Source organism: Lysinibacillus sp. NPDC097287, from assembly GCF_044761695.1.
Classification (GTDB): Bacteria; Bacillota; Bacilli; order Bacillales_A; family Planococcaceae; genus Lysinibacillus.
This window is the reverse complement of the sequence record NZ_JBIWCX010000002.1, coordinates 1-230,686: the sequence shown is the minus strand read 5'-3', so window position 1 is coordinate 230,686 and position 230,686 is coordinate 1. Positions and strand designations below refer to the sequence as shown.

Annotated in this window: 228 protein-coding genes, 2 pseudogenes, 2 riboswitches and 1 other annotated feature (1 of these 233 cut by a window edge); of the genes and pseudogenes, 59 read left to right on the top strand and 171 right to left on the bottom strand. The window is 37.6% G+C overall.

Annotation, left to right across the window (positions count from 1 at the left end; genetic code table 11):
- A protein-coding gene (prli42, locus tag ACIQ2D_RS04195) for a stressosome-associated protein Prli42 (RefSeq protein WP_402859856.1) crosses the window boundary here: on the top strand, position 1 shows a 1-nt sliver of it. 95 nt of this gene lie to the left of the window's left edge; only 1 of the gene's 96 nt is visible here; its start codon lies off the left edge, out of view; the stop codon is cut by the window's left edge — 1 of its three bases falls inside, at position 1.
- 20 nt (positions 2 to 21) lie between these two features.
- On the opposite strand, the gene ACIQ2D_RS04190 is transcribed toward prli42, so the two are convergent.
- The 10 genes from ACIQ2D_RS04190 to ACIQ2D_RS04145 all read right to left on the bottom strand — a co-directional run bounded on the left by ACIQ2D_RS04190 (position 22) and on the right by ACIQ2D_RS04145 (position 13,137).
- The gene (locus ACIQ2D_RS04190; protein ID WP_402860624.1) at positions 22 to 999 is read right to left on the bottom strand and encodes an aromatic acid exporter family protein; all 978 of its coding nucleotides are present in this window, start codon (positions 997 to 999) and stop codon (positions 22 to 24) included.
- A 159-nt stretch (positions 1,000 to 1,158) separates the two neighbouring features.
- Positions 1,159 to 1,599, bottom strand: a complete 441-nt coding sequence (locus ACIQ2D_RS04185) for a BrxA/BrxB family bacilliredoxin (protein WP_402859853.1) — start codon at positions 1,597 to 1,599, stop codon at positions 1,159 to 1,161.
- 178 nt (positions 1,600 to 1,777) lie between these two features.
- Positions 1,778 to 2,875 (bottom strand): methylmalonyl Co-A mutase-associated GTPase MeaB, encoded by a 1,098-nt coding sequence (gene meaB / locus ACIQ2D_RS04180; protein ID WP_402859850.1) that lies wholly within the window; start codon positions 2,873 to 2,875, stop codon positions 1,778 to 1,780.
- Positions 2,875 to 5,028 (bottom strand): methylmalonyl-CoA mutase, encoded by a 2,154-nt coding sequence (gene scpA / locus ACIQ2D_RS04175; protein WP_402859847.1) that lies wholly within the window; start codon positions 5,026 to 5,028, stop codon positions 2,875 to 2,877. Before scpA ends, meaB begins: the two co-directional genes overlap by 1 nt.
- On the bottom strand, positions 5,025 to 6,716 hold the full coding sequence (locus ACIQ2D_RS04170) for a methylmalonyl-CoA mutase family protein (protein ID WP_402859845.1): 1,692 nt from the start codon (positions 6,714 to 6,716) through the stop codon (positions 5,025 to 5,027). The genes scpA and ACIQ2D_RS04170 overlap by 4 nt, the downstream gene beginning before the upstream one ends.
- 131 nt (positions 6,717 to 6,847) lie before the next feature.
- Positions 6,848 to 8,185 carry a dihydrolipoamide acetyltransferase family protein gene (locus ACIQ2D_RS04165; protein WP_402859842.1) on the bottom strand — a complete coding sequence of 446 codons (1,338 nt, stop codon included), beginning with the start codon at positions 8,183 to 8,185 and terminating at the stop codon, positions 6,848 to 6,850.
- A 268-nt stretch (positions 8,186 to 8,453) separates the two neighbouring features.
- Positions 8,454 to 9,437, bottom strand: coding sequence for an alpha-ketoacid dehydrogenase subunit beta (locus tag ACIQ2D_RS04160; protein ID WP_402859839.1), 984 nt, complete (start codon positions 9,435 to 9,437; stop codon positions 8,454 to 8,456).
- On the bottom strand, positions 9,437 to 10,453 hold the full coding sequence (locus ACIQ2D_RS04155) for a thiamine pyrophosphate-dependent dehydrogenase E1 component subunit alpha (RefSeq protein WP_402859836.1): 1,017 nt from the start codon (positions 10,451 to 10,453) through the stop codon (positions 9,437 to 9,439). Before ACIQ2D_RS04155 ends, ACIQ2D_RS04160 begins: the two co-directional genes overlap by 1 nt.
- Positions 10,454 to 10,543: 90 nt before the next feature.
- Entirely contained in the window at positions 10,544 to 11,971 is a 1,428-nt protein-coding gene (gene lpdA / locus ACIQ2D_RS04150; RefSeq protein WP_402859833.1) for a dihydrolipoyl dehydrogenase, read from the bottom strand.
- Between the two features lie 71 nt (positions 11,972 to 12,042).
- On the bottom strand, positions 12,043 to 13,137 hold the full coding sequence (locus ACIQ2D_RS04145) for a Leu/Phe/Val dehydrogenase (protein WP_402859830.1): 1,095 nt from the start codon (positions 13,135 to 13,137) through the stop codon (positions 12,043 to 12,045).
- A gap of 309 nt (positions 13,138 to 13,446) precedes the next feature.
- Here ACIQ2D_RS04145 and ACIQ2D_RS04140 point away from each other — a divergent pair, with 309 nt between their 5' ends.
- Positions 13,447 to 13,683: a DUF2627 family protein gene (locus ACIQ2D_RS04140; protein WP_402859827.1), complete on the top strand. Its 237-nt coding sequence runs from the start codon at positions 13,447 to 13,449 to the stop codon at positions 13,681 to 13,683.
- Between the two features lie 66 nt (positions 13,684 to 13,749).
- Here ACIQ2D_RS04140 and ACIQ2D_RS04135 read toward each other — a convergent pair whose 3' ends face one another.
- The 15 genes from ACIQ2D_RS04135 to nusB form a co-directional block, all read right to left on the bottom strand.
- Positions 13,750 to 14,490, bottom strand: coding sequence for a glycerophosphodiester phosphodiesterase (locus tag ACIQ2D_RS04135; RefSeq protein WP_402859824.1), 741 nt, complete (start codon positions 14,488 to 14,490; stop codon positions 13,750 to 13,752).
- The gene (locus ACIQ2D_RS04130; RefSeq protein WP_402859821.1) at positions 14,483 to 16,054 is read right to left on the bottom strand and encodes a flagellar assembly protein A; all 1,572 of its coding nucleotides are present in this window, start codon (positions 16,052 to 16,054) and stop codon (positions 14,483 to 14,485) included. Before ACIQ2D_RS04130 ends, ACIQ2D_RS04135 begins: the two co-directional genes overlap by 8 nt.
- Before the next feature lie 530 nt (positions 16,055 to 16,584).
- The gene (locus tag ACIQ2D_RS04125) at positions 16,585 to 17,865 is read right to left on the bottom strand and encodes an oligosaccharide repeat unit polymerase (protein ID WP_402859818.1); all 1,281 of its coding nucleotides are present in this window, start codon (positions 17,863 to 17,865) and stop codon (positions 16,585 to 16,587) included.
- A 469-nt stretch (positions 17,866 to 18,334) separates the two neighbouring features.
- Complete coding sequence (gene spo0A, locus ACIQ2D_RS04120; RefSeq protein WP_402859815.1) at positions 18,335 to 19,126, bottom strand: sporulation transcription factor Spo0A; 792 nt, start codon at positions 19,124 to 19,126, stop codon at positions 18,335 to 18,337.
- Positions 19,127 to 19,549: 423 nt separating this feature from the next.
- On the bottom strand, positions 19,550 to 20,497 hold the full coding sequence (locus ACIQ2D_RS04115; protein ID WP_402859813.1) for a SpoIVB peptidase S55 domain-containing protein: 948 nt from the start codon (positions 20,495 to 20,497) through the stop codon (positions 19,550 to 19,552).
- Between the two features lie 126 nt (positions 20,498 to 20,623).
- Positions 20,624 to 22,315, bottom strand: a complete 1,692-nt coding sequence (recN, locus tag ACIQ2D_RS04110) for a DNA repair protein RecN (protein ID WP_402859810.1) — start codon at positions 22,313 to 22,315, stop codon at positions 20,624 to 20,626.
- Positions 22,316 to 22,359: 44 nt separating this feature from the next.
- Positions 22,360 to 22,809: a transcriptional regulator AhrC/ArgR gene (ahrC, locus tag ACIQ2D_RS04105; RefSeq protein WP_219361662.1), complete on the bottom strand. Its 450-nt coding sequence runs from the start codon at positions 22,807 to 22,809 to the stop codon at positions 22,360 to 22,362.
- A gap of 101 nt (positions 22,810 to 22,910) precedes the next feature.
- Positions 22,911 to 23,729, bottom strand: a complete 819-nt coding sequence (locus ACIQ2D_RS04100; protein WP_402859807.1) for a TlyA family RNA methyltransferase — start codon at positions 23,727 to 23,729, stop codon at positions 22,911 to 22,913.
- Positions 23,726 to 25,630 (bottom strand): 1-deoxy-D-xylulose-5-phosphate synthase, encoded by a 1,905-nt coding sequence (gene dxs, locus ACIQ2D_RS04095; protein WP_402859804.1) that lies wholly within the window; start codon positions 25,628 to 25,630, stop codon positions 23,726 to 23,728. The genes ACIQ2D_RS04100 and dxs overlap by 4 nt, the downstream gene beginning before the upstream one ends.
- 165 nt (positions 25,631 to 25,795) lie before the next feature.
- Complete coding sequence (locus tag ACIQ2D_RS04090) at positions 25,796 to 26,677, bottom strand: polyprenyl synthetase family protein (protein WP_402859801.1); 882 nt, start codon at positions 26,675 to 26,677, stop codon at positions 25,796 to 25,798.
- 3 nt (positions 26,678 to 26,680) lie between these two features.
- A complete protein-coding gene (xseB, locus tag ACIQ2D_RS04085) occupies positions 26,681 to 26,914 on the bottom strand; it encodes an exodeoxyribonuclease VII small subunit (protein ID WP_402859798.1) in 234 nt (77 codons plus the stop codon).
- 2 nt (positions 26,915 to 26,916) lie between these two features.
- Positions 26,917 to 28,269, bottom strand: coding sequence for an exodeoxyribonuclease VII large subunit (gene xseA / locus ACIQ2D_RS04080; RefSeq protein ID WP_402859795.1), 1,353 nt, complete (start codon positions 28,267 to 28,269; stop codon positions 26,917 to 26,919).
- A 250-nt stretch (positions 28,270 to 28,519) separates the two neighbouring features.
- Positions 28,520 to 29,335 carry an undecaprenyl-diphosphate phosphatase gene (locus ACIQ2D_RS04075; RefSeq protein ID WP_402859792.1) on the bottom strand — a complete coding sequence of 272 codons (816 nt, stop codon included), beginning with the start codon at positions 29,333 to 29,335 and terminating at the stop codon, positions 28,520 to 28,522.
- 311 nt (positions 29,336 to 29,646) lie between these two features.
- Positions 29,647 to 30,504: a bifunctional methylenetetrahydrofolate dehydrogenase/methenyltetrahydrofolate cyclohydrolase FolD gene (gene folD / locus ACIQ2D_RS04070; protein WP_402859789.1), complete on the bottom strand. Its 858-nt coding sequence runs from the start codon at positions 30,502 to 30,504 to the stop codon at positions 29,647 to 29,649.
- Between the two features lie 137 nt (positions 30,505 to 30,641).
- Positions 30,642 to 31,022, bottom strand: a complete 381-nt coding sequence (gene nusB, locus ACIQ2D_RS04065; RefSeq protein ID WP_402859786.1) for a transcription antitermination factor NusB — start codon at positions 31,020 to 31,022, stop codon at positions 30,642 to 30,644.
- Between the two features lie 479 nt (positions 31,023 to 31,501).
- Here nusB and ACIQ2D_RS04060 point away from each other — a divergent pair, with 479 nt between their 5' ends.
- Positions 31,502 to 32,344 carry a MerR family transcriptional regulator gene (locus ACIQ2D_RS04060; RefSeq protein WP_402859783.1) on the top strand — a complete coding sequence of 281 codons (843 nt, stop codon included), beginning with the start codon at positions 31,502 to 31,504 and terminating at the stop codon, positions 32,342 to 32,344.
- Between the two features lie 8 nt (positions 32,345 to 32,352).
- Here the strand turns inward: ACIQ2D_RS04060 and ACIQ2D_RS04055 are convergent, their stop codons facing one another.
- Complete coding sequence (locus ACIQ2D_RS04055; RefSeq protein WP_402859780.1) at positions 32,353 to 32,577, bottom strand: hypothetical protein; 225 nt, start codon at positions 32,575 to 32,577, stop codon at positions 32,353 to 32,355.
- A 168-nt stretch (positions 32,578 to 32,745) separates the two neighbouring features.
- Between ACIQ2D_RS04055 and ACIQ2D_RS04050 the strand changes: the two genes are divergently transcribed.
- Positions 32,746 to 33,930 (top strand): MFS transporter, encoded by a 1,185-nt coding sequence (locus tag ACIQ2D_RS04050; RefSeq protein WP_402859777.1) that lies wholly within the window; start codon positions 32,746 to 32,748, stop codon positions 33,928 to 33,930.
- A 46-nt stretch (positions 33,931 to 33,976) separates the two neighbouring features.
- On the opposite strand, the gene ACIQ2D_RS04045 is transcribed toward ACIQ2D_RS04050, so the two are convergent.
- Entirely contained in the window at positions 33,977 to 34,387 is a 411-nt protein-coding gene (locus tag ACIQ2D_RS04045; RefSeq protein WP_402859774.1) for an Asp23/Gls24 family envelope stress response protein, read from the bottom strand.
- 243 nt (positions 34,388 to 34,630) lie between these two features.
- Here ACIQ2D_RS04045 and ACIQ2D_RS04040 point away from each other — a divergent pair, with 243 nt between their 5' ends.
- Positions 34,631 to 34,921 (top strand): hypothetical protein, encoded by a 291-nt coding sequence (locus ACIQ2D_RS04040; RefSeq protein ID WP_402859771.1) that lies wholly within the window; start codon positions 34,631 to 34,633, stop codon positions 34,919 to 34,921.
- 65 nt (positions 34,922 to 34,986) lie between these two features.
- Here ACIQ2D_RS04040 and ACIQ2D_RS04035 read toward each other — a convergent pair whose 3' ends face one another.
- The 15 genes from ACIQ2D_RS04035 to ACIQ2D_RS03965 form a co-directional block, all read right to left on the bottom strand.
- Entirely contained in the window at positions 34,987 to 35,697 is a 711-nt protein-coding gene (locus ACIQ2D_RS04035) for a hypothetical protein (protein WP_402859768.1), read from the bottom strand.
- A 5-nt stretch (positions 35,698 to 35,702) separates the two neighbouring features.
- Positions 35,703 to 36,962, bottom strand: a complete 1,260-nt coding sequence (locus ACIQ2D_RS04030) for a phenylacetate--CoA ligase family protein (RefSeq protein ID WP_402859765.1) — start codon at positions 36,960 to 36,962, stop codon at positions 35,703 to 35,705.
- A gap of 538 nt (positions 36,963 to 37,500) precedes the next feature.
- The gene (gene accC / locus ACIQ2D_RS04025; RefSeq protein ID WP_402859762.1) at positions 37,501 to 38,859 is read right to left on the bottom strand and encodes an acetyl-CoA carboxylase biotin carboxylase subunit; all 1,359 of its coding nucleotides are present in this window, start codon (positions 38,857 to 38,859) and stop codon (positions 37,501 to 37,503) included.
- Between the two features lie 15 nt (positions 38,860 to 38,874).
- The gene (gene accB / locus ACIQ2D_RS04020) at positions 38,875 to 39,360 is read right to left on the bottom strand and encodes an acetyl-CoA carboxylase biotin carboxyl carrier protein (protein WP_402859759.1); all 486 of its coding nucleotides are present in this window, start codon (positions 39,358 to 39,360) and stop codon (positions 38,875 to 38,877) included.
- Between the two features lie 200 nt (positions 39,361 to 39,560).
- Positions 39,561 to 40,118, bottom strand: coding sequence for a SpoIIIAH-like family protein (locus ACIQ2D_RS04015; RefSeq protein WP_402859757.1), 558 nt, complete (start codon positions 40,116 to 40,118; stop codon positions 39,561 to 39,563).
- A 12-nt stretch (positions 40,119 to 40,130) separates the two neighbouring features.
- Complete coding sequence (locus ACIQ2D_RS04010; RefSeq protein WP_402859754.1) at positions 40,131 to 40,463, bottom strand: hypothetical protein; 333 nt, start codon at positions 40,461 to 40,463, stop codon at positions 40,131 to 40,133.
- Positions 40,464 to 40,600: 137 nt separating this feature from the next.
- Entirely contained in the window at positions 40,601 to 40,744 is a 144-nt protein-coding gene (locus ACIQ2D_RS04005; protein ID WP_402859751.1) for a hypothetical protein, read from the bottom strand.
- 1 nt (position 40,745) lies between these two features.
- Positions 40,746 to 41,657 carry a stage III sporulation protein AE gene (locus ACIQ2D_RS04000; protein ID WP_402859748.1) on the bottom strand — a complete coding sequence of 304 codons (912 nt, stop codon included), beginning with the start codon at positions 41,655 to 41,657 and terminating at the stop codon, positions 40,746 to 40,748.
- Positions 41,658 to 41,669: 12 nt separating this feature from the next.
- Positions 41,670 to 42,047 (bottom strand): hypothetical protein, encoded by a 378-nt coding sequence (locus tag ACIQ2D_RS03995; protein ID WP_402859745.1) that lies wholly within the window; start codon positions 42,045 to 42,047, stop codon positions 41,670 to 41,672.
- 5 nt (positions 42,048 to 42,052) lie between these two features.
- On the bottom strand, positions 42,053 to 42,262 hold the full coding sequence (locus tag ACIQ2D_RS03990; RefSeq protein WP_402859742.1) for a stage III sporulation protein AC: 210 nt from the start codon (positions 42,260 to 42,262) through the stop codon (positions 42,053 to 42,055).
- Between the two features lie 441 nt (positions 42,263 to 42,703).
- The gene (locus ACIQ2D_RS03985; RefSeq protein ID WP_402859739.1) at positions 42,704 to 43,705 is read right to left on the bottom strand and encodes an NAD(P)H-dependent flavin oxidoreductase; all 1,002 of its coding nucleotides are present in this window, start codon (positions 43,703 to 43,705) and stop codon (positions 42,704 to 42,706) included.
- Positions 43,706 to 43,917: 212 nt separating this feature from the next.
- Entirely contained in the window at positions 43,918 to 44,475 is a 558-nt protein-coding gene (gene efp / locus ACIQ2D_RS03980; RefSeq protein ID WP_402859736.1) for an elongation factor P, read from the bottom strand.
- A gap of 17 nt (positions 44,476 to 44,492) precedes the next feature.
- Entirely contained in the window at positions 44,493 to 45,554 is a 1,062-nt protein-coding gene (locus ACIQ2D_RS03975; protein ID WP_402859732.1) for a M24 family metallopeptidase, read from the bottom strand.
- A gap of 1 nt (position 45,555) precedes the next feature.
- Positions 45,556 to 45,990, bottom strand: a complete 435-nt coding sequence (gene aroQ / locus ACIQ2D_RS03970; protein ID WP_402859729.1) for a type II 3-dehydroquinate dehydratase — start codon at positions 45,988 to 45,990, stop codon at positions 45,556 to 45,558.
- 61 nt (positions 45,991 to 46,051) lie between these two features.
- Positions 46,052 to 46,477, bottom strand: a complete 426-nt coding sequence (locus ACIQ2D_RS03965) for a hypothetical protein (RefSeq protein WP_402859727.1) — start codon at positions 46,475 to 46,477, stop codon at positions 46,052 to 46,054.
- A 337-nt stretch (positions 46,478 to 46,814) separates the two neighbouring features.
- Between ACIQ2D_RS03965 and ACIQ2D_RS03960 the strand changes: the two genes are divergently transcribed.
- Both ACIQ2D_RS03960 and ACIQ2D_RS03955 read left to right on the top strand, forming a co-directional pair.
- Positions 46,815 to 47,747, top strand: a complete 933-nt coding sequence (locus tag ACIQ2D_RS03960; RefSeq protein WP_402859724.1) for a DUF1385 domain-containing protein — start codon at positions 46,815 to 46,817, stop codon at positions 47,745 to 47,747.
- Between the two features lie 496 nt (positions 47,748 to 48,243).
- Positions 48,244 to 48,426, top strand: a pseudogene (locus ACIQ2D_RS03955) (transposase); the annotation flags it as partial.
- Between the two features lie 115 nt (positions 48,427 to 48,541).
- On the opposite strand, the gene ACIQ2D_RS03950 reads toward ACIQ2D_RS03955, so the two are convergent.
- The gene (locus ACIQ2D_RS03950; protein ID WP_402859721.1) at positions 48,542 to 48,829 is read right to left on the bottom strand and encodes a DUF1450 domain-containing protein; all 288 of its coding nucleotides are present in this window, start codon (positions 48,827 to 48,829) and stop codon (positions 48,542 to 48,544) included.
- Positions 48,830 to 48,851: 22 nt separating this feature from the next.
- Positions 48,852 to 49,301 carry a MarR family winged helix-turn-helix transcriptional regulator gene (locus ACIQ2D_RS03945; RefSeq protein ID WP_402859718.1) on the bottom strand — a complete coding sequence of 150 codons (450 nt, stop codon included), beginning with the start codon at positions 49,299 to 49,301 and terminating at the stop codon, positions 48,852 to 48,854.
- A 120-nt stretch (positions 49,302 to 49,421) separates the two neighbouring features.
- Here ACIQ2D_RS03945 and ACIQ2D_RS03940 point away from each other — a divergent pair, with 120 nt between their 5' ends.
- Positions 49,422 to 50,840 (top strand): DHA2 family efflux MFS transporter permease subunit, encoded by a 1,419-nt coding sequence (locus ACIQ2D_RS03940; RefSeq protein WP_402859715.1) that lies wholly within the window; start codon positions 49,422 to 49,424, stop codon positions 50,838 to 50,840.
- 167 nt (positions 50,841 to 51,007) lie between these two features.
- Here the strand turns inward: ACIQ2D_RS03940 and ACIQ2D_RS03935 are convergent, their stop codons facing one another.
- From ACIQ2D_RS03935 to ACIQ2D_RS03925, 3 genes are all read right to left on the bottom strand, one after another.
- Positions 51,008 to 51,910, bottom strand: coding sequence for an NAD(P)H-dependent flavin oxidoreductase (locus ACIQ2D_RS03935; RefSeq protein ID WP_402859712.1), 903 nt, complete (start codon positions 51,908 to 51,910; stop codon positions 51,008 to 51,010).
- Positions 51,911 to 52,017: 107 nt separating this feature from the next.
- Positions 52,018 to 54,588 carry a vitamin B12-dependent ribonucleotide reductase gene (locus ACIQ2D_RS03930; protein ID WP_402859709.1) on the bottom strand — a complete coding sequence of 857 codons (2,571 nt, stop codon included), beginning with the start codon at positions 54,586 to 54,588 and terminating at the stop codon, positions 52,018 to 52,020.
- A 204-nt stretch (positions 54,589 to 54,792) separates the two neighbouring features.
- A complete protein-coding gene (locus tag ACIQ2D_RS03925; protein ID WP_402859706.1) occupies positions 54,793 to 55,623 on the bottom strand; it encodes a lipoate--protein ligase family protein in 831 nt (276 codons plus the stop codon).
- A gap of 126 nt (positions 55,624 to 55,749) precedes the next feature.
- Between ACIQ2D_RS03925 and ACIQ2D_RS03920 the strand changes: the two genes are divergently transcribed.
- Together ACIQ2D_RS03920 and ACIQ2D_RS03915 are read left to right on the top strand one after the other, a co-directional pair.
- On the top strand, positions 55,750 to 56,133 hold the full coding sequence (locus tag ACIQ2D_RS03920; RefSeq protein WP_402859703.1) for a rhodanese-like domain-containing protein: 384 nt from the start codon (positions 55,750 to 55,752) through the stop codon (positions 56,131 to 56,133).
- Positions 56,134 to 56,644: 511 nt separating this feature from the next.
- A riboswitch (glycine riboswitch) is annotated at positions 56,645 to 56,721 on the top strand.
- A gap of 199 nt (positions 56,722 to 56,920) precedes the next feature.
- Positions 56,921 to 58,261 (top strand): amino acid permease, encoded by a 1,341-nt coding sequence (locus tag ACIQ2D_RS03915; RefSeq protein WP_402859700.1) that lies wholly within the window; start codon positions 56,921 to 56,923, stop codon positions 58,259 to 58,261.
- A gap of 89 nt (positions 58,262 to 58,350) precedes the next feature.
- On the opposite strand, the gene ACIQ2D_RS03910 is transcribed toward ACIQ2D_RS03915, so the two are convergent.
- The 4 genes from ACIQ2D_RS03910 to ACIQ2D_RS03895 form a co-directional block, all read right to left on the bottom strand.
- Positions 58,351 to 61,236: a hypothetical protein gene (locus ACIQ2D_RS03910; protein ID WP_402859697.1), complete on the bottom strand. Its 2,886-nt coding sequence runs from the start codon at positions 61,234 to 61,236 to the stop codon at positions 58,351 to 58,353.
- Positions 61,237 to 61,835: 599 nt separating this feature from the next.
- Positions 61,836 to 65,132, bottom strand: a complete 3,297-nt coding sequence (locus ACIQ2D_RS03905) for a hypothetical protein (RefSeq protein WP_402859694.1) — start codon at positions 65,130 to 65,132, stop codon at positions 61,836 to 61,838.
- A 241-nt stretch (positions 65,133 to 65,373) separates the two neighbouring features.
- Positions 65,374 to 66,060 (bottom strand): hypothetical protein, encoded by a 687-nt coding sequence (locus tag ACIQ2D_RS03900; RefSeq protein WP_402859691.1) that lies wholly within the window; start codon positions 66,058 to 66,060, stop codon positions 65,374 to 65,376.
- Between the two features lie 133 nt (positions 66,061 to 66,193).
- Positions 66,194 to 66,655, bottom strand: a complete 462-nt coding sequence (locus tag ACIQ2D_RS03895) for a serine protease (RefSeq protein ID WP_402859688.1) — start codon at positions 66,653 to 66,655, stop codon at positions 66,194 to 66,196.
- Positions 66,656 to 67,212: 557 nt separating this feature from the next.
- On the opposite strand from ACIQ2D_RS03895, the pseudogene ACIQ2D_RS03890 reads away from it, so the two are divergent.
- A pseudogene (locus ACIQ2D_RS03890) lies at positions 67,213 to 67,829 on the top strand (IS3 family transposase); the annotation flags it as partial.
- Between the two features lie 49 nt (positions 67,830 to 67,878).
- Here the strand turns inward: ACIQ2D_RS03890 and gcvPB are convergent.
- The 11 genes from gcvPB to comGA all read right to left on the bottom strand — a co-directional run bounded on the left by gcvPB (position 67,879) and on the right by comGA (position 76,584).
- On the bottom strand, positions 67,879 to 69,342 hold the full coding sequence (gene gcvPB / locus ACIQ2D_RS03885) for an aminomethyl-transferring glycine dehydrogenase subunit GcvPB (RefSeq protein WP_402859685.1): 1,464 nt from the start codon (positions 69,340 to 69,342) through the stop codon (positions 67,879 to 67,881).
- Positions 69,335 to 70,681 carry an aminomethyl-transferring glycine dehydrogenase subunit GcvPA gene (gene gcvPA / locus ACIQ2D_RS03880; RefSeq protein WP_402859682.1) on the bottom strand — a complete coding sequence of 449 codons (1,347 nt, stop codon included), beginning with the start codon at positions 70,679 to 70,681 and terminating at the stop codon, positions 69,335 to 69,337. The genes gcvPB and gcvPA overlap by 8 nt, the downstream gene beginning before the upstream one ends.
- Positions 70,682 to 70,706: 25 nt before the next feature.
- The gene (gcvT, locus tag ACIQ2D_RS03875) at positions 70,707 to 71,810 is read right to left on the bottom strand and encodes a glycine cleavage system aminomethyltransferase GcvT (RefSeq protein WP_402859679.1); all 1,104 of its coding nucleotides are present in this window, start codon (positions 71,808 to 71,810) and stop codon (positions 70,707 to 70,709) included.
- A gap of 211 nt (positions 71,811 to 72,021) precedes the next feature.
- Positions 72,022 to 72,114: riboswitch (glycine riboswitch) on the bottom strand.
- A gap of 150 nt (positions 72,115 to 72,264) precedes the next feature.
- Entirely contained in the window at positions 72,265 to 72,780 is a 516-nt protein-coding gene (locus tag ACIQ2D_RS03870) for a shikimate kinase (protein ID WP_402859676.1), read from the bottom strand.
- Positions 72,781 to 72,799: 19 nt separating this feature from the next.
- Positions 72,800 to 73,000 carry a hypothetical protein gene (locus ACIQ2D_RS03865; RefSeq protein ID WP_402859673.1) on the bottom strand — a complete coding sequence of 67 codons (201 nt, stop codon included), beginning with the start codon at positions 72,998 to 73,000 and terminating at the stop codon, positions 72,800 to 72,802.
- Positions 72,978 to 73,406, bottom strand: coding sequence for a competence type IV pilus minor pilin ComGF (gene comGF, locus ACIQ2D_RS03860; protein WP_402859670.1), 429 nt, complete (start codon positions 73,404 to 73,406; stop codon positions 72,978 to 72,980). Before comGF ends, ACIQ2D_RS03865 begins: the two co-directional genes overlap by 23 nt.
- Positions 73,403 to 73,717, bottom strand: coding sequence for a hypothetical protein (locus ACIQ2D_RS03855; protein ID WP_402859668.1), 315 nt, complete (start codon positions 73,715 to 73,717; stop codon positions 73,403 to 73,405). The genes comGF and ACIQ2D_RS03855 overlap by 4 nt, the downstream gene beginning before the upstream one ends.
- Positions 73,714 to 74,154: a competence type IV pilus minor pilin ComGD gene (gene comGD / locus ACIQ2D_RS03850; RefSeq protein ID WP_402859665.1), complete on the bottom strand. Its 441-nt coding sequence runs from the start codon at positions 74,152 to 74,154 to the stop codon at positions 73,714 to 73,716. Before comGD ends, ACIQ2D_RS03855 begins: the two co-directional genes overlap by 4 nt.
- On the bottom strand, positions 74,151 to 74,507 hold the full coding sequence (gene comGC / locus ACIQ2D_RS03845; protein WP_402859662.1) for a competence type IV pilus major pilin ComGC: 357 nt from the start codon (positions 74,505 to 74,507) through the stop codon (positions 74,151 to 74,153). The genes comGD and comGC overlap by 4 nt, the downstream gene beginning before the upstream one ends.
- Positions 74,508 to 74,519: 12 nt before the next feature.
- Positions 74,520 to 75,593: a competence type IV pilus assembly protein ComGB gene (comGB, locus tag ACIQ2D_RS03840; protein WP_402859659.1), complete on the bottom strand. Its 1,074-nt coding sequence runs from the start codon at positions 75,591 to 75,593 to the stop codon at positions 74,520 to 74,522.
- Positions 75,571 to 76,584, bottom strand: a complete 1,014-nt coding sequence (gene comGA, locus ACIQ2D_RS03835; RefSeq protein WP_402859656.1) for a competence type IV pilus ATPase ComGA — start codon at positions 76,582 to 76,584, stop codon at positions 75,571 to 75,573. Before comGA ends, comGB begins: the two co-directional genes overlap by 23 nt.
- Before the next feature lie 313 nt (positions 76,585 to 76,897).
- Here comGA and ACIQ2D_RS03830 point away from each other — a divergent pair, with 313 nt between their 5' ends.
- Positions 76,898 to 77,608 carry a helix-turn-helix transcriptional regulator gene (locus ACIQ2D_RS03830; RefSeq protein WP_402859653.1) on the top strand — a complete coding sequence of 237 codons (711 nt, stop codon included), beginning with the start codon at positions 76,898 to 76,900 and terminating at the stop codon, positions 77,606 to 77,608.
- A gap of 118 nt (positions 77,609 to 77,726) precedes the next feature.
- Positions 77,727 to 77,969 carry a DUF2626 family protein gene (locus tag ACIQ2D_RS03825; RefSeq protein WP_024361272.1) on the top strand — a complete coding sequence of 81 codons (243 nt, stop codon included), beginning with the start codon at positions 77,727 to 77,729 and terminating at the stop codon, positions 77,967 to 77,969.
- A 252-nt stretch (positions 77,970 to 78,221) separates the two neighbouring features.
- On the opposite strand, the gene ACIQ2D_RS03820 is transcribed toward ACIQ2D_RS03825, so the two are convergent.
- Positions 78,222 to 78,866 carry an MBL fold metallo-hydrolase gene (locus ACIQ2D_RS03820; protein ID WP_402859650.1) on the bottom strand — a complete coding sequence of 215 codons (645 nt, stop codon included), beginning with the start codon at positions 78,864 to 78,866 and terminating at the stop codon, positions 78,222 to 78,224.
- 166 nt (positions 78,867 to 79,032) lie between these two features.
- On the opposite strand from ACIQ2D_RS03820, the gene ACIQ2D_RS03815 reads away from it, so the two are divergent.
- Positions 79,033 to 79,212 carry a DUF2759 domain-containing protein gene (locus tag ACIQ2D_RS03815; RefSeq protein WP_402859649.1) on the top strand — a complete coding sequence of 60 codons (180 nt, stop codon included), beginning with the start codon at positions 79,033 to 79,035 and terminating at the stop codon, positions 79,210 to 79,212.
- A 108-nt stretch (positions 79,213 to 79,320) separates the two neighbouring features.
- Here ACIQ2D_RS03815 and ACIQ2D_RS03810 read toward each other — a convergent pair whose 3' ends face one another.
- The 4 genes from ACIQ2D_RS03810 to rpmG all read right to left on the bottom strand — a co-directional run bounded on the left by ACIQ2D_RS03810 (position 79,321) and on the right by rpmG (position 82,509).
- On the bottom strand, positions 79,321 to 81,216 hold the full coding sequence (locus ACIQ2D_RS03810) for an LTA synthase family protein (RefSeq protein WP_402859646.1): 1,896 nt from the start codon (positions 81,214 to 81,216) through the stop codon (positions 79,321 to 79,323).
- A 286-nt stretch (positions 81,217 to 81,502) separates the two neighbouring features.
- The gene (locus tag ACIQ2D_RS03805; protein WP_402859643.1) at positions 81,503 to 81,709 is read right to left on the bottom strand and encodes a YqgQ family protein; all 207 of its coding nucleotides are present in this window, start codon (positions 81,707 to 81,709) and stop codon (positions 81,503 to 81,505) included.
- Positions 81,702 to 82,295 carry a 5-formyltetrahydrofolate cyclo-ligase gene (locus ACIQ2D_RS03800; protein WP_402859640.1) on the bottom strand — a complete coding sequence of 198 codons (594 nt, stop codon included), beginning with the start codon at positions 82,293 to 82,295 and terminating at the stop codon, positions 81,702 to 81,704. Before ACIQ2D_RS03800 ends, ACIQ2D_RS03805 begins: the two co-directional genes overlap by 8 nt.
- A gap of 64 nt (positions 82,296 to 82,359) precedes the next feature.
- Entirely contained in the window at positions 82,360 to 82,509 is a 150-nt protein-coding gene (gene rpmG / locus ACIQ2D_RS03795) for a 50S ribosomal protein L33 (protein ID WP_053582877.1), read from the bottom strand.
- A 159-nt stretch (positions 82,510 to 82,668) separates the two neighbouring features.
- On the opposite strand from rpmG, the gene ACIQ2D_RS03790 reads away from it, so the two are divergent.
- Together ACIQ2D_RS03790 and ACIQ2D_RS03785 are read left to right on the top strand one after the other, a co-directional pair.
- Positions 82,669 to 83,103, top strand: a complete 435-nt coding sequence (locus tag ACIQ2D_RS03790) for a hypothetical protein (protein ID WP_402859637.1) — start codon at positions 82,669 to 82,671, stop codon at positions 83,101 to 83,103.
- A 2-nt stretch (positions 83,104 to 83,105) separates the two neighbouring features.
- Positions 83,106 to 83,612 carry a hypothetical protein gene (locus tag ACIQ2D_RS03785; protein WP_402859634.1) on the top strand — a complete coding sequence of 169 codons (507 nt, stop codon included), beginning with the start codon at positions 83,106 to 83,108 and terminating at the stop codon, positions 83,610 to 83,612.
- Positions 83,613 to 83,866: 254 nt separating this feature from the next.
- Here the strand turns inward: ACIQ2D_RS03785 and ACIQ2D_RS03780 are convergent, their stop codons facing one another.
- The 9 genes from ACIQ2D_RS03780 to ACIQ2D_RS03740 all read right to left on the bottom strand — a co-directional run bounded on the left by ACIQ2D_RS03780 (position 83,867) and on the right by ACIQ2D_RS03740 (position 92,788).
- Entirely contained in the window at positions 83,867 to 84,445 is a 579-nt protein-coding gene (locus tag ACIQ2D_RS03780; RefSeq protein ID WP_402859631.1) for an anthranilate synthase component II, read from the bottom strand.
- Complete coding sequence (trpE, locus tag ACIQ2D_RS03775; RefSeq protein ID WP_402859628.1) at positions 84,445 to 85,827, bottom strand: anthranilate synthase component I; 1,383 nt, start codon at positions 85,825 to 85,827, stop codon at positions 84,445 to 84,447. The genes ACIQ2D_RS03780 and trpE overlap by 1 nt, the downstream gene beginning before the upstream one ends.
- A 67-nt stretch (positions 85,828 to 85,894) precedes the next feature.
- Positions 85,895 to 86,146 (bottom strand) — a binding site (T-box leader).
- 45 nt (positions 86,147 to 86,191) lie between these two features.
- Positions 86,192 to 87,262: a mechanosensitive ion channel family protein gene (locus tag ACIQ2D_RS03770; RefSeq protein ID WP_402859625.1), complete on the bottom strand. Its 1,071-nt coding sequence runs from the start codon at positions 87,260 to 87,262 to the stop codon at positions 86,192 to 86,194.
- 71 nt (positions 87,263 to 87,333) lie between these two features.
- Complete coding sequence (locus ACIQ2D_RS03765; protein ID WP_402859622.1) at positions 87,334 to 88,206, bottom strand: hypothetical protein; 873 nt, start codon at positions 88,204 to 88,206, stop codon at positions 87,334 to 87,336.
- 196 nt (positions 88,207 to 88,402) lie between these two features.
- The gene (gene phoU, locus ACIQ2D_RS03760) at positions 88,403 to 89,062 is read right to left on the bottom strand and encodes a phosphate signaling complex protein PhoU (RefSeq protein ID WP_402859619.1); all 660 of its coding nucleotides are present in this window, start codon (positions 89,060 to 89,062) and stop codon (positions 88,403 to 88,405) included.
- A gap of 13 nt (positions 89,063 to 89,075) precedes the next feature.
- Positions 89,076 to 89,909 carry a phosphate ABC transporter ATP-binding protein PstB gene (gene pstB, locus ACIQ2D_RS03755; RefSeq protein WP_402859616.1) on the bottom strand — a complete coding sequence of 278 codons (834 nt, stop codon included), beginning with the start codon at positions 89,907 to 89,909 and terminating at the stop codon, positions 89,076 to 89,078.
- Positions 89,910 to 89,921: 12 nt separating this feature from the next.
- Positions 89,922 to 90,800, bottom strand: coding sequence for a phosphate ABC transporter permease PstA (pstA, locus tag ACIQ2D_RS03750; protein ID WP_402859613.1), 879 nt, complete (start codon positions 90,798 to 90,800; stop codon positions 89,922 to 89,924).
- A 1-nt stretch (position 90,801) separates the two neighbouring features.
- Positions 90,802 to 91,749, bottom strand: coding sequence for a phosphate ABC transporter permease subunit PstC (gene pstC, locus ACIQ2D_RS03745; RefSeq protein ID WP_402859610.1), 948 nt, complete (start codon positions 91,747 to 91,749; stop codon positions 90,802 to 90,804).
- Between the two features lie 61 nt (positions 91,750 to 91,810).
- Positions 91,811 to 92,788 carry a PstS family phosphate ABC transporter substrate-binding protein gene (locus tag ACIQ2D_RS03740; RefSeq protein ID WP_402859607.1) on the bottom strand — a complete coding sequence of 326 codons (978 nt, stop codon included), beginning with the start codon at positions 92,786 to 92,788 and terminating at the stop codon, positions 91,811 to 91,813.
- A 216-nt stretch (positions 92,789 to 93,004) separates the two neighbouring features.
- Between ACIQ2D_RS03740 and ACIQ2D_RS03735 the strand changes: the two genes are divergently transcribed.
- Complete coding sequence (locus ACIQ2D_RS03735) at positions 93,005 to 93,211, top strand: hypothetical protein (protein WP_402859604.1); 207 nt, start codon at positions 93,005 to 93,007, stop codon at positions 93,209 to 93,211.
- A 101-nt stretch (positions 93,212 to 93,312) separates the two neighbouring features.
- Here ACIQ2D_RS03735 and ACIQ2D_RS03730 read toward each other — a convergent pair whose 3' ends face one another.
- Entirely contained in the window at positions 93,313 to 95,517 is a 2,205-nt protein-coding gene (locus ACIQ2D_RS03730) for a peptidoglycan D,D-transpeptidase FtsI family protein (protein ID WP_402859601.1), read from the bottom strand.
- A gap of 377 nt (positions 95,518 to 95,894) precedes the next feature.
- On the opposite strand from ACIQ2D_RS03730, the gene ACIQ2D_RS03725 reads away from it, so the two are divergent.
- Together ACIQ2D_RS03725 and ACIQ2D_RS03720 are read left to right on the top strand one after the other, a co-directional pair.
- Complete coding sequence (locus ACIQ2D_RS03725; RefSeq protein WP_402859598.1) at positions 95,895 to 96,515, top strand: S-layer homology domain-containing protein; 621 nt, start codon at positions 95,895 to 95,897, stop codon at positions 96,513 to 96,515.
- Between the two features lie 81 nt (positions 96,516 to 96,596).
- Positions 96,597 to 97,511 carry a hypothetical protein gene (locus tag ACIQ2D_RS03720; RefSeq protein WP_402859595.1) on the top strand — a complete coding sequence of 305 codons (915 nt, stop codon included), beginning with the start codon at positions 96,597 to 96,599 and terminating at the stop codon, positions 97,509 to 97,511.
- 122 nt (positions 97,512 to 97,633) lie between these two features.
- Here ACIQ2D_RS03720 and ACIQ2D_RS03715 read toward each other — a convergent pair whose 3' ends face one another.
- From ACIQ2D_RS03715 to ACIQ2D_RS03705, 3 genes are all read right to left on the bottom strand, one after another.
- Positions 97,634 to 98,239: a superoxide dismutase gene (locus ACIQ2D_RS03715; protein ID WP_402859592.1), complete on the bottom strand. Its 606-nt coding sequence runs from the start codon at positions 98,237 to 98,239 to the stop codon at positions 97,634 to 97,636.
- A gap of 166 nt (positions 98,240 to 98,405) precedes the next feature.
- Complete coding sequence (locus ACIQ2D_RS03710) at positions 98,406 to 98,885, bottom strand: DUF456 domain-containing protein (RefSeq protein WP_402859589.1); 480 nt, start codon at positions 98,883 to 98,885, stop codon at positions 98,406 to 98,408.
- 67 nt (positions 98,886 to 98,952) lie between these two features.
- Entirely contained in the window at positions 98,953 to 100,584 is a 1,632-nt protein-coding gene (locus ACIQ2D_RS03705; protein WP_402859586.1) for a Na/Pi cotransporter family protein, read from the bottom strand.
- A 194-nt stretch (positions 100,585 to 100,778) separates the two neighbouring features.
- Between ACIQ2D_RS03705 and ACIQ2D_RS03700 the strand changes: the two genes are divergently transcribed.
- From ACIQ2D_RS03700 to ACIQ2D_RS03685, 4 genes are all read left to right on the top strand, one after another.
- Positions 100,779 to 101,288 carry a DUF1189 family protein gene (locus ACIQ2D_RS03700; protein WP_402859583.1) on the top strand — a complete coding sequence of 170 codons (510 nt, stop codon included), beginning with the start codon at positions 100,779 to 100,781 and terminating at the stop codon, positions 101,286 to 101,288.
- Between the two features lie 52 nt (positions 101,289 to 101,340).
- Positions 101,341 to 101,682 carry a hypothetical protein gene (locus ACIQ2D_RS03695; protein ID WP_402859580.1) on the top strand — a complete coding sequence of 114 codons (342 nt, stop codon included), beginning with the start codon at positions 101,341 to 101,343 and terminating at the stop codon, positions 101,680 to 101,682.
- A 96-nt stretch (positions 101,683 to 101,778) separates the two neighbouring features.
- Complete coding sequence (gene ispG, locus ACIQ2D_RS03690) at positions 101,779 to 102,891, top strand: flavodoxin-dependent (E)-4-hydroxy-3-methylbut-2-enyl-diphosphate synthase (RefSeq protein ID WP_402859577.1); 1,113 nt, start codon at positions 101,779 to 101,781, stop codon at positions 102,889 to 102,891.
- A 12-nt stretch (positions 102,892 to 102,903) separates the two neighbouring features.
- Positions 102,904 to 103,476 (top strand): 5' nucleotidase, NT5C type, encoded by a 573-nt coding sequence (locus ACIQ2D_RS03685; RefSeq protein ID WP_402859574.1) that lies wholly within the window; start codon positions 102,904 to 102,906, stop codon positions 103,474 to 103,476.
- Between the two features lie 73 nt (positions 103,477 to 103,549).
- Here ACIQ2D_RS03685 and ACIQ2D_RS03680 read toward each other — a convergent pair whose 3' ends face one another.
- Entirely contained in the window at positions 103,550 to 103,708 is a 159-nt protein-coding gene (locus tag ACIQ2D_RS03680) for a hypothetical protein (RefSeq protein WP_402860642.1), read from the bottom strand.
- A 405-nt stretch (positions 103,709 to 104,113) separates the two neighbouring features.
- On the opposite strand from ACIQ2D_RS03680, the gene ACIQ2D_RS03675 reads away from it, so the two are divergent.
- The 6 genes from ACIQ2D_RS03675 (at position 104,114) to ACIQ2D_RS03650 (ending at position 109,337) form a co-directional block, all read left to right on the top strand.
- Positions 104,114 to 104,599 carry a hypothetical protein gene (locus ACIQ2D_RS03675; RefSeq protein ID WP_402860618.1) on the top strand — a complete coding sequence of 162 codons (486 nt, stop codon included), beginning with the start codon at positions 104,114 to 104,116 and terminating at the stop codon, positions 104,597 to 104,599.
- A gap of 138 nt (positions 104,600 to 104,737) precedes the next feature.
- Positions 104,738 to 105,928 carry a YbfB/YjiJ family MFS transporter gene (locus tag ACIQ2D_RS03670; protein ID WP_402859571.1) on the top strand — a complete coding sequence of 397 codons (1,191 nt, stop codon included), beginning with the start codon at positions 104,738 to 104,740 and terminating at the stop codon, positions 105,926 to 105,928.
- 392 nt (positions 105,929 to 106,320) lie between these two features.
- Positions 106,321 to 106,722 carry a MerR family transcriptional regulator gene (locus ACIQ2D_RS03665; RefSeq protein ID WP_402860615.1) on the top strand — a complete coding sequence of 134 codons (402 nt, stop codon included), beginning with the start codon at positions 106,321 to 106,323 and terminating at the stop codon, positions 106,720 to 106,722.
- Positions 106,723 to 106,762: 40 nt separating this feature from the next.
- Positions 106,763 to 108,091 (top strand): hemolysin family protein, encoded by a 1,329-nt coding sequence (locus ACIQ2D_RS03660; RefSeq protein ID WP_402859568.1) that lies wholly within the window; start codon positions 106,763 to 106,765, stop codon positions 108,089 to 108,091.
- A gap of 181 nt (positions 108,092 to 108,272) precedes the next feature.
- Complete coding sequence (locus tag ACIQ2D_RS03655; protein WP_402859565.1) at positions 108,273 to 108,677, top strand: hypothetical protein; 405 nt, start codon at positions 108,273 to 108,275, stop codon at positions 108,675 to 108,677.
- A gap of 204 nt (positions 108,678 to 108,881) precedes the next feature.
- Positions 108,882 to 109,337, top strand: a complete 456-nt coding sequence (locus ACIQ2D_RS03650) for a helix-turn-helix transcriptional regulator (RefSeq protein WP_402859562.1) — start codon at positions 108,882 to 108,884, stop codon at positions 109,335 to 109,337.
- Positions 109,338 to 109,614: 277 nt separating this feature from the next.
- On the opposite strand, the gene ACIQ2D_RS03645 is transcribed toward ACIQ2D_RS03650, so the two are convergent.
- The 4 genes from ACIQ2D_RS03645 to ACIQ2D_RS03630 all read right to left on the bottom strand — a co-directional run bounded on the left by ACIQ2D_RS03645 (position 109,615) and on the right by ACIQ2D_RS03630 (position 111,023).
- Positions 109,615 to 110,331, bottom strand: a complete 717-nt coding sequence (locus ACIQ2D_RS03645) for a hypothetical protein (RefSeq protein WP_402859559.1) — start codon at positions 110,329 to 110,331, stop codon at positions 109,615 to 109,617.
- Complete coding sequence (locus ACIQ2D_RS03640) at positions 110,324 to 110,503, bottom strand: RNA polymerase sigma factor (RefSeq protein WP_402859556.1); 180 nt, start codon at positions 110,501 to 110,503, stop codon at positions 110,324 to 110,326. Before ACIQ2D_RS03640 ends, ACIQ2D_RS03645 begins: the two co-directional genes overlap by 8 nt.
- 3 nt (positions 110,504 to 110,506) lie before the next feature.
- A complete protein-coding gene (locus ACIQ2D_RS03635) occupies positions 110,507 to 110,722 on the bottom strand; it encodes an RNA polymerase sigma factor (RefSeq protein WP_402860612.1) in 216 nt (71 codons plus the stop codon).
- A 115-nt stretch (positions 110,723 to 110,837) separates the two neighbouring features.
- Positions 110,838 to 111,023, bottom strand: a complete 186-nt coding sequence (locus ACIQ2D_RS03630) for an RNA polymerase sigma factor (protein WP_402859553.1) — start codon at positions 111,021 to 111,023, stop codon at positions 110,838 to 110,840.
- Between the two features lie 152 nt (positions 111,024 to 111,175).
- On the opposite strand from ACIQ2D_RS03630, the gene ACIQ2D_RS03625 reads away from it, so the two are divergent.
- Positions 111,176 to 111,910: a metallophosphoesterase gene (locus ACIQ2D_RS03625; RefSeq protein ID WP_402859550.1), complete on the top strand. Its 735-nt coding sequence runs from the start codon at positions 111,176 to 111,178 to the stop codon at positions 111,908 to 111,910.
- Positions 111,911 to 111,932: 22 nt separating this feature from the next.
- Here ACIQ2D_RS03625 and cyoE read toward each other — a convergent pair whose 3' ends face one another.
- On the bottom strand, positions 111,933 to 112,883 hold the full coding sequence (gene cyoE, locus ACIQ2D_RS03620; protein WP_402859547.1) for a heme o synthase: 951 nt from the start codon (positions 112,881 to 112,883) through the stop codon (positions 111,933 to 111,935).
- Positions 112,884 to 113,182: 299 nt separating this feature from the next.
- Between cyoE and proC the strand changes: the two genes are divergently transcribed.
- Positions 113,183 to 113,983: a pyrroline-5-carboxylate reductase gene (proC, locus tag ACIQ2D_RS03615; RefSeq protein WP_402859544.1), complete on the top strand. Its 801-nt coding sequence runs from the start codon at positions 113,183 to 113,185 to the stop codon at positions 113,981 to 113,983.
- Positions 113,984 to 114,375: 392 nt separating this feature from the next.
- Positions 114,376 to 116,529: an EAL domain-containing protein gene (locus tag ACIQ2D_RS03610; RefSeq protein ID WP_402859541.1), complete on the top strand. Its 2,154-nt coding sequence runs from the start codon at positions 114,376 to 114,378 to the stop codon at positions 116,527 to 116,529.
- A 46-nt stretch (positions 116,530 to 116,575) separates the two neighbouring features.
- Here the strand turns inward: ACIQ2D_RS03610 and ACIQ2D_RS03605 are convergent, their stop codons facing one another.
- From ACIQ2D_RS03605 to ACIQ2D_RS03580, 6 genes are all read right to left on the bottom strand, one after another.
- The gene (locus ACIQ2D_RS03605; protein WP_402859538.1) at positions 116,576 to 117,229 is read right to left on the bottom strand and encodes an alpha/beta hydrolase; all 654 of its coding nucleotides are present in this window, start codon (positions 117,227 to 117,229) and stop codon (positions 116,576 to 116,578) included.
- A 146-nt stretch (positions 117,230 to 117,375) separates the two neighbouring features.
- Positions 117,376 to 117,936: a hypothetical protein gene (locus ACIQ2D_RS03600; RefSeq protein ID WP_402859535.1), complete on the bottom strand. Its 561-nt coding sequence runs from the start codon at positions 117,934 to 117,936 to the stop codon at positions 117,376 to 117,378.
- A 78-nt stretch (positions 117,937 to 118,014) separates the two neighbouring features.
- A complete protein-coding gene (locus tag ACIQ2D_RS03595; protein ID WP_402859532.1) occupies positions 118,015 to 119,214 on the bottom strand; it encodes an NAD(P)-dependent malic enzyme in 1,200 nt (399 codons plus the stop codon).
- Positions 119,215 to 119,554: 340 nt separating this feature from the next.
- A complete protein-coding gene (locus ACIQ2D_RS03590) occupies positions 119,555 to 121,726 on the bottom strand; it encodes a bifunctional diguanylate cyclase/phosphodiesterase (RefSeq protein WP_402859529.1) in 2,172 nt (723 codons plus the stop codon).
- Between the two features lie 222 nt (positions 121,727 to 121,948).
- Complete coding sequence (locus ACIQ2D_RS03585) at positions 121,949 to 122,650, bottom strand: tetratricopeptide repeat protein (protein ID WP_402859526.1); 702 nt, start codon at positions 122,648 to 122,650, stop codon at positions 121,949 to 121,951.
- A 130-nt stretch (positions 122,651 to 122,780) separates the two neighbouring features.
- Positions 122,781 to 123,257, bottom strand: coding sequence for a thioredoxin family protein (locus ACIQ2D_RS03580; protein WP_402859523.1), 477 nt, complete (start codon positions 123,255 to 123,257; stop codon positions 122,781 to 122,783).
- Between the two features lie 191 nt (positions 123,258 to 123,448).
- Here ACIQ2D_RS03580 and ACIQ2D_RS03575 point away from each other — a divergent pair, with 191 nt between their 5' ends.
- Both ACIQ2D_RS03575 and ACIQ2D_RS03570 read left to right on the top strand, forming a co-directional pair.
- On the top strand, positions 123,449 to 125,752 hold the full coding sequence (locus ACIQ2D_RS03575) for a YhgE/Pip family protein (RefSeq protein ID WP_402859520.1): 2,304 nt from the start codon (positions 123,449 to 123,451) through the stop codon (positions 125,750 to 125,752).
- Between the two features lie 78 nt (positions 125,753 to 125,830).
- The gene (locus tag ACIQ2D_RS03570) at positions 125,831 to 126,340 is read left to right on the top strand and encodes a PCYCGC motif-containing (lipo)protein (protein WP_402859517.1); all 510 of its coding nucleotides are present in this window, start codon (positions 125,831 to 125,833) and stop codon (positions 126,338 to 126,340) included.
- 405 nt (positions 126,341 to 126,745) lie between these two features.
- Here ACIQ2D_RS03570 and ACIQ2D_RS03565 read toward each other — a convergent pair whose 3' ends face one another.
- On the bottom strand, positions 126,746 to 127,282 hold the full coding sequence (locus tag ACIQ2D_RS03565; RefSeq protein WP_402859515.1) for a hydrolase: 537 nt from the start codon (positions 127,280 to 127,282) through the stop codon (positions 126,746 to 126,748).
- A 156-nt stretch (positions 127,283 to 127,438) separates the two neighbouring features.
- Here ACIQ2D_RS03565 and ACIQ2D_RS03560 point away from each other — a divergent pair, with 156 nt between their 5' ends.
- From ACIQ2D_RS03560 to ACIQ2D_RS03545, 4 genes are all read left to right on the top strand, one after another.
- Positions 127,439 to 128,161 (top strand): YwaF family protein, encoded by a 723-nt coding sequence (locus ACIQ2D_RS03560; RefSeq protein WP_483869742.1) that lies wholly within the window; start codon positions 127,439 to 127,441, stop codon positions 128,159 to 128,161.
- 77 nt (positions 128,162 to 128,238) lie between these two features.
- On the top strand, positions 128,239 to 128,907 hold the full coding sequence (locus ACIQ2D_RS03555) for a response regulator transcription factor (protein WP_402859509.1): 669 nt from the start codon (positions 128,239 to 128,241) through the stop codon (positions 128,905 to 128,907).
- A gap of 3 nt (positions 128,908 to 128,910) precedes the next feature.
- Positions 128,911 to 130,374, top strand: a complete 1,464-nt coding sequence (locus tag ACIQ2D_RS03550; protein WP_402859506.1) for a sensor histidine kinase — start codon at positions 128,911 to 128,913, stop codon at positions 130,372 to 130,374.
- Positions 130,375 to 130,447: 73 nt separating this feature from the next.
- Complete coding sequence (locus ACIQ2D_RS03545; protein ID WP_402859504.1) at positions 130,448 to 131,551, top strand: TolB family protein; 1,104 nt, start codon at positions 130,448 to 130,450, stop codon at positions 131,549 to 131,551.
- A 75-nt stretch (positions 131,552 to 131,626) separates the two neighbouring features.
- Here the strand turns inward: ACIQ2D_RS03545 and ACIQ2D_RS03540 are convergent, their stop codons facing one another.
- The 5 genes from ACIQ2D_RS03540 to ACIQ2D_RS03520 all read right to left on the bottom strand — a co-directional run bounded on the left by ACIQ2D_RS03540 (position 131,627) and on the right by ACIQ2D_RS03520 (position 135,432).
- Complete coding sequence (locus tag ACIQ2D_RS03540) at positions 131,627 to 132,322, bottom strand: transglutaminase-like domain-containing protein (protein ID WP_402859501.1); 696 nt, start codon at positions 132,320 to 132,322, stop codon at positions 131,627 to 131,629.
- A gap of 43 nt (positions 132,323 to 132,365) precedes the next feature.
- Positions 132,366 to 133,130, bottom strand: coding sequence for a helix-turn-helix domain-containing protein (locus tag ACIQ2D_RS03535; RefSeq protein WP_402859498.1), 765 nt, complete (start codon positions 133,128 to 133,130; stop codon positions 132,366 to 132,368).
- A 22-nt stretch (positions 133,131 to 133,152) separates the two neighbouring features.
- Complete coding sequence (locus tag ACIQ2D_RS03530; RefSeq protein ID WP_402859495.1) at positions 133,153 to 133,977, bottom strand: MBL fold metallo-hydrolase; 825 nt, start codon at positions 133,975 to 133,977, stop codon at positions 133,153 to 133,155.
- Between the two features lie 87 nt (positions 133,978 to 134,064).
- Positions 134,065 to 134,517 (bottom strand): GNAT family N-acetyltransferase, encoded by a 453-nt coding sequence (locus tag ACIQ2D_RS03525; RefSeq protein WP_402860609.1) that lies wholly within the window; start codon positions 134,515 to 134,517, stop codon positions 134,065 to 134,067.
- Between the two features lie 195 nt (positions 134,518 to 134,712).
- Positions 134,713 to 135,432 carry a YwaF family protein gene (locus ACIQ2D_RS03520; protein WP_402859492.1) on the bottom strand — a complete coding sequence of 240 codons (720 nt, stop codon included), beginning with the start codon at positions 135,430 to 135,432 and terminating at the stop codon, positions 134,713 to 134,715.
- Positions 135,433 to 135,673: 241 nt separating this feature from the next.
- Between ACIQ2D_RS03520 and serC the strand changes: the two genes are divergently transcribed.
- The gene (gene serC, locus ACIQ2D_RS03515) at positions 135,674 to 136,762 is read left to right on the top strand and encodes a 3-phosphoserine/phosphohydroxythreonine transaminase (RefSeq protein ID WP_402859489.1); all 1,089 of its coding nucleotides are present in this window, start codon (positions 135,674 to 135,676) and stop codon (positions 136,760 to 136,762) included.
- 246 nt (positions 136,763 to 137,008) lie between these two features.
- On the opposite strand, the gene ACIQ2D_RS03510 is transcribed toward serC, so the two are convergent.
- From ACIQ2D_RS03510 to ACIQ2D_RS03500, 3 genes are all read right to left on the bottom strand, one after another.
- Positions 137,009 to 137,917 (bottom strand): VanZ family protein, encoded by a 909-nt coding sequence (locus ACIQ2D_RS03510; RefSeq protein WP_402859486.1) that lies wholly within the window; start codon positions 137,915 to 137,917, stop codon positions 137,009 to 137,011.
- Between the two features lie 89 nt (positions 137,918 to 138,006).
- On the bottom strand, positions 138,007 to 138,723 hold the full coding sequence (locus ACIQ2D_RS03505; protein ID WP_402859483.1) for a response regulator: 717 nt from the start codon (positions 138,721 to 138,723) through the stop codon (positions 138,007 to 138,009).
- Positions 138,716 to 141,427, bottom strand: coding sequence for an ATP-binding protein (locus tag ACIQ2D_RS03500; RefSeq protein WP_402859480.1), 2,712 nt, complete (start codon positions 141,425 to 141,427; stop codon positions 138,716 to 138,718). Before ACIQ2D_RS03500 ends, ACIQ2D_RS03505 begins: the two co-directional genes overlap by 8 nt.
- A gap of 261 nt (positions 141,428 to 141,688) precedes the next feature.
- Between ACIQ2D_RS03500 and ACIQ2D_RS03495 the strand changes: the two genes are divergently transcribed.
- The 4 genes from ACIQ2D_RS03495 to kdpC are packed head-to-tail and all read left to right on the top strand — an operon-like array spanning position 141,689 to position 146,221.
- Positions 141,689 to 141,769, top strand: a complete 81-nt coding sequence (locus tag ACIQ2D_RS03495; protein ID WP_402860606.1) for a potassium-transporting ATPase subunit F — start codon at positions 141,689 to 141,691, stop codon at positions 141,767 to 141,769.
- A 23-nt stretch (positions 141,770 to 141,792) separates the two neighbouring features.
- On the top strand, positions 141,793 to 143,487 hold the full coding sequence (kdpA, locus tag ACIQ2D_RS03490) for a potassium-transporting ATPase subunit KdpA (protein ID WP_402859477.1): 1,695 nt from the start codon (positions 141,793 to 141,795) through the stop codon (positions 143,485 to 143,487).
- A 15-nt stretch (positions 143,488 to 143,502) separates the two neighbouring features.
- Entirely contained in the window at positions 143,503 to 145,569 is a 2,067-nt protein-coding gene (gene kdpB / locus ACIQ2D_RS03485; RefSeq protein ID WP_402859474.1) for a potassium-transporting ATPase subunit KdpB, read from the top strand.
- Positions 145,570 to 145,582: 13 nt separating this feature from the next.
- The gene (gene kdpC, locus ACIQ2D_RS03480; RefSeq protein ID WP_402859471.1) at positions 145,583 to 146,221 is read left to right on the top strand and encodes a potassium-transporting ATPase subunit KdpC; all 639 of its coding nucleotides are present in this window, start codon (positions 145,583 to 145,585) and stop codon (positions 146,219 to 146,221) included.
- A gap of 66 nt (positions 146,222 to 146,287) precedes the next feature.
- On the opposite strand, the gene ACIQ2D_RS03475 is transcribed toward kdpC, so the two are convergent.
- The 3 genes from ACIQ2D_RS03475 to ACIQ2D_RS03465 are packed head-to-tail and all read right to left on the bottom strand — an operon-like array spanning position 146,288 to position 148,340.
- Complete coding sequence (locus ACIQ2D_RS03475) at positions 146,288 to 146,719, bottom strand: Fur family transcriptional regulator (RefSeq protein WP_402859468.1); 432 nt, start codon at positions 146,717 to 146,719, stop codon at positions 146,288 to 146,290.
- Complete coding sequence (locus ACIQ2D_RS03470) at positions 146,716 to 147,579, bottom strand: metal ABC transporter permease (RefSeq protein WP_402859465.1); 864 nt, start codon at positions 147,577 to 147,579, stop codon at positions 146,716 to 146,718. Before ACIQ2D_RS03470 ends, ACIQ2D_RS03475 begins: the two co-directional genes overlap by 4 nt.
- Positions 147,580 to 147,593: 14 nt before the next feature.
- Positions 147,594 to 148,340 carry a metal ABC transporter ATP-binding protein gene (locus tag ACIQ2D_RS03465; RefSeq protein ID WP_402859462.1) on the bottom strand — a complete coding sequence of 249 codons (747 nt, stop codon included), beginning with the start codon at positions 148,338 to 148,340 and terminating at the stop codon, positions 147,594 to 147,596.
- 107 nt (positions 148,341 to 148,447) lie between these two features.
- On the opposite strand from ACIQ2D_RS03465, the gene ACIQ2D_RS03460 reads away from it, so the two are divergent.
- Entirely contained in the window at positions 148,448 to 148,684 is a 237-nt protein-coding gene (locus tag ACIQ2D_RS03460) for an endonuclease IV (RefSeq protein WP_402859459.1), read from the top strand.
- A 267-nt stretch (positions 148,685 to 148,951) separates the two neighbouring features.
- Here ACIQ2D_RS03460 and ACIQ2D_RS03455 read toward each other — a convergent pair whose 3' ends face one another.
- From ACIQ2D_RS03455 to ACIQ2D_RS03445, 3 genes are all read right to left on the bottom strand, one after another.
- The gene (locus tag ACIQ2D_RS03455; protein WP_402859456.1) at positions 148,952 to 149,845 is read right to left on the bottom strand and encodes a deoxyribonuclease IV; all 894 of its coding nucleotides are present in this window, start codon (positions 149,843 to 149,845) and stop codon (positions 148,952 to 148,954) included.
- Between the two features lie 12 nt (positions 149,846 to 149,857).
- The gene (locus ACIQ2D_RS03450) at positions 149,858 to 151,159 is read right to left on the bottom strand and encodes a DEAD/DEAH box helicase (RefSeq protein ID WP_402859453.1); all 1,302 of its coding nucleotides are present in this window, start codon (positions 151,157 to 151,159) and stop codon (positions 149,858 to 149,860) included.
- 244 nt (positions 151,160 to 151,403) lie between these two features.
- A complete protein-coding gene (locus ACIQ2D_RS03445; RefSeq protein ID WP_402859450.1) occupies positions 151,404 to 151,730 on the bottom strand; it encodes an antibiotic biosynthesis monooxygenase family protein in 327 nt (108 codons plus the stop codon).
- A 441-nt stretch (positions 151,731 to 152,171) separates the two neighbouring features.
- Between ACIQ2D_RS03445 and vrrA the strand changes: the two genes are divergently transcribed.
- From vrrA to ACIQ2D_RS03420, 5 genes are all read left to right on the top strand, one after another.
- Positions 152,172 to 152,843: a VrrA/YqfQ family protein gene (vrrA, locus tag ACIQ2D_RS03440; RefSeq protein ID WP_402859447.1), complete on the top strand. Its 672-nt coding sequence runs from the start codon at positions 152,172 to 152,174 to the stop codon at positions 152,841 to 152,843.
- A gap of 190 nt (positions 152,844 to 153,033) precedes the next feature.
- Positions 153,034 to 154,002, top strand: a complete 969-nt coding sequence (locus ACIQ2D_RS03435) for a 4-hydroxy-3-methylbut-2-enyl diphosphate reductase (protein WP_402859444.1) — start codon at positions 153,034 to 153,036, stop codon at positions 154,000 to 154,002.
- A gap of 356 nt (positions 154,003 to 154,358) precedes the next feature.
- Positions 154,359 to 155,408: a TRAP transporter substrate-binding protein gene (locus ACIQ2D_RS03430; protein WP_402859441.1), complete on the top strand. Its 1,050-nt coding sequence runs from the start codon at positions 154,359 to 154,361 to the stop codon at positions 155,406 to 155,408.
- A gap of 305 nt (positions 155,409 to 155,713) precedes the next feature.
- On the top strand, positions 155,714 to 156,250 hold the full coding sequence (locus ACIQ2D_RS03425; RefSeq protein WP_402859438.1) for a tubby C-terminal domain-like protein: 537 nt from the start codon (positions 155,714 to 155,716) through the stop codon (positions 156,248 to 156,250).
- Between the two features lie 53 nt (positions 156,251 to 156,303).
- Positions 156,304 to 156,501, top strand: a complete 198-nt coding sequence (locus ACIQ2D_RS03420; protein ID WP_402859435.1) for a YwbE family protein — start codon at positions 156,304 to 156,306, stop codon at positions 156,499 to 156,501.
- Positions 156,502 to 156,589: 88 nt separating this feature from the next.
- Here ACIQ2D_RS03420 and hslO read toward each other — a convergent pair whose 3' ends face one another.
- The 11 genes from hslO to ACIQ2D_RS03365 all read right to left on the bottom strand — a co-directional run bounded on the left by hslO (position 156,590) and on the right by ACIQ2D_RS03365 (position 164,663).
- Complete coding sequence (gene hslO, locus ACIQ2D_RS03415) at positions 156,590 to 157,468, bottom strand: Hsp33 family molecular chaperone HslO (RefSeq protein ID WP_402859432.1); 879 nt, start codon at positions 157,466 to 157,468, stop codon at positions 156,590 to 156,592.
- A gap of 20 nt (positions 157,469 to 157,488) precedes the next feature.
- On the bottom strand, positions 157,489 to 158,481 hold the full coding sequence (locus ACIQ2D_RS03410) for an LLM class flavin-dependent oxidoreductase (RefSeq protein ID WP_402859429.1): 993 nt from the start codon (positions 158,479 to 158,481) through the stop codon (positions 157,489 to 157,491).
- Positions 158,482 to 158,526: 45 nt separating this feature from the next.
- The gene (locus tag ACIQ2D_RS03405) at positions 158,527 to 158,736 is read right to left on the bottom strand and encodes a DUF896 domain-containing protein (protein WP_402859426.1); all 210 of its coding nucleotides are present in this window, start codon (positions 158,734 to 158,736) and stop codon (positions 158,527 to 158,529) included.
- 59 nt (positions 158,737 to 158,795) lie between these two features.
- Complete coding sequence (locus ACIQ2D_RS03400) at positions 158,796 to 159,749, bottom strand: LLM class oxidoreductase (protein WP_402859423.1); 954 nt, start codon at positions 159,747 to 159,749, stop codon at positions 158,796 to 158,798.
- 31 nt (positions 159,750 to 159,780) lie between these two features.
- Positions 159,781 to 160,260 (bottom strand): Rrf2 family transcriptional regulator, encoded by a 480-nt coding sequence (locus ACIQ2D_RS03395; protein ID WP_402859420.1) that lies wholly within the window; start codon positions 160,258 to 160,260, stop codon positions 159,781 to 159,783.
- A gap of 405 nt (positions 160,261 to 160,665) precedes the next feature.
- A complete protein-coding gene (lepB, locus tag ACIQ2D_RS03390) occupies positions 160,666 to 161,247 on the bottom strand; it encodes a signal peptidase I (protein ID WP_402859417.1) in 582 nt (193 codons plus the stop codon).
- Positions 161,248 to 161,345: 98 nt separating this feature from the next.
- Complete coding sequence (locus ACIQ2D_RS03385) at positions 161,346 to 161,681, bottom strand: hypothetical protein (protein ID WP_402859414.1); 336 nt, start codon at positions 161,679 to 161,681, stop codon at positions 161,346 to 161,348.
- Between the two features lie 139 nt (positions 161,682 to 161,820).
- Positions 161,821 to 162,420 carry an NADPH-dependent FMN reductase gene (locus ACIQ2D_RS03380; protein WP_402859411.1) on the bottom strand — a complete coding sequence of 200 codons (600 nt, stop codon included), beginning with the start codon at positions 162,418 to 162,420 and terminating at the stop codon, positions 161,821 to 161,823.
- 378 nt (positions 162,421 to 162,798) lie between these two features.
- A complete protein-coding gene (locus ACIQ2D_RS03375; protein WP_402859409.1) occupies positions 162,799 to 163,533 on the bottom strand; it encodes an urease accessory protein UreH domain-containing protein in 735 nt (244 codons plus the stop codon).
- A gap of 124 nt (positions 163,534 to 163,657) precedes the next feature.
- A complete protein-coding gene (locus tag ACIQ2D_RS03370; RefSeq protein ID WP_402859406.1) occupies positions 163,658 to 164,005 on the bottom strand; it encodes a DoxX family protein in 348 nt (115 codons plus the stop codon).
- A 13-nt stretch (positions 164,006 to 164,018) separates the two neighbouring features.
- Positions 164,019 to 164,663 carry an NAD(P)-dependent oxidoreductase gene (locus ACIQ2D_RS03365; RefSeq protein WP_402859403.1) on the bottom strand — a complete coding sequence of 215 codons (645 nt, stop codon included), beginning with the start codon at positions 164,661 to 164,663 and terminating at the stop codon, positions 164,019 to 164,021.
- Positions 164,664 to 164,805: 142 nt separating this feature from the next.
- Here ACIQ2D_RS03365 and ACIQ2D_RS03360 point away from each other — a divergent pair, with 142 nt between their 5' ends.
- Entirely contained in the window at positions 164,806 to 165,369 is a 564-nt protein-coding gene (locus ACIQ2D_RS03360) for a TetR family transcriptional regulator (RefSeq protein WP_402859400.1), read from the top strand.
- A 108-nt stretch (positions 165,370 to 165,477) separates the two neighbouring features.
- Here ACIQ2D_RS03360 and ACIQ2D_RS03355 read toward each other — a convergent pair whose 3' ends face one another.
- The 9 genes from ACIQ2D_RS03355 to ccpN form a co-directional block, all read right to left on the bottom strand.
- Positions 165,478 to 165,702, bottom strand: coding sequence for a hypothetical protein (locus tag ACIQ2D_RS03355; RefSeq protein ID WP_402859398.1), 225 nt, complete (start codon positions 165,700 to 165,702; stop codon positions 165,478 to 165,480).
- Positions 165,703 to 165,716: 14 nt separating this feature from the next.
- Complete coding sequence (locus ACIQ2D_RS03350) at positions 165,717 to 166,838, bottom strand: Nif3-like dinuclear metal center hexameric protein (RefSeq protein WP_402859396.1); 1,122 nt, start codon at positions 166,836 to 166,838, stop codon at positions 165,717 to 165,719.
- Position 166,839: 1 nt separating this feature from the next.
- Entirely contained in the window at positions 166,840 to 167,532 is a 693-nt protein-coding gene (locus ACIQ2D_RS03345; protein ID WP_402859393.1) for a tRNA (adenine(22)-N(1))-methyltransferase, read from the bottom strand.
- A gap of 214 nt (positions 167,533 to 167,746) precedes the next feature.
- Positions 167,747 to 168,091, bottom strand: a complete 345-nt coding sequence (locus tag ACIQ2D_RS03340; RefSeq protein WP_402859390.1) for a c-type cytochrome — start codon at positions 168,089 to 168,091, stop codon at positions 167,747 to 167,749.
- A 304-nt stretch (positions 168,092 to 168,395) separates the two neighbouring features.
- Positions 168,396 to 168,959: a hypothetical protein gene (locus ACIQ2D_RS03335; protein ID WP_402859387.1), complete on the bottom strand. Its 564-nt coding sequence runs from the start codon at positions 168,957 to 168,959 to the stop codon at positions 168,396 to 168,398.
- Positions 168,960 to 169,303: 344 nt separating this feature from the next.
- Entirely contained in the window at positions 169,304 to 170,431 is a 1,128-nt protein-coding gene (gene rpoD / locus ACIQ2D_RS03330; RefSeq protein ID WP_402859384.1) for an RNA polymerase sigma factor RpoD, read from the bottom strand.
- 32 nt (positions 170,432 to 170,463) lie between these two features.
- Entirely contained in the window at positions 170,464 to 172,299 is a 1,836-nt protein-coding gene (gene dnaG / locus ACIQ2D_RS03325) for a DNA primase (RefSeq protein ID WP_402859381.1), read from the bottom strand.
- Positions 172,300 to 172,501: 202 nt separating this feature from the next.
- Complete coding sequence (locus tag ACIQ2D_RS03320; RefSeq protein WP_402859378.1) at positions 172,502 to 173,320, bottom strand: pyruvate, water dikinase regulatory protein; 819 nt, start codon at positions 173,318 to 173,320, stop codon at positions 172,502 to 172,504.
- A gap of 17 nt (positions 173,321 to 173,337) precedes the next feature.
- Positions 173,338 to 173,970 carry a transcriptional regulator CcpN gene (gene ccpN, locus ACIQ2D_RS03315; RefSeq protein WP_402859375.1) on the bottom strand — a complete coding sequence of 211 codons (633 nt, stop codon included), beginning with the start codon at positions 173,968 to 173,970 and terminating at the stop codon, positions 173,338 to 173,340.
- Positions 173,971 to 175,136: 1,166 nt separating this feature from the next.
- On the opposite strand from ccpN, the gene ACIQ2D_RS03310 reads away from it, so the two are divergent.
- Entirely contained in the window at positions 175,137 to 176,522 is a 1,386-nt protein-coding gene (locus tag ACIQ2D_RS03310) for a glycine--tRNA ligase (RefSeq protein WP_402859372.1), read from the top strand.
- A gap of 35 nt (positions 176,523 to 176,557) precedes the next feature.
- On the opposite strand, the gene ACIQ2D_RS03305 is transcribed toward ACIQ2D_RS03310, so the two are convergent.
- Positions 176,558 to 178,273, bottom strand: a complete 1,716-nt coding sequence (locus tag ACIQ2D_RS03305; RefSeq protein WP_402859369.1) for an HD-GYP domain-containing protein — start codon at positions 178,271 to 178,273, stop codon at positions 176,558 to 176,560.
- 886 nt (positions 178,274 to 179,159) lie between these two features.
- Between ACIQ2D_RS03305 and ACIQ2D_RS03300 the strand changes: the two genes are divergently transcribed.
- A complete protein-coding gene (locus ACIQ2D_RS03300; protein ID WP_402859366.1) occupies positions 179,160 to 180,599 on the top strand; it encodes an S-layer homology domain-containing protein in 1,440 nt (479 codons plus the stop codon).
- 21 nt (positions 180,600 to 180,620) lie between these two features.
- Here the strand turns inward: ACIQ2D_RS03300 and recO are convergent, their stop codons facing one another.
- The 24 genes from recO to chrA all read right to left on the bottom strand — a co-directional run bounded on the left by recO (position 180,621) and on the right by chrA (position 203,935).
- Positions 180,621 to 181,415, bottom strand: a complete 795-nt coding sequence (gene recO, locus ACIQ2D_RS03295) for a DNA repair protein RecO (protein ID WP_402859363.1) — start codon at positions 181,413 to 181,415, stop codon at positions 180,621 to 180,623.
- A gap of 99 nt (positions 181,416 to 181,514) precedes the next feature.
- Entirely contained in the window at positions 181,515 to 182,432 is a 918-nt protein-coding gene (gene era, locus ACIQ2D_RS03290; protein ID WP_402859360.1) for a GTPase Era, read from the bottom strand.
- Positions 182,419 to 182,832: a cytidine deaminase gene (locus ACIQ2D_RS03285; protein WP_402859357.1), complete on the bottom strand. Its 414-nt coding sequence runs from the start codon at positions 182,830 to 182,832 to the stop codon at positions 182,419 to 182,421. Before ACIQ2D_RS03285 ends, era begins: the two co-directional genes overlap by 14 nt.
- 160 nt (positions 182,833 to 182,992) lie before the next feature.
- A complete protein-coding gene (locus ACIQ2D_RS03280; protein WP_402859354.1) occupies positions 182,993 to 183,343 on the bottom strand; it encodes a diacylglycerol kinase family protein in 351 nt (116 codons plus the stop codon).
- Positions 183,344 to 183,346: 3 nt separating this feature from the next.
- Positions 183,347 to 183,820 (bottom strand): rRNA maturation RNase YbeY, encoded by a 474-nt coding sequence (gene ybeY / locus ACIQ2D_RS03275; protein WP_402859351.1) that lies wholly within the window; start codon positions 183,818 to 183,820, stop codon positions 183,347 to 183,349.
- Between the two features lie 9 nt (positions 183,821 to 183,829).
- Positions 183,830 to 185,950 (bottom strand): HD family phosphohydrolase, encoded by a 2,121-nt coding sequence (locus ACIQ2D_RS03270; RefSeq protein WP_402859348.1) that lies wholly within the window; start codon positions 185,948 to 185,950, stop codon positions 183,830 to 183,832.
- A 111-nt stretch (positions 185,951 to 186,061) separates the two neighbouring features.
- Positions 186,062 to 187,018 carry a PhoH family protein gene (locus tag ACIQ2D_RS03265; protein WP_402859345.1) on the bottom strand — a complete coding sequence of 319 codons (957 nt, stop codon included), beginning with the start codon at positions 187,016 to 187,018 and terminating at the stop codon, positions 186,062 to 186,064.
- 2 nt (positions 187,019 to 187,020) lie between these two features.
- The gene (locus tag ACIQ2D_RS03260; protein ID WP_402859342.1) at positions 187,021 to 188,133 is read right to left on the bottom strand and encodes a sporulation protein YqfD; all 1,113 of its coding nucleotides are present in this window, start codon (positions 188,131 to 188,133) and stop codon (positions 187,021 to 187,023) included.
- A complete protein-coding gene (locus ACIQ2D_RS03255) occupies positions 188,117 to 188,380 on the bottom strand; it encodes a hypothetical protein (RefSeq protein ID WP_402859339.1) in 264 nt (87 codons plus the stop codon). The genes ACIQ2D_RS03260 and ACIQ2D_RS03255 overlap by 17 nt, the downstream gene beginning before the upstream one ends.
- Positions 188,381 to 188,435: 55 nt before the next feature.
- Entirely contained in the window at positions 188,436 to 188,933 is a 498-nt protein-coding gene (locus ACIQ2D_RS03250; RefSeq protein ID WP_402859336.1) for a hypothetical protein, read from the bottom strand.
- A gap of 27 nt (positions 188,934 to 188,960) precedes the next feature.
- Positions 188,961 to 189,965, bottom strand: coding sequence for a flotillin-like protein FloA (floA, locus tag ACIQ2D_RS03245; RefSeq protein WP_402859333.1), 1,005 nt, complete (start codon positions 189,963 to 189,965; stop codon positions 188,961 to 188,963).
- A 3-nt stretch (positions 189,966 to 189,968) separates the two neighbouring features.
- The gene (locus tag ACIQ2D_RS03240; RefSeq protein WP_402859330.1) at positions 189,969 to 191,297 is read right to left on the bottom strand and encodes an NfeD family protein; all 1,329 of its coding nucleotides are present in this window, start codon (positions 191,295 to 191,297) and stop codon (positions 189,969 to 189,971) included.
- Between the two features lie 276 nt (positions 191,298 to 191,573).
- Positions 191,574 to 191,747: a 30S ribosomal protein S21 gene (rpsU, locus tag ACIQ2D_RS03235; protein ID WP_004227078.1), complete on the bottom strand. Its 174-nt coding sequence runs from the start codon at positions 191,745 to 191,747 to the stop codon at positions 191,574 to 191,576.
- Between the two features lie 115 nt (positions 191,748 to 191,862).
- The gene (gene deoC, locus ACIQ2D_RS03230) at positions 191,863 to 192,534 is read right to left on the bottom strand and encodes a deoxyribose-phosphate aldolase (protein WP_402859327.1); all 672 of its coding nucleotides are present in this window, start codon (positions 192,532 to 192,534) and stop codon (positions 191,863 to 191,865) included.
- Between the two features lie 142 nt (positions 192,535 to 192,676).
- Positions 192,677 to 193,186 carry a hypothetical protein gene (locus tag ACIQ2D_RS03225; RefSeq protein ID WP_402859324.1) on the bottom strand — a complete coding sequence of 170 codons (510 nt, stop codon included), beginning with the start codon at positions 193,184 to 193,186 and terminating at the stop codon, positions 192,677 to 192,679.
- Between the two features lie 79 nt (positions 193,187 to 193,265).
- The gene (gene mtaB / locus ACIQ2D_RS03220; RefSeq protein WP_402859321.1) at positions 193,266 to 194,606 is read right to left on the bottom strand and encodes a tRNA (N(6)-L-threonylcarbamoyladenosine(37)-C(2))-methylthiotransferase MtaB; all 1,341 of its coding nucleotides are present in this window, start codon (positions 194,604 to 194,606) and stop codon (positions 193,266 to 193,268) included.
- Between the two features lie 15 nt (positions 194,607 to 194,621).
- Positions 194,622 to 195,359 (bottom strand): 16S rRNA (uracil(1498)-N(3))-methyltransferase, encoded by a 738-nt coding sequence (locus tag ACIQ2D_RS03215; RefSeq protein ID WP_402859318.1) that lies wholly within the window; start codon positions 195,357 to 195,359, stop codon positions 194,622 to 194,624.
- A gap of 270 nt (positions 195,360 to 195,629) precedes the next feature.
- Positions 195,630 to 196,571, bottom strand: coding sequence for a 50S ribosomal protein L11 methyltransferase (gene prmA, locus ACIQ2D_RS03210; protein WP_402859315.1), 942 nt, complete (start codon positions 196,569 to 196,571; stop codon positions 195,630 to 195,632).
- Between the two features lie 21 nt (positions 196,572 to 196,592).
- Positions 196,593 to 197,714 carry a molecular chaperone DnaJ gene (gene dnaJ / locus ACIQ2D_RS03205; RefSeq protein ID WP_402859312.1) on the bottom strand — a complete coding sequence of 374 codons (1,122 nt, stop codon included), beginning with the start codon at positions 197,712 to 197,714 and terminating at the stop codon, positions 196,593 to 196,595.
- A gap of 137 nt (positions 197,715 to 197,851) precedes the next feature.
- Complete coding sequence (gene dnaK, locus ACIQ2D_RS03200) at positions 197,852 to 199,693, bottom strand: molecular chaperone DnaK (protein ID WP_402859309.1); 1,842 nt, start codon at positions 199,691 to 199,693, stop codon at positions 197,852 to 197,854.
- A 76-nt stretch (positions 199,694 to 199,769) separates the two neighbouring features.
- Entirely contained in the window at positions 199,770 to 200,339 is a 570-nt protein-coding gene (gene grpE / locus ACIQ2D_RS03195; protein ID WP_402859306.1) for a nucleotide exchange factor GrpE, read from the bottom strand.
- Between the two features lie 19 nt (positions 200,340 to 200,358).
- Complete coding sequence (gene hrcA / locus ACIQ2D_RS03190; RefSeq protein WP_402859303.1) at positions 200,359 to 201,390, bottom strand: heat-inducible transcriptional repressor HrcA; 1,032 nt, start codon at positions 201,388 to 201,390, stop codon at positions 200,359 to 200,361.
- A gap of 89 nt (positions 201,391 to 201,479) precedes the next feature.
- The gene (gene hemW, locus ACIQ2D_RS03185; RefSeq protein WP_402859300.1) at positions 201,480 to 202,625 is read right to left on the bottom strand and encodes a radical SAM family heme chaperone HemW; all 1,146 of its coding nucleotides are present in this window, start codon (positions 202,623 to 202,625) and stop codon (positions 201,480 to 201,482) included.
- Positions 202,626 to 202,774: 149 nt separating this feature from the next.
- Positions 202,775 to 203,935: a chromate efflux transporter gene (chrA, locus tag ACIQ2D_RS03180; RefSeq protein WP_402859297.1), complete on the bottom strand. Its 1,161-nt coding sequence runs from the start codon at positions 203,933 to 203,935 to the stop codon at positions 202,775 to 202,777.
- Positions 203,936 to 204,089: 154 nt separating this feature from the next.
- On the opposite strand from chrA, the gene ACIQ2D_RS03175 reads away from it, so the two are divergent.
- Positions 204,090 to 204,428 carry a hypothetical protein gene (locus tag ACIQ2D_RS03175; protein ID WP_402859294.1) on the top strand — a complete coding sequence of 113 codons (339 nt, stop codon included), beginning with the start codon at positions 204,090 to 204,092 and terminating at the stop codon, positions 204,426 to 204,428.
- Positions 204,429 to 204,638: 210 nt separating this feature from the next.
- On the opposite strand, the gene ACIQ2D_RS03170 is transcribed toward ACIQ2D_RS03175, so the two are convergent.
- The 4 genes from ACIQ2D_RS03170 to ACIQ2D_RS03155 all read right to left on the bottom strand — a co-directional run bounded on the left by ACIQ2D_RS03170 (position 204,639) and on the right by ACIQ2D_RS03155 (position 208,758).
- Positions 204,639 to 205,514, bottom strand: a complete 876-nt coding sequence (locus ACIQ2D_RS03170; protein ID WP_402859291.1) for a DUF4179 domain-containing protein — start codon at positions 205,512 to 205,514, stop codon at positions 204,639 to 204,641.
- A gap of 344 nt (positions 205,515 to 205,858) precedes the next feature.
- Positions 205,859 to 206,395, bottom strand: a complete 537-nt coding sequence (locus tag ACIQ2D_RS03165; RefSeq protein WP_402859288.1) for a GNAT family N-acetyltransferase — start codon at positions 206,393 to 206,395, stop codon at positions 205,859 to 205,861.
- 50 nt (positions 206,396 to 206,445) lie between these two features.
- Positions 206,446 to 208,176, bottom strand: a complete 1,731-nt coding sequence (locus ACIQ2D_RS03160) for an ABC transporter ATP-binding protein (protein WP_402859284.1) — start codon at positions 208,174 to 208,176, stop codon at positions 206,446 to 206,448.
- Between the two features lie 261 nt (positions 208,177 to 208,437).
- The gene (locus tag ACIQ2D_RS03155) at positions 208,438 to 208,758 is read right to left on the bottom strand and encodes a winged helix-turn-helix transcriptional regulator (protein ID WP_402859281.1); all 321 of its coding nucleotides are present in this window, start codon (positions 208,756 to 208,758) and stop codon (positions 208,438 to 208,440) included.
- Positions 208,759 to 209,159: 401 nt separating this feature from the next.
- On the opposite strand from ACIQ2D_RS03155, the gene ACIQ2D_RS03150 reads away from it, so the two are divergent.
- Positions 209,160 to 209,915, top strand: a complete 756-nt coding sequence (locus ACIQ2D_RS03150) for an SDR family NAD(P)-dependent oxidoreductase (protein WP_402859278.1) — start codon at positions 209,160 to 209,162, stop codon at positions 209,913 to 209,915.
- A gap of 146 nt (positions 209,916 to 210,061) precedes the next feature.
- Positions 210,062 to 211,327 (top strand): MFS transporter, encoded by a 1,266-nt coding sequence (locus tag ACIQ2D_RS03145; RefSeq protein WP_402859275.1) that lies wholly within the window; start codon positions 210,062 to 210,064, stop codon positions 211,325 to 211,327.
- 340 nt (positions 211,328 to 211,667) lie between these two features.
- Here ACIQ2D_RS03145 and ACIQ2D_RS03140 read toward each other — a convergent pair whose 3' ends face one another.
- From ACIQ2D_RS03140 to ACIQ2D_RS03095, 10 genes are all read right to left on the bottom strand, one after another.
- Positions 211,668 to 212,621 carry an SDR family NAD(P)-dependent oxidoreductase gene (locus ACIQ2D_RS03140; RefSeq protein WP_402859272.1) on the bottom strand — a complete coding sequence of 318 codons (954 nt, stop codon included), beginning with the start codon at positions 212,619 to 212,621 and terminating at the stop codon, positions 211,668 to 211,670.
- Between the two features lie 87 nt (positions 212,622 to 212,708).
- On the bottom strand, positions 212,709 to 213,278 hold the full coding sequence (locus ACIQ2D_RS03135; RefSeq protein WP_402859269.1) for a TetR/AcrR family transcriptional regulator: 570 nt from the start codon (positions 213,276 to 213,278) through the stop codon (positions 212,709 to 212,711).
- A gap of 311 nt (positions 213,279 to 213,589) precedes the next feature.
- Positions 213,590 to 215,587 carry a methyl-accepting chemotaxis protein gene (locus ACIQ2D_RS03130; RefSeq protein ID WP_402859266.1) on the bottom strand — a complete coding sequence of 666 codons (1,998 nt, stop codon included), beginning with the start codon at positions 215,585 to 215,587 and terminating at the stop codon, positions 213,590 to 213,592.
- Between the two features lie 256 nt (positions 215,588 to 215,843).
- Positions 215,844 to 216,269: a GatB/YqeY domain-containing protein gene (locus ACIQ2D_RS03125; protein ID WP_402859263.1), complete on the bottom strand. Its 426-nt coding sequence runs from the start codon at positions 216,267 to 216,269 to the stop codon at positions 215,844 to 215,846.
- A gap of 90 nt (positions 216,270 to 216,359) precedes the next feature.
- Complete coding sequence (locus ACIQ2D_RS03120) at positions 216,360 to 217,085, bottom strand: ABC transporter permease (protein WP_402859260.1); 726 nt, start codon at positions 217,083 to 217,085, stop codon at positions 216,360 to 216,362.
- Entirely contained in the window at positions 217,085 to 217,810 is a 726-nt protein-coding gene (locus ACIQ2D_RS03115; protein WP_402859257.1) for an ABC transporter ATP-binding protein, read from the bottom strand. Before ACIQ2D_RS03115 ends, ACIQ2D_RS03120 begins: the two co-directional genes overlap by 1 nt.
- Entirely contained in the window at positions 217,800 to 218,282 is a 483-nt protein-coding gene (locus ACIQ2D_RS03110; RefSeq protein ID WP_402859254.1) for a DUF3021 domain-containing protein, read from the bottom strand. Before ACIQ2D_RS03110 ends, ACIQ2D_RS03115 begins: the two co-directional genes overlap by 11 nt.
- A gap of 12 nt (positions 218,283 to 218,294) precedes the next feature.
- Positions 218,295 to 218,735: a LytTR family DNA-binding domain-containing protein gene (locus ACIQ2D_RS03105; RefSeq protein WP_402859251.1), complete on the bottom strand. Its 441-nt coding sequence runs from the start codon at positions 218,733 to 218,735 to the stop codon at positions 218,295 to 218,297.
- A 277-nt stretch (positions 218,736 to 219,012) separates the two neighbouring features.
- Positions 219,013 to 220,047, bottom strand: a complete 1,035-nt coding sequence (locus tag ACIQ2D_RS03100) for a DUF1835 domain-containing protein (protein WP_402859248.1) — start codon at positions 220,045 to 220,047, stop codon at positions 219,013 to 219,015.
- A 36-nt stretch (positions 220,048 to 220,083) separates the two neighbouring features.
- Entirely contained in the window at positions 220,084 to 220,539 is a 456-nt protein-coding gene (locus tag ACIQ2D_RS03095; protein ID WP_402859245.1) for a MarR family winged helix-turn-helix transcriptional regulator, read from the bottom strand.
- A 211-nt stretch (positions 220,540 to 220,750) separates the two neighbouring features.
- On the opposite strand from ACIQ2D_RS03095, the gene ACIQ2D_RS03090 reads away from it, so the two are divergent.
- Positions 220,751 to 222,010, top strand: coding sequence for an MFS transporter (locus ACIQ2D_RS03090; protein WP_402859242.1), 1,260 nt, complete (start codon positions 220,751 to 220,753; stop codon positions 222,008 to 222,010).
- Positions 222,011 to 222,047: 37 nt separating this feature from the next.
- On the opposite strand, the gene ACIQ2D_RS03085 is transcribed toward ACIQ2D_RS03090, so the two are convergent.
- The 5 genes from ACIQ2D_RS03085 to ACIQ2D_RS03065 all read right to left on the bottom strand — a co-directional run bounded on the left by ACIQ2D_RS03085 (position 222,048) and on the right by ACIQ2D_RS03065 (position 226,041).
- The gene (locus ACIQ2D_RS03085; RefSeq protein WP_402859239.1) at positions 222,048 to 222,422 is read right to left on the bottom strand and encodes a hotdog domain-containing protein; all 375 of its coding nucleotides are present in this window, start codon (positions 222,420 to 222,422) and stop codon (positions 222,048 to 222,050) included.
- A 38-nt stretch (positions 222,423 to 222,460) separates the two neighbouring features.
- Positions 222,461 to 223,543, bottom strand: a complete 1,083-nt coding sequence (locus tag ACIQ2D_RS03080; protein WP_402859236.1) for a saccharopine dehydrogenase NADP-binding domain-containing protein — start codon at positions 223,541 to 223,543, stop codon at positions 222,461 to 222,463.
- 1 nt (position 223,544) lies between these two features.
- The gene (locus ACIQ2D_RS03075) at positions 223,545 to 224,306 is read right to left on the bottom strand and encodes a formate/nitrite transporter family protein (RefSeq protein ID WP_402859233.1); all 762 of its coding nucleotides are present in this window, start codon (positions 224,304 to 224,306) and stop codon (positions 223,545 to 223,547) included.
- Between the two features lie 94 nt (positions 224,307 to 224,400).
- On the bottom strand, positions 224,401 to 225,285 hold the full coding sequence (locus ACIQ2D_RS03070; RefSeq protein ID WP_402859230.1) for a hypothetical protein: 885 nt from the start codon (positions 225,283 to 225,285) through the stop codon (positions 224,401 to 224,403).
- A gap of 342 nt (positions 225,286 to 225,627) precedes the next feature.
- A complete protein-coding gene (locus tag ACIQ2D_RS03065; RefSeq protein WP_402859227.1) occupies positions 225,628 to 226,041 on the bottom strand; it encodes a GNAT family N-acetyltransferase in 414 nt (137 codons plus the stop codon).
- Positions 226,042 to 226,530: 489 nt separating this feature from the next.
- On the opposite strand from ACIQ2D_RS03065, the gene ACIQ2D_RS03060 reads away from it, so the two are divergent.
- Genes ACIQ2D_RS03060 through ACIQ2D_RS03050 form a run of 3 tightly spaced genes read left to right on the top strand, consistent with a single transcriptional unit; the run spans position 226,531 to position 230,207 of the window.
- Positions 226,531 to 227,988 carry a spore germination protein gene (locus ACIQ2D_RS03060; protein WP_402859224.1) on the top strand — a complete coding sequence of 486 codons (1,458 nt, stop codon included), beginning with the start codon at positions 226,531 to 226,533 and terminating at the stop codon, positions 227,986 to 227,988.
- Positions 227,989 to 228,018: 30 nt separating this feature from the next.
- Positions 228,019 to 229,098: a GerAB/ArcD/ProY family transporter gene (locus ACIQ2D_RS03055; protein WP_402859221.1), complete on the top strand. Its 1,080-nt coding sequence runs from the start codon at positions 228,019 to 228,021 to the stop codon at positions 229,096 to 229,098.
- Positions 229,095 to 230,207, top strand: a complete 1,113-nt coding sequence (locus ACIQ2D_RS03050; RefSeq protein ID WP_402859218.1) for a Ger(x)C family spore germination protein — start codon at positions 229,095 to 229,097, stop codon at positions 230,205 to 230,207. The genes ACIQ2D_RS03055 and ACIQ2D_RS03050 overlap by 4 nt, the downstream gene beginning before the upstream one ends.
- Positions 230,208 to 230,686: the final 479 nt, after the last annotated feature.

Genomic DNA, 230,686 nt, shown 5'->3' with positions numbered 1-230,686 from the left:
AGAAAAGGGGGCGCGTCCACATTACTGTGGACGCGTTTTTTCCACGTTTAACCCTTCAAAAGACAGCTTAATCTCTAAATAACGGTCCATTTCTTCAATAAACTGGTAGAGTGCTGCTTGAGCTAAAAATTCCTGATGATCTTTTGGAAGTGGTAACTTTTCAAATTCCACCTTCACAAGCTCTAATTTTTCCCTAAAATGACCCGCAATATCTCCTGGATGGATATGCTCTGCTATATCTTCCATAAAGTCTGCTACGAGCGCCGCCTCTTGTACTATAACAGGAAGCTCCGTCACTTTCGGTAATACACGTTCAATAATTTCAAGCTGTTTCTCACGCATATCGAAATAAACATATAAGTTATTTTCACGTCTCGTTAAATGATTTTCAACATCTTTATACGCTAGAGACTTGGCAATATTCAATGTTTCTATTGCCTCTATTATTTCTCGACCATCCCAAATCGTGTCGCCCTCTCTTAAGTAGACAGCAACTTCTTTGAAAATTACAGAGAATAATTCTTCCACTCTATTACGGTAATAGTCTAACTCTTTCCCTATGTCTTCCATATACATATTAATCACTAAGCCTGTAGTGAAACCAATAGCCATTAATGCGAGCTCATTATAAACTAGCCCCATTGAAAAGCTTTCAACTGTGTATACATGCAAAATAATAACTGCACTTGATACAAAGCCGTCAACCACTTTAAGCGATACGATGGTCGGGATATAGAGCAAGAGCATCACTGCTAATGCAAATGGATGATAACCAATTAGCTCAAAACATAAAAATGCATAAATCATGCCAATAATAGCTGATACAAGGCGTGTATAAGCGGATTCGAGAGATTTCTTTTTTGTTGGTTGTACACATAAAATTGTCAAAACGCCAGCTGAAGTATAAAATTCTAGGTTGAAATACTGTGCAATAGCTATCGCAATGGCCGTACCAATCGCCGTTTTAATTGTACGATAGCCGATTGAAAATTTTTTCAGGGTCGACTGCCTCCCATCTATGCAAGGTTTATAAGAAACTTACATCCATACAAGATTAGCTTACCCCTCAATCCTCCGACTTATAAATATGAGCCAATATTGCAAAAACTCTAAAGAGAATAAGGCTAAAGCGCCTTCAGCGCTTTAGCAAAATTTCACTTATAGCTCTTCGCAGTACTCTTCGAAGTTTGCTTGCAGATTTGTTACAACTGACATTGGATCATGACCTTCGATTTCATAACGACCGACTTCAGCAACTACTTGTCCATCTTTTAATAGAACAAATGATGGAGAAGATGGCAGGTGGTCTTCACCGAAGTGATAACGAGCTGCTGCTGTTGCTTCTTTATCTTGGCCTGCAAATACAGTCACAAGATGATCAGGACGTTTATCATAGTGTACACAATTTGCTGCAGCTGGACGTGCAATACCGCCTGCGCAACCACATACTGAGTTCACCATTACTAAAGTTGTTCCAGGGCGTGCGAAAGCCTCTTCTACAGCTTCCGGTGTACGAAGTTGTTCGTAACCAGCAGCCTCCATTTCTCCGCGCGCAGTTTTTAAAATTTCTTGCATAAATAAATCATAATCCATGTTCATAAGTGAAACGCTCCTTTCAAGTTTGAGCCAAATTTGGCAACAAAGGTATCCGTAAACATTGCTTTTTAGGTTACCTTCGATCCGCTATTATTCAACAAATGTTTTGTCGAATTGATACCCCTCTTATCATAGCAGTAAGTTACGATTTTGTGCACCTACTTGCTCATAAAAGAATGCATTATTTCTGTGTATTGTCGTCGCGGAACAAACTATCTACACCTTGTGTAACGGTCATTTGGCCATCAAGGATTTGACGCTCAAGAAGCTGTACTTGTGTCTTACGTGCTGGATCACCATAAAAAGCATCAATTAAATGGTCGGTAATCATCGATTGGAACCATTCTTTAGTTTGATTTTGACGTCGAATTGACCAGTAATTATTCGCGTCGACCGTTTCTTTGAACTCTCCAATAGTGTCCCAAACTTTGTCCAGACCACGTTTCTCCCATGAGCTTACTGGCAATGCAGTAGACATCCAGCCCGGTGTTGCAGGCTGTAAGAAGTGAAGGATTTGTTTGTACTCTGAAACGGTCTTTTTGGCAAGGCGTACATTATCACCATCCGCTTTATGCACAACAATCGCATCTGCTAATTCCATGATGCCTTTCTTCATACCTTGTAGCTCGTCTCCTGCACCTGTTAAAACAAGAAGTAAGAAAAAGTCGACCATACCACGGACGTACGTTTCACTTTGCCCTACTCCGACCGTTTCTATTAAAATCACATCATAGCCTGCTGCCTCGCAGAGAAGCATCGTTTCACGCGTCTTTTTATGGACACCCCCAAGGGTACCTGCAGACGGTGAAGGACGAACAAATGCATTTGGTTTTTTCACGAGCTCTTCCATTCGTGTTTTATCACCTAAAATACTGCCGCCCGATAATGAAGAACTAGGATCAATTGCAAGGACCGCTACTTTTTTTCCCATTTCACATAGCATCGTTCCAAATGCTTCAATGAACGAGCTTTTCCCTGCACCTGGTACGCCAGTAATCCCAATACGGACACTGTTGCCTGTATGCGCTAGAAGCTCTTGTAAAAGCTCTTGTGCAAGTACTTTATGACTAGCATTTGAGCTTTCAATGAGTGTGATAGCTTTCGATAGTTGCATACGTGAGCCTGCACGTACTTCACGTGCAAGCTCATTAACATCAATTTTTTCGGCTTTTTTCTTTCGGAATTTTTTCGGTGTACCGTATTGCATACCGTCGTGAGTTGCCTCGACGCCGTCCATTACAAAAAGCGCACTTTCTTCTATCCCTTTGTTTTTGTCCATTATTCAGACACTTCCTCATAACCTAAACGTTTGTAGATTTCTTCGATGATCTTTTGTGCAGATACGGGAATTACTGTACCTGGTCCAAAGATTGCTACTGCGCCAGCCTCATAAAGGAATTCGTAGTCTTGAGCTGGAATAACGCCGCCAACGATAATAATAATATCTTCGCGTCCTAATTTTTCTAGTTCAGAAACTAATGCTGGCACTAACGTTTTATGACCTGCTGCTAATGAAGATACACCAATACAATGCACGTCATTTTCAACTGCCATTTGCGCTGTTTCTTCAGGCGTCATGAATAATGGCGAAATATCTACATCAAACCCTAAGTCAGCATAGCCCGTTGCAATAACTTTTGCGCCACGGTCATGGCCATCTTGTCCCATTTTTGCGACTAAAATACGCGGGCGACGACCCTCATTTTCTTTGAATTCTTCCGTCATTTGTTGTACTTCTGTAATTTGCTCTTCATCAGAGAAGTTTGCAGAATATACACCTGAAATTGAACGGATAATTGCTTTATGACGACCAGAAACCGATTCGATAGCATCAGAGATTTCTCCAAGAGAAGCACGCGCACGCGCTGCATCTACTGCTACAGCTAGTAAGTTTTCTTCGCCATCTTGTGCCGCTTTTGTAAGGCGTGCTAAATGTTTTTGTACTTCTGCTTCATCACGAGCTGCTTTCATAGCATCTAAGCGCTCGATTTGTTTTTGACGTACAAGTGTGTTGTCGATATCAAGAATATCGATTGGTTCTTCTTTATCTAGGCGGTATTTGTTAACACCGACAATTGTTTCTGATTTAGAGTCGATTTTCGCTTGGCGTTTTGCCGCTGCTTCTTCAACTTTCATCTTCGGAAGACCTGTTTCGATAGCTTTAGCCATCCCACCAAGCTCTTCGATTTCTTCGATTAATGCCCATGCAGATTTTGTGATTTCATCTGTTAATTTCTCAACGTAATATGAACCACCCCATGGATCGATTACTTTCGTCATACCTGTTTCTTCCTGTAAGAATAACTGTGTATTACGAGCGATACGTGCAGAGAAGTCTGTCGGAAGTGCAATCGCTTCATCCAGTGCGTTCGTGTGCAATGATTGTGTATGCCCCATTGCCGCAGCATTTGCTTCGATTAATGTACGTGTCACATTATTGAATGGATCTTGCTCTGTTAAAGACCAACCAGATGTTTGTGAGTGCGTACGTAAAGCTAATGTTTTTGGGTTTTTCGGGTTAAACGTAGACATCATTTGTGCCCAAATTCGGCGTGCTGCACGCATTTTTGCTACTTCCATGTAATAATTCATGCCGATTGCCCAGAAGAATGATAAGCGTGGTGCAAAGGCATCGATATCAATACCAGCTTTAAGACCGGTACGGACGTATTCAAGACCATCAGCTAGTGTATACGCAAGCTCGATGTCGTTTGTCGCACCTGCTTCTTGAATATGATAACCAGAAATAGAAATCGAGTTGAATTTCGGCATAAATTTCGCTGTGAATTCGAAAATGTCTGCGATAATTTTCATCGACATTGCTGGCGGATAGATATAAGTATTACGTACCATGTACTCTTTTAAAATATCATTTTGGATTGTCCCTGCTAATAAATCAGGAGTAACCCCTTGTTCTTCAGCAGCTACGATATAGAATGCAAGGATTGGTAATACCGCACCATTCATTGTCATCGAAACTGACATTTGGTCTAGTGGGATTTGATCAAATAGAATTTTCATATCTTCTACAGAGTCAATAGCTACCCCAGCTTTACCTACGTCACCTGTTACACGTGAATGGTCAGAGTCATAACCACGGTGTGTTGCTAAGTCAAAGGCAACTGAAAGACCTTTTTGACCCATTGCAAGGTTTCGTTTATAGAATGCATTTGATTCTTCCGCTGTCGAGAAACCTGCATATTGGCGTACTGTCCAAGGACGTGCCACATACATAGTAGGGTATGGACCACGAGTGTTTGGCGCAAGTCCAGCCACATCATTCAAGTGCTTTGCATCTGCGATATCTTCTTTTGTATAGATATCTTTTATTTCAATTCCTTCATTCGTCATGAACATTTCTGTTGACGCCTCTGGTGCTATTTCTGTCAATACTTTTTCGATTTCAACTGTACTAAAATTTGGCTTGCTCATCGTTGGACCTCCTTCATGCTAGCAGACACAGAGTTTAATTTTTCAATGATGTTTTGTCCTGCAAAAATAAAGCCATTTAAGCCATTTGCTAACCAAGCTTCTTCTTCATCTTTAAATTTACCAGCTACGTCTACTATTACACCCTCTGGTTTACCCGCTAAAATTGCTGGTAATAATTCTTTTGTATTGTCGTCATTTGCCGCAATCACAACATATTTCGCTTCTGTCGCATTTAACCAAGCTACTGCTTCTTCCGCCGTTGAAATTTGACCGCTTTTTTCTGGCACTAGTCCGACAGTATTTAAGAACCCAGAGACGAAATCTGCACGTGGCTTCGATCTTTTTAGTGAACCTAATGTTAAAATACCAGTTTTCACATCAGCCGCAGTCATTTCAGCACGTAATTGCTCGAAAGGTATTGCAATACGCTTAATATCTGCAAATAGTGGATTAGTTGTGTTTTCAAGAACGTCCGCAGGGTTTGCATAAATATTCGTACCGATTAATGATTGTTTACGCGTTTGTACTGCTTTTACACGCGCTTGGTAAGAAGCCTCTAACTCTTCCGCTAATTTACCAGATGCTGAGTAAGCATCAATACCACCAGCCGCTTCAATCTCTAAGAATAAAGCCCATGCTTCTTTCACAAAGTCTGCAGTTAAAGATTCTACAAAGTAAGAGCCACCTGCTGGATCAGTTGTTTTTAAGACATTTGTTTCTTCTCTTAATACTAAAGATACGTTGCGTGCAATACGAACAGATTGCTCTGTAGGTTTCGTTAACGCATCATGTGGGTGAACTGTAAAGACATCCGCACCGCCAATTAAACCAGAAAGCGCTTCATTTCCAGCACGTAGTAAGTTTACATATACATCCAATTTAGAGAAACCGCGAAGTGAAGTTTCAGCTAATGTAGGTACTTTCACATTTCCTGTAACACCATACGCTGATGAGAACGCTTTCCAAAGTACTTTAAAAGCACGAAGTTTCGCAACTTCTGTAAAGAATTGCGTGTCCACAGCAAATGAAACGTAAAATTTATGAGCAAACGCTTCGAAATTTTCTGTCTCTTCGGCGTATTTAGCTGCTATTGCCAGCGCATAAGCTAATTCTTGAACAGCATTTGCACCTTGATTGTGATAAACGATTGTATCCGCACCATTAGTTCGAACATTTGAGAAATCTGCAAGGACAACTGGCTCTTGCGAAACGATATAGCCTTTTACGGAATCTCGCTTACTAACTTCAATTTTATCGAATACCGCCAATAATGGGTCATTAGCATTTTCCACCGTGATTTTGAATGAATATTCCGATAAATAAGGAGCCAATTTTGCGATTATTTCTTCAGTCCACGCAAAGTTTACACGACTATCAATTGTAACAACTTCATTGCCACGAACTAAACTATCATCAAGCTGCGCAAAGAATGCTTCACTTGAACCTGCATAAACTTGCTGAGCCACACTAAATACAGAAGTATTTTGTAGGGAACGGATTGTGGCTACTTGTTTTTCAAGATCTTCACCCAGTTTTGCTACTAAACTTTCTTGTGTGTACAGTGGTTCAAGTGTAATACCTTCACTTGTTTTTGTTAAAAGAGACTCGAATGGTTTCCCTTTTAAAGCTTTTATTGCTGCATCTTGCCATTCTGTATAGGACGGCTTTTCAAATTCAATATTTTTCATGTTGTTTGACATGCGGACGCTAATAGCTTCCCCCCTTAGTAGTTTCTATTTGCTATTCTACATGACAAAGTGCGTGTCGAAAAGCACAAAAAAATGCGGAAACCGTTATATAACAGGTTTCCACATACTCATCAGTAGACTAATGTTGAAGATTTGTTCGTGTTTTCGAGTATATTTTTCACTCTATTTAGAAATTTACCGCAAATCAATCCATCTAATATACGATGGTCTAACGATAAACATAAATTTACGATATCCCTAGCGGCAATCATTCCACCTTGTAATATTACCGGTTTTTTAACAATACTTTCCACTTGAAGTATAGCTGCTTGTGGATAATTAATGATGCCCATCGACTGCATGGAGCCAAATGCGCCAGTATTATTTACCGTAAACGTACCACCCTGGATTTCATTCATCGTCAGTTTTCCAACTCGAGCTTTTTCCGCAAGCTCATGAATTTCTCTGGCAATACCTTTTATCGATTTTTCGTCTGCGTGTTTTATAACAGGCACGAATAATGCATCATCCGATGCCACAGCAATTGAAATATTAATGTCATGCTTTTGAATTATTTTGTCTTCTGCCCAAATGGAATTCAACATCGGGAATTCTTTTAAGGCTTGCGCCACGGCTTTCACAAAGAACGCAAAATAGGTAATATTATAGCCTTCTTTTTGTTTGAACTCAGATTTTATACTATCACGGTAGGTAACTAATTCTGTAACGTCTACTTCCATCATCATCCATGCATGTGGTACTTCTTGTGTACTTCGCACCATATTATTCGCGATGGCACGACGCACCTTTGTTATTGGAATTTCAATATCACGCCCTTGTGCTGATGGTTGTGACGTAACTGATTTTTCCTGTTGGATTGAAGGTGGCACTGGCGATATAGTATCAACATGCGTTTGAATTGAAACAGCTGGAGGTGCGATATTCGTCGGACCACCACCTGCATCAATAAGCTGTTGTATATCCTTACGCGTAATACGGCCATCCTCCCCTGTTCCTGTAACCTGATCAAGTGCAATATCGTGCTCTTGTGCAAGACGTAGCACTGCCGGCGAATAGCGCACCTTATCTGAACGCACTGTTTTCTCTGCCTGTACAAGTACTGTTACTGGTTTTGGTGATTCTTGTTTTTTCTGGACACCCGCATTTAAAATAGCTGAGCTCACCGCTGATTTTTTCGGTGGTGGTGGCGGTGATAATTCACTGTCACCCGCAATTTCAATAGAACAAACGACTGAACCTACTGGTAGCGTTTGCCCCTCTTCTGCTAGAAGTTCTGTAATAACTCCCTCAAAAGAAGATGGAATTTCTGCATTTACTTTATCAGTGTTAACTTCCGCTAATGGGTCATATTTTTTTACCGTATCTCCCGGTTGTACGAGCCACTTTTCAATCGTGCCTTCAGTTACACTCTCTCCAAGCTGCGGCATTGTAATATTTTGAATCGCCATCATCTATTCCTCCTATCAATTACGCCTCGACGTAATTGAGTCCAGATTTTGAATTGTGCCCAGGCCTGCGTGATGCAGGTCAGTTAGCCGTTGTAGCATGGATGCGACGTACTTAGGCTAACATCCTTATCTACCCTTCAAAATCTGTGACATCCGCCGGAGGCTTTAATTTTATTCAGTAAGAGTCACATCGTCCACTGAAAATACACTACAAATTAATATTCACCTCACCACCTATAAAGGTGGGAAAAACTTTTACTGAATAAAGTTAAAATGCAGCTAACTCACGCATCGCACGTTCTACTTTTTCAGGATTGATCATGAAAAACTTTTCCATTGTTGGTGCATATGGCATAGCTGGTACATCTGGACCTGCTAAACGCTTAATCGGTGCATCTAGTTCAAATAAACAATGTTCAGCAATAATGGCCGAAACTTCGCTCATAATACTTCCTTCTTTATTATCCTCAGTGACTAGTAGTACTTTACCAGTTTTACTTGCTGCTTCTATTATCGCTTCTTTATCCAATGGGTAAACAGTACGAAGGTCTAGTACATGCGCAGAAATACCATCTGCTGCTAGTCGCTCCGCTGCTTGTAAGGCAAAATGAACCGCTAATCCGTAAGTAATAACTGTGATATCTTCTCCTTCACGTTTAACATCGGCTTTACCAATCGGCAATGTATAATCATCAGTTGGTACTTCCCCTTTGATTAGGCGATATGCACGTTTATGTTCAAAAAACAAAACTGGATCTTCATCGCGAATAGCGGCTTTTAATAAGCCTTTTGCATCATACGGTGTTGATGGGATGACAATCTTTAAACCCGGTGTACCTGCAAAGAGCGCTTCTACCGATTGTGAATGATATAATGCCCCGTGGATGCCACCGCCAAATGGTGCACGTATTACAAGCGGACAAGACCAATCATTATTAGAACGATACCGAATTTTGGCTGCCTCCGATACAATTTGATTGACCGCTGGCATAATGAAATCTGCAAATTGCATTTCTGCTATTGGACGCATACCGTACATTGCAGCTCCAATTCCAACACCAGCAATAGCACTTTCTGCTAGCGGTGTATCTAAAACACGATACTCTCCAAATTGTTCATAAAGTCCTGTAGTTGCTTTAAAAACGCCGCCCTTCCGACCAACGTCCTCCCCAAGGATGAAAACACGCTCATCACGTTCCATTTCTTCCTTCATCGCTAACGTAATTGCATCAATATAAGACATTACCGCCATTACGCGTCACCTCCGCCTGTTGTTGCATACACATACTTCAAAGTATCTTCTGGCTTTGCATATGGTGCTGCTTCCGCATATTCTGTCGACGCATTCACCTCAGCCATTACACGCTCTTCTATTTCAGCACGAAGCGTATCATTCATAATGCCTGTTTCTCTCAAATATTTTTCGAATAAAATAATTGGATCTTTTGCTTTTCCTTCTGCGATATCTTCTGCAGTTCGATACTGGCGATCATCATCATCTGACGAATGTGCTGTTAAACGGAATGTCACTGTTTCAATTAAGCTTGGGCCTCCACCATTACGTGCACGCTCCGCCGCTTCCTTCACAACTTTATATACTTGTAGAGGGCATTTCCCATCTACAGTAATACCTGGCATTCCATATCCGATTGCACGGTCTGATACTTTAGCACACCCTAACTGTCGCTCTACTGGGACAGAAATTGCATACTGATTATTTTCGACCATTATAATAACCGGTAATTTATGCACACCTGCAAAGTTAGCACCTTCATGGAAATCACCTTGGTTAGACGATCCCTCGCCGAGCGTCACAAATGTGATGAAATCCTCTTTTTGCAGACGTCCCGCTAACGCAACACCTACTGCATGCGGTACTTGCGTTGTTACTGGCGATGAACCTGTCAAAATACGATTTCTCTTTTGCCCGAAATGACCAGGCATTTGACGACCTCCTGAGTTTGGGTCCTCTGCCTTTGCAAAAGCCGATAACATTAAATCTCTAGGCGTCATACCGAAATGTAAAACAACACCCATATCCCGATAATACGGTGCAATATAGTCTTTATTTTTATCTAATGCAAATGCGGCACCCACTTGAGCAGCTTCCTGCCCTTGACAGGAAATTACAAATGGAATTTTACCGGAACGATTTAATAGCCACATACGCTCATCTAGGCGTCTTGCCATTAACATTGTTTCAAACATTTCAAGTACATGCTCATTTGTTAATCCCAACTCTTCGTGTCGAATTTGAACTTCTTGCATACGAACACCCCTTTCGTATTGTTAACCAATCATTTACACATCTGCACGAGGACCACAATCGATTTAGTGTTAGAAAACTACTTTGTCCTGTTAAAAATGAATGGCTCTATTATCTACTGCTAACGCTGCTTCTACTAAAATCTCATTTAAAGACGGATGCGGATGAATTGCTTGACTGATTTCCCATGGTGTAGCATCTAGAAGCTTTGCAAGCGATGCCTCCCCAATTAAATCTGTCACATGTGGTCCTACCATATGAATACCTAAAATATCATTTGTTTGAACATCCGCTATAATTTTCACAAAACCCTCTGTTTCACCATTGACTAACGCCTTACCTATCGCTTTGAATGGGAATTTCCCGATTTTTAATGCGTATCCTTGCTCGTTAGCATCCTTTTCAGTTAAACCGATACTCGCCACTTCAGGATATGAATAAACACATTTTGGGACTTTCAACGGATCTAACATATCTATTTTCCCTGTCGCTATATGTTCAATTGCCGACAATCCTTCATGTGACGCAACATGTGCAAGCTGTAACCCACCAATAACGTCACCAATCGCATACATATGGGACTCTTTCGTTTGATATGTGTCACGCACTTTAATGTAACCATTTTCCACTTCAATATCTGTATTCTCTAAACCAATACCTTTAGTATTTGCTTCCCGACCTACACAAAGCAGTAACTTATCTGCCTCGAACTGTACTTCATTCTCTTTAACTTGAGCAGAAATGAAAACGCTATCATTTTTTATTTCGAAGGTATCAACTTTTAACTTTGCATTTGTCATAATACGTACGCCTCTTGTTTCAAGCTGCCTCGTTAATTCTTTCACAACATCAGCATCTTCAGCCGGTAATATCGTTGGACCAAACTCCACAACCGTTACGTTAACACCAAAATCACAAAGCATTGAAGCCCACTCAATTCCAATCACACCGCCACCAACAATTAGTAGAGACTTAGGCAATGTAGCCATCATCAATGCATGGTCTGAATTCATCACATAGTTACCATCAACCTGTAGCCCTTCAATTCCTCTTGGCTTCGAGCCTGTAGCTATAACTACATTCATTGGTAATAACATTTCATTTTCTTCACCATTACGAAGCTCTACAGAAACAGTGCCTGGCATTGGCGAAAAAATGGAAGGACCTAAAATACGTCCATATCCTTCATATACGTCAATTTTTCCTTTTTTCATTAAGGTATTCACACCTTGACTAAGCTGTTCAACAATTGCTTGTTTTCTTGCCTGTACTTTATCAAATTGTAATGTTACCCCTTCTATTTCTACACCGAATTCAATCGCTGTTTTATTGGCCATTCTATATACCTCGGCACTTCGTAAAAGCGCTTTACTAGGAATACAGCCTTTGTGTAAACATGTACCGCCAAGCTTCTCATTTTCGACGATTGCTGTCTTAAGACCTAATTGAGATGCTCGGATAGCTGCCACATAACCACCTGTACCGCCACCAATAATCACCACATCATAATTTTGAGCCATTTCCAATTCCTCCTTCTATCTCTATAGAGGAGAGGTCGATCAAACGACTTCTCATGATTTAATTACTTACATTAGCGACCGTGTAAGATATTTTTTTCATTTCGTAAAAACTGACTACGAGATTTTGCTACTCGCGCAATACGATCTTCTGCTAATCGATTTGCTGCAATATATGTCGGGATGTTGTCACGTCTTGAAATAGCAAAGATTTTTTCGATGCTATCATAGATGCCTTCAACACGCTTCATCGCGCGTTCTTGGTTATAGCCATACAGCTCATCCGCCACATTAATAACGCCTCCTGCATTAATTACATAATCAGGTGCATACACGATGCCCAATTCATGCAATTGATCGCCATGACGAGATTCTTGTAATTGGTTATTGGCAGAACCTGCAATAACTTTTGCTTTTAATTGAGGTATTGTGTCATCATTTAATATTGCGCCCAGTGCACATGGTGAAAAAATATCAACATCTTGCGCATAAATTTCATTAGGTGCGACAGCTATGGCTCCGAAATCGTTAACTACACGGTCAATCACTGCTTGGTTAATATCTGTAACAATAAGCTTTGCGCCTTCCTTATGTAAATACTCGCAAAGTTTATATGCAACATTTCCGAGCCCTTGAACGGATACTGTACGCCCATCTAATATATCTGTACCAAATGCTTCTTTTGCGGCTGCCTTCATACCACGATATACACCGAAAGCCGTTACAGGAGATGGATTACCCGATGAACCAAATGCTGGTGAAATGCCTGTGACATAATTTGTTTCCTCGTGGATTAAATCCATATCTGTTACAGTTGTACCTACGTCTTCTGCTGTAATATAGCGCCCGTTCAAACCTTGAATAAATCGCCCTAATGCTCGAAACATTTCTTCATTTTTATCTGTAAATGGATCACCTATTATGACTGTTTTCCCCCCACCAAGATTTAAGCCAGCTGCTGCGTTTTTATACGTCATGCCTCGTGCTAAACGTAGTGCATCTTCGATTGCATTTTCCTCTGTAGCATATGTCCACATACGCGCACCACCTAGTGCCGGACCAAGCGTAGTGTCATGGATAGCGATAATCGCCTTTAACCCTGATGCTGCATCTTGACAGAACACCACTTGTTCATAATCATACTTTTCCATATACTTGAAGATTTCCATAAAAACTCGCCCCTTTGCTTCAGAAAGTTTATCGAACAATACCAATCTTTTTATTGTGAAGAAAATTTGTAAAAAAATCTATGAAATGGATAATTAACCTCCATTTAATTTTACAATACTGACAATTTCACAATTTCGCAACATTTATTACTCTTTCTCTATTAAGTTGGAATTTTCTAAAAATTCAGTGTATATTTCTATTAATTTATTCTCTTTTTTACAAATTTACCGCCCATCGTTTAGTGTACCGTTTCTTGACATTCCTTCATCCACAGGTACAATTAGAAATAGATATGAGGAGGGACATGCATGGCTCGTTTTGCTGCATTCATCGTAATGCTAATTCCCGGTCTTATGGCTGCGGGTGGCATTAAATTTATGCGTGATACATTATTCGGGACGCTCATCTCACCTTTCCCATTTTTATGGCTACAATTTGTCGTTGGCATCATTTTCTTCGTTGTCGGCTTTGGCTTTTTCGCAGGCTTCTTATTACATCGCGATCGAAAAAAAGGAAAAGTGGCTCCGCGCTTCCAGAAAAAATAAAAATAGCTATCTACTAAGCTTGAACTGTCTTAGTAGATAGCTATTTTATTATTACTAAAATAAATATTAATTAATGGAATTAGTGCGTTTTTGTTCTTTGATAACTTTATCAGGAAAATCTGTAATCCAACCAATAACACTAGGATGTGGATTAGTGATAAATTTTTCACTACTATCGATTGCATAAAAACGACATTTCTTTTCATTTGCAACACATGCCTCCAAATAGCGAGGCTTATAATATTTTTTATGTGCATGCACACTATCAATTGCTTGATAATCACGTAACAAATCCCAGTTCAACTTTTTTGTTGCAATTAAGGCTGTTTCAAATTGTGGCGTATACTGCTTCACTATTTTCAACAACTCATAATGAAAAGAAGAGAAATGACTACCCTCTGGTAATTGCAAGCCTTTTAGCATATGAAGAAGTGCATCTGTATTTTCTAATATCGTTGATTTCAGCTCAATATTCAGCGGCATTTGACGCTGATTTGCCCATACTAAAACCTCTTCAAAAGTTGAAATTTTGTATGTGGAAAAAAGTCGTCTCCACGGTTTACCCAATTTAAAGCGTTGCAATTGCTCTATATTACATTCATTCACAAGCTTATTACTGCCTGCTAATCGTGATAGCTGTGGATCATGATACACAACTGGTATCCCTTCCTTAGATAGTTGGATATCTAATTCAATACCATCTGCACCTAGTTCCCAAGCTTTTTCAAAAGCTTTGAAACTATTCTCAAGAGCATGAGCCGAAGCCCCTCGATGCGCAAAAACAGGTACGTAGTCAGCACTACACATTTAATTCGCCAAACTCTAGTAAAAATTTACCGTTAGTCATTTTGCTTAGTAAAGATGATTTTTTACCAATTTGAATATAAGTGCCTGGATATGCCTCTTTCGTCACCGTAATCTCTTCTTTCCCTGCATGACGTAATTCATCCATCATTAGCTTTATATCACGATCCACAGTAACCGCTTCTGCCTTCAATTTAGACAAAGCTTGCTTTGTTTCTTCAAACGCTGCCACTTGCTGTGTATTCATTTGCTTAATCATTGGTAATAGGCTTTTTATCTTATCTTCGTAGCCTGTGATTTCTGTCTGTAAAGTCTTTAACTGCACGGCCTTTTCTTGCATTTTTGCATAGCTCTCTTGTTTATTAACACTTTCAATAATTAAATCTGTTCTACGTTCTAGACGATTTCCAGAAATAGCTGTGACAATTGAGCTTTTTGCTATTGCACGACCACCGATGATCTTCCCTTTTCGTTCATCCACAAAAATCGAATGTGCTTCTAACTGAGAGCCTAATGCATAGAAGCCAATGTGAATACTTTCAGTTGCAATTAAATTGGCTTCATTCACATGCTTCACAAAAATATTTCCACCAGCCTCTACTAGCGTCGAACCCAGACCAAAAATGCCACCTCGAATAAAGACATCCCCTTCAATTGACTTAATGAGCTTAGCGCCACTTACACCTTCAGCTCCTTCAATTGAAATGTCTCCCGTTGCAATGACCGTATAACCTGCAGTTACAGTACCTCGAATACTTAAAGAGCCATTAAACTCTAGATTTCCAGTTTCTACACCCACATCACCGTGAATAGGTAAATGTCGGTTTACACCAATCATGCCCTTCACATCATCTAAAACACCGGCAATCTTCGAACGAATAACAATTTTACCTTCTTCTTCAACTTCATAGGCAGATTTTTTATCATAACGAATTGGAAAATCTCTACCTGGTGCTGCCGGAATACTTTCACCCAATATGTTTTTTCCTGCTACACCTGCTGTAGCAGGAATTTTCTCGCCGAGCCAAGATCCTTCAGAGATTTCTGAAATGAAATTCATATCAAAATAATCTGCTTTTCCATCATCTCGAATGACAGGTTTTCTCTCAGGCTTTGGTAAGTATGTAATCTGTGCATCTATTCCTGCTACAGGCTGTGTGCCTTGTGCAATTAAAAATGCCTTTCCTGGTTCTATTGTTGAAATATCAAAATCTAATATGCCTTCAACAATATTATTGTCAGCCAGTGCATCCAGGATTTGCTGTTTCAGCTGGTCCTTGTTTTTTTGAATATAATCCATTGTTTCATATATAAATACAGAGGCAGACATTTTGTCTCGTGCAATCTCAGCTTCTACATTTGGAAGCCATCGCCCTATCTCTATTGGGCTTACGCTCTCTGTCGCTAATACGTTTTTTAATACAGAAAAATTGGATAATTTTAATCGGGGATGACTTCGTAAAATTCCATCGAAATCTTTTAAAGGAAAGCCGGCACTAAATGTAACCATAAAAACTTTTCCATTATCTTCAGATATTTCAAAATTATCATTTCGAACTAAAATCACGTTATCTCCTCCTTCCCTCTATATGTAATAAGTATATACAATCTACTTACATTTGTTTAGAGACATTTGTCCCTGCCGACAAGGAAAATACTCCTATTTATATATAGATTATCATATTTAATTTATGTTCTTACAGTTTTCTCTATAATTATGTTTATAATGTCTCTCACTTTTATTATACAGATTACCGACTAACACTAGTTTATATTTTTTGTAAACTATTCGATATGAGGAAAATTACCCCCTAAGAATACCTAAGCTATTTTGCAAGGGATTCTTCATCAAGAAAATGGGGCTTTCCGTTCCGGCTGGGCGTCGCCCAGCCTCCACTCCAATCAAAAGGCATACTACAACTAATGAGATATTTCTAAAGAATGCTTACTAATTTACTCATGATGAGTAAATTATAAAAAATGTCTTCTCATGTATGACTATTTTCATTGGTTAATAAAGTGAATATCTACTTGCTAATAAGTACATGGAAATAGCTAAAAAAGGACCATCCTATTTTTAGGACAGCCCCATGGTATTTAATATTGAAGCCTGTTCCTATCAGTTTTAATAACAGATGACGCTATAATGACAAAGCCGAGCATTAAAATAAAGATCAAGTCGAGTAAACCTGTATGCATCGACACAGTAAATACTGTAATTACAAAAGCATAAGCTACAGAATGGAAGCTACGAATGCCAACTTGCTTTACTTTATTATAGATTAATGAGATTAGAACACCATACAACAAGAACCCTATCGCTACTAATAAATAGCCACCATCAAGGAATAGTTGACCAATAAACGTTGGCGTTGTCGTTCTTGATTCTCGTGTGATAAATTTACCTCCCTCTACACTTAACGAGTTCACAACCTCTGTTACCTTCATTCGGGGCGAAATTTGCTCACCTGGTAAAATTGTGTTGAATATACCACGATGTATCTCACCATTTAAGGTATCTTCTTTTTGTGTATATTCTATAATTTTACTTAATACGATATGACCTGTTACACTTACCTCATTTAATGCAAGCATCCATTTTGGTGTTAAGTTTACCTTTTGTTCAGCGGTTAACAATCTTTCTCTTTCTTCTACTGTCAATTCTACATCTGGTTGATCACGGTTATTAAAATCCTTTGTTGTATCTTCTGTTAGAACACGTATAAAGCCAAACATCGAAAATGCTACAGCAATCACGAATAATGCGGAAAGGAACCAAGTCAATTTCACACGCTTTACAACGAAGTGGAAAATAATAATACCAGTAAACAACATAATAATTAACGGTGTACGATAACCCATTAATAAAAATAAGAACATCACAACAGCGAAAATCGAACCATAAACAAAAGCCTTTTTCCATGTCATTTTCTTCTCTAAAATCATTTTGTAAGAAAGTAACAGCAAAACTCCAAACCATAGTAATTGGCTAAAAAAGTTTAACTTCGGATCCAGGTTACGACGGTTTTCCTCATCAGAAATCCCTAAGCCTCCACCAAAAATCATCATTAAATAAGAGCCTAATCCGAGAATTGTTAGGAATATTATAAAATGAATCACGTATTTACCTAAGAACGATAGTCCAAATGATGGTATCGTCCACTCCAGTTTATCAATAATATACACACCTATGTAATAGCATACAAGCGCTAAAATTAAAACTGGCCAAATCGACACTCGGATATTAAACATTTCAAATTTATGCCAATCAAATAAACTTGTAAAAAAATAAAGCACTAATATAAAAGGTAAAAAGAAGTATGGTGAGAACATATCAATCCTATTAACCTTTGTTAAAATTTCTTTCAAATTTTTCATACATGTCATACATCTTATTAGATGTTATTGCCCTCCCCTATGATGAACTGATAATTGCCTAGTACTGCCTCTCCCTTACTATTTTTTCAATACATATAAATGCAATTATAGCATGAATATGACTAGACTCACAGAAGGTTTTTCATAAAAATTCAACAATTACCTTTTAATTCAATATCAAATGTATTACACATCTTTACATAAATTATAAGGAATTTAAAACTATCTCCGTGTTAGAGAGTCTGAAGCGAGAGTTAATGCATATTAAATATAAATCTTTCTTTAGTAATATTTAAACTAAAAATTATTTTACGTATTTAGTGAAGTAGGATTAATGGCATAAAAAAGACGCCTTTTAAATAGTCGTCATTAACTGTCCAAAAAGGCGTAATATAATTTTGTTATCAACAAAATCTTTAAAGAGCATTCTCCACTGGCAAAATGCTCATAATTCTTATCTGTACAGAGCTTAGCTCGCCATCATATCAATACGAATCTTGTCTGCGATCATGGCGATGAACTCTGAATTTGTCGGCTTCGACTTTAAGTGATGCACAGTATAGCCGAACATCGACGAAATTGATTCGTAATTACCACGATTCCACGCAACTTCAATGGCATGACGAATCGCACGTTCTACACGAGATGGTGTCGTATTGAATTTTTTCGCGATTTCTGGATATAAGATTTTTGTCACTGAGCCTAATAACTCGATATCCTCATACACCATTTGAATTGCTTCACGTAAATACGAGTAGCCTTTAATATGTGCAGGAACACCAATTTCTTTAATAATTGCAGTGATTGTACTGTCTAACTGATGTTGATTTAATTTCTGAGGCGCAGCAGGTTGTAGAATACTTGCCTTTTTCGGTAACGCTGCTTTTTGGCCTGCGCAATGTAAAATCTTTTGGACAAGTTGCTCGAATTCAAAAGGCTTCAACATAAAATACGAAGCGCCTAAATCGACAGCTTGTTTCATTACATCTTCCTGACCAAATGCCGTTAACATGATCACTTGTACTGATGACATTTTTTCATTTTGATACATAGCTTCTAACACAGCTAAGCCATCAAGATGTGGCATAATAATATCTAGTAATAAAACATCTGGAGAATACTCTTCAAGCATTTGAATACAAACTTTCCCGTTCGAAGCTGTTGCGATTACTTCTATTTCAGGGTGATTTTGAAAATACAACTCCATAGTTTTCAATAATTCACGATTATCATCTGCGATTGCCACTTTTACTTTTGACATTCCAATTCCTCCTTTTGGATTTTGCTTTGAAACTTCAGTCAAAGCATCGAACCATTTCTCCCTTTTATGCTTTTTAGACACATTATGGAATTTTCGACATTTTTGATCAAATTCCTTTTTCGTTTCCAAAAATGAGTACGTAGTCTGAGATATTCTTTGTAAATCGACAATTAACTGTAATTTACTACAACTTGTCGAATAATCATTACCCTTATTGTAGAGAATATTGCTTGATAAAACTACTCTATTTCTCAAAGAATCGATAATCTTTGCTTAAATATGTATGAAATACCTAATGAGAGAGATAATATTTTGTAGAAAGCAATAGTGGATGTGTTAAAAATGGATACTCCACTTTTAACACATCCCTCTATTTTACATAGCTATTCGCAATACATGAAACTTTTTTGCTACATCCGTTCTCTAAGATGATTTTTCCAGCATTTCTTCCACTGTAATAGCCGCACCTTTTTTTGGTTCTTCTACAAACATATGTGTAACAGCACCTACAAAACGCCCCTCTTGAATAATCGGGCTACCGCTCATACCTTGTAAAATTCCCCCGGTTTTCTCAATAAGCTTCTCGTCAGATACAACGAATTCAAGTCGTTCATTTTCAACCTTTGTAATTTCTATGGTAAACGACTCTACTTTGCTACCCTCGATTGCCGTATAAATTTCTGCTTTCCCGATTTTTATATCCTTCTCATGCATAATTTCAATTGCTTTTGGCAATCTTTTTTGATATCCAACTTCCCATCGGCCATAAATGCCGTAGACTGTATTTTTATCAATACTTCCTAATCGGGCTTGTTGTTTCTCAATGGACGAAATTTTATAACCTGGTTGTCCTGGTGTACTTTTTCGTATTTGATGAATGGAAGCTAAAAAAATTGAGCCATCATGAAAAATTGGGGCCTTTTGCAAGGTTGAGTCTACAATTTGATGTCCAAGTGCGCCGTAATTTTGTGTCTCTGGATCAATATATGTCAGTGTGCCTACACCATCTGTTTCATCTTTCAAGAAGGAAATTACATTATCTGCCTCATTCTCTTGTATTTCTAATATTTGCTGTTTACCTTCACTTTGAATAGTCCACTGCTGCTGACCATTTTTCTGTGTGGCCTGTTGTGCATCTGCTAACGTTTTAACGGAAACACCATTTATTTTTTCAACGACAGCTCCTCCTTTCATCCATTTATTGGATGATAATAGTATGTCATGTGCTACGAATACATGTGATAATTGAAGCTGTATTCCGATGGCTTCACCCATTGGAATAAGTTTTTTTGCTGCTAGTGCTTGAATAGGCATAAATAACAAAACAATGAGCATGGGCAGTGTGACAAATTGACGCCAATGACGATTCATATGACACCTCCTTTTCAATATTGTCTTGTTACTATGTGTTGTTGTCTCATTCTTATAAGCGGTAAATATTTGCGTAAAATGAAAAAAGCCTAGAAACACTTCATCCTGTTTCTAGACTTCTTCTTATTAACGCATTTTACTTTTTCTCTCATTTGCCATATTTAAAAGCTCGGTTGCATGTTGTAAGGTTAATTCGGTGATTTCAGCTCCAGACATCATGCGACTAACTTCTTCAATGCGAGCTTTTGTATCTATTTCTGCAAGTGACGTAAACGTGCGATCGTGTTCGACTTCTTTTTTTATAAAGTAATGATGATCTGCCATTGCCGCAACTTGAGGTAAATGTGAAATACATAAAACTTGCGAATTTATGGAGATTGCCGCAATTTTTTCTGCAATCGCTTGTGCCACTCGACCACTCACGCCTGTATCCACTTCATCAAAAATAATCGATGTCACACCATTTGAAGATGAAAAAATTGTTTTCAAGGCAAGCATCATACGTGATAATTCACCACCGGATGCAATTTTCGGCAAAGATTTTGGTGGTTCGCCGACATTTGTTGAAATATAGAAAACAATTTGGTCTTTACCATTTACATCAAAGGTCGGTAACGAATCAAAATTCACGATAAACTTGGCTTTTTCCATATGTAATTCACGTAGCTCTGCCATAATCGCTTCACTAAGCTCGATTGCAGCCTTTTTACGTACTTCTGATAACTGTTCTGCTAAATCCGTTAAGACTGCTTCCATCTCAACTACCTTGCGCTCTTTTACCTGTAAAATTTCATCACGATTTAATAATTCATTTAAATCTGTTTTAATTTTTTCATGATAGGCCAAAATATCCTTAACTGTAGAACCATATTTACGCTTTAAATTTTGTAATAATGCCAGACGCTGCTCAACTTCATTTAAACGAGCTGGATCGAATTCTAATTCATCGAGAATATTTTTAATTTGATACGCTGCATCTTGTAGTGCGTAAAATGCACTTGTCACCGCTTCAGATGATTCTTTAAAGTGCTCATCAATAGCTGCTGCATCATCTAATGCACCCATGGCATTACCAATACAGTCTAAGCCCCTAGAGTCACCTTGAATCGCTTCATAAGCTGTACTTGAGCGCTCGAAAATTTTGTTAAAATTCATGAGACGACGACGTTCATCCAGTAAATCATCTTCCTCACTAATACTAATATTCGCATCATCAAGCTCTTTTATTTGAAATTGATATAAATCAATGCGTTGCGCCATTAACTGCTCATCAATTGAAATTGAAGCCAGTTCCTTTCGCAGTGCACGGTACGCCTCAAAATTTTCACTATATTTTTCTTGAATTGGTGCTAATTGCTCTGCCGCATATTGATTGAGTAAATTAATATGCTGCTTTTCGTCCATCAACTCTTGATTTTCATGCTGTCCATGAATATCAATAAGACTTGAACCAATATCACGTAAGACTGAAAGCGGGACAAGCTTGCCATTAACACGGCATACACTCTTCCCAGAATCATTTAAATCACGGCGTAAAATAATCGTGTCTTCTTCCACTTCAATGCCTGCTTCATCCAACTTTTTATAAATTGGATGCTCATCAGAAGAAATTTGAAATAACCCACCAATTTCAGCTTTTTTCGCTCCATGGCGGATGAATTCTGAATTTCCTCGACCACCCGCTAGTAAATGCACTGCATCTATAATGATGGATTTTCCAGCACCTGTTTCACCTGTTAAAACTGTTAAACCATCAGAAAAGCTCACCGTTAAATCTTCGATGATGGCAAAGTTTCGAATACTAAGTTCTCTTAACACAAATTGTCACCTCTGTATCAAATTCACCTTGCTATACATCTCGTTTACAACATTTCCAATAATCGATTTTTTGTATTCTCTCGTTCGTTTTCATCACGACAAATAATTAAAATCGTATCATCCCCAGAAATTGTTCCTAAAATTTCTGGCCAATCCAAATGATCAAGTAATGATGCAATAGCATTCGCATTCCCAGGTAAAGCCTTCATAACAAGGAAGTGAGATGCGCCATCGATGCTTATAAAAGCATCTGCAAGTGCACGATGTAATTTTTGTACGGGATTAAAACGTTGATCTGCAGGTAAGCTATACTTATAACGACCATCTTGTAATGGTACTTTCACTAAATGTAATTCTTTTATATCTCGTGACACTGTTGCTTGCGTTACGTTGTATCCAGCTTCTTTTAAGAAATCGACTAAATCGTCTTGTGTTTCTATTTCATGATTAGCAATAATATCTCGAATTCGAATATGTCGTTGGCTTTTATTCATTTAGGTCACCTCTTATAAATAGTTAAATATTTGTATATTTACACTACCATTTCAGACGCAAAAGCACAAGAAAAAACACGGCTCGGATGCCCGAGCACGTGCTATTTTAGAGTGCTATGTGCTTCTTCAACGAGTGTATTAAAAGCTGTATATGCAGGGATTTCTTCTCCGTCTACAGGGTTCACTAAATGGAATAAAAATTCAATATTTCCTTCCCCACCTGTTATTGGAGAATACGATGCATCTTTGACAACAAAACCGACTTCTGTTGCCATCTTAGCTGTTTTTTCAAGAACCTCTAGATGTACTTTTTTATCGCGAACAATCCCTTTTTTACCGACATTTTCTTTACCTGCTTCAAATTGAGGCTTCACTAAGGCCATGACATCTCCGCCAGGCATTAACACTGTTTTTAATACAGGTAAAATAAGAGATAGCGAGATAAAACTCACATCAATTGTCGCAAATTCAGGTAAACCCTCCGTTAAATCAGCTGCTGTTGTATAGCGGAAATTAGTTTTTTCCATCACTGTTACACGCTCATCTGAACGAATCTTCCAAGCAAGTTGATTGGAGCCTACATCCAAGGCATAGCAATGTCTTGCGCCGTTTTGTAGCGCACAATCCGTGAAGCCTCCTGTGGATGAACCAATATCAAGCATGAGCTTGCCGTCTACAGACATATCAAAAATTTGTAGCGCTTTTTCTAATTTCAAGCCGCCACGACTTACATATTTTAAATCCGATCCTTTAACTTGTAGTGGCGCGTCAATCGCAATTTTTTCGCCTGCTTTGTCAATACGAATCTCATTGGAAAAGACGAGCCCTGCCATAATGGAGCGCTTCGCCTTTTCACGAGTTTCACATAAACCGCGTTCTACAAGTAAAATATCTACTCGTTCTTTCGGTTGTTTTGTCATTGTAATTTCGAACCTACTTGCTGTTTATGTTGCAATAGTGCGTGAATACGCGCTACTGTTTCTTCTGCTGTCACATGAATTTCTTCAAGTAATTGATCGACATTTCCATGCTCAATAAATTGGTCTGGAATACCCATACGATCAATCAAGCTATTTTGATAACCATGATCATGTGCAAATTCTAACACACCACTGCCAAAGCCACCTTGAAGAACTGCTTCTTCAATAGTTAAAATCGGCTTACGGTTTGTTAGAATACGATGTAACATTTCTTCATCCATTGGCTTAATAAAGCGAGCATTAACTACTTCAACCTCTACCCCTTGTAGTGCTAAAGCTTCTGCCGCTTCCATCGCCATTGGGATCGTTGTACCGAATGTTAAAATCGATGCATCTTTCCCTTCACGAAGTACTTCCCAGCTACCGATTGGCAATACCTTTAACTCGTCATCCATTGGCACACCTAAGCCGTTGCCACGAGGATAGCGAAGTGCAATCGGACCACCATCATACTCGATAGCCGTCTTAACCATATGCTGACCTTCATTTTCATCTTTTGGCATCATGATCGTCATATTCGGCATATGACGTAAAAAGGCAATATCGAACACGCCTTGATGTGTCTCACCGTCTGCCCCAACTAGGCCAGCACGGTCAATCCCGATGAAAACATTTAAGTTTGGACGCGCAATATCATGTAATACCTGGTCATACGCACGTTGCAAGAACGTTGAGTAAATCGCAAGGAAAGGTTTCATTTTTTGTGTCGCAAGCCCTGCTGCCATAGTTGCGGCATGTTGCTCTGCAATGCCGACATCAAAGAAACGATGCGGGAAATCTTGTTGAATGCCCTGTAACTTAGAACCAACAGGCATTGCCGGTGTAATCGTCACGACGCGTTCATCTTCATGTGAGACCTTACGTACTGTTTCAGCAATCAAGCTACTCCAAGCTGGTCCTTTAGTGTCTGATTTGACAAATGCACCTGTTTCCATTTTATAAGGACCAGTACCATGCCAGTTTCCGATTGTATCATCTTCAGCTGGTTTATAGCCCTTACCTTTTTTCGTAATTACATGTACGAGCACGGGACCCTTAACTTTTTTCGCATGCAATAATGTTGTTTCAAGTGCTTCAAAATCATGTCCATCAATCGGTCCTAAGTATTTAAAGCCCAGTTCTTCAAAGAACACACCTGAGACCACTAAATATTTTAAGCTATCTTTTACACGCTCTGCTGTTGAAGCAAGCTTACCACCGAGTACAGGAATTTTGTTGATGAGTGATTCTAGTTCTTCTTTAGCTTTTGAATATTCTTTCGCTGTACGCAAACGACCTAAAACACTGTGTAATGCTCCAACGTTTGGTGCAATCGACATTTCGTTATCGTTTAAAATAACAATCATATTTGTTTTTTCATGTCCGATGTGATTCAACGCCTCAAGCGCCATTCCACCAGTAAGAGCACCATCACCGATAATTGGTACAACGTAATTTTTTTCTTTTTTTATATCACGTGCTGCTGCCATCCCCATGGCAGCCGACAAGGACGTCGAACTATGACCAGTTTCCCATTCGTCATGTTCACTCTCCACAAGCTTTGGAAAACCACAAAGCCCTTTGAACTGACGTAAAGTATCAAATTGATTTGCACGACCTGTCAAAATTTTATGCACGTAAGCTTGGTGGCCGACATCCCATAAAAACTTATCTTTTGGACTGTCAAACATCTTATGAAGCATAATTGTAAGCTCCACAACGCCTAGGTTAGGCCCAATATGACCACCTGTGACAGAACATTTTTCGATTAAGAAAGAACGAATCTCTTTTGCAAGCTGTTCTAACTGTCTCTTATTTAAGTTTTTTAAAAAGGATGGACTAGAAATCTTATTTAAATCCACCTTTCTCACACACCTTTTCAATAAATTATTCACCGCATTCGTGTTTCCACTATTATAACAGTGTTATCGTTATGCTAAAAGTACGAACACTTTTGTTTGCAACTTTCGCAAACTTTCCCTCACCTATTCTAGCATAACCTCAGCTTAAAAAGCCTTGTTTTTCTCTTAGTTTTTACGATGAACAATATAAGCCGCAAATTCACGTAGTAAACTTGTATCTACATCTAATTTTTCAAGTGCTGCAATGGCATAATTGTAATGCTCAGAGAGCTTTTCTTTTGCACCATCTAGTGTAAGAAGTGCTGGATATGTGCTTTTATCGCTTGCCTCATCTTTACCCGCTGTTTTCCCTAGTTCTTCGGATGTACCTTCAATATCTAAAATATCATCTTGAATTTGGAACGCTAGCCCGATATGATGCGCATATTCTACTAGTATTGCACGTTCTTCAGGGGTTGCATCTGCTAATACAGCCCCCGATTCGATACTAAAGCGAAGTAGTGCACCTGTTTTATTGACATGTACATGTTCAAGTTCTGATAAGTTCAATTGACGTTTTTCACCTTCAATATCTAAAACTTGACCGCCTACCATGCCCTCAGCCCCAGCAGCCACGCTTAGTAGATTGACAAGCTCAATACGTTTTTCCGCGGAGAGGTTCATGCGTGCTAACACACCAAAAGCAAGCGTATTTAATGCGTCTCCAGCAAGTATTGCAAGTGCATCACCAAATACCTTATGGTTTGTTAATTTACCACGACGAAAATCGTCATTATCCATACTTGGCAGATCATCGTGAATGAGTGAATATGTATGAATCATTTCAATCACTGCACCAACTATTAAAGCATCCTGTTTATCTTTCCCATAAACATCTAAGACCGCAAGTACAAATAGTGGACGAATACGTTTCCCGCCTGCTTCAAGTGAATAAAGCATAGATTTTTTTAAATCAGTAGGTGCCTCAATTTTTTCAACAAGTGCATACATCTCTGCTTCTACTTGTGGTGTATTCACTTCAATAAAATGCTTTAACTGTTCATTCATGAATTAGTTCTCTCCCTTTAACGGATCAAAATCTTTCGTTTCTCCAGTCTCTTGGACAATTGAAATAAGTTGCTCTTCGGCATTCTGTAATTTGCTATGACAAAATTGAGATAATTCCATGCCTTGTTTATATAAATCAATCGCATTTTCTAGAGGTACATCGCCCTGTTCTAACTGACGAACAATTTCCTCTAATGCTGTCATTGCCTCTGCAAATGTCTGTTGTTGTTTTGTCACTTTTATTCCCCCTCACTGTTCAGGTTGACTTCTTTTACTTCAGCTGTCACCTTGCCGTCATAAAAAGAAAGTGTCACGGTATCGTTTGGCTCTAAATCCGCGGATGATTTTAGCACTTTATCCTCTTTATAAGCTACTGTAAACCCTCTTGTTAATATTGCAAGTGGGTTAAGTGCTTCAAGGGTTCTTACTGATGCTCCGAATTGTTGTTTTTGCTTTGCAACAAACTGCTCAGCAGCACGCGTTAATTGCAGTGTACTCACTTCAAGTTCTCTCCGATGAAAAGCTAATGCCTTTTTGGGAGAATGCTGTTGTATTGTGCCATGTAGCTTTTGTAGTTGGGATGATTTTTTCATCAAATCTACTTGCATCGCTTTTTGAAGCCCTGTATCCAGCTGGGCTAATTTTTCTGTAAACGGACGGTACAATCTTTCCGGCATGGATAATGGATAGGACTGTTGTAGTTTACTTAGACGCCTACGTTCTGTTGTAAGTTGCATTCGCACGATTTGATGGAGTTGTGATTTTTGTGTCAGCACACGTTGAAACAATTCTTGTTGATCTGGTACCGCCATCTCCGCTGCTGCCGTTGGTGTAGGCGCACGTAAATCAGCGACAAAATCCGCAATTGTTGTATCGGTTTCGTGACCTACCGCACTTATAATCGGAATACGGCTCCCAAAAATCGCTCGAGCCACTGCTTCCTCGTTAAACGCCCATAAATCTTCTATCGAACCACCACCACGCCCGACGATTAATACATCACACTTGGCATCTCGATTGGCATTCTCAATGTTTTGTACAATGTTTGGTGTAGCTTGTGCACCTTGCACCAATGTTGGATAAATTAAAATTTCAGCAAGTGGATATCGACGCTTTAAAGTTGTACAAATATCGCGAATCGCTGCACCTGTTGTTGACGTTAATACACCAATTTTTTCAGGATACTTTGGAATCGGTTGCTTCCATTCCGGTTTAAAAAGACCTTCTTTTTGCAACTGCTCTTTTAGCTGATTAAACGCGACAAATAAGCTTCCGACACCATCTGGTTGCATTTCTTGTGCATACAATTGATAGGTACCATAGCCTTCGTATACGTTTACATCCCCGCGGATAAATACTTGCATACCTTCCTTAGGTTCAAACGCTAGCTTTGTAGCCGCTGTTTTAAACATCGTCGCAGCAATACGTGCCCCGTCATCTTTTAACGTAAAGTATATATGCCCAGACTGATGAAGTTTTACATTCGACAGTTCACCTTTAACATACACATCTCGTAAATGCGGGTCGGCATCAAATTTTCGCTTTATATATTTCGTTAACGCTTTTACAGTTAAATAAGAAGCTGACGACATATTTTCCGGCTCCTTTTCTTATATCAAGTTTTCATCAAAACTATACTTATCATAACATTTTTTGCCGAATATGACGTGTGAAAATGTTGATTTACAGAAGATAAAAACATTCTTGCCTGATTATTTTATTACACACAACTGCACTACCTCTGTAACACCATTAATATCGATTATACAGTAATGACTATCTAAAAAAATAGACTTAACATCTAAAGCCTCCTAACGAAAGTAACGTCAAGAGGCTTATATCTTAAAAAAATATCAGCAATAAAGTTCCTACAATAAAACAATAATAAGTAAAGTAGATTAGCTTACCACTCTTCATAATGCCCATAAACCAACGCATTGCAAAGTATGTCATGAATAAAGTCGCAATAAATGCAGCAGCATATGGAACAGCAAGTGCCCCTTTATTCGGTTCACCTAAAAAATCTGAAACTCCTAGCACAACACCACCAAGGCTGACTGGAATATAAAGCATGAATGAAAAGCGTAGTGCTGTTTCTCGCTTCATCCCAACCGCAATTGCTGAAATAATGGTTGCACCAGAGCGGCTAATCCCAGGCGTCAACGCAACAGCTTGCCCTAACCCAACAAGAATCGCATCTTTTGCCGTTAAATCTTCATCACGTTTTGTACCACGCATATTTCGAATAAGAAATAGTGCAATCCCCGTTACAAAAAGCATAATCGCGATAGTTGTCATACTGATATTTTCCGCAATGACATCACTCAATAGCACGCCAAGCACACCTGCTGGAATTGAACCAATCACAATGAATAATACAAAGCGAAAATCGGCTCTATAACGTCTTTGCTTCGTCGTTATATACTTAATCGAATGAGATATTAAACGAAGGATATCCTCCCGGTAAATATAAACAACTGCAAATAAGGATGCAGTATTTGTTAAGATGGCAAAGGTAAACCCTTGTTCCCCCATCCCAAGAATTTCACTAGCAATCATCACATGTCCACTTGAAGAAACAGGAATCGGCTCTGTGAAACCTTGTACAAGTCCAATAATTATATATTTCAGTATAAGTATTAAATCAAAGTTCTCCATAAAAACCTCCACTGTAAGTTTTAAAGTCCCCCCATAACTTGGGGTTGATTTCCGTTCCGACTGGGCGCTTTACGGGGGGCGTCTGATGAGCCGCTGATCCCCCAGGAGTCGCCCCAGCCTCCACTTCAATCAACGAGCATTTTAATATTGTTATACTTTTAAACCAAATTTCATACCCGGCTTTTGGTGATAAACCAGTTTTAACTAAAAAGCTTTTCTTTAGACGCATTTGAAATTAAAAAGTTCGCTCAGAAAAAGGGTGTCCCAAAAGTAAATTGAGACACCCTTTTCTTAATAAATTACAGACATTTTTATTGATTTGCAAGTTTGTTTTCAGCAGCTTGCACTGTATTGAATAGTAACATTGTAATCGTCATTGGTCCTACGCCACCTGGTACCGGTGTAATATGAGAAGCAATGCCGTCTACATCTGCAAAGTTTACGTCGCCGCACAGCTTGTTGTTCTCATCTCGGTTAATACCGACATCGATCACAACTGCGCCTTCTTTAACATGCTCCTTCGTAATGAAGTTCGCACGACCTACGGCTGCAATTAAAATATCCGCCTGTTTTGTGAATGAAGGTAAATCCGGTGTTTTTGAATGCGTGTATGTAACCGTTGCATCTTTTTGTAAAAGAAGTTGTCCCATTGGCTTGCCAACGATATGACTACGACCAACGATGACCGCATGTTTTCCTGCGATTTCAATTCCTGAATATTCAAGAAGCTTCATCACCCCAAACGGCGTACATGGTAAAAAAGTTTCTTGGCCAAGCATCATTTTCCCAACACTTACTGGCGAGAATCCATCAACGTCTTTTTCAACAGAGATGGTAGCAATAACTGTGTCCTCATCAATATGTTTTGGAAGTGGTAATTGTACTAAAATACCGTGAATATCTTCACGCTTATTTAATATTTCAATTTGCTCTAGTAGAGCTTCTTGTGTTGTTTCCTCTGAAAGCTGTACTAGCTCCGAAAACACACCAATTGCTTCACAAGATTTTTGCTTATTTCTTACGTATGTAGCAGAAGCTTGGTTGTCACCGACTAGCACTACTGCTAGACCTGGTGTTAAACCTTTCTCTTTCAAACTAGCAACGCGACCGGCTACTGAATTCCGAATCTCTTGACCAATTTCTTTACCATTAATAATTGCACTCGACATAAACTTTAGTTACTCCTTCCAATTTTCAACTCTCAAACATCTCTGGCGTATGTTACAACTGTCACTTCGCTTTCGCGTAAGAACATTTGCAACATACGCCAGAGTGTAAACTTTAATCAGAATACTGATTAAAGGGATTATTGTTCTGTAAATTTAGAAAGTACGCCATTAACAAATTTAGACGACCCATCGTCGCCAAATGTTTTGCATAATTCGATTGCTTCGTTAAGTATTACTCGGTTTGGTGTTTCTTGCATATATAGCAGTTCGTATACAGCTAGACGTAAAACAGTTCTCTCGATTTTTGGTAGACGGGCAAGTGACCACTTCTCTAAATGTTGCTCTATTGCCGCATCGATTTCCTCCAAATGTTCAGCTGTTCCTTTTACAATCTTTTCGTAGAAAGCATTTGTTGGTTGGCCTTTAATGTGCTCCATTGCTTCTTCGACTGTCAGATCCGTATTGTCTAGCTGAAACAAAACTTGCAACGCTTTTTCGCGTGCTTCATGTCGTTTCATGTAAAGCTCTCCTTCATAAGTGGCATTAAGGTTTATAATAGCATAAATTCATGCAAGAAACATGGTTTAACGCAAGTTTTCAATAATCTGAAACCTTTCCCAAGCAACTTAGTGATAGTTTTCATGACTAAAAACAATAGAACGACCATTATTTTTAAAATCTTATGAATGTTATACTGAAAAATATCAAACTCTATTATGTAGAGGTGTTTCTTATGTATGATGAAATGTAAGAAGGCTCAACACCAAAGTCTGTACTTGACAGCACATTCCACTACAGGCGGACGCTTCGCTTTCGCGCAGAGCAAGAGCTTCCAGGGGGCGAGCCTTGAGCCGCTAGGGGTCGCCGCCCTCCGTTCCATGTGCTTACATAAAGTGGGGTTTATTTTAAGTCAAGTACATGTTTTAGCAATGACCCGCAAAAAATTGTATTTTTTTTACAATTCGTTTTATAGTTATTACTTAACTGGAGGCTTTTGATGAAAGAAAATCATTATACAATAGGCGAAGTTGCGAAATTAGCAAACCTGTCCGTGCAAACACTTCGCTACTACGATCAAATTAATTTATTCAAACCTGCTTATACTGATACTTCGAGTAATTATCGCTATTACAAAGACGAACAGTTATTTTATTTAGACATTATTAAATCATTAAAATATATCGGCATCTCCCTTGAGGACATAAAAAAAGCACTACTTCTAACACCAGAAGAACTTCTCGTTTTTTTAGAACAACAAGAACAACGCATCGAAGAAAAAATCAATCGTTTAAATGAGGTGAAGTTCACACTATTAAAAACAAAGAAGCAAACTCAGGAACAAATTGACATTCCGGTATTTGGAGAAGTGTACTCGCGGAATGAAGAAGAAATGCCAATATTACAGGTACAAACAACAGAACTTACCCCAACCTATATCCCTAATGCCTACTATAGTACACTGACGAAAATTCTAGAAAAAGAAGGCAGTGTGCTCAATAGTCGCTATGGCTGTATTTATCAACTTGCGGATTACAACCATGTCGATGATATTATTTATGATGCTGTCTTCACCCCACTTTTAACAGACCGCACATTTTCAAAATTGTCCGCAGATGTCAAACAAACAATTGTACCTGCTGGAACATACTATTGTATTGCGTTCATTTATAATCCTAAAACGTATTTTTCTTATTACGAAAAATTAAAACATTATGTAGAATCCCATGACTTCCCAGTAGAAAAGAAAGTTTTTGAACTGTATATGCCTACTACATTAGCAACCTCTCAGGAAAAGGAATTCATAGTGGAGCTAAAAATCAGGAAAAAACAACAAATCTGAAATTCACTCTATTCATCATCAAAAGTCAGGGGTGACATTTGTTTAAAGAAGCTATTGATTTTAGAATGCTTGTTGATCTTCGTTCCTGCTGGTCGAGTGTAGCTGACGGCATTCGCCTTCGAGGCTTTTAGAGGAACAAAGACTAAAAACGTCACATCCTGTGTGCGCGAAAGCGAAGCGACAGCAGCACACGCCTTTGTGACCAACATCGTGTTGCCCTGAAGCTGGCTCATCGGACACCCCCCGAAAATCGACCAGCCAGAACGGAAATCAACCCAAATGATGGTCATAAGCCATAGACTCTCTTAATCTTAAAATAATTTCATTGACTCTATAGCTACTATAGGGTTTATTTTATAGAATATGTTCAAAAAAGCGAAAAAGCGAAACTCTGTTTTGAAATGAAGGAGAACACCATGACAAAAACACAAAAAGTCACCTTAAGTATTTTACTCTCAAATCTTTTCATCGCCTTTCTAGGCATCGGTCTAGTCATTCCGGTTTTACCGACCTTAATGAATGAACTAGGCATTACCGGCACCGTTGTCGGCTATATGGTCGCAGCATTTGCCATTACACAACTGATTGTGTCACCTATTGCCGGACGCATGGTAGACCGTTTCGGCCGAAAAATAATGATTGTCTCAGGTCTATTTATTTTTGGACTATCTGAATTTTTATTTGGTTTAGGTAAATCAGTTGAAATCTTATTTGTATCACGTATGCTTGGCGGTGTTAGTGCTGCCTTTATCATGCCAGCAGTTACAGCATTTATTGCGGATATTACGACAATGGCACAGCGTCCAAAAGCGCTTGGCTATATGAGTGCAGCCATCAGTACTGGTTTTATCGTCGGACCAGGAATTGGCGGCTTTTTAGCAGAAATAGGTACACGTGTGCCGTTCTTCGTAGCCGGCGTTCTTGGTGCATTTGCTGCAATCCTATCTCTTTTCCTACTAAAAGAGCCAACACGTGCTGTAGATGATACAGATGCAGCTCCCTCAATACTCGGAAGCTTTAAACGTATCTTCAGTCCACTATATTTAATCGCATTTGTATTAATCTTCGTATTATCATTTGGCCTTGCTGCTTTTGAATCGCTGTTTAGCTTATTCGTCGATCATAAATTTGGCTTCACACCAACGGATATTGCAATTATTATTACAGGTAGTGGTATTGTTGGGGCAATCGCACAGCTCGTACTGTTTAATTGGCTCACGCAAAAAATGGGTGAGATTAATCTCATTCGTTATTCCTTGGCGTTGTCAGCTATTTTGACATTTGTGATGACAATTGTCGGTAGTTATTTGTCGATTTTATTTGTTACATTCTTCCTCTTTGTAGGTTTCGATTTAATCCGACCAGCTATCACTTCCTATCTATCGAAAATTGCAGGAAATGAACAAGGCTTCGTCGGAGGCATGAACTCAATGTTTACAAGTCTTGGGAATGTATTTGGACCGATCATAGGTGGTATTTTATTCGATGTGAACTTAAATTATCCATACTACTTTGCAACAATTGTATTAGCAGTTGGTGTTGGCCTAGCTCTATTCTGGAAAAAGCCTAAACATATTGAGATTTAACTATCAAAAAAACCGTTTACGACTATTAGTCATAAACGGTTTTTTCTTATTCTTGAACAGCCACTTCTTCTTTTTCGAAGTGAATCCCAGTAATATGGACATTTACTTCTGCTGTTTCGAGTGCAGTCATATCTAAAATCGCTTGGCGAATTTGTGATTGTACGTCTTTTGCAACTTTCGGGATGGCAAAACCGTATTTCACTGAACAAAAGACATCAATTGAAATTTCACCGGTTTCTGTGACACCTGATTTTATACCTTTATTGTGTACTTTTTTACCAAAGCGTTCTGCAACTCCAGTTGCAATATTACCACGTGTTGCAGAAATTCCTTCTACTTCACTAACCGCAATACCTGCTACAATTTCAATTACTTCCGCAGCTACTTCAATTTTCCCTAATTCTTCTTTACCAGATGGTGCTGGTTGCACAAATGATTGTCCTATTTTTTCTGCCATGCAAATCATCCTTTCCCATACACATTACAAGCTTCAAATGCTGTTATTACGCTTATTATACTATAAAAAGATTCACTTGGCGTGGTAAAGCCACTATATTTTATCTCTAAATCATTGAGTTTATTCAGTCGGACGATAATCTCCAATATAGTACGAATAAAAAACAAGGTGTGTTGATTTCCGCTTTAATAGTAGTGGTTAATCAACACACCAGTATTAATTATATTATCAGGCTTTTTTCAAATGGCTGAAGCAAATCAGTATATGAAGGATTTCAAGGCCAAATTATCTAGCATTCCAAACCCAAAAGATTACCACCTTATTATCAACGCAAAAGAACTAAAAACAGTCTCAGCAGATGTACAAGCAGTTTTGGCAGAAACTATTTCACTCTATCTAAGTACACCATTTAAAACAGTCATGTTTGATTCTGCAATAAGTAAAAGTCAAAATATGCGCGCTGGAAATAAAGAACTTGCAGACAAATTTCTATTCCACGACACACTAGAAGCAGTACTCCGAGGCTGTAGATAATCGGAAAGTGTATTTCGATAATAGTATAGATAAAAGCTACGATTATTCATCGTAGCTTTTTAACTTTATTTTAAATTGATTGATGGATCAATCGGAATATACAAAATCTGTAGATTTTCTGAAACATCTGACGGAATTACATGAAAGAATGGATCGTCTTTATATTCCAACAAAATTGATTTCCCTTTTACATCCGTTGGGAGATAAGCGCCAAATTCTTGTTTTACTAATACTTGAGAACGTGGATTTGTTGCTTCAACAAAAAATCCTTTCATTCCTTCTTCTTTTCCTTTTTCCAAGACCAAATCGACTAATTTCTTTGCAATAAAACGTTTATTTTTTGGTGCTTGCACCCCAATTAAAAAACCGTGCAGTAAATCGCCTTTTTTAATTTTACGCTGCAATACATATTCAAATTTTTCTACTAATAGAGCATCTAGAGGTTCTAATGCTTCTGTTAAACGATTCATCACTTCAAACTTACCATCGAGAGGTTCTTCTTCATGCGCTGGATCAAACACATCTGTCCCAATTACCCCTACTACCTCATCCGTCACATTATCGACTGCAATAAAATGAAATCCTTGTTGATAAGTACTTTCAAAATACATACTGAAAAATTCTGTAAAATCATCAATTGTTAATTTTGTTGCTACGGCTACGGGTTCTTCAATGACATAATCACCATTTTGTACCCCTACAAATGTTTCACTTAAACATCGTGCAGCTTTATCTAAATAAGTTGTGTCCAATTGCATAAACTTATATAATTCCATAAATGTTACCCTCTATTCCTTAAATCGATTAAACGTTTTGCTTTTCCTTCAGTACGTTCTAGGGTTAGCGGCGTTAAAAGCTCTATCTTAAACTTAATCCCTAGCACACTGTAAAGTTTAGATTTAAGTCTTTCTATAGATGATGTATTTCTATATTCCTCGTCTACCTCTACACGAATAGTTAATATATCGTGATTGTTTACTCTTTCTACGATAATTTGATAATGGGGATTTGCAATTTCATTATCAAGTAACACACTTTCTATTTGAGATGGGAATACATTTACACCTTTAATGATGAGCATGTCGTCTGCTCTACCTGTTGGTTTCTTCATACGTATATAATGATTTCCGCATTTACATGGTTCTTCTATTAAACTTGTAATATCACCTGTTCGGTAACGTACAATTGGTAAAGCCTCTTTTTCGAGTGAAGTTAATACAAGCTCCCCTTCTTCTCCTAAAGGAAGTAGTTCACCTGTTTTTGGATCAATAATTTCTGCATAGAAACCGTCTTCATAGATGTGAAGACCATCTTGGTATTCACATTCTATAGCAACCCCACCGCCGATTGCTTCACTCATTCCATAAACATCGTAGGCTTTTATTTTTAAACTATCTTGTATTTTTTTTCGCATTTCCTCAGTCCACGGTTCTGCCCCAACAATCGCTTTTTCAAGTGATAAAGATTCAATAGGGATTTGTTCCTTTACTAAATAATCGTAAATGTGGAGTAAATAAGATGGTGTAGCTGCGATAACATTTGCCCCTAAATCTTTCATTAGTAACACTTGTTTTTCCGTATTGCCAGTTGATGCAGGAATTACAGTCGCCCCAAGTTTTTCAATCCCATGATGAAAACCTAATCCGCCTGTAAACATGCCATATCCATAAGCATTTTGAACGATACTATCTTTAGTGATTCCTAACTGCTTTAGTGAATCCGCTATTATAGTTGACCAATGTTCAATATCATTTTTCGTATATGCAACCATTGTTGGAAGTCCACTTGTCCCAGATGATGCATGGTATCTGACTACATCTTCTTTAGGAACAGCTAATAAACCAATGGGATAATTTTCTTTGAAGTGTTTCTTTTCAAGAAACGGAACTTTACTAAACGTTGTGAAATCTTCCAAACTATCTCGATTTAAGTTATGTAAACTATACATTTCTTTGTAAAAAGGCACATTTTCAAGGACTCTTTTGTACACTTTTTTTATTTTTTCTTGCTGCATTGTTACTAAATTATGTCGTTTAATCATGTGTATAAAATTCCCATCATAGTAAATTTCCGAGTGATAACTATTTAGCTCTCGAATGCTAATTCAACTTTTTTCTTTCGATCTTTCTTCTGAAATGTTTGATATTTTCCCTATCACATCTGGTAAAGATCACCATACTCTTATTCTTTAATTACCCTCACCTTCCACTATTAACTATCTATATATTACCATAATATTAATTGAGTGAAATACCTTTTTCTCATTTAAATGTGAACTTGTATGTGCTAGGATATTTAGCAACAATAACTGTCATCTCACTAAGATTAAATCCCATTATAAGTTATATTAATATTATTTTACCATTCACTGATTGTGTGTTTAACAAATCTTAAAACCATTTATTCGGTTCGCTACATCTGTTCTTCAACAATTAATAATGCATAATCAATTGTTATTTCTTTACCGCTTATTTTTTAGACAACAAAAAACCTCCTAACCTATAAAAGTTAGAAGGTAATAAGAAAGTGAATTATTATTTATTTTATTCTACATTCAATTCCATCGAGAATGGACTAGGTTATTTAGTTACGCCTAATACGTCGTTTTCTTCTAGGAATTTCGTATTGAATTTCGCAGATTTGAATACGTCGTTGTTCATTAGAGCTTCGTGGAAAGGAATAGTTGTATGAATTCCTGGTCCAGACACTTCAAACTCACCAAGCGCACGATTCATTTTTGCAATTGCTTCTTCACGCGTATCTGCATGAACGATTAGTTTTGCTACCATTGAATCGTAGTATGGAGGGATTGTATAGCCTGCATAAACAGCAGAGTCAATACGTACGCCGTAACCACCTGGAGTAATATAAGTATCTACAGTACCAGCAGAAGGCATGAAGTTTTTGTATGCGTTTTCTGCGTTAATACGGCATTCAATTGCCCAACCATTTAATTTAATATCATCTTGTGTGAATGGAAGTTTCTCACCAGATGCAATTTTTAATTGTTGTTGTACAAGATCGACACCAGAAATCATCTCTGTTACTGGATGCTCTACTTGGATACGCGTGTTCATCTCCATAAAGTAGAACTTGTCCTCTTGGTAATCATAGATGAACTCGATTGTACCAGCACCTTCATAGTTACATGCTTCTGCTGCTTTCACGGCAGCTGCGCCCATTTCAGCACGGCGTTCAGGAGATAGTGCAGGAGATGGAGCCTCCTCTACTAACTTCTGCATACGACGTTGAACTGTACAGTCACGTTCGCCTAAATGTACAACGTTACCATGACCATCCGCTAAAACTTGGATTTCACAGTGACGGAAGTACTCAATGAATTTTTCTAAATATACGCCTGGGTTACCGAATGCTGCAGCAGCCTCTTTTTGCGTAATTTCAATACCTTTAATAAGGTCTTCTTCTGTACGTGCTACACGAATCCCTTTACCGCCACCACCAGCAGTTGCTTTGATGATAACTGGGTAACCGATTTTTGCAGCCCACTCGCGACCAGTTTCGATATCCGGTACGATACCAGTACCTGGAACTAGAGGAACGCCCGCTGCTTCCATTGTTGTACGCGCAACGTCTTTAATCCCCATGATTTTAATAGAATCAGATGAAGGACCGATGAACTTAATGCCCGCATTTTCACATGCTTCAGCGAAATCTGCATTTTCAGATACAAAACCGTAACCTGGGTGGATTCCGTCTGCACCTGTTTTTTGCGCTACGCTAAGTAATGCTGGGAAGCTAAGGTAAGAATCTTTTGATAACTTAGGGCCGATACAATATGCTTCGTCCGCTAATTTTACGTGTAATGCTTCTGCGTCTGCTTCAGAGTATACGGCAACAGATTTGATGCCTAGCTCTTTACAAGCACGAACGATACGAACAGCGATTTCGCCGCGATTTGCTATTAATACTTTTTTCATGGGTGTATGCACTCCTTACTCAGCTTTTACAAGGAATAATGGTTGACCGTATTCTACTAACTCGCCGTCTTTTACAAGAACTTCAACGATTTCGCCTTTTACTTCTGCTTCGATTTCATTGAAAAGTTTCATAGCTTCTACGATACATACGATTGTTTCATCGCCCACTTTTCCGCCAACTTGAACGTAAGCTGGTGATTCAGGATTTGAAGCTGCATAGAAAGTACCAACCATAGGAGATACAATTTTATGTAACGATGGGTCGTTTTTAGCTGGAGCTGCTACTGCCGCTGGTTCTTCAGCTTTTACTGGTGCCGCTACAGGAGCTGCTTGTTGTACAACAGGTGCTACTACATCTTTTTTAGGTGCTACTGCTTCAGTCACAACTACACCGTTCTTTTTCAATTTAACTTTTGCGCCTTCTACTTCGTATACGAACTCGTCGATTGAAGAAGAATCTACTAATTTTATGATTTCACGAATTTCTTGAATTTTGAACATTTCTAACTCTCCTTATTAAATAAAATCTACTACAAGTACTATTCTATATTCTTTTTTGATAATTTGAAATAGTTAAATGAAAATTAAGTAAATATAAACAAAACAAAAGGCTTTCTTATACTAAACGAAAGCCTTTTCATTATACTGATATATAACAACAACTATCTTAATAAGCTGAATATTCTTATTTTAATTATTTTTTAATAACTGTTAGGCTTGAAATTTACTTCCACATTTTTTGCGCCTTCCATCTCTGTTCTTACTAAATAAACAATTTCATCAGCCTTGGCTGTCGATAACTCTTCTGCCATTACTGTTACAGTTACTTTTTCTCCCTCTGCTTTAACAAAGGCATCTGAATAACCTAGTGATTTTACTAACATTTCTAACATTGCTTCAGCTGATTCTTGTTTAATTAGGTTATCAATATCATTATATGCTTGGCTCTTTTCTTCGGCTGAAAATTCCTCAGAACCAATTTTTTGAGTTAATTGTTCACGCAGCTGGCTTCTTTCATCACTTACTTGCATGCGCATTTCTTCAAATAAGTGACTTGGTGATGAAACTTCTTGAGTCACACCTTCTTTTGCACCATCGTTATCTGTTACACCCGTGATCGCAGTTTCTTGTAATGTATCATCACTAAATATAGTTAAACCATCAAATTGTTTTGCTGGATCAACTAAATAATATACTGAAATAACAGCTACTAGACTTAATAATGTCATAAACCAAACCGTTCTTCTACGTACGCGCATCCATCTTCCTCCTTATTTTTCCATTGGAACAATAATAATCCTGTGCATTGGCAATTGCATTACTTGACTAACGACAGCACGAATTTCATTTTTCACAAAAATATCATCGGCACCCTGCGAGACAATGAGCATGCCAGTAACATCTTTTTGCGCGCCTTGGTCAGTACCTCTAAAATATTGACTGAATAAGTTATTTTCATCTATGTCAGACGTCATCTGTCCATAGTAAAAATAAATCTTAATCTCCCCAACACCTTGCATCGCTTTTAGCGTTTGTTCAAGCTTCTCCTCATTTGAATAGGAAACTTTCTTGTCATTTGAATTCGTTTGATTGGTTGGAAGCATGATGAAAATTCCTACGGAGGCGACAATCAACATTAAGACCATTAATGGTAGTGTTTTTTTGCGTGTCTTTTCCACATCACTTGTACATTGCCTCCCTTCATCCACTCTTTTTCAAGTGTATGTACGCTTGTTTCTTCCTATGAATTGATAAATGGAATCTTTAATAATAGTTGCAAAAAAATTAACGTAATCACTAGTTTTGTGAGAGAAATAATTTGTTTGTCATCCGTTAAAAATACGAATATCTGACAAATAATAAGCAACGCCAGTAAAAGTATCAATCTATTTCCCTCCAGCCATCACCTGTGCGAAAACGATAAGGAAAAAACAAGTGAACATAAATGAAAAAGCAATTAAAAATGAAACTGCACATAAGGTAAACAGAGATTTGCTAACATGATCGAGTAACCTGCAAATATCATCAAAGGCTATCGGCTCTAAAATAGCTGCTAATAGTTTTAATGAATATGCACTGACTATTAACTGAACTGTCGGTATAAAAGCAACCGTAACCACTGCAACAAACGCGGTGATGCTTGTAATTGAGGTCGAAAATTGAGACATATGCTGAAACATTGAAAAACTATCGACAATAAATGAACCAACAACCGGAATATTTTCTTCGATTAATTTTTTCACTGGCTCCGCAACTGCCCTATTGACACTAAAGGATGCTACCCCACCTGCAGACATTAAAATGATGTAACATATAACAGATGCCGACACGATGCTTAAAATCGTAAATCTTATGAACTCAGCAATTCTCGTAAAAGAAATATCTTTCACAATAACGCTACACACATCAAAAATAACTGCCAGTAAAATCCCCGGTATAAGCCACTTACTGCTAACAATCGTCAATACTTGTACAAAAAAGAGCATAAAAGGTTGCCAAGATGCTATCGCCATTATGCTACTTGATAGTAAAAAAGTGGATGTTAGTATTGGGTAAAATGCCATGAATATATGCGAAAGTCCTTTAGCAATTTCATCAATCAGACGAAATGAATCGACAACTATTGGTCCTATAGTTGCTATAACAATAATTAAAAATAATAGCCTTGTCCCTTTTTCAAATTCTGGTACTATCATATTTACAATGAGCATGATAATGACATAGCCACATAAAATAAGTGTCATCTTGAGCAAAAGAAAAAATGGGTCTGTTAAAAACGATAGTATTTGCGCCTGCAATGGCTTCGCTCCTTAGTTTAACCTTTGTAAAATAGACGACACCTCCTGCAATACTGCCATAAATTCCTTTATCCAATACAGCAATATAACGATTTTCACCGCATCTAAAACAATACCACCGAGCACTTTATAGCTATGCTCAACAAGCAAGAGAGATACCCACTGTCCCACATAAAAAAGACTGGCACTCACTAAAATCGCTTTTGCATACGGTAAGAACGCCAGCATTTCATGTAACTGCTTTACAAATGGCATCAGTAACGTGGAGAACAACAGACTAAACAAGAAAAACGTAAACATTACACTAATTAACGCATGGAGTGGCTGTATAACTTCTTTTATAAGCAATAATAAAAGCAGCATGACAACAGCTACGAGGACAATTTGCATCTACACTACCCGGATGAGGTCAACCACTGGAAGAAGGTTAATATTTCTTGGAAAAACAGCCGTAAAAACCGTAGTAGCTCTGCTGTCATATACAAATATGCAATGAAAAATAGAAAAAATGAAAATTCTTTCTTTCCTGTTTGATCAAAGAAAACATGAAGAAGCGCAACAACTAGTCCCACTCCAGCGACTCTCAACACGTCTTGTAATTCCATCATACGCCCCCTCGTGTACAGCAATATATGAAGTTGCGCACAAAAAAAGACCTCTATACAAAAGTATAGAGATCATTTCTTTGTTAATCGGTATAAGCAAAGTAACAACCTAAAAATACCCAATCCACTTCAACAGGGATTCATCACCATGAATGGGTGTTGATTTCCGTTCCGGCTGGGCGCTTTCCGGGGGGCGTCCGATGAGCCGCTTCACTCGCAAGCTCGCTCCAGGGTCTCATCTGGGACGCTAATCCCCCAGGAGTCACCCAGCCTCCACTCCAATCAACCAGCACACTACTATAAAGGAGTTCTTTAATAGAATGCCAACAACTTTAGATGAAATTCTGTATCTTTTATAGCAAGTAGCGAAAGCTGAAGCAGAAAGTAACTACCACTATATTAGACCGGCAATATTTGTTTGATAATTTGATCATTAAGAGTTTATATTAATCTCGCTACAATGTCTTTCACAGAACCAGGTTGTGCTAAATAACTAGTCTCACCCATCCAAAGAGATAAATATTCCTTATTCCCTTGCTTCATACTCTCTTTACGAATAGTAGTCGTTAAATGATTTTGAAGCGGATATGGTGCTACCACCGCTTCCTTCATACGTTCCGTAAAATCATTGATACGGCCACGTGCTGGCTTACCTGTAAAAGCACGTGTAATCGTTGTTTGCTGCGGTTTTGAATTCAGCACTTCTGCTTTGTAAGTTGCATTAATCTCACATTCATCCGCCACTAAGAAAGCTGTACCAATTTGCACTGCCAAAGCTCCGCTCGCTAGTGCCTCAGTGACATCTTCCTTGCTGATTATTCCACCCGCTGAAATCACAGGGATGTCTATTTCACCTACCACTTGTCGTAGTAGCTGATTACGTGTGTAAAGTGTCATCGGCTCCGTGAAAGAGCCACGATGCCCCCCAGCCTCACTCCCTTGCAACACAATCGCATCTAGACCAGCCGCTTCTACACGCTTAGCCTCTTCTAAGGTTGTAGCAGTGCCAATTAGATAAGTATTTTTTTCTTTAAGACGTTGTATTGTGCTCGCCGACGGAATACCAAATGTAAAAGAACAAATCGCTACATCTTCATCTATTACCGCTTGGACCTGTTCTTCAAATACATCTTTCGACATCACGCTTTGCACAGGTGAAAGCCCAAGCTCATCATAGAAGGGCTGCAGGGCCATACGCGCCTTTTGTAATACATCAATATCGATACGTGGCTCCTCTAGTACAAATAAATTCACCGCAAACGGTTTTGCGCTTAGCTTCTTAACCTCTTGAATAAACGTTTGTGTTTGCTTTCCGTCTAAATAACCAGCGCCGATAGCTCCTAGGATGCCTGCCTCTGCACAAGCTGCCACAAACTTCGGAGACGTTACCCCAGCCATTGGTGCCTGAATAATTGGATATTTCATTTCAAATTTATGTAACATATCTCTCACCTCTTCATTTAATTGTATACATTCCTCCTATTTCTGACCATCTATCGGAGGATACAATCTTATCTACTACTCTACTAAAATATAGACTATTTTCTACCCTAATGTCACAATTTTAAGAAAGTGAACCATCATATGTATAAAAACAGCATAAAAACCTACCCTTTTTCTAAAGGATAGGTTTTTATGATTAAAACATATTTGTATTACGCACGAGATACGTAAGAAGAATCTGTTGTATTGATAATTAAGATATCGCCTTGGTTGACGAAGAATGGTACTTGAACCGTAAGACCAGTTTGAAGTGTTGCAGGTTTCGTACCACCTGAAGCTGTATCACCTTTAATACCAGGTTCTGTTTCTGTTACTTCTAGCTCAACAGTGTTTGGTAACTCTACACCTAACATTTCACCTTGGTAAGATTGGATGTGTACTTCCATGTTCTCTTTAAGGAATTTTAGCTCATACTCGATTGCAGATGAAGCTAATTCTGTTTGATCATAAGATTCCATATCCATAAATACATGCTCGTCACCTTGTGCATATAAATATTGCATTTTGCGGTTGTCGATTTGTGCTTTTTCTACTTTTTCACCAGCGCGGAAAGTTTTTTCTTGTACGTTACCATTACGTAAGTTACGTAATTTCGAACGTACGAATGCAGCACCTTTACCTGGTTTTACGTGTTGGAATTCCATAACACGGTATAATTGGCCATCCACAATAATTGTTAGACCTGTACGGAAATCGTTTACTGAAATCATTTGTTTTCCTCCATTAATTACAAAATAATAAGTTCTTTAGTTGAATGCGTTAGTAGTTCATTTCCTGTTTCCGTGATTAGTATATCGTCCTCGATACGCACACCACCGATACCTGGTAAATAAACGCCTGGCTCAAGTGTTACAGTCATTCCCGGCTCAAGGACCGTTTCTGAGCGTAATGATAGACCAGGACCTTCATGTACTTCAAGGCCAATCCCATGTCCTAATGAGTGACCGAACGCCTCGCCATAACCTCTTGCTTTTAAGTAATCACGTGCAATCGCATCCGCCTCAATCCCTTTTAAACCAGGACCAACTTTTTCAACAGCTAAAAGCTGAGAAGCGAGTACAGCATTGTACATATCCACTAATTTTTCAGAAGGTTCACCTACTGCTACTGTACGTGTTATATCAGAAATATATCCATTATACAGTGCACCATAGTCAAGTGTGACAAAATCACCTTTTTCAATGATTTTGTTCGTCGCCACACCATGTGGTAATGCAGAGCGAAGACCTGACGCTACAATCGTATCAAATGAAGACTGTGTTGCCCCTTGTTTACGCATGAAAAATTCTAATTCATTCGAAACTTCAAGCTCAGTTCTACCCGGCTTGATATAGTTTAAAATATGTGTATATGCGTGATCAGCAATTTCACACGCAACCTTAATAATATTAATCTCTTGCTCCGTCTTAATCAAGCGAATTTTTTCAATTAGACCGGAAATCGGTATTAAATCTGCATGGATTACACTTTTGTAAAGTTCAAATGTGCCATAGCTTACAGTATCTTTCTCAAATCCCAACGATTTGATACCCATTTCTTTTACTTGTTTTGCGATTTCTTCAATTATTGTCGCTTCGTGCTTCACAATGCGAAAGTCTTTGATTTGTGCAGCAGCTTGCTCTGTATAACGAAAATCTGTAATAAAAACCGCATCATTTTGAGAAACAATGGCTACGCCTGCCGTTCCCGTAAAATCAGTCATATACCTACGATTATACTCATTCGTAATTAAAATACCATCGATGTTTTGATGTTGCAGTTCTGTACGTAGCTTTTGTAATTTTAGCAAATCAATTCCCCCTTTCGATGAACGTGCGGAGTGCGAGTTCATAACCTTTTGTGCCTAATCCACAAATTTGCCCGATACAAGCTGGTGCAAGATATGAATGATGACGGAATGCCTCACGTTTATGAATATTTGAGATGTGTACCTCAATAACTGGCACCGTTACCCCCGCAATCGCATCATGTAAAGCAATACTTGTATGGGTATATGCACCAGGGTTAAAAATGATACCATCATATTGTTCATCTTCTGCCTCGTGTACCCAATCTACTAAAATTCCTTCATGATTGGATTGACGAAACTCCACTGTAGCACCTAGCGTTTGTGCAAGATTTTGTACGTTATTTTTCACATCATCTAACGTTTCATAGCCGTATACTGCAGGCTCTCTTTTACCAAGTCTATTTAAGTTAGGTCCATTTAAACATAATAACTTCAAGCGCATTCGCCTCTTTCTATGTACTTGCACTTTATTTTATCATATCGAATGTCTGCGGCAACTAATTTCCTTTTTGAGCAGTGTGCTCTTTCATGTGAAAATTTGCTGTCTCCAATAAAAACCTTAATAAACAAACCACAACGACAATAAACGGAATCGATAATTTTTTAAAGGATTCCAGATGTAAAGGCAAATCAAGAACCACCCACTCAATCGTAATAGTGAACAGTAAACCTAATAAAAGAGATGTGAAAACAGCAGGAATGATATGGACAAATTGTAAAACAACATATAGAAGGAGCGCAAAAATAAATAATAGAAGCGTTAATGTGCTCCATTGAAACAACTTTGAACTTCCCTCAAAAAGTTCCCATTTTTTATAAAAACCAATTGGATTCCATTTAATTAAATGAAAGTAATGTAGTCCCTTTAAACAAATCGCTAAACTGATCGCACTTACTATCGCTGTAATACTGGCAACTTTCAATTTTTACTCCCCCTATTTGAGTTTCTTAGGCATGTTACCTAAGCGCAATGTAGTTTCGTCCGAATATAAAATGTGATACTCCCAACTACAAAATAATACAACTAGTGTAGCCACATAAAAAATTTACTATGCAATCCTCTAGAGGTTTTTCGCTAAATTTAGTACAATAATACAGGTAATAAATTAATAGTCTCCGGCGCTGCCACAAATTTTCAAATGCATAATCGTTTGAGCACGATTTAAAATTTAGGCAGAAATGTTATTGTACTAAATGCAATATGGCGGGTACAGTGACGCCAAGGCGAATTTGAAATAATTATAGAGAGTGGTGTCAGCTTTGAGCAATTCACCAGTATATGGGGGACAAGCACAATTAGAAGGTGTGATGTTCGGAGGAAAGGAACATACGATTACAGCCATTCGCCGTAACGATGATTCCATCGATTATTATCATTATAAAAAAGTTCAAAAACCTATCCTACAAAAGCTAAAGAAAATTCCTTTTGTTCGTGGCGTTGTAGCACTAATTGAATCTGCGGGTATCGGATCTCGACATATGCAGTTTTCAGGAGATCGCTATGATGTAACTCCTGGTGAGGAAGAAGAACATGTAGAGGAAGGCTCTAAGCTTCAAATGATATTAGGAGTCGCCCTTGTCGGTGTACTTTCATTTTTATTTGGTAAGTTTGCCTTCACGTTAATACCGGTCTTTTTAGCAGAGTTATTTTCAAAATGGGTAACTGGTAAAACTGGACAGATTTTACTAGAAAGTGGCTTTAAGCTTATTTTATTATTGACGTATTTATATTTAATCTCGTTAACACCAATTATTAAACGTGTATTCCAATACCACGGTGCAGAGCATAAAGTTATTAACTGCTATGAGTCTGGTTCTGAAGTTACAGTTAAGAATGTACAAGCCCAATCACGCTTACACTATCGTTGTGGTAGTAGTTTCATATTATTCACTGTAATAGTTGGAATGTTCGTATATTTCTTAGTACCAACTGATCCATTATGGTTACGTATCGTTAACCGTATTTTATTGATTCCTGTCGTACTTGGAATTTCATTTGAAGTACTACAAGCAACAAATGCTTGCCGTAACATTCCGGTATTGCGTTTCCTTGGCTATCCCGGTTTATGGCTACAATTATTAACTACACGCGAACCAAATGACGCGCAAGTCGAAGTCGCAATCAATTCTTTCAATAAATTGCGCGAAGTCGAAAAAAATCCAGAAATCGCTTTAGAATTAAATCACGATTAATTAAAACTGCTCGCAAACGCTGCGGGGCACTTAAAAAGTCCATAGAATAAATTTTAGCCATGGTGGAAACGATTAATCGTTTCCACCATGGCTTTTACTTCGATTCCGTTGATTTCCGTTCCGGCGGACGCTTTGCCGCTGACGCTTCGCTTTCGCGCAGAGCAAGAGCTTCCTGGGGGCGAACCTTGAGCCTCCTCGTCGCTAACGCTCCTGCGGGGTCTCAAGCTGTTCGCTAGTCCCCAAGGAGTCGCCGCCTACACTCCAATCAACTAGTTTTATCGTTTTTCTGAATTTTTCATTCTTTCGATTCACTCTACCCCTTTATAATGAAAGGACTAATTCAAGGTGGTGCTGTCCATGATTTCCAAACAGGCAATATTCATGCTAAGCCTTATATGGCACTTTACGATTTAATGAGAACATGCTTCTTCAAATCAAGGAATTCGTTGGTTTTTATTTTATTTTTGAGGAGTAAAAAACAAAAGATTATTTCAATAATGGACGTAATACGATTTCACCGATTTGGATGTTCAAATATTTATTACTAGTATCAATTTTTGATAACTCAGATGTAAACCTAGTGGAAGGTTCAAACTACGATATGTCGGTTAAATCTTTCTTAGATATGCACTGTTATCAATGCGAGTCCAAAAAGCCGTCTGTCAATTCGATGAAATAATGAAAGATAAGAGAAATACTAAAGAAAACCAGCACTTCTGTTCAAAATCGAACAAAAGTGCTGGTTTTCACCATTTGAAGAACATTACATTTTTCCGCAAGTTTTTTCACATTTTTTATTTTCCATTAAGTGCTTGGTCCATTTTCTCGAGCAACGAAACTTCATTCCTCGCTTTAATAAGCTTGCCGTTCACAATGACAAATAAACTTCGATCACAGATTCTGCAATTTGATGTGCATCCTTCTTCGATTAACTCAATGTCTTCGCGATTTAGAAGTTCATCGTAGATATTTTCTCCGTGTAAGGACATATTCGATACACATACCGTTACTGGCTGCAAGTCGCCAGCATCATGCATAATTGTGGTTTCTTGCGAAGTTTTATTAAAAAAAGAAAAAACCATTCCTTACTCCCCTTATAAATCTTTAATCTTCTGCTCTCTCTATATAACGCTCTGCATTTTTTGCAATCCTTTCAAGTAATGCAAAGGCTTGTTCTTGCTCTTCCTCTGTCAGATCACTTGTTAAAATCGCTTTCCATTGATCTAAAATAGTTCTCAGTTCATTTTCAAATTGACGTGCCCTTTCTGTCAAATAAAGCTTTTTCGCACGCTTGTCCATCATATCTACTTCTCGTCTTACATAGTCTTCTGCTTCCAACTTGGCAATAGCCCGTGCAGTCGTTCCTTTGTCCATCTTAAGAATTGAGGCTGCTTCATCTTGCGAAATTCCTTCCCGATAAAATAACACAAGTAAAAATTGATATTGCCCCGCACTAAGCTGATAGGGTTTTAGTTGCTCGTTCATGTAAATATTTCCATATCGATATAACATCGAGTTTAATTGCCCGATTGATGCTGGTAATTGGTTTGACATACCTTTAACTCCTTTCAAAAATAAGAATAAGATATTTTAGTTGCGTTTGCAACTAATTTCGTTTATTGTATTGATATTAACAAAAATAGTTGCAGACGCAACGAAAAGGACGGGTTTAATATGCAACAAACAATTCAATTAGAGCCAAAGAAGCGAACACTTATGCTTATCCTCTTAGTTCTTGGCTCCTTCACTTCGCTACTCAATCAAACATTACTGAATGTTGCTATCCCAAAATTCAGCGAGATTTTCAATATTGAACTTAGCACTGCTCAGTGGTTAGTTACAGGTTTTCTTTTAGTAAACGGGATTGTCATTCCAATGAGTGCCTACTTAATTGGTAAATTCACAACAAGACAACTATTCATTGGTGCACTGATTATCTTTGCGACAGGTACTTTTGTTAGTGCCTTTGCGACAGGTTTCTATATGCTACTGGCAGGGCGTTTAATCCAAGCTATAGCTGGAGGCGTAATGATGCCTTTAGTACACATTGTGATCTTCAGTCTATTTCCGCCAAATGAACGCGGCAAGGCAATGGGGATGATCGGTATCGCAATGACATTTGCCCCTGCCCTCGGACCAACATTATCAGGCTGGCTCCTACAGCATTATTCATGGCGTGCATTGTTTTACGTCGTTTTACCATTTACGTTATTAAATATCGTAGTCAGCTATTTCTTTTTAAGGAATGTAACAGAGACGACATCTCCTCGCTTTGATATTTTTGGTGTTTTAACATCTACTATCGGCTTTGGTTCATTACTATACGGTTTTTCTATGGCCGGAACACACGGATTTGGCTCCACAACCGTTTTAGTCACTATTGGTGTCGGGTTACTATTTATCGCACTCTTTATCTGGCGTCAATTAACAACTGCGCAACCAATGCTGAATCTTCGTGTATTTACGCAGAAGCAGTATTTATTCGCCACAATCATCGGTGCATTTATCGCATTAGCTATGTATAGCGTAGAGCTACTAACACCCGTGCTACTACAACAAGTAATGCAGAAGTCTACACTTCAAACAGGGCTTTTATTATTACCTGGAGCCATTATTATGGGTATTATGTCACCAATAGCTGGCTCTATACTCGACAAACGTGGTATCAGACCACTTGTTTTGGTAGGTTTAACGGTTGTTTTCATGACTGCTTTAGGCTATACACGAATTACATTAGAAACTAACGTGATTGTCATTTCGATTATCTATACATTATTCTTATTCGGCGTATCGATCATGATGATGACAATGACTACGTATGGCGTTAACCAATTGTCATTTGAACTTAGCCGACATGGCGCCGCGGTGACAAATACGACACGCATGCTGGCTGGTTCAATCGGAACAGCGCTACTAACAACTATTTTATCAACAGTAAGTGCACGCTCTTATGACAAGGTACAACATCTACCCGATGCAAACATGCAAGCTCAACTCTCCGGAATCCATGCAGCATTCGCTGTCATTATGATTGGTAGTATCATCATGCTATTCCTTGCAGTAAAATTAAAAAGAAACGTAAATCACAATTAACTACAAACAGCTTGTCTCTGCTGATTTCTCGGCAAAGACAAGCTGTTTTTTTATAACATTTATATTCAATTATCTTATATTACTTTTCAATACCTACATTATTAATAAATTTTAGCTTTCCAACCACTTCATCCTTCGATTAATAATTTCTTTTAGACCATGAAACGTCATCTTACTAAGGCTACTTTTTCTTTAGCAAGCGCATATTCCTTCTGTAAAGAAGCCACTATTTCTGCTATAGATTCTTTTTTATCAATATTCGTTACGCCATGCCCGGCAGACCAAATATCTCGCCATGCCTTGACATTCACTAGATGCGTTAAATCAATGTCCTCTCTCGGTTTTAACGTCGCAGGGTCTATTCCCTCCTTAATAAGTGAAGGAATTAGCACATTGACATGTACACCACTAAAGGAATCTGTATACAGGATATCATCGGTTGTACTTTCAATGACCATATCTTTGTAGGCTTCTGGTGCATTTCCTTCATCGCATGCAAGGAAGCGCGTCCCCATATACGCATAATCAGCGCCAATAATTTGCGCAGCTAGCACCTCTTCACCCGTTGAAATAGAACCAGACAAAATAATCGTTCCTTTAAAAAACTTTTTCACAGCGGATACAAAGCCAAATGGACTGAGTTGCCCACCGTGTCCACCTGCTCCAGCACAAACCAGAATAAGACCATCCACCCCTGTCGCTGCGGATTTCCTGGCATGCTTCACATTCGCAACATCTGCATATACTTTGCCACCATAGCTGTGCACGATTTCAATAACACGCTTTGGATTGCCAAGTGAGGTAATAACGATTGGTGGTTGATACGTTTCAATCAACTGTAAATCCTCCTCAAAGCGTGGGTTAGCTACCGGATGACAAATAAAATTCACTGCCCATGGCTCTGTTGGCAACGCCGCTTTGATTTCTATTAACCATTGGGCGCATGTTTCTACTGGCCTAGCGTTTAATAATGGAAATGAACCGATAAGACCTGCCTTGCTCGCTTCTATCACCATCGTTGGATTTGATACTAAAAACATCGGTGCAACGATAATAGGTAAATTAGACATCTTCCATCCCCCTTATACTTTAAATATTCTACTTTATTCCAATAATTCCTTCGAAAAAAAAAGTGTCTACCCGTCACATTTGACGAGATAGACACTTTTTGATTATTTTATAGTCCACATTTTAACTGTGCACCACAGTTTGTACATGTGTTACAGCCGCCCATTTCTTCGACTGTTCCTTTACGACATACAGGACATGTATTCCCTACATCTGAACCAATTACTGAAGTAGATGTAAGTGCTTGAATCGTATCAACTAATACGACTGGACGCTTTGTTTGTTCTTCCACTAAATCTTCGCCAAATGAAAGTTGATCCATATCATTTTCCTCAGCTTTTAGTGTTAACACTTGTGAATCACGGCTTCCGTCAACGTAAACCGTACCACCTTTAGCGCCACCTTTATAAAGACGCTCGTATACTTTTTCTACTTGTCCAACTGTGTAGCCTTTTGGTGCATTTACTGTTTTCGATATAGAAGAATCAATCCATTTTTGAATAATACATTGTACATCCGCATGCGCTTCAGGTTTTAACCCCATCGCTGTGACAAACCACTCTGGTAATTCGTCTGCATTTGCTTCTGGATGACGATCTAAATATTCTTGAACAATTTCCGCTTTCACTTCGATAAATTTACCTAAGCGACCTGAACGGTAATATGTGAATGAGAAGTAAGGCTCAAGCCCTGTAGCTACACCAACCATCGTTCCTGTAGAACCTGTTGGCGCTACTGTTAGAAGATGTGAGTTACGAATACCAGTTGCTAAAATTTGCTCTTTAACGTGTGCAGGCATATTTTGCATGAAGCCTGTTTCTGTAAATGCTTTACGTAGACGAGCTGTTTCTTCATCTGTTGCCCCTACTAAGAATGGGAAGCTTCCACGTTCTTTCGCAAGTTCAGTCGATGCCTCGTACGCTGTTTCGGCAATTGTCTTAAAGATTTCATCCACTAGTTCATTACCAGCTTCTGAGCCGTACTCTTTTTCACAATAAATAAGTAAGTCAGCTAAGCCCATGACACCTAAACCTACACGACGCTCACCAAGAGCTTGTACACGGTTTTCTTCTAAGAAGTAAGGCGTTGCGTCAATTACGTTATCTTGCATACGTACACCAACACGTACTGTCTCACGTAATGCTTCATAATCGACTGTTTGGTTTTCTTTAATCGCAAACTGTGCTAAGTTCACAGCTGCTAAGTTACACACAGAATATGGTGCAAGTGGTTGTTCCCCACATGGGTTTGTTGCTACTACTTGTTGCCCATAAGCTTTTGCGTTAGTCTTTTCGTTGGCATTATCGATGAAGAAGATACCTGGCTCTGCAGAGTATGTTGCACAAATGTTGATTAAATTCCACAATTCTTTTGCTTTAATCGTGCGGTATGTGCGTACTTTATAGCCCATCTTCTCCCACTCACGAACGTCACCAACTTTATGCCATTCGCTATTGTAAATAGCCATTTCTTCTTTTGTATAGTCTTCAACTGCTGGGAAACGAAGTTCGAAATCTTCGTCCTTTTCAACAGCTTCCATAAAGTCTTTAGTTAATGTAACAGAAATGTTTGCCCCAGTTAAAAACTCTGAGTTATGGACCGTGTAAGTACCACCGTCACGTAATTTATTTTCTGCTTCACGGATAATTGCCTCATCAAATCCACCGTAACCTGGAATTGATTTATAGTTCACAATTCCTTGATACATTGCTTCATCTTGCTGTGATAGAGGCTTAAAGTTTAATTTTTCTTTTGCTAATCGAATAATCGATTCGTCCGTCGTATTTTCGATTAAGTAACGTAAAATACGTGGATTTTGCATTTTTGAAATGATAAATTCCACAATATCTGGATGCCAGTCTGCTAGCATGATCATTTGTGCTCCACGTCTTGAACCACCTTGCTCAACAAGATGAGTCAGCTTAGCAATATCATCAAGCCACGATACAGAACCAGATGATTTACCGTTCACACCACGAGCTAGTGTGTTACGCGGGCGAAGTGTAGAACCGTTTGTCCCAACACCGCCACCTCGGCTCATAATTTCCATAACTTGTTTGCGGTGGTCACTAATGCCTTCGCGAGAATCCGCCACAAATGGCATAACGTAACAGTTGAAGAATGTTACATCTGTTTCAGAGCCCGCTCCGTAAATAACACGGCCAGCTGGAATGAATTTTAATGAAACTAATTGCTCATAAAATTTTTCAAACCATTCTTGACGTTTCTCAGCTGTTTTTTCTACAGAAGCAAGTCCTGTTGCATTTCGTTTAGCAATTTGCTCATAAAAAATTTCAAGAGGCTTCTCTAGCACTTCTATTGAGCGCGTAATCACACCCGTTTCTTGCTCTATCGGATCATCTAAAACGCTACGATAATCTTCATCAATCAAAATATCTGCTGTTTTCGCAGACATATCAATTTTTTGGATTGTCCCTAAACCACGTGCAGGGAATTTCGGATCTGCCTTCACCGTTAATACGACGAAATCACCAGCTTTTAGCGTTTTCTTTTCCGTATCTTTAAAAGAATAGCGATCAATCATGACAAGTCTCGATACACCTTTATGTGTGATGTGCATGTCTGGTGTTACCGGATGAACTTGTGGGAATTGTTCAATGTCCTTGTTTAATTGTTCAATTTGTTTGTTTACTTCGGGTTGATGATTAGCGATTACCATCATTTAGCCTCCCTTTTTCTATACCTTACAATAATAAATACACAATATCATGTGCGATTAAACACTACATATTGTGTATTACCTAATTTCAAAGATACTATATATAGTTTTTTAATTCAACTCTTGCAATTCGTGTCACTTTGTTAACTACTTGTCATGACACGGTTTGAACGCTGAAAAAAATTTTTAAAAACATCGATTTTTTTACTTTTTAAAGTTCCAATCATCATGGGCATATTTTTTTTCTTCGAGTGCTTGTACATATTTTAATTGCCCCTCAGAAAGTGTAAATGGTTTTAACTCAATTTGCAATGTTTTTGCAAAACCATCTCGGAATGCTTCTACACACTGTTCGATTGAAACCGGTTCCTTGACAAGACTATTAATGGATACTGCCTTGTCAGGTAGCTTCTTTCGCATCCGTTCCTTAGCCTCTTCACTATCAAAATTAAACACCGACAATAATTTTTCTTCGTCTAAATCAAGTAAGATTGCACCATGTTGTAAAATAACACCTTTTTGACGTGTTTGCGCACTACCCGCTATTTTTTTACCTTCAACGACAAGTTCATACCAGCTTGGTGCATCGAAGCACACTGCACTTTTTGGCTTTTTCAAGTCTGCCAGTTGTTCTTCCGTAGCTGGCACACTGAAATATGCATCCATCCCTAAGTTTTGAAAACCTTGTAAAATGCCCTCACTGAGTACACGATAAGCTTCTGTAACTGTCTCTGGCATATTTGGATAGCTTTCCGTTACAATGATGCTATAAGTGAGCTCATGTTCGTGTAAAACAGCTCTCCCTCCTGTTGGACGACGTACAAAACCAAGCCCTTGCGCCCGAACTGCCTCTATGTTAATATCTTTTTCGGCCCGTTGAAAATATCCAATGGATACTGTTGCTGGCTCCCATTCATAAAAACGAATGACTGGAGGAATCAGCCCTTCACTATGCCAATCCAGCAGTGCCTCATCTAAGGCCATATTGAAAGAAGGACTACATTTCCCTGAATTTAGAAAATACCATGTTGTCATTTCGTCAGCTCCTACACTTATATGTGTCATTTCAAACCATAATGTAGTTAATTTTATCAAACTCATTGGACTATCGCCACCGCATCTTTTATAATAGTTAAGAAGATAGAAAGGGGTAAGAACATCTTGCAAATACTTATTACAATTGGTGTTATTTTACTGGTTTTGATAGCATATATCGGCATTAATGCGATGCGTCTAAAAAAAGCCGTAACCAATTTAACACAAGAACAGTTTATTGAAGGTTATCGCAAAGCACAATTAATCGATGTGCGCGAACAAAAGGAATTCGACGCTGGTCACATCCTTGGAGCTCGTAATATTCCTTCTACTACACTACGTCAACGCCATAAAGAAATCCGCCCAGATTTACCAGTATATTTATACTGTCAAAATACAGGCCGTAGCGCTCGTGCTGCATTATTTCTAAAAAAACGTGGCTACAACCAAATTTATCAGCTTGACGGTGGATTCCGCACTTGGACTGGTAAAGTAAAAACAAAAAAATAACATAAAAAGAGCTAGCATCTACATTAGATGCTAGCTCTTCTTATAAAAAAACATGAGTTTCTACTATATAAATGTCATTGTCTAATAATTAGCTCATTAATTTTTTTAAAATAAAAATTTATCATGTGTTTGACAAAAACTATATAACAGCGGGGTACAATTTAATACCTTCCATCAAACGTGAATCAATCTTCATATAAAACCACTTTTACTATTAATCTCCGACTTGACCTTTGCAGTATCTTCGAAAGCTTTTTTAGCTATTTCCATCAAGCGTATAGGAAAATCAATAAATAATGAAAAAAATTAAGTCTAATTTCGCTCATTATCGTAAAGATGTAATATGTAATCACTTTATTTTTCTTTTTTCAAAATATAGACAATAATTGCATCTTGAATTACATAGAGATCACTGTTAGGATAAATAGTATCTTACTATAATACAAATTCGTGTTGATATGATTAAAATCAACTAAAATAAGCAATGAATGCTATGGATAAAACTATAGCAGGAGCAATTTCTGGAGAGAGCGCATAACGCGTCGCCGAAGGGTTCACTATCTCAGGCAAAAGGACAGAGGAGTAATAAAAACAAACTTTCATTACAAAAAGAAAGTTGTACCAATCGAATGTTTTCCAATAAATATTTTTTAGTAAAACTAATATTTATGATATGCATATGGTATTTGTTATTCTGACGTTTAAGAGACTAGTGTAGCTACTAGTCTCTTTTTTTATTTGTTGCTTATGTTAATTTCAATGCTTACATCATCTTGGAGGGGTCATCTTGGAGCAACAACAGTTAAAACGTGAATTAAAAAATCGCCATGTTCAATTAATAGCCATCGGTGGTACGATCGGTACAGGCTTATTTCTAGGCTCAGGGAAAGCAATTGCTTTAGCAGGACCTTCCATCATCCTAGCCTACCTAATCGTCGGCATGGCGCTATTTTTCGTCATGCGCGCACTAGGCGAATTGTTATTATCGAATGCTGGCTACACATCATTCACTGATTTTGCAACAGAATATATTGGACCGTGGGCAGGTTATGTCACGGGTTGGACCTACTGGTTCTGTTGGATCATGACTGCCATGGCTGATATTATTGCTGTTGGTGTCTATACAAATTATTGGTTTGATATACCACAATGGGTACCAGCGATTGGCTGCTTAGTATTATTATTAATGCTAAATTTATTAACGGTAAAACTATTTGGCGAACTTGAATTTTGGTTTGCACTTATAAAAATTATTACGATTGTTGCACTGATTATCATTGGTGTATTTATGCTTGTTACAGGGTTCCAAACAAGCTCAGGTACTGTGTCAGTCGGAAATCTATCGGCACATGGAGGATTGTTCCCGAACGGTGTCACTGGCTTTTTAATGGCCTTCCAAATGGTAGTCTTTGCCTTTGTCGGTGTGGAATTAGTCGGCGTTACTGCTGCTGAAACAGCAAATCCACAAAAAAATATCCCATCTGCCATTAATAAAATCCCACTACGTATTTTACTATTTTACGTAGGCGCATTATTCGTTATTTTATGCATCAACCCTTGGAATGAAATGTCCGCTGAAAGCAGTCCGTTTGTACAGGTATTTACGTTAGCAGGAATCCCAATCGCAGCCGGCATCATTAACTTTGTCGTACTGACATCGGCCGCTTCGGCAGGGAACAGTGGATTATTCTCAACAAGCCGTATGCTATATAGTCTAGGAAGCAATAACCAAGCTTCCCCATCATTTGCTAAATTAAATAAAAACAACGTACCGCGTAACGCCCTGATCGTGTCATCAATTGTCGTGTCAGTCGGTGCATTATTAAGTAAGTTGATGCCTGAGAATGCATTTAGTGTGGTAACAACGATAAGTGCTATCTGCTTCATATGGGTTTGGAGCATTATCCTAATCTCACATATCATTTACAAACGTAGAAACCGTGCATTACATGAAGCATCTATTTTTAAAGCACCACTAACACCATTCATTAACTATGTAGTATTAGGCTTCTTTGTATTTTTATTAATCATTATGTTCTTTTCTGAGGCAACACGTACAGCACTACTACTAACGCCTGTATGGTTTATCATGCTGTTTGTTATTTATAAAGTGAAAAGTAAGAACTAAAAAAACTGTAGATAACCTCATTTTCATTGAGGTTATCTACAGTCTATGGCTAGCATCTTTACTGGATGCTAGCTTTTTTTATTACACTCTTATTTATCATCTTTATACATATCTGTATAAAGAAGCTCTTGTTTTTTAGACAGCTTGACAAAGGCAGTTTGCCATGTTTTGCGAGCAGTATCACCGTTTTCTGCAGGGATAGCTACATATAAGGCATGAATCTCTTCTACTTTTTTCAAGTCCTCCTCAGCTTGTGTTAGCTTCGAATAGTTTCTCACCACGCTTTTTTCAGAAGAACTCAACTTGTCATATGCAGCTCGAATGCTCTTCACATCGCCTTGCAAGTCCGCCTTATAAACACCATTTTGAAGGAGTTTATTGATGGACTCCACTAAGCCAAATGCCGTTTCATTCGCCCCTTGTTGTCCTTGTTCCGCTTCTATAATCTTTTGGCGAACATCTTCACTCACTAAGTTCATTTGCTTTGCTGTAAGCTTAGCGAAAGATTTAATGACTGTTGTTGGATTACTAGCAAACGATTTATCATACTGCTTCATAAATGACTCTACCTTTTTCACATCTGCTTCTGCTGTTTTTAAAATAGAGTAATTTGTTACAAGTTTTTTATCGCTAGTACTAAGATTTTTATATTGAGCAGATAGATTTTTAATTTCTCCCACAGTCACTGTATACAAACCGTTAGATACGATTTTTCCGATGGCATTATTTAACGTTTTAATATCTGGTGCATTGCCATCTACAAGACGATTATCTAGTAGCGCATCAAATTGCGGTTTTGCTAAATGCTGCTGATTTGCAGGCAATTTTGCATAAGCCTTTTCTACGGATTCAATCTTTTTCGCTTGCTTCTCAACATTCGTTTCTTCACGAGCGGCCTGCACTTTTTTATGGAAAGATACTACTGCTTTAACATCTTTACTTGCTGCAGTTAATAAATAATAATTCGTGACATACTTACGCGCAGCAGATGAAAGATTTTTGTAAGTAGTTGTTGCTGTATTAACAGCAGTTTCTAGTTGTGTGAACGAATATTTTGTTAGATCAGCAAACTTGGCTATATCAGCTTTTAGTGCCTCTGCTGCCGCTTTATCTGCAGGCTCTTTCCCGTTATTATCAACCGTCACATTCGGCGGATTATTCAATAACAGATCTTCATTATAGACAAGAGATTGTTGTAAACTCGTCAGCTTATTATATGCCTTTAAAGCACTGTTATAGCTCGATTGTAATTTACTTTCCTTCACACCATTTATGGCTGTGAGCGAATTATATTCGTCTATTTGCTTAATGACTTTTTCAGCTGTCTTTAAGTCTTTTTGTAGCGTCGCGATGGCTGCATAACCTATGACTTTGGCCTCTGAATTTGTCGTTAAATTTTTATAAGCAGCGATAATTCTGTTCACATTGCTCACATGATCCTGCCATGTTTCCGCCGTCGGATTTATTGGGTAGATATCTTCTCCAATATAGCTATCTATCTCTTGATTTATAGTAGAAATTCGAGTCTCTTCTGCGTTTTCTGCTTCTAATAATTTCTCTACATAAGCATCTGGCACTAACTGCAGCTGTTTGTAAGTTAGCTTTTCATACGCAGTACGAATGGATTTTGCCGTCGTTACTTGCTTGTCTGGTGCAATATTCCCAGATAATTTATCGAAAAGTTTAGTAAACTGTGCAATCTTTTTGATATCCTGCTTTGCTTCATTTAAAATTGCTTGATTTTGTACCGTTGTTTGGTAGCTTTTTGAAAGCTTCGCAATGTCGGCTTCAATCTTCTCAACGGCCGCTTGTAATGACTCCACACTAGTAGACACGTATTTAATAACATTATTATCATAGTTTAATAAGTCAACAATCGCTTGACTCAGCCTTCTCACTTCAGCAATTTCTGCGATATCTGCTGGTTCTTTCACAATAGCCCTAATACTATTATATAAAGTATCCCCTATATCTAAGCTACGCTGTAATACATCTAATTTGTCATAGGCCTCTTCAATGTCTTTTAAATATTTCGGCATATCTTTTGCATCAACTTCACCTACTTTATTCACTTTTTCATTTAAGGCACTGATAGCTTCTACATCTGCAAGTGCTCGCTTAAGTACAGCATAATTTGTCACATTTGCCTGTGCAGGGGATGTTAAGGCTTGATATTGACTTTCTATGGACGCTACTTCCGCTTTAAATGCTTCAAAGCTCTTTACATTATATTTACTGTCGCTAATACGTAATGTTTCAATAGCAGTAATCAGTGTATTTGATGGCTCTTTAGACACCGTCAGCATATTCGAAAGACCCGATTCTATTACGGATGCTCCTACCTTTGCTGTCACCTTAGCAACAATATTAATCAAGCCTTTTTCTAAAGCATCCGCTGGGATTGTGTAAGTCTCCCCTGTCGCACCATTGATAGGGGTAAATGACTGATCGACTTTATAAAACCATTGATACGTATATGTAATTTTGCTGCTTTCCAACTTAGCACCACCAATATCTGTGACTGTCGCTCCAGCTACTCTTACTGTTTCACCTGGTGCTGCAAAGTTTGAAGTCGAATAACCATCAAGTATTGGTTCCGTAATTGCTAGTGATAAGGGATTGATGCGACGTGAATCACTTTTATATACCGTCCCTTCAGTCGATGTCGCTTCCACCATAACTGTTTTACCCGCCGCTTCCGCTGGTACTTTAAATGACATGGTAGTTGCACCCGAAATTGGTGTTTTCTTTGGTGTGCTTGCACCCTCGCCATTTTCTGGTGTTTCAAGATAGTACCACTGATACCCCTTGACAATTGTATTTGCTGGTAAGCCTTTAATGGATGCTGTCAGTGTTTCGTTTACAACCGTTTCTCCTGTAATCGTAATTGATGATAATTCTTCTGCCCCCGCTACTGCTGGTACAACAAAGGCCACTGGGATAGCCGCTACTGTGAAAAGTAATTTTTTATTCAATATTTATTCAGCCCTTTCTGTCCATCTATAGAGTTATATCGGTAACATTCCGTGGAACTTTATTTGTTTCACACAATCTACATAAAAAGAGTTATTTTTCACTCTATATCATTTAACGCAACTTAAAAAAATCAAAAAAACTGTAGATATGCATATAAATTTATCTACAGCTTGAAGTAAGTTCCCATTACGTAAAGGTCTTCTAATTGACTGTTTAGTAAAGTGAAGCTTTTTGCAAGTATTATGTACCATTGTTTGATTTTCCAGATTAATTGTAGGCGTTGAAATAGCCATTTCTAACGCCGATTAGCACAAAAAATGCCATTGACGTTGTTTCCTCTATAAATAGTTTTACCTCGCCCCTTTCTTCTCCGACAATACTTTCTATGAAGTTCGTATCCCTCAAACTGGAAATTCACCTTCTACTTCCCCCGGATTCTATGGCTCCACAGGCACCCTTGTGATCGGCTAACCACTATCTCTGTCTTCGTACTTTGGTACCCTATATACCCTATAGATTTCGTCCGTACTGAGCGAACCTAAAAGGAACCGCCTCAAAATTGAGACGGCTCCTAATCAATCAAGTGAAATTTAGTTTTTTAAGGATACATTTGTTTGTACAGATCTTCCAATTTATTTGACAGCCTACTAAATGCATTTCTCCATTCTTTTTCCTTACTTGCTTTATCTTTTTCTAATTTCGCTATATTTTCTTCGATTAAAAGCTTAGCAGCATCACCAGAAGCATTTGCTAATGCGGAATTTTGTTCCACTAAATCAACCTCAATTTTTCCCACTTCATCGTAAATGGCTTTTACTTCATTAACCTTAGCTAAATCGGCTTTTGCTCTCGTTAGCATTGCATAGTTTTTCACTAAACTTTTTTGTGTTGATGATAGCGCCTCATATTTCCCCTGAACTTCGTTTACCTTATCAAATAAATCCGCCCTATATAACCCATTATTTTCCAGTTCGTTAATCTCTTCAACTAGTGCTATCGCTTGATCATTATTGTCACGTTGGTCACTTTCTAAACCCACAAGTGCATTTCTAATGTCGTCAGATACGAGTGAAGCCTGCCTTGCTGTAAGCATATTAAACGCCTTAATCATAGCTGTTTTATTAGATGCCGCAGTATATTTCTTTTCAAAGGATTCTACTTTCTTTACATCCGCTAGAGCTGTTTTTAAAATAGTATAGTTTGTAATTTGTTTTTTCTCTGCACTCGATAGCTTTCTATAATCCGTATCTAATTCTTTAATGTCAGCAATGGTAATACCTTCCTTATACAATTGATCTTTGTTCGTATATACATCGCTTGGACTTGGGAAAATACCTACTATACGTTCATTTAATCCAGATAAATCCACAAAATCCCCACCTTGAAGTAAATCTATTAAAGCCTGATATGCAGTACCCGCTAATTTTTGCTGATTATAAGGTAGTTTCAAATAATTCTTTTGAACACTTAAAATTTTCGTGTATTTTTTAGCTGAATCTGCTTCCACTTCTGCCTCTTCTACTTTTTTCAAAAATGAGCGTACAGCCTTTACATCTTTTTCTGCTTCCTTCAACTCTCCATAATTTTCAACATATTTACGCGCTGGCGAAGAAAGTTCGTTTTTATATCTTAGAACAACTTTATCAATTTCTTTAGCATACAATTCAAAATCATCAGTAGAAAATTCTAGAGCTGTTTTGATATCTTGGATAAATGCGGTTCCTTGCTCTTTTGCTAATTGATCTGCTTCACTCAGTTCAGTATCGTCCTCTGAAGGTGTTTCTACTGGCTTTGGTAAAGGATCTTTATTGTATACCAAGGAGTTTTGTAAGGTTGTCAGTTTCATTAAAGCCTTAGAAGCACTATTGTACGCAGATAGCTGCTTTGAATAGCTGACGCTTCCTGTTTCTAGTAGCGCTAAATATTTTTCAATTTGACTAATAACCTTTTCCGCTGTTTTTAAATCTTTTTGCAACTGCAATAGCACTGTATAATCTGTCACGTATTTCGCAGTATCTTTAGAAAGACCTTTATATTGAATCACTGCACTATCTACCATTTTCACATATTCTTTCCAATCAGTTTCAGTTGGAAGATTTAGATATTCTTTTGTCGTCTCATCAATCAAATCATGAATACTATCTTGTACATCTTTACCCAATTCTTTTTCAGCGTTCTCTGCAACTAGCAAAATATCCTCGATGTCACTCTTAGGCACTATGCTCAATTGTTTAATTGTTAATTTGTTGTAAGCCGAACGTGCGGACTTCGCTGCTGAAACTTGTTTTTTCGGAGTTGCCCCTAAATCGATTTTTTTTAATTTTTCTAGGAAAGATTCGACTTTCTTAATATCTGCCTTGGCTGTCTTCAAAATATCCTGATTTTGTACAATCGCCTTGTAATCGCTAGGTAGTTCTAAAATTCTATCTTCAATCGATTTAATTTTAACTTTTAAAGAATCTATATCCAGATCATTATATTCTACTAGCTCATAACTTGTATTTCCTGCTGTTAAATTCTTGAGTAATCCTAAAATATCTGTATTAATACTCTTTAATTTTTCTAGTTCATTACCATTACCTAATTTCCCTTGAATAAATTCAAAAATACCTTTATCATTGTCAACCTTGACAGCTGTACTACGTTTTAATAAATCAAATTGCTCATATTCAACCAGTAACGCCTTGAACTCAGCTTCTGTTTTAGCATTTTCAACTTTTTCTGCAAAGGCAGTCATTTGTACCTTGTCGTCAATCGCACGCTTTAACACATCGTAGTTTGTTACTTTTGCTTTGGCAGCAGCTGTTAGTTTATTATAGTCTTTCAATACATCTTCCACTTTAGCAGGCATTGATGCTTCATAGATTAACATCCCGTTGACATCTTTATTTATTAGACCATCTATTTTACTCACGACCTGTGTCACTGGCGATGATGTTGAACTATTAACAATTTCTAATATCGGAGAATACGTTGGTTCCTCCGATACTGATTCACCCACAGTTGCAATAACTCTTACAACAATTTTATTAATTTTACGTTCCTCTGCATCTTCTGGAACCGTATAAATATCTGTGTTCGCTCCATCTATGAAAGCATAAGATCCATCTTCCACTTGATAAAGCCATTGATAAGAATAGGTTACTTGATTCATCAAGCGCTTAATTGTAGTTGTTGGTAATGTACTACTTAACAAATCAACTTCCGTGACACTCCCATTAACATCCTTTTTGCTATAAATCTTAATTGTTGGATCAAAGGCAGTTATAACATCCCCAGTCACTAAATACTGATTTGGTGAGTAGCCTTTAATTTTTATACCTTCCGCTTTTACTGTTAATGTCTCAATCTGAACTGCTTCACTTACATATAGATCTCCCTGCTCTGAAAAAGCCTCTACAAATACCTGTTTACCAGCAGCGTGCGCAGGTACAATGAACTCAACATCTGTTGCACTACTAATAGCTGTTTTTTCACCATTTTCTAAGTAGTACCATTGAAAGCTCTTCATCGTAATTGGGTTGATGTTAACTTTTGCAGAAATAGCGCTATTCACACGTAATTCACCTTCAATAGCTACTAGATTAATTTTAAATGGCTGACTCGTAAGTACGTTATTATCTTCTAATGTTGCTTTTACTAGCAATTGCATGTTCGTCGAAGCAGCAGGCGCAGAATAGGTAGACAATGTCGCTTCAGGAATTGGTATTTCTATACCATTTTCTACCGTAAACCATTGGTAGCTCTCAACTTTTTTTGTTGACTTTACAGAAGCTGTGAATTCATTGCCATTATTACTTATAATTTCTACACTTCCATCGGCCGCCTGCACTTCTAATGGAACAATCAGTGCCGCTGGGGCTGCTGCCACTAAAAATAGTTTTGCTTTATTCATCTATGTATCTCTCCTCATACTATGTATCTATTCTTAATTATAGCAATACTTCCCACGCACTAGCAATTATTCCCTCAACAAGAAAACCATAACATAACAAAAAAAACAACAACTGATAGAATATTCTAGTATTTACACTAAAAAAAGTAGCATCCTTTTTAAAAGATACTACTTTAGACTATACATTGTTCAATTAACTCTATATCAACAATACAATTGAGGAGAAGCTTTGATATAACTCTCAATTAGCAGCAAATTGAAGTGTTTCTATCATGTCCCTCGCTACTGGATGCCAAGTTTCTAAATCTTTCTCCATACAATTGAACGTACCCATCAGGGCTTGTCCATCGATAGAAGCAATGAACATTAAATTAAAAATATTGCCATCCGCAGCGGGTGTAATCACCTCGAGAAGACCAATCTTTTTATCATTTATTTCGATTACATCCGTGTCCAGCCACTCTGCTGATGGTTGGGCCTGCTCAAGAGCATCGATCATGGCTTCTTGAAAATCTGCAACTCCTTTATCTAATAGAGCAGTGGTTGTCAAGTTGAAAGCTAGATTGACGGTTGTCGATTCATCTGTATAGATAACAGTCGGTCTTTGTTCTGAAGGGTACTTGATAGCTGCTAATTCAGGTGACATGATTGAAAATAACTTTGGCATTCTTAAAGTAATTTTCCCCTCCAATACACTTTGGTCAATGACTGGAATATCCTCACCGTCAATATTCACAGAGGACTGGTTAAGGTCAATTTTTTGTAGATCTTGTTGAAGCTCTTGCTCATTTTCTTTTAAAGTCGATTGTTTTTGGTTTAATTCCTGTCCAGCTTTGTTCTCTTCTTTCTCACCCTCTACCTCTTTCTCTGATCCACAGCCTGCAAGTACTAACGCTGCGAACATTACCGAGATCCATCTTTTCTTCATATTTATTTCTCTCCCTTTGATTTTTTTAGGCTCATCACCAAAAGTCGGGGATGACATTTGATTATTGATTGGAGTGGAGCAGCTTATCGGACGCCCCCTAAAGCGCCCAATCGGAACGAAAATCAACTCCAAGTTATGGCGACGAGCCTTTTTTACTATATCTACCAGCAAAAGACTTCCACCATTTTCCTTCAGTCTGAACTTTCAACAATCGAATACCTCGAAATGCACGACGCATTATACTTTCTGCGAGCTCACTATTAACAATGACATAAACCTCTTTTATAACGTCAATTTTAAAAATCGTATAAGGAGCAGCTAATGCTTCATTAATTACAAGGTTTTTCAGCGTACCGTCCAGATGAAATTCTGTTTGAACTGAAAAGCAGCCTACTTTTGGTGGAATAGTGAGCCAATATAGGACTTTATTTAATTTGAGTAAATCCATTAGCACAACCGATTTAAACGGTAAGCGCGGCTCATATTTTCCAACTAATTGTTTAAACGAATCAGATAGTAGCGGGATTGACTTTTCTATAAAATCGTTATAGTCATTTTCACGCTTATCTAATACTGGAATTTGGCGATCAATCACCTCCAGCTCATCCTAAGATAAGATAAAATAAAATAGTTCATCTTCAAGTCTCCTTGATAAAGAAATTTATATAAGCATAATCATTTGTAAGTAGCAAAATAAATAACTGAATGCAGTACCCATTAAACCACTTTAAAACTAATTAGTAATAAAACGGTAAGTTAGGACAAAAAACTACAAAAATCTTTTATTTCATTGAATCTAGTATGTAATAAAACTACATACTTTCTACAAATCAATAATCACCATAGAATCTTTAGAAAATATCTTACTAAATTGAAAACATTTTGTATCACAAAGTAACTATACAACAATCCATTTAATTGTCAATATTTACAATTTATTTTTATACAAAATGTATAAAGGTAATACAATTAAACTTTTTTGATTTTTTAGAGGATAATATAATTGTAATGATTGTTTATTAATAAAAAATGGACCTCAAAGCAAGTTCCATTAGGTCATAAGACATTCGATAATCCATTAAACCTAAGTTTAAAATGATAATATAGTATCGATTTTCTCTAATTATGATTAATAAGTATTATTTTACTAAAAAGAAGGTTCAACGCATTTTGAAAGAGCTCGGTTTAAAGTGCCTAGTGAGTATGAAAAAATATAAATCGTATAAAGGTTCAGTTGGTAAAATTGCGCCAAATATTTTAGACCGCAACTATACAGCGGAAGCGCCAAATGAGAAATGGGTAACGGATATTACAGAATTTAAATTATTCGGAGAGAAGCTTTATTTATCGCCTGTTTTAGATTTATTTAATGGTGAAATTATTACGTATAAAATTGGTTCAAGGCCGACCTATTCACTTGTTTCAGATATGTTAGAAAAAGCTTTAGAATACTTACCAGAGGAGCACCAGCTACTCATGCATTCAGACTAGGGCTGGCACTATCAAATGGGGAAGTATCGTAAAAGACTTCGATCAAGAGGAATTGCGCAGAGTATGTCTCGTAAAGGAAACTGTTACGACAACTCTGTGATGGAGAATCTCTTTGGAATTATGAAGTCTGAATTCCTCTACTTGAAGGATTTTGATAGTGTAGAGCATTTAAAAAAGAACTAGAAAAATATATCGAATACTACAATACGAAACGGATGAAGGCAAAATTAAAAATGAGTCCGGTGCAATACCGAACTCATTTTATACAAGTTGCCTAATGAAATAACCGTGTCTAACTTTTAGGGGACACTTCAGTTTTTTTGTTGATTATGCTTTTTGATAACGAAGCACAGGAGTACGAGCAGCACGTGTTTCGTCTAAACGAGTTACGACTGTTGTATGTGGTGCTTCCTGTACGATCGATGGGTTTTCTTCTGTTTCTTTTGCGATTTGGATCATGATGTCGCAGAAGGCATCTAATGTTTCTTTTGATTCTGTTTCAGTTGGCTCAATCATTAACGCTTCTTCCACGTTTAATGGGAAGTACGTTGTTGGTGGATGGTAGCCAAAGTCTAACAGGCGTTTGGCGATATCTAATGTACGTACGCCTAGCTTCTTTTGGCGACGACCTGATAACACGAATTCGTGCTTACAATGACGGTTATATGGTAGGTCGAAGAATGGCTCTAGGCGACGCATCATATAGTTTGCGTTTAGTACAGCGTATTCTGTTACTGCTTTTAAGCCGTCTGGACCCATTGAACGGATGTATGTGTACGCACGCACGTTAATACCAAAGTTACCGTAGTAAGGTTTTACGCGACCAATCGATTGTGGACGGTCATAATCGAAGTGGAAAGTACCCTCTTCTGTTTTCACAAGAACTGGTTTTGGTAAGAATGGAATTAAGTCAGCCTTCACCCCAACTGGACCTGAACCTGGGCCACCGCCACCGTGTGGACCTGTAAATGTTTTGTGTAAGTTTAAGTGAACGCAGTCAAAGCCCATGTCGCCAGGACGTGCTTTACTCATAACGGCATTTAAGTTTGCGCCATCATAGTAAACTTTACCACCAACAGCATGGATCATTTCAGCCATTTCAAGAATGTTTTCTTCAAATAAACCAAGTGTATTTGGATTTGTTAGCATAAGCGCAGCTGTGTCTTCACCTACAACACGACGTAAATCTTCTAAGTCTACAAGACCATTTTCATCAGATTTTACTGTGATTGTTTCAAAGCCTGCTACTGTTGCAGAAGCTGGGTTTGTACCGTGCGCTGAATCAGGTACTATTACTTTGTTACGATGACCTTCGCCATTTGCCTCGTGGAAGGCACGGATCATCATTAATGCAGTCCATTCACCATGAGCACCTGCTGCTGGTTGTAATGTCACTTCATCCATCCCAGTAATTTCTACTAAAGAAGTTTGTAGGTCATAAAGAAGTTCCATTGCACCTTGTGTTGTTGATTCATCTTGTAATGGGTGAACATTGGCAAAACCAGAAAAACGAGCAACTGACTCATTAATTTTTGGATTGTATTTCATCGTACAAGAACCTAGTGGATAGAAGCCTGAGTCTACACCGTGGTTACGACGAGAAAGTGCTGTATAGTGACGCATAATATCTAATTCAGATACTTCAGGTAGTTCAGCCGCTTCTTCGCGAATTAGATTAGTAGGAAGTAATTCAGCAAGATCAACCTCTGGTACATCAAGTGCTTCTAGGTTGTAGCCTACGCGACCTTCTTTTGTAATTTCAAAAATGAGTGTTTGATTTTCGTTATGCATTGAGAGCCCCCATTTCTGCAACAAGTGCATCAATTTCTTCCTTCGTGCGTAATTCAGTTACCGCGATTAACACGTGATTTTTCAGTGATTCGTAAGTTTGGCCTAATGGATAACCACCAATAATGCCTTTGTCGATTAAACCTTTATTAATTTCCTTCACACATTTATCCGTTTTTACAACGATTTCGTTAAAGTGTGCGCCTTGGAATGCTACTGTGAAACCAGCTGCTTCAAAAGCATTCTTTGCATAGCGTGTTTTCGCAATATTTTGTGTTGCCATTTCACGAACACCTTGCTTACCAAGAGCCGTCATAGCAACTGAAGCTGCTAGTGCTAGAAGAGCTTGGTTTGAACAAATATTCGAAGTCGCTTTATCACGACGGATATGTTGTTCACGCGCTTGTAATGTTAGTACGTAGCCACGACGACCTTCTCCATCTACAGTTTCCCCAACAAGACGACCAGGTACTTTACGCATTAATTTCGTTGTTACTGCGAAGAAACCACAGTGTGGACCACCGAATGCTTCAGCGATACCGAAGACCTGCGCATCCCCAACACAAATATCAGCACCTAATTTTCCAGGAGGTGTTAAAATTCCTAATGCAAGAGGATTTGAAGATACTACGAATAAGCTTTTTGCTTCGTGTGCGATATCACCAATCACTTGTAAGTCTTCAACTTGACCAAAGAAGTTTGGATATTGTGCAATTACAGCTGCAGTATTATCATCGATTAAGCCTTTTAGCGCTTCAACGTCTGTTACACCATCTTTATGTGGAATAGTTACGATTTCAATCGATTGACCGTAAGCGTATGTAGCGACAACATCACGGTACTCTGGGTGAACTGTTTCTGATACAAGAATTTTCTTGCGACGTGTATGACCAGCAGCTAGCATACCTGCTTCTGCTAAAGCTGTACCACCATCGTACATAGATGAGTTTGCAAGATCCATGCCCGTAAGTTCCGCAATCATTGTTTGGAACTCAAAAATAGCTTGTAATTCCCCTTGAGAGATTTCCGGTTGGTATGGTGTATATGCTGTGTAAAACTCTGAACGAGAAATAACATGGTCAACGATAATTGGTTTATAGTGGTTGTAAACCCCTGCACCAAGGAATGATACGTTAGCATTCGTATCTTTATTTTTCGCAGCGAGTGCTGATAGTTCTTTTAAAAGAGCTGATTCTGACTTTGCTTCTTTAATATTGTAAAGGCCTTGGAAACGTACTTTTTCTGGAATATCTTCAAATAACTCATCAACTGACGATACACCAACTACGTCTAACATTTCTTTTTGATCTTGCTCCGTCATTGGTAAATAACGATGTTTCATAAGTGTAGGTCCCTCTTTTCAAATTTTATTTTGAACGCTTGTAAAACGGTGTTGCTACTGTTACTACTTTTAGGTGCTTCCCACGAATCTCAATTTCTAGTTCCGTTCCGATAGTTGCGAATTGGCTGTCGATTAAAGCATGACCAACGTTACGCTTTGTCGAAGGTAACTGTGTACCAGTTGTCACTTCGCCAATCACCTGACCATCTTTCAACACTTTATAGCCATGACGCGGAATACCTTTGTCGATCATTTCAATACCGACAAGCTTACGTGGAAGACCATTTTCTTTTTGTGCTACAAGTGCATCGTGCCCTAAGAAATCTTCTTTATTTAATTTCACTGCAAAACCGATACCTGCTTCTAGAGGTGAAATCGTTGCTGATAACTCTTGACCATAAAGTGGCAGACCAGCTTCAAAGCGAAGTGTATCACGGCAACCAAGACCCGCTGCGACAACGCCTTTGTCTTTACCTGCTTCTAAAATTTTTCCCCAAAGTGCTTTAATATCAGAAGGCGTACCGTAAAGCTCAAAGCCATCCTCACCTGTATAACCACTGCGAGATACTAATGCTTTGTGACCAGCAATTTCAACATCTTCTTGGAAGCGGAAATATTTAATAGCACTTAAATCAGTTGATGTTAAAGATTGGAGTACTTCTTCTGCAAGAGGACCTTGCAATGCAATTTGTGCATACGCATCAGATTGGTTATCAATTGTTACGTCAAATTGATGTTGATTTTCCATCATCCAATCGTAATCCTTCTCAATGTTTGATGCATTGACACATAGTAGATAGTGATTGTCGGCTAATTTATATGTTAATAAATCGTCCACAACGCCACCATCTTCGTAGCACATCGCATTGTATTGCGCTTGACCTATAGCAATTTTTGAAATGTCATTTGATAGTAAATTTTGTAGAAATTCAAGTGCTTCAGGGCCAGTTACGAAAATTTCTCCCATATGTGATACATCAAATAAACCTGCACGATTACGAACCGCATCGTGTTCTTCTTTTATCGAAGAGAATTGAACAGGTAATTCCCAACCACCGAAATCAACCATCTTACCACCATATTTTGCGTATTCATCGAATAGAGGTGTACGTTTTAATTCATTCGTCATTATTATTTCCCCCTAATTTTTTGGATTTCATTTCAACTTTTAGCAGTTCGCCTGTTTTTAGACATAAAAAAAGACAGACGAACCCCTTTTGAGGATTCTCTGTCCTTGCACCTGAAAGTTACACCGCACTCACTCGCATATGTTGACCCATATGCCAATAAGCAGGCTTTCCCCTTTGGTGGCTGTTGTAATACAGCACTCTCCAGAGTTGCGTCTTGTACGAGTCCTTTTACCTGAGAGATTCATAGCCCTTTGCTACTTGCTCCTTCGGTGGCGTCTACACGCGCTCTCCCCGCACAATCATCCGCCCAAGAATTATCTTGGTACTATTTAGTATTCAATGTACTCAAAGTGAAACGTCCTTATTAGTCTATATCCTAACATTGAACATAATGAAAAGGCAATCTTTTTTTAAACCAACTTAATAAACGAACATTACATCTGCACAAAGGTGTTATTGTTCGCCTTTCAACCTTTTCACTTGGAATACTAAATACTCTAGAATTTGACGAATTGTTCTACCTTCTGTCAGTACTTGTATATGTCCAGCTTCACGATAAAACTTTCTTCTGTAATGATACAGTTCTTCTAATTCTTCTTTTGTCGAACTTTGTACAATTGGTCGATTTGGATCATGCTGAATACGTTTATAAATATCATTGAATGACGCATCTAAAAAGAATACAAGTCCACTACGTCTCATAATTTTCCGATTCTTTTCATTGACTGCTACTCCACCACCAGTGGAAATAATACATGCTTCGTCTCGAAAGTTTTCTAAAAACTCCGTCTCAATCTCTCGAAAACGCGTTTCTCCGTATTTTTCGAAAATTTCCGGAATCGTCATCCCTTGTTGTCTTACAATTTCATGATCCATATCATAGTAGGGGAGCTTCAACAAGTAGCTCAAGCGCCTCCCAAGAGCACTTTTTCCACATCCCATAAAACCAACTAAATATATTTTTCGCATTCGAATCACCTTCTTATAACTACGATTCTACACTGTCAGACACAATTTGTCCTAATAAATTTACTGTAGCACGAACATTGACAGTTTCGAGCGCATCATATGTTCGAAACTGCATCTCATATGACATACAATACGTCAGGACAAAAGTAGTTACAAAAAATAATAAAGCAATTGCGAGTGGAAAAATAGCCCCTTTCTCATTTTTCCTTAATCGGAACATAATAGGTCCGCTCCTTTGAAATGCCATTCGGAAATTCGACAACAATCCTAAGTTCTTCATTTTCATAGAAAAATTTGCAGGTTTTAATTCCGATTAGCAATGGTTCATGCCCAAAATTGCTTACTTGTTTTCTAATAATATTGTGATAACGCTCCATTGAATATAAACCATCAGTTGTTTGAAAAGTAATTTTCGAATTTGTTTCATCGACTTCAAATGATGTAACATCAACAAAATACATATTCATATCGTATACGAAAAGTTCCCATTTCGTATGTTCGTTAGCAAGTACCGTTGACTTCATTTCTGTAAACCACAGCATTATGAGTATAAAAATATGCGAAAATATCACAAAAACAACTAATTGAAACAGTGCCTCTAACAGCGTATATCCTCTTTCATTCATAGCACTTTCCCAATAGCGTTAATACACTTGGTACGATTTTCTTTCGAATTTTGGAAAGATACACAAATTTGTTGTCCATCGAAAACCCAATGGAATGGAACCCCCTCAATTATTTTTGCACCTTCGTTTATACCTTGATGATGACTAATTTTCAAACCTTCATAAGCTGTTTCAGCAGCAAATACTTCGAGCTTTTTATGATATAGTTTTGTTTTCATTGAATAGCTAATAGGAATTAGTGTCCCGCAAAGCAACATGATAATCACAACAGCTAAAATCGTTTCGACAAGAGAATAGCCATTTTCATTCATTCTATCCGCACCCGTCCTACCCCTAAAGTAATAACAACTTTTTTAATACCTACAGGCGTTTCAAAGTAAAGCGTTCCGGCCCTATATACATTTCCATTTGCATTATACACAACAGTGACAAACGTACTTGACCCAGACAAAAATTCTACGTCTTTAGGGAAAGGTCTTTCATAATCTATCGTATGCAAATCTTTTTTTATGATATAACGTTTGGTTGGTTCTTCAAATTTTATCGATACATACGCTCGTTGCTGCATAGTATACATCTGTATAAATTGAATATCTAATTGAAGTTGGGTAAAGAATCTTTCAATTTCCTTTGCTTCAGCGACACTCATTGAGATCTTTGTCACAATACCCGTTAAGCACATAACAATAAACAGCACAAGTAACATTTCAATGAGTGTAAAACCTTGCTCGTTTTTTATTCGTTTCATCCGTCACTATCACCTGTCCCTGCCGTAGATGCCGGATCTGGTGGGTTCAGTAATTTCACTTCTCCTTCGGTTGTAATCTCAATTTCTTCTTTGTTTGGACATGTCGTTTCATTCTCTTTTAAATACCCTTTATCCACTAAATCTTGTAATGTTGGGTAAGTCATTAAATCTATACGGTAAGCTTCTACTTGACCTTGCACCATTGAAATGTAAGCATCACAGCCTTTTTTATCAATCGTTGCAAAGTGCTTAGAAATATTAGGGACAGTTATTAAAATAAGCATTGAAATAATAAGTAATACAATTAACATTTCTATCAATGTGAAACCCTTTTCCTGGTTTAATCGCTCCATTTCCTCGCTCCCCTATACTAAATCAATCATGTTATAGATTGGTAATAGCAAACTTAAATACGCCGCTACAATACATAACGCAATAATGATAAAAAACGTCGGTTGTACAAGTGCAACCATTTTTTGCAGAAATTGCTCTTGTTTTTCTTCTAGTAGTTCACTGTACAACATTAGCTCTTTGCCTAAATAGCCACTTCTCTCGCCATGTTCAACAAAGGTTGAAAAATCCTTTTGCCAAATCGACATCCATGTTGTTGCTTGCGCTAAAGTGTCTCCATAAATAACCCTTTCCTTTATATGAGTTGAAAAATACTGTACAAACGGCTGTAATTGTTGTTCCTCTAATATTTGCAAACTTGCTTGTAATGAAAACCCACTTTGCAATAAGCTCCCTAAGTGTCTAGCAAACTCTTTAGTCATTGATAATTTTATATACCTACGCAGTAGAGGTATTTTTAAGAAAATAGCTAATTGCTTTGCGATATTTCGCCTTTTGACAAAATACTTAAAGAAAATGATCATACAGGTCGTCGCGATTCCCGTTATGACAAGCGCGTCAGGAACATGTAATAGTACATTTGATAGCGCTAAACTTGATTCGTCACTTCCAGTGCCACGACTGGTCACCATCTCTTCAATATTTGGCAAAAAAAATGTCCTAAATAACAAAAAGAGCAATAGTAAAAAAATGAGAAGCGCGACCGGGTAGACAAGTAATTTTTGCAATTTCTTTTTAGTTGCTTCTGCTTGAGCCATTTGCTTTGCTACGCCTTGAAGCGCTTCAATCATAAGACCGTTCTTTTCAGCAATCGTAATTGCCACTAAATAAGGACTCGATAACTGGAGTGTTTCAAGTACACCTGTCACTCCAGCCCCTTGTCGAAGCTTGTCATCGACTAATCGATGTACATCTTCATATGCTTCCACATGATGCGGTAATAAAATTGAAATTGAATCAGCAAATAGATAACCTTCTTGCATGAGCGTACTCAGACGACTGAAAAACTCAGCTTCTTCTTTTACTTTTCGTTTTGTGCTATTTATATAATAGTTTTTTAATTTGTCAGTAAACGAGTTTAAATTCATCTGACTGTACCTCTATTTGCTCTTTTTGTCCTGAGATTGTTAACTTTTTAGGTAATTCATAAGGTTCTTTACGCCTAATCGTCGAAATCGCATCATTTAGGTAAACATCACTTAGTATTTCATAAAGTGCAAGGCGTTCATCTTTGTTGATTTGGATTAAGACTTGACCGACAATTCCAACTACAGTTTGTCTAAGTTCTTCAATCGACACACCTAAATCTAGCAACCGGTACAGAGCATTGACTGAATCTTTTGCATGTATCGTTGATAACACCATATGACCGGTTAAGGAGGCTTCAATCGCAATTTTTGCTGTTTCCTTATCCCGAATTTCACCAATCATTATGACATCTGGCGAATGCCGTAATATCGCTTTCAAACCTGCGGAATATGTAACACCCGCTCGCTCATTAACTTGTATTTGAAGCACATTTGCTTGTGTATTTTCAACCGGATCTTCTAAAGAAATAACATGTCGTTGTAAATTTGTAGAACAATGATGGATAAGGGAATATAAAGAGGTTGTCTTACCAGAGCCAGTAGCACCACTAAATAGAAAAATGCCTTGTTTTCGCTCAACAAGCTCTAATAGTTTTTCTGCTGATTGTTTTGAATAACTTAGGGAAGTAATTGGGTATGCATGGTTTTGTAGAAGAAGCCTAATGATTAAGCTTTCTTTTAAATATGCGGAGGGAAGTGTTGAGACTCGGAAAGCAAAACGCTCTTGTTCAAGTATTTTTTGGAAAGAGCCACTTTGCGGTTTTCGACGCTCACTAATATCTAATGCAGATAAAAATTTATAATACGAAATGACCCTTTCTGCTAAATCATAGGGGAGTTCACCTGCTTGTAGTAACTTGTCGTATTTTCGAAAATAGATTAAATACATCCCATCTTCAGGAACTAACAATAAATCAGAAGCACCGAAATGATAGGCCTTTAATAGTAGTTGCTCGCATTTCTGCTCGACAACCGATTCAAAGTTTTGCATCAATGCACCTCTATTCTGTTTCGTTCGAATATGACCGCCCTATTCGTTATCCATAGTATAGTGAGGAATTTGGAATGAGGAAAGACCTTTTCAGAAAATAAAAATTTACTAGAGTATTTACCTATCAAAAATGTATTTTAGAGCTATAATGTGGATATCCGATAAAAATATTGTCGAAAATTAAGGGTTTCTCAGAAAAAGACTAATATTTTCATTGAAATCAACTGTAACTTATTCAATAATACAATATAATAGCATTATCAATATTTTTTTCCATCTGTATGTTTTCAAAAAAGAACTTGAGGTGAAGCGTATGATCCATCCATTAAAAATCACGAGTACATTAGCTGATGAAACTCGTTACTCTATCTATGAATACATTCTTAAAGAAAAAAAAACAGTAACAGTTCAAAATATTGCAGATGAATTCGGTATTCATCCAAATGTTGCACGTTTACATTTAACAAAATTATCTGAGATCAATATTATTTCTTCTGATTTTGCGAAAACAGGTAAAGGTGGGAGACCTGGTCGTGTTTATAAAGCTGCCGAAAAAGGTGTTTCTCTTAGCTTCCCAAGACGTGATGACGATCGCTTGTTAAAATGGACAATCCAGCTTATTCAAGAATTAGGACCAACTGCCATCGTAAAATGCCAAGGTATTAGTTATCAAGATGGCTACCAACAAATGAAAGGTTATTTGTCTGCAGAATTAAAGTTAAATAGTTCAATTAGCTTTGAACAAAAGCTTCAACTGTTAACTGAAAATGCCGCTTTAATTGGGTATATTCCGCAAGTACAGCAAACTGGGCAGGGCAAGAAAATGATTTTCTCGATTTTCAACTGTCCCTTCCAAGCGCAGTTAAACACATATTCTGAAATTGTTTGTACGTTGCATGAATCCTACTTAAAAGGACAATTAGACGCACTGTTCTCGAACAATGAATTTGTGCAAATTTCGAGTATGGTACATAATTGTGATTTATGTAAATATGAAATTAACGTGACAGAAAACGAAAGTTAATTCGAAAATCCATTTGTTTGTCACAAAGAAGCAGAAGTTCCAGTTTACAGATACCTTTCATATCATTTATAATGAGTATGAGATTATTGTGTCGTGGGCAGAAGGAGGGGAAATCTTCATGGATAATATGTATAAAGTTATGGCTTTCTGGACAGGTATATTTGCAGTTATGTTCTACCTTGGTGGTATGAACGAGGTATCGCTATTATTCGTAGGTAATACAGGTTTATTCTTATTATTAGGCTTCTTAAACCTTTCAGAACGTATGTACATGTACATTTTCGGAGCGTATTTAACAGTATTCTTCGCAGGCTTCACGTACTATACAACATTCATTCACGTACCTGGCGGAGGTCATTAATACAAAAAAGCGCGTCTCATAAGTATTTGAGACGCGCTTTTTCTATGCTTGTTTCAGGCATCAGAAACTAGTTTATATAAGTAATTTTAAAGAATCAGCTTAATCGATAACCCCTAATAGACAAGGATAGGATTTTTATCTAATTTAAGTTTTTGAAATACAATGAAATATAGAATCTTACATATAACCGTATCCTGATAGTCTATGTCGATTCACTTTCGCATTCACATACAAAAATTCTATATGATAACTTTAAAACCCATTTAAAAATGGATTTGTTTCCATTTCGACGCCAATTGTTGTGTAATTACCGTGACCCGGGTAAACAATTGTATCCTCAGGCAACGTTAACAACTTATCATGAATCGATGCTAGTAATACTTTCGTCGAGCCACCAAGTAAGTCTGTACGCCCAACTCCCTGCTCAAATAGTGTATCTCCGACAATTGCAAAGCCATCTGCTTCAAAAATATATGAAATACTGCCTGGTGAGTGCCCTGGCGTGAAAATCGCCTTAAAAACAAAATTACTGATTTCAAAAACTTGCTCAGCTTTAATGACATTTTCTTCGGCAGGTTTTGCAACAACATAATCTGGCAGAGCTGCGTATTTACTAGATCCATTCTTCGACGGATCTCCTAGCCAACTTACTTCTTTTTCGTGAATCCATACCGGAACGTCAAACGCCTCTTTCACAGCATCAACCGCACCAATATGGTCGAAATGTGCGTGTGTTAAAAAAATTGCTAGCGGTTTCAGTCCATTAGTTCTTACCGCCTTAATAATGCGTCCTGCTTCTTCACCTGGATCAAAAATCAAACATTCTTTTTCTTTATTCGATACGATATAACAATTCGTTTGAACTGGACCAAGTGAATAGCTTCGTACATTCATCATCTAATCACCTCAATTACCTATTATACATTCATTGCCACAATTTGACGATAAAAGTTCATAGTTTCATCCATTTTTGTCCTCGACAAACAGTTGGAGAACGTTTACAATAAAGTAGGAATATTGTTTACGACATTCATTTTCTGATGTCGAAAGGAGTGTCTTTTTAATGAACTTATTAATGGTTATTTTTGGTCTAGTAGCGATCTTAGCTGTCGTTGGTACATTCCAAGCAATTAAAGAAAAGAACCTTTTAAGCGTTGTTTTCAACTTATTAAGTGCTGCTATATTTGGTTGGTTCACAATCATGACAGTTATCCATAGCGGATACCCACCAACATTACACTAAGATTCAGACAGAAAAAGAGCAATCTCATAACTGAGACTGCTCTTTTTTCTATGCCCAAATTATATTAATAAAGGGGTATCTCATATGTTTGAGATACCCCTTTTGTTATTATTTCACTGCATCTTGCTTTAAGTTACCCGTCTTTTCATCATAGAAACGAAGTAAGTCTCCATTTATGATGGCGTCAGAGTATCCTAATTCCATCATTGCACGGTCTACATATGCCTTACAAGACTCGCCATCGATTTGTTCACCAGTTGCTTTATCATAGCAAGCTTCACCAGCATACACATATTTGTCAGTCACAAAACGACCGTCACGGAAGATCACGAAATCTTCATGCTCAGGAGAGAATAAGTCTGCACCTAACTGCATGTCTTTTGATGTTTCAATACCTAGTAAGTGTAAAATTGTTGGACGAATATCCACTTGACCAGATACTTCAGTCATTTCTTGTCCCTCACCAGAACCAGGAATATGGATGAATAAAGGTACTTCTTGTAACATTGCATTATCGTAAGGTGTAAGTTCTTCTTTCCCTAAGTACTGCGCCATAGCTTTATTATGGTTTTCAGAAATACCATAGTGGTCACCGTACATCACGATAATTGAATTTTCATATAGACCTTGATCTTTTAAATCTTGGAAGAAGCTCTTCACAGCTTCATCCATGTAACGAACTGTTTGGAAGTAACGATTCAATGTACCTGAATTTGAAGTATATTCAGGAATCATAATGTCCTCTTCATCCAATGTAAATGGATAGTGGTTCGTTAGAGAAATTAGACGCGAGTAGAAAGGCTGTGGCATTTTCGCCATGTGTGCTGCTGATTGCTCAAAGAACGGAATATCTTTCATACCCCAGTTTACAGCTTGCCCTTCTTCAATTTTATAAGAATCAACATCATAATATTTATCAATTTTTAAGGATTGATACATCATGTCACGGTTCCAGAACGATTTATTGTTCGGGTGCATGACATTTGTATAGTAACCATTTTCACCAAGTCGTTCAGCCATTGAATTGTATGTGTTCCCACCATGTGTGAAGAATACAGCTCCTCGACCAAGACCGAATAATGAGTTTTCTACAATAAACTCTGAATCAGATGTTTTCCCAAGACCAGTTTGGTGATAGAAATTACTGAAGTAATACGTATCTGGGTCTTTCGTCAATGAGTTTAAGAACGGTGTAATCTCATGTCCGTCCATCTGATTGTTAATAACAAAGTTTTGTAATGACTCTAAAGACACAGCAATTACGTTGCGACCTTCATACTTACCAAACATCTCTGCGTTCACAGCCGCTTGGTTTGAACGAACATAGTTATTTACTTCTACTAATTCACTGCCATCTGCTAATGCGCGTTGTGCAGAAGATTTTGATTGAATATAAATATCATACAAATGGTAGTTATACGTACCAATGTTTTTTACAAGTAATTCACGATCGAAACTACGTGTTAATAATTGTGGGCGCTCTGTTTCAGCTAAACCTAAGTTTAAAAACGTAACAGCTACTGCTAATACGAAGAAAGCACGACGAAACGCCACATTCACTTTTATAGCTTCTTTCATTATTGGTAAATATTTATTAGCAATGATTAAAATAATCACATCTGCAAAGAACAAAATATCCCATGGCGTAATGATAGATGCTGCTGATGATCCTAGATCACCAAAGTTACTTGTTTGGAATAATACAGGTAACGTAATAAAGTCATCATAGAAACGATAGAATCCAACATTACCATATAAGACGATTGTCAAAAGCACACTAATAGAAATTATATATCTATTTCTTGCTTTCGGTGATTTAAAGAATAACGATAGACCATACGCAAATAATAAGAAGCTTAGAGGGTTTATAAACAAAATAAAATGCTGCATAGCATTCTCTAATTTCATATCAAAACTTGTGTGGTATACAATGACCGTTTTTATCCAAGTTGCTACAATTGCTAGTATCATAAATGAATGTTTAGGCCACTTAATTGACTTCATTCCTAACATCCTCTCCTATTTCTTTAGAGTTAATTTTTGCACTAACAACAAACTACTTAGTAGAAACAAAATATATCTTAATTCATTTTTCAAAAATACGCAACAGGTAAATTTTATGTTTCATTATCTTCTAATATGCTTGTTTTGTGCATTATCTATAATATATACGTTTCTTTCTAAGAAAAGTTTCATCAAAATATAAAAACAGTGGGAAACCACTGTTTTCATAATAATCAAATTACACGCTTTTAATACATGCACCCTTAGTTTATAGAGAAATGACAATTTATTTGTTTTGCTCTACTTGCAATCTTGTCGCTTCTTGTCTAAGTAACAATAGTGCCATTTGATAGTCTTTTATATCTAGCACATTCGCTTTATATAATTCACGAATTTCATCTTCCATTAAAGCTAAATCACCAAAACGATCCAGCGTATATATATATGTTCCATATGTTTTCAATAAATCATATATATCCATCATTTTATCCATTTATTAAATACTCCCCTCTTTGCGCCAAGCAGTCGATACGCTTTGTCGGTGTGAGTAGGACGTCCACCGGACAATCATGCGCTTCTGTAGGCACTTCCTCGCGTAATTGCTCATCGAAAATAAGCGATAGAAGCTTACCACCATATTTTAATATATAGCGATCATAATATCCACCGCCATATCCTATTCGGTAACCTCGTTTGTCAAAAACAACTCCTGGTACGAGCATCACATCTATCTCACTTGCGTCAACCAATTCACAACTTTTTATAATTGGCTCACGTAAATGCATATAGACCGTTTCTAACTGTGCAAAAGAGTCAATTGCATAAAACTCCATTTGGCGTGTCTTAGGATCACACTTTGGTACTACAACTGTTTTTCCAAGCTGCCATAATGCTTCGATTAAATGAATAGTATCTACTTCTGGTTTGTTGGAAATCGTTAGTCCTATGATTTTCGCTTCTTTAATAGAAGTTTCTTGCAACACTTTTTTTGCCACTGCAAAAGACTGGTCACGGTATATTGTAGCTGTCATGTTAGCGAGTGACTCTCGCACCTCGTTACGAAGATTTGTTTTTTGCATACGGCGTGCCTCCATTTAGAAAGTAAAAAGCCAAAACCACACGTGGTTTTGGCTAAATGAGCGATTACTTTGTTTCACGGTGAGTAGTGTATTTCTTCTCACGAGAGCAATATTTTTTAAGTTCAAGACGCTCTGGATTGTTACGCTTGTTCTTTTTAGAAATGTAGTTACGTTCGCCGCAATCTGTGCAAGCTAAAGTAATGTTTACGCGCATCATTAACCCTCCCACTCTATATCAAGAATAAAAAATTGAGCATGATTTATACGACTTAACCATTATAACATAAATCTAAAAAAAAGCTACCTACATTTCATATTAAGTTTGCATGTGTTAAAATTACTGGTAATTACATATTCTAATGAGGTGAATAAAATGGATTTATCCATCATACTTATGATCTTGGGTATCATTCTTATACTCTTTTCATTCTTTATGAAAAGTACAACGAAAAAAATTGAGCAAGATGTTGAAGAGTTATCCATCTCGATCTTCCAAGAAACAAATAATTTAAAACGCCGTCTAAAGATAGTTGAAGAAGAGCTGTTACTAGAGCCAGAATTCCAAGTGAAATCACCAAAGGTTCAAAACCCAAAAGTTCAACAAGTGATGCAAGCTGTTCAACAAGCTGCTAGTCAATCGCCCATTAAGCCAGTGAAAACGACACAAAGTGCCAAGCCCATTCACCAAATTATCGTCAGCCAAGTACTTGAGCTAAATAAACAGGGTTTATCGATTTCTGATATTAGCTTACGTTCTAACTTATCGGAAGAGCAAGTTCGAGAAGTCATTGCTAACGGAGGTCGTTAACGATGACTAACTCATCTATTCGTGCATTTGGCATCGCAATTTTCTTAGTAGGAGCCTTGCTGGCACTGGCAGACCGATTCGATATCAACATTGGTTTATCATCGGTTGATCCCTCTTCAAATAAAGAAATTACGGAGTTACAGCAAAAGCTTGATGCTGCAAATAAAGAAATTACTTCTTTAAAAGAACAACTACCAGAAAAGTCGACAGCCAAGTCTGCATCAGAAGATAAAGGGTTAACTGACAATAAGGCTGAAGTTAAAGAACAAACAAAAGACTCTGCTGAATCGGCAGATACTAAAACAATGACGTTACAAATTTATAGTGGCGTCACACCTTATGTCGTAGCACAAAAACTTGAAGACGGCGGCATCATCCCAAATAGCGTCGAGATGGAACTCTTACTTGCCAACGCGAAATACTCACGTAGCCTACAAATAGGAGCCTACGAAGTAAATTCCTCCATGTCGATAGAAGAAATTGCAAAACTCATTACAGGAAAAAAATAAGGGTCATTACCAAAACATGCACTTCCCTTAAAATAAACTCCAATATATGTAAGCGCATGGAACGGGAGGCGGCGACTCCTAGGGGATCAGTGAGCTATTTGAGACCCTGCAGGAGCGAAGCGACGAAGCGGCTCAAGGCTCGCCCCCTGGAAAGCGTCCGCCTGTAGTGGCATGTGCCGTTAAGTACAGATTTTATTGAAAAGCCAAAAATAATATGAGAACGCCCCTAACCTTTAATAGTTAGGGGCGTTCTTTTAAATAGTTTGAAATTGTTCTATGAACGCTAACACCATTTGACTACCCTCTTTTGTACCGATTGATTCAGGATGAAATTGCAGGCCAAATACTGGATAGTGTTTATGTTGGATAGCCATTATTTCACCATCATCACTCGAAGTAGCTGTCACGATAAAATCCTCATGTAATGTACTAGGCTCAATAATGAGCGAATGATAGCGCATTACTTCAACTTCATTATCTAAATAAGCAAACAAACCTGTACGTTCATACTGTAATGTCGATAGTTTACCATGCATAATATTTTTTGCCTGTACGATGTTGCCACCAAATGCTTGACCAATCGATTGATGGCCAAGACAAATCCCTAAAATGGGGAACTTAGTGTGTAACTCTTTCACAACATCTACTGTAATACCCGCTTCATCGGGCGTTCCCGGGCCTGGTGATAAAATAATCGCCTCTGGCTGTAATGCCTCTACCTCTGCAATTGTCAGTTCATCATTACGCACAACTTTTACGTCCTTACCAAGCATGCTTACTTGCTGGTATAGGTTATATGTGAATGAATCATAGTTATCAATTAATAGAATCATTATTTTACCTCCAATAGCGCGCGGGCTTTATTTAATGTTTCCTCGTATTCAGATATCGGCACAGAATCATACACAACACCTGCTCCAGCCTGTACGTGAGCATGGCCATCTTTGACGATCATCGTACGAATGGCAAGTGCTAAATCCATATCCCCTGTAGAAGAAATATAACCAACCGCACCCGCATACACACCACGTTTCACAGGTTCCATTTCATTAATAAGCTGCATCGCGCGAATTTTTGGTGCGCCAGATACTGTACCAGCTGGTAAACACGCACTAAGTACATCTAACACATGCACGTCATCACGCAAATCACCGATAACCTCCGACACAATATGCATCACGTGCTTATAACGCTCTATATTCATATATTTTACGAGTTTCACCGTACCGATTTTTGAAATACGACCAATATCATTACGCCCAAGATCTACAAGCATACGATGCTCTGCAATTTCTTTGTCATCATTTAATAAGCCTTCCGCTATGGCTGTATCTAGCTCTGGTGTCTTCCCGCGTGGCTTCGTACCAGCTATCGGATTCGTCGTCACTTTGCGGTCTTTTACTTTCACTAAACTTTCCGGCGACGTCCCTAAAATCGTATACGCCCCGTAATCCATATAAAACATATATGGTGATGGATTCGACGTTCTTAGCTGACGATATAAGGCAAATGGATTACCCGAAAAAGGTGAAGTGAACCGTTGTGATAGGACAATTTGAAAAATATCACCTTTCACAATATGCGCTTTCGCACGTTCCACCATGGCTACAAATTCTTCCTTTGGAATCATTGGATGAAAATCTAATTCTCCTAAATCCATCACACCAAACGATGTACCTGCATGTAGTTGTGTTTCCATATCAGCAATTGCTGTATCCATATCTTCAAGTGAACGTCCCTCACTAAATAAATCAATTGCAGCTAACGTTATTTCCTGCTTTAAATGATCGAAGACGATAAACGTATCGTAGAAAAATACGTGAACATCTGGCATCTCTAAATCATCCTGCAAGTATTCACCAATTTTTTCTGCGTAAAACGCTGTCTCGTAGCCAAATAGGCCAATTGCTCCGCCGAAAAAACCAAATGGATAATCTGCCTCATGAAATGGCATTACTTGCTTTAACTTCGCCAGTACATCACCGCTCGATTTCTCAATATCTTCATTCTTGGTGAATGTATAGCCATCTTTGTCTCCTACTAATTCTGCAATCGGATTGACAGCGATAAATGAATAACGCCCACTTTCCTCATGCTTCGCGGATGATTCAAATAGCATTTTATGTTTTCCTACAAGTGATTGATAGACCGAAATCGGCGTCATCATATCCCCTTGCAATGCCTTCATGGCAAACTTTCTAAGCTCAACTGTCATACTCATTCTCTCCTTCGCTCTGCTCTGCTACACCCTAAATTGCATATAAAAAGGCCTTTCCATCATATAAAAGGACGGAAAAGCCGTGGTGCCACCTTCATTGGTCTACAAAAGACCCACTCAACTATACCCTGTAACGTGGGCTTACGCTAACCCCTACTTTAAATCACGCACCGACGTCAAACGCCAAGGTAATTATTGTTCGGTTCAGGGCTAGAGCTCCGAAGTCCATTCACTACTTGCTTTGTACTAGCTTCCACCAACCGCTAGTTCTCTATAACAAAATCAAATAGTTACTACTCTTCATCCATGCTGATTACTACTATCTATTGTAAAAGAAAGAGTCTCACAATTCAAATTATTTTTATTTGCGCAGCCAATTTTCTTCTAGTTGCTCATCAAGTATAATTTGCTGCTCTTCGAAAATTTGGCGAATCGCAAATAAAATATCCTGCTTCACGCCAAGTGTGTCCGCTGTATCATTCGTCGCCACAAAAAATCGAATAAGGACACGATAAGAAGTTGGATGGAATTCATCAATAAAGACATGAATCAAGTCTTTTTCCGTTTGTGCATGCAAATAAATTTGTTGATGAATGGCACTTAATGCATTACGCAAATTTGCTTCCTCATTGTCAGCTGATACATAGAGAAACTGTTCACATTTACGTTTTTCGCGTTTACTCAAATTATACAGCGGACGATTGACTAAGTAAGAGTTAGGCACGTAGACAAGCCCTTTGTCGCCTGTTTGAATAAGTGTACTGCGAAGGTTGATATCTTCAATCGTCCCTTCGATTTTTTGATCTTCTGTTGCTACCCAATCGCCAATTTGAAACGGCTTATCCAGTGCAACTGACATACCACCAAAGACATGTGCCAATGTATCACGAATACCAAATGCGATCGCCACACCCGTCAAGCCAATCCCTGTTAAGAAGCCATTTAAGTTAAACCCCCAAAGAGAAGCTATTGAAAACATCGCTAAAAACATAATAAGCACTTTCCCTATGCGTAAGAAAAATGGCATAAGTACATTTTGCTCATCCTCAATATTCAGAGACACCGGCTGCCTTGTATAATAATGCAACACATCATACACACCTTTAAAAGCAAAAAACACGATTAACGACATTACAAAGCTCTTCGTCGACTCAGGCTTTAAAAAAGACCTTTCGAATAATTGCGCAAAGCTATACACTATGACTGCTGACATAAACGCATAGCGAATTGCTTTACTAAAATGAGCAAGCACCGTAGCATAAAATGGCTGTGAGCGCTTCTTTAAAAACGCTACACACTTTGTTATTATTTTTTCTAATATATAATGCTGAACCAACCAGCCTATTACACAAACCACGAGTACAACGAGGATTTCCATCCAGGATGGCATTGTTATATCTGGTATTAACCAACTCAAATTCGATAAATCCATTTCATTCTCCTTTATTTTGTATCTTCGTCAAAAAATTTACCCCTTCCATAATCGGGAGGAGTTAGAATTCTCTATAGAATTGTATCATCTGCAAAGAATACTTTATTGGCAAACCAAAAATAATCCTCATTAAAACTATTTTCACACATGGCAATGACTGAAATCTCTGCATGATGTTTCTCCATTATTTCTTGGATTAACGTTTTCACACATGGCTCTTCTAAACGTTGTCCATCTGTCGGCATACCTTCTGTAAAAATTATGATATTAGCATCCGTGCACTGCTGATTTTCTTGCAGAAGACCTTTAGCAAACTGTAATACAGGTATGATAGCCGCATCGCCTTCCCCAGCACATTCAATAAATCCCTTAAAATCCTGTAAATTTAAATGCCCTTTTTCAAAGCGGTAATGGACGTGAAAGTGATTATTATACGGTACAATATATAAATCTCGGTGCTCACGATGTGCCTTGACGAATAATGGCAAGATCATACTTTTGCAACTTTCGGAATATACCGCCATTCCATCAGTCTTCTCTAAGCAAATAATTATCGGCCCTGGCTCTTTTTTATATTTGGCGAATGGGACAAAAAAAACATTGCCCTCTTTCTTTGTTTGATGCTTAATTTCGTGGAGTTTCACATCGTGCCATTTACGCTCATAATAGTGTCGTTGCTCTTCTCCATTCGATAGGCGTTCTTCTAGTTCAATGGCTGGTATATTTTCTTCTAGTTCATAAATAATTTCAAATAATGTAATTGCAGATGCCGCCATATTTCGCAATGATTCGCTATTGAAAAAATAATCAATGAAAAAATATTGTTCTTCTTCACTTAACTCGTTCACATGTAAGTTCTTATATAAAAAGAGCAGTAGTTCACGATGCTCTGCTGTTAAAGTCAGGTCTGATTTTTCTACGTATTTTTCTACAATATGCTCCACAAAAAAAGCACCTCCAATACACACTGCGTTTGAGTAGTTTCTATAGTATATCCGTTTTTAGCTTTTGACAACAATAAATACATACTACAGTAAGAAACGAAATGTTAACATGTTACGTTGCATCAAATAAAACTATTTTCACTTCATCCTGACAATAAAAAAGAGAACGGCTTCTATTTCGCCCTTCTCTTTTCCATTAATTATTCAATTCATAATGTTTGCCTTTGATTAAGTAAAATAAATGTTCAGCGATATTTGTGGCATGATCAGCCGAGCGCTCTAAATAACGACAAATAAACGTCAAATGTGTAATTTGATGAATATGCGCGGGATTTTCAGCGCCAGCTCGAATTAATAAGGTCACGGTTGCGCCATACAAATCATCGACATAATCGTCTAGCTCAGCAATTTCCTTTGCCCTTACTGTATCTTCTTCTGTAAATGCTGTAATGATATTCTCTAACATTTCCACTGTTTTATTGCACATCGTTTGCAAATTGTTCATCGGGAAAACAAGTGGGTCTTTGCCAATCCGAATCGTCTCTTTCGCAATATTCACGGCATAATCGCCGACTCTTTCCATATCCGATGCCGCCTTTACAAGTACCATAAGACGGCGTAAATCCGTCGCTACCGGTTGTTGTTTCGCAATAATTAGAATTATACGATCATTAATCTCTTCTTCTAGACGATTAATGATTAAATCATCTTCTAATACTTTTAAAGACTTCTCTAAATCTTGTTCAACTAGTGCATTAAATGCAGTTTTCAACGCTTGGATACTACTAGTTGCAATCTCTACAAATTGCTTTTGCACCTCTTGCATTTCTTGTTCAAAACGTTCGCGTACAATCATCCAATCTTCCTCCTTAGCCGAAGCGTCCTGAAATATAATCTTCTGTACGTTGATCTGCCGGTGTTTGGAAGATGACGTCCGTTTTATCGTATTCAATTACTTCGCCACTTAAGAAAAAGGCTGTTCGGTCTGAAATACGAGCTGCTTGTTGCATATTATGTGTCACGATGACAATGGAATAGTCTTGTTTCAGTTCTTGTACAAGCTCTTCTACTTTTAAAGTCGAAATCGGGTCAAGTGCGGATGTTGGTTCGTCCATTAAAATGACATCTGGCTCAACAGCTAAACAACGTGCGATACAAATACGCTGTTGCTGACCACCGGAAAGACCGTATGCATTTTGGTTTAAGCGATCTTTTACTTCATCCCAAATAGCTGCACCACGCAGTGATTTTTCAACAATCTCATCCAAGATTTTTTTATTTTTAATGCCGTGAATACGAGGACCGTAGGCAATGTTATCATAAATTGATTTTGGGAATGGGTTTGGCTTTTGGAATACCATCCCTACTCTCGTACGTAGCTCTTCAACCGTATAACCCTTGTCTAAAATATTACGCTCACGATATAAAATTTCACCTGATGTACGAACAATCGGCACAAGCTCTACCATACGATTTAACGTTTTTAAATACGTAGACTTCCCACAACCAGAAGGGCCAATAATTGCCGTTACTTCATTTTCATAAATACTTAAATTTACGTCTTTCAAGCCGTGGTGATCGCCGTACCATAAATTTAAATTTCTCGTATCATACACAATATTACGTGCCACTTCCGTTACTGGCTTTGCACCCGTATGGATCTTTTTGACAAATGTTTTTTCTTCTTGAATATTCAGTACCATTTGGTCACCTCATTAATAACGTTTTTGGAATTTATTTCGTATAAAGATAGCAATTGAGTTCATCAGTAATAACACTGTCATGAGCACTAAAATACCTGCCGAAGCCACGTATTGGAATGCCTCTTGTGGTCGTTTTGCCCAGTCATAAATTTGCATTGGCAGAGCCGTAAACTGACTTAATAAGCCGTCTGGTAAAAACTGTAGAATAACTGGGATCCCAAGCACAACAAGTGGAGCTGTTTCACCAATTGCACGTGATAGGGCTAAAATACTTCCTGTTAAAATCCCAGGAATAGCAGCTGGTAACACGACACGCAGAATCGTTTGCCATTTCGTTGCGCCCATACCGTACGAAGCTTCACGCTGTTCACTCGGAACTGCTCGAATAGCTTCCTGCGCTGCTACAATGATTACCGGCAAAATGAGTAAACTCATCGTAAAGCCTGCTGCTAAGATACTTTTTCCAAGTTCCATCATACGGACAAAAATCGTTAACCCAAGTAGACCAAATACAATCGAAGGTACACCTGCTAGGTTCGAGATATTCATGCGAATAAAGTCATTCAACCTATTTTTCTTTGCGTATTCTTCTAAATAAATCGCCGTTCCTACACCAAGGATAATGGACACAGGTGCGACCACACCCATTAACCAGAGTGAACCAATTAGTGCTGCCTTAACGCCTGCTCTATCTGCGAAACGTGAAGCAAAATTTGTTAAGAAGTCTATATTTAAGTAACCAATACCTTGCGTCACAATTCTGTATAGCAAAATTGCCAGCGTGACAAGTGCGAAAGTCGTTGCTAAGAAAAACAATGCCTTCCATACTTTATTGAATGTAATACGCTTGGTCATCCGCTTCATGACGGCTGTTTCATCGATATAGCGCATGCTAGTAAACCTCCCGGAAGCGTTTCGAAATGTAATGAGCGAGTAAATTCATCACTAATGTGAAAATGAATAATGTGAACCCTACTGAATAGATCGAGTAGTAAATTGTTGTGCCATATCCTGCGTCACCTGTTGATACTTGTACGATATATGCAGTCATTGTTTGAATTGAATCCGTAACATTTAGGTCAAACTTCGGTGTTGATCCCCCTGCTAGAGAAACAATCATTGTTTCACCTATTGCCCGGGAAATAGCTAGTACAACTGATGCGATAATACCCGACAGTGCAGCTGGTAATACTACTTTTATCGCAACTTCAAACTTCGTTGCCCCAAGTGCTAATGCGCCTTCACGCATACTGTTCGGCACACTTGACATCGCATCTTCAGATAGAGACGTAATCATTGGTAAAATCATAACTCCAACGACAATCCCTGGACTCAGTGCATTGAAGATTTTAAGACCTGGAATTAATTCTTGTAAAATCGGTGTGACAAATGTTAATGCGAAGAAACCATAAACGATCGTTGGTACGCCGGCTAACACTTCTAATATTGGCTTAATCGTACGTCTTGTTTTCTCACTCGCATACTCACTTAAATAAATCGCAGAGCCTATACCAAACGGTACTGCTACGACAACAGCAATAAATGTTACCTTCAACGTTCCTGCAATAAGTGGTAATATCCCAAACAACGGTTCCTTTCCTGAGAACGGTAGCCACTGTGTACCAAATAGGAAATCCGTAATCGACACACGCTTGAAAAATTCAAACGTTTCAAAAATAAGGGTGAAAACAATGCCAAATGTCGTCAAAATAGAAATGAGCGCTGCAGAAAATAATAGAGCTGGCATTGCTTTTTCCACTATTTTCTTTGTTTTATGATTGCGTGAATTCGCAATTAATTGCTGCACAGATGATGACTTATTTTCTTTTTGTGAAACCATGGGGTGCTCCTTTCAAGCAAGTAAGGGAAAGAGTATACTCTCCCCCTTCAAGCATACCTACTTATTTTAGGCCTTCTAAAGTTGTTAAACCTTCAGCATACTGTTCATCTGGTAGACGCACATAGCCCACTGCCTCTGCCATATCTCCAGCATTTTCAAGTGTGAATTTCATGAAGTCATATGAAGCTTCGTTATTTTTGATAGAGTCATTTTTCACGTATGTGAATAGTGGACGTGATAGCGGCGTATAATCCCCAGCTTTAATCGTGTCATGCGTTGGTTCTACCCCGTTGACTTTCACAATGCTTAACTTATCTTTATTTTCAAGGTAATACGCGAAGCCGAAGAATCCGATTGCGTTTTTATCGCCAGCAACACCTTGTACTAACATATTGTCATCTTCTGATAGTGTTGCAGAACTTACTAAATCAGCACCATCTAGAATAACTTCATCGAAATAATCGTACGTACCAGAGTCAGTACCTGGTGAGTAGAAGATAATTTCTTCTGCTGGCCAAGATGGATCTAAATCCGACCATTTCTTCGCTTTTCCATCTTCCGTCCAAATTTGTTTTAACTGTTCTACTGTTAAATCCTTTGCCCAATCATTTTCTGGATTGACAACTACTGATAAACCATCATAAGCTAGCGCTAATTCCGTATAAGCAATACCCGCCTCTTCAAGTTTAGCTTTCTCTTCATCTTTTATATAACGAGATGCATTTGAAAAGTCTGTTTCCCCTGCGATGAATTTTTCAAAACCACCACCAGTTCCTGAAACACCTACCGATACTTTGACATCTGGCTGTGCACCTGCATACTCTTCTACAACCGCTTCAATAATTGGTGCGATTGTAGATGAACCGTCCCCAGCTACAGTTCCTTGCAGTTTTTTGTCCTCTGCTTCTTGTCCTGAACTTGCTGGTGAATTCGTTTCTGCATTGTTACCATTTTGAGCTGAGCTATCGCCGCCACATGCTCCAAGCATTAAAGCTGAACCCATTACCGCTGTCATCGTTAAGTACTTCCACTTTTTCATCTCATTTGCCTCCGTCATTAACTTTTTTATAGTTGTTTGCCTTACAATCTTTACTATAAAGACTGATTGTTGAAGTCGTATAAACTATTCGTAAAAGAGACGTAAATGAATGTAATGCTTTGTAAATGATTGTAAAGATGCGTTTACAATTGAATTAATTGCTTCCTACGCTTACGATGCTATAATAAGCAATTGTGTTGTAAAATAACAAAAGAGGTGTTTGACATTATCACGAAACATGCACATTTGCAGAATGCTGACTACTTTAAAACGTATTTAACACTTGTCATGGATCATCGAGACTTTTCCTTACAGGAAGCTATCGATTTTATGATACAGTCTTATTTCAATCATAATTTAGAGCTTTATGGCGTAAAGCCAAAGCAGCAATTCGAATTAGCTATACAGCAACTTTCCGTATAAAAAATAAGCGACTTTCTCTGTAATTGAGAAAGTCGCTTATTTTTATTACTTCATTATAGGTAGAAAAAACACCGGACTATTAAAAACCTCAGTATTTTTCCTTATTCTTGTTCATCTTCACCAATTTTATCTTCTGTTATTGCTGGTAGAATTGGTTGTTCTACATTGCTTTCAGAAACTTTAGTCGATTCATATTTAGCCTTTAGCTCAAAATATTTATCAAGTGAACGTCTAGCAATGCTATTCGCGTGAGGATGCGAAACATTATAGTTTGTTGTTGCCCAAGGAATAATAACAGCATAGGCAATTTCAGGATTTTCGTATGGCGCAAAACCTACATGTGAATAGCTTTTTAATTCTGTACCCCAATATTCTTTTAACGGTCCAAAATAAACTACCTCGGCTGTCCCCGTTTTACCCGCTGCTGTGTACGGTGTATTCCTAAACTGTCTCCCAGCAGACCCTTGCGAACCAACATAAACACGGCGAAGCCCTTTTTTCACGTGATCAATTTCTTCTGTTGGATTATCGATTCGGTTTAAAATAGTTGGTTCAATCTCTGTTGCTAATGGGCCAAGTTGTTGTCCGTCTTTTGACGGCTCACGTACTTCTTTCACTACATGCGGTTTAATTCGATAGCCGCCATTTGCCACCGTCGAAATATACTGCGCTAATTGTAACGTTGTATACGTATCGTACTGCCCTATCGCTAAATCGAGTGTTTTACCACCCATCGTTGGACCAGATGGACCAGTCACCCCACTAACTTCATTTGGTAAATCGATACCTGTTTTGACACCTAGACCAAATTGTGCATAATTATTACGCATTGTTGGGAAAGTGTTTTCGTTCGCGCGTAACGGCATATTATAGCTATATGGCGTACCGTTTAGAAGCAACGCGATTTGAAACATATAGGAGTTAGACGAACGTTCAAGCGCCATTAAATCATTCATTGAAATATAGCCACTTCGGTTGAAAATCGAACTCTTCGGTTCCGTATTCATTAATTTAATTGGTTGATCCCCCAAAGTAGTTCCCATTGAAATAACACCTTGGTTATAGCCCATTAATACAGTTGCGGCTTTAACAGTAGAGCCTGCCTCATATGCCGTTGTAAAGGTGCCGTAAGCATAATCTAAAACCACATTTTTTCCAGTATCAGGATCCTTCTCGATTTTCTTTCCAACCATCGATAAGACATCTCCAGTATTTGGATCCATCATTACTAAAAAGGCACGGTCTAATAAGTGCGAGCCACCTGATGCTTTTAAAGACATTAACTCTTCTTCTAAAATTTTCTCTGTTTCTGCTTGCAGTTCACTATCAAACGTTAGTACTAAATCCTTACCTGGCTCGCCCTCATACGTTGTAATCGTATCGACAACTTGCCCTTTTTTATTGGTAATATTTTTGACGACTGTTTTTTGACCTTGAAGTAGCTCTTCGTACTGCGCTTCGATATAACTTTCACCTACTCGGTCATTTCGTGCATAATCTCGTGCTAAAAAGTAATCAAGCTTTTCATTAGGAATCCCTTTGATAGGGAGTGTTGTGCGTCCTAAAACTGATAGTGGTGACAATTTTACGCGCTTCCAATCCGTTGTCGTATTCACACCTGGTAATTCTGTTAGGCGTTCTGAAACACGTGCAAATTCATCTGCCGATACGTTTTCACTTTTAATAATTTGCGGTGATAAGTTATACCCTGACGCCATTTCACGATAGATTGCAAGCACTTCTAAATCGGCTTCCGTTAGTTGCGCTAATTCCTCGTCTGTAATACGCTCACGGACAAGCTTATCAACCGCAGCGTTTGCTTCACGCGTAGTAATATCTTTTCGTTCATTAATTTCTTTTACTTCTTCCTTAGATACTTTTTCATAAGCCACATCACGATTTTTTAATATCCAAAAATCATATTTATCACGCATTGTCACACGATTCGTTGGCTGTTCGATTAAAGCGGCTAATTTCTCCGCAATTTCTAACATTTCTTCTGTTTTTGTCGTTTGCATTTTCGTATAGGTAATCGCATTTTCTGGCTGATTATCAACTAAAATACGCCCGTAACGGTCATACATACGCCCCCTCGGTACACTAGTATTCACCGGTACTTCCTCTGTGCGTTCTATAATTCGCACATAATCTTCACCTTTTACAATTTGCATATATCCAAGTCTAAAAATTAACATTGAAAACATAAGAAATATAGAAAAGAAAAGGACATTCATACGAAATGTTAAATTAGAATTATGCTTCGCCTTTACACTCGATGCACGACTCTTCCCTGGTGTTTTGCGCATATGGATCCCCCTCCTTTATACATATTTATTCAAATATACGATACTTAGTATACCACCCGAAGCCACGACAGAAAAGTACGGTCTATCACCAGTGTGCATTAACATCAATTACTCTTGTACAATAAACTTCCTTTTAAAATCCTTTAATATCGTTCAAAGTTTTATTTTATTCATTCGGTGTTCCTGCGCCCACTAATCAACATGAAGTAGTATTCATCTAATAGACGGCCTTCTTTTAAGATAAGTTTCATATATTTGCTCATTTTATCAAAGTATATTTCATAATATAATATTTTGTTCGATATTGTACTTTAACTAGCTTACTTTTTATATAGGATTTAATTTCCTATAATACTAGTTCAATGAAGGTTAATTTCGTGAAAAAATATGTACTTAGCTGTATCCTCTTTATCTTAGTAGTAAGTTCTTTCAGTATACCTAAAGGTCATACACAAGCATTTGACGATCCTACCCATGGTCCAGGGTTAAATCTTCTAAGTGAAAAAAATGCATTATTACCTGAAAGTGATGGTAAATACAATCCTTACCGAAAAGTCACACGCGCTGAATTTTCATTTTTTATTGCTAAAACGTTCGATTTACCTGTTAAAAAAGATACTTCTTTTAAAGACGTTCCTACAAGCAACCGCTATATTTCAGGCATTCAAAGTGCAGCAGCAGGCATCGTCACTGGTTATACAAAAACCAATGAATTTAAGCCAAACGAATTGATTAGTCGTCAACAAATGGCAGTCATGATTAATCGTACATTTGACTATAAGAAAGTACAGAAAAAAACTACACAACTAACGTTTACTGATACGTCAAAAATCGCTAAAGATTATCGTGATGCTGTGGCAACAGGTGTTGCTCTATCCATTATAAAAGGTTTAGAAAACAACACTTTGGGTCCACAAGAAAACGCTACGATTGCTCAATCAGCAACATTTATTTACCGCCTCAAAAATTATATAGATACACAAGTTGTTGACAAGTAACTCTTTAGTACGGCTACTATTCAAAATGGTCAATATGTAACCGCACAAAAATTTGACACTGCAAGTGAAGCCATTCAAGCAATGCCTGAAAACGGCGTCGTACTGAAGCAGGGTAAAGTTATCGCGATGTCAGCTGGAATTGCTGTATTAAATAAACCAATCTCTTATGAAATTACCTGTACAGATAAGATGCCTCTTGCTAAAAATACAGAGCTTGAATATGTTAAAAGTGACGGAAGCAAGATAACAGTTAAAATTGGTGATCGCACAGGTACATTATCAATAGTAGATATTATCCTAATTCCTGCACTTTCGGAATTAGATCGATCTTATTATGAAGTAGTAAATAGTAAGTTAGTGTTTAAAATCTACTCTCATACCAATGGAAGCTTTGAGGGCGAAAATGTGATTGGTGTTGCCCCTGACTTTATGAAAGCAGATACTAAATACTTCAGTACAGATGGCATTACCTTTACAACAAGAGATGGTAAGAAGGTAGGTAAAGCCTATAATTACTATCAATTTTTGCCGTTGCGAACAAAAACTGCTTACACAGCAAAAGAAATTGATGCGTATATAGCACGGGAGTTGAAAGATCGTGAAGCAAAAGGCTCAAGTGGTGATACTGAAACCTATGGATATGGAGCGGTGCTCGGATCAAAAGAAGTTGGTATGAATGTGAAATATGCCGCAGATACAAATTGGGGTGCAAAGGCTGCAGCTCACTATTATGCATTTGAAAAAGAGTCAGGATTTAAGGATGCTAAACAAAATTACAAAATCGGATTTACAAACGATTCAGACTATCTGTATCTACGTGTTCGTATAGGTCCGTCTACTTCTTTTGACGAATTATACAACTATAAACGCTTCAACCTGCCTGTATTAGTATATGGCGAGGAAAATGGATGGTATAAAATCACATCCGATAAATTACATGACAAAGCCGTATACATTAGAGGTGATTATATAACGTTACAAGAAACGACTAAATAACAGATTTTTCCACATCAATTTTGTTGCCATAGAAAAGGATGTCTCGAAAATTATCGAGACATCCTTTTTAATTTCAACTCTATGTTTTGCGCCAAAAATAATCTATTTTTTAAAAAAATTTATTATTTAGCAGCTTGGAATTTAGCTTCTACTACATCCCAGTTTACAACGTTCCAGAATGCACCGATGTAGTCTGGACGACGGTTTTGGTAGTTTAAGTAATAAGCGTGCTCCCAAACATCTAGGCCTAGGATTGGTGTTTTACCTTCCATGATTGGAGAGTCTTGGTTTGGTGTAGAAGTTACAGCAACTGAGTCGCCATCAACGATTAACCAAGCCCAACCTGAACCGAAACGAGTTGTTGCAGCTTTCGCGAACTCTTCTTTGAAAGCATCAAAAGAACCGAATTTAGCATCGATTGCTTTTGCTACTTCGCCAACTGGTGTATTAGAACCGCCTGGAGCGATTATTTCCCAGAATAATGAGTGGTTTGAGTGACCGCCACCGTGGTTACGTACTGGTGTTTGTTTGTCAGCTGGAAGTGCATCGATGTTAGCGATTAATTCGTTAAGATCTTTGCCAGCAAATTCAGTACCTTCTACTGCTGCGTTTAAGCCAGCAACATAAGTATTGTGGTGTTTAGTGTGGTGAATCTCCATTGTTTTTGCATCGATATGTGGTTCTAATGCGTCATAAGCGTAAGTTAATTGTGGTAATTCGTAAGCCATGTTTGTGTTCCTCCCTAAATTAAAGAAATATTAATACATTCTTAGATTATCAAAGTTGGTCAAACCATTCAATGAAAATAACCTCAAATGTAAGATTTCAGCCTTTTGACTGAAAAACCAATCAGAATACTAAGTACCCAATTTTATAACTCGTTAAACATTTTATTTAGATTGCAATAAAGAAAATTACAATCATAGCAACCTGAAGAATCGCCTTCGTCACGGTAGACGTTAAAAATCCGACCAGTGAACCGATCCCACTTTTCACAGCTTCTCCTACCTTACGACGCTCCACTAAAAGCTCTGCAATAACTGCGCCTAAAAACGGACCGATTAATATCCCCGCAAACGGAATCACAAATGGACCAATTAACAAACCAATTGTACTCCCCCACATGCCGGCATTCGAACCACCAAACTTTTTAATGCCAAATGCATTTGCAACAGTATCTGCGCCAAACAGCAATACAACAAATAATATTTGAATGATCCAAAACCACCAACTAAGCTCTTCAAACGAGAAAAATGCTCCGTATAGTAAAAATCCTCCTATTAAAAATATCACGCCTGGTATAATCGGATAGATTAATCCGACAAACGACACGACAAAACAAGCAATAACTAATATCCAGCCGACGATCTCCATAGTATTCTCTCCTTTTGAAACACATTGCTTACTATACGTATCAAAGCGGAAAAAAGTTTCAACGCGATCAATGTCGAATCCCTAATATAGAATCAGCAATATTCACTGCATGATCACCTATTCGCTCTAAATTACTAACAATATCCGTGAAAACAATACCTGCTGCTCCGTTACATTCATTTGAATTCAAGCGTGCAATATGCTTTTGACGTAGCTTACCTTCCATATCATCAATCAAGCTCTCGAGCTCCGTCACTTCCTGCGCAAGACTCAGACTAGCTGTATCAAGTGCCTCAATACTCTTGCGCACCGCTTCAATCGCTAAACTAAACATACCGATTAAATCCTGTCTTGCTGACTTACTTAAATTTACTTCATGATGCTCCTTATACTGCAAGAGCTCTAAAATATTTTCAAAATGATCCCCGATACGCTCAATATCACGGACATTTGTTAGCAGCATATGATGACGGACGGAATCAGCACGCGATAACGGTTGATTGGATACCATTACTAAATAGTTTGTTATTTCTTTATCTAGATTATTCAATACCACTTCGAGCTGTAAAACAATAGGAATATATTCCGCATCACCCGTTTTCATATATTGGAACGTTTCTTCTAAACCTCTCAGTGCATAATCTCCCATCCGAAGAACCTCTTCTTTCGCCTGACCAAGCGCAATGGAAGGCGAAGAATCGATAAATGTAGGGTCTAAATGCTTTGCTGTTACATCAATATCTCCATCTGTACCGGGAATAAGTTTCGTTACCAATGCCGCTAGTATTGCGATAAATGGTAATTGAATCATTGTATTGATTATATTAAATGAGCCATGAGCCACTGCTATTTGCATCCGTGGTTCTAAGTGAAACATTTCACTTACCCATACAATATAGTGTGTAAATGGTGTTAAGAAAATAATAAAAATAATTGTGCCAATGACATTAAACAATACATGCGCAGCCGCTGCCCGTTTTGCGTAAATTGAAGCACCTAACGACGCTAATACGGCGGTAATTGTTGTACCGATATTTTCTCCAAATAATACTGGGAGAGCGCCCTCTAATCCCATTAATTGTTCTGCATATAAGCCTTGTAATACACCGACTGTTGCTGTCGAACTTTGCACGATTAATGTAAAAACGGTTCCGACTATAACTCCCCAAATTGGCTGGTCACTAATATGTAAGGTTAAATCGGCAAACGTCGATAATTTATGAAGGTATTGTATGCTTGCCCCCATTAGTTCAAGCCCTAGAAATAAGCCCCCAAAACCAAAGACAATTTGCCCGACATGATGATAACTTTGCTTTTTAAAGAAAAATATGAGTGCTGCACCAATCGCTAATAAAGGATAAAAATACACATCAATATTAATACCAATAATAAATGCTGTAATGGTTGTACCAATGTTCGCCCCCATGATGACTCCAATTGCTTGCCGTAACGTTAAAAAGCCAGCGCTAACAAGTCCAACTGTAATAACTGTCGTTGCTGAGCTTGACTGAATACATATTGTTACCACTATACCGACCAACACACCTACTAGTGGATTTGTTGTAAAACGGTTCAGCCATTCTCTTAATCTATCATCTGCAGATTTCTGTAAACCTTCACCCATTAATTTAATGGAAAATAAAAATACACCTAATCCACCTAAAAACTGAAATAGCATACTTTGCCACTCTATCGTCAATTGTTTTCGCTCCAATTCCCATATCTCTACTAGTCTATCACTAATGATTAATAGAAAATCTACAAAAAGTAAAGAAAACATACAACTTCTTTACATAAAGTTAACAATCTTATACAACCATTCCCACCTAAACACTCATTCTTTAATGTCACACATGAACATGATAGAATAACGATTGGAGGAGATACTTTATTATGAAACACTCACAATTATTTATCGATAGCCTAATTCATCCAAAAAAACTAGCAGCCTATCGTTTATTACCAATTGGTAAAGTCATTCAATATACTTTTTTATTAATTTCGCTAGTTACAGTCTTTTCATTCGGTCAGTTTACAGCAGGTGTAGACGTTGATACTTTTAATATGAGCGGCTTAACAGCATACATAGAAGAAATTAAATGGTTGTTATATCCAGTGACATTACTAGTGCTTTTTATCTTTACGACAATGCTTATCTTCGGTCAAATTGCACTCTATGCACTAGCAGGTTTATTCTTCTTGAAGGTCATGAAGCGCCGCGGAGAATACCGCAACGTTTGGCGTACGACTACCTTTGCTATGACATGGGCAACGATCCTAAGCGTACTAGCAGCATATCTACCGATTAGTAATACAATAACTTCTATTTTCTCATTATTATTAACACTAACTCTATTAATTATTGCCTTTACCAAGTATCCAAAACAACCAATAATAAAATAATGTGCATGATTCCCCTTCCTTCTCAATATAGTGTAGAAAAGGAGGGGATTTTTTGCGCGCATTTCTACTAACATTAATTATTGTGCTTGTTGCATTCGTTGTGAAAATAGATTTAACTGAGGGCACATTGCCACTTGCAGCCTTTTACCCAAAGGAAACTGAAGAACTCTGCGAAGAACAGCTTGAACCTAGTTACATTAACATTCAAGTCATTCAAGGTGACAGCATTCATAGTTTATTTGCCATGAAACCCGCAAAAGTACCAATGACCTTCCCTGAACGCTTACAGCTTTTTTACCAACTAAATCCACATTTACAATTACAGGAACTAGTTCCTGGCGAAAATATTAAACTTCCACTATCATTTGGACTCGAAAACTTATGCGGAAAATGAAAAGTTAACGTTTCTTCCTTGTTCTTATTTTCCTACACTGCTAAAATAAATGACAGTGACGGCCAAAAGTAGCGGCCCGAAAAGGAGAGAAAGTTAATGAGTGAAATTTGTCACCGTACAAAAACGCGTCCTGTACGTGTCGGTAATTTAACGATTGGTGGTAGTAATGAATTATTCATTCAAAGTATGTGTACTACAAAAACACATGATGTCGAAGCAACAGTAGCTGAAATTCTTCGCTTAGAGGAAGCAGGTTGCCAGATTGTACGTGTCGCAGTACCAGATGAGCGTGCAGCAGATGCAATTGCCGACATAAAAAAACAAATTCATATTCCATTAGTAGCTGATATTCATTTTGACTATAAATTAGCTTTAAAAGCAATTGAAAATGGTATTGATAAAGTACGTATTAATCCAGGTAACATTGGGCGTAAAGAAAAAGTAGAAGCAGTTGTAAATGCAGCAAAAGCAAAAGGGATTCCAATTCGTATCGGGGTAAACGCTGGTTCTTTAGAGCGTCATATTCTAGAAAAATACGGCTACCCTACTGCTGACGGCATGGTAGAATCTGCACTACACCATATTAAAATTCTAGAAGACTTAGATTTCCACGATATTATCGTGTCGATGAAAGCTTCTGACGTAAACCTTGCGATTGAGGCGTATGAAAAAGCAGCTAAAGCATTTGACTACCCTCTTCACCTAGGGATTACTGAATCAGGCACACTATTTGCCGGTACTGTAAAATCAGCTGCTGGTCTAGGTGCAATTTTATCTAAAGGAATCGGAAACACTTTACGTATTTCACTATCAGCTGACCCAGTTGAAGAAATTAAAGTAGCACGCGAATTATTAAAGTCATTCGGTCTTGCTTCTAACATGGCAACACTTATCTCGTGCCCTACTTGCGGTCGTATTGAAATTGACTTAATCTCCATTGCCAATGAAGTGGAAGAATATATTTCTAAACTAAGTGTACCTCTAAAAGTAGCAGTTCTTGGCTGCGCAGTAAATGGTCCTGGTGAAGCCCGTGAAGCTGATATCGGGATTGCCGGTGCACGAGGCGAAGGTTTGTTATTCATGAAAGGCAAAACTGTCCGCAAAGTACCTGAAGCAACAATGGTAGAAGAATTGAAAAAAGAAATCGACAAATTAGCTGCAGAAATGTTAGAAAAACGTGAAGCAGAAGAAGCTAAGACACAAGCCTAAGGAGGTGCGAGCATGACAAAGCCTCGATTTGGTATAGATATTGACGGAACAGTAACGTGTCCAGCTACACTCATTCCGCATATTAACAAACAGTATAATGTCAACATCACACTGGATGATGTCTGTGAATATGATTTTTTATCCGCATTCCCACATCCAGTGGATCGCGCAGCTTTTCAAACATGGTTTAAAGAAAATGAACCGTATATGTATGAAGTATCAGAAGCTGCACAGGATGCCAAGTCTATTTTAAATGCTTGGCGTAACAACTATGAGCTCTATTATATTTCTGCCCGTGGTGAAAATGTGTCAGATATCACCGTGAATTGGTTCAAATCACAAGAGATACCTTATGATCATATCGAGCTTATCGGTAGCCATGACAAACTAGCGGTTGCTAAAAAACATGGTGTTCAAGCTTTCTTTGAAGATAAGCATGATAATGCCGTGATGCTCGCTGAAGAATTAAAAATACCAGTTGTATTATTCGATACACCTTATAACCGCCTTTCTGTGCCTGACAACGTTATACGTGTCTATAACTGGCAAGAAGCAAATCAATTCATAACAAACTATTTCAAATAAAATGAGCCGTGTTCAGTAATTTGAACGCGGCTCATTTTATTTTTATTTTTCGAGTGAATGGATTATTGAACTATTAGATTTCTACTATCCCCCTCACCCAACGTTCTACAAAGATTTCAAACGTAATACCGTACGTTTCATAGACATTATGATACACAAAATACACACCTAATCTATCAAGCATCTCATCATTAATCTTTATAAAGCCATCTCCTTTATAATGGAAATTCATTATGAAATCACATATAAAAAAGGTTCTTCACCCAATTAGGTACTTGACAGTACATTCCACTCCAGGCGGACGCTTTCCTGGGGGCGAACCTTGAGCCTCCTCGTCGCTTCGCTCCTGCGTGTTCTCAAGCTGTTCGCAAATCCCCAAGGAGTCGCCGCCTTCGTTCCATGTGCTCAGCAAAAGGTTTATTTTAAATCAAGTATATATTGTGATAATGACCCTAAAAAAAATGAAGAAAAAACAATCTCACTCGCAAATCATACAATTAATGCGACTTTCCTATATATCAACCTACTCGTTGCAAAAACGTCACAATCTCCTGCCCACATACCCTTTATTCAGGTTTTTCTTTTCGATAAGATAAGAATAACAATTTGTGAAACAGGAGGGTTACTTGTGAAATCGATGAAAAAAGTAGTTTTTATCATTTGCCTTAGTACACTTTTGACCGGCTGTGGTGATCGACTCACAGAAATTAAGGATGCTGCATCTGGCATTAATGCGGCGGCAGACTCAGCGGCGAGTGCGTTAAGCCCGGATGTTCATTCTGTACGGGCTATTAAAATAACTTATAACGATGAAACTTTCACGATAAATGATCTATTTAAAACCATATTACGTGATACACGCTGGGAATATGACGCAGATGAAGGAAAGCTTGTTGTGATAGGGACATGGATTGACCCATTATTCGTAGAACAACAATGGGATGACGCTTATAAAAAACAATTAGCAGAGACTGGAGAAGTAACGGTAACAAGTTTTATTCAAGATGACAAAATTAATAGTGAACTTTCAGATGCAAAGCTTACATTCAATGGTGAAGTTATTTTACATATGACGGGTGAAGATGCTCTAAACCATCTATATGAGACATATATACACAAATAAAACCGATAGCTTTTCTAACGAAACCCCGTTTAGAAAAGCTATTTTTATGCCTCGATAATAATTTTTAATATTCTTACTAGTCTATCTATTATATACTAGAATAATAGCTTCACATTTTTGTCACAAAGGGGTTTTGCTATGAATAGAAAGCACGCGGGGGTTTTAATCGGGGGAATCCTATTGCTTGTTCTTGCAATGGGTATTAGCCGCTTCGCATTTACACCAATTTTACCGTTTATGCGAAGAGATGCGGGTTTCACACTTGAAACTGCTGGTTACTTGGCGTCAAGTAATTATGTTGGCTATTTTATAGGGGCATTATGGGCAGGATTTTTGTTCCGCCACAAAAAAATGATTCTACTTATTAATGTATTGCTAAACGTTGCATCAGTAATTTGGATGGGCTTAACTGAGATGTTCACACTTTGGTTATTGTTACGACTCATTGCTGGCATAACAAGTGGATTTATTTTTGTGTTAACTTCTAGTATTATTATGGATTATTTGGCAAAAGAGGTGCTCACGAAGTGGTCAGGCTATTTGTTTAGCGGAATCGGACTTGGCATTGCCATTTCAGGTCTCTTTGTACCGTATTTAGAGTTGGCTTACACATGGAAAGGTGCATGGCTTGGACTTGGATTGCTCTCACTCGCCTTCTTCTGCGTCACACTTGTCACATGGCGCAATTTAACGATACAAGACGGCGTCAAGCAAGTTAAGGCATCTAGTGGGAAAATGACAGCAGGCTTTATGCCCTGGCTCATTGCTTCCTATGGGTTAGAGGGACTTGGTTATATAATAACCGGGACTTTTTTAGTCGATATTATTCATAATATCCCTCCACTCGAAGCGTATTCATCTTACAGTTGGGTAGTCGTTGGACTTGCTGCTGTACCATCTGCACCCGTATGGATTGTGTTATTATCAAAATACTCACCAGTCCGTATTTTAACGGTTGCATATGTCATGCAGGTTTTCGGGATTTTACTCCCAGTCTTTTCACAAACTGTAACTAGTGTATTACTGTCATCGTTTTTATTTGGCTTAACTTTTGTTGGGATCGTAACATTGACAACGTCTTATGCAAGACAGCTCTTCCCAACACAAAGTAACGCAGTAGTATCCATTTTAACAACGTTTTATGCGCTTGGACAAATTATCGGACCAATTGTCGCCGGTAAGCTAGCGGCACATTACGATAGTTATAAGGCGGCTTTATTATTTGCGGGTGTGATGGTTTCTGCTGCCCTACTGATTATGCTCATAGGACATTTCAAAACACATCTACGTGCCGAAACCAGTAATACCGCGACCACAATCGAAACGTAAGATTTAATGTGAATTTTTAGCCATGGTGAAAACGTTTAATCGTTTCCACTATGGCTTTTTCTTCGATGCCGTTGATTTCCGTTCCGGCGGACGCTTTGCCGCTGACGCTTCGCTTTCGCGCAGAGCAAGAGCTTCCTGGGGGCGAACCTTGAGCCCAAGGAGTCGCCGCCTGTAACGGAAATCAACGGGTGCCTTGAACAAACTCTAATAGATCTTCACAAAGAGTTCATTGACTTAATTGTTTTTCAACGATGTGTATACACTATGCGTTTATCGCATAGTATATTTTTTATTCAATCTTACAAATTTGAAATGTCGCTACTTATTATTTGTATAGTATAAAACCATCACGTTATAATCAAAGTATCACGTGATGGTTTGGGGGTGTTTATATTGGGACAGAGAAATTAAAAATTGGTGAACTTGCTGAAAAAACAGGTATTACGAAAAGAACAATTGATTATTACACAAATATGGGCTTGTTAGAAGCCGAACGTTCCGCATCCAACTATCGCTACTACGAATCTACAATGATTGACCGTCTCCAATATATTGAACAACGAAAACAGGATGGTTTATCACTCGAAGAAATTCAAGGGGAATTACATATCCCCCCTTACGAAGAAGTCGATGTGCACACGATTCGGTTAAAGATGCAAAACTTAGAGAATGACTTAGCTTCCCTATTAGCTCAATTGGATAATCAAGATCAAAAAAATGTTCAATCAATAAAAAAAAATGTTTCAACAGAAAGTATTGCACTTATGCAATCTTTACTACTACTTATTAATTAGGAGGTGACGTTCTGTTTTTTTGTAGAAACAGAACGACTATTTGACCATACTTAACTTATCAATTTTCATCATTTTATTAGCATTTACAGCATTTTTCGTTGCGACGGAATTTGCCATCGTCAAAGTACGTACATCAAGACTTGACCAGCTTATTGCTGAGGGCAATAAAAAAGCAATCCCTGCAAAGCATGTTGTTGACCACTTAGATGAATACTTATCTGCCTGTCAGCTAGGTATTACGGTAACTGCCCTTGGTATCGGGATGGTCGGAGAAAAAACATTTGAATTTATGCTGCATCCCCTATTTGAGACGATTGGGATTTCAGATAAATATATGAGCATTTTCACAATTGGTTCTGCATTTGCCATTGCAACATTCCTACATGTTGTTGTTGGTGAATTAGCACCAAAGACGGCAGCAATTCAAAAAGCAGAAAAGATTACCCTGTTATTCGCTAAACCAATTATGATTTTCTACAAAATAATGTACCCATTCATTTGGTTCTTGAACGGCTCAGCTCGAGTACTTGTTGGACTTTTCGGCATGAAGCCCGCTTCTGAACATGAATTATCACATACGGAAGAAGAATTGCGTTTACTACTTTCGGAAAGCTTTAAAAGCGGTGAAATCAATAAAACCGAATTAAAATACGTTAACAACGTTTTTGAATTTGACGAGCGCATTGCACGTGAAATCATGGTGCCACGCACAGAAATTATTGGTATTGAAAAAAATGACACATATACAAATATGATTCACTATATTGCTTCAGAAAAATATACGCGCTACCCTATTTATGACGGAGACCGCGATAATATTTTAGGCTTTATTAATGCCAAAGAATTATTCGCACATGGTTTAATAGATAAAATAACAGATGAAACACTTGTACTAGATGATTTTATCAACCCTGTCATCCGCGTAATTGAGACAATCCCAATTCAGGAGTTATTAGTCCGCATGCAAAAAGAACGCATCCACATGGCAATCCTAATGGATGAATACGGTGGTACTTCTGGTCTTGTAACTGTTGAAGATATTTTAGAAGAAATCGTTGGTGAGATCCGCGATGAATTTGATGACGATGAGATTGCTGACATTCGAAAACTAAATGACAATCATTATATTTTAAATGCTAAAATGCTTGTTGAAGATGTTGAAAAGTTACTAGATATCTCACTTGACGCAGAAGATGTTGAGACACTAGGTGGTTGGTTCTTAACTGCTAATAATGGCAATAAAACAGCGATAAATATTGAGCTAGCATCCTATGTATTTAGTGTATACGAACAACATGGGCATCAATTACATTATATTGAAGTCCGTCCATTACAAAAATTATTACACGAGGTCTCAGAAACAAAATAATATCAATAGTAGTTTATTGATAGTCTAAATAAAAAAATAAGGCTAATCCGACTACAATTTTCTACAAGAACCCCATTATTAGAGGGCTAATCTAACCAAAAGTTTTAGGCTTGTTCCATTTTTAGCCACCACTCTATATAATTAGGAGTATAGATATTATTTTTTCTCAGGGGGCATAGTTATGAAGTTATTCAAGCTTTATCATTCAGATGGCATTCACATTATTACAGATGTAAAAAAACACAAAACTAATATCGAACTAAAAACAATTACTGGCGAGGTTTTATATATTATCGTAGTGACTGACGAAAACTACACTGTGTATGATGACCGTTTTGCTGGTGCTTCAAAACAGTTAAATTCAGTAGAAGCTTTTGATATAGACGGTAGTTTCCGCAGTCTAGACTTTGATAATATGCGCGAGTTATTCCGAGAAGCTTTTACAAAGCTTCTACAGGAAATTGCTGAATGTGTGAACGACCGAGATGAGCTTGTAGACATCGATACACTACGTCATAAAATAAGTGCTCAAATAAAGGGCATCCACTTTCGTGTTATTTCTGACACAAAAAAATACGAATATTAAAGACATCCTCTCACTATCTACTCAATAGATAGTGAGTTTTTTCTATTTCAAACACTTTTCATCGTTGATTATACAAAGAAACTATATGTGAACAATAAATATTATTCTATACTTGCATGGTTAATTTACCGTAAAGCAAGGTACCTGTTTTCTTATTATTTCGTGTATACTGAATGAAAACAACCTAAAAGAAGGGGTATTTTAATGCATCGTGAACAACTTATTGCACTCATCTCCGATAAACTTAAATTAATTCGTACCGAAAAAGAATTTACGCAAGATCAAATGAGTGACTTACTAGGACTCTCAAAGAAAACACTCGTCCAAATCGAAAAAGGTCGTATCCAGGCAGGCTGGACTACAACGGTTGCAGTTTGTGCCCTATTCCGTGAAAGTTCCATTTTGCAACATGAGCTTGGTGGAGATCCACTTGAAGTCGTTGATTTAATCGCGAATCATGGTACATTACTGCCAAAAGAAAAAACAATGGGTGGATACATATGGTGGAAAAATATCTCAGATCATGAAGGCTATCGTCTACAGCAAAACGCCATTAGCAATCATTATCGTATTTTAGATACGAACAACTACCGTCTTCTATCCAGTTTTGAAGAAGAAATAATTAAAGATGCTTGGGCAAAAATCCAACAGAAGTCATAAAAAATGCAAGGAAGCCTATCATTAGACTTCCTCACATTTTTCACATCATCACAAAAAGACATACAATAATACTATAGCAGTACACAATCCCACATATTCGAAATAGTAGACGCCCCTTCAGTATTGGCAGCTGTCTATCTAACCAGTAATGGTACATAAAATGGATAATCGCGATCAATAAAATCCAGCCGAAATGTATAACAACACGCTCACTAAATGCCCATACCAACATTGTACAATAAGTAATAATGACCAGCACAATATCAAGAACCATCGCCTACTTGTAAGGATACACCTTTAATTTTTTCGGTAATTGATATTTTTTCGTCAAATTTTTTGTTGTAGCTGTATAGATTATAATTAACACTAGCAAATAAAAATTTCCAAATAATAGATCTGAAAAGAATTCTTCAAACTGCCTCACTGTTTCTAAGTTCTCATCATCAAATTCAATAGGTACTGCATAAAACTTCTTCGTATCCCAGTCTTGAAATGTTAAATTATGTTCCCCGTTTTTATACCACTTTAAGCGTACTACTTTCCCATCACTATAATTTATGAACAAATCTCTTTCACTTTGTATTTCTTTGTTATATTCATGCTCTTTGTTCATTGTTTCCTTCATCTTAAAGTACTGTTCCAGCTGTTTATAAGCTGATGAATCTAGTTTTCTCACACCTAAATACAGTCTAGAACCCCTTGCTAGAAATACATCCTCTTGTGCAGAATCAATAAAATAAGCAGATTGAATGATTGGTACTTGTTCATCATTGGCCGTTTGCTGGAAAGGAACTTCATCATTTGCCCATGTTATAAAGATGAAAAATAACATACACACACTCATTACAGCTAATACAATACGATATTGCCACGTTTTCTGCTTACGATTATCCAAGACTCTTCCTTCTAGCTTTTGCCACGTCTTTTGCTTCCCACCCTGTACACGTTTCACATCCTGCATTTCCTGTAGCAACTTCTTTTGCTTATCATCCATGCACAAATCCCCTCTCCTCTAACTTTTTCTTCAATGCAGATAAGCCACGTGCGGTATTATTTTTAACCTTTGCCTCACTCCAGCCAAGCTGCGCGGATGTCTCTTTAACAGACAGTTCCTCGATATAGCGCAAAATAATCGCATCTCGGTATTCAAGCATTATCGTGTACATGGCCTAAAATACAGCTGAAAAGTCCTCCCCTTTTATTAAAAACTCCACAGGTAACATCGCTTCATCTCGAATACTTTCTTTATGTATAAAAGGGATAAATTGCAAAATCTTTTTGCGCCTGAAATGGTCATATACTAAGTTTCTTGCAATTTTCCGTAGCCACGTCTGCTTATTAGCATCTTGTCTATATGTATGACGATGTTGAAATGCTTTATCAATTACGCCCTGGCGTAATTGCGTCCAGATTTTTAATTGTGCCTAGGCCTGCGTGATGCGGGTCAGTCAGCCATTGTCGCACGGATGCGACGTACTTAGGCTGACATCCTAACTCCTCTCAAAATCTGTGACATCCGCCGGAGGCTTTATCTTCATTCAGTCGGCGTTGGACGCCCACTGGATGAAGATAAAAAGTTTCCTGTGTTAAATCTTCAGCGAGTTCCTTATTACCTGCTAAATAATAAATGTATTTAAAAATCGCATCACTGTGCGCTTCATAATCCTGTTTAAATTGTTGGTGCAAGTGTCTTCCCCCCTCCCTTTCCAACTCTATAGACGAATGAATAGTGATAAGGAATCACCCTATCATAAAATAAAAGTAAAAAAGTCGAAATTTGCAAGAATATTCTTTATACTAAATAATAACTGCTCATGTACTGGAAAGGATGCTATTTTATGACACGGATACTAGCAATAAGTGATATTCATGGTGAACTAGGGCTTTTTCAACAACTATTAGTAAAAGTAAATTATAATGCGGCACAAGACCAACTATTTTTACTTGGAGATTATATAGATCGAGGCCCTGCTTCTAGTGGGGTTTTAAATTTAGTAGCAGAATTAAAAGCAAATGGCGCACGCGTATTAATGGGCAACCATGAGGCTCTTATGCTTGCTGCCTGTCGTTCAGTAGATCCCAAGCCTTGGCTACATTGGATAACTGTATGTGGTGGTGATAAAACCCTCGAAAGCTACGGGTATAAGATAGAAGATTTTGACGAAGCTGTTATTGCTAATACTTTACCAGCGTTTATTCGTTCTTTACCGAAGCTCGAAGAACATTTAAAGCTTATGGAATCATTTGAATCCTATATTGAATTAGAAGATGCCATTTTTGTACATGGTGGTGTTGTCCCGGGAAAGGCACCCATTGATACAGAGAAAAATGAACTTTTATGGATTCGAGAAGAATTTCATGCAGGCTATCAAGGGGGGAAAACAGTAATCTTTGGCCATACTCCGACCTATAAACTTTATCACGACGCGGCCAATTTTAGTGTGTATTTTGGCGAAAATAATATTATCGGCATTGATGGTGGTGCTGTATTTGGCGGTCAGCTTCATGTCATTGAATGGCCAAGTCGCCACATCACCTCTGTCGCAAGTAAAAAGCCAACAAGCGTAAAATAAATGCTTGCTGGCTTTTATCTGTTTAATATAATTTGAAAATAACTCCGACTAGAGAATAGACAATAACTGTTGTGAATAAAATCGTCATATGGAGCAGTGAGAAAACAAACATTTTCGTTGCCCATTTCACTTGATCTTTATTGCTATGGTAGCCGTAAATACTCATGGCAAGCCATGCAATACTTAGTATCAATGCCACCAACATAATGCCGATACTTATCGAGCCAAATAAAAAGCTCGATAAAATAAGTAAAATTAAATAAAAATTCGTTTGGTAGTACGTGCGGCGCATCCCTTTAATAACTGGTAGCATCGGCACACTTGCCGCCTCATAATCAGCACGTTTACGTATAGCAATCGCATAAAAGTGCGGCATTTGCCAAATAACCATTACCAAAAACAGCCCGATTAACGCCGGGTGTGTAACGTCCGGAGAAACCGCTGCCCAACCGAGCAGTGGCGGTACGGCCCCCGAAATACTACCAACTTCTGTGTTATAAATCGTGTGACGCTTTGTCCACATTGTGTATGGCACAACATATAAAAAGACGCCGAGGAATCCGAATAATGCGGCCAGTGGTGAAGCCAGTGCCAGCGTACCTACACCCGCAACCAGCATCGCAATAGCTAAATAAAGCGTTGCTTTTGCAGTCATTTCCCCAGTCACAGTTGGTCGGTTTTGCGTACGAGGCATAAGGGCATCAATATCACGGTCATACACATTATTAAAAGCCCCTGCTGCTCCAATAACAAGTGCTGAACCAATTGTCGCAAAAAGTATTTCAGGAATATTCTCCATCAACGACATTTGATTTTTATACATACCAAGAGCCAAACCAGCCCACATTGGAATTAAATTGGATTTAATTATCCCGGTCTTGACTGTCTGCGCTAAAATAGTTGAGCGTGAATGCTTCACTGTATTAACTTTTACAGCTTGTGAATTACGCTCCGTTTTCAGATTTTGTTCCATTCAATTTAATTCCTTTTCTATATAAATTTCTAGACGCCTTCTTCCCCCGATAGAAAGCGACAATTTTTGCATAATACATATCAAATTACTATTCTACCTCTTTTTGAGCAGAAATGTCTCTATATTCACATAAAGTACATGATTTCGTATATGAGAAGCGACACAACTCCCTCTATGATACCATCGTCCGACATGAATTTGAACATTATTGCCTCGATTCTTGCGTAATACTATTCAAGAAAAATATTCTACTTTATACTAATGGGGATGTTCTTTATAGATGAAGGAGTGTAAAGCACGTGAAATACGGATTTATCGGCCTAGGAAATATGGCCACAGCAATTATAAAAGGTATGTGTAATAGTGGCGATTTTAAATCATCTTCTATTTACGGGTATAATCGTACAACAACAAAAACAATTAATTTAGCTACTACTTATGGAATTAAAGCTAGTAATTCTATTGAGGAGTTAATGACCCATTGTGACGTGATTATACTAAGTGTTAAGCCACAAATGCTACCTGATGTTTTACCCGAAGTGAAGAAACATTTGCAAGATAAACACATAATTGTCTCAATTGCGGCAGGCAAAACTATATCTTATTTCCAAGAAAACTTGTCCGCAGCTACATCTATTATTCGTGTAATGCCAAATATTAATGCAATCGTTGGTGCTTCTACAAGCTGTTATACAGCAAGTGAGCAAGTAACAGAAACACAAATCCAACTCGTCAGATCACTGTTTGAAACAGTTGGTACCATTACCGAAGTGCCTGAGCATCTATTTTCAATCTTCACAACAATTGGCGGCGCATCCCCAGCATTTACGTATATATACATCGATGCATTAGCACGTGCTGCTGTGCGTGAAGGTATGCCGAAAACTATGGCATTAGATATTGCTGCAAATGCAGTCCTCGGCAGTGCTAAGATGATCTTACAATCACAAGAACACCCTTGGGCACTTGTTGACCAAGTATGCTCACCAGGTGGTACAACAATTCAAGGTGTGTCTTCACTACAAAGTAATCATTTTGAAACAACGATACACGATGCGGTTGCGGCCGTAACGAATAAAGACCGCAGCCTAGCTAAATAAATGGAAGCCGACTTCAATCATTCAGAAGTCGGCTTTTCGTTTATATTTACCATGATTAATATCCTCTTTTTAAACTATAAATCTCGAGTACCCTATCACTGGCTCTATCACTTATTTCATTATTTCCATATAACAATTTCATCTGTTAGCCTATTACACTTGATAAAATTAATAGGATTTTATAATTCGCTATTTAAACTTACATTCACATATTTATTCTACTTTATGTAAATGCACATTTAAAAGTTTCATTTTAGACTGAAGTTCCATCTACTGTATAATAGTCCAATTATTTAAAAAAGTATAATTTTTCTAATAATATTATATAGTAACTTTTACCTGTATTTATTATAATGAATCTATAATTATAATTTAGAATGCGGTGACAACGAATGATACAAGCTGATAATTCTATATTAAGTCCCGACTCGCAACTACAGACTCTTCAAGTAGTTTGTGACCAACATTTTACATGCACACTTCTAATTGACGTACAACAAAATACTTTTCCAATTATCCATGCTAATAATTCTTTTATTCATGAAAAGCAGACAACTAGGAAAAAATTATTAGGACAGCCTTTCACATCTTTATATAATCAGTATACTGATACAAGTATTACTGAGCAAATTGCTCATGCTTTAAATAGTAGACAACCAATCGTATCACAAGTGTACATCCAATGTGACAATGAGCAGGGCTTTTGGTGCGAGCTTTCAGGGCATCCTGTTCATACGATTGAAGGAAATGTTACCTATTATCTTTTCCATGCAAAAAATATTACACCTTACTTACATATGAAATTCTCTGCCGAGCTTGAACGCGAAGTTTATAAATATATCGAAGAAGAAAGCTCGATTGAAGCAATCTTGACTATGATCGGTAAAAAAATCGACCATTTTTTCTTCAATACTTTACAATGTTCCATTTTCTTCACCAAAACAGATCGTACTTCGAAACCAACTGTAAACGGTAATATACCAGACCACTTTTCTAGTAATTTTGTAATTACCAATATTACGGAAAAATTAGATTGTGAATCATCTCGTAATACATCAAAGAATTTCAACTGTGTCAATCAATCACTGTGTCGGCAACATAATGTACAAGGCTGTTGGTCGTATCCGATATACAATCAACACCAAGCATTACTCGGCCAGTTATATTTATTTTTTAAAACTACAAAAAGATTACATAGTAGCGAACTAAATTTCATTCAAAATTTAACACCACTCATTGCAATGGCTCATAAATATGAAGAAAATCGCTATAAGTTAAAAAAGTTAGCTTATTTTGATGTTAGTCTCGATATTCCAAATTTCAATTATTTTACCGAGCTCCTGAAGCAATGGACTGAGGAGGGACGCTCCGGTGTGCTTACTATTTTGCAACCGGGTGAATATACTCATATCGTCGACTATTATAGCCGTAGCACAGGTGATGAACTCTTACATCAAATTGTCGAACGTATTCGAAGCTTTGGATATAAGAAAACGGATATCTTTGGTCGGTTATCAAACTCTGCAATTATTATTGCACAAGAGAGCTCAGAGGAAGATATCGGAGAATATCAGTCAAATGTTCCCCAACTCACGATGATTCCCTACTTTTTAAAGGACCGTGAGATTTATATTACTTTAAAACTTGGTGTTTCGTTATTTGGACCACAAATAGAGGTAGAAGATTCGATACGTTATGCAGACATTGCATTATCGAAGGCACGTAAAGAAACTGGTACAGCCTATCATTTCTTTGAAGATTCACGCGAAGAAGAACTACGCTTGGCAATTGATGTATTATCACAACTAACTAAAGCAATTACTGAAGAACAATTCGTACCCTTCTTACAGCCTAAAGTTGACTTAAAAACAGGGAGAATTTCAGGCTTTGAGGCGTTAGCGCGCTGGGTGTCACCGATTCTTGGCTTTATAGCTCCGTCGGTGTTTATCCCTGTTGCTGAAGATACAGGGAAAATCAGAGAAATCGATCAAATGATTTTAATCAAGGTTCTACAGTGGTTACGTCATCGTTTAGACAATCATTTAGTAGTCTATCCGGTGTCTATAAATATTTCACCGAAGCATTTTTTCTACGCATTGTTTATAGAGGAATTTACAGATATCGTCAGCCACTACAATATAGACCCTTCATTAATTATAGTTGAGGTCACAGAGAGTGTTGAGTTAGTTGATGTTCAAAAGGCGAAAAAAATACTTAAATCCTTACAATCATTCGGATTTATAACATCGATTGATGATTTCGGCGTTGGTTTTTCTTCACTAAGTTATTTACAACAGCTTCCTTTTAATGAAATCAAAATCGACCGTAGCTTCATTCATACTATCGAAGAAGCTGACATGTCTGCGGTTGTACAAACGATTATCCAACTGGCGAACAACTTAACAATGTCTTCAGTCGCGGAAGGCATTGAAACAACTGCACAATTTGATTCGTTAAAAAATATGGGCTGTGAGACAGGGCAAGGCTATTATTTCTATAAACCTATGCCAATAGAAGAAATCGATCAATTACTTGAACAGCATTAAAAGAAGCCGAGGCGATGTAATTATCGCCTCGGCTTTTCAACTAATACTACTGCACATTCTCTTGCAATTCTTGGACTAAGAATGCGATAAGATCGCGCATATTTTCCGGTGTTACACCGTGTCCATCTGGATATTGCTTAAATACGACATTTGCTCCGAATTTCTCAAACGTTTCCTTACTTTCAACACCCCACTGTGATGGGATCACATAATCATAATCACCATGCGAGATAAAAATCTGCAGATGATCAACTGGGCGAATAGCATATTCTTCTGTGACGAATTTTGGTATGTAACCACTAAGAGCCACTATTCCACGGATTAAATTCCCCATAGAAAACCCTAATGACTGCGCTAAAATAGCCCCTTGGCTAAAGCCGAGAACATACACTTTATTTGGGTCAATTTGATATTCGTCAATTGCCTCTAGCATAAAACGTTGTAGGGCTACTAATACTTTGTCAAAAATTGCACGGTCTGGCTTGCCAATCTCTTGAATTGTGAAAAATGCATATCCTGGTTTTTGCGTAATAGGACCTCGCAAACTAAAAATATGACACTGTTCTTTAAAGTCTTGTACTAATTGAGGGAGATCATCCTCATTACTTCCCATACCATGTAGTAAAAAGATTGCAGGGTATTTTTTATCGGGATCCATATTGGACGGTTGTGTATGTTTAAATGTAAATGGTGAATTCATGGACATAATTCCTTTCAAGTGAAATTACTACCATCTTATCATATTCAACAATTATCCTGAACAAATGTTGTATTATTTTTGCTAATCTACCACTCCCATATTCCAAACAAAAACTCCCATTGCTTAGCAAGGGAGTCACTTCGATACTATAGTAATTCGGTTTTATTGATTATGCCATCTATATGGTACGCAATATAGCCATTTACAATACGGATAGTTTCCTGTGGGTCTGCATCAAATAATACCTTTGACTGCTCTGGTGTTGACACAAGTACCGTCAATAAATCCATACGCATCGAATGTCCTGCTGAGCTATAAGCATAATCATAGACAATATCTTCTTCTGTTAAATTTTCAGTTTCATATTGCTTGTGAAAAAGTGCTGTTGCGTCGTCCATTTGCTCAGCGACCTGCTGACGTACACGCATTTGATGCATTAATAACTCTTCTTCAAGCTTCGTTGGCTTTTGCCATTGTTTTTGTTCAAGCATTTTTAAAAATTCTCGTTCCCATACTTGCTCATTTTCGGTGAAATATAGCATATTCGTCATTAGCAAATCCCAAAATGCGATTTGTGAAGTTGACGATTCACGCTGTATCGCAATCGTTTCTTTAAAGTGCTGTTCCACTTTTGTAATATTCATATTTCGTACTAAGTGATTACAAATGTTTTCAATAAATTTATTTACCGCTTCTTGTGCTATCATAAAAACCCGTCCTTTATATCAACAAATCATTACGTAACTATCATACCATGATTGTCGTTGATAAAGAACGGGCAACGATTAGCCGCGTAAATGTGGTTGTTGGAACAATACAGACACGCCGGATTCAATTGCAGCACTACCTACCGCTTTTGCAACAACGTTCGCTACACGCTCGTCCATAGATTTCGGAATAATAAATTCTTCACATAAATCTTCTTCCGAAACTAACGACGCAATTGCTTCTACAGCCGCTAGTTTCATCGCTTCATTAATGTCCGTTGCACGTACATCTAATGCTCCGCGGAAAATCCCTGGGAATGCTAACATATTGTTTACTTGGTTTGGATAATCTGAACGACCAGTACCCATCACTCGAACTCCCCATGCACGTGCATTATCATATGTGATCTCCGGATTTGGATTAGCTAATGCAAAAACGATTGGATTATCATTCATCGAATCAATGTGTGCTTTTGTTAATAAATTTGCTACCGACACACCAATGAATACATCACTATCAGCAATTGCATCATCCAATGACCCTTGAAGTTTTTCAGGATTAGAAATTTTAGCAACTTGATCTTTTATACTATTCATGCCATCTTTACGCCCATCGTAAATGATACCTTTTGTATCACACATTACCACGTTTTTATAGCCCATTTGTAGAAGTAATCGTAAAATTGCGATACCAGCTGCACCAGCGCCATTAATAACAACTTTCACATCTTTTGGTTGCTTTTTGACAATTTTCACTGCATTCAATAGTCCTGCCCCTACAACGATAGCAGTACCGTGTTGATCGTCGTGAAATACTGGGATATTACATTCTTGACGTAGACGGTCCTCGATTTCAAAGCAACGAGGTGCTGAAATATCCTCTAGGTTAATGCCTCCAAATGTCGGGGCAATTGTTTTAACAGTACGGACAATTTCATCGACATCTTTTGTTGCTAAGCAAATTGGAAACGCATCAACATCCGCAAAACGTTTTAATAAAATTGCTTTTCCTTCCATTACCGGTAAAGCTGCTTCTGGTCCAATATCTCCTAGTCCTAGAACTGCAGTTCCGTCAGTTACGATAGCAATTAAATTCCCTTTAATCGTATAATCGTATACGGCTTGTGGATTGTTTTCAATTTCGATACACGGCTGCGCAACTCCAGGAGAGTACGCTAAACTAAGGTCATATGTGTCTTGAACCGGCACTTTTGCCACGATTTTCATTTTACCTTGAGCTTGCCTGTGCATTTCTAATGCTTTTTGCATAATATCCATTTAATAAACCCCTATCCTCAAACTAAATTCTTTTTCGAATAACATTATAATTGCAAAACTATTCATTAAATTCTGTTTATTATATTTTGAAAATTATATTACTTCACCTAAGTAAAGTCAATGCTACTTAGAGTAGTTATTTCTAAAAAAAATAATGATTAATATTTTTCAAAAATTATAAAGGGGAGAAAACGTATACATTGTATTACTATCCAATTATAGGGGAAATATTCACCTTTCATGTTACTTTCGATACAATTTCCCCTTGCCAAAATGGATAGCCTCGTTTCAATGTGAAACGAGGCTATCCATTAACTTTTTATTTTTAACTCACGCATTTTTACATTTCAATTGTTGTCAGCTTACTTAAAATACTTTGAGCATTAGATTGGATTTCCTGATAATTTTTCTGCAATATCGATGGTCGGATTGGTTTGCTAAATAAGTAACCTTGTACCATTTCACATTTACTCGCTTTTAAATAAGCTAACTGTCCCACTTCTTCAATTCCTTCTGCTACTACTTTTAAACGCAAATGTTTCGCCATTGAAATAATCATTGCTACAAGTGCCTCATCTGTAGAATTAGATTGGATTTTTTGCACAAATGATCTGTCTATCTTTAAACAATCAATAGAAAAATCCTTTAAATAAGATAATGATGAGTATCCTGTACCAAAATCATCAACTGCAATTGTGATGCCAAGCTCTTTTAAATTACGTAAAACAGTAGTCATATGATCAATGTTGATGGTCATACTCTCTGTTATTTCTAATTGTAAATATTGTGGTTCAAGCTCTGTTTTCGTTAGCACTTCCTGTACCATATCCACTAAATCCTGCTGGAATAACTGACCTAGGGATAAATTCACAGCTACTTTCAGCGGTGGCAAGCCTGCCTGCTCCCACTGCTTTACCTGATAGCACGCAGTTTCTAGTACCCATTGCCCTATTGGAATAATTAAACCTGATTCTTCTGCAATCGGGATAAATGCCCCCGGTGAAATCCACCCTTTTTCAGGATGTTGCCATCGCACCAGTGCCTCTACAGATATAATTTCACCTGTCTTCAAGTCGATTTGTGGTTGATATTCTAAGAAAAGTTCATCATTTTCTAGGGCGTTATGTAAATCATTTTCTAAAATTAGCTTTTCGGTCATCCCACTAGACATGCTTGGTTCATAAAACATGATACGTGCAGGTATTTTACCAGCTTCATTCATCGCATTTTTTGCGTGCATCAGTAGCTCTTCCTCTGTACTTGCATCTGTTGGATAAACAGCAATTCCAATATTTAAATTACCGTTCAATGAAAAGTGCTGTATACAGAAAGGCTCCGTCATAGCTTCCTGCAATTGTTTCCCCAGTTGCATCAGATACTGGGGATTTTTTTGTTCATCAATAAAAATAATAAAGTAATCTTCCCTTAAAATACTAAGTACATATTTTTCAGGTAATATATGTTGTAATCTTGCTGCCGCCATACCTAGCATTTGGTCTGCGTAGGTTTTTCCTAGCGATGCCTTAATGGTCGTATAACGATCTATATCTATAGCCAAAATAGCCTTTTCTGATTGATCTATGTATAATTTCTTCTTTAAAGCTTCCATTAAATAACGCTCATTCGGTAAATTCGTTATATCATCGTGATATGCCATAAATTGCATTTCTTCTTGCGATTTTTTTAAATGTTTCTGTGTCTCTATTAACTGCTGAAATGGCTTTTCGATGGAAGAATAGTATATTGCTCTAAAAAATATATAAAATGCAGATAGCTGAAAAATATGTCCGGTGAAATTTTTAATATCGTATACATCATTATATGTTGTATACAGGATATCGCTCACGATTAAGTAGATTGAGCCACCTACTAGTAAAAATATTCTTCTTGGCGCTACTTTAAAATGACTCATCAAAAATAGAAGTAAAGCTACTTGAACAAATACAGCCCCATACTGAAGACTATTTTTCAATACTGTAGGTCCACTACCCTCATTAATAAGATTAGGCAGAATCTGCGAATAAACTAAAACAACACAAGCAATTGTCACACACATAGACAAACTATAAACAATCCATCTATGAGAATCATTTATCGTTTTTTCCTTAAAATAAAAAATAATAAATAAACCAATCGCTAAGAACAATCTGGACATTATAAAAAACCAAGTCGCTGCATATGGAGTACTATCAGTAATAAAAAACGGCATACCTTTATAAGAAAGAGCATGTGCTATTTCAAGTAAACCAATCGTTAAAAATAACGCACCAAGATATAGACGAGTACTCGATAAAAGATAGGGCGAAATCAACCAAGATTGGATGGCAATGGTCAAGGAGACAACAATAATAAGAATCTCAATCATCAAGTGAATCGTTACATAATTTTTCTCCCCAAAGATTCCGTAAAATTCATCACTCCAAAAACCAATAATCGCGAGTAAAATGATAGAAAACAATAGAAATCGAAGTCCTTGTTTGTATAATGAAATATCTGCCCCAAATTTACGCATCAATACATACCTCCTATTCTATCCAATTTACTATTACGGACAAAACTTCATATAGCTTTTTTATATACATTTTATATAGTCTCTACCTCTAGATTACCATGAAATACAATTAATGTAACCAGAATGGATAAACTATTCTGAAATTATAAGTTTGTGTAAGGATATTTGTTAGAATTCTTTTTTTCACAAAAAAAAAGCCAGCATCATGCTGACTTTTAATCTTTATGCAAATACATAACTCTCCATATTATCAATTGTATTTTGAATAGCTTCTTTTAACGATCGTTGGTGCTCTCCACAAAGAGTAATTGCTTCTTCTAACGTGATTGCTGCATTGGCGATGAATGGCGCCATTTGCAAATCTTTCGCTAATTGAATAAGTACAAGTGCTTTGTTCCATTTCCAGCGCGCATTCGTAGGATCTAGTTGAATTGCTTGCTCTAAATAGCCAAGTGCATCAAATGGCATCCAGCCAAAGCGATGCATTGTTTGTCCTGTTATTCCCCAGTACAATGCCTTATTAGGATTCTCTTTTACAGCTTGTGTGAAGCAATGTACGCTTTCATTGTAATGATGTGCGAATAAGAATAACTCACCTTGCGTGAAGAAAGACTGAGCCTTCTCATCTGCTGTACCTGTTTTTGCTATTTCTTCAAGCTCCTTCACTCGTAACGTAAACTCCGCTTCTTCCTTTATAGCACGAATTTCTGCCACTAAATCTGATGACAGGTAGCTTTCATCGGCACGTTCTTCCTCCTGACTCACAACTGCCTGTGTTGGCTTCGGATATGCGTCATACTCGTATTCTTCTAATAAAGAGATATATTTATCTGCTAATTCCTTTTCATGTCCATCCGTTACTTGTTTAGCAGCTTCATAGCACTTCATCAGCTCACCATTGAAAAAATAATCATCCATTGTCATACATATTCCCCCGTTATTCACAACTTGTTTCTGTAAGTATAGTATACACTACGAAAACACAGCACGATAAAATGCTCTGATAAATTAGAAAAATCCCTTACAACTAACTTGTAAGGGATCATTTACTATCTTATTTTAATACTTCAGCATCAAAGAACGCACGTAAATCAGCCTCTGGTAATGCTCCTACAAAACGATTTACTTCTTTACCATCTTCGAAACGAATGAATGTTGGTGTAGCTTCAAGGTTGTACTTCTCCCATAACTCACCATATTCAAGGACATTTAATTGATTAATATCGATTTTAAGTTCATCAGCGATTGGCATTAATACCGGTGTAAACGCTTGGCAGTGTGTACAAGTTGGACTGAAGAAGTAGGCATTCACATCTTCACCTGCAGCAATTTTTTTCTCAAGTTCTTCTGGTAACATAATGTTTTGGTAATTTTCATCATCTAATTGATCTATTGTTTCTTGTTGTAGCTCTTTATCGCCGTATGGATTATCAACGCTTGATAGCTTTTTATTGTTCGATACATTTGTTAAGACAATCACCGCTGCAAATAACACAACTATAATCGCTCCGATAACTAGAAGCTTTTTCATTAGTTTGTATTCCTCCCTTTATGACACTAAAACATCCTATTTTTAGTGTATTCGTGACTGATTATAAAGTGTTTTCAAATTATAGTAAACTAATTTGTCTTTAGCCATAAGCTTTTACAATATTTCATCATAATTCAATTCAATTTTGGAATCCTATTTATATAAAAACAAAATGAATGTGAAGTGATTGCATGAAATCCTCTATCCAGCATATTTTTCAAATTTATAAAACAGATATCAAGAACATCTTAACCAATTGGGTAACAGCAGTTATTATTAGTGGTCTGGTCTTTTTACCTTCTCTTTATGCATGGTTTAACATTTACGCTTCAATGGATCCATATGCAAATACAGCTAATATGAAAATCGCTATTGTCAATGAAGATTCGGGAGCATTCGTTAACGGTAATGATTTAAATGTAGGTAATGAAATTATCACGAATTTAGCGGCAAATGAAAATTTTTCTTGGCATTTTACTTCGAGAGTAAAAGCTCTAAATCAATTAGAAAATGGTGACTTTTTCGCTGCCATTATAGTACCCAATGACTTTTCACAAAATTTAACTTCCATTATGACCGATACACCTACAAAAGCCCAGATTGACTATTATGTAAATGAAAAAATCAATCCTATCGCACCGAAAATCACTAGTAAGGGTGCTAGTGTGATAACAGGTCAAATTTCAAGTGAATTTGTATCAACAGTTAATGGCACGATTTTCGATATTTTTAATACAGTTGGTATCGAAGTGGAGAAAAAAATCCCTGATATCAATAAATTCGAAAATTATATCTTTACCATCGAACAGCATTTACCTGAAATCGAATCAAAACTAACGCAAGTAACCCACGATGCAAAAGAAGCCATAAAACTAGTTAATGGTGCCATGTCGCAGATTCCTGAAGTACAAAAAGTCACTGATAATGGTCTTTCCTCTATAGATAGCGGCTTAACACTTATTAATAAAGTAGACACAATGCTGCAAAATTTAACGCCCCTTGTCAAAGAAAATTCAGCGACAATAAAAAAAATAAAGACCGAATTTAGCCAACTACTTGAGAGACTTCAAAATACAAATTCAAATGGCACTACTATTAATCAAATTCAAAAACAACTAACAGAAGCACAGCAACTTGTAAAAAATAGTATTCAATCTATGGAGACACTACAAAAAGTCACTAGTACCGAATCAGCAGCACGCGAACAACTAGAAAAGTCTATACAAAATACAATTACACAGTTACAACAAACTACTTCTGAAGAATCAGCAAAAGTAGAAAATAATAAGTTAATTCAACAACTGCAATCCGTTCAAAAACAATTACAAGCGAATTCAAATTTAGCAGATTATACTTCCAAATCACTTACTCAGCTCAATCAATTAAAATCATTGTTAACGGAAGTGTCTAACAATGTCCAACAGCTAGATAAAACAGCTAGTAATAACGAATCCATCAAAAATGATATTGCCCATTTACAACAACTTGCACAAAATATTACGAATCATTTAGATCAATTTTTTAACAACTACGTCAATCAACTAGAACCCAAAATAAATTCAACTTTAGCTGGGGCAAAAAACACACTAACAAGTGCCTCTACGATGTTAACAAAAGTGAAAAATATAATTCCACAGGCAGCACAACTATTACAAAATACACAAGGGCATTTATCGTCTGCCTCGAATATACTCGACCAAGTTCAACCCAATCTCCCATCATTAAATAAGAAATTTGTTGAACTAGCACAGAAGCTTCGTACTTTAAACGATGAAGCAGATATTACCGAAATCGTTCAATTACTAAAAAACGATGTCAATGCAGAACGAGACTTCTTTGAGGAACCCATTAAATTAGAAGAACATAGACTGTTTCCTATTGCTAATTATGGTACAAGTATGACACCTTTTTACACGGTACTCTCGATTTGGGTAGGCTGTTTACTACTAATTTCACTCCTTGCGGTGGACATACATCATGGACGCGCATATAGCATAAGGGAAGTATATTTTGGACGCTTACTAACATTTGCAACGCTTTCCTTATTACAAACAATCATTATTGCAATAGGCGATATTATATTGTTAGATGGCTCTATTCACGCTCCACTTTACTTTGTACTCTTCGCGCTCTTTATTAGCTTCGTATTTGTAACCATTGTCTACACCCTTGTGACCGTATTCGGGAACGTTGGGAAGGCTATGGCAATCGTAATGCTCGTCTTGCAAATCGCTGGTTCAGGTGGGACATACCCTGTTGAACTTTTGCCTAAGTTCTTTCAATTTATAAATCCATTTTTACCATTTACGTATGCGATTGAAATGATGAGAGAAGCTGTCGGAGGTATAATCTGGAGTAAAATATTTATGGATGTAGGTGTACTGTTATTTGTATGGCTCTTCTTTATTCTTTTTGGTTTCTTCTTTAAGAAGCTACTAAGTGAAAAAATGGATATATTAATGAGGAAATCCAGAGAATCTAATATATTCCACTAAATGTTCTTATCCTTCTATCAGCATCCATTCAAACCATGGTATAATGTGGGCATTGTATACTTGTAGGAGGTATTATACTTGAAAAAATTAGCATCTATTTTTGCTGTATCCTTATTAATCTTAAGTGCTTGTGGCACAGAAAAAAATAAAGATGAGCATTCTGAAGAACCTGCAAAACAAGAAGCTTCACATGAAGGGCATGAGCATGCTGTCGGTGATATTCAAGAAGAAACCGCTAGCGCAGAAGTCTTACCTTCCTTTTTAGATAGCCAAGACGAAAACATTCGATTAATCTATCAAATCGCAGGGCAAAGTACTGAAATTTTAGAATGGATTCCTTGCTATTGTGGTTGTGGTGAATCAGTTGGTCATAAAAGCAACTTAAATTGCTTCATTCAAGAAAAACGTGAAGATGGAACAATCGTTTGGGATGACCATGGTACACGTTGTCTTGCTTGTCTTGAAATTGCCTTACAGTCTGCAAAAATGCATAAAGATGGCATGAGCCTAAAAGAAATCCGCAATGCAATCGATGAGGCATATAAAGAAGGCTACGCAGAACCAACACCAACAAAAATGCCAGCATAAAAAAGAGTCGCCTAAGCGACTCTTTTTTCATTCTTTATCCTCATCTATCTGATTTTTTCTCTTTTTACGTAATATGATAAGCCCTATGACCACTATTAACAACGCAAATTCAGCAATCAACACGAATGAAGTCCCACCATCTTTTTCATCAACCACTTGTATAGAGGAATCTAATCCCCCTGTCGCAACGACAAATCGTCCTTCCTTTGTCTCAATAGCGGCTGTGGTTTTTTCATTTGATTCTATTAAATGAGCCAGGAAATCTTATTATTAAGTTTCTCTATTTATTGCATATAAAAACACAACTTTTGCAATTATAATACAAAAAAATAAATAATTTGCGAACAAAAAAAGATGTCTAAAAATAGACATCTTTTTTGTATATTGGATTTTCATTTTCTCTACTTATTTCACAAGTTTTAATACTGTTTTAAAATGCTCATGATCCGCTCTTTGCAGTAGCTCATATAAAATCATTTCTGTACTCGTTGGCAAAATACCTAGTGCCTGCATTTTTGCTAACCCTAGTTCTTTATTCGCACCCGTACGCGAAGACACTGCATCCACCACGACTTCAACCTCATAGCCCTGCTCTTTAAGCTGCCTTGCTGTTTGGTAGACACAAATATGTGTTTCAATGCCTGTAACAATGAATTTCGTACGACCACTTGCTTTGACTGCATCTATAAATGCCTGTTCTCGACATGCACTAAAGTCCATTTTAGCAATTGGTTGGCCTTGCATATGCTGTGCAATATTCAGAGCTGTCCCGCCTAAACGACTCGGGTTTTGTTCAAGCCAAAGGATAGGTACTTCTAGAGCTTGCATTGCTTGTACGAGCTTTGAAACATTTTGAATAACTTCCTCACTATTATCTACAATTGTTGCTAGTTTGCCTTGTACATCGATTACAACAAGACAGGCTTCTTCTACTGTAAACATCACACAACACTCCCTATTTTAGATTTCACCTTTATTATAGCGAAAGTCACTCTATTTATCATTTTCATAAAATAGTATGCTACCGTAAATAAAAGGAATCTGTACTAACATTCTTGAATATTACTTTAAGAACCACAAGAAAGGAGCCAACTCTAGATGCATGTATCGTCGCACTTACCTTTAACTAGGGGATTTCAATTATATGACAATATCCATTTCGGATGGCTGCTAAGCATCAGCCTTGGCATCTACTTACTGACGATGTATTACCGGCAAACCTCCCTATCTACACGCCTAAAAACACGGAAATTTCTAGCCTGTATCATCTTGACTATGGAGATTTCAAAGGATTTATATCATATTTCACACGGAACATTTTCATTTTATTATCTACCATTCCATTTATGTAGCCTAGCAATATTCATTGTTTTTTGGCACGCTTTTCGACCAACTAAAACGAATTCTGAAATGCTCTATGCCCTTGTATTGCCAGGTGCACTTGCTGCCCTTATTTTTCCTGAATGGACGACAACAGCAATCTTTTCTTATATGCATAATCATAGCTTTATCATACATGGGTTGTTAATTGCCTATCCGATTATGTTACTAACTAGCGGTGAACATGTGCCAAATTGGCGCCAATTACATAAAGTAGCGATCGCATTGGCTATTACCGCATTCCCGATTTACTTCTTTAACAAGTATTATGATTTGAACTTTATGTTCTTAAATACCCCCTCCCCCGGCTCGCCTCTTGTATTACTAGAACAGTGGCTTGGAAATCCTGGCTACTTAATCGGCTTTGCAGGGATGATTGGTGCAGTGTGGTTTCTAATGTATATGCCTATCAGTATGATGAAAAATGCAAAAAAAAGATAAACATATAGGGTTAGCAATATTTTCGCAATAACTTTTTAGTACAATGAACAGATAGTTATAGTGAAGGAGTTACAGCAATGAACAAAACAGTATTAATAATAGAAGATGAAGAATCCATTACGGATATTTTAGCGTATGCTTTGCGAAAAGAAGGCTTTATTGTCCATAGCGCTTCTTCAGGAAAAGCTGCCTTAACTCGCTTTGAAGGTGGAGATATCAACCTAGTGATTTTGGATTTGATGTTACCTGATACGACAGGATTTGAGTTGTGTAAAAAACTAACAGCCACAAGTAATGTTCCTATTCTGATGTTGACTGCACGCGATGATATTGTCGATAAATTACTCGGCCTTGAGCTCGGTGCTGATGATTATATGACAAAACCCTTTGATTTACGAGAGCTCATTGCACGCGTAAAAGTTTTGCTTCGCCGTCAACCTATTGAAAGTATGTTTCATTATTTAACGATCAATGATGCAATTAAAATCGACCCACGTGCTCATTTAGTTTATAAACATGATGACATCGTGACACTAAAACCTAAAGAATACGAACTTCTGTTATTGTTTGTGCAAAATAAAAATCGAGTATTTACGAGGGAAGAGATTTTGGACACTGTTTGGGCGATGGATTTTGAAGGCGGGCTTCGTACAGTAGATGTACATGTTCAACGAATTCGAAAAAAGTTAGGGTCTACGATAATCGATACTGTTTTTGGTACAGGTTATCGGATGAAAGGATACTAAGTGATGAGATGGACCATTCGAAAGAAATTTTTTCTAGGGTTTTTATTATTATTTACAATTGCAGCACTGCTCTTTAATGAACTATTAGAAAAGACGATTGAAAACAATACTATGACCGTCATTCAAAATGATTTAACAAAGTTGCAACATACTTCAAAAGAATATATTAAGCAGTTCTCACAACTACACAGTGCTAAAGATGACTTGTTTATTGAGTATGGCAGTACAATTGCCCAGGAATTAAGTAAACTCCATGCGCAAAGTGTCGCCATTTATAAAACAGACGGTCAGTTTTTATATGAAGCAGTACCATTCAACATACCTATTCTCAAGGAAAATCAAAAATATGAAACCAATATTGACGAAAATAGCAGTAACGAACTACAACAAGCTTTTCAAAATAAAGCTGCCTATACGCCTAAAAAACTAACAGAGGGTACGATAATTTACTTTGCCTACCCTGTTTATATTCAAGACGAATTTTACGGTGTGCTAAGGTTCACGGGAGACTATTCAGAAATGTACAAGCATAATCAACAACTACTAAATAGCTTTACATTACTCACGATTATATTATTCGTCGGCGTTTTTGTGATTTCCCTTTTATTAACAAGCCAAATTATTAAGCCTTTACGTACGTTGACCCATGCCACAAAACGAATTGCAGATGGTGATTACAGCGTGAATACATCTATCAATACATCCGACGAAATTGGTGAGCTCTCAAAACAATTTCAGCACATGCAAAACGAAATCCGTCAACAGATTCACGTAATCGAATCGGAAAAAGAAAAAGTATTAGTACTCGAAAAAAAGAGGACTGACTTTTTCCATAATGTCACACATGAGTTGAAAACGCCTCTTGCGACAATCTCTGGGTATGCCCAAATAATTGGTGAAAAAGACTTTGATGACTCACTATTTTTAGAAAAAGCCGCACATAAAATTCGTTCAGAAAGCGATCGTTTGAATGACATGGTTTCGCAATTACTTTCGTTTTCAAAAGCCCAGTCTGACACTACATTAAAAAGTTTCGAAGTATTTGATTTGTTTCCGCTAATCCAGTCCATTTGCGAAGATTTACAATTGAAAGCCACTAAATACGCGATGCCTATCCATGTAACTGGGAAATCATTTATGATGAATGGCCATAAAGATGAAATGCGACAAGTCATCATTAATGTTATCGATAACGCGATTAAACATGGGTTGTCCAACCATCCAATCGAAATCTGTGTAAATGATAGTATCACAATAATGAACCATTGCCAGCCGATTCCTCCTGACATTATTGCACATGCCTTTGAACCTTTTATTCATACTGCAGCCAAGGGGAATCACGGACTGGGACTTTTCATTTGTGCACAAATTATCGAACAGCACAATGGGTCTATTTCATTTAACTACCAACAACCGTATGCCATCATCGAAATTAACTTGCCTAAGTTGGCAACAATTCGGCAATAACTGTTTGCTGTTTGGCAATATCTATTTCCTATGATAGATATGAGCACAAAACAGTTTAGAGGAGGAAATTAACATGAAAAGAAAGTATTTAGGGATCGCTGCTTTAACAGTAGCAAGTATTATGGCAGCGGGATGTTCCTTATCTGGGGAAGCAAATACACAGGAAACCGTAACGATAAATGAGGATGTACAATTAGATAGTTCGCTAGCGGATAGTAAACTAGCCGTTGCACATACATCCACAATTCCAGTGACGGAAAATGCAGATTTTAGAGGCTTTCGTGGCGAGCACATTTACTATACTAAAAATGGCACTACAAATACTTTGAATCTTGACACACAAGAAGAGAGCAAACTTGCGGATCAGGAGTTTTTTGCACTATCTGAAAATGGTAATCGCGCCCTATCTAGAATAGATGATCAAATGTATGTTTTAGACTTTGCCACGAAGACAGAAAAATTAATTGAAGAAGGTTCGGAAGAGTATTTATATTTCGCAGATGATAAAGGAAAAGAAATTTATTATGTAGAGTTTAGGGACAAGTTTCAAGTCCATGTCATCAATGTTGATTCATCAGAAGTTGAGACTTGGGATTTAACAAATATTCTCAAATGGGACAACTTTTCATTAACTTCCATTAAACAAGATGATGAAGGAATATATGTAGTAGGCGATTCTATTGAAAATGGTTTTGGATTGTACCATGTAAACCATGACGGCAAGATGAAAACGATTGCTAACTTAACAGATATTGAATCTATGGATCATTATGATTTTATCGATTCCAATAAAATCATTTTCAATGATACCTATAAAGGAAAAACAGGTATTTACTTACTGAATTTAGAGTCAAATGAAGTTACACAATTAGTTGCAGGAGGAAAGGATGATGAAGGGATTTGGACTCCATTTTACAAGTTATCTCCTGATAAAAGTAAAATCCTTTTCGATACACCAGTACAAGTAGGCGATGAGTATAAAGGTAATGTTTATATGGCCGAGCTTGTGAATGATCAGCTTGTTAATACTGTGCGCATTATGGAACAAGCCGAATTAGGTTCTGTTATTATGAATTCAGGCCATTGGAGCTCAGATTCCAAAACGGCTTATATAAGCACGTCAAAGCCTCGTAGTATGATCATTGATGCCATTGAAGTATTTACGATTCAAGAATAGCTGTCACCTTATGTCTACCAACCTACACATCATAAAATATAGGAAGATCCATGTAATTGGATCTTCCTATATTTTTTATGCCCCTCTAATAATATCTAAGCGTTTATTTATTTTTTTACGAAGGAGATTAAATAATGATTTTTTCAAAAAGCCGTTCGTATTATTGTATTTTTCAAAGAACTCATCAGGGCTATCATAAACCCCTAGTTTATCTGTAATTGAAAAACTTTGAATATATGTGCTTAGCCCACGCCAACATACATTCAGTTGTTCTTTTTGTTCGACAGCAATACCGTAACCTATATAGCCACCATCTAATCGACAAAGCCTATCCTTTACTTGATGCAAGTAATTGTCGTCGATAATCACACCTTCCAAAGCTACCCAATCCCCTTCAAAATATACTTCCGTCCATGCATGTACAATTTTCTTTGGGGCAAACAAATAAGTAATTCCAGTTAAAGCACCCTTTTGCATTTTTTTATCGATGTAAAAACCATGAATGCGACATGGGATATTGACTGTTCGTAATAGTGCCATTAAAAGCGTGCTTTTTGTATTACATTGACCATAACCATCCTGTAATACTTGCGAAGCCGAAAGATTGTCGCTACTGTTATAGCCAAATTTAATCTCATTTCTGACAAAATCATATATATTCGAGATTTTTTCGTTTTCTGATAAATGATGCCAACCTTTTCGCCTGACTAGTTGCTGAATACATGGATTATGGAAATCCAACATCACTGTATCCTGTAAATTACTATTCATTATCATCACCCCCTATACTTCAACTATAAAGGGATTTATTTTCTTAAACTTTAAAATAGATGCTATCTTTCTTAATCGCTCTTGGGCTCATACCTAATTTGTCTCTGGCACTTCTCGTAAAATGTGAAGAACTATGAAAACCCGCTTCGATTGCAGCATCCGTCAATTTCATGCCAGTAAATATTAACTTAAATGCTCTTTTAAGTTTTTCATGCAATAAAAAACTCGTTATAGAAATGCCCATTTCAGCCTTAAACAAATGAGACAATCTACTTTCTGATAGAAATACTCGTTCACTTAACTGCTTTATCGTAATTTCGTCAAATTGTGAATTTCCGATATAATCGATTACTTGCTGAATACGTGGATCAAGGGGCGAATGTGCGTCTATTTTATTTAACTCTAATGCTTCCATTAGATATTTTAGAAACTGCTCATATTGTAGGAGATTTTCAATTGATTTTATCTTTGTGATTACCTCCATGTCTATGTAATCAAACGTATATATATAATTATCCCTTAGCTTTTGGCTTAATGCTTCACCAAATGAAGATTCTGGATTGACTAATATATATAATTGCCAGCCATTTGTTCCTTGGATTTTATGTGGTTTATTAGAATCAATAATAACCCCGGTTGTCTGGAGTACTTCTTTTTCAATTTCAACTGTAAATGGCTTGTCGAGCGCTAGTGTTACTTGAATATAATGATGCTGATGAAAATCAGTGTCTACCTTATTTGTATAAAAAGTAATATGATCTTCTAAGAAAAACAAGAACAGCTTATGACGGAAATCATGCTTACCCATGTTATCCCCCTCCATTTACTCGTTAACTTAACATGATTGATTCGCCAGTTGAGAAAGTATTCAATTTTTCTTTTAAAACAGTTTTGAGCATTTTAAATGCTTTGGGACCTGTACAATGGCACGAGTAGATACAATTGATTGGCATATCGTTTAACTTACGACCAATCGCAATAACTTCCTTCTCTGTTTTCCCCAATGTATTTAGAATAGGTATTCCGATTAAATGGAATCCACCAATTATCGTATCAATCTTTTTGTTTGGAAATTTCTTTAATGCCACTTCAGCCATACTTACAATTCCATGATGACTACAGCCACTAAATAAAATTAATCTCTTCTCTCCTTCAAAAACTAACATAATTTCATGATTAAAATCATCTAGCTCTTTTGGAATTCCTTTATAAAGATTTTTTGTAAAATCGTTTGTTGGACTTAAATTAATAATATGAATTCCCTTTGCAATTTCCATATCTCGATTCATGAAATTTAAACGACCTCCATAAATATCCTGTATAGCGCTACTTGCACCAACTTTATGATAATAGCCACCGATTTTAAGCCAATGTGGTTCTAACGCATATTGTGATAAATATATTTGGGCATGCTTATTCACTTCATTTAGATTAGGTAATCCACCAATGTGATCAGAATGTCCATGCGAAATAATGACTGAATGTGCTTTATTCAAATCTATTCCTAATACTTTTGCATTTTTTATATAGGTACTATCTGGCCCTAAATCAAAAATAATATTCCTTTCTTCAGTTTCTATATACAAGGACAAGCCGTGCTTTGCCGTTAACTGCTTGTCTTGTTTAGTATTTTCAAGGATTGCTGTTATTTTCATTGCTACCATCCCCCATTATATAGCTATTTGATCCTATCAATTTTACCTACTTTGATAGATTATCCAAGATAAAAAAGAATCTAAGTACTACAGATACTTCGCCATCGTAATATCCGTATTTTTATAACCAGCCTTTTCATATAGAGCGATTGCTGTTGTATTGTGGGCAAATACGTGTAAGGCAATTTTATGAATGTCGAGATTTTTAGCGACTTCTTCTAATGCCTCTAGCGTCTGTTTCCCATATCCCCTTCCACGAACCTGTTCAAAAATCACGAAATCTAAAATAAATGCAGATTTCCCCATCAACGTTTCATTCAACTGAAACCATAAATAACCTACTTTTTGCCTTGTCTCTCCAATCAAAATGGAATAAAGGTATTCTTTTTCCGTGTCTACACCATTCGGCAATAATCTCTCAAACGATTCTTTGGACAACTGCTCTGCCTCCGCTTTCGCCCAGGTACCTGCTGCAACTTTATCTGATGCATAGTCAGTAATGGCACTTGCCAAATAATCTTCGAAATCGAAATTGCTCATTTTTTGTAATTGAATCATTTCAATCATCCCCATTCAGTTATTCATTCATCGCGAATATTTGTAAATTCTCGCTATGTTAATAGTTAAATTTTATAACATTTAACCATTTACCACCACATTTCCGGATGACATCTTTAGATAACAAAAAGAGGAAAACTCCAATCCGACAGTTGAAGCTCACCTCTTTCTTATAAACTAGTATTGACGTTTTTTACAAATAATTATTGGCAATAACAGTATGATCCAAAATATGATGACCAGACCAATAAAGCCGATGATATAATACTGTTCCCCTAAATATTGCTCGAGTAGCATCAATGGTGTCCCTTCCGCAGCTTTGTTGACGAACATAAAATTCGTCCCCCACACTACATTCAAAACATAAACAAATGGAACGGTAACACATAAAAATACAATCGGCTGCCACATTTTACGTATGGACAACTGTAATTCTTTCGCTTTTAACATCGTCACAGGATAAGCGAATAATAGAAGATGAAATAAAAAACTATGAAAATGCAAATAGTTAAACGCTGATACATCCGTCCAATCCGGTGTTAAAAGTGACATGAATGCACCCGGCATCGTCAAACAATAAAGTAGCATATCCATGCTATTACCTTTCAACAACGCATGTGCCAATACGATGAAAATGCCCAACCCACAAAGATGGAATGGCAACGAACCATACCAAAACGCATCTTGTCCTACTAACACTAGATTTTTAATACACTCAAGCATCAAGATAACAAGCGCCCATATCACTCGAATTTTTCTTCTTTTTTCCAAACCCACCTGGCTATAAATTTTATATAAAATAAAAATAACAATTGCCGTTAACATCAACCAGCTCATATGATACCAATCAAATAATCGAAAGCCATTATCTAATGATTGGAACCTCTCTATTACCATACTAAACACCTCTCTTCATTATGAAAAAGATAAATGTTTCCCCTATTCTCTATTTTATAAATTGCACGAGAATTGTGTGCATGGTTAGCCGATAAATGCTGAAATTTACTAGGTTGAATTACGTTTTACTTCATTTTAATCCTTCAAAAATAAAATATTGAGAATACTGTCTTTTCTCTTGAGAATTAAGTTATAATTTCATATAAAGAGATTTCATCAAACAAACAAGGAGTGTACAATTTTGACACAACGTGCATACAATTTTAACGCAGGCCCTTCTGCTCTTCCCGTAGAGGTATTAGAAAACGCGCAACAACAACTAGTAAACTTCCGTGATTCAGGCATGTCTATTATGGAAATGAGTCACCGTAGTGCTATTTTTGACGAGGTACATAACGATGCGATTGCCCGCTTGAAAAAACTTTACTCAATTCCTGAAAACTATGAAGTGCTATTCCTACAAGGTGGAGCAAGCCTTCAATTCACAATGATTCCTATGAACTTCTTACAAGCTGATAAACAAGCAAGCTACATCATGACAGGTGCATGGTCTGAAAAAGCATTTAAAGAAGCAAAATTTTTCGGCACACCTGTACAAGTAGCTAGTACAAAAGAAAAACAATATCGTAATATCCCTGCACTTGCAGACATTCATTTCAGTGCTGATGATGTATACGTACATTTAACATCAAACAACACAATTTACGGTACTCAATGGAAAGAATTCCCTGAAACAGGTGATGTTCCATTAGTAGCAGATATGTCTAGTGACATTTTGTCTAAACCAGTTGATGTAAGTAAATTCGGTATCATTTATGCAGGTGCACAAAAAAACCTTGGTCCTTCTGGTGTGACAGTTGTGATCATCCGCAAAGATTTACTAGAAAAAGAGAATGCTAACGTTCCTACAATGCTGAAATACACAACGCACGCTGACAGCAACTCTTTATACAACACGCCTCCTACATTCGGTATTTATATGTTAGGTGAAGTATTGAAATGGGTTGAAGAAAAAGGCGGCGTAGAAGCAGTTGCGAAGCACAACGAAGCAAAAGCAAAAGTCATTTACGATGCAATCGACAACAGCAATGGCTTCTATACTGGTCATGCAACACCTGAAAGCCGTTCATTAATGAACATCACTTTCCGCGTTGCTGACGAAGAGCTTGAAAAACAATTCCTAGCTGAAGCAAAAGCAGCTGGCTTTGTAGGCTTAAACGGTCACCGTTCAGTTGGCGGTTGCCGTGCATCAACTTACAATGCTGTACCATTAGAAGCATGTGAAGCATTACGTGACTTCATGGTTGAATTCCAAAACAAACACCAATAAGGAACAAATGCGCTAAAGCGCTTGTTCACATCCGACAAGCTGCTTGCGAGCCCGAAGCGAAAGTAAACGCTCCACCGCTTTCGCCCGAGGGAGCAGACCGCGCCTCGAGGATGTAGCGCTTTAGCCTAGACGACAATGCCCTAGGTTATCCACAGGCAAAAAATCTATAATTTCCTTAACATTAAAAAAACGACGAATGATTACAGTTTGTAATCATTCGTCGTTTTCTTGTTTTAAATGAGCTAATCAATTCCACCAATACTTCATCTCTTTATAGGTAACATCCCATAACTTCACATTGCCTTTAATTGATAGCTTAAGTTCATATACTTCGTCTAACATAAATTCGGAAGAGCCAACCCGATTTTCTCTGTTAACAGAATAAACATCCACCTCTTCTCCATTAACAGAAATAATGATTTCTCCCTCGAAGTCACTTACATGATCAGGAATCCCATAATTTAAAGACAGTAGAATATCTTTGCCCTCTAATAAGTAAGTGAAAATTTTTGTTGTCTTGTCCTCACTACTATATAGGTTTATTTTCGGCTCAATTTTTTCCTGTTCAATTTCAAAACTAAGGAGATTTTCATCCATTAGTTCATTTAAAGCTGTAACGGGACCTTCTACTTTTGCGAACGCTTTGTTCATCAACTCTGAAAAGCCTATGACTCCAATTGAAAGGATAACAACCGCCATACCTGTGACTACAAGATTTCTCCTACTATTTTTAGAACGAAACCCTATTTTATACGCACAAAAACCTATACCAGCACCTATTGTATTTACTATTGCATCCATCAAATCAAAACTTCCTAAAAAAGTGAGCATTTGCAAAGTTTCTAGTACTAGAATTGACAAGAAGAACAATGAAATAAATCTAGAAAATTTACATCGATATAGCATAGGGATCAATATACCAAACGGAATAAATCCTGCTAAGTTACCAAAGTTAAACAACCATAGTTGGAAATATGCCAAATCATCCATAGTCGGAAATTTTAAAGGAATACTAGTAGGAATAATATAATAATGATACGCATGATTGCTCATTGCTGCACCAGGTCTACCGAAAGCCAAAAACATAAAGTACAATATCAATGCTGAATAGATGATCAATATAGTAAAGATTATCTTTTGTTGCTTCGTTCTCATTTTACCCCTACCTTATATATTATAAATAGCATAAATTTACTATAACATTCTGTATAGGCAGTGTAAAATAGTGAGACAAAAAAAACCTTTTAATCCTCATATTTACTTTCATTTTCGTACCTGAGCATTCGGTAGCCCACACGTATGTGTGTTTGTATATATTTTGGATTAGCTGGATCCTCTTCGACTTTCTTCCGCAATGTTGCCATAAAAACGCGCAGACTAGGAATGTCTGATTGAAGGAAGTCTTGCCATACCTCTTTCAATAAAAAATTATGCGTCAGGACTTTACCTACATTCTTAGACAGTACGACCAACAGCTTATACTCCATAGGCGTCAAATGGACTTCTTCTCCACCCACAAAAACTGTATTTGCCAAATAATCGATTCTTAAATTCCCGCTAACGAACACCGGTTGTTCTTGGTCCACATTACGTTCACTTGCACTCCTCCTTAGTGCAACTCGGATACGAGCTAGTAATTCATCTACACTAAACGGCTTCGTTACGTAATCATCGGCGCCCGCATCGAGGCCATTGATTTTATCAGATTCTTCACCTCGGGCACTTACAACGATAATAGGCGTTTGAGACCAACTTCGGATTTTTTGAATAATATCGATGCCATCCATATCTGGTAGCCCTAAATCTAAAATGATCACATCAGGCTTCATCGAAATTGCCTTTTGCAATGCACTTTGGCCGTCTTGTACAATGGCGTATTCATAATTCTGAGTAGATAATGTCATCTTAATAAGATTTCCGATAGCTACATCGTCTTCTACCACAAGGATTCGTTTACTCATCAATATTCACAACTCCTTTTTTAAGAGAAAAATTAAAAACGGTACCTCTTGGGTAATTATCTGCAACCGTTAGTTCGCTCCCATGTAATTTTAAAATAGTTTGGCACAATGCTAGACCTAGTCCGAGACCTCTCCTGCTGTCGCTTCGCTGTGCTTTTCCTGTTGTAAAAGGTTCAAAAAGTTTCTCTTTTAACGAATCTTCAATACCCGCTCCATTATCCCTGAAGCTAAAGTGTACAGAATTGCCGATTTCCTTTGCCGTTAATATTATCTCGCTTCCTGCTGGTGTATACGTCAACGCATTATCAATAATATTGATCATCACCTGCGTAATGAGTCGCGCATCCATCAAAGCCAATAATAAATCTGGCTCAACAGAGTAAGTTATGTTGTGCGTATTGTTTAAGCGAACAACATGTGACATTGCTTCTTGAATAATATCTTCCACTAGTTCAGGTTGCTTCTCAATAGCAAGATGTCCATCATCAAGCCTTGATACGGCTAGCAAATTTTCTACCATTTGCACGAGCCATTTCGAGTTGCTATAGATGTCCTGATACAGTTGGACTTTCTCTGTATCCTTAACCTGCTCCCCTCTTGTCATCAATATCTCGGCATTTCCCGCAATACTTGTTAGTGGCGTCCTCAAATCATGGGATATTGCGCGCAAAAGGTTTGTTTGCATTTGTTCAAGCTCCGCCTCACGAACAACCTCTTCATTCAATTTCTGTAAATACCATTTATCAAGAGCGAATGAAAAATCATTGATGATGGCATGTAGAATGTGACGTTCAAATGCTGGCAGTGGCAATTCTTTCGTTAAAGCTATTCCAATAACACCTTTTACATCACCACCAGAAATTAAAGGGAAATAGTACGCATTTACCTCAGGAAATATATCGGTTGTCATGCCTGCTACGTGCTTATTGTTAGCCACCCAGCTAACTACACCACGCTCACTTACATTATTAAACAGTGCAGATACTTCTTTATTTTCTATAACCGTCATACTATCAGTTCGAAAAAAAACAGACGTCACGATCAGTTCGTTTTCTATTTCAAAAAACTCAACTGGCTTATCTACAAGCTTTACAATTTGAGACATACCTTCCGTGATGATCCCATCTTTAGTCTTTGCCTGCTGCAATTTACGATTTGTTTCGAGCAACACTTCCATTCGGTAAGACTTTCGAACAGCAACAACTGCCTGCTCCTTCACTTTCCTCGTCAAACTACTTGTGATGAAACCAGAAATAAACATGATTAAGAATGTCGTTGGATAATCTCGAGCGTATGCTTCTATAGAAAATCTTGGTTCAGTAAATAAAAAGTTGAAAACGAGCACTGAAACCAAAGAACTAATGATGCTCACCACCCAACCTGATGTCCATGTGGCAAGTACTAATACGCCCAAAATATAAATTGTAATAATGTTCGATTCACTAACGCCCATGGCTAAGAACAATAATCCGATGATGGACGCTAAACCAAATACTACAGACATTTTCAGCAAATCCATCCACTCAAACCTTAGTTGAGGTCTTACTCCTGAAAAGCGTCTTGGTTCGTTTTCTACATCGGGTACAATATGTATTGCTAAGTTTGGTACAAAGTCGTTGAGCTGATCGCTTATTTTGGAATTGGGAAGCCACCATTTCTTTTTCATCGCAGTTCTTCCTATCACAAGCTTTGTTACTCCGCTAATTTGCGCATAATTCGCTAGTGCACCTGCTACATCATCTTCATGTACGATTACTACATTGCCACCAAGTTGTTCAGTAAGCTTTATGTGTTGTTGCAGTCGCTCAGAATTCACTTCGTCGGTATCTTTTCTGTCAATTTTTTGTACATAAAGTGCGGTGAATTTACCATGTAGGGCCTGTGCTAGTCTAGCCGCCATCCGGATAACTTTCGCATTGGTTGGTGAACTACTGATTCCTACCAATATATGCTCCTCTAGAGGCGCGTTTTGAACGAGAGGATCGTTCTTATTCGTCTTTTTGAAATATATCGTATCTGCCGTTCTACGGAGAGCGATTTCTCTAAGTGCCACTAGATTTTGTTTTCGAAAAAAGGAATCTATAGCTTTTTCTACTTGTTCTACTTTATAAATCTTACCTTCTCTTAATCTTTGAAGTAATTCATCTGGTTCAATATCTACAAGCTTTATCTGTGCTGCATTATCTATTAAGTAATCTGGAATGCGCTCTCGTACTTTCACCCCAGTAATTTCTTCCACTAAATCTTGTAAGCCTTCAATATGCTGAATATTAACAGTCGTGTATACATGTATACCTTTTGCAAGTAATTCTTCTACATCACCAAAACGTTTAGTATGACGCATTGATGGAAGATTTGTATGAGCCAACTCATCAATTAGTACAATCTCAGGATTACGGTCAAGGACTGCATCAATGTCGAGTTCTTCAAAAAATTTTTCTTTATAATCTATCTTTCTAGTTGGTAGTTGTTCTAGCCCTTCAAGTAAGGCTGATGTTTCTGGACGGGGATGTGGCTCTACATAGCCCACCACGACGTCTTTACCCAGCTTTTTTGCTTGATGGGCAGCATCTAACATCGCGAATGTTTTACCCACTCCAGCGGCATATCCAAGGAATATCTTTAACTTCCCAACTGTTCCTTCTTTTTCTTCATTAATCTTGTCTAAAAATTCCTCTGGACTTGGCCGTCTGTCTTCCATCATCCCTCACCTCTCTTCTATTATAATCCCACCTACCATTAAGAAAGCGTAAAGATTTTAATCTTTATGTGTTCTTAATATAAATGACTATTTCCTAACACTACATTAATTTGAATAGCACTATGATAAAAGCATCGAAGAAAGAAAGGGATGATTCAATTGATGGACATTTATATGATTGGCCTACTAATCATTAGCTTTGCTAGTCTTTATGGTTTAACAGCTTGGTGTTACAAACTTGCAAAAGAGTAAGGAGGAAAAATTATGTGGATCGTGATGGGAGTTCTGATTGTATTGCTATTTGGATATTTGGGGCATGCATTATTATATCCAGAAAACTATTAATTGGCTTTTAGGAGGTCAGGAGTATGTGGCAAATTGCCATTATTTTAGTTGTCTATATACCGCTTGTTATTCTAGCGGGACATTATCTTTTTCGAGTAACGATGAAAGAAAAAACTTGGATCGATCCACTATTGGATAAAGTTGACCATGTTATTTACAAAATAAGCGGCATAAAACAAGATGATATGACAGGTAAACAATATGTACTTGCATTGATTCTTTCGAATGCCTTTATGGTATTCATCGGATACGTTCTATTACGCATTCAATCTGCTTTGTTTTTAAATCCAAATGGAATAGATAATATGGAAGCGACCCTGTCATTTAATACGATTATTTCGTTTATGACCAATACAAATCTACAACACTACAGCGGTGAATCAGGATTAAGTTATATGTCTCAGATGCTAGTCATTATATTTATGATGTTTACTTCTGCAGCAACAGGTTATGCAGCATGCATGGCGTTTTGTCGTTGTTTAGTAGCTAAGACTGATACACTTGGTAATTTCTTTGTAGACCTTGTACGTGTTATTACACGTATATTAATCCCTATTTCATTCGTAGTTGCAATAATTTTAGTAGCTCAGGGGTCGCCTCAAACTTTAAGTGCGAATAAGACGGTACAAACAATAGAAGGAAAGATGCAGGATATCGCACTCGGGCCTGTAGCATCACTTGAATCCATTAAGCACATTGGCACAAATGGTGGTGGTTTTAATGGAGCCAATTCTACGACGCCTTTTGAAAATCCAACTGTTTTTTCTAATATTGTAGAAATACTATCGATGATGTTACTACCTGGTGCTTGTGTTGTCGCTTTTAGTTTAATGGTAGCACATAGAAGAAAGAAAACGCTATTTGGCAAACAAGGATTAGCCATTTTTGCTGCCATGAGCATGCTATTTCTAATAGGGTTAGTTACTGTTACTGTTGCTGAGCGTGCAGGCAATCCACTCATCAGCGACCTCGGGATTACACAGGAACTAGGAAGTATGGAAGGGAAAGAAATGCGGTTTGGGGTCGAACAATCGGCGCTCTTCACTACTGTGACAACTGCTTTTACAACAGGTTCTGTCAATAACATGCATGATACCTTAACACCAATAGGCGGACTTGTGGCGATGTTTAACATGATGTTGAACGTTGTGTTCGGAGGCAAAGGCGTCGGGCTGATGAACATGATGATGTATGTATTACTGACCATCTTCATTGCCTGTCTCATGATTGGTCGAACACCACAGTTTTTAGGAAAGAAAATTGAAGAAAAAGAAATGAAGTTAATTGCCCTTTGTATTTTAATCCATCCGGCTATTATACTGCTGTTTTCAGCACTGGCTGTTGCAACAACGGCTGGCGTAGCTGGTATCACAAATCCGGGTGCACATGGTTTATCGCAGGTTTTGTATGAGTTTGCTTCATCCTCAGCAAACAATGGCTCTGGCTTTGAAGGGTTAGCTGATAACTCGACATTTTGGAACGTAACAACTGGTATTGCCATGTTCTTTGGTCGCTACCTAACGATTATACTCCAACTAGCCATTGCATCACTGCTTGCTAAAAAAATATGGTATAGCGATTCTGTAGGAACATTAAAAACTGATAATGCAATGTTTACTACCCTACTCGTCGCAATTGTCCTACTAATCGGCGCTTTAACATTTTTACCGGCACTGGCACTCGGTCCAATTACAGAACACTTACAAATATATTCTTGATAAGGAGAGACGTACATGGAAACTGCTTCAAAAAAAAGTTTTATAACGAGCGATATTTTGAAAAGCTCTATAATAGGCGCTTTTAAGAAATTTAATCCCATATATATGATAAAAAATCCTGTGATGTTCGTAGTGGAAATTGGTTTGTTCTTGGTCTTACTGTTAACCATTTTCCCAAATATGCTCGAGAGTAGTACGGGAGAACACGATCGTCTCTATAATGCGATTGTTGCAATTGTTCTTTTCATTACAATTCTATTTGCTAACTTTGCAGAATCAATTGCGGAAGGAAGAGGAAAAGCACAAGTACAAACGTTAAAGAGTACAAAAACCGTGACTCTTGCACGTGTTATTCTAGAAAATGGCGATGAGTTAATGAAACAAGCACATGACCTTAAGAAGGGAGACATTGTCTTAGTTCAGGCTGGAGAAGTTATCCCTAATGACGGCGAAGTAATAGAAGGAATCGCCACAGTCGATGAATCGGCTATCACTGGGGAATCTGCTCCTGTCGTGAAAGAACGAGGCGGCGACTTTGCGTCCGTTACTGGTGGTACTACTGTGACAAGTGATTGGCTAATGATTGAAATCACATCACTGCCTGGCGAATCATTCTTAGATAAAATGATTGCTTTGATTGAAGGAGCCAGCCGTAAAAAAACACCGAACGAAATTGCACTCAACACATTATTAGTGAGTTTAACGATTGTCTTTTTGCTAGTTGTTGTTACGCTTTATCCAATGACGACCTATTTAAATGTCCATATTCCCATCGCCACTTTAATCGCACTAACTGTGTGCTTAATTCCTACTACGATCGGTGGATTGTTATCAGCAATCGGTATTGCCGGGATGGACCGTGTGACGCAGTTTAATGTGATTGCGATGTCAGGAAGAGCTGTTGAAGCCTCTGGTGACGTAGATACATTGATTTTAGATAAGACTGGAACTATCACCTACGGAAACCGAATGGCAACTGAATTTTCACCAGTGAAAGGTGTCGAACAAAAAGATTTAATACGCGCTGCATGGTTGAGCTCATTGACGGACGACACACCTGAGGGAAAATCGATTTTATCACTTGCATGCGAATTATTAGTAGACACTACGCACGAAGAAATGATTATCAAAAAGAGCCACCACATTTCATTTACCGCACAAACACGTATGAGTGGGCTTGATATGCAAGATGGCACAAAAATTCGGAAAGGCGCCTACGATTCGATTAAACAAGAAAGCCTTGCTGCTGGTCACCTTATCCCGAAAGATTTAGAGCAATTAGTTCATCAAGTATCATCGCTTGGTGGCACACCTCTAGTGGTGGCGGAGAATGAGAAAATCTTAGGTGTTATTTACTTAAAAGATGTTGTGAAACCCGGATTGAAAGAACGTTTTGATCAACTTCGTGCAATGGGTATAAAAACAATTATGTGTACTGGGGATAACCCCCTAACTGCCGCTTCCATCGCTAGAGAAGCTGGCGTGGATGGCTTTATTGCAGAAAGTAAGCCCGAAGATAAAATTAAAGTCATTAAAGATGAGCAGGCACTTGGAAAGATTGTGGCGATGACTGGTGATGGAACAAACGATGCGCCTGCACTAGCACAGGCTAATGTTGGGCTAGCCATGAATTCTGGCACAAATGCAGCAAAAGAGGCAGCGAATATGGTGGATCTTGATTCCAATCCTACAAAAATAATAGAAGTTGTAGAAATCGGTAAACAGCTACTCATGACTCGTGGAGCGCTCACAACATTTAGTATTGCGAACGATGTGGCTAAATACTTTGCCATTATCCCAGCAATGTTGATGGTAGCTGTACCAGAAATGAAGTCATTAAATGTGATGATGCTGAATTCGCCGACAAGCGCCATCATCTCTGCCCTAATCTTTAATGCAGTGATCATACCTATGTTAATCCCAATTGCTATGAAGGGCGTAAACTATAAACCGATGAGTGCTTCCAAGTTATTAAGCAAAAACTTATTGATTTATGGGCTAGGCGGGATAATTGCCCCTTTTATTGGTATTAAGCTAATTGATTTAATAATTGGGCCAGTACTACACATAATGGGTCTATAGGAGGAAATGTACCATGAAGGTATTTTTTGAAAGCTCTAAACAAGCAATATTGGTGACTTTAACAATGTTTGCTTTATGCGGTTTGATTTACCCATTTGCAGTCACCGGGGTTGCTCAGGCTTTTTTTAATCATCAGGCAAATGGTAGCTTACTAGAAGTGGACGGTGAAGTTGTCGGCTCAGAATTATTGGGTCAGACCTTTACATCACCCGAGTATTTTTGGGGTCGCGTATCTTCGGTGAATTATAACGTTTATACAAAAGAAGATACTATGCCAGATCAAAATGGGGATACAGCTTATCGCGGCGTCAGCTCGGGCACTTTCAACTATGCCCCGTCCAACCCTGAGCTCATAAAACGAATGGAAGCCAATATAGAATCGTTTTTAAATGAGAACCCGGGCGTTCAGCGCGAGCAAATTCCATCTGACTTGATGACCGCTTCCGGCTCTGGGCTAGATCCGCATATCAGTGTGGATGCAGCTTTCATTCAAATGGAACGTATTGTGAAAGCAAGTGGTATACCCGCTGATGAAGTAGAAGCAATTATAGAAGCTAATACTGATAGCCGCCTTTTCGGTGTCTTTGGTGAAGATACGGTCAATGTCCTAGGTGCTAACATAGACATTTATAAAAAATTGAAAGAGCAATAATATAATTTATGCGCTACAAAACGTAAAAACGACTCATTCCTCTATAAGGTATGAGTCGTTTTTATATTATTGTTCTGATAGGATTTCAAGTTTACATTTTGGACATTTCCCATAAATCTCGAATTTATGGTTTTCAATTTCATAATCAGGTAACTTTTCACCGAGCATTTCCATTGGGCAAATATTGAGTTCTTTGACATTACCGCAATCCATACAGATAAAATGGTGGTGATGATGCTCTGACTCACAATGCATACGGAAATTACGTTCTCCTGATAATTCAGTTTCTTCTAAAATTCCTAGGCTCACAAATGTTGAGAGATTACGATAAATCGTGTCAAAGCTCATTCCTGGAAAGTCTTTTTTTAGCACTTGCAATAAATCTCGAGCGGTTAAATATTTATCTGTTGCAGCAAACATATCTAATATTAACTCACGTTTATCTGTCTTTTTATAGCCATTTTCTTTTAAAATTTCCCACGCTCTTGAAATATTCACAGTGCTTCCTCCCCTTGTTTCGCAGACATTTTCAACGCCATTTTCTTACCTAAAATCACTAGTAATAAAATGAGGATCGATGTAACCACAATCGTGCCACCTGGCGCTAAATCTAAATAAAAGGCGCTAACTAAGCCAATCAATACAGCTGTTTCCCCAAAGACGATTGAATAGATGATTGTTTGTTTAAAGCCTTTTGCCAACCGCATTGCTGCAGCTACAGGTAATGTCATCAACGACGATACAAGTAAGATACCGACAATACGCATACTTGCGGCAATAACGAGTGCCGTCACAATCATGAATAATAAGTGAACCCAGCGTGCTGGTAACCCACTTGCCTTTGCATATTCCTCATCAAACGATAGCACAAATAATTCTTTAAAGAATAAGAATAGAAAAGCCACCACCACGACAGCAATTGCCAAAACAACATATAAATCTTGTCTTGATACTGCTGATACTGACCCAAATAAATAGCTCATTAAATCTGTACTAAAACCGCTTGCTAGCGAGATAAAAATCGCACTAATACCAATTCCGCCCGACATAATAATCGGAATCGCAAGCTCTTCGTAATGCTTATATAAACGACGCAAACGCTCAATTAAAATTGACCCACTTACAGATGCAAGTATTCCTAGATAAATAGGATTGAGTAATGCAAACGCTGCAACTGACTGGCTTAAATACAAGCTCCCTGCAATACCCGCTAGAGTGACATGTGATAGCGCATCTGCAATCAGTGAAAGCCTGCGGACAACGATAAATACACCTAAAAGCGGTGCAATGATGCCGATTAGTAGCCCAGAGAAAAAGGCATTTTGTAAAAATTCATAGTTAAAAATTGCTTCAATCATTATGCCTTCCCCTTCTAGTGAATCTTTCTCACAGAATGACCGTACCAAGCTTCTAACGCATCCTGTGAAATATTATCAAAATCATTTTTGTAGCCGTGGAAATGAATCGTTTGGTTCAGACACGCCACGTGGCTAATACGGTTCGATACTGTATCCACATCATGCGTGACAAGAATCATCGTTATTCCCTGTTCCCGATTCAATTTCGCTAGCATATCATAAAATGACTGTACATTCTCATGATCAATCCCAACTGTTGGCTCGTCTAAAATAAGTAGTTTCGGCTCACTTATTAATGCACGAGCAATAAATACACGTTGTTGCTGACCACCAGAAAGCTCACCGATATTTCGTTGCATAAAGGCATCCATACCAACTGCTTTTAATGCCGCTCGCACTTTGTCATCTGCATCTCGTGCTGGACGCTTAAATAGCCCTAACTTTTTCGTCAAACCACTTTTCACAACCTCTTGTACAGTAGCCGGAAAACCTGAGTTAAAGGCATTGGATTTTTGTGAAACATAACCAATCCACTCACGATGCTTAAAGCTAGCGCTAGGCTCACCAAATAATTTAATTTCCCCAGACATCGGTTTAAGCAAACCTAGTATTATTTTTAATAATGTTGATTTTCCAGAGCCATTTGGACCTAGTAGTGCTAGAAAATCTCCTTTTTCCACTTGAAAAGAAATGTTCTTCAATACGTGTGTATAGTCATATTGGAACGACACATTTTCAATTTCAATTAATGGTGTCTTCATTCATTTTTCGCTTCTTTCTAATTCAGAATCATTACGATTTACAAGGGTTTAGTATAAATGAAAGGGCAACATTTGTAAAGAAAATAAGACTAAAAGGAGGCTTCGCGTTGAGTATTCAATTTTTACAACAATTAGCACAAAGCACGGATAAGGAAATTGTTGCAATCGCACGTGCCGAAGGATTTGATATTAGCACTTCTGAAGTGAAGAAACTTCGACCTTATTTAGAGAAATTTTCATTTACATGGCTCTTTGTAGGTATTCCCAAGGATATCCTTGTTGAGCTCGAAGCTGTTCTAGGAAGAAAACGATCTAGACAACTGATAGCACTCTTTACAAAATAATAATATCTGCTTTCCAAATAACCAGCTAACCATCAGTAAGGGTGAAAACTCGGACTGGTGGTTGGTTTGGTTTAAAGTCTATTATTGAAATATATAGATCCATATATGTGAATAATAAAGATAGCTAGCTTCTGTCGTGTGCTGAATTTCCCTGGTGAACCCTGATATATCTCGTAGCCACGGCATCAACTTACTTTTTCTTTAGAACGTAAAAAAAATAACAGCCCGACAATCAGTTCAACACTGACATTGGGCTGTTATATTTACTTAACCGCGTAATGCATCGATAAGTTCAGGTTTGAACTCTCCACTACGTAGCATATCAATCTCGTATTTATATGGTGCTGATTTTGATTTAGCATCGCTATTAAGTGCCACAAAAGGTGTTTCTAAAATTTTTGGTACATCCATTAATTGTGGATGATGCACGATTTGATGTAACGCATCAAATCCAATATGGCCAAAGCCAATATTTTCATGACGGTCTTTTCCTGCACCTCGTACGTTTTTAGAATCATTGATGTGTAATACTTTAATGCGGTCAATACCGACAATTTTATCGAATTCGTTTAACACGCCGTCGAAATCTTCTACGATATTATAACCAGCATCATGTGTATGACACGTATCAAAGCACACAGAAAGTCGCTCATTATTTGTTACACCATCTATAATTTTAGCAAGTTCATCAAATGATCGACCACATTCTGTACCCTTTCCTGCCATCGTCTCTAAAGCGATTTGCACGGGGAAATCTTGTGATAATACTTCATTTAAGCCTTCAATAATTTTGGCGATCCCTGCATCTGCACCTGCGCCTACGTGTGCACCTGGATGTAACACAATTTGTGTAGCTTCAAGCGCTGCAGTACGTTCGATTTCAGATTGTAGGAAATCCACACCAAGGCGGAATGTTTCAGGCTTTTCTGTATTTGCTATATTAATAATATATGGTGCATGCACGACAATATTAGACATGCCATTTTCTTTCATATGCAGTAAGCCGTTCATAATATTAAGTTCTGAAATCGGCTTACGGCGTGTATTTTGAGGAGCACCGGTATAAATCATAAAGGTGTTAGCACCGTAAGAAAGAGCTTCCTTACTAGAGCCAAGCAACATTTCCTTGCCACTCATAGAAACATGTGAGCCAAGTAACATCTAAACCCCTCCTTATTTTTTACCGCGCGCTTTTATGCGACGTTCACGTTTTTTAATTTTATCCATTTCCCATTTCATGTTACGTTTGTAGCCTGGTTTTACTTTCTTTGGCTTACGTACCATTGATTTGGCTTTTGCATCAATTTCATTTTCATGCTTGACGCGGTTTTTACGGGCATGACGTTCTTTAAGCTCTGTCCATTCCCCATCTTTTACGTCCTTTTGTACGAAAGGAATACCCATTTTTTCAACACGTGCTAATGCATCCTCATCAGACGGCTCGAATAATGTAATTGCAGTACCTTTATTACCAGCACGCGCTGTACGGCCAACACGGTGGATAAAGAATTCTAAATCATCTGGAATTTCGTAGTTAATAACATGAGAAATCCCTTGAATATCGATACCGCGCGCAGCTAGGTCAGTTGCTACGATATATTGATAATCTAAATCGCGAATTTGCTTCATCATACGGCTACGTTCACGAGGAGCTAGGTCACCGTGAATTTGTCCACAACGAATACCATTTTCCGTTAAATAGCCCGCTACGTGCTCAGCTGTTTTACGTGTATTCGTAAAGATAACCGCTAAGAAAGGATTGATGCCTTCAATAACATCTAGTAAACGTTTGTTACGTGATTTTGAACGAATCGGTACTAATGCAAAATCAATACCTTCTGCTACAGGGCGTTTGTCGTTCATATGAACGTGAACAGGTGCATCCATATACTTTTTCAAGAATGGTTGCAGACGTTCTGGAATTGTTGCTGAGAATACATACATTTCAAGTTTGTCTGGCATATGTGAAGCAAAACCATCGATGTCTTCAATGAAGCCCATGTCGAAAGCTAAATCTGCTTCATCCACGACTAAGATTGGTGCAGTATGCACAAATAACGCTTGCTCTTTCACAAGATCACGAATACGTCCTGGAGTACCAACAACGATTTGTGGCTGCGTTTTTAACTTATCAATTGAGCGTTGTTTGTCCGTACCCCCAATAAATAATTTCGCTTGAATATCTGTTCCTTCTATTAACTGATTTAACGCATCGAAAATTTGTTGCGCTAACTCACGTGTTGGTGATGAAATAACAGCTTGTACCTCCTGTTTTGACACATCTACACGTTGCACGATCGGTATTAAGAAACTATGTGTTTTCCCTGTACCTGTGTGTGCTTGGCCAATTGCACTTTTCCCTTTAAGAATAAGTGGAATGATTTCCTTTTGAATTGGCGTTGGTTCTGTGAAGCCTAATTTTGCAATTGCGTCCTGCAAAAATGGCTGAAAATTATAATCTGTATATTTTGACATAATTCGTACCTCCTGACATCTTACCTATTGTACCATGAATCGTATATTTAAGTGTATTTACGATCGATAAACACTAATAATTATTATAATATACTTTTTATCCTTAACAAACTTACTTCAAATAGCGATTTAATGCAATGAAAAAGAGTATTTGGACAAATTATAGCCAAATACTTTAAAAATTACCCTTTATGGAGTGTTCAAGTTGAACTGATATAGGGAAGACTATCGAAATAAAGTTCTCTTATATTTCAAAAACATAGTCTCTTTCTATTTTACAAACACGCAAAGAATATCGACTATACCATTGCTCTTTTCCACGTTGTTGTGCGATTTGATGTGCAGCATTTGCTTTCCAAGCGGCGATATCTTCTATTGTCTCCCAATAAGACACGGTAATCCCCAAATCTGAATCTCTAGCACTTTCAGCTCCTAAAAAACCTTTTTGTTTGCTTGCTAATTCATCCATCTTTGATGCCATTACACCGTAACCATTGTCACCGTCCGTACGCTCCGATGCAAAAACAACTGCATAATAAGGTAACGGAAACGCTTTAGCAATTTTACTCATCTCACACATCACTCCCTTTATGTAGAAAATACATCTGACTTCATCATAGTACCAAAAAGTGGTTGGAAATTATATAAACCATTAACCGTATAACTTAGATTACTGTTATATGAGCATGCATCAGATGAAGAATTTGCTGAACCCCTAGAACAGTCGAAGGAACTTTACAGGACATAACAACATAAAATGAATGTAGCTCTTTCACAACACTAAAACATATGTTGTAGCGACTTTTTTTAAAAAAACTATCCTACATCTTATGTGGATAGTTGGTTTCAAATGTGCTGTATCTCCCCTGTTTTTTTGGACTCAAAAGGGAAAAACATTTATTTCTATTGATTTGTTGCGTTGTGTTTTCAGAACGCTAACATGCGCATCTGCATATCATATTTATAATCAAGACTGTCGTGAATGACAAACTTGCGACGAAAGGAGAACAACATGGTATTTCGACAAAATAATCCGTTTCAAATGTATCCCGGAGCGATGCGTATGCCTATGCAAATGCCTATGCAGATGCCCATGCAAATGCCCATGCAAATGCCCATGCAGATGCAAATGCCACCACAAATGCCGATGTCACCACAATCCTTTATGCCTCCTGGTAGATTTCCTTTTCAACCACGAATCCCAAGCGGCTTACAAATGCCCGGCAGTTTAGGCGCTATGGGTGGGCAAATACCCGGCGGTTTTGCTGCTATGGGCGGGCAAGTACCCGATGGTTTTGCTGCTATGGGTAGCCAAATACCCGGTGCTGCCGGTGCCGCCGCAGCTGCTGGTGCAGGAATGCAACCACCATCAAAAATTGCATCATTTTTACAATCAGCCGATAGCATATTTAACTCAGCTAAAACGTATACCCCTTATATTCAACAAGCGATGCCGATGATGAAAAACATCCCGTCACTTTTTAAATTATATAAAGGATTTTCAGGGTTACCCGCTGCTGGCGCAGTTGCAGGAGCTGGGGCTGCCGCAGTTGCTGCTGAAGCGATAGCTGATGATAGCGCACGACCACGAAGCAGTAGCCGACGTTCATCCACTCAAAATACACCAGCAATACCACGTGACCCCGTTCCTTCAAAACCACGTATTTTCCAACCACCAATGTAACTTAATTCATCCTGCCACCTCACCAAGTGGCGGGATGTTTGCAGTTGTCAGACTCTATCCAGCGGAACTCGAGCTAATAGCTACATATAGTTAACAAAAAGCGTTAAGGTGCAATTGATTGAACGATTCTTTGTATTCAGCGTGCCTGTCCGTTATAATGTATGTACGTAAGCTTGAAAGGAGTCACAACATGCAAGTACTAAAAATTAATCCACGTGGCTATTGTTACGGTGTTGTTGATGCGATGGTTATTGCACGCAATGCTGCACTTGATAAATCTTTACCAAGACCTATCTACATTTTAGGAATGATCGTACACAACAAACATGTCACAGATGCCTTTGAAGAAGATGGTATCATTACATTAGACGGTGAAAACCGCTTAGAAATTATTAAACAAGTTGAAACAGGCACTGTTATCTTCACAGCGCATGGTGTATCACCGGAAATTCGTGAAATTGCAAAACGTAAAGGCTTAGTATCTATCGACGCAACATGCCCTGACGTTACGGTAACGCATGATTTGATTTCTGAAAAATCAGCAGCAGGCTACGATATTATTTATATCGGAAAAAAAGGACATCCTGAGCCAGAAGGTGCGATTGGCGTTGCACCGGATCACGTCCATTTAGTACAATCTTCAGCAGATATCGATGCGTTAGACTTAAAGAATGATAAATTACTGGTAACGAACCAGACTACTATGAGTCAATGGGACGTTGCACATTTAATGGATAGTTTAAAAGAGAAATTCCCACATATTGAAGTGCATAAAGAGATTTGTTTGGCTACACAAGTACGTCAAGAAGCCGTTGCAAAACAAGCCGGTGAAGCCGATTTACTAATTGTTGTTGGTGATCCAAAGTCAAATAACTCCAATCGTTTGACACAAGTTTCCGTTGAAGTTGCTGGTACACCATCATACCGTATCGCAGACGTATCTGAACTTAAAACAGAATGGTTACGTGGAATCAAAACAGTCGCTGTTACAGCGGGTGCCTCAACTCCTACGCCAATTGTCAAAGAAGTTATAGCGTTCTTAGAACAGTTCGATGAAAACGATGAATCTACACATGTCATCAATCGGACGGTAACACTCGACAAAATCTTGCCGAAAATCAAAACGGCTAAACCAGTAGATAAAATTATGCCATACTAAAATATTCAAATACTGATTACCCCTAAAGAGCGTGATACTTAGCTTAGATATAACTCAATCACGTAAAAAACCTGAATGTCCATTAGCGACAATCAGGTTTTTTCTCTATACCCTCTTCTTTTTAAAAAACAGACGATTGACCTCTTATACCATCGGTTCATCTACTATACTAATCCTAACTGAAACGTTCCCACAATAGTAAAGGAGAAAATGAGAATCATAAAGTATGAGACATGATTTTTCCCTTCATCGATAATTTAAGAAAGTTCAAAATCATCCCCCCTCTGACTATATTTCAGCGCACTTCTTATGTTAGAATAACAAAAATAAAGGTCACTAACAATTGGGTGTAATAAATGAAAAAATTCATTATAGGATCAATATTATCTGTACTACTTTTAACAGTTGCTATTAGTATTCAGCAAGATCTATTATTTGCAAAACCACTCCCATACGACGACGAACAAAAAGGGTTAGATACACAAATTACGATCCATTTAAGTCATGTCGTAGCGGAAAACACACCTAAAGGATTGGCTGCAAGTAAATTCGCTGAACTTGTCGAAGAAAAAACGAACGGTGAAGTAAAGGTGCATGTCTATCCTAATGCCTCACTTTACAATGACGAAAATGAATTTAAAGCCTTACAAGATGGTGATGTCGATATGATCATCCCCACCTTTTCCAAAATGACTACATATCTACCTAAATGGCAAGTACTCGATTTACCATACTTATTTGATACAGATGAAGATGTACATAATGTACTTACAGGGGCTATCGGTGAACAATTACTAGAGGAACTAGAACCTTATCAAGTAAAAGGGCTCGGCTTTTGGCATAATGGTTTCAAGCATTTAACATCCACTGATCTCCCAATTCATACCTATGAAAATCTACAAGGTTTACGTGTGCGTACTATGCCTAGTAAAACTCTTGAAAAACAATTTGAAGCTGTTGGTGCAACACCAATTCCTATATCCTTTAGTGAAGTTTTTAGCGATTTAGAAACTCATGCCATTGAAGCTCAAGAAAATACGGCGTCAAATATTTATTCGAAGGGCTTTTATAAAGTACAGCAGCATATGACATTAACGAAGCATGGGATCTTGGGCTATTCTGTTTTAATGAACGAAAAATTTTGGCAGTCGCTTCCTACAAAAATTCAAAAACAAATTACCGAAGCTATGAAGGAAACGACAGACTGGCAATTTGAGCAAGCTATTTTAATGAACGAAAAAGATTTACGCAAGCTTCAGCAAATGGATGATTTTGAAATTTATGATATGAGTGCAGAAGAACGAATTCGCTTTAAAGAGAAACTGGCACCCTTGTATGATTATTACTTCGCAAATGTCGATGATGATAAAGTGTTAGAACAAATTCAAAAAATTGTTTCTCAGTAAGTCAACTTGTCATTAATAATGAAGTAACCCGCTACTATAAAATAACTTCAAATCTTTGCTATCTCTGAATTTGTAGATGGCACGTCGATTTACTAATCAATGGCTGCCATTTTCATCGCTCAAGCATATAGTGTTGACTTATATTAAGCACCAAATCACATTGCTTGCGATTTTAATGCTTACTTCTAAAGGAGCCACAGGCTTTGACTTCACCACGCTTGCTGGTGAAGCGACAGTAAACTAAAAATAGTGAAACCTCCAGTCTACCTTACTCGTATACAGTAAGTAGATTGGAGGTTTTTTAAATGGCTACTTTTACACTTACATATCCTAAATTACTAGACAGATTTTCAAATATCCCCATCCTAAATGAACAAAACGAAGCTGTTTGCGTGCTGCAAAAAGTTGAACGTTCATCTGTTGGTAAAGTATTAAATACTGCATTACTTATTGCTACACAAGATTCGTTACCACAACGCTATGAAACACGCACAACACTTGGCGCTCCCCTTTTTCAAGTGCAATCTACACTGTTTACAAAGGGCGTTAGTCATCAACTTATTATGCCAGACGGAACAAACATACCAATTCAACGAAAAACGGTTCAATTACTAGAATCCTCTTATTCGTTTACAATGGACGGACTTGTTTTTCGCTTTGAAAAAGATTTTACTTCAACAGTATTTTTGTACTGTAATGACATTAAAATTGCCAGTGCTTGCTTGGTTGAAGGTGGTCTTGTACAACAAGGCGTTACCTATAAACTATTTGAATCCGACGACACGCTATTCGTTGCTTTATTAGCTACTCTTTACCAATCTCTGTTTGCTTTTAAGAACTAACTTCATTTTTATGCTATAATACAAGTCATTCTAATAGATGTGAGGCATTTAACATGAACGGACAAAATCGAAAAGATATTTACCCAGGTCTTGAGGTCAACATTATTCTCAAAAAGGACCAACGCACAGGCATCAAAACTCGTGGAGTTGTCAAAGATTTACTAACAAATTCTGCTCGACATCCACACGGCATTAAAGTTCGCCTTACAGATGGACAAGTCGGTCGTGTCTGTGACATTTTTCAAAAATAATACTTTGGGCTATCTCTAAACGGAGGTAGCTTTTTTCAGCGGCGCCCAAACGCTGGCTGAATGAAGATAAAGCCTCTCGTGTAATTGATTAAACAGTTGCTTCCAGCAGTGCCTCTAAGTTCTCTTTCGTGAAATGATAAGTTTCATTACAGAAATGGCAATTTGCTTCAGCCTGCCCATCTGTTTGAATCATGTCTTGAATCTCTTCACTTCCTAAACTTACAATGGCATTGGTAACTCTCTCTTCGGAGCATTGACACTGGAATTGAACCGGCATTCTTTCTAAAACTTTTACATTTCCTTCACCGAGTACTTGCTCAAGTATTTGTTCCGGCGTCATACCTTCCGCAATCATTGAAGAAATTGGTGCAATTACTTTCAGTCGCTCTTCTATTGCGCTAATGATTTCATCCTCTGCACCTGGCATCAGTTGAATGATGAAACCACCGGCAGTTTGAATTGTGTTATCAGGATTCACTAGTACACCTACTCCTACAGCAGAAGACGTTTGTTCTGAATTAAAAAGATATGATGTAAAATCTTCACCAATCTCACCAGATATAATGGGGATTTGTCCTACAAAAGGATGCTGTAATCCTATATCTTTTGACACTGTCATCAATCCATCTGTTCCTACGGCTCTTTGCACATCTAGTTTTCCTTGTTCATTAAGGTCAAAATGAGTTTGAGGATTAGAGACATAGCCTCTTACTTCTCCTTTGGCGTTTGTATCCACGAGAATTGTGCCAATAGGACCCCCACCATTGATTTTCACTGTTATTTTTTCTTCACCTTTGAGCATTGCTCCAAGCATCACACTTGCAGTCATTGATCGTCCTAATGCAGCTGAAGCAGTTGGCCAAGTATTATGACGGCGTTGTGCCTCTCCCACCGTTACGGTTGTATTAACTGCATAAGCACGTACTTGATCATTATAAGCTAACGCTTTTACTAAATAGTCTTTCATTTTCTTCTTCCTTTCTTCCTTTAAAACAATTCCTGTGCTAATAATTTATAAACGTTTAGACGTTTCTCTTGTGAATGGGGGATACTACAAATCATCGCTTCATCAAATCCATAGTGAGCTTGCTCTTCCTGTAACAATGTTGCGATTTCTTTTACATCTCCTACTAAATGGATTTTACGATTTTCTTTAATCGTCATGCGATCCATTTCCGTCAAAGGATAATCCCTAGCTTCTTCAGGCGTCAAAACTTGCCCAATCTTGCCTTTCAAAAACATTAAACGCCAAATATCTTGTGGCATTGCCTCAAACTCAGCTTCTTCTTTTGTTTCAGCTGTTGTCACCATATAGGAAACATTGATTTGCGGCTTCTCCATAAAAGCTGAGGGTTGGAAATTCTCTTTGTATACATCTAAGATTTCCTTAGACATCTCACCATTAAAAAATTGTGCAAAAGAATAACCAACACCCCTGCGCCCAGCCTGTACAGCACTGTTACCACTAGAACCTAACAGCCAAGCTTCTGGCAAAGAGATTTTCGACGGTGTTGCAATTGTTTTGTTATACAAATCATCATCGGGAACTTCGTCGCTGATCAACTGCAGTGTAGTATCAAATTTTTCATACATATTGTTCACCATCGGTTGGCGTCCTTCAGATAAAGCATAAATGGAGTAGTTATCTCCTCCTGGAGCTCGACCAACGCCAAAATCAATACGCCCCGGCGAAAATGCACTTAGTGTTTTAAACACTTCCGCCAGTTTCAATGGGGAATAATGCATCATCATCACTCCACCAGTTCCAATACGAATACTTTTCGTTTTAGCAGTCAAATAGGCAGCCGTCACCTCTGGAGCTGAACTTGCAAAAACAGTTGTAGCATGATGTTCCGCCATCCACATTCGATGATAGCCTAATTCATCTCCTAAAACCGCTAACTCTTCCGCCTTCTTCAAAGCGTCTGCTGCCGTATTCCCTTTCGTAACGGGTGCTTGGTCCAAAATACTTAATCTCATCTAGGTATCGTCCTTCCAATTAGCTTATACTTCCTAAAAATCCATTTACTTTTCTTTACGCAATTTGTCTGGTGTTACATCATTTCCAAGTGGATCAAGTATAGTCATCCCTGAAAAATGCCCTAGAACTTGCCCGCGAATTTCGCGTAAGTAGTCTTCACGCAACACTTGTTGCTCAACCCGTTCAGCATTTGTCAAACCTTCTTCACGCTGTTTTTTCGCTAATTCATTAATACGCCCTAAGTTATTTATCATCTTATTTCATCTCTATTCTCTTTATTAATTTTGTCTAAAATATTAGTACATCTGATTCCTTACGTAGTTAATGCTGGAAAATGCGGCACTACATACTCCCCTAGTTCTTGAATCACTTCAGCCGTAGGACGATTACCCTTTTTCAAACCAAGTATGACATGATTAATCCCCATATCTTGTAAAGCATACAAATAATCGATTAAAAACTTATGTCCTGATGTGAAGCCAACTTTTATCGGAATGGGGCTAGGTGAAGCCAGTGGATTCTCTGATAAGTTAATAACCAAAGGCTGAGAAAACGGCTTAAACCTTCCCCCTACTTTTCTCCAATCCTTAATTAGCTCACGCTGGCGATTCGCCTCTTGGGCATAAAACATCCAGCCATCAGTGTTTTCTGCTAACCATTCAACTGTTTGCCCAGAATATCCTGTTCCAAAAATGGGGATATCGGCTAAAAGTGGCTTAGGAATCACATCACCATCTGTTAGTCCTACTCGCTTCGACTGTATTTTGGGGAATGATTCTTCCCACACTTTTCTCATGACCAGTATGGACTCCCTAAACAATTCTGCACGATCATCACGTTCTACTTTAAATGCAGGGAATTCGATTGGACGGTCACCTGTTGCTACACCAAATAAGAAGCGTTGTTTAGACATATCATCTAAAGTGGCAGCTGACTTTGCTAAGTGAAGCGGGTGTCGCAATGACGTGACCACACTCGCAGTGCCCAGCGCGATTTTACTCGTATGTGCGGCTACGTATGAAAGCAATAAGAAAGGATCGTGCACAACACCATTATCCCCAAAATTGGGATCATAAAGTGGTGAATCCCTTACAAACAAAGAAGCAAACCCTAGATCTTCTGCTCGTTTTGCCAGTTCCATTTGTTGTGCTAAATCCATTGTCCAAAGCTTATCCGCTGACACCTCTAAAGGAAACGAAAGACCTAGCGTTAATTTATTTTCTTTAAATGATCGCGCAAAACCATTATGCGATTGAAATTTCTCCATATTTACTCCACCTGACTTTGCCGCTTTTCTGCTATAAAACCATCTTTTCTTTTACCCATTCTTGTAGTAATTGCAATTTTGGTTGATAATTCTTACTTATTTCTTCATATAACGACGCAACTGTTTCACGCTTTAACACGGATTTCCAAGAAGACTCGGCTTCTTCCATTAGGTTCGTTAATAAGCAGCAACAATCTTCTTCTTCTAACTCAAGCATGCCATGCAATACTCCACTAGACGAATAAAGCGATTGTTGTCCCTCTATAGCAAGATAAACATCATATACTCGAATATCTTCAGGTTTTTTCTTTAATTTAAATCCGCCTTTCACCCCTGGCACAGAAGTAATCAAATCCGCACTGACTAACTTCCGGAGCAATTTTTGAAAATACGTTGGTGAAGCTCCCAATTGTTGACTGATCGCTTCCCCTGGTAATACCGCCTTATCTGGTAACATGTTAAGGATAAGAATGGCATAGACAGACTGTTCAACCCCCGTTTTCATCTGCACAAAAATCACCGCCTTTACTCAATTTTCATTATTTTTCATCAATAAATAACAACCCGGATAATCATTATCCACTTTAGTCTAGCATGAGGTGATTTAAAAGTAAAATTTTCTATACTGATACCATCTTAACGAAGGATATTTGCGCCATTATTTCTGTAACTAGCCCACTAGCTATGGCGATTTTTCCAGAAGACAAACATTTTTTCAAACATTCTGGCTACTTGTATGGTTAATACGTTGATGTGGAAAGCTACGATGCCATAAGAATCAATTTCAAGGTTAACGTGTATCACAATAAGTGAAGCGGCAAACGCAAAAACAGACTTGTTATTGATGCTTAACAAATCTGTTTCATTTAAAATTGGATACACTATTTTTAATTTGTAATCTATCTTTTTGGGCTTACTACTTTGAATTGGTATCCCTAATTCCGCCCAAATTCTGAAAAGGCCAAACTACAAAGTCAGCTGTTCCTAATACTGTCTCTTGAGCAATAAAACCAACACGTGGATCTCTGCTATCTATACTCTTTCGACGATTATCTCCTAATACAAAAAAGTGACCTTTGGGTACTGTCATTTCACCTAATTGCTCTTCTAAAGTGAAATCATACGTGAAATCACCAGTGTCAATCAAAGCTTCTTTGAATGATGTTAAATATGGCTCTTTATAAGCTTCTCCGTTTATATATAACACATCATCTTTATAGGCTATGTGATCCCCCGGAAAACCAATAATTCGCTTAATATAATGTTTATTTTCTGCTACCTCAAATACAATTACATCAAAGCGCTCATAATCAGCTAATCTTGGTCCGATTTTATTGACAATCACTTTATCTCCATCTTCAAACGTTGGCATCATCGAAGCCCCATCTACCATCACAGGACTAAAGATAAAATAGCGCATTCCCATTACAAATATCGACGCAATGCATATCAATTTTATCCATTCCCATAATTCACTTTTCTCTTTTTTCTGTACCAAATTCACCACTCCTATTTCGTATGTAATGATTGACTATATAAATACTAATATTAGAATATACGATTTGTAACATAGAAGGTTTCTTAAATCGCTCGATTTTAACAAATTTTACAATTATATACTACCGCAATATTGTTTGCTTTCCTCACATAATCCACATGCAGTTCTCTTCTAAAAACAAAATGTCCATAGGGCTTTGTCAAATGCCCCCTGAACACAATCGCAAAAAACAACACCAAAAATACAACTGCAAACAACAATTGATATAACGATTGTTTGAATTTATTAACATCATTTTTAGCTTCCATGCTATCGTTGAAAAGAGAGAAGATGCCAGAGATAAAAACAGCATCCCATATTCTCCAAGTTTCCTTACTTTCCGTTGTATTTTCTACGACTTTACTCTCTTCCTTGTTGTCATGATTACTGTCCACTGGAACTCCTCTTTTCTCACATTTTCCATAGAATATTTTTTAATTTTTATCCTCTTGTAAACATACTATATCATTAATAATTTGAACCAAAAAAAAGCAATATGTGCCGGTGTCCTGGCACATATTGCTTTAAATTTTATTAGCGAATTGTTTTTAATGCTGTTGACCAAGGAATCACTTGATCTAACATTTGATTAACTGAATCTGCTTGCACTTCTTTTGGTTTGAAATCTGTGCCGTTCTCGAAGTCTGTAAATAATGATAATGCAGGATGTACGCGAACATCTGCTACTAATAATTCACCAAGAATACCACGTAAATGCTCTGCCGCACGTGCCCCACCAACTGAACCGTAAGATACGATACCAGCAGCTTTGTTGTTCCATTCCACACGTAAGTAATCTAATGCGTTTTTAAGAGCGCCTGTGATTGAGTGATTATATTCTTGCACGATAAATACGAAGCCGTCGCATGCTGCTACTCGTTTTGACCACTCAGCTGCACCAGAAGCGTCTCCGCCTGCCTCACCTAATAGTGGTAATTTAAAATCTGCGATATCGATGATTTCATATTCAGCGTCACCGCGTTTATCTGCTATTTCCTTAACCCATTGACCTACTTGTGGACTTACGCGTCCTTCACGTGTACTCCCTAAAATAATTCCAATTTTCAACATTTCATTTCCTCCTAGTTGTTCTTCGTTCGTATTTGAACCGAATAGTTTTTTAAAAAAGCTCATTTTTTTACCTCTTTCTCATTTCAACATGCTACGCGTTTAGGAATACACCTTAAAGGTAAATCCCTCCTCGTTGTGCATATTCATACCATGTACATCTTTTTATTGAATTATTCTTTTTTTATGATAATGTCTCGAGTTCGAGACATTAGTTGAAAAATTTAGCATGTAGCGACTGCAGTTCGCTCTCCATGCTAGTATTTGCTTCGAATGAAACAAGAAAAGAGATTCACATGGGATATGAATATTATCTTGAATTCGAGATAAATTTATCATATTTCCAATATTGATGTCAATCAATTGAACCTCAAATAATTTTTTTATATTTTAAGCTTTCTAAAATCAGCGGTTATGTATGTACAATCTACCCGTATCTGTGTTTTATACTCCCCAATAAGTAATGGTATCGAATACACCAATTATGATTAATATAGTTCCCGCAATGAGTTGTACTATTTTCCCGACCTTCCTACTATTTTTCATAATCAGCTTCTGTGTGTTAAAAGCTCTGATTAATAGAATAAGTAAGATAAGAGGAATAGCTGTTGCAATCCCAAAAACCCCCGGCAATAATAAGCCATATGAAGTTGTAACGACAGTTGGCATTAACCATACAAAAAAGAGTACAAACATCGTTGGGCAAAAGGCAATTGAAAAACTAGCACCTAATAGAAACGAGCCTAGTTTTCCCTCTTTTAAAATAAGAGGCATGCGTGAAGATAGATATTCAATAAACTTCAATTTTAAAAGTCCAATCAAAATAAGTCCCGTCAAAATCATCAAAGGACCAATGGCTTTTCTAAAAAGCGGAAAATACAAAGTCATTTTTGTTTCAAAAGATTGTCCAAATAGCCATGCCAAAAAGCCTATACCACTAAACACAACTACTTTTCCTAAAATAAAAAATCCGATTTCTGTCCAATTACTTTTCATCTGAATTGTACGATTTCCGTAAAGTGTAATTGCACTCATATTACCCGTTAGCTGACAAGGTGCTAATGCTCCAATCAATCCAAGCAGTATGGCAATAATTAAAGGCGAATGTTTATATGAATTTAAAAATAAGGTGATAGGTTCACTAATAAATTGACTTATTTGCGACATGATACTATACATTTTATAAACTCCTTCTTGTAATGCAGATGCTATTATTTTAACATTTCCGCATCCATTACAACGACAAAATAAGCCAAAACTGAGTGTCATGGCTTATTTAATGAACTTATTTGCACATACAGTATTAGCCAGTAGCGATGACAAGTAAAATAATTGCCAGTATTCCAAGTACAGCAATCGTTAGTGTGTCTTTAAAACTATCCTTCACTCGAATATGTGTAAAAACACCACCAAAACCTGTCGCTACTAGAAGCCAGGCACCTGCTAATAACGCTGTATATTGCCAATAGCCGACGATAAGTAACCCAGCAGCAACGGTTTCTACAAGTCCCGTCACCACTCGGAACCATTGCGGTAGTCGCCAATGATCGAAGTTTTTTTTGTGCATCTCAGCCCCAAATATTTTACCCAAACCAGCCATTAAAAATGCCGCAGCCAATAGACCTTGCAATACCCCACCTAAAACTTCCATCACAAACACCTCCTTATCTATTAAAGACAATAGGCATTTTATGAATCCATTCATCTTTGGCAGTTGCTTCAATCATGCAGCGAGCAACATTAGCACGGGACACGCCCATTTTTCCTTTTGTGCTACCAAAAGAAATGGCATAACCCGAGCCATCACTTTTCACATTTGGATTGATGATACGTATAACTGTCCAATCGAGTGAAGAACCTGTGAGTAGCTTGCCGATACCTTGCATTTCCTGATAGCCAGTTGGATAGAGTAGCTTTGCCATCATACCCGGTACGACTGTCACTATTTGCTTTGTGTCCTCTTGCGCTTGAATAGAAGGTGTACCAAGCGTAATAAAACGCTTTTTGCCTAATCGCTCCATGCTCGAAATAATGGCTTGATGCGCAGTTGTAATAGGCAATGCCTCTACCTTTCTACTCATCGAAAGTGTTGGTCCCAGTGTACTTATTACGACATCACTCTGCTGAATCGCCTCATCTATTTTAACTGTTTCGTTGTATTGTCCCACAATGATTTGTAAGTTAGCGTGCTGTATATTCAAGGCACCCTCTTGACGAATATATGCTGTCACTTGATGTCCTGCCTGTAATGCGAATTGTGCCACTTGTGCTCCAATTGCTCCGTTTGCGCCAAATAGTGTAAGATTCATGTTTACCTCCAACAGTATATGTTTATCCAACAGATGTTGTATACTCAATATATAAAAAAAGAGGTTGACTCACAACCAACAAAAAAAGCGATGTATTGCTTATACAACATATTCAACAAAATGTCGGGAAATGGAGGGCATTATGGAAAAAATAGACCCACGTGTTGTACGCACACGAAAGCTCATTATGGAATCATTCATTGAACTTGCCATGAGAAAAGAATTTAAAGACATTACTATAAAAGATATTACCTCGGCTGCCACCGTGAACCGCGCAACCTTTTATGATCATTTTCTCGATAAGTATGACCTACTTGATAAAGTCTTAGAGGAAAACGTGATGTCGTCATTATTGGGCGAAATGTCGACACATGAGGCATTGAATAAAGAAATGCTACAAGAATTGTTTCTTGCCGTTATTCACTTTCAAAAGGCACTATCTACTCGATGTCAGCGTAGTTACGAGGCGTTCAAGCCCAAAATTGAAGAAATTACGAAAAAGAAATTACAGGAGGTATTTTTTTCATTACTGCAAAAGGAACATCCCACATTAGAAAACGCTTCTCTAAACATGCGTGCCATTATTTTAAGCTGGGGCTTATATGGCACCGTCGTTGACTATTTCAGTCAGTCGAGCATGAATCCTATAGACTATTTTCAACAGGCTATCCCCTTACTACTCACACAACCTTTATTAGCAGGTTAAATAAAAAAACATCTTTAAGTGGTTATTTCTACACTTAAAGATGTTTTCATTTTAGACAAGAATTGTTGCGGGTGTTACGTTTTTAGATACGTATCTTCGGCAATCATATTATTGCTTACATTCAAATTTATAACTTGTTGATAGGAAGCTTTTTTCCTTTGAGACAATTGCCTCGCCCCCATCATTCTCACACTGTTGCGTCATTTCATCGACTCTTTTGTCGTTCATATTATTAGTCATCAATGTCATCCCTATGCCGAACACAGCAATCATCAGACCTATAACAATCCATAGTTTACCGGCACTATTGCCAGCAGGTCTTGCATTTGCCACTCAAATTCCCCTCTCTACACAAATAAAAACGGCTCTGTATGCACCTCTGATTGTACAAAATCAACCGCATATTTTTTATCTGCACATAATGCAGTCATTTTTTTCGCGACGCCTGCAATCATTACTTTCTCAACATGATGACCAGGATCTACAATTTGTAACCCGATCGCTTGTGCATCCTGTGCGGTATGGAAATACATATCCCCTGTTAAAAATACATCTGCCCCAGCACGTTTAGCTGTATAAATGTATTTATTGCCATCGCCACCAACAAGGGCAACCTTTTTCACTGTTGAATCTAAATCACCGACAACTCGCACTGCCGGCACATCTAGCTGTTTCTTTGCAAACTCTGCGAATTCACGTAGTGTCATTTCTTGTGATAAATAGCCAACACGACCTAATCCCATTACATTTGTTTGTTGATCCAAACGAATAAAATCATACGCTGGCTCCTCGTATGGATGTGTATTTAACATTGCTTTTAAAACCTTGTTTTTACTAGAGACAGGTAGTACAACCTCAATTTTCACTTCTTGTTCGACATGTAATTCACCAATAGCACCGACTGAGGGATTTGCACCGTTAAGAGGACGGAAGCGGCCCTCTCCAGTTGTTGTATAGCTACAAGCCTCATATGCACCAATACGACCTGCTCCAGCTTGTGCAAGTGCCTCACGTAAGCTATCAGCATGAGCAGTTGGTACAAACACAGCTAGTTTTAATACATCTTCTGAATATGTCTCTTCTAAAATCGAACGGTTCTCTAACTGCAATGCGTCTGCTAGTAGATCATTTACACCGCCCTCAGCCACATCTAAATTTGTGTGTGCCGCATAGACCGCAACATCATGTTTAATGAGTTTTTCATATAGCTTACCTGCTGGGTTGTCTGTACGAATATTAGCAAGCTTACGGAAAATTGGTGGATGATGTGCAATAATAAGCTCACAGCCATTCGCAATCGCTTCATCTACTACTGCTTCATTGACATCAAGTGTCACTAGAACCTTTGTTATCTGCTTGTTCAATGTTCCGATAGCAAGTCCAATAGGATCATTATCCATACATGCTAGTTTTTTTGGTGACCATGTTTCAAATAATTGAATGATTTCTTGTCCGTTGACTGCTTTCATGTTATAACACTCCTTCTAATAAGTTCAGAAGATGTGTTAACTCCGCACGTTTTGCATCGATTTCAGGTGTTTGCTCTGCCCCTTCAATCGACTGAAGTACACGTAGCCAATTTTGTTTTTCTCGTGTCCATTTTTGCACGAATGCCGGTGCTTTACGAAGCATTAGTTTTGGGCCAAAAAGAATTTCAGCTTCTGTTAGTTTCATCGACCCACGTTGTAAAACGACGATTTCATAGATTTTTTCATCTTCTTCAAGAATAGCTTCATCTTGAATCGCCCAATTGTTAGCTAACGCCCACTCGCGAATAACCTTCGCATGAATATTCGGCTGTAAGATAAGACGAGTAACACCGTGTAAGCTTTCAGGATGTTTCTCTAAAATCGAGACGATAAGGGGACCACCCATACCAGCAATTGTTACCGTATCTACTTTATCAGCAGCTTCAACTGCTGCTAACCCGTCCGCTAATCGCACTGTAATCTTTTCTGTTAATCCTTCTTTTTTTACTTGTCCTACAGCAGATTCAAAAGGACCTTTCACAACCTCACCTGCTACTGCACGCGTTGCAACACCTTTATGAATTAAATAACATGGCAAATAAGCGTGGTCACTGCCAATATCGGCAACAACCGCACCTGTCGGGACAAACTTAGCCACTGTTTCTAGTCGTTTTGATAATTTTTGAGCATTCATGTATTTACCGCCTACCTTAAATATAGTCAACTCTAGTATGTATGATGTTGTAGAAAAAAACAAATGGAGATACTTCAAAAAGCTTTTGAGGTATCTCCGTTTAGTTTACAAGGTAAAGCCAACCGTGACACTCGCATTGCAAACGCTTTATTTAATGACAAGGGCTGTGTCAAAAGTGTATTTAAACACGTTTAACACAGCCCTATGTAAGAAATTATTCTAAAGTTGAAATGTACTCAGCGATTGCTTTTGCTTCCGCTTCGTTTTTCATTCCTGCTACCATTGGCGTACCTTCAATACCGTTTGTTAATACGTCAACGATACGATCAGCTTCTAAGCCTTGTAGGCTTGGAGCTGCAGCACCACCAGCTAAGTCACCACCGTGACAACCGATACAAGTTTGTACTAATGCAGAACCATCATCAGTTTCTGTAGTTTCGCCACTACCTTCACCTGCGATTTCTTTCTTATCTTCAGCGCCTTGTAAAGACATGAAGAAAATTAAGCCAATACCAAATGCCATGATTAAGATGTAAGGAACGATTGGATTGTTTCTCATTTGTTTCCCCTCCTCATTTTCAAATCTACTTCTATGATAATATAGAATCAGTCAACATCTAATATTGTACTGCATTACACGAGAAACGAAAAGCCCTATTCGCTAAGTTTTCCTTTGTTTGTAACATTTTCGACATTTACTCAACAATTCCAAAAAATATCTCTTGATATCACCAGTAATTGGACATTCAATTAAATATCTACCAATATTCTATTGTTTATCTTTTCACTTTTAACAACTATATTCGTATTTTTCTATAAAAAAACCCTTTCAGCGAATTAAGAGACCGCCGAAAGGGTTATCATTACATCAAATTCACAACATAATACCCGATTAATACGACTAAACCTATAACTCCTGAAACCGTAAAATAGAGTAGTTTCATTTTAATACCTGACCATAACCATACGAGACAGTTGGTAGCAATCAAGCTAAATAGTACTATATTATTTCCACTAAAATACGTCATACAAACTTGTATTGATGCACTAAATAATAAAATCGCAGCAAAGACATGAAATACAGGAGCTAACAAGCCGTTTGACCTCGCCGCTTGAAATGCCTTTATAAAAAGAGCGATGGCAGCGATCGCTACAACAATCGTTAAAATCAGTGTGAGAGACGGTACTGTGAAATAGATAGCTAATAGCGCTACGATACCGATAAATATACTTACTGCTACAATAAGCATTTTTCGTTTTTCAACAGGTAGAACTGCACGCTTATGATGTGCTTCTTCTAAATCCTCAATGTCATTTCCTTCAGCATAGAGAGTCGCTAAAAAATCACAATAATGTTCTGGTAATAGTTTATTTTGCTTCCAAAAAAGAATCTCATTTAATATTATTTTTTTTCGTGGATTTGTCATACGGCATTCTCCAAACATTGTTTAATAATGGTTGTACTACAATTTTATATCACAGTATATAAAAGGACATCTGTATAAAGTAGCAAAAAAACAAACTTATGACACGTTCTAATTATGTATTTTTCAATGCTAAGAACTTTATCATTGATATATATGTAGATTTTATAGCGAAAAAAAGAATTGTATCCAAACAAAAAATCGATAGTAGCTTCTAGTATTCAATTAAAATGGACTTACACATCTATATTTATTGCAAAAGAAAAAAGACTGTAGGCAAACTCGAAATTCTCTGAGTTTGTCTACAGTCTGAGACACCTTCAAATGAAGGTATGCTTTACTTTTTATTATTCTAAGAAATCTTTTAAACGTTTACTGCGAGAAGGGTGGCGCAGTTTACGAAGCGCCTTAGCTTCGATTTGACGAATACGTTCACGTGTAACGCCGAATACTTTCCCTACTTCTTCTAAAGTGCGTGTACGGCCATCATCTAAACCGAAACGTAAACGAAGTACGTTTTCTTCACGGTCTGTTAATGTATCTAACACATCTTCTAATTGCTCTTTTAATAATTCATATGCTGCATGATCAGAAGGTGATTGCGCTTCTGAGTCTTCAATGAAGTCTCCTAAGTGTGAATCGTCTTCTTCCCCGATTGGTGTTTCAAGAGATACTGGTTCTTGTGCAATCTTTAAAATTTCGCGTACTTTTTCTGGAGTTAAGTCCATTTCTTCCCCAATTTCTTCTGGAGATGGCTCACGACCTAAGTCTTGTAATAATTGACGTTGTACACGAATTAGTTTGTTAATTGTTTCAACCATATGCACGGGAATACGAATTGTACGTGCTTGGTCAGCAATAGCACGTGTAATCGCTTGGCGAATCCACCAAGTAGCATACGTAGAGAATTTAAAGCCTTTACGGTAGTCGAATTTCTCAACTGCCTTAATAAGCCCCATATTCCCCTCTTGGATTAAATCAAGGAATAACATCCCACGCCCAACGTAGCGTTTTGCAATCGATACAACAAGACGTAAGTTTGCTTCTGCTAAACGTTTACGTGCTTCCTCATCACCTTGCTCAATACGTTCAGCCAATTTAATTTCTTGATCTGCTGAAAGTAAGTCAACACGGCCGATTTCTTTTAAGTACATACGGACAGGGTCATTAATTTTAACACCTGGTGGTACACTTAAATCGTTTAAGTCGAAAGTATCTTCACTTGCTTCTTCTTTCAACAAGCTTTCTTCTTCGAACTCTTCTTTACCGATAATTTGAATATCTTTATTTTTTTCAAGATCCTCTGCGATATGGAAAACTTCTTCGTTCTCCAATTCATAAGGGCTTAATCTCTCAGCGATTTCTTTCATTGAAATCTCGCCTTCTGATTTCGCCTTCTCTTGTATTAATTTTTTTGCCTCATCTAGTGTAATTTCTACTTCTACCTCTTTTGAACGTTCAGACTTGTCCGCCATAAACCTTCCTCCTTCTAAACAACCGAATCGGGTTAAATCGCCGATAACGATTTTCTTAAATGAATAATCTGTTGGGCGATTTCTAGAGCACGTGCATACTCGTGCATCTTCTCCGCTTCTTTTGACTCATGCATCTTTTTATTAATTTCTTGTTCAATACGATATCTTTGAAGTTGACGCAAAGAGTCTGTAATCTCCGCTTCTGCTTGATCAGGGTCACGCTCTACTAAAGACGCTTCCATGACAATTTTGCGTAGTTCGGGGTCATCAAGTACTTCAACGAAGCGCTGATAATCTGGATGCCCGAATTCTTCATAAAATCCAATTAATCGAACAAAAACAGCCATATAAGCATCTCGTACAAAAGGCTCTTTCTGCTCACTACGTAATACCCTGTCCACTACATCTATATTATGAAGCATATGTGCCAGTAATAAACGTTCTGCACGTTCTGCTGCGTCCATAGGCTTTTGTTGTTGCGTGACTGGCATCAACGGCAAAGCTTGTTTTTGCACGTCAGTTTTCTCTGAGCGTACCTTGCCCGCCTCTAACTTTCGGAACTGTGCATAAATTGCTTCTTCCGAAATATTTGTTTCATTTGATAGCTGCCTTATATACAAATCCCTTTCAACTGGTGAAGACCTGCCCACAAGTTGTTCAAGTACTTCTTGTATATATTGAAGCGTATCATTTTCGAACTGGAAATTTTTATTGCGTCTAGCATGCATCATCATGAAAGCAATATACGCATGCGGCTTTTCAAGGATTTGTTCCTTAAAGGCTTGACCACCTTGACTCCGAATATACTCATCAGGGTCTTGTTTGTCTGGTAAAACCGCTATATTTACCTTCATGCGTTCAGCTTGCAGTAATTCTGCCGCTCGTTTCGCCGCATCAAACCCAGCATTATCACCATCATAGCAAATCGTAACTTGCTCAACTAAGCGCTTAAGCTTTGTGATATGCTGATTTGTTAGCGACGTACCCATAGTAGCAACGGCATTTGTCACACCAGCTGAACTAGCAGCTAACACATCCATAAAACCTTCCATTAATATAACTTGACGATTTTTGCGAACCGAGGTTCGAGCCCTGTCTAGGTTATAAAGCACTTCACTCTTATGGAAAATAGGTGATTCTGGACTATTTAAATATTTCGCCTCTTCCCCTGTTGACGATAATATTCGCCCTGAAAAAGCAATTATCTTGCCATTTTCATCACGAATGGGAAACATAATACGTCCTCTAAATCGATCGAAATATCGTTCTTCTCCTTCACGCTGAATGATTAATCCACTTTCTGCTATTTCTTGTAAGTTATAACCTTTTCTTTCAAGTAGCATCGTGAGGGCATCAAAGCTTGGGAGCGACCATCCAATGCTATTAGATTCGATAAGTTCCCTCGTAAATCCTCTTTCTAGCAAATAATTTAACGCTTCTTCCCCATCTTCTGTGTTGAGCAATAAATGCTGGAAAAAATCTGCCGCAAAAGCATGCGCTTCTTTCATACGCTCTTCTGTTTTAGATACTGTTTTCGTAAATTCTGGCATACTAGGCTGAATGTCTAAATGTATACCAGCTCGTTCGCCAAGCTTTACAACGGCATCTGGAAATGAAATATTTTCAATGTCCATGACAAAAGTAATGGCGTTACCACCTGCACCACAGCCAAAGCAATGAAAAATTTGCTTATCAGTGGATACAGAAAAGGAAGGTGTTTGTTCACCGTGAAATGGACAGAGCCCAAACCAGTTGCGCCCTCGCTTCGTGAGTTGCATATATTCGCTAATGACATCTACAATATCCGATTGCGTCCGAATCTGCTCTATCACTTCTTCAGGAATCTTCCCAGCCAATTTCATCACCATCTTTAAATTATGCTCTAGAACACAATTCGCTATTAATTTTAAAAACCCTTTATTTCTCGACAAAAAAATAAGGATTTTCTCTTTTTAAATATTTTTACCACAATTCTATCATTATAAAACAATTTTCGAGTTTTATCTATATTATTTTATATCCACTCAAAAAAACCGCCTCTTCTATACTGAGGTGGTTTACATAATATTATCATTTGTTATTTTGGTTTGAGATATACTCGATGATAACATTCGCTGTTTCTTCTACAGCTTTATTCGTAACATCGATTACATGACAGCCAATTCTTGCTGCAATATTTTCGAAATGTTTAATTTCTTCTAATATTCGGGTATGCTGTGCATAAATAGCGTCATCATTTAACCCTAAAGAAATTAATCTTTCTTTTCGTATAACGTTTAACTTCTCTGGAGAAATAACTAATCCTATGCATTTATTTGGATCAATTTGAAATAACTCTTCAGGTGGTTCTACTTCAGGCACCAATGGAACATTCGCCACTTTAAATCGTTTAAGCGCTAGATACTGTGAAAGAGGTGTTTTTGATGTGCGTGATACCCCAATTAATACAATATCCGCTTGCAATAGACCACGAGGATCTCGACCATCATCATATTTTACCGCAAATTCAATTGCTTCGATTTTTTTGAAGTAATCATCATCAAGTTGATGCACAATACCTGGAGTTTCTAATGGAATTTCTTCCATGAAAGCAGCCATCGATTTTAAACCTGGTCCTAAAATATCTACAGCATGGATTTTCTCTTTCTCGCAAAGCTCATTCAATAAAGTACGCATTTCCTTTTGAACAAGTGTATATACAATAAGCGCATTTTGTTGGACAGCTAAGTCTACAATTTTGCGGATATGTTCTTCTGATTGAATATGAGGAAAGCGTCTAATAATTGTTTCTTCAAAACTCGGTCGAAACTGGCTAATGACTGCCTTTGCTACTTGATCGCCAGTTTCCCCGACTGAATCTGAAACAACAAAAACTTGAAGTCTTTTCATGTTGTTCACCTTCAATTTTAGACATTTTGCGCAAGCGATAAAAATGCACGTGTAATCGTCGTTTTCGTTAATCGTCCTACAACCTCTAAACCATTTTCATGTGGCTCAACTACTGGTAAGGAATCGACTTCACGCTCAATCAATTTATTTGCTGCGACAATTAAAGAATCCTTTCTTTCACAATACGAAATATTAGGCATACGTGTCATTATAATATGAACAGGAATCTTATTCAAATCTTGCGTGCCGATACTTGTACGTAGTAAATCTTTACGAGACAGTACACCTGTTAAATACTCGTTTTTGTCTACTACAAACAGGGTTCCGACATCTTCGGCAAACATAAAACAAATCGCATCATAAACCGTCATTGTTTCTGGAACAATTACAGGTGATGAATGGAATTCCTTCACTTTCAATTTGTTAATGCTATCCGTCATCGTTACAGACGTTTTTTTCCCTGAATAAAAATAGCCAACTCTTGGTCTAGCATCTAAAAAGCCTGCCATTGTAAGAATTGCTAAATCTGGTCTTAATGTCGCTCTTGTCAGATTGAGACGTTCTGCAATGTGTTCCCCTGTGATTGGGCCATTTTCTTTCACAATTTGTAAAATATCTTCCTGACGTTTATTGAGTTCGATTGGACTCACCGCCTCAAATCTAATAGTGTTATACTCATGCTCAATTATTATATACTATAGGGTGGTAGCTATGCAAAGTATTACACTATTTCTATATAAATGTTATTATAAAAAGGGTTTGTATGATTGAAGCAGTATTTCAAAAATACAAGATAGAGCATGAATAAATATAAAAATGTGTAAAGTTGTGGCAAATCATAGCTAATTTTATGACTAAAATTATAGATAAGTCGAACGTGTGTACAAGAATGTGTGAGTATTAGTGGGGGAAATTGCCAAATTTTTTTTATTGCTTCAACAATATAAAATACCGTAGCAAGTGCTTTGTTTTATGGCTCACAAAAATTGGGCTCTGATCAATTTTAAGCGCACCTTTGCACTGCCCAATTATTATAAGTGAAATTACCTTTTTCGTTGTGATAAATCCTAGATGTTACTATCGCCATGTCTAATTATAATGCATGATGGGGATTTCGTCATTTTTGACGAGCCATCAAATTGATGATTAACATACTGCATTTTGCGATATTCAAACAAAGTTTAGAAAGCTAATAATGGCAGCTTGTGTGGCAAGTTGTTTTGAAAAACAGCTCTAACACTTGGTATACAGGGCTTATTCAGACTTACTACAGGCGAATGGTTGTTGCGAAGTAAAGAACTACATGCTACAATATTGACAAAGACGCTAGCTTCACATGTATTTTCGAGCGATATTGAGCGTCAACATATAGGCGATGATAGGAAAAAAGTATCTGTTCTATTTTTAAAAAAGCGAGTAGAGAATGGTGAAAGTCTACACAGAATACAGAGAAAAGGCACTCCTTGAGCCAACTTTTTGAAAAAGAGGTTTTAAACGTTTGTCTACTAGGCATAGATTATGCTCGTAATCAAAACATTTAAAACAATCAGGGTGGAACCGCGGGTATTAGCACTCGTCCCTGGGCATTAACTGTGCCCGGAGACGGGTGCTATTTTTAATTTAGCCCGTGGCTAAATTAAAAAATGCCTCCGGCGGATGTCATAGATTTTTTAGAGGAGTTAATCGTGCAAGCACGATTAAAAATCTAGACGCACTGTTTATCTGCGCGAAAGCGAAGCGACAGCTGCAAATACGCCAAGGCGAATTTGATTAAACTCCTAATTTTATTATTACTAATTTCAAGGAGGCTATTTTAATGGCTGGTAAATCAATGGAAACAATCGTAGCTTTAGCAAAACATCGAGGCTTTGTCTTCCCAGGTTCTGATATCTACGGAGGATTAGCAAACACTTGGGATTACGGTCCACTAGGTGTTGAACTTAAAAACAACGTAAAAAAAGCTTGGTGGCAAAAATTCGTTCAAGAATCTGAACACAACGTAGGTCTTGACGCTGCTATCTTAATGAACCCTAAAGCTTGGGTGGCATCAGGTCACGTTGGGAACTTCAATGACCCAATGGTTGACTGTAAAGCATGTAAAGCACGCCACCGTGCCGATAAAATCATCGAAGATGCTGCACTAGCAAAAGGCGACGAAATTATCGTAGACGGTATGACGTTTGACCAAATGAAAGAAACAATGGTGAAATACGATGTCGTTTGTCCTGATTGCGGCAAAGCAGATTTCACAGACATCCGTCAATTCAACTTAATGTTCAAAACGTTCCAAGGTGTAACAGAATCTTCAACAAACGAAATTTTCCTTCGCCCTGAAACAGCACAAGGAATTTTCGTAAACTTCAAAAACGTACAACGCTCAATGCGTAAGCGTACACCATTCGGTATCGCACAAATCGGTAAATCATTCCGTAACGAAATCACACCAGGTAACTTTACGTTCCGTACTCGTGAATTCGAACAAATGGAGCTTGAATTCTTCTGTAAACCAGGGGAAGACCTTGAGTGGCACGCATACTGGAAAAACTTCTGTAAAGACTGGTTATTAAACCTAGGCATGAAAGAAGATTCTATGCGTCTACGTGACCATGAAGAAGACGAATTATCTCACTACTCAAACGCTACAACTGATATCGAGTTCAAATTCCCATTCGGCTGGGGCGAACTATGGGGCGTTGCTGACCGTACAGACTTCGACTTAAAACAACATATGGAACACTCTGGCGAAGATTTCACATACATCGATCCAGTGACAAACGAACGCTATGTACCATATTGTATCGAGCCATCTCTAGGAGCTGACCGTGTAACATTAGCATTCTTATGTGATGCTTATGACGAAGAAACACTTGAAGGCGATGACAAACGTACAGTTTTACGCTTCCACCCTGCTTTAGCACCGTTCAAAGCAGCAGTACTACCACTTTCTAAAAAATTATCTGAAGAAGCTGGCGATCTATGGGCTGACCTACGCAAAGCATTCCCAGTTGATTTTGATGAATCTCAATCAATCGGTAAACGCTACCGTCGTCAAGACGAGATCGGTACACCATTCTGTATCACATACGACTTCGATACAAAGGAAGACGGTCAAGTAACAGTACGTCACCGCGATTCTATGGAACAAACACGCATGCCTATCGGTGATGTTAAAGCTTATATAGAGAAACACTTACAATTCTAATATGAAAGGGAGCCACTAATTGTGGCTCCCTCTTTTTATGCCTTTAAAATTGAAAACAATCGTTCTTGCATTTTTTCCTCGAATGAAAACTTTTTCATACTCATACCAACTAAGCTAACAAGTAATTCTTCAATATCTGCTAACGTGTAGTAAAGGAATGTTCCCTCACGCATTGGGCGTATTCGCTTCTCTCCCGTCAACTCCTCTGTGATAAAATATGCAATATTCACATTACACTGCTCCATCAGCTGTGTAATACGCTCATCATCACCAGGATTAATGAAGAATGGTACAATTTTATCAATATATAAAATACTTTGTACTAGTTTGACAAAGAAATTCTCACGCAAAGATGTTTCCACTACTAGAATAGTTGTTTGCTCATGTTGATAATCCATATACAAAACACTTATTTGTTCCTCTAAAAGTTTCTTTAATATATTTATTGAATTTTTATACTTCGCCATATCAGTTTGAATTTCTCGTGTTAATAGTCGAAGAATACGAAATGAGGGCAAAAATATTTTCAGGACAATTTCTTTTGGATGAAGGTGGTCAATCAATTTATTAAAGTAAATTTTCAAATTATTTTCTTCACCACGAATTAGCTGCTCAACAAATAAGTTGAAGATTTCTTCAAAGCTATCCGCTCGGTAGTCAATCATTTTAATGATCTTAACGCTGTAATTCAGCGGTAAATTCATCGAAATCTGCTCATCCAACAATTTTACTTTCGGAAGTGTTGGGAACAAATCATAGACAAGTTCTACTTGTGCTGTACGATGATCCGAAAGATACACAATCGAGTTTACGGGATAAATGCCCAAACATTCCACAAATTTATGCATAAATTTTTCGTTATACAATTCACGATCACGGTACAAAACAGCTAATGCATCCGTCGCGCCATATCCTGAATGATACGCACGCTTTGAGGTCATAGCGGAATATACATCGATTATTTGTAGTGCCTGTACACCCTCACTCAAGTCATCTGCACAAAGACTATTTGGATACCCTTTACCAGCAAAACGTTCATGATGGTCACGTGCAAGATAGGCAATATCCTCCTCACCATGTTCTATTAAGAGATCATGGCCTTTTGTAGTATGTGTTTTGATAATTTCAAATTCATCTTCATTTAGTTTACGCTTTAAATTCAGAATTTCTTGTGGTATAAATACCTTCCCAATATCGTGGAACAAATAGCCCTTTGCCAACGTCTCAATATCTGTAAGACCAAGATGGCGTGCAAAGATTGTTCCTAACACAAAAACATCAAAAGAATGCACATAAGAATATTCATCCCATTCTTTTAAGCGCATCAATAAATCAAAACGATGCTTCTCTTCTAGGATTTTTTCAAAAATCTCTCTGACAAAAGCAGTATCCTGCATGCTTTTTAATATTTGACCATAGCGTAATTCATGGACAACATTTTCTAATGTTATCATAAATAACTTACTGACTTTTTCTTTATACTCATCAAATTCTTTTTTTTCAAGTAGTGGCGCAAAAACATCTTCATACTCTTTAACACGTGTCGCACCTAAATCTCTAACAACTCTTACCGAGTCTACTGGTAAGCGGACTGTAAGTGAATCTACTTTTCTTAGCTTTAGCAACTCAATAATACGCACAGTTAATACTAAATCTTTTTTTGCAAGTAAGCGATAATCGACAAATATATCCTCTGCTAAGACATCACCAGCTTGCACTTCTTTAATGTTTAATGTCACTATTGTAAACATATATTTTTGCCACATACACGCAGTTTTACAGCATTATGTGACCTCCCTCCTTTTTTTCATAAACTACGCTGATCTGAAAAATTCACTGTAGACGTTCTGCTAATAGAGACACTTTCTAACTTTTACATCTTTTACATACTAAGTTATTTGTTATTAATGACGAATACAATTTTCTACTTTGACATTATAATTTATTATATTAGAATAACTTCAATGGATTTATTTACCTCTTTACAATAGCATAGGTTAATTTACCTTTTCAACATATTTATAATATACATATGATTAGTTTTTACTATGAATACACTAATAACTAATCACAAAAACAGTATTTCTGTCCTACTTTTCCAAAAAGATAATAAAAGTAACCGATTCAATTCAGCATCAATTGCACTTATAATTTTCTCTTTACTATATGTATTTTAATAAAAAATGATATATTTCACTTATCTCGAATTGTCCGGAAAAACATTATTATAATTCGCTCTATTAATAATACCTGCAATTTTCAATACCTTTATGTACATTAGTCTAACTTTTTTTGTAAATACAAACGACAATCTCTTAATTTTTTTAGAATAGATCCACTACTATCATTATCTGTTATTCTCATATAAATGAAAATATAATTTGTAAACTCATTTTACCTCTATATCTGCTCACCTCCCTATTCACATAGGTTAATATTCCCACTATCAACAGTCGAAGAAATTTGTTATAAATTATATTATAGTTAAAATTTAATCATAAATAATAATAAAACATCATTTATAAGCAAAAATATAACAACACTACATACTTATTACCTAAAATTAAGAATCGTAGATAAGATAAATTTCTGCAAATTAAAGGAGAACTATAAAATTAAATTTTTGGAGGAATAAAATTGAATACAAAACGTTTTTACCAATATGCATTGGCTGCTACATTAGCAACAAGTGCTATAGTTATTGCTGTACCTACAAGCGCTGCTACAACATTTACAGATGTAAATGCATCTACTGAGGAAGGAAAAGCTATCATCAACTTAGCTGAGCGAGGCATTATTTCAGGCTATCCGGATGGCACATTTAAACCAGCAAATGCCATTACACGCACACAAGCAGCAAAAATTTTAGCTGGCATTTTGGAACTAGATACTAAGAATGTGACAAACCCACACTTTAAAGATGTAAAACCTGGTGATGAAAACTATGGTGCCATCGCAGCACTAGCTAATGCAGGTATTATCAGTGGTTCAAATGGCTATTTCAATCCAACAAAAAATATTACTCGTGGCCAAATGTCAAAAATGATTGTGCGAGGCTTCGATTTAGAAATTGCTGAAGACACAAACATTCCATTTACTGATGTGGTAGCAGGAAGTGAGTATGAACCCTATATCCAAACACTATTTGCTAATAACATTACAAAAGGAACAACACCGACTACTTTCGGGACTTATAGTAATGTGAAACGTTCGCAATTAGCTTCTTTTGTGGTACGTGCTGAAAACACAAAAAATAGCGCAACTGTTTACGCAAAGAAATATAACCAAGATTATATTTTTGCATCTTATGGTGGCATTAATCCTGCAGAAGACGTTTTCACTTGGGATGAAGAACAAGATATGACAGATGCTATTACGATTAAGCCATTAAAAGAAGGTACAGGGAAATTAGTCATTACAGGCTTTACAGAAGATAGTGAAGATTTTGTAGATGTATTTTTCTTAGTACATGTAGAAACAGTTAATGGCAAACTTCAAGCAACACTTGAAGAAGTAGATGAAGCAGATTACTTAGAAAACATGCCAGTTACATTACTAGAAGGTGATTTGAACTTTATCCCAACAGATGTAAGCATCAAAACAGCTGATGGCCAAGCATTAACTTCAGACGCATATGCTTTCGAAGTTAAAGATAAAGTAACAACATTCGCCATTTTCGAAAACGGCGAATATACAGTAACGTTTACGGATGGTACACTTCAACAGACAATGGTTGCGGAAGTTTATTCTTATGATTTCGTTCAAATGATTGATCTATACGAAATTACAAATCAAGTCACTTTTACAGCTGATGATATAGCACTAGAGCCAACAACAGTAACATTTGAAGACTTAAGTGATGAATGGAATACAGATTATAAAGTACCTGTAAAAGCTACAATCCAAGATGGAGTACTTACTGTTACACCAATATCCGAAGGTCCAGCTCTTCTAAAAGTGACTGGTAAGAATGGTAAAACAACTTATATCTATATCGAATTCATGAAATTCGCGGGTGAGTGGGCTAGTTTCCATGAGTTTATCGATGCAGATGAATTTGAAGATTTCATAAACTAAAAAAATGCCAGAAGACCGATGTTATTCGTCTTCTGGCATTTCTGTTTTGGGTATTATTGGTCGTGGCTGCAATTCAGGTGTTCGTTCTAATTGCTCGATAAATTTTTTCGTTTTAAAACGAATACCCGTTTGTTCCTCATAAATCGTTGTTATTATTTTTTTTATAAAGTATTTCGTTTCCTTTTTCAGCTCTAACTTTCCAATTTGATCGATTGGCACCGTGTAAAACATACGGATTAGTTTCAATTGTGTTGGTGTGAGTCTAATAATATACGGATCTTGCTGATAGCATCTATGACATAAGAAACCACCTTGTGCGAATGAAAATGCAAATTCTCCGTCTACTGCGCTACACGAGGCACAAGCATGTAAAATTGGTTGCACACCAGTATAGGGCAACATTTTCCATTCTACAAATAAGGTAATCGCTTCCGGATCGTAGCCATCCTCAATCGCCTGTAATGAATGAAGTAGTACATCAAAAGCATATGGCTCAGGCTTTCCTTCTTCCACCACACGCTCAATAAGCTCCATAATATAACTCGCATAAGCTGTTGCTATTATATCTTCACGAATATGACGCATCGAATTTAAATGCTCACCTTGTTGCAATGTCCCCATTCCTGTATGATGCTGTACCATGAACATACCGTATGTAAATGGCTGTGTCACAGAGGCCAGCCTACTTGATGGCTTTTTTGCTCCGCGAGCCATCGTTGCAACTTTGCCCGCTTCTCTCGTCAATAAAGTTACAATTTTATTGGACTCTCCATATGCACGTGCTTTTAACACGATTGCCTCCCATTTATAAAGCAATTGTCTTCCCCCTTCCTTTCCGCAAGAAAATGCGCCAAGCACAAAGGCCAAGCGCATCTTTTTCTTATCAACCTTCTATTTAATCAAAGGTTCCTTTATTTAATACTCATCATCACGGAAACCGAAGTCTCGTAGATGTGTTGATTTGTTACGCCAATCTTTTTGAACTTTTACCCAAAGTTCTAAGTATACTTTTGAGCCAAGTAGCATCTCAATGTCTTTTCGTGCGCGTGTACCGACTTCTTTTAATAGTGCACCACGTTTACCGATAACGATTCCTTTTTGAGAGTCACGCTCAACCATGATTGTTGCTTGAACACGAATCATACCTTCTTTTTCTTCATCAGGTTTAATTCTATCAATAACAACAGCGATTGAGTGTGGCACTTCTTCACGTGTTAAGTGTAATACTTTTTCGCGAATTAGCTCAGAAATAATGAATCGTTCCGGGTGATCCGTCACTTGATCTGCAGGGTAATATTGCGGCCCTTCTGGTAAATATTTTTCAATCGTCGTTAATAATGAATCGACGTTGTTACCTTGAAGTGCTGAAATCGGAATAATTTCTGCAAAATCGTATTTTTCTCGGTAAGTCTCAATAATTGTTAGTAGTTCATCTGGGTGAACTTGGTCGATTTTATTGATGATTAAAAATACTGGCGTTTCATTGCCTTCTAACCATTCTAAAATGAATTCATCACCTTTACCGAATTTTTGCTCAGCATTAACCATGAACATAATGCCATCTACTTCGCGCAAAGTGTTTTTCGAAACTTTCAGCATGAATTCGCCCAGCTTATGTTTCGGTTTGTGAATACCTGGTGTATCAATGAAAATTGTTTGGCTATTTTCTCGTGTTAATACACCTTGTACCTTATTTCGTGTTGTTTGTGGTTTATCGCTCATAATTGCGATTTTTTGACCAATCACACGGTTTAACAATGTTGATTTCCCAACATTAGGTCGTCCAATAATCGAGATGAATCCCGACTTAAAGCCTTTTTTAGTCTCCAGCATCTAGTAAATCCTCCGTTGTAAATGCAAACGGTAATAACTCGCCAACTGACGTTACCGTAACATCACCTTTTAAATTTGTTAAATAAACAGGCATAGATGGCGCACAAAATTCAATCATCACTTGACGACAAGCTCCACACGGCGCACAAGGACCGTCTGTATCAGCCACAATTGCAATTGCTTCAAAATCTCGGATACCTTCTGATACTGCTTTGAAAAATGCCGTACGCTCAGCACAGTTTGTCATGCTATAGCCTGCATTTTCAACATTACAGCCATGAATGACGTCTCCGTCTTTTGTCAATAATGCAGCCCCTACTTTAAATTTCGAATAGGGAACATACGCTTTCTCACGTGCAATTTTAGATTCCTCAAGTAATGCATGCATATCGATTGTCATAGATGCCAATTCTCCTCTACATAAATGTATAGTTATCTTCATTAAGTGGGCATCCGTACGCCCACTTAATGAAGATATGCCTCCGGCGGATGTCACAAATTTTGAAAGGAGTCAGGACAATTCAAAATCTGAACGCAATTACGCCGGGGCGTAATTGATCTTAAAACCATTTAGGTAAAAAGATTAGTAAGCCAATTATAGCACTGAAAACAGCAAATACCAGCACAGCACCTGCTGCGATATCCTTCGCCTGCTTGGCAAGTGGATGAATGTTTGGTGACGCAAGATCAACCACACGTTCAATCGCGGTATTCATCATTTCAAGTGCAAATATCAGTGCTATTAATATTAACACAATGAACCATTCTATGCGTGATAAACCTGTGAAAAATCCCGCAATTAGCACAATCACAGCACTTATTATATGCGACTTAAAATTTTGCTCCTTGCAAGCTGTTACTATACCACAAAATGCATAGCCGAACGAGCGGATAAACTTACGACCATCCATTTTTTAGTCACGTCCTAAACCGAATGATTGTAAAATTTCATCTTGTTTACCGAACATTATTTTTTCATCCTCTGGCTCCATATGGTCATAACCAAGTAGATGTAAAAAGCCATGTACTGCTAAAAAGCCTAATTCACGCTCAAACGAATGACCATATTCCTCGGCTTGTTCTTTTGTACGATCAGTTGAAATAATAATATCGCCTAAAATTCGTGGCATGCCTTCAAATGTTACTTCCATTTCACCTTCGCCTAATTCTTCTAGCGCAAACGAAATAACGTCTGTTGGCTGATCTTTTTCACGGTATTCGCGGTTAATTTCTTGAATCGCTTCATTCGTCACAAACGTTACCGATACTTCTGTTTCTGGCTCGATTTTTTCAACGGCTGCAGCATGCTGTAAAAGTTTTTCAACTAATGCAAGATGCGTTTCCGTTACTTCATTTGTTTCATCTGTAAAATCAATTGTTAAAATCATAGATGCCTCCTACTTTTCTGTCTTTGGATATTCAATACGCGAATGGAAAATACCATTTAACGTTTCACAAAGTACTTGCTCTATACATTTTAACTCTTTTATCGAAATATCGCATTCATCAAACTGATTATCTTGCACACGATCGTCTATAATTGACTTTACCAACTTGTGAATCTTCTCAGCATTCGGCTCTTTCATCGATCTTACAGCCGCTTCCACGCTATCAGCTACGCTAATGACCGCCGCTTCTTTCGTTTGAGGCTTCGGTCCAGGATAACGGAATATTGCTTCATCAAACACCTTCCCTTCTTCCTTCGCTTTAAATAGGAAGAACTTCAATAAGCTTGTCCCATGATGCTGAAGTGCAATATCAATAATTTCCTGAGGCATTTTATAGCGCTTTAACATTTCCGCACCATCTGTAGTATGGGCAATAATAATTTCTGCACTCGTTTCAGGTGCCATTGAATCATGTGGATTGACACCAGACATTTGATTTTCGATGAAAAATGCCGGGCGTTTTGTTTTACCAACATCATGATAATAACAACCAACACGAGCGAGTAAGCCATCTGCACCAATTGCCTCACACGCTGCCTCTGCTAGATTCGCCACCATAACACTATGATGATAGGTCCCTGGCGTTTCCATTAGTAGTTTTTTCAGCAATGGATGATTTGGATTCGATAATTCAATAAGGCGTAACGTCGATAACAAGCCAAATGCGGACTCAAAAAATGGCAATAAGCCCATTGTCAGCGCACCAGACAGTAATGCCGACGTAATCGCTGCGGTAAAGTAAAACATCAGCTCTGATATGCCGTAAGACGACTGTGTCATCAATAAATAGAATGCAATGAAAGCCAAATTAGTTAATGAAATGACACCAACTGCTTGTAAAATATGCGAACGTTTTTCCACACTCCGCATAAAGAATAAACTTGCAAAGCCACCAAAGATTATATATAACGTAACTTCCATTTGCATGACAGACGAATAGCCTTCTTGGAACATGACACCTGCCGAGGCAGCAGTCATCACTGTCACTAGCACAGCAGCTCGATCGTCAGCAAGAAGCCTTACAAGCATTGGTGCAAGTGCTGTCGGGAATAAAAATGCTATGGTTACATCAAATTCATCTGCCACTAAACCAATAAATTTCATTAGCACAATTGATAAACTGTACACAATTACTGTGACAAGCAAGGCATTGCGCTTTTTACGCTCCTCTGTTTCCATACGTTCAAACAAAATAAACATGAACATCATCTGTATCAAAATCAAAATAGCAAGCCCAGCAATCGGTTTCATAGACGCTTTGTTACTCACCATACCTAGTAGTTCTAGCTGACGATAGGCTTCATTGTCAATGACTTGCCCTTCTTGTACAATAATTTGTCCTTGCAATATACGCGTAGGCTCCACAGCATCTTTTGCTTGCTGAATAGCAGCCTTCGTTTGTTCTTTGTTTTCCGTTTCCGTTTCGATGATACTTGCACGTCCTATTAATACGATAGAGCTTAAAATCTTATCAGGATAGCCTCGTTGTTCACGGATTTTTGTTTCAAGCGCATCTCTCTCAGCTGGTAAGTTTTCTACACGAATCTTTTTTTGTAAATGTTCAGTCACAAGCTTCGATAGCTGCGTACTCGATTTTGTTAAATCTGCTTCACTTTGTATTAGCAAATTTTCAAGTTGCGTATCTGAAAAAGGTAATGACAGTTGTTTCCCATCAATCGTTTCCAGTTTTTTTCGCAATAATGCCACTTGGTCTTCAACATCAATCGGCTCTTTTCTACTTTCGATGTCAGCTTTGACTTCCAGTACATAATCAAATAATGATGTGATCATTGCGGCGCGTTGTTTCGCAACATCTTCTGAAAATTGATAGACCGGCATGACAGTATTAGCCGCCTTATCACGCTCTTGCTCTGTCTTCACTGTGTCTTCTATAGTTTTAGTAGATCGCACCGTTTCTGGAGCAAGCTGTAACGGTTTAAAATCATATGTAACACCTTTGACATCGCCATACATTAATGAAAACTGCAAAGCTCCTGTTAAGATGAGAACAGCCATTAAAAAATAGCGAAAACCAATTAACTCTGTTATTTTCCGAAGTTGTTTTTCCATTTGGCACCCCCTCTATCAATCTCTATCATACCAATTCAAAAAACATTTTTCTCGAAAAATAAATAATATAGTAAAAAACAGCTACACAATTTCGTGTAGCTGTCACATTTTTCAAAGCAATTGATCGGCGTAAGCTTGGATAATTTTTGCAACTACTGGATGACGAACCACGTCACCCTGCTCTAAAATTTGGAAGTGTATATCTTTTACATATTTTAATGTACGTTCAGCGACAATTAAACCAGACTCTGTATTTTTCGGTAAGTCCATTTGCGTTTTATCACCTGTGATTACCATTTTTGAACCAAAGCCTAAACGTGTTAAGAACATTTTCATTTGCTGATGTGTTGTGTTTTGCGCTTCGTCCAAAATGACAAAAGCATCATCTAATGTTCGGCCACGCATATACGCTAAAGGTGCAATTTCAATTGTACCTCGTTCGATTAGACGTTGCGTTTGTTCTGACCCGTAAATGTCATTTAAAGCATCATATAAAGGACGTAAATACGGATCCACCTTCTCCTTTAAATCCCCAGGTAAAAAGCCTAGAGATTCGCCTGCTTCAACTGCAGGGCGGGTTAAGATAATACGTTTCACATGACCATTTTTCAAAGCTTGTGTTGCCATGACAACGGCTAGATATGTTTTCCCTGTACCAGCAGGACCAATAGCAAAAATAACGTCCCTGTGACGAATCGCCTGTATGTATTCCCGTTGACCGATTGTCTTCGCACGAATAGGTTTCCCTTTCGTTGTACGAGCAATCTCTTCATCGTATAGTTCTGCAAAATATTCAATAGTACCTTTTTGAGTCATTTCAACTGCTGTTGCTACATCACGTTGATCGATATTAATACCTTTACGAATTACCTTTAATAACGCGTGCAGAAGCTGTGTTACTTGTTCTTTCGCTTCTTCTTCACCAGTTAGCTGAATTTGTGCACCACGTGTAATGATTTGGACATGAAACGCTTCTTCAATTAATTTCAAGTTTGCATCGGAAATACCGAGTAGCATGATTGCTTCGTTTGGATTATCCACTTGTAATACAGTTAACTGTTCAGACATAATCATTCTCCTTGTAAGGCATGTATTGGACTTGCAATGTTTTCATTTACTAAAAATAGAACTTTCCCTTCAACTGTACCATCCCCCCACTTCAACTGCAAAAGGTTTTCTTTTTTAATGACACTTTTTGAAGGTAGTGAACGTATCATTTTTTCATGAAGTAATGGCAAGAGTAGCGAATCAATTTTCGATTCATCAAGCTCAACTTCCACTTTTTTTGTCTTTTGCTCTTCCACAATAGATACGTACGGATCAAGCCAATTTGGTAATTCTTTCTTTTGCACAGAATCCACTTCTTCGTGAATACCTGCAATTAATATACGCCAATTCTTTTCTTGCATCGTTTCCATGGTAATCTTAGTTGGCATTTTAAATGTACACTCAAGCCAATAATCTGCATACACTTCTCCTTCTGCCCCCACAAAGACTTTATCATTACCACTATCAATCACGCCAGATACTAGCACATCGCCGTCATAAGCCGTTTCATTAACCGATATCTTCCGTTCACCGTGTCTGATATTAAAATGCGTTATGACGCCACTTTTTGTAGCTACTAAATGGGTCGCTTGCTGTACATTTTTTTGTTCTGTTTGCTTCGGCGATTCTTGTGGTCGTAGCACAACACGACCACCATTTTTTTCAATATGCACCCACGCAAGGTCACGATGTTTTTCTAATAGTTCCTGCCGAATTAGTGCATTAGATGGTACATTTTTTCTAGACATGGGCGTTTCCAATTTAAAAGTCTTATGAAATGTTTTTTCTATTTGCTGTCGCAATTCTGGTGAATCCGCCTCAACATCAATGCGCCAAACCACCTGCGCACAGAGGAGTGGAATAATGACCATTATGATTAATCCAAGTATCGTCCAAAGTTGCGCACGAAAAACTTGCAGTTCATCTGCATAATGAACTGTCATTTTCAGTTTATACCGTTTTCGTGTTCTGCGAATCTTTGATAAATAAGCCATATTCGTTTCAAATGTTACCTCTTGATCACGAAACACGACATGCTTGAGTTCAATTTTTTGTCCATGTAATTCTTGTATAAAAGGATGAACATTTTCATGACGCTTTATACGTATGATAATCGGTCTATGATTCCATATCATTGTTCCTGTCCTCTTCCTGTCTAATTTTAATATGCATTTCTTTTAAGTCGACAACAGTTAGTTGAAGCATTTCATCTTTGATGGCATCTATTTCAACTGATTTTCCACGAATTGTAACTTTATAGTTTGCATATATAAATGAACACGACGATGCATCTGCATGTAGAAAACGATAGGGACCGATTATTTTTAATGTTTCATACTGTGACAATTCGATGAGTGGCGTTAACTGAAATAATTTTTTCATAAAAAAATGCCTCCTTCTTCGGCAATATATGCTACGAAAAAGGAGGACATGCTAGTTATTTTCTTTTTGCTTTTGGTGGACCTAATACTTCAGCCATTACAACTGCCTGCATAAGTGCTTGTTTAGAAGTTGGTAGTTCAAACGTCTGATTTGTAGACGTTACGTTCACTTCCTTCTTCCCAGATGCCATTCGCCCAAAGCTAGGACGGTCTGTTTTACGATTATGTGAATCTGTTGGAATTAGTGGAGGTGCCACATAGCTCGGCGTTTGTTCCGCTACTTCAATTTCAACAGGCTGCATACGCTCTTCGCGGATGTGCTTCCCGGGCTGTTTTTCTTGAATATCCCCTAAAAATCCACGTGCAAAATCTTCAAACGATTGTGTGTTTATCGTAGGACGCTGAGGTTTTCTCTCCTCTGTATTTGTGACAACAGGAGGTTGTTGCTTAGCGTCTTTATCAAACGATGGCATTTGCTTTTGTTCTTTATTTTTTGATTTACCGAAAAGAGAGCTGACTATGGCAATGATTATAAAAATTATTAATTGTTCCATTTGATAGTATTTGCTCCTTTCCGAATTTTACGATTGTGAATCATTTTTTTCTGGTTTATCTGTGCTAACCTTTGAAATAGAATCACGCATTGCAGTATCTGCTTGGATATTACGGTAATTCATATAATCCATGATACCAAGGTTACCAGAACGTAATGCCTCTGCCATTGCTTGTGGTACTTCAGCTTCAGCTTCTACTACTTTGGCCTTCATTTCTTGAACACGTGCAATCATTTCTTGCTCGTTAGCTACAGCCATTGCACGACGTTCTTCCGCTTTCGCTTGAGCAATGTTTTTATCCGCTTGTGCTTGCTCAATTTGAAGCTCGGCCCCAATGTTTTTGCCGATATCAACATCCGCGATATCAATCGATAAGATTTCGAATGCTGTACCAGAGTCTAAACCTTTTTTCAACACTGTTTGAGAGATCATATCAGGGTTTTCTAAAACGACTGTATGATGTGTAGCAGAACCAATTGTACTTACGATACCTTCACCTACACGTGCTACAATTGTTTCTTCACCAGCACCACCTACTAAACGTTCGATGTTCGCACGTACTGTAATACGTGCTTTCGCTTTTACTTCGATACCATTCATCGCCACACCTGCAATAAACGGTGTTTCAATCACTTTCGGGTTAACCGACATTTGTACGGCTTCTAATACGTCACGTCCAGCAAGATCGATTGCTGCACAACGTTCGAATGTTAGCTCAATGTTTGCACGGTGCGCTGCGATTAATGCGTTTACTACGCGGTCTACGTTACCACCTGCAAGGTAATGACTTTCCAACTGATTGATTGTTACTGGTAAACCAGCTTTATGTGCTTTAATTAACGGATTTACGATACGTGACGGAATTACACGACGTAAGCGCATCCCGATTAATGTGAAAATACTAACGCGGACACCTGCTGCAAGAGCAGAAATCCATAGTGCCACCGGTACAAAAGTGAAAAATACCGCAATGACAATGAATAATAATACAAGTCCGACTACTGGACCGATTAAAGCTAAATCAAAACCCATTTGTTATTCCTCCATCTCTTTGTCTGTTTGTCTAACCACGATGCGAGAGCCTTCTACTTTAATAATCTCAACATTCTTGCCTGCGTCGATATAACTACCTTCAGACACGATATCGATACGTTCATTGCCCAACTGCATCGTTCCTGCCGGGCGAAGAGGCGTTATCGACTTCCCTACTTTACCAAGTAAATCTGTACGATTGATGTTTGATACGTAACCTTCTTCTGTAGTTGTCGCATCTTTCAAGACAAGTTTGTTAAAAACATGCATCTTTTTTCCAAAAAATTTCATTAGGATCACCATCCCTATAATCGCTACAATGAACGCAATAAATATCGACATTATCATCTGCGACATATCCGCGCCAGCTAGTAGCAAACTCAGTAATACTAGAACGCCCCCTAAAATACCAACAATACCTCCAGGGACAAAAAACTCCGCAATGACAAGTGCCAAACCGGCGATAAATATTAACAGCGTTTCATAACCAGCAAAGCCAGCTACCATATGACCAAAGAAAAATAGGCCCAGTGACGATAACCCCATTATACCTGGAACACCAAATCCTGGCGAATACAATTCCATCACAAGCCCTAAGCTCGCAATCGACAGTAAAATTGGTACAATAATCGGATTGGTAATAAATCGAGCAAGTTTTTCTGAAAATGTTGGATCAACCGGTACGATATCGCTACCCTTTAGTTCTGTAGCCGCTAATAGCTCTTGAAAGTTTGAAACAGTACCTTCCGAATAACCAACTTCAAGTGCTTCCGATGCAGATAATGTTAAAAGATTATCGCCGCCAGCTCTAAATTCAGGAAGATCCATACTTGTATCCGCCATTGCTAGAGCGTACTTCGGATCGCGACCAGATGTCTCAGCTGCGGCCTTCATTTGTGCAAGCCATGCACTATTTGCCTTTAAATCTGCCGCATTTCCTGCTGAATCGATTACAGCAGCCGCTCCAATTGTGCCATTAGGAACCATGTAAATTTCGTCTGCATGCAAGGCCAAAAATGCTCCCGCAGAATGGGCATCTTTATTGATATACGCGATTGTGCGGATCGATGATTCATCCATAAGCATGGCGATATCACTTGCTGCATTAACGAAACCGCCCGGCGTATGTATGTCAAGTATGATGGCTTCTGCATAATTATCCTCTGCCTCTTTAAAAGCTCGTTCTAAAAATGCGTGAAGTCCTCGTTCCACCTCATCATGAATTGGTACGTGATAAACCTTACTACTTGCGAAAGCTGTAGTCATTGGAAATGCTAATAAAAAAGCCATCCACACCACTAGCAAATAGCTGATGATTCTCCTTTTCCGCATCTTTTTCCCTCCCTTCTAAAAATACTTCTCAATTGTTATACGGACAACTTCGTAAAAAGTTTCATGTAATCTCATTTTTTTATTATATATAAAAAAACGAATGAAGTCGTCAACGACTTCATTCGGCTTTTTTCGTATGTAGCGCAAACTTGAGCCTCAATGCAAAATACCTAGTATAAATCGCAAACGCGATTTATACTAGGTATATCATTGTCTGCTCAGTGAATCATAAAATTGCGTGTTATGAACGTAGGGATTTTTTAATGGGAAATTAAATTACCACTTACGTTTACGTGCAGCTTCTGATTTCTTTTTACGTTTAACGCTAGGTTTTTCGTAGAACTCGCGCTTTCTAACTTCTTGAATTGTACCACTTTTTGATACAGTACGTTTGAAGCGGCGAAGAGCATCTTCAAGCGATTCGTTTTTGCGAACGACAGTTTTTGACATCTCTCTTTCCCTCCCTCCGAACACACGTCAACACAAACAAAGGTTATTTGCCTAATGCTGTGTACTAAAGAATTATACCGTAATGTCTAATAATGGTCAATAGAAATAATTAGAATTAATATTGAGAATCTGAAATTAATCCATTCATGATTGCAACGCCCGAACTTGCACCGATTCGAGTTGCACCAGCTTCAACCATTTTTTGCATATCTTCTAGGCTACGAACACCACCAGACGCTTTCACGCCTAGGTCTGGTCCAACCGTTTTACGCATTAATGCGATATCTTCTGCAGTGGCACCACCAGTAGAAAAACCAGTAGATGTTTTAACAAAATCCGCACCTGCTGCTACCGAAAGTTCACATGCTTTTACTTTTTCTTCATCAGTTAATAAGCAAGATTCGATAATCACTTTAACTATTGCACTACCTTTTGCCGCTTCAACAACAGCAGCGATATCAGCTTGTACTAGTTCATAGTTTTTATCTTTTAAAGCGCCGATATTAATAACCATATCCACTTCTTTTGCACCGTTTGCAATTGCATCTTTTGCTTCAAATGCTTTTACAGCTGGTGTATTAGCGCCAAGTGGGAAGCCAATAACCGTACAAACTAAAACTTCAGTGCCTTGTAATAGCTCACTACATAATTTTACCCAAGTCGGATTTACACAAACAGAGGCAAAACCAAATTCTTTTGCTTCAGCACAAAGTTTTTCAACTTGTTCTTTTGTTGCTTCTGCCTTTAATAAAGTGTGGTCAATCATTTTTGCATAATTTTTAGTCATGTGTAGTTCTCCTTTTAAATTCAAGTTGTACGTACCTCTCTGAAATAATACCATTTTTTCATCAGGTCGTCTAATATACTATGCACCAAAATGCAGAAAAAAAAGCATTGTCTATCGCTGGAATTCAACAAGACATGCTCTTTTATAGTATTGGAAACTCTTTTTCTGCTAATAGTTTTTTTGTATGCCCATGAATATATTGGACCGTTACTTTTGGATGTAAGCCACGATACAGCTGATAATAGAGCGCATCTATAACTAAACTTGCTTCAATTATTTCAGACGAAATATCTGTTAAATAACGCTCACCCTTTACATAACATTGAAGAATACGAAGATTATCATCATAGATAAAATCTGTAAACACTTCTACTTCTTCACTAGAGCCATTGTGAACCTCGTCATAAAAAGCCTCTATTGTACTTTTAAACTCACGTATAGATAATTCAAAGTCTAGTAAATTCATACGTAACAGCACGCGACTTTTTTCAACCGTAAAAGACTGAATACGATTTGGGTCAAAATTCCGAAAATCTTTAGCAGCCCCTACAACACCATCAGGAATAGCGACTTCAACAAAAGTTGTATTACGACTTGCACAGACTTCTTGGTCAGCAGCGTGTAAAATTAAGCGTGCAAAACGATGATTCATCCACACTACCCCTCTCTTTGTCCCACTTTGTGCAAAAAATCAGCAAGCCAATACTTAGCTTGCTGATTGTAACTATTTTTTATTCTGCAATAACTGTGTCTAACACGCGCACAAATTGTCCTTGTGAGAGCGGATATCCAGCTTTTGTAATTTTAACTTTAACTAGTTGTCCAATTAAGCTTTCTGGACCTTTAAAGGCAACTTTTAAATAGTTATCAGTATAACCAGTTAATATGCCAGTTTCTTCACTGCCTTCATGCGTAAATTCTTCTGGAATCACTTCTAATACTTCATCTTCAAAGCGAGATGCATACTCTTTTGCTAGTTGATCGTTTAATGAGATTAAACGGTGAACGCGCTCGTTTTTGATTTCCTCATCGATTTGGTCATCCATACGTGCAGCTGGTGTACCTGTACGTTGTGAGAATGGGAAGACATGTAATTCAGAAAACTTATGGTCACGAATAAAATTATATGTTTCCATAAACTCTTCTTCCGTCTCACCTGGGAAGCCAACGATTACGTCAGACGTAACCGCTAAATTCGGCAACGCTTCATGAAGTTTAGTTAAGCGTTCACCAAAGAACTCCATTGTGTATTTACGACGCATACGTTTTAACACTGTATCCGACCCCGATTGGATCGGAATGTGTAAATGGTTAACTACAATCTTTGACTCACGTAGCACATCAATTACTTCATCCGTTAATTGACTTGCTTCAATAGAAGAAATACGAAGACGTTTTAACCCTTTTACTTGCGCCTCTAAGTCTCGTAACAGCTGAGCTAAATTATAATCTTTTAAATCTTGACCGTAGCCACCTGTGTGAATACCTGTTAAGACGATTTCAAGATAACCTGCTTCTACTAATTGTTGCGCTTGATGAATAACTTCTTTCGGATCACGTGAACGCATTAATCCGCGCGCCCAAGGAATGATACAAAACGTACAGAAGTTATTACAACCTTCTTGAATTTTAAGTGAAGCACGTGTACGGTCTGTAAATGCTGGTACATCTAGCTCCTCGTACACACGGTTTTTCATAATATTACGAACGGCGTTAATTGGTTGGCGCTCGCTACGGTACTGCTCGATATAACCAAGCATTTTCGTACGATCTTGCGTCCCAACGACAACATCAACACCCGGAATCGCCATAATTTCAGCTGGTGATGTTTGTGCATAACAACCTGTTACACAAATAACAGCATCCGGATTTTGACGAACCGCACGACGAATTACTTGGCGTGATTTTTTATCGCCTGTATTCGTTACGGTACATGTATTAATAACATAAACGTCGGCTTGATGGTCAAACTCCGTACGTTCATATCCTTCTTCTTTAAACAGTTGCCAAATTGCCTCTGTTTCGTAATGGTTTACCTTACAGCCAAGTGTATGAAAAGCCACTTTTGACAAGGTTAAACACCTCTTTCATTCAAATTCATAAGATATTGCAGACAGTGCATAGAGTGGCGCTGTTTCTGCACGTAAAATTCTTGGTCCAAGTGACATTGTTTGTGCACCAGCTTGGATAAATGTATCCGCTTCCTTACGCGAAATACCTCCTTCTGGACCAAAGATAATTAGTACTGATTTCGACTTCTTATCATACACGTTTTTTAACTTCTCCGCAAACCTTGTGCGTTTTTCAGCCTTTGCATCTTCTTCATCAGCGATAAAAACAGCATCATAATTCTCTAGTAACTGAACAAGTCGTTTAAAGCTAACAGGTTCATAAATTTCCGGAATATGCGTACGATGCGACTGTTCTGCTGCTTCTTTTGCTATTTTTTGAAGACGCTCCTGCTTTTTCGCACCTTTTTTGGCATCCCACTTCACAATTGAACGCTCTGCCTCAAAAGGTAGTAGTGCAAACATGCCAAGCTCTGTTGCCTTTTGCGTAATAAGTTCTAACTTATCACCCTTTGGTAATCCACATGCTACAGTGACGTTAATCGGTAACTCTGGCGAAGGAATAGTACTTTCTGTTGCTTGCACAAGCACATCATCACCATCGAACGCAGTAATTTTACAAATATGTGCTGTATTCTGCGCTACAACAACGATTTCCTCGCCTTCTTTCATACGCATGACACGGGCAATATGACGGGCATCCTCACCAGTAATACGTGCCTCTTCAATCGCAGTTTCAATGAAATAACGTTGCATTTTCAGTGCCTCCTATACATTAGAAAAGTGCAAAAGCGCCCGCTCACCCCGCGTCGGCAAAAACGCCACATCCTGTGGCATTGCCGACATGACTCACATCGTATGAGCCTCAAGCACTGGAGAAATTGAAGTGAAGGCGCTCTTTTAAGTCTTCACCTGAGATTTCGAAGTGACCTCGTGGGGGTGGCGCTTTAGCCTAGACAAAGATAAAAGAAAACGCCAATCGTGAATAAGTCAAGACTCCTCACGATTTGGCGCTTCTAAGTCAACTTATAGTGGACGACGGGCAATAATCGCAACCCAATCTTCCATCATTAATACTTCTTCAATGACAAAGCCAGAAGCTTCTAACGCTACTTTCACATCTTCGCGTTTTGCACCGATGATGCCTGAAGTGACATACAATCCACCTGGTTTCACAATTGTGAATGCGTCGTCAGTGAATGACATAATAATTTCTGCTAAAATGTTAGCCACAACTACATCTGCTGGTTCTTTTACAGTATCTAATAAGTTACCATGGAAAACTGAAACAGTGTCAGATACTTTATTTAGCTCGACGTTTTCTTTTGCAGAACGCACTGCAACCTCATCTAAATCAAGGGCGTGCACACTTTTAGCACCAAGCATCGCTGCACCAATTGAAAGAACACCCGAACCTGTACCAATATCAACGACTGTATCTCCTGGTTGCACGACTTTTTCAAGCCCTTGCAAACACATAACTGTCGTAGGATGCGTACCAGTACCAAAAGCCATACCAGGGTCTAACTCGATGATTAATTCATCTGTAGCAACTGGTGTGTAGTCTTCCCAAGTTGGTACAATTGTGAAACGTTCAGAAATTTTCACAGGGTGGTAATATTGCTTCCACGCTGTCGCCCAATCTTCTTCGTTCACTTCAACGATAGATACAACATTATCTCCGATATCGATGTTGAAGTTCGTCAAATTGGTAATAGCTGCTTTAATTTCTTCAACTGTTTCATTTAAAAAGCTAGACTCTGATAAGTAAGCTTTCACAATAACGCCTGCTTGAGGGAAATCAGCTTCATTTAGCGCATAAATTTCGCCAAACTGATCTTCGCGTGGCTTCGCATATTCAGCCGAATCTTCAATCACGACACCACTTGCACCTGCTTCATGCAAAATATTCGAAATTGCTTCAACCGCTTCATTTGTTGTATGAATGGATAATTCTGACCACTTCACGTAGGTATTCAGCTCCTCTAATTATTCACCTTGGAATTTTTTCTTGATTTTATCGAACAGTGAGCTTCCTTGTTCTTCTGGAATATCGCCACTAATTTCCGCGAATTCGCGTAGTAATTGTCTTTGTTTTTCCGTTAATTTTTCTGGTGTCATAACTTTAACAGTAACGTATTGGTTACCTGTACCGTAGCCATGTACGTTTTTCACACCTTTATCTTTTAGACGGAATTGTGCACCTGATTGTGTACCAGCTGGGATACGTAGTTTCACTTTACCGTGAACAGTTGGCACTTCTATTTCATCCCCAAGAGCCGCTTGTGGGAATGTTAATCTTAAATCGTAGTAAATATCGTCGCCGTCACGTTCAAACTCATTATGTCCTTGAACGCGGAACATGATGTATAAGTCCCCGGCCGGTCCACCATTAACACCTGGTTCACCTTGACCAGATACACGGATTTGTTGACCATCATCTACACCAGCAGGAATCGTAACTTTAATTTTTTTACGTTTTTGTACTTTTCCATCACCGCGACATGTCGAACATTTACTCTTAATAATTTTACCTGACCCTTGACATGTTGAACATGTACGACGGTTCATCATGCGACCAAATGGTGTATCCACCGCTTGGTTCACTTGACCAGCACCGCTACATGTCGAACATGTTTCAGCTTTCGTACCAGGACTAGCACCTGAACCGTGACACGTATCACACGTTTCGTCTTTTGGAATTTCGATTTCTGTTTCTTTCCCAAAAATCGCTTCCTCAAATTTAATGTTCATGCGGTATTGTAAATCGTCACCTTTACGTGGTGCATTTGGATCTTGACGACGTCCACCACCGCCAAAGAATGAACTGAAAATATCCTCGAAGCCACCAAAGCCGCCGCCATTGAAGCCGCCGCCGCCAAAGCCTGCATTTGGATCTTCATGGCCAAATTGGTCATAACGTGCCTTCTTCTGTTCGTCACTTAATACTTCATATGCTTCAGCGATTTCTTTGAATTTTACATCTGCTCCTGGATCTTTGTTGATATCAGGATGGTATTGTTTTGATAATTTACGGTATGCTTTTTTAATCTCGTCTTTAGAAGCTGATTTCGTTAAACCAAGCACCTCGTAATAATCACGTTTCTCCATGCTTCACACTCCGCTCTTTTTTGCATAAAATCTATTGTAACATGCAGTCTGAAAAACTGCCTTATTTTTTTGTTAATGGTAAAAAGAAAAGCCAAAGCCGCGTACGGTCTTTGGCTTTCTCTTAAAACGAGCTTATCTTATTTGTCGTCTTTTACTTCTTCAAAGTCAGCGTCTACGATACCGTCGTCTTTTTTGCCTGCGCCAGCATCTGGACCTGCTTCGCCACCTTGAGCCGCTTGTGCAGCAGCTGCAGCTTGTTCATAAACTTTCATAACTAGAGGTTGTAAAACACCTTCTAATTTTTCTTTAGCTGTTTTGATGCCTTCGATTTCGCCAGCTTCTAGAGCGGCTTTTAATTCGTCACGTGCATCTTCAACTGATTTTTTCTCATCTTCAGTAATTTGCTCACCTAGGTCAGTGATTGTTTTATCTACTTGGAATACTAATTGGTCAGCTTCGTTACGAAGTTCAACTTCTTCTTTACGTTTAGCATCTGCTTCTGCGTTTGCTTCAGCATCTTTTACCATACGTTCGATTTCTTCTTCAGTTAAACCTGAATCAGATTGAATAACGATAGTTTGCTCTTTTTGTGTACCAAGGTCTTTAGCTTTAACAGATACGATACCGTTTTTATCGATGTCGAAAGTAACTTCGATTTGTGGAATACCACGTGGTGCCGCAGGAATATCTGCTAATTGGAAGCGACCAAGAGTTTTGTTGTCCGCTGCCATTGGGCGTTCACCTTGTAATACGTGAATATCTACAGCTGGTTGGTTGTCAGCAGCAGTAGAGAACACTTGTGATTTAGATGTTGGGATTGTCGTGTTACGGTCGATTAACTTCGTGAACACGCCGCCCATTGTTTCAATACCAAGTGATAATGGTGTTACGTCAAGAAGTACTACGTCTTTTACGTCACCAGTTAATACGCCACCTTGTACAGCAGCACCCATTGCTACAACTTCGTCTGGGTTTACGCCACGGTGAGGCTCTTTACCAGTTTCTTTACGTACAGCTTCTTGTACTGCAGGAATACGAGTTGAACCACCAACTAAGATTACTTGGTCAAGTTCTGAAGCAGAAAGACCTGCATCTTGTAATGCTTGACGTACTGGACCAACTGTACGGTTTACTAAGTCTAAAGTGATTTCATCAAATTTAGCACGAGTTAAAGTTACTTCTAAGTGAAGTGGACCTTCAGCGCCAGCAGTTATGAATGGTAATGAAATTTGAGTAGAAGTTACACCTGATAAATCTTTTTTCGCTTTTTCAGCTGCATCTTTAAGGCGTTGCATTGCCATTTTGTCTTTAGAAAGGTCAATACCGTTATCTTTTTTGAATTCAGCTACAAGGTATTCGATTACAGCGTCATCGAAGTCATCTCCACCAAGTTTGTTGTCACCAGCAGTTGCTAGTACTTCAAATACACCATCACCTAATTCAAGGATAGAAACGTCGAATGTACCACCACCAAGGTCGAATACTAATACTTTTTGATCTTGATCTTGTTTGTCTAAACCATAAGCAAGTGCTGCAGCTGTTGGTTCGTTGATAATACGTTCTACTTCAAGACCTGCGATTTTACCAGCATCTTTAGTAGCTTGACGTTGTGCATCGCTGAAGTAAGCAGGTACTGTAATAACAGCTTTTGTTACTTTTTCGCCAAGGTAATCTTCAGCATAACCTTTTAGGTATTGAAGAATCATTGCTGATACTTCTTGAGGTGTGTAGTCGTTGCCTTCTACAGTTACTTTTTCAGCAGTACCCATTTTAGATTTAATAGAGATAATCGTGTTTGGGTTCGTTACCGATTGACGTTTTGCCACTTCGCCTACTTGGCGTTCACCATTTTTGAATGCCACTACAGATGGTGTTGTACGGTTACCTTCTGGATTTGGAATTACTTTTGGTTCGCCACCTTCAAGTACAGATACACAAGAGTTTGTTGTTCCTAAGTCAATACCGATAATTTTGCTCATAGTAAAATTTCCTCCTAATAATTAAACGCTTAACTGCGCTATTGAAATTAATTTATTATGCTAATAGTCATTAAAACTATTCGTTCACAGATACCATTGAAGGACGTAATACGCGATCTTTTAAGATATAACCTTTTTGAAGCTCACGTACAACAACGCCTGTTTCTTTTTCACTATCTTGTTCTTGCATAACAGCTTGGTGGAAGTTTGGATCAAACGCTTCCCCTTCTGCTTTAATAACTTGTAAGCCTTCTTTTTCTGTCGCATCAACAAGTGAACGGTAAACCATTTCGATTCCTTTCACAATTGAAGCAGTTTCTTCAGAAGTTGCTTCTACTTGCAAAGCGCGCTCAAAATTATCTAATACCGGCAATAAATCCGATAATAATTTTTGTGCACGATATTTTTCAGCAGCTTCGCGGTCAAGTTGACTACGACGGCGCATATTATCAAAGTCTGCACGTAGGCGAAGGTGACGGTTTTCCTCATCATCTAACTTCGCTTGTAGCTCAGCAAGCTTTGCTTCATACTGCTCTTCAACAGTAAGTTCCACTTGTTCTGCTACTACAGTTTCTTCAGTTATTTCTTCATTTTCAACTTGTACATCTTCTTGTACAAGGTCTTTTTTTTCAGTTGTTTCAGTCACGTTTAAATCCTCCTCATTATCAATCACTACGATTAGTCCTTGTAAGGGCATTCGATAAATCCATGCGCATTACATCAAGTAAAGCAACTACACGCTTATAATCCATACGTGTTGGACCAATAATAGCAATTGCCCCTTGCTGATCTTCACCAATTGAATAAGTGGTAGTAATGACACTACAGTTTTCCATTTCCAACTGCCTGTTTTCCGAACCAATGCGAATATGAATACCCGACTCATTCGGATGGAAGAGCGACTGCACTTGGCTCGTCGTTTCCATTAAGTCCAATAACATACGGACTTTATTTAAATCGTGGAATTCCGGTTGGTTGAACATATTCGTTTTACCACCGTAAAAAATTTTGCTTTCTGGATTAGTCATTGTTGCGGAAACAAGCGAGTGGATGAAATCATCCGCTGACTGTACATGTCGCTGCAAGACTGCTAAAACTTCAGCTTCTAGCTTTACATGGATCTCTTCTAATGAAATACCTATTAAACGCTCATTTAAAACGTTAACCATCTTTTCAATATCAGAAGATGTAAAACCAGGTGGTAAGTTAAACATGCGATTTTCAACATGACCATTATTCGTCACGATAATTGCAACTGCTGTGTCGCTAGAGAGTGGTACGATAGAAAATCGTTTTACACGGTGCCTTTGTACATCTGGTCCAAGTAGAATCGATGTATAAGATGTCAGTTCTGATAATATATTGGCTGACTTTCGTATCACTTGCTCTACTTCTACTATACGATTATTAAAAATCGATTGGATTTGTTGAATATCCTGTGGATGAATGGTTTGAGGATTCAACAAATGATCAACATAAAATCTATACCCCTTGTCCGAAGGCACTCGACCAGAGGAAGTATGTGTTTTTTCTAAAAAGCCTAATTCCTCTAAATCCGCCATTTCGTTTCGAATAGTGGCTGGACTAAATGTGATCTCTTGTTTCTTTGAGATCTGGCGAGAACCTACCGGCTGTGCAGACTTTATGAAATCGTCTACGATTACTTGCAAAATCTGTAATTGCCGATTTGTTAGCATGATCATCACCTCTGTTAGCACTCAACTATGAGGAGTGCTAATACTATTAATAAGTTATCAAATACCTCATTTTATGTCAACGATATCGCTCAATCTTCTAATAAAAATTCTTGAAAAACTTCATTTCCGACAAAACGACCTTTTCGAGTAAGGCGAATCCCGTTTTGGTCTTCTTCTAGTAAGCCTCTTGCGACAAGCTTTTCAATCACTTTTCCGTAGCATACATACATCGGCTCACCGAATTTTTCTTCATATAGTATGTGCGAAACGCCGTCAGTTTTGCGCAATCCTAAAAACATTTGCTCTTCACGTTTTTCAGCGTCCGTTACTTCGTGTTTATGAACAATTGGTAATTCACCTATATCTAATGTATCCATATACTTTTTCAGTGGTCCATGATTTGAGTAGCGCACACCATTTAGATAACCATGCGCACCTGCGCCAAACCCTGCATATTCATCATTTTCCCAATAAATCTTATTATGAACCGAGGTAAAACCTTCCTGCGCAAAGTTACTAATTTCATATTGATGTAAGCCATGTGCCTCCATCTCTTTCATGAGCACATCATACATTTCTGCCTCTAAATCTTCTGTTGGCAATTTTAGCTTACCTTTTGAATACTGGTTATAAAAAATCGTTTTCGGTTCCACAATAAGTGAGTAAGCTGAGAAATGTGGTAGCCCCAATGCAAATGCTTTTTCTAAAGAATCTCGCCACTGCTCCATTGATTGTCCCGGTAAACCGTACATTAAATCGATGCTAATATTTTGAAAGCCGACTTCTTTCGCCAGCGCAATCGTTTCGTAAACATGTGCGTTACTGTGCGTACGCCCAATTTTTTTCAGCAAATCTTGGTCAAATGACTGCACACCCATACTTAATCGATTAACACCACCATCAAACAGTGCGCGCATTTTCGCTTCCGACAATTCATCGGGATTTGCCTCTGATGTAAATTCTTTCACACTATCCATAGGAATATACGTGCGAATTAACGTAAGCAATCTTGTCAATTGCTCAGGTGATAACGCTGTGGGTGTACCACCACCTAGAAAAATTGTTTCTATCTGAGTGAAGCTTTCTGGATACTTCTCTACAGTGAGCGCCATTTCCTTGCCCAATGCCTCTATATATTCATCCACCGGTTGATTTTTAAAATAAAATTTATTAAAGTCGCAATAATTGCAAATTTGATGACAAAAAGGAATATGAATGTAAACACCTCGCGCCATAACTATCCCTTCTTTCTAGCTCTTATATTTTTCATTCCTTCATTATAAACAAACACTTACTAGAACGCCATGAATCCTCTTAGACAATAAAAAAATCCGATTCCCCTCCTAGAAGGAAATCGAACCTTAGATCATTAAAAAGAAGTAAATTAATACAAAATAATTCCGGCCACCATACCTAAAAGCACAACTAAATACGCCTGAATTTTCCACCGAATAAGAAGCCATAAAAATATTGCCGCTATCAAAACATCCATCCCACTCTGAATCGTTTTGCTTACAATAGGATGGATAAAGGCAGCAGCTAAAATGCCAACAACTGCCGCATTTGCACCGACTATTGCTCCACGTAAACCCGCATTACGACTTAGAGTTAACCAAAATGGTAAGACACCCACAATGAGTAAAAATGCAGGTAGGAAAATAGCAATAGTAGCGACTATTGCGCCAGGAACACCACCAAGGACCATTCCAATATAAGAAGCAAACGTAAATAATGGCCCAGGTACTGCCTGTGTGATACCGTAACCAGTTAAAAAATCAGAAGAGCTCATTAATCCACTTTGTACAAACTGTGCCTCTAATAACGGCAAGACCACATGCCCTCCACCAAATACAAGCGCACCAGATACATAAAATTTTTCTATTAATGCTAGCCAGTCATGTTGGATAAGTGAACTAACCACCGGCAAGCCGATCAGTAAAATTACAAATAACGCTAATAAACTTGCACCTGTAGTTTTAGAAATGGGTAAAGTAGTACCAATTGAATCCTCATTCCCACTATTTTCTTTAAATAATTGAAAACCTACTAGTGAGGCTAAAGCAATAACCACTACTTGCGCAAATGGATTTGCCCATACGAATACCACAACCAGTGCTAATAAAGCTATCATAAAATGGCAAAAACTTGGAATTAACTTTTTCGACATATCCCAAATCGCTTGTGCAACAATCGCAACTGCCACTAATTTCAAGCCATGTATCCAACCCAGATCCATCTCGGTGTGCGCATAATAATACGCAAACATTATTAATAAGAGCACTGAAGGTAGCGTAAAACCTACAAATGAAACAACGCTCCCTAATATTCCGCCCCGTAATAGTCCAATCCCCATCCCAACCTGACTCGATGCAGGTCCAGGTAGAAATTGGCTTAAAGCTACCAAATTACTAAATTCCTTATCTGTTAACCACTTACGATTTTGAACATATTCGTTTTGAAAATACCCTAAATGTGCTGTCGGCCCCCCAAAGGATGTACAACCTAACTTAAAGGAAACAAGAAAAATCTCCAATAACTTTCGCAAATACTTCACTACTTTCTATGCTGTCTACAGCAATTCTACATTAATTTTTCATCGCCTACGATTAAATTATTGTTAAGATTGCTTATATCAAAGTGCAACCTCTAACCTTAAAAATCGTCCGAATTGTGAAATAACGACAAAAGAGGTGAATGATTTGAGAAAAGTAAGTTTTATGATCATTGGTCTAGTTTGCATTATATTCATAATAAGTGTACTAAAAAAGGATATTTGGGAAGTAAATGCGGAATTACTACAAGCTGAAATTCTATCAATTGGAAAAGACGTTGAAACAATCAATTTATTAGAAGTAACTCCCTTTGAATGGGATAAACTTTATTCATTTGAAGCATATACGCCAAAAGAGAGAGTCTATGCGACTATAGGTTATAAATGGGCACCTATTCAAGAAACCGTAAGTGAAGGAACGAATCAATTTGTTTTCTTAAAGGACGAGAAGGTTGTGTGCTATGTATTTGGATATCCTACTAATTAATGGCTATGGTATATTTTTCAAAAGTGAAAATACTACCAATGTTGCTACTGCTCTCCAGGTTGGGGATGATTTGACTTTCCGAGTAACGAAAAATGCGGACATAGTCATTCTTGAAAATTATTAGTGTTTGTTATTATACCCCTTAGCTCCTTTTGCTTTTTTATATTACATGAACGCTTTCTTCAAAATAATTTCCCGAACTTTAATTGTTCACTTTCCAATTTGAATTGACGGTCCAAGTTCTCTATCATCTGCCCCGATGGGTATTAAATAATATTTGTCTTCTGTTAAATAAAGTGCATCGAAACGATTTACCGAAAGGGCGTCCACTTCCTCATCCAATGTAAAACCTGAGTTCCAACGCCAGGTCTTCCCTGATGCTGTCTTAATTTTAAAAGATACCGTTTCAGACAATTTTTCCGCCAAATGATAATAAATCGTCGTAGAAATGGGCGTGGAAACTACTTTTGTCACTTTTACTTCATTACCGTTAGTTAGTGTTACCGTTTCATTTACTGAGATAATTTTTTTGTCTGCAAGTACTTTCTTTTGTGAAGCATCTACATGAAAATCCCATGGCTGATCAATCGGTTGTTCCAAATTCCACTTGTTATAGCTAATATCAAGTGTCAATGTATTTTCTTGCGGGAGCTCACTAACTTGAATACTGCTGTATATCGTATATTTTGATTTAAGTTGTTCAATGGACTGCCCTCTATTTCTTACCGTATAGTCCTGCCCATTAACAAGTACTTGTGGAAAGAAGAAGATTTGATGATCAAAACTTGTGCCGTCTTCTGGAACAAAGGTTGCATTGAGTAGTAGCTGATTATCATCGACAACGACTTCATTCAACGTTAATTTTCCGAAGTTGTTTTCAGTTGTATGTCCAACTTCTGTTTTATAGTCATCAAAATTCACAGCTGTCTTTTCGCCAATGATACCTTCCACAAAAGGGATTTTGGTAATCAGCACACCACCGACAATAAGTATACACATTGCTACAACGAACCATCTCTTCTGCAATTTCTTACGTACCCCAATTTCTATTGGCTTATCTTCAATTTGACGCGTATCACCGAACATCATGTACACCTCTTTTTTGATAAATAATATCTGCAAAATATTCTTATTATTTATTGTAGTGACAAACTGCACATTATATAACCAATCGAGCATTTCTACGTGGCAATCGTGCGCACCCTTCTTTCTTTCAAGAAAACCCCTAGCAAAATTCAAATTCCCATCATTTTTTAGCGTGGAAAAACACAGGAAAAATGCCGATTTTCCTTCTTATCACCAATCCTGTCACACAAAAATAAGGCTGCCCAAAAGTGAGTAAAATGCTCACTTAAGGACAACCTGTTCTTACGTATTTTGCAAAGGAGAAATTGCGCTCGTTTTTAACGTACGAATCATCGAGCCTCCTTTTATTCAAAAAATACACTTGGATATTCGACAACACCCGAAACATTGTCTAAGGCATGCTCTTCTAACGGCAATACCATGAATGCCTCATCAGGCACTTCGAATGGTGGCTTTATACCCCACAATGAAGCTTTCTTGAAGCCGAACTTCGGGTAATATTCTGGATGTCCCAAGACAACAACAGATTGGTAACCAAGTTCCTTTGCTTTGTGTAATGCTTCATGAATTAAACGCTTCCCTATTCCTTCGTTTTGATATTCAGGAAGAACTGAAACTGGTGCAAGAGCAAGCGACTCTACAGCATGTTCTTGATTTGCAATTTTCAATTTAGATAATAAAATGTGCCCAATTATTTCTTTTGTATCTTCGTGAACTGCAACTAAAGATAATTCTGGGATGAAAACTTCTGCTCTTCTAATTCTGGCTACTAGTTCATGTTCCTTATCATCGCTCATTTCCATACCTTTAAAGGCAGTCTCTACAACTTTTTCTGTCGTTGTGTAATCTTCAATATGTTCCTGTCTAATGGTAATATTCATAGTTGTCTCTCCTGAATTTTAGTGTTACAAGGGATGCAGTTGCACCCCTTTTACGCCAATTGTTGCTCAGCGAATTCACGATATAATGTATGTGTCTGGGTTAATTCTTGGTGAGTTCCTGTACCCGTCACTTGTCCTTTTTCTATAAAAATAATTTTGTCTGCATCGACAATGGTTGATAATCGATGGGCGATGACGAAAGTTGTGCGTCCTTCCATTAATCGTGATAATGCTTGCTGCACAACTCCCTCTGATTGGCTATCTAAGCTTGCTGTTGCTTCATCCATCATTAGGATTTTTGGATTTCGCAAAAATGCACGTGCAATCGCAATACGCTGTCTTTGTCCACCTGACAATTTGACACCACGCTCACCGACCTCTGTATTTAATCCTTCTGGGAATTCTTTAATAAACTGATCAGCATAAGCCATTTTGGCAACTTCCCATAGGCGTTCGTCAGAAATTTGGTCTGAGGCACTTAAACCATAACATAGATTTTCACGGATCGTACCAGCCATCATCGCACTTTCTTGAGATACATAACCGATTTGGCTGCGCCACGAGGCAAGCGACAACTGATTGATCGGTGTATCCCCAATATAAATATTACCTGAAGTAGGCTCATAAAATCGTTCAAGTAGGCCAAACATAGTCGTTTTACCACTACCACTCGGACCTGCAAATGCAATCATCTGCCCTGGCATTGCCTCAAATGAAACATTCTGCAATACAGTATTTTCATCATCATAACCGAATGACACTGCCTGTACTCGAATTGGTTTATTGGAAATATCCATTTCTACCCCTTCTTGCCCCTCTTCTACCGGTATATCTAATATCTCAATAATTCGCTCTGTAGCTCCTTTTGCTTTTTGTAGCTGAGTAAAAAACATAGCAAATGATGTAATCGGAAAAATTATTTGGAAAAGATACAATAAGAATGCGACAAGTGACCCAGTCGACATCGTTCCATTTGCAACTCGCATGCCTCCGTAACCAATTATCATTACAATTACAACCATGACTACTAAATACATAAGTGGTCCAATGAAAGCCGTAATTCTAGATTCCTTCAACCCATATTGCAATAATTTCTGAATACCAATTAACCCTTTTGTTTCTTCATTTTCTTCTGCAGTTGATGATTTCATCAAACGTATTTCACTTAAAGTTTGCTGAATTGCCCCTGAAAAATTCGCGGTTTCATCCTGCATTCCCTTCGAAACTTTCACCATTTGTCTCCCTAAAGGTGTCATCACTGCTACTACAATAGGAACTGCGATTAACATCATGAGGGTCATTTTCCAATCCATAATGAGTAAAATCGTAATTGCTCCAAAAATAGAGATAATACCCCCAATAAAACTTGGGAAATGATCTGAAATTAACTCTCTAACTATACTTGTATCGTTGACAATTCGGCTAACCGTTTCACCACTCGACCCCTTATCAAAATAACTTACAGGCAAACGGGTGATCTTTAGCCACATGCGATCCCGTAGCCGTGCCACCACTTTTTGACCAACTGAACTCAGTAAATACGTCCCAATTCCGCTAATGATCGCTTGTGCAATAAAGGCTACACCAATTCCAACGATTAAAGGAATGCTTAATGAAGACACAGAGAAGCCATCTACTAATTCCTTCGTTAAAATCGGAACAACCAACCCAGCAAGTGTCGTTATAACACTTGCTACTAAGCCCAGTGTTAGCGCAACCTTCGGAATTTTCGTTGACATAATCAGTTTTAGAAAAGGTTTTAAACTATTTTGTTGCTCCATAAACCAAACTCCAATCTTAGCGATATAGAGCAATTATAAGTAGTTAATAGAAGAAATGCACGAATGCGCCCCCAACTACCAGCAAAGAGCATAAAAAAAAGAGTCCTACTTGCAAAATGTCAGTTTCGTTACTAACATTTTCACAAAATAAAGAATCTCTCTTTATAAAACATATTAAAATTTCAAAATCAACTATCAAAATTCAGATAATTTTAAATGAAATAATTATTACGCATATATGATCTTAAGTAGTTATTCAATTTACAACCATTTTTCAGCCCAAGATTCCACCCCTAGAAGAGCAAGTCCTAAATCATGCCCTTTTCTCGTTAAGGAATACTCAGAACGTACAGGACGATCTGTAATGATGTTGCGCAAAATAATGCCACAATCTTCAAGCTCTTTCATCCGCTCAGTTAGTACGCGTTTACTTAATTCTGGAATCAAAGAACATATTTCACTAAATCTTTTTGGTTCCTCCATTAAAGAATGAATAATTAAACACATCCATTTTTTACCTATAATGTGATAAGCTACTTCAATTTTGTTGCAAACTACTTCACCCTTTTGCTTTTCATTCAATTCTAACGCCCCCTTTTTAAACGGATACTTTGTAATATGGTAATTTTTTATAACAAAGTAACTATTTCTTAAATCTTATCATAAGATTCTTTCTATTTAAAGTTACTAAAATAATTAAGTTCATATTATTGACACATTATAGTATTCAAGTTATAGTTGCACATATAGTTTACTTGTAAACCAAAAGTTACTTGTGTGCAAAAAGTTACTTAAGTGTTTCAATTTAGTGACGTCGAAATTGGAATTACTATCTTTTATGAATACGTTCATAAAAATTTAATTTGACCTTAAAGAAATTTCTTCAGTTCAAATTAAATGATAAATTGATAGGCAATTTTAATAAAACTCAATAGGGTTGTTGGGTACATAACAATTATGTATTGATAAAGGAGATACTAATTATGAAAAAACTTGATGGAAAAGTAGCAATTATTACAGGTGGCGCAGGCGGCATCGGTATGGGAATGGCAACTGCCTTTGTAAAAGAGGGAGCAACAGTTGTAATTGTGGACTTAAATGCAGAAGTAGGAAATGAAACTGTTAAGACATTACAAGCTTATCAACCAGAATCTATGTTCATCCAAGCAAACCTTGCTGAGCACGATAAACTAGGAAACATTGTAACGCAAGTTGTCGAGAGATACGGCAAACTAGATATTCTAGTAAATAATGCACATGCATCAAGAATGAACTCGATTGCTGATACAACACAAGCAGATTTCGATTTATCATTTAATACTGGATTCTATCCAACATTCTACTTAATGCAAGCTGCACTACCATATTTAAAAGAATCAAAAGGGAATATCATCAACTTCGCATCTGGCGCTGGCATTAACGGTGATGTTAACCAAGCTTCTTATGCAGTTGCAAAAGAAGCGATTCGTGGTATTACACGTGTGGCAGCAAATGAATTTGGTCCATTTGGCATCAACGTAAACATCATTGCACCAATCGCTAAATCACCAGGTATGATCCAATGGGCAGAAGAAAATCCAGAATATTACCAAGGAATGCTTTCTAAAATCCCTCTAAGAAGACTAGGTGAAGTTGAAGATGATATCGGTCGCGTTGCAGTATTCTTAGCAAGCGAAGATTCGGCTTATATTACGGGTCAAACAATCATGGTAGATGGCGGATCAGTTAAATTACGCTAATAACTCTTATAAAAGGATGCCCTTTTGTTAAAGGGCATCCAAATTATAAACAGTTATCTATCTCACAAAAAACTAGTATATGTAACAAGCACCATTTTGAATAATCAAAATGGTCAACAAATAAACATTGAATCGAGGAGTTCATCATGACTCAACAAAAGAAAAAAATCCATTATGCATGGTGGTTATTATTAGGCGTAGCGCTTATGGTCGGCTTGGCAAAAGGCGGTATCATGACTGCAGGTGGATTATTTTTAACACCTGTCACAGAAGATTTAGGAATTGGGATGGGAAGCTTAACATTATACTTTAGTATTTCCTCCATTGTCACAATGATTTTCTTACCAATCGCGGGTAAAATAATGGCGAAATACGATATTAGAGTAATATTAGTAACGTCAATAATCTTACAAGCTGGCGCATTTGCCATGTTTGGATTAATGAACTCTGTATGGGGTTGGTACCTATTCTGTATCCCAATGTCAATCGGTTCAATTTTCATTACACAAATTGCTGGTCCAGTATTAATCAATAACTGGTTTAAAAAGCATAGTGGTTTAGCAATGGGTATTATGGTAGCTTCAGGTGGTATTTTCGGTGCAATCCTTCAACCAATGGCTGGTAACTTAATCGCTAACGAAGGTTGGAGAATTACTTATTTCGCATTAGGTCTTGGTGTAATGGCAGTTGTTGTGCCAGTCATTTTATTAACAATTCGCATGGCTCCTCAACAAAAAGGCTTACAACCATTAGGTAGTGATGAAGTACAAGCAGACAATGCAGCTTCTTCTCAACAACAAGAAGTTAGCGGTGTTACTGCTGCTGTAGCAAAAAAATCTAGCGCATTTTATGCATTATTATTATTCTTCTTCTTTATCACAGCGATCAGTAGTTTCGGTCAACACGTTGCACCATTCGCAATGGGTTTAGGCTACGATATTAAATTTGCTGGGTCTGCAATGGGCGGTTGGCAAATCGGTGTATTAATCGGTGCACTTGCTTTCGGTATTTTAAGTGATAAGATTGGTGCGAAAAATACAGCGGTCTTCGCTATGCTATTAGGTTTAGTTCCAATTGCTATTCTATTAACAGTTCCAGAGAATCCATTAATGTTTAATCTAGCAATTGGTATTTATGGTTTTGTTGTAGCATCTCTTGGAACATTAGTACCACTTTTAACATCATCTTTATTCGGTCTTAAAGATTACGCTCAAATCTACGCTACTGCTGCTCTTGGTTTAGCAATCGCTGGTATTGTTGCATTACCTGGATATGGCTTCGTATTCGAATTAACAGGTAGTTATACATCAGTGCTATACGCAATTGCTGCTATGTTAGTAATCAATGTAGTATTAGTATTCGTAGCATTTAAAGGTAAAAAGAAATTAGAAAAAGCAGGTCTATGGAAATAATCATTTTATAAGATTATTTTAACACAACATAGAATAGTATATTATGTTCAACTGTGAAAATTAGATGACATTTTGTACTATAACAATATTCACTGTTGTAAAACAGATGCCATCCTTCTTAAATTACTTGCAAAAGTACTTTAGGGAGGGTGGCTATTTTGATTTCCAGAGCTTTAAACCCCTATTTTTTTATATTTTACTTCATTAGACGCCAACAATTCAAATGAAGTTCCCTCGCAAAGAATAAAAAACTTAACTAATTTACTAATAATGCAACAGAATTTTTGATTGACAGAATATATAACTATCCTTATTTAGATTTCTGTAATAGATACATATTTTATGTGTCACTTTGTTCGTTATTATCTTTTTTTAGCCATTCTAACGTTTGATGCAAACCTTCACTAAAAGAAGTGTCTGGTAAAGCTCCAATTTCTTTTTCATACTTTTCTCCACTTAATAACACAGGTTCCTCCGTTAAATACATCATTTCCACCATCTCCTTCATAAAGGGCGAGAAAATACCGATGAAACGAATCATCCCTTTGGAAACATTACGTATACTTTTTTGGTATCCTGTTATTTTACGGACAATCGTCATTAGCTCTTCCCCAGTAATCGGGTGAACTGCTGGGACATTCCAGTTTTGATTGTATGTGTCTGGACGAAGAGCAAGTTCTACCATTGCCTTTGCTCCATCGAATGTATAAAGAAACTCTCTTGCCACTTGCATATCTCCAACAAAGTTAGCCTTTTTATGTTGAACGACGTTTTTTAATGTTCCAAAGAGAATCGTATTTTCTGCATTTGGTCCATATAAATCAGGCATATGAACAATTAATGAAGGAACACCACTTCCCTTTAATTTGTTTTCCATAACAAGACGAATTTTCCCTTTTTTCGTGTGCGGATTCTTATGTGCCAGCTCTGTCACAGTACGTGTAGTTTGACGACCATAAGCATATATATTATCTACAAGTGCAATCTTTGCCTGTTGCATTTCTGCCACTTCAATCATTATATTTATGCACTCTAAATGTTTGTGATCCCATTCTTGATATGGGAAGCTTACTGCGTGAAAAATAACATCTACCCCTTGTGCAGCTTCTAACATTTCTTGTTTGTTTAATACATCCCCTGCAAAAATAGTGACATTCTTTTGCTGTTGAAAAAGAGATACTAGTTTCTCTTTTCCTCTAGAAAACGCAATTACCTGTATATCTCTTGACGCTAACTCACAAACAAGCGCATAACCCATTCCACCTGATGCACCTACTACTAACACTTTTTTCATAATCATTATTCCCCTTTTAATTAACCACCGGTCAATACAATACAAAAACATACTCTAGATTCTGAAAAACAATCTAGAGCTCTTTACTTAAGCTAACGCCTTAACAAGAAATTTAGCATGTAATTGTGCGGCTTCTTTCGCTTCCTCAAAACTCATAACGTATCCCCGATAATGAGAAACAAAGCCATGTAACGCCATAAATGCAGAATAAATATCTGAAATTATCAATTCATCATCGGATAAAGATTGAACAGATTTTGCGAATTTTTCATAGCTGAGATTTGCCGCATCCTGGGATAGACCATCTACTTCAACACTCCTCAGCATAAACATGTATTCATATTGGCTCTGATTATTTAACCCAAATTCCATAAAGCCCAGGAAGACATGATAAAGTTTGGTCTGATTATCTTCCGTGCCATTTACTGTTTCATCTAAAAACCTATTCAATTGTGCAAAATATTCTTCAATAATCGCGTAAAATAATTCAGCTTTATTTTTAAAGTAGTAGTAAATAGCACCATGACTACATCCAAGCTCTTTCGCAATACTACGCATAGATACTTGGTGGTAGTCTTTTTCGTTAAACTGCGTTTGTGCTTCTCCTATAATCATTTCTCTTGTCAATTCTTGTGATAATGGTTTACGTGGTGACATGACTTCCCCCTCCAACTGACCACTGGTTAATTAATAGTATATTACCTTCTAATTATTTTGGCAATACAAGGGGATTTCCATTCAAAGCTTTACCACTAAAACAAGATTACTTCATTCCCCTCAATGTACTAAAAAAAGCTACCAGATTATGATTTTGATTAAGCACAGCAATGTGATAAACTTCTCCTTACTTAATCAAAGGCTTTTTTAGCTTCAAATAAATCAAAAAAACCATACTCTCAATTAAGTATGGTTTTTTTGCTATCTATAATGTTCATATTCTCTGTATAACCAGATACTATTTATTTCTATTAGACCTTAAATCGATTAACAGATAAACTCAATTCTTCACTCAGGCCAGTCAATATTTCAGCGGCGTTCGTTACTGACTGATTAGCGTGACGTTGTTCGTCTGTTGAAGCGCTAACTTCCTCACAAGCAGCAGCCGTTTGCTCCGATGTTGCTGCCATCGTTTGGATAGTGTCTGAGACATCATTTTTATACATTGCTACTCTTTGGATTTCTATATTAATTGCTTCAATAGCACTTTGCATCTCTGTCATTAACGTAGAAATTTCTCCAAAAGTGATTTCTGTACCATCCACTACTGTTCCTTGACGTTGGAAGTATTCACGTGTATCACTCATTTGCTGTGTTACCAATCTAGATTCAGCTTGTAGCTCTAGCACCGTTGTTTTTACTTCTTCTGTAGAACGTGCCGATTGTTCAGCAAGTTTACGCACTTCCGCTGCAACCACAGCAAATCCTTTACCATGTTCCCCAGCACGCGCAGCTTCAATACTAGCATTCAATGCAAGAAGGTTCGTTTGTGATGAAATTTCTGTAATAGTTTCCATAACACCACCGATAGCCTTCACCTTTGTTTCCAATGTGCTAATAACATCAGACATGGACTGTAAATTAGTTCCCCAATCAATAAAAGATTGTTTCAACTGTAACATTTGTTCTCGTCCATTTGTATTCATATTCCCCGCTTCCAGAGAAATAGATGACATTTCATCCGCTTTCGATGTGATTTTGTTAATCTGCTGTCCAAGAAGCTCCGCACGCTCTGTAACAATTTCTGCATCTTGGGCTGATTTCGATGCACCGTCCGCAATTTCCGTCACTGCAAGGGCAATTTCTTCACTAGATGCACTCGTTTCTTCAGCCACAGCACTTAAACTTTCAGAGCTTGCACGAACATTAGAAGCAGATTTACTTACAACGGTGATGATGGCATTCGTATTGTCAATCATCTTATTGAAACTTCTACCGAGGTCACCAATCTCATCCTTAGTTTTAAAATCAGAGCGGACAGTAAGATCACCTTGTGCTACAGAATTCATCAATGTTTTTAAAGTACTAATTGGCTTAGTTATTTTAATAATAACAATATACAATGCTACGAAAATTAAAATTAATGTAACAAGGGCCATTGCGAACATCAAATTACGTAATTCATATGCTGTTGCATTAATATTTTTCTCTTGATAGATCGCGGAAATCTTCCATCCAAGTTCCGGAAGAGTTCTGTGAACATTCACATAGTCAACACCTTCATAGCTATAGTAAGAAGTATTATGCTCGTTCCCCTCCTTATACATAGCTGCGATAAAGGGCATTTCCATGAAATTTTCACCATTACTATATGGATGTGCTACAACTGTACCTTCCGTATCTAGTACCATAGGAAAACCACCATAGCCGACATCACTAGATTCTATCTCTTTTGCTAATGCTTCAAGATTAATATCAAGGGCAAGAACGCCGACAACTTCTCCGTTCTCTTGAACAGCCTTGGAAACAGCGATAACAAATTCACCTGTTGCCGAGTCTGTATACGGTTTAGACCATTGGACAGTATCTGGTTGTATGATTGCATTTTGATACCATTCACGTGTTGTAGGATCAACAATCGAACTTAAGTCTGCTTTAGGCAAAATTACTATGTCCTTTGTAGGAAAAGCCATATAGATGGATGCTGTGTTTTCGTAATTACTAAGGAAACTATTGAATTCTTGCTCCAATTCAGGTGAGGAGCTGATAGTAGAAGCATCTTTAGCGAGGTTTGAAAAATTAACCACAGAAGACGTCGTGGACATTTGCTCGATAGCTTTACCATATTGACCTAGATAATTTTCAATAACATAGCTAATTTCTTTGATAAGTGCTGCACTTGAATCGACAGCGCTTTTTTCAGTTGTATTTTTAACTTGTGTACTACTTATAAAAGTCATTGACACTATGCCAAAAATGAACAAAACCATAACGATCATAATAATTTTAGTTTTGATGGATGTAAACATATGTATTCAGTACCTTCTCTTTCGTTATTTTAAAATACTATTCCATTAACAACTTCGGCTGATTTGTCATTTAGTTAACCCTATTACGATTAATAATATAATTAAGAATAGACATAATGTTTAGTTAAAAATATTATGTCCTCCGCATACCAATGATAATGAACAGCATTTATTACAATAAATAACGAATTGAGGCAAAATTAAAAGGTAAGAGTCCGATATAATACCGATCTCTTACCCAAAAATTTTCTCTATTTTAGATTAAGCTTTTCACAACTTTTGAAATTGCAGCGCCTTCTGCCTGACCATTTAATAATGGTTTGGCAATTTTCATAGCGTCACCCATATTCATGCCCTTTGTCACACCTGCTGCTGTTAACTTTTCTACAATTTCCTCTTCTGACAATTGCTTAGGTAAGAATGATTTTAATAGCGTTAACTTAGCTTCCTCTTTTTCAATCAGGTCTGAACGACCAGCTGATTGCGCACCTTCTAACGCTTGGTTTGTCTGCTTTACTTCACGGTTAATAATTGCTAGTTCCTCGTCATAAGACAACGTCTCGCCCTTTTCTTTCTCCGCCGAATCTAATGCTGATTTGACAAGTGTTAGTACACCTTTTGCAAGTACATCTTTTTCTTTCATTGCCTTTTTTAGTTGTTCAAATACTTCCGTTTTTAACATGGATTACACTCCTTCAAGACGTTTTAACGTCCTTATTGTATCACAATAAGCCATTTCACTACTTGAGGGTGATTCATTTACAACAACACTTTAGCTTTTCATTTTCTTTTTAAATCCCATCACCGCAATAAAAAATATTAGTATTGTATAGCCGATTACCCATAAGAGAGGAACAACTATATCACCGTATTCTCCTGTCAGTACTGCTCTTGTGGCATCGACTGCATGAGCAAATGGGAGTGCATATGCAATGGTTTTGAACATACCACCAATCATATCTAGTTCAAACCATGTACCACTTAGCCACGTTGTTAAATTGACGAAGATGGCGAAAATCCCTCCTACCTGTTTGTCAGTAAAATACGTTCCTAGGAGTATGCCAAATCCGATATATAGCATAGCAATGACCATTAACACACCTAGCGCAACCAAGATTTCAACATTCAAAGTTAATCCTAAAACAAATGCGGATAAAAAGCACACTACAATTTGAAAAATAGCTACTGGTAATAACGGTAGTGTATAACCAACGATAAAATCTCCTGCAGACATTGGAGATGCGAAGATCCGCATTAAAAATGAACTGCTTTTATCTTTACCTAAGAGCATTCCTGAAAACAACGTAATAAACGAGAAACTAAAGACAATTACACCTGGAGTTAAACTTTCAATGCTATATAAATCAAACGGCATATTTTTTTGCATGACTGAAAACAGCCACATGATGATTACTGGAAGTCCAATACCGAAAAGTAGCGTTAACGGATCTCTAATAATCTCCTTTAGGTTACGCTCAGCAAATGCTACTGATTTCATTATGCTCCCTCCTCTTCCGTTAATAGTAAAAAGGCATCTTCAAGTGTTGCTTTTTCAGTGGATTCTTTGAGTTCTTCCACTGTGCCAAACGCATGTAATTTCCCACCGTGCATAATACCAATTCGGTCTGCTAGCGCTTCAGCCTCCTCCAAATAATGTGTCGTTAAAATAATAGTAATTTTCCCTTTTAGTGCGGCTAAAGTATTCCACAGCTCGCGTCTAGCTCGTACATCTAGCCCTAGTGTTGGCTCATCTAAAAAAAGAATTTCTGGATTTGAGATAAGCGCCATCGCAATACTTAACCGCCGTTGCAGACCGCCTGATAGTGTTTTTGCTTTATTCTTCGCCCGTTCTGTCAACCCAAATACGTCCATCATCTCAATAGCTTTCAACTGTGATTGCTGCTTATTGCACCCATAGATTCGCGCAATGAGTTCAAGGTTTTCCTGTATAGTAAGATTCGGAGCAACTGCCGTCTCTTGTGGTGATACATTGAGTTTTTGTTTAACCGCCGACGGATTCCCAACAACACTATCTCCTAACATCGTTGCATCGCCACTTGTCGGAGATAGTAAACAACACAGCATCCTAATCGTTGTGGTTTTTCCTGCACCATTTTGCCCAAGGAGTGCAAAAAACTCACCTTGTTGAATCGAAAGTGATAATTGATTTACCGCATTTCTTTCGCCATACCGCTTCGTGAGGTTTTCTAATTCAATTGACATCGATTTCATCTCCTGTCTCTTCATCATTATTCGCCCTGATCATGGCATTAATCTGCTGAATATCCTTTCTGGAAATGGTGTATTGTATAATCCAAGTAATCAAATACGTTCCTAAAAAACTAACGCAATAAATGAAGATACTCAGCATGTTCTTAGGCATCCAGCAGAATGTCACAACAGGTACCCAAACCATAGCCGTTATGAAAAAATGTATAAGGTACTGTTTCAATAAGCCCCATTTGGCGATTTCAAAGATGGTACCACTCATTGCAAACGTTAAGCCAATCACACCTGTCAGCACGAGTTGAGTGATAACAGCTGTCGTCTCTTGCTCAAATAAAGCAGCAAAGTCAGGGGTAACAGGCATAAACTGCCCCTGCCCTAGTTTCAGTGAAATACTTATTTGCACAACCTGCCCGATTAAAATACCTAACGCGAAGCCCCCCGCAGCTCGGGTAAGTAGTTTTTTCAATATATCCTCACCTCATATTCCGAATAATTTTTTGATTTTGGAGACATATCGGCGAGATGCATATGTTTGAATATCACCTTTTAACAACACGCCAATTGTCCCCGTCATGCTTATGTCCATACTTTTAATCTTTTTCTTGTTAACAATCTCAGAATTGGAAATACGCACAAATAATTGGCTATCCAATTTTTCTTCCAGCTCATATAACCTTGCACGTACTGTATATATTCCTTGTAAGGTTTGAACAAACACCCTTTGCTTTTCCGCATAAATTCGAATGATCTCCTTGCACTCGACAATTCCAACTTCTCGTTCTGAAAATACAGCTAATGAATCAGTATGCGTTTCCGATAATCGCTCCATGATTACATTTATCTCATCCGACATTTTATCGGTTATAATAATAATTTTTGGTTCTTTGCAGGATGGATCTATCGATACTTCGAACTTCACTTCACCACATCCTTTCATTTGTACTAACTATAAAAATTTTACACCTTCCTGTAAATGGATTTTCTGTAAATGGTCGTTTTCGCACGATAACTGGTCTAAAGGCGATGGATTCTGCAACCTATTACTTGTCTTTACGACAAAAAAACACACGAACGTCAACTTCGTGTGCTCAGTTAATCTATGTATTTTATGAATATCTCAAAAACTAGAAAAAAAACATAGCTTCAACCTAGTATTCATTCTACCAACGATTTTTTAGAAGTCGAAACATCCAAAATTAATGATTCGTCAAGTACTCATCATTCAATTTCACTTCGTAATAACGCATAGCTTTTAAATTACCTTTATAAGTAAAAACACCTTGTTCAATTAAACGGCGTAGACGATATTCTAACCATTCGTCTCCCCTATATTGCACCATATGCCCAAGCACTTCCCCAATTAAACGAGCTGCCTTCCTATATTCAACCTCACCTTCTTCCAAATACATGCGCTTGGCACATTCTATAATATAATAATCATCCCGGCTCTCATCCTGGGTATGCCACAGCTCTTGATGCTCCCATGTTCGAATGATTTTGTCCTCGTCCATGAGCATCCGTAAACCTTCCTCACATAGTGACTGTCGCTTCGCATTTTTTAATGGGCGCAATTCAAATTGTTCATAAAAAAGCCGTAGATTATCGGAAGCCATTTCCCCAGTTGATCTAGGATAATTCTCCTCGGCTAATTGAGGATATATATGGATGTCATGAAACGCCGTAAATGTATCGAGAACGAATACCGAATTCAGCTTGTCCTTGAGCATTGCTAAAACGAGAAGTAAACCTGTTTGCTCATGTGCATTTTGACCAGTCCAAATGACAATATCTTGATGTGGAGGAATGCTCTTCACTCTTTTTACGGCATCTAACATACCTTGCTTAAATTGCTCGAGATCATTATCTTGGGTAAAATATCGTTCATGAAACCACATGCAACGAGCTTTAATTCCCTCTACACTATGAAGATCCTTCACTGGACCAACTGAAAAGTTATCCGGTAGAATAATTAAATCTTCCGTTTTTTCATAGTCCGTATCACGAAATGCTGCCTTTAAGCTCCCACCTGGAGAATCACCAAAGACAATGTGTACCGTTTGTGCATTTTTAGTGACTTGCTTTTCCTCTGCCATTTTTATAATAGATTGTTGCATATCACGTACATTTTCTTCACTCACCTTACTATTTAATAACAATAGGACAAGCATCGACTTTGCATCCGCTTCATCTAGCCTTTTTATCGCCTGCTTCAATTGATTTATATTTTCCAAATCCCCCACCCCTTCATACTTACTCTGTACAGTTAGTCAACTATCATATATTTTAATAATTTTTTGGATACTTTTAAGTGTTTCGTAAAAATCCTTATATTTTTCTAAACCAATGTCATTGATAATTTTTTCTTGTATGTCTTGCCAAATCGGCCTTGCTTCATTTAATTTTTCAATACCTTTATCCGTTAGAGAAATAATTTTCGTTCTAGAATCCTGTTTATCTTTCGTAACCGAGACGTAACCACTTTGTTTCAATACATTCACATTACGAGTAACAGTCGTTTGATCAAGTAGCAAAATCTCACCTAATCTGCTGATTGAGACGGCTTTCTGCAGCGCAATATTTGCCAACATTGAGTATTGTGTGACTTTTAACCCCGCCGGTTGAAGCAACTTGTCATAAAGCTGAGTGACAACTCTTGTTTTTCTTCTAAGGTTTGCACACACACAAATTTGTAAATAGTCGATGTCATTAAACTCTGTACTCATTTCACAGATCTCCTTTCAAACCACGTAAGTTCAATATTATCTTAACACTAAACTCATCAATTTAAATAGACAGATAATTATCCATTGACAGATAATAGACCAGTTACTATCATTATATATGTATATACATATATTTTACAAAAATAGAAAATATCCGTTTCCGTTAAACACGATACATGTATATACATACATTGGTTCAGGGGGTGTAATTATGAAGCGTGTTCACTATAGTTGGTTCATCTTAGTCATAACATTTTTCTCCATTATTGTAGCAGGAATCACCATGTCTTCATCTGGCGTCTTTATAGATTCCTTTGAAAATGAATTCGGCTGGGACCGATCTTTTATAGCACTTGCTTTTGCAATTAGTCTTTTTTTATATGGTATCTCCGGTCCCTTTATGGCAGCATTACTCGAGGTCATTGGGTTAAAGAAAATGATGTTGATGGCTATGACAACGTTACTTATAGGGATTACACTAACCCTTGTCATGAGCCAAACATGGCAGTTCATCATCATATGGGGCATAATAATTGGCCTAGGCTCAAGCCTCTTTTTAACCGTTTTAAGTCCATACGTAGCCAATAATTGGTTTGAGAAAAGAAGAGGACTTGCAGTAGGAATACTAACAGCGAGTACAGCGACAGGTCAGCTAGTTCTACTCCCAGTACTTGCGATTATCATTGAAAATTATTCATGGCGTTGGGCAATCGGTTTAATCATGTTCCTAAGTTCCGTCATGTTTATCATTATTTTATTGTTCATGAAAAATAAGCCTAAGGATGTCGGTCTCCTCCCTTATGGACTTGAGAAAGAAGTCGAAGAAAAGAATGACGGTCCACGAAAAAACCCTATACTTATTGCTTTTAATGGTTTATTTGAAGCAGTAAAAGTGAAAGAATTCTGGTTATTGGCTGGTAGTTTCTTTATTTGCGGGCTCTCTACAAGTGGATTGATTGGTACACATTTTGTGTCTTATTGTATTAGTTTTGGCATTCCTTTAGTTACAGCTGCTTCGCTGCTTTCCTTTATGGGTATTTTTAATCTAGTTGGAACAACAATATCCGGTTGGTTGTCCGATCGTTTCGATAATCGATGGTTATTATTTTGGTACTACATGTTACGAGGAACTTCTCTTGTATTACTCCCATACGCATTAATGAATGGCTCCTATACGTTACTCATTATCTTTACGATCTTTTTCGGATTAGATTGGATTGCAACAGTCCCACCAACTATTAGTATTTCTAGACAAATTTTTGGCACGAAAAAAAGTGGCATTATATATGGATGGATTTTTGCATCTCATCAAGCTGGGGCTGCTGTAGCTGCTTTTGGAGGGGGGCTCATCTATAAATATTTCGATACTTACACATGGGCATTTTTCTTGGCTGGCGTTTTCTGTGTAGTGGCAAGCTTATTTGTAATAATCGTCAAAAAGCAGAAAATAAGTGGAACACAACAAGCTTAAAGGTTGTGTTCCACTTTTTTATTTTAGAATATAGAGATTATAGTATGACTCCCGAAAAATTCCCTTTCAATACTTCTTTGTCATGCTGATTTTTACATAAAAAAGAGGTAATAATAGCTGTTCGTTCATCCTGCTTATCGAATTTCTCAACTGTTACTTCGCAAATAATTGTGTCTCCTGTAAATACAGGTCTTAAAAACTCAAAATTCATAGTACGAGCGAGTACATTATGATCGCCGCCTACTTTTGTTGGTAATGTAGCCGTTAGTAATCCCTGAATTATAAGTCTTCCCTGTTCATCAGGGGTGATATGATGTGAGCCCTCATCACACGAAACCTTTGTAAACATTTCAACATCCTCTACTGTGAAAGTTCGTTCAAACTTAATGATATCTCCTACTTTTAACGTCATACCCATCTCCCCTTTGTTTTCATGCTACTGTAAGCTTATCATTTAATAACATCTTTCAAAATGATTTCTTTACAGTTTATTTCAGCAAATAGTTCATCAATATTAGTTATTTCAAAAGGATAAACTACACCTTCAATCTTTTTATGTACGGCAACTTTTGCTAAAGCAGCTGTTACCATTGCCGTTGTATGGTAATCCGAAAAGGTGGATAAGAATAAAGTTCTTATGCTTTCCTTATGATCAATTATTCCTTTTACTTCAACAGTTAAATAGGCATTTTCGTCTTTTTTAGGTTTATGTTTAACGATCTTCGAAAGAAATTTTTTATTATTAAGTTTAAGTATGATTTCAATTATGCCTAGATTTTTAAGCAATGAAATTTGTTTATTGAAAAAGGGTTGATTCCAAGAAGTCCAGTAATTTATTGTTTTCACGTTTAACATTTGGTTTAGGTAACCTTTTTCTGCATGGTCAATTAATCGCACTTCTCTTTCATTGGATGGCTCATTAAAATACATTTTTCTTTTTATCGAAAACCCAGGTAGATTGCTTGTATCATCCTTAACGCGCTGAGAAATGATTTTTAACATGTCCAAAATACCGGATATGCCAGCTTTGGCATTGGTATTCTGTAGCAAGCCAATATTTACTTCATCAATCTGCTGAAAACCAGTAATAGCTTTATGCACCATCAATCCAGATAACCCTGGAAAAAATCCAGACATTACAATAGAACCTACCTTATTTTCTTCAGCATCTTGCTGTAATAATTTTATTTTCCCTATAAATTGAGCAAAGGGTGTGACATCGATACATAGGATTCGGTTATCTATACAGGCTTTTTGAATATATGGCGTATCTTGTTTTAACACAACAACTACTATGTCGACATTTTTGACAACCCTCTTTACATTTTTTTCATTAGTCGCATCTAAACATTCGAATTTAACATCTCTGTTAAGCGATTCTGCAAATCTCTTTCCCCGATCTTCTTTATAATCTGTCACTATTAGGTTTAGTTGCGTATCAAATATTCGAAGCAATTCTATACATACTAATTTACCAAGAACGCCAGAAGCACCTACAACCATTACTTTTTTCTGGATACAACCGTTCTCCATCCTACTTGTCCCTCGCATTCATCAAATATACACATCCAATGATAGCACCACCGATTATATTGCCAATCGTTACAGGTATTAAATTTGCAATCATACCACTAAACGATACGAGCTCGCCATGTGGAATCATCATCGCTAGAGCAAATAACGTCATATTCGCAACGCTATGTTCAAATCCTGAAGTAATGAACGGAAAAACACAGCAAAAAATCATCATTATTTTAGCTGTCTCACTTTTCAATTTATAGCCGCACCATACGCCCAAACAAACAAGTAGATTACATAATATCCCTCGACAGAGCAGCTCCACAAATCCAGCATTCATCTTCACCGTTGCAAGCTTTTCAATATAATTAGCCGTTTCCCCAACTGCAAGACCCGCATAAAAAAATAATATTGCTCCAAACAGTGAGCCGAAAAAGTTTCCAACGTAGCTAAACATCCATATACTTAGCATTTCTACAGGTGACGTCTTTTTTGCTAGTGTACTAACAGTCAGCACCAAATTATCACCGGTAAACAAATTTGCCCCAGCCATCATCACCATACTCAGTGCTACCGCAAATGACAGGCCCTGAACAATTTTCATGCTAGGTATACTCGCAGGATCAAGCAAACCCCCTATCGACACAATGAGTAAAATGCCAAAGCCAATAAACAATCCACCTAAAATGGTTTGTGAGAAATAATTGACAGGCCTTTTCTTCATCATCTGCACTTTCGTTTCTGCCACAGCATTTATCGCAAGTATAGTTTCTTTCATAAAAAATCCATCCCTCTCCATACTTACAAACTTACTTTTCTATTACTAGCATAACTTATTTCAGGCATCCTCAAAATAATATTTTATGAAATTTTTACCTATTCAATTTTTTCATTATTTTTGCACGTTCGGCTTCGAAGTCCATCTCTGGTGGCTCTTCAACCAAAATCGGTTGTGCGTGGCGCTCATGGAACCACTCTGGTACTACTTCTACCCGTCTTACAGGTTTCTTACTCTTTCGCATTTTTAAAAGTAATGAGGTAAAACGTTCTATTAACTTATGGGGACTTAACACTATAGCACGCTCGAATTCATCTTGCTGGGCAAAGCGTATAACAGCTGCTACTTCCTCACAAGTTCGCGATTGCTCTTGCATAAATGTTTGTAATTGTTGTGCCCACAGCATCTTATTCATCATCTTAAAATTTGGATCATTTTTTTGAATTTCCATAATAAACAAGTTAGCTAATGATGTACTTTCCATTAGTAATTGTGACAATGTGCCATCTTCTATATGATATTGTTCCTGATGTTCTTTTCTTTCTTGCAATTCATTTAATGCTTGTTTTGATCCAGCATTCGTTTCAGTGATATTCATCGTTCGTGCCAACATCGTGTCACGGTCGTTTGACGTACTTGTACCTATCCCCTGATACATATCATAGTTGACAACGGTAAACAGTGTTCCGTATTCCGTCTCACTGACGTCTAGCATCCCTGCTCCCACTAGTTTTTTCACTGCACGCATGACTGTACTTTTCGACATTGTCTTCAAACCTCGTCCTTCCTTATACGCCAGATCTTCTGCAAGTTTGCTATATGAACGCACATATTGGCCACGTTTTAACGTTTGTCCCCTTACTTTCATCTCTTGATGGGTCGCCTTTAACATCAACAACGTAAACAACCGAAACACCGTCACATCACACCAAATTTCATTGTCTAGCACTTTCCTATGTAACTTAATCCAACCTCCCATATCCATTCCTCCCCCAAATCTTGTTTTTCACTATATACAAAGAAATAATAGAAAGGGGGACATTGATTTTAAAAAAATTTCACTGCCTCAAATTTGTGTGTAAATATTTTTCAACATAGTGAAATCGGCTGTCCCAAAAGTAAAAAAAAAGCAATTCGATTTCAAGTCGAATTGCTTTTTCGCTATTGTATAAGGTGATAGCGCAAGACTCCTGTTTGAATAGCTTGAGCTGAAGACCGAATAGGATTACAAGTGATGTGAAGGCTGAAACCAGGCCTATAAAAGCGAGCAGATTCGCCTCAATTATTTTTGGGTTATTTCAAACACTTATACAACGAAATCCTATTTAACCATAAACAACATCATCCCTGGCGCACCAGGATCTCGTTCAGCGAATCCAAGTTTTTGATAGAATTGCTGTTTCCCCTTTGCACAGGATAATTGAATCCATTTTATTTCCTGACGTTTACAATGCGAAAGTAAGGCTTCCATCACTTTTGTGCCAATTCCCTGTCGTTTATAATCAGGATGAACCATGACGTCACATATAAACGTTTGATAAATGCCATCCGAAATAATACGTCCATACCCAATTAATGCTGTGCCATCATAGATTGAAATACTGCACCAGCTATTGCAAATCGCTTGATACAGTTGGTCATACGTATATAGCTCTTTCGCATTCCAGCCAGTAGTTTTGTGTAAAGTTTGATACTCATCAAATGAAGGGTTTTTATCGCTTAATTTGTAGTCCATACACCAACCTCCTCAATATCACTTGTATAAATATACATTATAAATTATATTAATTCAATTTAATTTGTATTATTTTACAAATGCACCTTCCTTCTAAATAAATTAGGTTCTTTATTTAGGTACACTGAGCTAAACAGTGCTAATTCTTCGTTGCAATAAAGTTTCTAACATAAAAAATATATGGTAGGCATATCTCTCGGAAATCTTTCTAGTATGGTGCTTGTTTACTCTTTGATTAATTTTCATGGAGATTCACTGTAAGTTCACTCACTAGGGTAGGATTATTCGGACTTATATTAATGATTTTGAATAAAGATTAATAATTTTATTTAATTATTCCAAGAAAGTAGATGCTCTAAAAAGCTACTAGCTTGGATTTTTTTCTTGCAACAATGTTTGCCAAAAAGATTTGTTTATAACTTTAGTACATATTTTATTAAAAAATGGATAATCTAATTTCATCTATATATAGAAAGGCGTGTGGTACTTTTGAAATATAAGTTGGTACGTACCACGAAAGGTGATCAGCTGTATAAAAAGCCCCCTACTGTTGAGGGTGTGTTAGCTGATGAAACGGTTAAAGCTTTAAAAGAGCTTACAAAAGATATTCAGGACGTTGTATTCAAAGATGTCTCTACAAGTGAAGGTAAAGTGACTATTATCAATTCTGCTTCACTTGTAGAAAAGATGACGCTTCAAGAAATCGTATTAGTTCCACTATGTTCTCATATCCATCAAATTCATCAATTATCAGAAACAGTTGATTTAAAGGACTTTAAGGGAGTTGTAGCAAAACTCGCTGGTGGTCATACGCTGATGTATTTTCAAAAAACACATCAATTACTATCTATTGATACTTATAGTGCTCCCACACGCGCGATAACAGATACAGTAACTGAATCAACAGTAATCGGACCACAAGATGCATTTACAGAATCGTTAGAAACTAATATTTCGTTGGTAAGAAGACGGATTCGAAACCCGATGCTAAAAAACGAAGATCGCATATTAGGAACCGACTCTAACTTTAAAATTACCATTATGTATATTGAAGATCTCGTAAATAAGGAAAATTTAGATACGTTGAGAGAACGATTAGATAAGGTTCACTATCCGATATTTACGGATATCTCACAGTTAATGCAAGCTATTGAAGATAATCCTTTATCTCCTTTTCCACAATATTATATGAGTGTTAGACCTGATAGTATTAGTCAGTATCTTATTGATGGAAGAATCATTATTTTTATGGACAATAGCCAAGCAGCAATCGTTTGCCCTACATCATTTTTTGAAATGTTTATTTCAGTTGAAGATTATTACAACCGTTGGACAACAGCGTCCTTACTTCGAATACTTCGGTTTTTTGGCTTTTTCTTAACAATCATGATAACACCTGCTTATATCTCTGCCTTAACGTTTCACCCAGAGCTTCTCCCTTATGAGCTTTTATTGAATTTACAAGAATCGAGAAGTAAAGTACCTTTCCCACCACTTTTTGAAGTTTTGTTTATTGAATTAATCATAGAGGTATTAAGGGAAGCTGGATCGCGGATGCCTACAAAAGTCGGGCAAACGATTGGTATCGTTGGAGGTATTGTAATTGGCACCGCTGCGGTAGAAGCTGGACTAGTTAGTAATATTCTTATTGTGTTAGTTGCCGCCTCCGCGTTACTTTCTTTTCTCCCACCCATTTTTTTAATGGGTAACACTAGTAGATTTATCCGCTATATTTTCATTCTATCTGCAGGTTTGTTTGGGATGTTTGGTCAAATGTTAGCACTCGCTTGGCTATTCGCTCATTTATTACGTTTAAATTCTTTAGGAACGCCATATATGACTCCTTTAATTCCTCGGAAAGCTACGGATTTATTGGATAGTGTTATTCGTTTTCCATTGGAATATATTAAAAATCGAAAGGGAATTTCGAGAGCACAGAAAAAGTAAAATGTTTTACGGAAGTTGGGGTAGTTTTATATGAGTACACACAATAAGAAAATATTGAATCGTTATCATGTTATTTTTTTGGTGCAAAGTGCAATGGTTGGTACTGGAATACTCACGCTACCTCGAGATCTTAGCGCAGTAGGCTATAGTCAAATAATCTTCCCACTTTTATTTGGGTCCATTGCAACCTTAACACTTTGGCCGATGATCTGGCTTAACACTAAGTATCCTAATGAAAATTTATTTCGTATTAATGAACTATTATTGGGGAAAGGGGTAGGGAAAGTTGTCAATTTATTGATAATCCTTCACTTCACTCTGTTAATTTCGGGGGTTATTAATAAATACATGCATCTTATACAAAGTAATGCTCTCCCTGAACAAACTATTACTATACCTATTCTCCTTTTACTTCTATTACTTATTTATATCGTAAATGGCGGGATAAAATCTATTGCAAGATTTTGTATACTAGCCTTCTTTTTAACAATAGGTATTTTTTATTTTACCAATTGGGCCATTGAAAAAGGTGATATACGTCATTTTTTACCTTTATTTAATTTCAATAGTAGTGAATTTTTTGATGCCTTTAAAACAGGCTATCTAACCATTTTAGGCTATGAATTAATCATGTTTTATTTTCCGTATATTAAAGATCAAAAAAAAGCATTTAAACATGCAACAATAGGTATTTGGATAAGTATATGTCTTTGTTATATCACCGTCATAGTGAGCGTTATGTATTTCTCAGAATGGCAATTGAAACATATTGAGTATTCTTTATTAAATGTATTTAAAGCTGGAGAGCTTTCTTTTGTAGAAAGGTTCGATATTCTTGGTGTAACATTATGGGTATTTGTAATATTAACAACCGTTGCAGTCTATTTATGGAGTGCAAAGAAAGGCATGGAATCTTTATTCTCTAAAAAAAAGAAATATTATATATATATTCTTGCTACCATTATTTTCCTAATCGCAATATTGCAATTACCTAATGTATTTCAACAAAAATTATTTACAGGAAATAATTATCTTGCTTATGTGTTAATCATTTGGCCTTTGTTTTTAAATATCGTCTATTTACTTCGAAAAAAGCAGGTGCAGCCATGAACAGAAAATTACTATTAATCACTACTTTATGTTTTATTGCTTTTTTAGCTGGCTGTTCACAAAAGGGAGTAAAGACCCCATTGGAAGACATAGGTTTGGTTGGTATTATGGCATTTGACTACATTGATGAAGGTAGCGTGAAATTAAGTGTTGCAATTCCCCAGTATTCTCCTGATGCACAGGAGGATACTCAAGTTTTCTCCGTTCCTACTGACTTAATTTCTAAAGGGATCGTCGATATAGAAGCTCTTTCAGATAAGAAAATTCTTTTCAACCAATTACGTGTAATTCTTATTAATGAGGAATTTGCAAGAAAAGGAAAAGTACAGAAAGTTTTAGAGTATTTATATAGAAACCCTGAGTCAGGCGATAAAGTACTAATAGCGGTTGTAAAAGGGAATGCGGAGGAACTACTTAATGCTAAATTTCCAGATAAACCAAATATTAATTTTTACTTAAATGATTTATTAGAGCCTACCATCAATACTGCTTTTAATCCAAATACAAATATTCACGATTTTATCTATACTGCTACAAATCCAGTATTTGATCCAATCATGCCTGTCATTGAAATAAAAGAAAAGAATATTGAAATTATAGGCGTTGCTTTATTTAAAAATAAAAACATGTTTGAAACTATACCACCAGACGAAGCACTCATTATACAAGACTTACAACAACAAGATAAACTTGCCCCCCTATCTCTAGAATTACACCAAGGTCATGGTACCGAAAAAATAATGCTCGATTTAGTAAAAAGTAAAGTACACATAGAAAGCAATAAAAATATAAAATCCCCAAAGCTAACAATATCATTGAATGTTAAAGGTACCCTTGTAGAGTATAAAGGAGCAAGATATAATACTCTAAATACTTTGGATAATTTATCTAAACTTGAAAATGATATCAGTAAACAACTGGAGCAAAACATTACCGAATTTCTAGATAAAATTAAGGAACAAAAAATTGACCCCATTGGTTTAAGTGAATATTTCCGAATGTATTACGATGGAAAATGGACGAAAAAAATGACAGCAGATACGATTAGTAAGCTAAAATTCGATTTCAAAGTCGATACGTCCATTATTAGTACAGGAATTTTAAACTAATATGTTATTATGTGCATTATTTAAATGGTGAACAAACAGCCAAAATCTGAACTGCACCTCCAATTGTTAGTTAGTGTGTCTAACAATTGGGGTGCAGTTCACTAATCCCCAAGGAGTCGCCGCCTTCCATTCCATGTGCTTACATAGTTTTTAAGTCAAGAACCTGTTTTGATGTAGAACCTTAGAAACCGCACTTATTTGTGGTACGGTTCATTGTGATATATCTTAGTGCGTTTCTTATTTGCCCCCTACAATTCACTCTAAAGCAACAGCTCTTAATGAACAATCGCCTCATTAGTTTAAATAGGATTATTCACAAACCAAAGCTGATCTTGTCACATTTTTTTAATATTTTTCTGACCTCTCCTAATTGAATTTTTTTTAGGATAATGCTATTTTATAAGAAAGTTATTTTTGACTTTACTAAGTTGCAAATCTGTGATTTTCGTCTTATGTAATTGAACAAGAATAGAAATTAA

Bases quoted from the DNA above. Each gene is read 5' to 3' on its own strand.
- ACIQ2D_RS03115 (WP_402859257.1), bottom strand. From the start codon at position 217,810: ATGTCAATTGAATTAGAAAACCTCACGAAGCGGTATGGCGAAAGAAAT.
- ACIQ2D_RS03350 (WP_402859396.1), bottom strand. From the start codon at position 166,838: ATGAAAGCAGTCAACGGACAAGAAATCATTCAATTATTTGAAACATGG.
- ACIQ2D_RS03820 (WP_402859650.1), bottom strand. From the start codon at position 78,866: ATGATGAATGTACGAAGCTATTCACTTGGTCCAGTTCAAACGAATTGT.
- ACIQ2D_RS03780 (WP_402859631.1), bottom strand. From the start codon at position 84,445: ATGATTCTATTAATTGATAACTATGATTCATTCACATATAACCTATAC.
- ahrC (WP_219361662.1), bottom strand. From the start codon at position 22,809: ATGAATAAAAGCCAACGACATATTCGAATTCGAGATATTATTGCTAAT.
- ACIQ2D_RS03255 (WP_402859339.1), bottom strand. From the start codon at position 188,380: ATGAAAAAATTATTTCAGTTAACGCCACTCATCGAATTGTCACAGTAT.
- ACIQ2D_RS03055 (WP_402859221.1), top strand. From the start codon at position 228,019: ATGAGTACACACAATAAGAAAATATTGAATCGTTATCATGTTATTTTT.
- ACIQ2D_RS03525 (WP_402860609.1), bottom strand. From the start codon at position 134,517: ATGAGCAATTTCGATTTCGAAGATTATTTGGCAAGTGCCATTACTGAC.
- ACIQ2D_RS04170 (WP_402859845.1), bottom strand. From the start codon at position 6,716: ATGAAAAATATTGAATTTGAAAAGCCGTCCTATACAGAATGGCAAGAT.
- ACIQ2D_RS03445 (WP_402859450.1), bottom strand. From the start codon at position 151,730: ATGAGTAAAATTGCTAAAGCGTTTCCGTTACCTTATTATGCAGTTGTT.
- floA (WP_402859333.1), bottom strand. From the start codon at position 189,965: ATGGGTTTTGATTTAGCTTTAATCGGTCCAGTAGTCGGACTTGTATTA.
- folD (WP_402859789.1), bottom strand. From the start codon at position 30,504: ATGTCGAGTGCAATTATTAATGGTAAAGAAATTGGTCAAGAGATTCGG.
- ACIQ2D_RS03950 (WP_402859721.1), bottom strand. From the start codon at position 48,829: ATGGTTTTTTCTTTTTTTAATAAAACTTCGCAAGAAACCACAATTATG.
- ACIQ2D_RS03470 (WP_402859465.1), bottom strand. From the start codon at position 147,579: ATGATTGAAGCAATTTTTAACTATGAATTTTTACAAAATGCCTTTTTC.
- ACIQ2D_RS03825 (WP_024361272.1), top strand. From the start codon at position 77,727: ATGGATAATATGTATAAAGTTATGGCTTTCTGGACAGGTATATTTGCA.
- ACIQ2D_RS04050 (WP_402859777.1), top strand. From the start codon at position 32,746: ATGAAGGAGAACACCATGACAAAAACACAAAAAGTCACCTTAAGTATT.
- meaB (WP_402859850.1), bottom strand. From the start codon at position 2,875: ATGGACAAAAACAAAGGGATAGAAGAAAGTGCGCTTTTTGTAATGGAC.
- ACIQ2D_RS03680 (WP_402860642.1), bottom strand. From the start codon at position 103,708: ATGAATTTCCATTATAAAGGAGATGGCTTTATAAAGATTAATGATGAG.
- ACIQ2D_RS03715 (WP_402859592.1), bottom strand. From the start codon at position 98,239: ATGGCTTACGAATTACCACAATTAACTTACGCTTATGACGCATTAGAA.
- ACIQ2D_RS03945 (WP_402859718.1), bottom strand. From the start codon at position 49,301: ATGTCAAACCAATTACCAGCATCAATCGGGCAATTAAACTCGATGTTA.
- ACIQ2D_RS03250 (WP_402859336.1), bottom strand. From the start codon at position 188,933: ATGGAACAATTAATAATTTTTATAATCATTGCCATAGTCAGCTCTCTT.
- ACIQ2D_RS03640 (WP_402859556.1), bottom strand. From the start codon at position 110,503: ATGTACACGATAATGCTTGAATACCGAGATGCGATTATTTTGCGCTAT.
- ACIQ2D_RS03340 (WP_402859390.1), bottom strand. From the start codon at position 168,091: ATGAGAAACAATCCAATCGTTCCTTACATCTTAATCATGGCATTTGGT.
- ACIQ2D_RS03815 (WP_402859649.1), top strand. From the start codon at position 79,033: ATGAACTTATTAATGGTTATTTTTGGTCTAGTAGCGATCTTAGCTGTC.
- nusB (WP_402859786.1), bottom strand. From the start codon at position 31,022: ATGAAACGACATGAAGCACGCGAAAAAGCGTTGCAAGTTTTGTTTCAG.
- deoC (WP_402859327.1), bottom strand. From the start codon at position 192,534: ATGACTAAAAATTATGCAAAAATGATTGACCACACTTTATTAAAGGCA.
- dnaG (WP_402859381.1), bottom strand. From the start codon at position 172,299: ATGGTGATGAAATTGGCTGGGAAGATTCCTGAAGAAGTGATAGAGCAG.
- ACIQ2D_RS03145 (WP_402859275.1), top strand. From the start codon at position 210,062: ATGACTCAACAAAAGAAAAAAATCCATTATGCATGGTGGTTATTATTA.
- ACIQ2D_RS03075 (WP_402859233.1), bottom strand. From the start codon at position 224,306: ATGAAAGAAACTATACTTGCGATAAATGCTGTGGCAGAAACGAAAGTG.
- ACIQ2D_RS04145 (WP_402859830.1), bottom strand. From the start codon at position 13,137: ATGGAAATCTTCAAGTATATGGAAAAGTATGATTATGAACAAGTGGTG.
- ACIQ2D_RS03510 (WP_402859486.1), bottom strand. From the start codon at position 137,917: ATGAGAACGAAGCAACAAAAGATAATCTTTACTATATTGATCATCTAT.
- ACIQ2D_RS04140 (WP_402859827.1), top strand. From the start codon at position 13,447: ATGGCTCGTTTTGCTGCATTCATCGTAATGCTAATTCCCGGTCTTATG.
- gcvPA (WP_402859682.1), bottom strand. From the start codon at position 70,681: ATGAAACATCGTTATTTACCAATGACGGAGCAAGATCAAAAAGAAATG.
- ACIQ2D_RS03215 (WP_402859318.1), bottom strand. From the start codon at position 195,359: ATGCAACGTTATTTCATTGAAACTGCGATTGAAGAGGCACGTATTACT.
- lpdA (WP_402859833.1), bottom strand. From the start codon at position 11,971: ATGGCTCAAAATTATGATGTGGTGATTATTGGTGGCGGTACAGGTGGT.
- efp (WP_402859736.1), bottom strand. From the start codon at position 44,475: ATGATTTCAGTAAACGATTTCCGTACAGGTCTAACAATTATTGTGGAT.
- ACIQ2D_RS03650 (WP_402859562.1), top strand. From the start codon at position 108,882: ATGCATCGTGAACAACTTATTGCACTCATCTCCGATAAACTTAAATTA.
- ACIQ2D_RS04100 (WP_402859807.1), bottom strand. From the start codon at position 23,729: ATGACAAAACAACCGAAAGAACGAGTAGATATTTTACTTGTAGAACGC.
- ACIQ2D_RS03380 (WP_402859411.1), bottom strand. From the start codon at position 162,420: ATGAGCTTTTTTAAAAAACTATTCGGTTCAAATACGAACGAAGAACAA.
- accB (WP_402859759.1), bottom strand. From the start codon at position 39,360: ATGTTCAAAATTCAAGAAATTCGTGAAATCATAAAATTAGTAGATTCT.
- ACIQ2D_RS03465 (WP_402859462.1), bottom strand. From the start codon at position 148,340: ATGAAGACACCATTAATTGAAATTGAAAATGTGTCGTTCCAATATGAC.
- ACIQ2D_RS03065 (WP_402859227.1), bottom strand. From the start codon at position 226,041: ATGGACTACAAATTAAGCGATAAAAACCCTTCATTTGATGAGTATCAA.
- ACIQ2D_RS03495 (WP_402860606.1), top strand. From the start codon at position 141,689: ATGTGGATCGTGATGGGAGTTCTGATTGTATTGCTATTTGGATATTTG.
- ACIQ2D_RS04165 (WP_402859842.1), bottom strand. From the start codon at position 8,185: ATGGCGATTCAAAATATTACAATGCCGCAGCTTGGAGAGAGTGTAACT.
- ACIQ2D_RS03170 (WP_402859291.1), bottom strand. From the start codon at position 205,514: ATGTTCGGTGATACGCGTCAAATTGAAGATAAGCCAATAGAAATTGGG.
- dnaK (WP_402859309.1), bottom strand. From the start codon at position 199,693: ATGAGCAAAATTATCGGTATTGACTTAGGAACAACAAACTCTTGTGTA.
- ACIQ2D_RS03085 (WP_402859239.1), bottom strand. From the start codon at position 222,422: ATGACGTTAAAAGTAGGAGATATCATTAAGTTTGAACGAACTTTCACA.
- ACIQ2D_RS03555 (WP_402859509.1), top strand. From the start codon at position 128,239: ATGAACAAAACAGTATTAATAATAGAAGATGAAGAATCCATTACGGAT.
- comGC (WP_402859662.1), bottom strand. From the start codon at position 74,507: ATGGAGCGATTAAACCAGGAAAAGGGTTTCACATTGATAGAAATGTTA.
- ACIQ2D_RS03165 (WP_402859288.1), bottom strand. From the start codon at position 206,395: ATGAATATTACCATTAGACAGGAACATATTGAAGATTACACAACGACA.
- ACIQ2D_RS04075 (WP_402859792.1), bottom strand. From the start codon at position 29,335: ATGGAGAACTTTGATTTAATACTTATACTGAAATATATAATTATTGGA.
- comGA (WP_402859656.1), bottom strand. From the start codon at position 76,584: ATGCAAAACTTTGAATCGGTTGTCGAGCAGAAATGCGAGCAACTACTA.
- ACIQ2D_RS03865 (WP_402859673.1), bottom strand. From the start codon at position 73,000: ATGTTCCGATTAAGGAAAAATGAGAAAGGGGCTATTTTTCCACTCGCA.
- ACIQ2D_RS03990 (WP_402859742.1), bottom strand. From the start codon at position 42,262: ATGGAATTACAAGACGTGTTGAGAGTCGCTGGAGTGGGACTAGTTGTT.
- ACIQ2D_RS03645 (WP_402859559.1), bottom strand. From the start codon at position 110,331: ATGGATGATAAGCAAAAGAAGTTGCTACAGGAAATGCAGGATGTGAAA.
- ACIQ2D_RS03560 (WP_483869742.1), top strand. From the start codon at position 127,439: ATGCATGTATCGTCGCACTTACCTTTAACTAGGGGATTTCAATTATAT.
- ACIQ2D_RS03905 (WP_402859694.1), bottom strand. From the start codon at position 65,132: ATGAATAAAGCAAAACTATTTTTAGTGGCAGCAGCCCCAGCGGCACTG.
- xseA (WP_402859795.1), bottom strand. From the start codon at position 28,269: ATGTCGTCAGCTTCTTATTTAACTGTAAAAGCGTTAACGAAATATATA.
- scpA (WP_402859847.1), bottom strand. From the start codon at position 5,028: ATGAGCAAGCCAAATTTTAGTACAGTTGAAATCGAAAAAGTATTGACA.
- comGB (WP_402859659.1), bottom strand. From the start codon at position 75,593: ATGAATTTAAACTCGTTTACTGACAAATTAAAAAACTATTATATAAAT.
- ACIQ2D_RS03305 (WP_402859369.1), bottom strand. From the start codon at position 178,273: ATGTTTACAATAGTGACATTAAACATTAAAGAAGTGCAAGCTGGTGAT.
- ACIQ2D_RS03685 (WP_402859574.1), top strand. From the start codon at position 102,904: ATGACAAAGCCTCGATTTGGTATAGATATTGACGGAACAGTAACGTGT.
- ACIQ2D_RS03870 (WP_402859676.1), bottom strand. From the start codon at position 72,780: ATGCGAAAAATATATTTAGTTGGTTTTATGGGATGTGGAAAAAGTGCT.
- ACIQ2D_RS04060 (WP_402859783.1), top strand. From the start codon at position 31,502: ATGAAAGAAAATCATTATACAATAGGCGAAGTTGCGAAATTAGCAAAC.
- pstC (WP_402859610.1), bottom strand. From the start codon at position 91,749: ATGGTTTCACAAAAAGAAAATAAGTCATCATCTGTGCAGCAATTAATT.
- vrrA (WP_402859447.1), top strand. From the start codon at position 152,172: ATGGTATTTCGACAAAATAATCCGTTTCAAATGTATCCCGGAGCGATG.
- pstB (WP_402859616.1), bottom strand. From the start codon at position 89,909: ATGGTACTGAATATTCAAGAAGAAAAAACATTTGTCAAAAAGATCCAT.
- ACIQ2D_RS03080 (WP_402859236.1), bottom strand. From the start codon at position 223,543: ATGGAGAACGGTTGTATCCAGAAAAAAGTAATGGTTGTAGGTGCTTCT.
- rpsU (WP_004227078.1), bottom strand. From the start codon at position 191,747: ATGTCAAAAACTGTCGTTCGCAAAAACGAATCGCTTGAAGATGCTCTT.
- comGD (WP_402859665.1), bottom strand. From the start codon at position 74,154: ATGAAACGAATAAAAAACGAGCAAGGTTTTACACTCATTGAAATGTTA.
- ACIQ2D_RS03700 (WP_402859583.1), top strand. From the start codon at position 100,779: ATGAAACACTCACAATTATTTATCGATAGCCTAATTCATCCAAAAAAA.
- ispG (WP_402859577.1), top strand. From the start codon at position 101,779: ATGAGTGAAATTTGTCACCGTACAAAAACGCGTCCTGTACGTGTCGGT.
- ACIQ2D_RS03565 (WP_402859515.1), bottom strand. From the start codon at position 127,282: ATGTTTACAGTAGAAGAAGCCTGTCTTGTTGTAATCGATGTACAAGGC.
- ACIQ2D_RS04185 (WP_402859853.1), bottom strand. From the start codon at position 1,599: ATGAACATGGATTATGATTTATTTATGCAAGAAATTTTAAAAACTGCG.
- ACIQ2D_RS03240 (WP_402859330.1), bottom strand. From the start codon at position 191,297: ATGCGGAAAAGGAGAATCATCAGCTATTTGCTAGTGGTGTGGATGGCT.
- ACIQ2D_RS03530 (WP_402859495.1), bottom strand. From the start codon at position 133,977: ATGAAAATAACAGCAATCCTTGAAAATACTAAACAAGACAAGCAGTTA.
- ACIQ2D_RS03265 (WP_402859345.1), bottom strand. From the start codon at position 187,018: ATGTCTGAACAGTTAACTGTATTACAAGTGGATAATCCAAACGAAGCA.
- ACIQ2D_RS04035 (WP_402859768.1), bottom strand. From the start codon at position 35,697: ATGGAATTATATAAGTTTATGCAATTGGACACAACTTATTTAGATAAA.
- hemW (WP_402859300.1), bottom strand. From the start codon at position 202,625: ATGGCGCGAGGTGTTTACATTCATATTCCTTTTTGTCATCAAATTTGC.
- ACIQ2D_RS03420 (WP_402859435.1), top strand. From the start codon at position 156,304: ATGAACGGACAAAATCGAAAAGATATTTACCCAGGTCTTGAGGTCAAC.
- ACIQ2D_RS03550 (WP_402859506.1), top strand. From the start codon at position 128,911: ATGAGATGGACCATTCGAAAGAAATTTTTTCTAGGGTTTTTATTATTA.
- ACIQ2D_RS04115 (WP_402859813.1), bottom strand. From the start codon at position 20,497: ATGAATCGTCATTGGCGTCAATTTGTCACACTGCCCATGCTCATTGTT.
- ACIQ2D_RS03535 (WP_402859498.1), bottom strand. From the start codon at position 133,130: ATGGGTAAGCATGATTTCCGTCATAAGCTGTTCTTGTTTTTCTTAGAA.
- ACIQ2D_RS03160 (WP_402859284.1), bottom strand. From the start codon at position 208,176: ATGGAGCAACAAAATAGTTTAAAACCTTTTCTAAAACTGATTATGTCA.
- ACIQ2D_RS03130 (WP_402859266.1), bottom strand. From the start codon at position 215,587: ATGTTTACATCCATCAAAACTAAAATTATTATGATCGTTATGGTTTTG.
- ACIQ2D_RS03830 (WP_402859653.1), top strand. From the start codon at position 76,898: ATGATCCATCCATTAAAAATCACGAGTACATTAGCTGATGAAACTCGT.
- ACIQ2D_RS03270 (WP_402859348.1), bottom strand. From the start codon at position 185,950: ATGGAAAAACAACTTCGGAAAATAACAGAGTTAATTGGTTTTCGCTAT.
- ACIQ2D_RS03605 (WP_402859538.1), bottom strand. From the start codon at position 117,229: ATGAATTCACCATTTACATTTAAACATACACAACCGTCCAATATGGAT.
- ACIQ2D_RS03740 (WP_402859607.1), bottom strand. From the start codon at position 92,788: ATGAAAAAGTGGAAGTACTTAACGATGACAGCGGTAATGGGTTCAGCT.
- ACIQ2D_RS03430 (WP_402859441.1), top strand. From the start codon at position 154,359: ATGAAAAAATTCATTATAGGATCAATATTATCTGTACTACTTTTAACA.
- kdpB (WP_402859474.1), top strand. From the start codon at position 143,503: ATGGAAACTGCTTCAAAAAAAAGTTTTATAACGAGCGATATTTTGAAA.
- ACIQ2D_RS04010 (WP_402859754.1), bottom strand. From the start codon at position 40,463: ATGCTTCCAACCAATCAAACGAATTCAAATGACAAGAAAGTTTCCTAT.
- ACIQ2D_RS03575 (WP_402859520.1), top strand. From the start codon at position 123,449: ATGAAATCCTCTATCCAGCATATTTTTCAAATTTATAAAACAGATATC.
- ACIQ2D_RS03505 (WP_402859483.1), bottom strand. From the start codon at position 138,723: ATGAGTAAACGAATCCTTGTGGTAGAAGACGATGTAGCTATCGGAAAT.
- gcvT (WP_402859679.1), bottom strand. From the start codon at position 71,810: ATGACGAATGAATTAAAACGTACACCTCTATTCGATGAATACGCAAAA.
- ACIQ2D_RS03320 (WP_402859378.1), bottom strand. From the start codon at position 173,320: ATGAAAAGACTTCAAGTTTTTGTTGTTTCAGATTCAGTCGGGGAAACT.
- ACIQ2D_RS03940 (WP_402859715.1), top strand. From the start codon at position 49,422: ATGCAACAAACAATTCAATTAGAGCCAAAGAAGCGAACACTTATGCTT.
- comGF (WP_402859670.1), bottom strand. From the start codon at position 73,406: ATGAATGAAAGAGGATATACGCTGTTAGAGGCACTGTTTCAATTAGTT.
- ACIQ2D_RS03125 (WP_402859263.1), bottom strand. From the start codon at position 216,269: ATGTTAAAAACGGAAGTATTTGAACAACTAAAAAAGGCAATGAAAGAA.
- ACIQ2D_RS03670 (WP_402859571.1), top strand. From the start codon at position 104,738: ATGAATAGAAAGCACGCGGGGGTTTTAATCGGGGGAATCCTATTGCTT.
- ACIQ2D_RS04015 (WP_402859757.1), bottom strand. From the start codon at position 40,118: ATGCGCGTACGTAGAAGAACGGTTTGGTTTATGACATTATTAAGTCTA.
- ACIQ2D_RS03310 (WP_402859372.1), top strand. From the start codon at position 175,137: ATGGCTGGTAAATCAATGGAAACAATCGTAGCTTTAGCAAAACATCGA.
- rpmG (WP_053582877.1), bottom strand. From the start codon at position 82,509: ATGCGCGTAAACATTACTTTAGCTTGCACAGATTGCGGCGAACGTAAC.
- ACIQ2D_RS03410 (WP_402859429.1), bottom strand. From the start codon at position 158,481: ATGAGATTAAGTATTTTGGACCAAGCACCCGTTACGAAAGGGAATACG.
- hrcA (WP_402859303.1), bottom strand. From the start codon at position 201,390: ATGCTAACAAATCGGCAATTACAGATTTTGCAAGTAATCGTAGACGAT.
- ACIQ2D_RS03790 (WP_402859637.1), top strand. From the start codon at position 82,669: ATGGATTTATCCATCATACTTATGATCTTGGGTATCATTCTTATACTC.
- ACIQ2D_RS03070 (WP_402859230.1), bottom strand. From the start codon at position 225,285: ATGGGAGGTTGGATTAAGTTACATAGGAAAGTGCTAGACAATGAAATT.
- ACIQ2D_RS03375 (WP_402859409.1), bottom strand. From the start codon at position 163,533: ATGTATAGTATCATGTCGCAAATAAGTCAATTTATTAGTGAACCTATC.
- era (WP_402859360.1), bottom strand. From the start codon at position 182,432: ATGCTGGAGACTAAAAAAGGCTTTAAGTCGGGATTCATCTCGATTATT.
- gcvPB (WP_402859685.1), bottom strand. From the start codon at position 69,342: ATGCATAACGAAAATCAAACACTCATTTTTGAAATTACAAAAGAAGGT.
- ACIQ2D_RS04040 (WP_402859771.1), top strand. From the start codon at position 34,631: ATGGCTGAAGCAAATCAGTATATGAAGGATTTCAAGGCCAAATTATCT.
- ACIQ2D_RS03995 (WP_402859745.1), bottom strand. From the start codon at position 42,047: ATGCAAATTGTCCTCGTAGCTGTTGTCATGCTGCTTTTATTATTGCTT.
- ACIQ2D_RS03435 (WP_402859444.1), top strand. From the start codon at position 153,034: ATGCAAGTACTAAAAATTAATCCACGTGGCTATTGTTACGGTGTTGTT.
- ACIQ2D_RS03135 (WP_402859269.1), bottom strand. From the start codon at position 213,278: ATGTCACCACGTAAACCATTATCACAAGAATTGACAAGAGAAATGATT.
- ACIQ2D_RS03800 (WP_402859640.1), bottom strand. From the start codon at position 82,295: ATGCAAAAAACAAATCTTCGTAACGAGGTGCGAGAGTCACTCGCTAAC.
- ACIQ2D_RS03335 (WP_402859387.1), bottom strand. From the start codon at position 168,959: ATGACAAATCCACGAAAAAAAATAATATTAAATGAGATTCTTTTTTGG.
- ACIQ2D_RS03730 (WP_402859601.1), bottom strand. From the start codon at position 95,517: ATGCGCAAAACACCAGGGAAGAGTCGTGCATCGAGTGTAAAGGCGAAG.
- ACIQ2D_RS04135 (WP_402859824.1), bottom strand. From the start codon at position 14,490: ATGTGTAGTGCTGACTACGTACCTGTTTTTGCGCATCGAGGGGCTTCG.
- trpE (WP_402859628.1), bottom strand. From the start codon at position 85,827: ATGACAGTTGAGCTTAGAAAGTTTGCCATGAAGGCATTGCAAGGGGAT.
- ACIQ2D_RS03405 (WP_402859426.1), bottom strand. From the start codon at position 158,736: ATGATAAATAACTTAGGGCGTATTAATGAATTAGCGAAAAAACAGCGT.
- ACIQ2D_RS03810 (WP_402859646.1), bottom strand. From the start codon at position 81,216: ATGAAGTCAATTAAGTGGCCTAAACATTCATTTATGATACTAGCAATT.
- ACIQ2D_RS03590 (WP_402859529.1), bottom strand. From the start codon at position 121,726: ATGCGTAAATTTGGGGCAGATATTTCATTATACAAACAAGGACTTCGA.
- ACIQ2D_RS03675 (WP_402860618.1), top strand. From the start codon at position 104,114: ATGAAAAAAGTAGTTTTTATCATTTGCCTTAGTACACTTTTGACCGGC.
- ACIQ2D_RS03580 (WP_402859523.1), bottom strand. From the start codon at position 123,257: ATGAAAAAGCTTCTAGTTATCGGAGCGATTATAGTTGTGTTATTTGCA.
- ACIQ2D_RS03095 (WP_402859245.1), bottom strand. From the start codon at position 220,539: ATGAGTACAGAGTTTAATGACATCGACTATTTACAAATTTGTGTGTGT.
- ACIQ2D_RS03370 (WP_402859406.1), bottom strand. From the start codon at position 164,005: ATGGAAGTTTTAGGTGGGGTATTGCAAGGTCTATTGGCTGCGGCATTT.
- ACIQ2D_RS03050 (WP_402859218.1), top strand. From the start codon at position 229,095: ATGAACAGAAAATTACTATTAATCACTACTTTATGTTTTATTGCTTTT.
- ACIQ2D_RS03120 (WP_402859260.1), bottom strand. From the start codon at position 217,085: ATGAAATCAGTAGCATTTGCTGAGCGTAACCTAAAGGAGATTATTAGA.
- ACIQ2D_RS03225 (WP_402859324.1), bottom strand. From the start codon at position 193,186: ATGAATCATCGTTTTGCACGCTTAATTTTACACGCTGCTGACCAAGAA.
- pstA (WP_402859613.1), bottom strand. From the start codon at position 90,800: ATGCGCTATATCGATGAAACAGCCGTCATGAAGCGGATGACCAAGCGT.
- ACIQ2D_RS03710 (WP_402859589.1), bottom strand. From the start codon at position 98,885: ATGGAGATCGTCGGCTGGATATTAGTTATTGCTTGTTTTGTCGTGTCG.
- hslO (WP_402859432.1), bottom strand. From the start codon at position 157,468: ATGAAAGACTATTTAGTAAAAGCGTTAGCTTATAATGATCAAGTACGT.
- ACIQ2D_RS03925 (WP_402859706.1), bottom strand. From the start codon at position 55,623: ATGACAACATGGTATTTTCTAAATTCAGGGAAATGTAGTCCTTCTTTC.
- ACIQ2D_RS03770 (WP_402859625.1), bottom strand. From the start codon at position 87,262: ATGGATTTATCGAATTTGAGTTGGTTAATACCAGATATAACAATGCCA.
- ACIQ2D_RS03360 (WP_402859400.1), top strand. From the start codon at position 164,806: ATGGAAAAAATAGACCCACGTGTTGTACGCACACGAAAGCTCATTATG.
- ACIQ2D_RS03280 (WP_402859354.1), bottom strand. From the start codon at position 183,343: ATGGATGGTCGTAAGTTTATCCGCTCGTTCGGCTATGCATTTTGTGGT.
- ACIQ2D_RS03285 (WP_402859357.1), bottom strand. From the start codon at position 182,832: ATGACAATCGATATGCATGCATTACTTGAGGAATCTAAAATTGCACGT.
- ACIQ2D_RS04030 (WP_402859765.1), bottom strand. From the start codon at position 36,962: ATGATTAAACGACATAATTTAGTAACAATGCAGCAAGAAAAAATAAAA.
- ACIQ2D_RS04125 (WP_402859818.1), bottom strand. From the start codon at position 17,865: ATGAAAAATTTGAAAGAAATTTTAACAAAGGTTAATAGGATTGATATG.
- ACIQ2D_RS03610 (WP_402859541.1), top strand. From the start codon at position 114,376: ATGATACAAGCTGATAATTCTATATTAAGTCCCGACTCGCAACTACAG.
- kdpA (WP_402859477.1), top strand. From the start codon at position 141,793: ATGTGGCAAATTGCCATTATTTTAGTTGTCTATATACCGCTTGTTATT.
- ACIQ2D_RS03140 (WP_402859272.1), bottom strand. From the start codon at position 212,621: ATGAAAAAAGTGTTAGTAGTAGGTGCATCAGGTGGAATGGGTTATGCG.
- ACIQ2D_RS03455 (WP_402859456.1), bottom strand. From the start codon at position 149,845: ATGTTACTTGGCTCACATGTTTCTATGAGTGGCAAGGAAATGTTGCTT.
- ACIQ2D_RS03930 (WP_402859709.1), bottom strand. From the start codon at position 54,588: ATGGTAATCGCTAATCATCAACCCGAAGTAAACAAACAAATTGAACAA.
- ACIQ2D_RS04055 (WP_402859780.1), bottom strand. From the start codon at position 32,577: ATGAGCCAGCTTCAGGGCAACACGATGTTGGTCACAAAGGCGTGTGCT.
- ACIQ2D_RS03585 (WP_402859526.1), bottom strand. From the start codon at position 122,650: ATGACAATGGATGATTATTTTTTCAATGGTGAGCTGATGAAGTGCTAT.
- ACIQ2D_RS03625 (WP_402859550.1), top strand. From the start codon at position 111,176: ATGACACGGATACTAGCAATAAGTGATATTCATGGTGAACTAGGGCTT.
- ACIQ2D_RS03900 (WP_402859691.1), bottom strand. From the start codon at position 66,060: ATGAAGAAAAGATGGATCTCGGTAATGTTCGCAGCGTTAGTACTTGCA.
- ACIQ2D_RS03090 (WP_402859242.1), top strand. From the start codon at position 220,751: ATGAAGCGTGTTCACTATAGTTGGTTCATCTTAGTCATAACATTTTTC.
- ACIQ2D_RS03425 (WP_402859438.1), top strand. From the start codon at position 155,714: ATGGCTACTTTTACACTTACATATCCTAAATTACTAGACAGATTTTCA.
- ybeY (WP_402859351.1), bottom strand. From the start codon at position 183,820: ATGATTTTAACAATTGATTTTACAGATGAAACAAATGAAGTAACGGAA.
- ACIQ2D_RS04160 (WP_402859839.1), bottom strand. From the start codon at position 9,437: ATGGCGGTAATGTCTTATATTGATGCAATTACGTTAGCGATGAAGGAA.
- ACIQ2D_RS03450 (WP_402859453.1), bottom strand. From the start codon at position 151,159: ATGTCAAAATATACAGATTATAATTTTCAGCCATTTTTGCAGGACGCA.
- ACIQ2D_RS03985 (WP_402859739.1), bottom strand. From the start codon at position 43,705: ATGTTACATAAATTTGAAATGAAATATCCAATTATTCAGGCACCAATG.
- rpoD (WP_402859384.1), bottom strand. From the start codon at position 170,431: ATGGCGGACAAGTCTGAACGTTCAAAAGAGGTAGAAGTAGAAATTACA.
- ACIQ2D_RS03540 (WP_402859501.1), bottom strand. From the start codon at position 132,322: ATGAATAGTAATTTACAGGATACAGTGATGTTGGATTTCCATAATCCA.
- ACIQ2D_RS03655 (WP_402859565.1), top strand. From the start codon at position 108,273: ATGAAGTTATTCAAGCTTTATCATTCAGATGGCATTCACATTATTACA.
- ACIQ2D_RS03600 (WP_402859535.1), bottom strand. From the start codon at position 117,936: ATGATAGCACAAGAAGCGGTAAATAAATTTATTGAAAACATTTGTAAT.
- ACIQ2D_RS03935 (WP_402859712.1), bottom strand. From the start codon at position 51,910: ATGTCTAATTTACCTATTATCGTTGCACCGATGTTTTTAGTATCAAAT.
- ACIQ2D_RS03150 (WP_402859278.1), top strand. From the start codon at position 209,160: ATGAAAAAACTTGATGGAAAAGTAGCAATTATTACAGGTGGCGCAGGC.
- ACIQ2D_RS03805 (WP_402859643.1), bottom strand. From the start codon at position 81,709: ATGGATAAAATGATGGATATATATGATTTATTGAAAACATATGGAACA.
- kdpC (WP_402859471.1), top strand. From the start codon at position 145,583: ATGAAGGTATTTTTTGAAAGCTCTAAACAAGCAATATTGGTGACTTTA.
- ACIQ2D_RS03500 (WP_402859480.1), bottom strand. From the start codon at position 141,427: ATGATGGAAGACAGACGGCCAAGTCCAGAGGAATTTTTAGACAAGATT.
- ACIQ2D_RS03785 (WP_402859634.1), top strand. From the start codon at position 83,106: ATGACTAACTCATCTATTCGTGCATTTGGCATCGCAATTTTCTTAGTA.
- ACIQ2D_RS03400 (WP_402859423.1), bottom strand. From the start codon at position 159,749: ATGGAGAAATTTCAATCGCATAATGGTTTTGCGCGATCATTTAAAGAA.
- ACIQ2D_RS03345 (WP_402859393.1), bottom strand. From the start codon at position 167,532: ATGAATGCTCAAAAATTATCAAAACGACTAGAAACAGTGGCTAAGTTT.
- ACIQ2D_RS04045 (WP_402859774.1), bottom strand. From the start codon at position 34,387: ATGGCAGAAAAAATAGGACAATCATTTGTGCAACCAGCACCATCTGGT.
- ACIQ2D_RS04155 (WP_402859836.1), bottom strand. From the start codon at position 10,453: ATGCAAGAAGTTCAAATTCGACACGAAGAGTTGGGATTAACAAATGAG.
- ACIQ2D_RS03520 (WP_402859492.1), bottom strand. From the start codon at position 135,432: ATGGTAATAGAGAGGTTCCAATCATTAGATAATGGCTTTCGATTATTT.
- spo0A (WP_402859815.1), bottom strand. From the start codon at position 19,126: ATGTCAAAAGTAAAAGTGGCAATCGCAGATGATAATCGTGAATTATTG.
- ACIQ2D_RS03720 (WP_402859595.1), top strand. From the start codon at position 96,597: ATGCCTGAAAACGGCGTCGTACTGAAGCAGGGTAAAGTTATCGCGATG.
- dnaJ (WP_402859312.1), bottom strand. From the start codon at position 197,714: ATGGAGAAACGTGATTATTACGAGGTGCTTGGTTTAACGAAATCAGCT.
- ACIQ2D_RS03855 (WP_402859668.1), bottom strand. From the start codon at position 73,717: ATGAATGAAAATGGCTATTCTCTTGTCGAAACGATTTTAGCTGTTGTG.
- ACIQ2D_RS03595 (WP_402859532.1), bottom strand. From the start codon at position 119,214: ATGGATATTATGCAAAAAGCATTAGAAATGCACAGGCAAGCTCAAGGT.
- ACIQ2D_RS03545 (WP_402859504.1), top strand. From the start codon at position 130,448: ATGAAAAGAAAGTATTTAGGGATCGCTGCTTTAACAGTAGCAAGTATT.
- ACIQ2D_RS03260 (WP_402859342.1), bottom strand. From the start codon at position 188,133: ATGATATGGAATCATAGACCGATTATCATACGTATAAAGCGTCATGAA.
- phoU (WP_402859619.1), bottom strand. From the start codon at position 89,062: ATGATTGTACGCGAACGTTTTGAACAAGAAATGCAAGAGGTGCAAAAG.
- ACIQ2D_RS04090 (WP_402859801.1), bottom strand. From the start codon at position 26,677: ATGAATGAACAGTTAAAGCATTTTATTGAAGTGAATACACCACAAGTA.
- accC (WP_402859762.1), bottom strand. From the start codon at position 38,859: ATGAAAAAAGTATTAATAGCAAATCGCGGCGAAATCGCTGTTCGTATC.
- ACIQ2D_RS03365 (WP_402859403.1), bottom strand. From the start codon at position 164,663: ATGAATCTTACACTATTTGGCGCAAACGGAGCAATTGGAGCACAAGTG.
- cyoE (WP_402859547.1), bottom strand. From the start codon at position 112,883: ATGGAACAAAATCTGAAAACGGAGCGTAATTCACAAGCTGTAAAAGTT.